Raw genomic sequence first — 203,451 nt, 5'->3', positions numbered from 1 at the left:
AGGTTCGTGCGGTAGTACACCGCCACCAGCAGAACCCGGTCCGCCAACGGCAGGCACCACGGCCGGCCACCACCGGGCCCGTTCCCGCCCCGCTCCCGCACCACCTTCACCAGCCTCGCGAACCGGTCCATACGCAAGCCCGTGAACGTCTCCACCCACACCGGATCAGCCCGCAACACCCCACCCATACAGGCAAAATGCCCGCCATCAAGCCTTATGCAACACCCTTTAGGGGGTGTCCGCAAAGTCCCGCCTGCCCCCCCTCCGGGCGAACGACGCGACTTTGCGGACACCCCCTAGCGGCGCCCCAGGGCCTTCGCGCGCGAGTGGGCCCAGCCTGCCAGGCAGGCGCCGACCGCGGTGAGGACCGCGTAAGTCAGCAGCAGCGGGACGAACCCGCCCGGAAGCCCTCCGAGCAGGCCCCGCTCGTCGTCGATGACGAGCCGGGCGAGCCCCTGAATGCATACCGCCAGCAGCAGCATGCCGAGAACCTGCAGGACGTCGTGTTTCACGGCCTTCCTTTCCGCGAGGAGTGACGTTACGAACGTATCAACCGGAGGGTGCATATGGGCTTTTCATCAAGCACAATCCCCTTCTTACGTCACACTTTCTCCGCGCGTTAAAGTGAGACAGTGCGTGACGAAAAGATGCGGACGTGCCCGGTGTGCGGCACGGCCCTGGCCCGTCCGAACCGCGGCCGTCCGCCCGTCTACTGTTCGCGGAGCTGCCAGGCCCGGGCCTACCGCCGACGCAGGCAACCGCTGCCCGAACCGGGCACGCCGCCCGCGTCCCGGCCGACGGACGTCCGGGCGCGGCAGCGGCGACGGATCGCCGAGGCGGTGTGGCGGATCGCGGCCGGGCAGGGCCTGGACGCGGCGAGCATGCGCAGGATCGCGCTGGAGGCGGGGGTGTCGCTGCGGGTCGTGCAGTACCACTTCGACTCCAAGCACGCCCTCCTGGTCGACGCGCTGCGCCTGCTGCACGAGGAGAACGAGCGGCTGGCCCGGGGGCGCATCCGGTACGGGATGACAGACCCGTGCCGGCTGCTGCGGGCGGTGCTGGACGAGTTCCTGCCGCTGGACGAGCAACGCACCTTCGCGCTGCGCGTGTTCACGGCGTACTACGCGCGCAGCCTGACCGATCCCGCGCTCGCGGCGGTCTTCCTGGCGGCCGAGCAGCCGCTCGAAGGGCTCGTCGCGGACATCATCGGGGCAGGCGAGGCGGCGGGGAGCACAGCCCCGGGCATCGACCGGGCGCACGAGGCCGACCTCCTGGTGTCGGGAGCCGTCGGGCTGGGCCTGGACGTCGTGCACGAACGCCGGTCCCTCGCGGGAGTACGGACCGTGCTGGACTACCACCTGGCCAGGATCTTCCCCGCTGCGGCCACCGAGACCGCCAGGGCCGCCGGGACCACGGCGCCCGGACCTCGACCGTTGCCGTCCGAACACCCGCCGGACGCCGGCTGAGCAGGCCCACCGCCTGCGTCCCCGCCTCAGCCGCTCCCCGCCCGGACACCGGTCCGGGCACGAGCTGAGCCGCCCTCACAACCCCGCATCCCCGTCTCACCCACCCCCACGCCCGAACACCGGCCCCAGCACCAGTTGGGCCGCACCTGCTGCCACCACCCGGCCGCCCCCCGGCGCGACGCGTACCGGCACCGTGTCCTGGCCCGTCCGCCGGGCCCGGGCCTCCAGGACCGTGCCGACCCCGTTCGCGAAAGCATCCGGCGCCGCCGTCACCGTCCGGCCGCCCAGCAGGACGACGTCGATGTCGAGCAGCCCCACCAGGTTCGCCGCCCCGGCCCCCAGGACCCGCGCCGCCTGCTCCAGATCACCGCGCGCCACCGCACCGAGGCACAGGGCCTCGACACAGCCCCGGTTCCCGCAGGTGCACTGCGGCCCGTCAAGCTGGATCACCTGGTGGCCGAACTCCCCGGCCCCGGTCCTGGCACCCCGGTGCACACTGCCGCCGATCACCAGCCCGGCTCCCAGCCCCGTGCCCAGGTGCAGATAGGCGAAGGAGCCGCCCTCACCCCCGGCGGCCAGGCCGAGCGCCGCCGCGTTGGTGTCCTTGTCGACCACGACCGGCACCCCGAGCCGTTGCGCCAGCGCCTCCCGCAGCGGGAAGCCGTCCCACTCGGGGAACCCGGTCACCCGGTGCAGCACACCCCGGGCATGGTCGAGCGGCCCGGGCAGCGCGACGCCCGCCCCCAGCAGGGCGCTGCCGAGCCCGGCCACCGACTCCCGCACCGCTCCCGTCACCGCCGCCAGCACCGCCTCCGCCCCCGCCCCCAGATCCAGCGCGGCCCGCCGCTCCCCCACCACGGTCCCCCGCAGGTCCACGAGCACGGCCCGCACCTCGTCCCGGTCCAGATGGACCCCGACCGCGTGCCCGGCCTCCGGCACCAGCCGCAGCACCGTGCGCGGCTTGCCGCCGGTCGAGGCGCGGCGTCCCGCCTCCGCCGCCAGGCCCTCCTCCCGCAGCCGTGCCGTGATCTTGCTGACCGCCTGCGGGGTGAGCCCGGTCCGCTCGGCGAGTTCGAGACGGCTGATGCCCTCGTCCCCGGCCGTCCGCAGCAGGTCGAGCACCAGCGCGGTGTTGTGGCTGCGCAGGGCGAGCAGGTTCACCCCGCCTCCGGTGCCGTGCATGCCGCCCACTCCGCCCGTACGGTCGTCCGCCCTGTTCACGCCCCCATTGTCCCCGGCGCTTGCACTTTGGCAACAGCGTTGCGAAAGTGGGTGGCATGACTGGCACATCCCTCGGCACAGCCCCCGGCTCACCCCTCCGCGTCGGCCTCGTCGGCTACGGCCTCGCCGGCTCCGTCTTCCACGCCCCGCTGATCGCCGCCACCGACGGCCTCGCCCTCGACACGGTGGTCACCTCGAACCCGGAACGGCAGCAGCAGGCCCGTGCCGAGTTCCCGGACGTGCGCCTCGCCGCCACGCCGGACGAGCTGTTCGACCGGGCCGCCGAGCTGGACCTGATCGTCGTGGCATCCCCGAACAAGACGCACGTCCCGCTCGCGACGACCGCGCTGGAGGCCGGTCTGCCGGTCGTGGTCGACAAGCCCGTCGCGGGCACCGCGGCCGAGGCCCGCGCGCTGGCCGCCCTGGCCGAGGAGCGCGGACTGCTGCTCTCCGTCTTCCAGAACCGCCGCTGGGACAACGACTTCCGCACCCTGCGCAAGCTGCTGGACGAGGGCGAGTTGGGTGACGTCTGGCGGTTCGAGTCCCGCTTCGAGCGCTGGCGTCCGAAGCCGAAGGGCGGCTGGCGGGAGTCCGGCGACCCCGCAGAGATCGGAGGTCTGCTCTACGACCTCGGCAGCCATGTCGTCGACCAGGCCCTGGTCCTCTTCGGCCCGGCGGCCGCCGTCTACGCGGAGTCGGACATCCGCCGCCCGGGCGCCGAGACGGACGACGACACGTTCATCGCGATCACGCACGCCGGCGGCGTCCGCTCCCACCTCCACGTCTCCGCGACGACCGCCCAACTCGGCCCCCGCTTCCGGGTCCTGGGATCCACCGCGGGCTACGTCAAGTACGGCCTCGACCCCCAGGAGGCGGCGCTCCGGGACGGACTGCGGCCCGGCCCGGACTGGGGGGTGGAGCCCGAGTCGCTGTGGGGCCGCGTCGGCTCCGGCCAGTCCCCGGTCACCGGCGGCGGCCGCCCCGAACCGACCCTCCCGGGCGACTACCCCGCTTACTATGCGGCCGTGGCGAAGGCCCTGCTGGAGGGCGCCCCGAACCCGGTGACCGCGCGGGAGGCGGCCGCCGCCCTGGACGTACTGGAGGCCGCCCGTCGTTCGGCCCGCGAGAAGGTGACGGTGACGCTGTGACCCACAAGAGCACCCCCTCCCACAGCCAGGGGCTCACCCCGAAGTTCCACCCGGAGCTCACCCCGAGCCTGGAGGAGCTGGAGAAGCAGGAACGCCATCTGGTGTTCCGCCAGTTCACCTACGACGACGCCTGGGCGCTCGGCTCGCTCCTCGTCGAGCTGGCCCGGGAGCGGCAGGCCCCGGTCGCCATCGACATCCACCGCGCCGGCCAGCAGCTCTTCCACGCGGCGCTGCCCGGCTCCACCCCGGACAACGACGCCTGGATCGCCCGCAAGCGCCGGGTGGTCGAGCGCTACGGCTCCGCCTCGTACCTGGTCGGCGCCCGCTTCCGGGCCAAGGGCAGCACGTTCGAGGAGTCCTCGCGCCTCGACCCCGACACCTACGCGGCCCACGGCGGATCCTTCCCGATCACCGTCGAGGGCGTGGGTGTGATCGGTGCGGTGACGGTCTCCGGACTGCCGCAACTCCAGGACCACCGGCTCGTGGTGGAGGCGCTGGAGCGGTTCCTGAACCGGTAGGCCACGCCGGAATCATCACCGGCTCCCTCCGGTTGGCACCTGCGTACGCATGATCGAGCACGGCGCCCCAACCGGAGGGATCCCCACTGATGACCACCCCCTTGAAGGAGACCGTCGGCCGGTACGGCATCTGGAGCGTAGGACTGCGCTCGGAGGACCCGGACCGGCGCGGCGAACTCGCCGAGGCCGCCGCCGAACTGGAGGAACTCGGCTACGGCGCCGTCTGGCTGGGCGGCAACAGCTCCGCCGCCAACGCCGCCCCGCTGATCGAGGCGACCTCGAAGCTCACGGTCGGCACCAGCATCCAGAGCATCTGGCAGCACGAACCGGACGCCGCCGCCACGGCCTTCGCGGACCTGGAGTCGGCCCACCCCGGACGCTTCCTGCTGGGCCTCGGGGTGAGCCACGCCAAGCGGGTGGAGCAGTACGCCCGTCCGTACTCGGCCCTGGTCGGCCACCTCGACGGCCTGGACGCCGCCGGAGTGCCGGCGGACCGCCGTCTCCTGGCCGCCCTGGGCCCGAAGTCGCTCCGGCTGGCCCGCGACCGGGCGGCGGGCTCGATCCCGTACCTGGTCACCCCGGAGCACACGGCGCACGCCCGCGAGATCCTGGGCGAGGCCCCGCTGCTGGCCCCGGAGCTGGGCGTCATCCCGGAGACGGACCCCGCCCGCGCCCGCGCGCTGGCCCGTGAGTTCCTGGAGATCTACCTCCCCCTGCCGAACTACACCAACAACTTCCTCCGGCACGGCTTCACCGAGGACGACCTCCAGGACGGCGGCAGCGACCGCCTGGTCGACGCCCTGTTCGCCTGGGGCGACGACACGGCGATCCGCACCAAGATCGACGCCTTCTTCGAGGCGGGCGCGGACCACGTGGCGCTCCAGGTCCTGACCGGCGAGCCGCGCGACGCCCTCCCGAGGAAGGCGTGGCGCGACGTGGCGGCTCTGCTGGCCTGACGTTCCTTTCAGGGGCGCGGGGAACTGTGCGACCGGCCACGGACGGTCCGCAGCCCGACCGACGACCGCGGTTCCTCGGCCCCCAGCGGAGCGCCTACGCCTCCTTGAACTCCTGCCGTTGCCGCCCTAGCCCCTCGATCTCCAGCTCCACCACATCCCCGGCCCGCAGGAACGGCTTCGGCTCGGGCGCCCCCAGCGCCACCCCCGCCGGCGTCCCGGTGTTGATGACGTCGCCCGGGTACAGCGTCATGAACTGACTGAGATACCGCACGACCTCCCCCACCGGGAAGATCTGCTCGGCCGTCGTCCCGTCCTGCTTCAACTCCCCGTTGACCCACAGCTTCAGCGACAGGTCCTGCGGATCGCGCACCTCGTCGGCCGTCACCAGCCACGGCCCCAGCGGATTGAACGTCTCGCAGTTCTTCCCCTTGTCCCAGGTGCCGCCCCGTTCGATCTGGAACTCCCGCTCGGACACGTCATGCGCCACGGCGTATCCGGCGACGTGCGCGAGCCCTTCCGCCGGGGACCCGAGATACCTGGCCGTACGCCCGATGACGACGGCCAGCTCGACCTCCCAGTCGGTCTTGAGGGACCGCCGCGGCACGAGGACCGTGTCGTTCGGCCCGACCACCGTGTCCGGCGCCTTCATGAAGACGACCGGTTCGGCGGGCGGCTCGGCGCCGGTCTCACGCGCATGGTCGTGGTAGTTCAGCCCGATGCAGACGATCTTGCCGATCCGCCCGAGGGGCGGCCCGACGCGCAGGCCGGTGGCGTCCAGTACGGGCAGCTCACCGGCGTCGGCGGCGGCCCGGACCCGGCCGAGCGCCTCCGCGTCGGCGAGCAGCGCGCCGTCGATGTCCGGGACGATGCCCGACAGGTCCCGCAGGGTCCCCTCGGCGTCGAGCAGCGCGGGCCGCTCCGCCCCCGCCGTACCGACTCGCAGCAGCTTCATGATCAATCTCCCTCGATCGCGGGCGCCCGCCCGATGCGCGCGACCCGGATGCGGCGGGGCAGCCATCGGAGGACTGGTCGATCCTCCAAGCTGGGAGTGCACTCCGCAATACCCCGTTCACGTACTGGACCCCGGCCGCCTGGTCACCGGTACAGCACGGCCCGCTCGACGGCACTCCACGTCGTACTGGTCACCACGTACAGCGCGGCGGCCAGCGGCACGACGGCCACGGTGACGAGCGTGAAGAACGACATGAACGGCATCACCTTCGTCACCGCCCCCAGCCCGGGCATCTGCTCCCCGCCACCGGCCTGGGCGGCCGGATTCGCGGCCATCATGCGCTTGCTGAGCCGGTAGCTGAACGCGGCGACGCACCCGACGACCAGGAACAGCCCGGCGTACACGAGCCCCGCTCCACTGAGAACACCGCCTTGGAGCGCGTCCGCCCACCGCTCCCCCAGCGGCGCCGCGAACAACTGGTGGCCGAGCAGCCCGTTGGCCTCGCCGCCGATCGTGTCGCTGGAGAACAGGTGGTAGAGCAGGAAGAACGCGGGAACCTGGAGCATCCCGGGCAGGCATCCGGCCAGCGGCGACACCTTCTCCTCGGCGTGCAGCTCCAGCACGGCCTTCTGGAGCTTCTCGGGGTTCTTCCCGTGCTTCTTGCGCAGCTCGGCGATCTTCGGCTGGAGCGCGGTCCGGGCCTTCTGGCCACGCGCGGCGGCCCGGGACAGGGGGTGGACGAGGAGTCGTACGAGCGCGGTGAACATGACGATCGCCGCAGCCGTGGCGCCGAACAACGGCTGGAGCAGGTCGGCAAGGTGCTCGACCAAGTGGGCGAAGACGGACATGGGTGAGCCCTCCGGGGGTCTCGTCGTGCCGGAAGTGGGTCATGGCGGCATGACGACCCGCGCGGGGTCAGCTCAGGTCTGGAGATGCCCCTACGCGACGGTCGCCCGGAGGGCGTGACCGGGTGCCCGGGGCCGGGTCCGCCCCCGGGCGTCGGGATCGCGCTGGGGCAGGAAGGCCGTTCGCCGGTCCCGGTCACGGATGGCCGTACGCACCCGCGTACGCGGCACGGCGGGCGCGCAGCGCGAGGCGACGACGGCGCAGAGCGCGAGGGCGGCCGAGGCGGCGGCGGTCGCGGCGAGCGCGACGGTGGCGGAGAGGCTGCCGGTGTCGAGCAGCGCCACCTCGACGAGCAGGAAGAGCAGCGCGAGGGCGGGGCGCAGAGCGGCCCAGCTCCGGTTCATCGACTGCCCCTCCTCTCGTACGTGTGCATGCCCTGTTGTTCGTTATACAGGATCACCCTCCCGCCCCGGCCCACGACTTCGTACACGGGTTTGAGAAAGGTTCGTCAGAACTCTCGACAACCCACCCGCCACACCCGATGCTTCTCGTCACCAACCACGGGGGCACCCCTGTGACGCCGGGCCGGGGACCGGCGTCTGCCCCCATCTCCCTTACGGAGGAGCCGTGATCCGACGCAGAAGTCTGCTGGCAGCAGCAGGCGGTACGTTCCTCGGCAGCGCCCTGGCGACGGGCACCGCGCACGCGGACGCCACGATCGCCGTCAATCCGTCGACGACGTACGGCACCTGGGAGGGCTGGGGCACCTCCCTCGCCTGGTGGGCCAATGTCTTCGGCGCCCGGGACGACTTCGCCGACCTGTTCTTCACCACCAAGTCCGTGACGTACAACGGCCGCTCCCTGCCCGGCCTGGGCCTCAACATCGCCCGCTACAACCTCGGCGCGTGCAGCTGGAACAGCGTGGGCGGCGAGACGATGGTGAAGTCGCCCAACATCCCCGCCTTCAAGCAGATCGAGGGCTTCTGGCAGGACTGGAACAACGAGGACCCCACCTCCTCGGCGTGGAAGTGGACGGCGGACGCCAACCAGCGCGCGATGCTGGTGAAGGCGACGCAGCGGGGCGCGATCACCGAGCTGTTCGCCAACTCCCCGATGTGGTGGATGTGCAGCAACCACAACCCCTCGGGCGCCTCCGGCGGCGGCAACAACCTCCAGACCTGGAACTACCGCCAGCACGCCTCCCACCTGGCGGCGACGGCCCTGTACGCGAAGAACAACTGGGGCGTGAACTTCGCGACGGTCGACCCCTTCAACGAGCCGGCCTCCACCTGGTGGACCGCGACCGGCACCCAGGAGGGCTGCCACATGGACCCGGCGGTCCAGGCGGCCGTCCTGCCGTACATGCGCAGCGAGCTGGACAAGCGGGGCCTGTCCGGTCTGCGCATCGCGGCCTCGGACGAGACCAACTACGACACGGCCCGCTCCACGTGGTCGTCCTTCAACTCGACGACCAAGGGCCTGGTCTCCCAGGTCAACGTGCACGGCTACCAGGGCTCGGGCGGCCGCCGCGACCTCCTCTACACGGACGTGGTGACCACCTCCCGCAAGAAGCTGTGGAACTCCGAGACGGGCGACAGCGACGGCACCGGCCTGACCATGGCCTCGAACCTCTGCCTGGACTTCCGCTGGCTGCACCCCACCGCCTGGTGCTACTGGCAGGTCATGGACCCGTCGACGGGCTGGGCGATGATCGCCTACGACGCGAACACCCTCCAGCCGACCACCGTCCAGACCAAGCACTACGTGATGGCCCAGTTCAGCCGCCACATCCGCCCCGGCATGACGATCCTGGACACGGGCGTGGGCTACGCGGTGGCGGCGTACGACGCGACGGCCCGCCGCCTGGTGATCGTCGCGGTGAACACCTCCACCTCCGCCCAGACCCTCACCTTCGACCTCTCCCGCTTCTCGACGGTAACGGGCGGCTCCGGGGGCCTGGTCCCGCGCTGGAACACGGTGACGACGGGCGGCAGCGACCTCTACACGGCCCGCTCGGACATCCGCCTCTCCGGCAAATCCGTAAGCGTCCCATTCGCGGCAAAGGCGGTACAGACCCTGCAGATCGACGGCGTGACGCTGTAAGTCTGCGGCGGTCGGCGGTTCGGGGCGAACCGTGAAACCTGGGTGGCGAGCGTGGGAAGTCGGGAGGCCGGGTGGTCTGGCCTGCGCATCTCTCACGCTCGTCACCTCCCGGCAGTACGGTGTCCCCCATGCGCCCCGACACGCCTGCCGAAAACGTCGACCACACCGCCGAGGCGGCACGCCTGGAGCGGACCGCCGGCCTGTATCCCGAGGACGCCGAGGCCCTGCTGCTGCGGGCGGCGGCCCACCTGGAGCTCTCCGGCGACCGCCCCACCGCGACCACGCTCTACGACCGCCTGCTCTCCAGCCCCGACGGCCTGGAGAACCCCCACCTGGTACGGGCGCTCAAGGCCTCCAACCTCTGGGAGTACGGCCACGAGGCCGAGGCCCGCGCGATCATCGAGGGCGTCCGGATGGCGTCCCCCAAGGACCCGGCACCCTGGGTGATCGTGGCGGAGTCCCTCGAATCCCACGACGAACTGGAAGCAGCCCACGACACCTTCACCGAGGCCGTACTCCGCCTCCTGACGGACGTCGCGGAGCCGCCCTACGCCACCCACCCCCTCCTCTTCGGCCGCCACCGCGTACGGCGCATGCTGGGCAGGTCCCACGACGAATGGGACGCCCTGGCGGACACAGTCCACTCCCTCCCGATCACCCTGGACGAACTCCACGACCCCAAGCGGGTCTGGTCCCTGGGCTCGGAGAACCCCGCGGAACTGGAGGCGGAGATCCTCCGCCTCCGAGCAGAACTGGGCGCGTACCGGGAGGCCCTCTCCCGCCCCTTCCCGGTGGCGATCCTGCACTGGCCGGCCCCGGAACTGACGGAACTCCTGGAGGCGTACCCGACCCTCACGTCGGAGTACCCCTCCCACACCGACCACCTCTCCTCGATAGAGCAGTCCCTCCGAGAACTCGCCACGTCCGGCACCCCGAACCTGGGCATCGTCACGGGCACGGTCCCGTCCTACGAGGCCTTCGCAGCCTCGGAGGGCTCGTCCCCCGGCGACGCGACACTCCTCCCCCAGTACGCGACGACACTGGCGGCGCGGGGGCGGGCGGTGGCTTGGCCGCCGCAGCGGGGGGCGGCTTGCTGGTGCGGGTCGGGCACGGCGTACGGCGAGTGCCACGGCAGCACTGCTTGAGGTCCGGCTGACGCGCCCGCCCCCTCCGAGGGTGGCCCGAGGGCCATCGGCGCAGCCGACGCCGAACCCAGCGCGGCCAGGTGAAGCGCCCTCGATGCGGGGCGCAAAGGCGCGACAATGGCCAGGAAGCGGGCGGCCCGGCAGTCCGAGAACCATCAGGCGGCGGCAAAAACCCCTTGTATGTCGGTGGCTACTGCTAGAACTGAGCACATCGCCATGAGTGATCGAGTGCGGATCAGCTCAAGCCCGGAAGCAGCGATCATCGACCGTGACGACATGCATGCGTGAGGCTCGACAGTGAACAGCATGACGCCTTCGTCTCCGGGCGTCTCGGCCCGAATGAGCAGGCAGGCGAGCAAGGACACGGCCGTCGAGCTGGCCGTGCGGCGACTGCTGCACGCGGCCGGGCTGCGCTACCGCGTGGAGTTTCCCGTGCCGGGCCTGCCCAGACGGCGTATCGACGTGGCGTTCCCCAGGGCCAAGGTCGCGGTCCTCATCGACGGGTGCTTCTGGCACGGCTGCCCCCAGCACGCCACACACCCAAAGGCCAACGCCGACTGGTGGCGCACCAAGTTGGACCGGAACATGGCCCGTGACCGGGAAACGACGGAGCATCTGCTCGCAGCGGGGTGGACCGTGCTGCGGTTCTGGGAGCACGAAGCTCCCGAAGAAGTAGCCGTACGGGTGGCGGCAGCCGTGCAGCGATGTCGGTCGGAACGAACAAGGGGGAAAGAAGAGTGAGCGGACTCACCTTTGTGGATGTGTGCTCCGGGGCGGGTGGACTTGCTCTCGGTCTGGAGCGGGCGGGGTTCATGCCGCGCCTGCTACTGGACGACGACGCTCCCGCCGTGACGACCCTGCGGAGCAATCGGCCGCGCTGGAACGTGTTGCACACCGACCTGCTGGACTTCGACCCGGCCGAGCACCCGGTGAGCTACGACGTGGATCTCCTCGCGGCGGGCCTGCCGCGGGTGAAGTCGAGTGCGACCGTCGGACGGGCGGATTCAGGTGTGGAAGAGCGGCTGTTGGAGGCCGCTGTGTACCTCGTACATGCGATCAGGCCTCGGGCTGTGCTCATAGAGAACGTTCCCGGGCTCGCTGACGCGGATGAGTATCAGCCGTTCCGTGACTTCGCCCGGGCCGAACTGGCCCACTTGGGGTACGAATTCAGCTGGTTCGTCTTGAACGCCGTCGATTTCGGCGTTCCGCAGAGCCGCAAACAGGGCGTCCTCGTGGCCGTCGAACGGAATCGGGCCCAAGCGTTCCGACCGCCCTCGCCGACCGTGCTGGAGCCGACGACGGTCGGCGCCGCTCTGGGGCCGTCCATGGCCTCGCGCGGTTGGCGGGATGCCGCCCGCTGGGCCGCCCAAGCCGATCAACCGGCTCCCACACTGGTCGGAGGGTCGAAGAACCGGGGCGGCGCCGACCTGGGACCGACCGGAGCCAAGCGCAAGTGGGCGACGATGGGCGTCAATGCTCACACGCTCGGCGACACGGTTCCCGGCCCTGAGTTCGCATGGGATCCCGAACTCGGCAGGGAAAACATGGTGAAAATCACGGTTGAACAGGCAGCGCTGCTGCAGGGGTTTCCCGACTCCTGGGAGATCGCCGGGCTCAAGACCGCCCGCTACCGCCAGATCGGCCATGCGACGCCGCCACCCGTCGCAGAGGCGCTGGGACGGGCCTTCGCCGAAGCTCTGGACGGCGAGCCGGCAGTGTCCGCGGCCGGCTAGACTTCCGCCACATGACCAGCGCGGCGCCACACCAGTCCATCCTCGACAAGCCCTTTGTCCTGGATCTCTTCGCGGGGCCCGGAGGGCTGGACGTCGCCGGGCACGCACTCGACATCCCCAGTCTCGGTATCGAGTGGGACAGAAGCGCGTGCCTGACGCGGTACGCGGCCGGACTGGACACCCTCCACGCCGATGTGAGCGCGGTACGCCGGGAAGCGTTCGAATCGTTGCCGCCGGAGATCAACGTGCTCGCCGGTGGCCCCCCGTGTCAGACGTACTCGGTGGCCGGGAGCGGCGCCGGCCGCAAGGCCCTGGAGGAAGTCAAGGGATACATCGAGCGACTCATGGCGGGCGACTCCGACGAGGAGATCGACAAGGAGCTGAAGAACCTCAGCGACCCGCGCACCGCGTTGGTCCTCGAACCCCTCCGGTACGCGATCCAGGCGACCAGGAGCCCGAACCGCGGCAACCGACCGTACGACGTCATCGTTCTGGAGCAGGTCCCCGCGGTCGAGGCGCTCTGGCATCACTACGCCCTGGTGCTGGAGAACACCGGCCTCCCCGACGGCACCAAGTACAAGGTCGTCGTCGACGTCCTCGACACCGAGACCTACGGAGTGCCGCAGACGCGGTCCCGAGCCGTACTGATCGCTCGTCGTGACGGGCTCGGTGAGCCTTCGCTGCCCGCGCCGACCCACCGCGCCTACGAGGCGAAGGAGTGGAATCGCAGGAACGAGGGGATCTCGGCTCAGATCCATCAGCCGACCCTTGACGAGGAGAGCGCCCCGGAACCTCGGGTACGCCGGGAGGAGGACGACGAGCTGGAGCAGTGGACGTCGATGGGCAAGGCATTGGCCGACCCGGTGGGCACGCACCTGGGGCGCAGAACCCCCTTCCTCGTGCGCTCGAACTACGGCAGCTCCGGAAATCCGGGGCGCCGTGGCGTACGGACCGACCGGCAGCCCGCCGCCACCGTCACCGGCCGCATCTCCCGCTTCGTGGTCTTCGAACACCTCGACGACGACATCGTCTACGAGGGCCCCCGCTTCAGCATGAACGAGGCGGGAATACTGCAGAGTTTCCCGCCCGACTACCCCTGGTCCGGTACGGCACAGGCCCAGCAAGTGGGTAATGCCGTACCGCCCCTGTTCGGTGCGCACCTGCTGAGCGCCGCGCTCGGTCTTCCCGCGCCGACCCCTGACGCACTGAGGACACCGTGGCAGCCGGCTACGGAGGAACAGCGCGCCAAGCTACGGAGCCAGGGGTGCGGGGCAGCGGACGACTGCACCGCCCGCTGCCCGCACCCTGAGGACCAGGCGCCGCCCAGCTCGGCCTCGCGCCCGCGCAAGAAGAAGGCGTCCCCGCGATAGCTCAAGGACGCCGTTCAGTCCTCGCTCTTCCTGCCCCTGACCGGTGCTGACTCGAACAACTCTGTGAAGTAGTCGGTGAGCGCAGCAACGGACCCCGCCGGGGCCGGGTCCTCGTCGGGCCCTTCCGGGAGTACGTGTCGTGCCACCGGCGGCGCCGTGTCCGCCTCTGCGATCCACTCTCGCAAACGGCTGGGGTCCCTGGGCTCGTCCGGCGCGAGGGCGTCGTAGGTCAGGGTCGCTCCCGCCGTATTGATCGCCACGCTGAGACCGTTGACCTCTCGACCGGTGGTGACCTGCCCGCTTTTCAGGAGACGGACGAGCGCCTGAGCAGTGGGACGGTGATCGATCAGCTCCATCCGGAGAACAGTGTGGATGAGGTCCTGATTTCCGCAAGCGACCTCGACGGGCTCGTAGTCCGGACCGTTCCGGAAGAGTTCAGCCGCCCACCACAGGCGCGAGAAACACTGACGGTCCGCGGGACCCCGAAAGCGATCCGCTGCGACGCGCCTCACCGGCCTGCTCGCGGTCGCCTCCGACAGATGACGCCAAACGACGTAGTCGGGGGCCACCGCCAGGGCGATGTGATTCCACAGTCGCTTGTCCGCCGCCTCCCGCCGCGTCAGGCGCAGCGTGGCATGCAGTCGCGGCGCCAGCCACGCGTCGGCGCGGGTACGGTCCTCCTGGAACTCGTACATGGCGTCGTCCAACAGGCTTCGGATCGGCTCGGTCGACCATCTGGCGTCGTCCTCAGGAAGCGGCTCGACGACCTTGGCGAGATCGATGCCACCATGCACCTGCTCCGCTTTGAGCAGCTCCTCGGTGAGAAACGGATCGACGGCCGAGCCGGTGAGCAGCGCCAAACGCTCCGGTACGTGGTTCGGTGGGGTGATCACGTCTCACTTCTCTCGGTTCATCTGTTCCAGACCGCGGATGGCGTAGGCAAGCGCCTTGTTGGCGTCGGCACGTCGTGCCGCCGCGTAGTGGATGCGGGTCTGCAGCTCCACCCAGCCCGAGTCGCCTGTGCGCCGGCGATGGACCTGCCTGAGAGCCTCCTCGACATGCACGCCTGGAACCACGTCGGGGAGCATCTCCCGCAGCACCTCGCCCTGCCAGTCGGTCGGGAAGACCGGGCCGCCGCCGGGTTCCACCTCCAGGTCGCCGATGGCGCCGTGGAAGACCGCGGTCCAGACGTCAGTGGCCATCTGAGCGACCAAGAGGTCACGCACCTTGCTGTCCAGACCGGTGCCGCTGCTGTCCAGCAACCCGAGGATCCCCTCCACGTCGGTGTTCACGAACACGGTGGGGACGCGGGCCGAAGTGTCCACGATCCAGGGCACGTCGGCGTAGGCGCGCAGCCACTGTCTGGAGCTCTTGCTGAACGATGCTTTCTGGACGTCCAGTTGGAGCCCACGAACCGGCTCCTCGGAAACGGTGTCGATGATCCAACTTCGGTCCGTCTCCGCGATGGAGCGTCCTCGCACGCCGTCCACCGTCCCGACCGCATGCACGGCGAGGGAGGCCCGACTCAAATGGTTGTCGCGGAGTACCTCGATCGAGCCCGCCCAGTCTCGGCCGTCCTCCGCTTCACGTGTGAGGTCCGCGGAGGTGCGGACGTTGGTCTCGCCGTCCGTCAGTACGGCGAGGACGCGAAGCTCGGACCAAGCCGCGTCCGGCGCGTTGGCCCCGGGCGGCAGCGTCGCCGAAAGGCCGATCGTGGCGCTCACCCAGTCGGTGTGACCTGCGATGCCGAGCGCCACGGCTTGCTGTTGGGTCGAGTAGGCGGTGGTCTCCAGTTGATCCCTGGTCCCGTCGGGAAGCTTGAGGGAGACCGAGGTCACCCTGAGGGCAACCGGCCGGCTGAGCCGCTTGTACGGGTAGAACTTCACCGTCACTCTCCCTTGCCGGCACGCAGTTCGACCACGAGACGGGTGAGCGTGGTCCTCACCGGGTGGCTGGTGACGTCGGTCGAACCTCGGAACTTCGCGCGACGCACGCCCGGCGCGAAGCGCAGGGTCCCGTTCTCCACCTCACAGCCCTCTACGGCCTCGAGTTCCGCCCAGTCCAACTTCGGGCGGCCTCCGGAACGCACGTCCATCTGGGCGACCGGCACCATCGGGACGACCTCGTCGCCGCGCGGGATGCTCACCTCCGCGGTGATCTGCCACTCCCCACGGTCGCCGATCGACGCGTCGAGTCCGTCCAGGACCGGAACCACCGGCCCGGAGGGCACCTTGGCCTTGGGCCTCGTCTTCACGGTCAATGCCTTGCGCAGGGCCTCACCGCCCTCACGGTTCCCGCGCTTGGGCCGTGCGACGAGTTCCCTCACCGCAGTGTTGACCTCGGTGGTCAACGTGTTGATCCGCCGGTACGCGGAAGGCGACCAGCGCAGGGTCAGCTCCTCCGTCTGTCCCCAGCGGTCGTGCTCAGGCGGTTCTGCCGCACGCAGGAACTCCTCTGCCTCCTTCGCGAAGGGGGCCGATTCCCCGGCAGCCTCCCCCACCAACAGCACGGCCTGGAAAGGATTGGTCCCGAGCGGCAGGTTCGGAACCCCGACCCTCTTCACGGTCATGCGGTTGCCACGCAGCGAGTGCACCTGGTTCTTCGGTGTGTCCTTGTCATTGTCGGCTTCGGTGACCAGCAGGACCGCTTGGTGCGTACCGAGTGTCCCTCGGGCGCCCCCGGACAGTGGCAGCTTCAGCGGAACGCTCCTCGCCGCCACCTGCCCGGCTTCGGTGAGCCGATCCACGGTGGTGCCCTCATAGTGCGCCCGCAGCGCACGGGTCCGGGAGGGTTGCTCGGCAGACGGGTCCACCTGCTCCTCCGCCACGACCACGTCGCCGTTGCGCATGGAACGGACCGAGACCTCCAACAGGGGAAGCCTGTTGCCCCCGCCGGTCATCGCCGCCCAGAAGTCACGCCCCAGCGCCTCGACCAGGCGGCGGTGCATTCTCCGGATGTCGCGCGTGTCGTCGACGCCCTCCTCGTCCAAGGTCTCGTCGTCGGCGTCGGAGGAGTTGTCCTCGAGGCTGGCCACGTCGTGCGCGCCGACGATGAGGAAGGAAGTACCGGGTTCGTCGTTCTCCCGGGTCAGGTGCAGGCGAGCCACTGTCTCCTCATCCGCCCACCAGGACCGGGCAACCATGGCGCCGGGTGAATCAGGATCGGGGCGTCCGAACCAGGCGGGACCCGCGTACGGCTCGCCGCCGACTTCACGCCACGGCAGTTCGAGACGGCCGATGACACGTCGCTCGGTACGCCCCTCGTGGGGCTCGGACAGAGTGGAGTTGATGAGCACGAGACCAAGAGCACTGGTGGCCCACAACGTGGCCTTGCCCAGGCCGTACGAACCACCCGCGCCGTGACCGGACTTGAGGCTCTCCAGTTGGCGCCTGACGACCGCGGCGAACTTGCCGTCCGCGTAGTCGTCGCCGATGAGGCCGGAGGCGTTGTAGTCGTCAATCCGCAACAGGACCAGGCGGCCCTTCTCGTACATGTCACGAACTCCGGCGTCCACGACCCGGCCGACCTTCTGGTTACCGGCGATCTCCGAGACGGCGGCGTAGTGCGGGAAGAGATCGTTCCAGAGAATCGCCTCACGGAAGGCATCCAGGGCCTCGCCGGTCAGCTCGTGCAGCGTGTAACGCACACGGACCGGGCGGCCGTTCTCCGTCAGGCGCTCGTCGAGGCTGTTCTGACAGGTCTCGCGCGCGAGCACCTGAACGTCGGCGTCGAACGCGAAGGCTGCGGCATTGCCCAGGTCCCGGCCACCGTCGGGGTAGCCGGGGCGGTGATACCAGGTGACCGGCAGGCCGGCCTGGGTGTCGGTGGTACGAGTGTGCACCGTACCCAGGTCCGTGCCGAGCGCCTTGGCGATGTCCTGCATGACGGTCGGCCGGGGAGTCGACCTCCCGGTGATCCACGCGGAGACGGCTGCTCGCGTCAGCCCGAGCTCCTCGGCCAGTTCAGCCTGCGTCCTCCCCGCAAGCTTGAGCTGACGGGCCAGCCAGGGCCCGAACTCTTCACCTGTCTCCACGCGCCACCTGCTCTTCCCTCGGAGTCGTGCGAGCAGGCTAATTTGACAACAGCGACAACGTCAACTGGCAGTTGACCAGCCTCGATGGGTCCCAACTCTTCAAGCAAGCGTCCACCTTGCCCCGATTGTCCAAATTGCGTCCACTCCGCGCCTGTAGGCGAGCGGGAAGCAACTCCCCACAGCGCAACGGAAGTTCAGGGTTGCACGATCGAGTGACTGCCGATAGCTTCAGTGACGATGGCAAAAGTCATCTCGCTCAGGAACCCAAATCCGGGGGAAACGGGCGACCGGGGGAGAAGTGTGCCCGAATTCAAATCCGGGCGAGGCGGTCCAGAGTTTCACGCGCAGTCGGCTGCCTGAGAGGCAAAAACACTTCGCCGAAAGCGCTGGCGGCGCGAGACACCCACCCGCTAGCGTGATCAGCGGTAAGGAATCTCATCCGACAACTCCCGACCGTTTCACGGGGGACGTGTATCCGAATACACCCCTGTGCGACCACAGGACACGACGCAACAGGGGCGGAGCACTCGATGGATGAACACGACTGTGGTGACTTTCTGGACTCACTCCGGGAATTAGGCGCCTTTGAACTGCGGATTCAGACAGCACAGAGCAAGGTCGAGGTAGCGGAGATCCTTCACCGACACGACCTGTCCGAAGACACTTTCATCCACAGGTTCCCCGACCTGGCCAAGACGGTTCGAGAACTGCCGGACGAGACCTCCCCTACGGTCTGACCCACAGCACGGGGCGGGCCCCTGAGTCTCCCCAAGATTGCCGCGCCTTCATACGGGCCGGCCGGCCGTCGCCTGCGGCCGGCCCGTCATCAACGCCTTCGCCCGGACCTTGACACCCCAGGAGTGCAGAGCAGTGCCGTCTTCATACTCTCCGGTAATTCAAACCGTTCTCGAGCAGTCCTCCCGTGTTCTGCAGACCTACGCCGTGGACCCCGGTCTCGTAGCCGAGCACGCCAATGGTGAACGCCGCATCACTCAGGGTGGTTATGGTGATCGCCAGCTGTTCGAACTCGTCCAGAACGCGGCCGACGAAATCGCCGACGAGCCGGGAGGGCGAGTTCAGGTGGTTCTCACGGAAAACCATCTGTACTGCGCGAACGAGGGAAACCCGGTAACCCCGGAAGGTGCGGAGACAATTCTTCGAATGAGTATGTCGAGGAAGCGCGGAGGGCAGATCGGGCGATTCGGGGTCGGCGTGAAATCAGTCCTGGTGGTGACCGACACGCCAGAATTCTTCAGTCGCGACGGAAGTTTCGGATTCGACCGCGCCTGGTCCTACGAGCAGATCAAGGCAGTGCCGGGTGTGACGGCACGCTACGGACCGGAGTTCGATGCGCCGGTCCTGCGCATGGCCCGCCCGCTCGACATGCAGGCTGAGCGCACTTCCGACGGCGTCCTGCACGAGTTGCTGACCTGGGCGACCACGGTCGTTCGTCTACCTCTGCTCGAGAACGCCGACGACCGGCTGGGCCGGGACATGCACGGAGGTCGCGCCAAGGACCACGGCGAGCCCCGCGAGGAGTTCCCGGTCGGCTTCCAGCTCTTCTCTCCGCACGTGGCGAAGGTCGTGCTGGAGGACCGCCGGCCCCGGCCTGTGGCCCGCCGCGTCCTGACGACCCAGCAGGCCGGGAACCTGCACACCGTGGCCGAGGAGCGGACCGGAAAGGCCGTTGCCACCGAGCGGTGGAGGGTGTTCACCACCACCCACGAGCCCGGACCGGCGGCCCGTGACGACGCCGGAGAACTGCACGACCGGCTCTCGCTCGAACTCGCCTGGGCTGTCCCCGCCTTGGAGAAGGATCCGGACAGTGGCCTGCACATCAGCCCGCGGTCTCGTGGCCGTGGCACGTTCTGGTCCTTCTTCCCGACCAAGTACGAGACGTCGCTGAGCGGCATCCTCAACGGGGCGTGGAAGACCAACGAGGACCGGCAGAACCTGCTCGACTCCTCTCCCTTCAACCAGGAGATGATCAGAGTGTCGGCGCAGCTGGTCGTCGGCTCTCTCCCCGCCCTGGCTCCCGCCGAGGACCCGGCCGCGTACCTCCCGCTGCTGCCCGGCCGTGTCAAGGAGGCGATCAGCTGGGCCGACGAGTTTCTGACAAGGGAGATCTGGGACCGCGCTGCGGACAGTCCGTCGCTCCCCGACCAGGACGGCGTTCTGCGCGTCCCGACCGAGCTGCGGGTCCACCCTCGGCTCGACAGGGACCTGAAGAAGCTGTCCAGCTGGCTCCGGATGTGGCACGAGTGCCCCGGTCGTCCGTCGAACTGGCTGCATCCGAGCGTCGAGGCGGACTCCCTGCGCTCCGGAAAGGTCGAGCACATTCTCGCCGCGGCCGGGCACGGGCGGACGGATGTCCGCGAATGGCTGGAGGCCCTGGTCGAGAGCGGCACCGCCGAGGCGTCGGCCGTAGCCATCCGCATTCTCGCGGACATGATCGAAGTCCGCTCTCCCTACGCCGATGAAGCTCGCAGGGCCCGCATCGTGTTGACCGAGGAGCACGGTCTCGTCGCGCCCGTACACGGCAAAGTGTTCCGCCGAGCGGATCAAGGTGGACTGCGCGAGTCCTTGGTGTACGTGGTCGACCAACTCGCGCAGGACCTGTCGTTGATGCACGCCCTCAACGTGCTGGGCATCCGGGAGGCCGATGTCGAGGGTCGGTTCTTCAGTGTTCTCGACCAGGGTTTCGACCACTACAGCGAGTCGGACTGGGAGCGGTTCTGGGAGCTGTTCCGCCAGGCCGGGGCCCGTCGAGTGGCTCACAAGGTTCTGGAGCGGGTGCCCGCACCACGCTCGACACTCCGTGTGCGGACGGCCGACGGGCGGTTCCGGCCGGTCGAGAACTGCATGCTGCCGGGTGTGGTGATCGACGCGAAGCGTGACCCGAGCGTCGCCGTCGACATGGGATTCCACTCCGACGACACTCCCTTCTTCTCTCAGGTCGGCCTGCAGGAACGACCGGCCGGTGGGGTGCAACCCAAGGCGGACGAGGCCTGGTTCGAGGAGTACCGCGCGGCCGTCCACGCCGCCTATCTGCGCGGCCTCGACAGCCGCGCCCCCCGTCCGGCGCTGAACCGGATGAAGGTCGAGGGCGCCGCGATCGGTGGCCCACTGCACCTCTTCCGTGCCCTTTCCGAGGAGTCCCGCGCGGCATTCCTGAAGGTGCTGCCCGATGACGCAGTGGTGGACAACTGGACGCGCCAGATCGGCGCACAGACCAGTACCCGGCAGGCGGTGATCTCGCCGATCCGGTGGATGCTGAGGAAGTACGGCACGGTCGCCACCTCGCAGGGGATCAAGCCGCTGCGGGAGGCCGTCGGCCCCCAACTCGCCGCCTACCGCGACGTGCTGCCGGTCGCCGACATCTCACCCGAGAAGGCCCGCAAGCTGCGGCTCCCGATCACCGTCGACGAGGTTCCCGCCGACCGCTGGGACGCCCTCCTCGACGAGGTGTCCCGTAGCGAGGACGACTCCTTCGTCGGCACCACCTATGTGATGCTCACCCGCTTCGGTGCCGATTTCCCCGAGGACTCCCTGACCCGTTGCCGGGTCGGTGACTCGTGGGACACCCGCCCCGACGAGGAGATCACCCTCGCCGTCACCGCCGCCGAGTACAGGGCGCTCCGTGCCGAGCAGCTGCCCGCACTCCTCGTGCCGACCGCCGAGGACGCCGAGCTGATGATCGAGAAATGGGGCATGCTCCGCTACGCCGACGTGATCAGCAGGGAGACCCGCGAGGTGGTCGAGGGTGACCCGGTGCCGCTCGTGGAGCTGTACCCGGCCCTGCGTCAGCGTCTGAACAGCGGGAACCGCAACAGCCTGGTGCAGCGCTGCGCCGAGTTGGAGGAGATCACGCGTACGCCCAACGGCACACACGCCGCTCCGCTCAAGGCGGTCAGTCAGAACGGCATCGTCAAGGTCCGCGTCCCGCTGGATCCCGAGCCGATGTTGATCCTGATCGACCGCGAACTCGGGCTCGGGCTCGGAGCGGCCGGGTGCCGGGCTGTCCTGGAGCACCAGGAACGCATGGCTCGGGACAGCGCCGCACAGGCCGCGCGGAAGGCCGTACGCGAGGCCGAGGACGTGGTCGCCAAGATCGAACTTCTGGTCGGGGCGGAGGCACTGCGCGCCGGTCTCCCTGAAGGGTTGATGGATGCCGAGCTGCAGGCGACCGACGGCGTGGAGCCGTCCGGGCGGCGGATCGCGCAGATGGCGTTCAACGCGCACGGTGACGGGGTGCTTCAACAGCATGCCCGGGACATCCAAGCGCGTTTCCCCGACGCGCCGGTCGGCTACACGGGCTCGTCGGCCGCCGTCGCCTTCGTATCGGAGTTGAAGCTGCCCGTCGCGTTCGCCGGTTCGAGGACCCCGTCCCCGCCCGCGTTCGAGACGGTCGAGGGCCCTCGGGACTTCCCCAGCCTCCACCGCTATCAGGAGGACCTGGTCCGGAACATCTCCACCATGCTCGACCGCCTGGCTCCGCAGCGCGGCATGCTGTCCCTGCCCACCGGCGCCGGCAAGACCCGGGTGACCGCCGAGGCCGTGATTCGCTGGGTCAAGCGATTCGGCGACCTGAAGGGGCCGCTGCTGTGGATCGCGCAGACCGAGGAATTGTGCGAACAGGCAGTTCAGAGCTGGAAGTTCGTCTGGAGCAAGGTCGGCGCGGAGCGTCCGCTCACCATCAGCCGATTGTGGAGCAGCCACGAGGTCGGAAATGTCGTCGACCACCCCCACCTGGTGGTCGCCACCGACGCCAAGCTGGAGCGGTGCCTGGGCACCGACCAGTACGCCTGGCTGCGACAGGCCGTACTGGTGATCGTGGACGAGGCCCACACCGCCATCTCCAAGCGATATACCGAGATCCTGGGGCACCTGGGACTCACCCAGTACGAGACCGGGCGCCATCTGCTCGGCCTGACGGCGACCCCGTTCCGCAACACCAACGAGGAGGAGACCCGCCGGCTGGTCAACCGCTTCGGCAACCGTCGCCTCGACGAGGGTGTGTTCCCGTCCGGGGACCCGTACCGGGACCTGCAGGGCTGGGGGATGCTCGCCCAGGTCGAACACCGCACCCTGCGGGGCGGCAGCATCGAGCTGACCCGGGACGAGAAGACTCATGCCGACCGCATGGCGATGCTCTCTCGCTCCGCCGAACAGCGGCTCGCCGACGACCACGAGCGAAGCCGTCGCATCGTGGACGAGGTGGCCGCTCTGCCGGCGGGCTGGCCGACGCTGCTCTTCGCCACCTCCGTGGATCACGCCAAGTACCTGGCGGCCATGCTCAACGACCGGGGCATCCGATCCGCGGCCGTCGACTCGACCACCAGCCCACAGGACCGTCGCACCCGTATCGAGAATTTCCGAAACGGCCGCATTCGTGTGCTCACCAACTACGGTGTTCTCACCCAGGGCTTCGACGCGCCGGCCACCCGCGCCGTCGTCGTGGCCAGGCCGGTCTACAGCACGAACGTCTACCAGCAGATGATCGGTCGCGGCCTTCGCGGACCCGGGAACGGCGGCAAGGACAGCTGCCTGATCCTCAACGTCAGCGACAACATCGAGAACTTCGACACCCAGCTCGCCTTCACCCAGTTCGAGCACCTCTGGAGCCGTTCGTGACCGACGCCTACCTCGACAGTCCTCCGCTCACCGAGGAGCAGCGGGCGGTTGTGGAGCAGCCTTGGGACGCCCGCGTCCTGGTGACCGCCGGCGCGGGGGCCGGCAAGACCCACACGCTGGTGCGCCGGCTCGACGCGCTGTGCGGGCATGAGGACCCCGAGGAGGCGCTGGAAGCCTCCGACGTTCTGGTGCTCACCTTCTCCCGGGCGGCAGCCCGAGAGCTGCGGGAGCGGATCACCCGGCACGGTGAGCGCGCGCGTCGGGTGCGGGCGCAGACCTTCGACGCCTGGGCATACGGCGTGCTGCGGCAGGCGTACCCGGACAACGACTGGGGTGCGACCTCCTTCCTGGAGCGGATCGAGGCCGCTGCCCGTGCAGTGGAGAAGGGAGCGTTGGAGGCCGGCGACGCCAGGCCCCCCGAGCACGTGGTCATCGACGAGGTGCAGGACCTCCTGGGCGCCCGTCGGGACCTCGTGGAAGCGCTGCTCGATCGCTATCAGGAGAGTTGCGGCTTCACCGTGGTCGGTGACGCCGCGCAGTCCGTCTACGGCTTCCAGATCACGGACCTCTCCGAACGTGCCGACGAGACCGGCCGGTTCTTCGACTGGCTGCGCGCCTCCTACCCGGACGACCTGGTCGAACTGCGCCTCACCAAGAACTTTCGAGCGTCCACCCCGGAGGCCCGGATCGCGCTCGCCCACGGACAGCGGCTCCAGAACGTCACGGATGCCGACGAGGCCGCATCCCTCTACGAGGAGATGCGCGAGCTGCTCCTCGACCCGGCGAACGGGACGGGAGCCCTCACTGACCCGTACACCCTGGACGGACTGCGCGATTTCCCCGACACCTGCGCGATTCTCACTCGCGACAATCGGCAAGCCCTCGTCGTCTCGGAACTGCTCCACGAGCATGGCGTGGAACACCGGTTGCGGCGTCCGCTGGAGGATCGCCCGGTCCCCTACTGGGTCGCTGAATTGTTGCGCCGCACCGAGTCCGCGACACTCTCCGAGGATCGGTTCCGGGCACTGCTCACCGAGATATCCCTGCCGTACGAGCCGGACCCGGAAGTGATGTGGGCCGCGCTGCGCCGAGCCGCGCGAGGCCCGGGACGAGGCGTTCTCGACCTGGACCGGCTGCGCCGCCTGGTTGCCGACGGCCGTTTCCCGGACGAGCTGGCCGATCCCGAGAGGGCACGCATCGTGGTGTCCACGGTGCACCGGGCCAAGGGCTTGGAGTTCGACCGAGTGATCGTGCTCGCCCCGCCGACCGTCGCGGAGTTGCAGCAGCAGTTCAAGGAGGGACTGGACCTCCCGGCTGAGGCTCGCGCCCTGTACGTGGCCCTGACGCGAGCCCGTCAGGACCTGTATCACGCGGACCGGCCCGAGCTGCCGATCTTCAAACGGGCCGGCGGCAGGGCCAACGGCCGCAGGTTCCTCGGCGGCTGGAGACCGTACGACCGCTTCGGGATCGTCGGCGAGTCCGGTGACGTGTGCGCGGACAGCCCTCCCGGCCACGAAACCGACGGCGTGGCGACCCAGGCCTACCTTCTGGAACACGTCGCCCCCGGCCACGAGGTCGTGCTGCGCAGGCGCCACGACCTGCCGCTCGGCGAGTGGCAGAGCCCGCCGTACGACCTGTTGCACAACGGGCGGGAGATCGGCGAGGTCTCGGAGCGGTTCCGACAGGAACTGTTCCAGGTGCAGAAGGTGAACCGCACGTGGGACCCCTGGTGGCCGGACGAGATCCACGGGCTTCGGGTCGACACCCTGGAGTCCGTCGCGGGCAGCACTGCCGCCGGTGCCAACGCCGGCCTCGGCGACCGGGGCATCTGGATCGCGCCTCGGATCACCGGCATCGGAAGGTACCGAAGGGCCGACTACGAGGAGCAGCGCGCATGAGCAACACGGAGAACCGGCACGTGGAGCACTACCGGGTCCGTGACGAGGAGCTGCTGGCCGGCCTCCGCCGCGAGCTTCTCGGTCCTGCCCCGGACGCGGCTCCGGAGGACCGCGGGGAAGTCCTTGCCCGGGACGCCCCAGTCGACCGCTACCTGACCGGTGTCCTCTACCCGAGGTCGGCGGACGACGCGGCCGAGCAGAGGATGCGCGAGGACGAGGCGGAGCACGAGGGACTGGACGTGACCCCTGTGCGTACCCGCGACAACATGGAAGAGTCCGGGACGGCGCAGGAGGTCGGCGCCGCCGGTGCCCGCCGGCCCTCCTCCATGGGGCTCACGTTCGCGATCGACCCGGCCATAAGCGACTCCGTCGTTGTCCGTGCGCGGGCCGCCGCTTACCGGCCCACGGATGCGGACGGCAACCCTGTCCCCGCCCGTCGCGCCGAGGCCCGCACCACCTCCGACCAGCAGGAGCACTGGCGGAGGGAGGAACTGGCGCTGCCCGACACCACGGTGGATGTGACCACACCTGCCCCCGACCTGCGGTTCAGGTTGGCCGACGGCGTCGCGCTGCGCGTCAACGTCCGGCGGCCCGACCCTGTGGCACGCACGGTGACCGTCACGGTGACCCTGGTCAACACGCACAGGGTCGGCGAGCGGGAGCTGCAAGACGCCTTCTCCCTGTTCCAGTGCGGGCTCGTAGTCCGCGCGGCCGACGGATCCAGCGCCTTCGTCGAGCGTCCAGCCCCCGACCTTGCACACGATGCCGAAGTCGCCACCAGCCGCCTGCTGCACCGCCATGCCCCGACCTTCGCCGTCGGGCACGGCTGCGCTGCCGAATGGGACTGGACGCCGGCGCCGATCGGCATGACGGACTCGAGGCGAGCCGGTGTGCCCGAGGTGCGGAGCGAGTTCGTCCCGACCGTGGAAGTCCTGCTCACTGACTCGAATCCGGAGATCGACAGCTCCTCCCTGTCCATGCTCGGTCTGGCCGAGCGCCCGGACACGGAGGTTCTCACCGCGCTCGAAGCACTCGCCGTGGGCTACGAGCAGTGGATCGACCGCAAACAGGCCGAGGCCGATGCGCTGATCGGCAGGGCGTACGAGAAAGCCGCCCGTGACCAGGTAGAGGCCTGCCGCGAGGCTCTGGGCCGGATCCGCGAAGGCATCGACCTCCTGCGCGGCAAGCCCGATCTGATGACGGCATTCCGACTGGCCAACCAGGCCATGGCCGACCAGCGTGCGCGCAGCGCCTGGGTGAAGAGGGGCCGCCAGGGCTCTCCCGAGCCCGCGAAGGGCCGCTGGCGGCCGTTCCAGATCGCCTTCGTCCTGCTCTGCTTGGCCGGCATCGACGACCCCGAGCACCGCGACCGCGAAGTCTCCGACCTCCTGTGGTTCCCCACCGGTGGTGGCAAGACCGAGGCGTACCTGGGCCTGATCGCACTCACCTCTTTCCTGCGCCGGATCCGGCTCGGTGCGAACGGCGGTGGCGTGACCGTGCTGATGCGCTACACCCTGCGCCTGCTCACCCTTCAGCAGTTCGAGCGCGCCACGATCCTGCTCTGCGCCATGGAACGGATGCGTCGCGACAAGGGGGCTGAGCTGGGCTCCGAACCGTTCTCGCTCGGCATGTGGGTCGGTGAATCGGCCACTCCCAACAAGCTCAAGGACGCGCACGACCAACTGGCGGTACTGCACAAGGATCTCGACAGGCGCCTGGCGACCAAGAACCCCGTCCAGCTTCACGCCTGCCCCTGGTGCGGCACTCGCCTGGATGCACGCGCCTACGAGGTCGACGAGGACGCCAAGCGCATGCACGTCCGCTGCCCCGGAGCGGACTGCGACTTCGCGGACGGTCTGCCCGTCCACCTGATCGACGAGGCCGTGTACGACGCCCGACCGACACTGGTCATCGCCACAGTCGACAAGTTCGCGTCCATGCCATGGCGTCCGGCCACCGCCGCCCTCTTCAACCGGGACGACCCGAGCGACCGCACCCCACCGCCCGAGCTGATCGTGCAGGACGAACTCCACCTCATCTCCGGCCCGCTGGGCACGCTCACCGGCCTCTACGAGACCGCTGTCGACGAGCTTGCCGGACGGCCCAAGGTGATCGCCTCGACGGCGACCATCCGACGCGCCGCCGACCAGGGCCGCAGTCTCTTCGACCGCGAGGTTCGCCAGTTCCCGCCCGCGGGCCTGGACTCTCGGGATTCCTGGTTCGCCGTGGAGACCCCGCGCGAGGACAAGGCGAGTCGACGTTACGTGGGCCTCCTGGCCCCCGGCACCAGCCAGTCCACCCTGCTCATCCGCACTTACGCGACTCTGTTGCACCGGGCGGAGCAGGCACAGACCTCGAACGAGGTGCGTGACGCCTACTGGAGCCTGGTCGGCTACTTCAACAGCCTCCGACTGCTCTCCGCCGCCGAACTCCAAGTACACGACGACGTGGTGGCGTACCTGGAACTGCTCGCGGCACGCGAGGGGACCAGCGCGCGGTCCCTCGACAATTACTCGGAGCTGACGAGCCGCATCGACGCGAGCGAGATTCCGGCCCGTCTCAAGGGCATCGAGCGGGAGTATCCCGATGGCGACACCGTGGACGTCCTCCTGGCCACCAACATGATCGCGGTCGGCGTCGACGTGGACCGGCTCGGCCTCATGGCCGTCATGGGCCAGCCGCAGACCACCGCCGAGTACATTCAGGCCACCAGCCGCGTCGGCCGCGCCCATCCGGGTCTGGTCGCCGTGATGCTCAACGCGACTCGCTCACGCGACCGCTCCCACTATGAGAACTTCCTCCACTTCCACTCCGCGCTCTACCGCGAGGTCGAATCGACCTCCGTCACTCCCTTCTCCGCCCGCGCCCGCGAACGCGGACTGCACGCGGTGATCGTGGCTCTGACCCGGATCATGATCCCGGAGGCTCGTCCCAACGAGGCCGCAGGCAATGTGGAGTCGTACGAGCACCGCATCCTTGACGAGATCAAGCCTGTTCTCCTCGACCGAGTCCGTGCCGTCACCCCCGAGGAGGCCGACGCCGTCTCCCGTGCCTTCGACGAGTTCCTCGACTGGTGGTGCAAGGAGGCCGACATCCACAACGGTCTGCTCTTCGAACCGAAGAGGGGAAGGCGCACTCATTCGCTTCTGCAGCCGTACGACGACGAGGCCGAGAACGCCGAGGCCTGGCCCACCCTGTGGAGCCTGCGCGACGTCGATGCCGAGTCCGCCCTGTTCATGGAGGCCACCCGATGACTCCGCCCCCTGCCCGCCGGCGCCGCTCCGGCGTGAACGGCTCCGCGCCGGCCCACAACCTGCCGCGTCGCGGCGCGGTCCGTCGCGCCCAGGCGATCACCACGTACGGTGTCGGCTCGTTGATCGCGGTCGATCATGAGTCCTTCGTCGTGTCCGGCCTGGACGGGGCCGATGAGCACTGGAGCACGGACGAGGCACCGCGCATCTACGAACGTCGGCTCGCTCGCATCCTGGCGGTCGAGCACTTCCGGCTGCCACCCGCGTCCGACGAGTACAGCAAGGACGGCATCCGGGTCCGCCGCTTCCCTCTCATGCACTCCTGCCCCGAGTGCAACGAGTTGCGCCGCCATCGCGACTTCAATCCGCCGCCCGGCAAGAGCCTTTGCGGCGCCTGCGAGGCGGATCTGGTTCCCTCCCGCTTCGTGGTCGCCTGCGAGGCCGGCCACCTCGACGAGTTCCCGTACTGGCACTGGGTTCACCGCGCCGCAGGTCGCGGCACGACGACCGCCGGCCAGTGCGGCGGCACGCTCGGGCTGCGCACCTCCGGCCGCAGTTCCTCGCTCCGCTCGATCCTCGTGTCGTGCAGCTGCGGGGTGCCCGAGGTGTCGATGGAGGGCTCCTTCCGCAAGAGCGCGCTCAAGGATCTCGGTCTGCGTTGCCGTGGCACCCGACCGTGGCTCGGCACTTCTGTTCCTGCAGAGAACTGCAGCCGCACCGCCCGCACCCTCCAGCGTGGTTCGTCCGCCGTATGGCAGCCGGTGCTGAAGTCCGCGCTGTCCATCCCGCCGTGGAGTGACGGACGGGCGGATGCGCTTGCCGAGTACTGGGACCGGCTTCGTGAACTGGACAGTCGAGCAGAGGTGGAGGATCGCCTCAAATTCGTCTTCGGAGACGACATCCCGGTGCCCGTCGACGAGGTGATGGCGCTCCTCGCCGCGGAACGGGAGGAAGATCCCGCAGCCGACGAGGTGCGCTCTTTCGACCACCGCTACCGTGCCCTGCGCAACAAGGAGTACGAGCGCCTCCGCAGTGGCAACGACGAGCGTGAGCGCTCCCGCAACGAGCAGTTCATCTGCGAGACTCCGCTCACCTCCCCAGCCGCTCTCGACGGCACAGGCGTCACCGGCCCCATGCTGGTCAAGAAACTGCGCGAGGTCCGCGCACTCAAGGCGTTCACCCGACTCGCCGACCCCAACTCTGCCACCGAGGCCTACGAGGCCGCGCTCTCCGCCACTCGCCTGAACTGGTTGCCCGCCATGGAGGTACGCGGCGAAGGCGTCTTCCTGCGTCTGGCTGAGGATCGGCTCACCGCTTGGGAGAAGCTCACCGCTGTGATCGACCGCGCCGAACGCGTTCGTAGTGCCCACCAGCGCCTTATGGAGCAGTGGGCCTCCGACCGCACCCAGGTTCAGCCCTCCCCCGCTTCTCCCCGCATGGTGCTGCTGCACACCTTGGCCCACGTGCTGATCAACGAGTGGAGCCTGGACGCCGGCTACCCGGCCGCGGCCCTCCGCGAACGCCTCTACGCCGACGAGGAAATGGCGGGCTTGCTCGTCTACACCGCCACGAGCGACTCCGCGGGCAGTCTCGGTGGCCTGGTGGCCCAGGGCGAGCCCGAGAGGCTGGCAGGCGCGATCCGGTCGGCGATCCGTCGAGCGTCCTGGTGCTCCGCCGACCCCTTGTGCATCGAGACCGAGGCCTCGGGCACCGGCGGGACGAACCTCGCCGCCTGCCATGCCTGCGTGATGCTCCCGGAGACGAGCTGCGAGCACAACAACATCCTGCTCGACCGCGCATTGCTGGTCGGAACCCCGGAGGATCCCGAGGTGGGCTATTTCGCGGACATACTGCACCAATGACAACCGGCTGGAGGAAAACTCACTGCCCTTGACGCCGAGCGGCGCACTCGGCCTCGAAGCGCATCTGGGCTCGGTCCAGCATGTCGTCCGCGTCTCGGCCGTGGGCTCGCAGCCAGTGGAGGAAGTCGGTGATCGCCACGATCACCGTCTCCTCCGCCACGGCCGAGGTCAATCTGCTCGCACCCGCGTCACGCGCCGGCTGCGTAGCGGCGGCGTAGTGGCGCAGAAGGACCTCGGCTCGCATCACACTGGACGCTTCCACGTGGCCGTCGGCCGTGGCGAGCTGTGTCGTCAGCTCGCACCACGTGACCTTGCCGTCCGGGCGGAGCAACACGCCCCAGCGGTCAGCGATGGCGTCCACGAGAGCCATGCCTCGCCCCTCCTCGGAATCTGCGCTCGCCTCGCGAAGGGTGGGCAGGGCACGCGTGTCGGGGTCGTGCACCTCGATGCGCAGGTGGGCGCCCTCCATGGAGACAGCCAGTGTTGCGGGAGTGCCGGGTCCCACGTGAGTGATCACGTTGGACACCAGCTCGCTGACGCACAGTTGGGCTTCGTCGACCAGGTGCTGCAATCCCCAGAGGCCCAAGTGCAGCCGCATGATCCGGCGCAGCGCTGCCACCTCCGCGGGTTCGGCCGTGAAGGCGATGTCCCACGGTTTGCGTGGCATGCAGGTTTCCTGACTCACGCGGACCCCTTTCGTCGCGGTTGGCACCGCATCGACAGCGCAACGTCACGGGCGCTCACGGTGAGTTGCGTAGGTGACCAGAGTGCTGGCTGCGCATCCCGTTCTGCAATGTGCAGCAAGGGATTCCCACTTCCGAGTGATTGGCAGGCACACCTCTTGGCGCGAGACTGAACCCTCGCTATCGGGAAGAGGGTTGAGATGGCCGGATCACCCACGGCACGCAGACGGCGCCTCTCGATCGAGCTGAAGAAGCTCCGCGAGAAGAGCGCCCTCACCTGCGCCCAGGTCGGTGAGGCCATGGACTGGAGCGGCTCCAAGGTCAACCGCATGGAGACGGGCAGCGGACGCGTCCAGCCCTCGGACATCGACGCCCTGTGTCGCTTCTACGACACGAGCGACGAACTGCGCGAGTTCCTCAAGGCACTGGCCCGGCAGGCGAAGGTGCGCGGTTGGTGGCAGGTCCACGGCGCAGGCGTTCCCGAGTGGTTCAACATCTACATCGGCCTGGAGCAGGAGGCCTCCACTTTCCGCCAGTACCAGTGCGAGGTCGTACCCGGGCTCATGCAGACCGATGTGTACGCGGCCGAGCTGCACAAGGCCGGGGCACACATGTCCGTGGAGGACATCGCAAAGGCGGTACATGTGCGCATGGAACGCCAAACCATGCTGCGACAGGCTGATGCTCCGGACGCCTGGTTCATCGTGAACGAGGGTGCGCTGCGCCGCGTCATCGGCGATCGGGCCTTGATGCGGGAGCAGTTGGAACGCGTCCTGGAGACGGCCGAGCTGCCGACCGTGACCTTGCAGGTTCTCCCCTTCGACGCAGGGACCTGTCCGACCACCGGCTCATTCACCATGCTGGGTTTTCCGGCCCCGGAGGATCCGGACGTCGTGTATCGGGACGGCATCACGGATGCTGTGTACCTGGAGGGCGAGCATCATGTACGTGAGTACACGAGGGCGTTCGACGACTTGCGAGCGGCAGCCCTGAGTCCTCAACGCTCGACCCTGTTGATCGAGTCGATCTTGAAGGATTACGCGTAGTGATATTGCCCGAGTCCAGCGGAAGCAGCCGTCTGGTGTGGTTCACGTCGTCCTACAGCAACGGCGCCGGAGGCGAGTGCGTCGAGTGTGCGCTCACCGGTGATGGCGCTCTCGTTCGCGACTCGAAGACGAAGGAGACGCAGATGATCGCTGTGGGCGGCGATGCGTGGCGTTCCTTCGTCGAGACCGTGAAGCGCGTCAGCGCGAGGACCTGACCAGGTCGGGCCCTAGCGCAGCCCCTTCTCCACCCGGTACTGCTCCACCAGTTCCTCCCACTCTTCGGCATCGCCCTCGCTCACGGCAACGGGCCGCGTCTCGCCCGCGAGGGTGCGCACTCGGTCTGCCACCTGTGTGGCCTTTCCCTTGGACGTTTGCACGCCCAGGACCAGGACCGTTGAGTCGTCGTCGGCCCCGTCGCCGGCGAGGGTGAAGCTCCAGGGAACGTCACATGGGGGCGCATGGTCGGGGTCCGGGCAGAGGAGGCGTTCGATCGGGTCCTGGAGGGCGAGTGCCTCCTCCGTGTTCGAGCATCCGTGGATCCGAATCTCGTACACCCGTGGCTCGTCTTCCCCTGGTGGCACGCACCCCTCCTGATTCAGCGCAGCGGGTACCGACCGTAAGGGCCGCCGCTTGCTCGCGCATCGGGTTATTGCTTGGGCCGGCTGCAGGGCGCCGGCCCGCTGGTCGGCCAAGGCGTACTCACCGTTGCCCCCGGCGCGTCAAGAGCGCCGGGTGCGTGAGGCCTGTCGTGGACCGTAGAGCGTGCCGGGGTCAGTCTTCCACCCGCTCCAGCTCCCCCCGTTCGACGCAGAACTCGTTGCCCTCCGGGTCCGCCATCACGACCCAGCCTCGGCCGTTCGGGAGGGTGCGGTCCGTCAGGATGCGGGCGCCGAGGGAAACCGCGCGTTCGACCTCCTCGGAGCGGGTGCGGCCGGTCGGGCCCAGGTCGAAGTGAATGCGGTTCTTCGCCGTCTTGGCCTCCTCGACCCTGACGAAGAGGAGGCCGGGCACTCCGTCCGGGAGTTCGACCAGGACCTCGTCGTCGCCGGGCTTGTCCACGTCAGAGATCGGGTGGCCGAGGAAGGCGGACCAGAAGCGAGCCAGTTCGTAGGGCTCGCCCGTGCAGTCGAAGGTGATGTGGCGGATGGTCGGGTTCAACGGCCGTCTCCCTCAGGGATGTTCTCTGCGTCAGGTGCGTTTCGCAGGATGCGTGGGGAGGACGGGGCCTGTCGAACTATTTGGCGTCCTCGGGCAGGTTTCCGTTGCCGCCCAGGTTGGCGACCATGCGGCGCAGGACGTTGATCGTGGTGATGAAGTCGGCCTGGGAGATGCCCTCGTGGGTCTGGTGGTGGACGCCGAGGTTGCGTTCACGGGCTCGGAGGCGGCCGGCCTCGCCCTCCTCCGTGAGGGTCATACCGCCCGTCGCGTCCTCCGTGAGCCAGCCTCGGGCGATCAGGTCGTCGTAGACCGCGTCGAAGTCGGTGTCCTGGTCGTCGTAGGGGGTCAGGCGAGCGGTCAGGGTGGCGCGGGTCCAGTGGCCGGGGGCGCCGGAGGCGTGGTTGAGGGTCCACCAGTGGGGCTGGGTGAGGTTCTCGGCGGCCAGTTGGGCTCGGATGGCTCCTACCACCCTGCGGTAGGCCTCGCCGGTCCAGGCGCCGATGGGCTGGGCGGCCAGTTCCTCCTGGGAGTACTCCTTGAGGTTCTCGATCTGTGCGCTCATGCCGGTCAACGTAGGACCTCAAGCGAACTTGAGGTCAAGGAGGAAGGCGTTGATCTCCGTGTGGAGGCGGGCGGGCTGGTCCAGGTGCACGTCGTGGGACGCGCCGGCGATGCGGACCACCTCGGTGTCCGGACGGCGGGTGAGCATCGCCGCCGGCTCGTCGGGGCGCATCGTGCCGTGTTCGCCCTGGACGAGGAGCGTGGGGCAGGTGATGCGGGACCACTCCGCCCAGTAGGCGGTGGTGGCCAGTTCGGCGATCGTGTCGATGATCGTGGTGCGGTCCCATGTCGGGTACCAGCCGTCGTCCCGCCGGGTCAGGGTCCTCGTCCATGCCTCGTGGCCCAGGAAGGCCTCCGCCTCCTTGAGGGACTTGAAGGGGGTGGGCCAGCTGTCCAGCCAGGTCGCGATCTGTGCGGGGAGATCGGGGGCCGGGCCCGCCGGACCCGCTTCGATCAGGATCAGGGACTTCACCAGGTGGGGGTGGGACGCGGCCAGCAGCATCGCCGTGTGGCCGCCCAAGGACTGGCCGAGCAGGGTCACGGGAGCGAGGTTCAGGTCCTCGATGAGGGTTACGGCGTCCAGGACGTGGGCCGCGCGGGTCGTGGTCGCCGGGGTGCGGGTGCTGGCACCGTGGCCTCGCGCGTCGTACGTCACCACGCGGTGGCCCTCGGCCGACAGCTGCGCGGCGAGGGTGTCCCACTCGCCCTGGTGGCCCGCCAGGCCGTGCAGGAGGAGGAACGGGGTCGTGGTCGTGGGCTTGCCTGGAGGGTGGTGATCCCTGAAGGCGACGTGGGTGCCGTCGGGGGTGGTGAGGGTTCCGGCCGTCGTGCGGGTCAACGAGCCCCCCCCGTTTCGTCGATTTGACCGGTCTGCGCCGACGGCCACCCCATGTGCCACTGAGGGGGCCGTCGTACGCGCTTTCGGAGCCTACGACGCCGGGGTCAAGTCCGCTCGGCCGAACAGGAGGGCGTAGCCCGCGGGGAGTTGGGCCAGGATGCGGGTGACCAGGTCGTCGCCGATCAGGGGCGGCAGCGTGCTGAGGACCGAGCTGACGTCCCAGCGGGCCGTGGCGGACGTCGCTCCGGGGGTGCGTGACGCGACCTCGTCGACGAACCGTGCGGCCGTGAGCCGGTGCGTGGCCGGGATCTGGGCGGCGATCAGCCGGGCTGCCTCGCCGGGCAGGGCGCGGGCGAGGTCGACCCGTTCGTCGCCGGTGACGTGGGTGCCGAGGGCGGCCAGGACGGTTCGGGTGACCTGTTCCGCCTTCGACCAGGTGGGGTACAGGCCCGACTCGCGGACCGATTCGATCAGCTGGGGCCAGCCGTTGTCGTCGTCGGCGTGGGGGGCGCGTCTTGTCGTCACACGGGGCACCGTCGTCGTGCTCATGTGTGGGGTTTTCCTCCGAGTGCGTGCGTGGGTGCGAGGGTGGGTGTCGCGCCGCCGGGGTTCGGGCCGGCGGCGCGACCTGCGTACGGGCGGTTGTCGCGGTGCCGCGAGGGTCAGCCGCTGATCTGCTTGCGCGTGTCGCCGCCCGCGATGTGGATGCGGCGGGGCTTGGCCTGCTCGGCCACCGGGATGCGCAGGGTCAGGACGCCGGCCTCGTAGGAGGCGTCGATGCGCTCCGTGTCGAGCGTGTCTCCGAGGAAGAGCTGGCGGGTGAAGGTGCCAGTGGGACGCTCGGCGACGAGCGGTTCCGCGCCCTCGGGGGCGGGGGACCTGCGCTCGGCTCGCACATTGAGGACGTTGCGCTCGACGTCCAGCTCGATCGTCTCGGGGTCGATGCCGGGGAGGTCGAAGTGGACGAAGAAGTCGTCCCCGGAGCGGTAGGCGTCCATCGCCATCGCGGACGGGCGGGTGGCGGAGCCCAGGACCTGCTGGGTGAGTCGGTCGAGTTCACGGAAGGGGTCCGTGCGCATGAGCATCACTGGTCACTCCTCTCTTCAGGCGCAGTGGGTGCGATGCCCTTACGGTCTGCGTCTTCTTATATAGCTCGGAGGAGGAAAGTTGACAACCCCCGGCTCAGGTTGAGTTGAGTGGCGCCTCTGCTGTGCCCTGGGCCGTGTGCCTCGCGGGGCGGGGGTTAGCCTTCAAGATCCCGAGCAGCGCGCAGAAACGCAGGAGGCAGGTATGGCGAAGGTCCCCAGTGCGGTGGTCGCCGCGAGCGGGCTCGTGGGCGGGTACGGCGTGGCCCGCTGGACCAGGCAGCGGCCGCTCGGCGGGGTCGTACTGGCCGCGGCCGGGGTGGCGGCCGCGCGGCAGTGGCGGCAGCAGGCCGGAGGGGTGGCGGCGGGGGCGTTGTCGGCCGCGTATGTCGCCGCCTTCGCCGGGTCTCATCCGCTGGCCAAGAAGGTGGGCGCCTGGCCTGCCGTGTTCGGTGTGGCGGGGGCCGTGGGGCTGGCGTCGTGGGTGGTCGCTGACCGCCGCGGCTGATCTTGGTGAGCCGGTTCAGCCGACCGGCTCACCTCGGCGGACACAGCAAAGAACCCGGCCCTGAAACCAGGGCCGGGTTCTCGTCGGAGCGCCGGGCAGGCCTTGCACCTGCATTTCCCCACAGGAAGTGGGGCGTCTTTCCTTGGACCACCAACGCATCGTCCGCCTGCCGGAGTTCCGGCGACTGGACGCAGATCAACTATAGCGCAGTTTTTGTTATCGCCTCCGCCGCCCGGCCGTCTCCTCACCGTCCCCCGCAGGTACGCGACTTACGACGCTGAGGTACGACGACGTGACACGACAGATCAGCCGCCGGAGCATGTTGACGGCAGCGGGCATCGGTATCGCTACGGGTACGGGTATCGGTGCGACCGCGCTCGCCACCCCGGCCGGCGCTGCCGACGCCCCTCTCCTTCACCCCGGGCTGCTGCACACCCGTGCCGATCTGGACCGTATGGCGGGCAAGGTGAAGGCGGGTGCCAGACCCTACGCCGCCGGGTTCGCCGAACTCACGGCCAACCGGCATGCGCAGAGCGGCTGGCAGGCGAATCCGCAGGCGGTCGTGTACCGGGGGTCGGGTTCGCCCGAGAACTACCGGATCCTCTACAACGACATCCACGCCGCCTACCAGAACGCCCTGCGCTATCACGTCAGCGGCGAGGAGGCGCACGCCGACACCGCCGTGGCGATCCTCAACGCCTGGTCGGGGAAGCTGACCCGGCTGGAGGGCAGTGCCGACCGGTTCCTCGCGGCGGGGTTGTACGGGTACCAGTTCGCGAACGCCGCCGAACTCGTGCGGGACCACGGCGACTTCGATCTCGGGCGGGCACGGGAGCTGCTGCTGAACGTGTTCCATCCCCTCAGCGACGACTTCTTGACCCGTCACAACAACGCCGTCGTCACCAACTACTGGCCCAACTGGGACCTGACGGCCATCGCCTGTGTCCTCGCGACCGGGATCTTCTGCGATCAACGGGCCGTCGTGGAGCGGGCCGTGGAGTACTTCAAGCACGGGGACGGGATGGGGTCGGTGCGGCACGCCATTCCCGTCGTGCACGAGGACGGGCTCGGGGAGTGGGTCGAGGCCGGGCGGGATCAGGGGCATGCGCTGCTCGGGGTCGGGCTGATGGGCACGGTGTGCGAGATGGCGTGGAACCAGGGGATCGATCTGTACGGCTACGACGACAGCCGGTTCCTCAAGGGGGCGCAGTACGTGGCCAAGTGGAGTCTGGGCGGGGACGTGCCGTACACGGCGAACACGCGGAAGAAGGGGGCGATCGGAGGGTGGTCGGGGAGCGAGACCGCTTCTGATGTCGCGGGCGTCGATCCGGGGATGACCCGGCCCGTGTGGGCGATGATCGCCAATCACTACACCAAGCGGCGGGGGCTGTCGGCGTCGTACGTCACGCGGGCGGCTGCCAAGGCCGCGCCTGAGGGTGGGGGTGGGGATTACGGGCCCAACAGCGGGGGGTTCGACCAGCTGGGGTTCGGGACGCTGGCGTTCACCCGGGACCGGGTGGAGGGGGCGGTCGGTGGCGCCACACCGAATCCGACTCCGAGTTCGGGTCCCGGTCCGTCCGGTGGGTCACGGGGTGCCGGGGGTGTCCGGCCGCAGGCGTCGGCGTCCCCGGTTGCAGGGGACGACCTGGCCGCGACCGGTTCCGGGGATGCGGCGGGCTGGGCCGCCGCGGCTGGTGTGAGCGCTGTCGCGGGCGGATTGCTGTTGTTGCGGCGGCGGGATCGGGTGCGGGGTGGCGGCGCGGCCGAGTAGCACGGGATACGGGGCGGGGGCGCTGCTTTGCGGCGGGGCCGGGGTGAGGCCCCGGCCTCGGGGCGGGGTCCCTTGTGGTGGGGTCGGGGACAGGTCCCGGCCTCACGACAGGACCCCGCCCCACCACGAACCCGGCGACAGGAGACCCCCGCCCCACCAGCATCATCAGGTCCCGGACCAGGATCTGCCCCTTGCCGTCCGGCGCCCGCCCCTTGGGGCGCCTCCGGGCCGCAAGGGGCTGCTCCAGGACCTGCTTGGCCGGGTCGGCCAGCAGGGTGGCCTTGAGCACCTCCTTGTCGCGGAGCCTCCCCCGCGGCCGGCGGCGCTGCCGGTACGCCGTGCTCTACGTCGTCACCGGTCGGGACGCCGTGGAATCGGAGCCTCCTGTGTCGCCCTCACCCGCACCGCTGTCCGCCGCCGTCAGCGGCTTGGCGATGTCCTCCAGGGAGCGGCGTTCCGCCTTGACCGCCAGGAGCGCCGCGACCAGGCCCCCCAGGCACATCAGTGTCGCGCCGATCGAGAACGCGAGGACCGTGTCGCCGACGACACCGGATTCCGTGAGCTTGGCGAAGAGGAGCGGGCCGCTGATGCCGCCCGCTGCCGTGCCGATGGCGTAGAAGAAGGCGATCGACATCGCCCGGGTCTCCATCGGGAAGACCTCGGAGACCGTCAGGTAGGCGCTGGAGGCGCCGGCCGAGGCGAAGAACAGGACCGCGCACCAGCAGGCCGTCATCGTGCCCGCACTCAGGGAGCCCTGGTCGAAGAGCCAGGCCGTGCCGAAGAGGAGCAGACCCGAGAGCAGGTAGGTGCCGGAGATCATGATGCGGCGGCCGACCGTGTCGAAGAGTTTACCGAGGAGCAGCGGGCCGAAGAAGTTGCCGAGTGCGATGACCGCGAAGTAGTAGCCGGTGCTGCCGCTCGGGACGTCGAAGAACGTCGTCAGGATCGCGCCGAAGCCGAAGGTGATGGCGTTGTAGAGGAACGCCTGGCCGATGAAGAGGGAGAAGCCGAGGATGGCGCGCTTGCGGTAGTCGGAGAAGACCGTGCGGCCGATCTCCAGGAAGGAGACGCTGCGGCGCTGGTGGATGGTGATCTCACCCTCGGGACGCGGCAGCGGCTCACCCCTCTCCTCCTCGATCTTGCGTTCGATGGAGGAGACGATGCGTTCCGCCTCGTCGTCGCGGCCGTGGATCAGCAGCCAGCGGGGGCTTTCGGGGACGTGCCGGCGGACGAGGAGGATCACGAGGGCGAGGACCGCGCCGAGCGCGAAGGTCAGGCGCCAGCCGACGTTCGCCGCGAAGATGTCCGTGTCCAGCGCGACGATCGACAGCAGTGAGCCGAAGACCGCGCCCAGCCAGAAACTGCCGTTGATCATCAGGTCGGTGCGGCCGCGGTACTCCTTGGGGATCAGCTCGTCGATCGCGGAGTTGATCGCCGCGTACTCGCCGCCGATGCCGAAGCCGGTGAGGAAGCGGAAGAGGAAGAACCACCAGGTGTCGAAGGCGATCGCGGTGAGGGCTGTGGCCGCCAGGTACACCGCGAGGGTGATCATGAAGAGTTTTTTACGCCCCCACTTGTCGGTCAGGCGGCCCCAGAACAGGGCGCCAAGGCAGGCGCCCGCCACGTACAGGGCGGCCGCCATGCCGGTGACCTCGCCGGAGGTGATGGGCAGGCCGCTGCCGGGTTCCGACAGGCGGCTCGCGATGTTGCCTACGACGGTGACTTCCAGACCGTCGAGAATCCACACGGTGCCGAGACCGATGACGATCGTCCAGTGCCAGCGCGACCACGGGAGGCGGTCGAGGCGGGCGGGGATGTCGGTCGTCAGGGTTCGGCCGGTCTCGGCTTGCGTGGTGCCCATGGGCTCCCTCCTCATCGAGCGAACCCGGTTCTAGTGCCCTGAGCGGTTTCTCTTACGCCCTGAGCGACCTCTCTCACGCCCCGAGCGCGTGCGACACCGTGTAGATGAGCAGGCCGGCCAGCGAGCCGACGACCGTGCCGTTGATGCGGATGAACTGCAGGTCGCGGCCGATGTTGGCCTCGATCTTCTTCGTGGTGTGCTCGGCGTCCCAGCTCGCCACCGTGTCCGTGATCAGGGAGGTGATCTCCTTGCGGTAGGTGGTGACGACGTAGACGGCCGCGTCCTCCACCCACTTGTCGACCTTGTCCTGCACCTTGCGCTCGGCCGCCATCCGCGAGCCCAGCGACAGCAGGGACGCGCGCACCCGCAGCCGCAGCTCGCTGCGTTCGTCCTCCGCCGCCGCGACGATCATGGATCGTACGGCCGTCCAGGCGCTGGCGATGAGGTCCTGGACCTCGCCGCGGCCCAGCACCTCGCCCTTGAGCCGCTCGATGCGGGCGCGGGTGTCGGTGTCGGACTGGAGGTCGCCCGCGAAGTCGGTGAGGAAGCGGTCCATGGCGCCGCGCGCGGGGTGGGCGGGCATGTCGCGCATCTCGGTGGCGAAGCGCAGCAGCTCCCGGTAGACCCGCTCGCCGACCTTCCGGTCGACGAACTTCGGCGTCCAGCCCGGGGCGCCGCCCTCCACGGCGTCCATCACCTCGTCGCGGTGCAGCACCAGCCAGTCGTGGGCGCGGGTGACGACGAGGTCGACGACGCGTTTGTGGCCGCCGTCGGCGACGACCTTCTCCAGCATCTTGCCGATGCCGGGCCCGATCTCCTGGGCGTTGGCGCGGCGCGTGATGGCCTCGCCGACGACGGCCTGGACGTCGGAGTCGCGCAGGACCGTCAGGGCGCCGCGCAGGGCGGTGGACAGCTCGGCGGTGACCCGGTCGGCGTGTTCGGGGACCGCGAGCCAGGCGCCGAGGCGGCTGCCGATGCCGACGGCGCGCAGCCGCTGCCGTACGACGTCCTCGGAGAGGAAGTTCTCGCCGACGAACTCGCCCAGGGAGACGCCGAGCTGGTCCTTCTTGGTGGGGATGATCGCGGTGTGCGGGATGGGGATGCCGAGGGGGTGCCGGAAGAGGGCGGTGACGGCGAACCAGTCGGCGAGCGCGCCGACCATGCCCGCCTCGGCGGCCGCGGCGACATAGCCCGCCCAGGGGCCGGCGCCGGAGTTCTGCGCCCACTTGGCGAGGACGTAGACCACGGCCACGAACAACAGGAGTCCGGTGGCGGTGAGCTTCATCTGCCGTACGCCGCGCTGTTTCTCCTCGTCCGCGGGGCTGAAGGTCGTCATCGCACGGTTCACGGCGGCACCGGGCCGGGCATGCTGCCCTCCGACACCGGCACCCTTTTCTTCCACCTTTGTCCGTTCCATCCGCTCCACCCGCTTGGTGATCCCGCACACATTGTCCCTTCCTGACCGACTCCTGGAACGGAACAGGAGTTCCCGGCGTCTGTCGGGAGGGGGTATTGCCACGGGGTCCTGTGAGCTTCCCCCGGTCCATGACGCATCATGGGCACATCAGATCGGAGCCTTGGGCTCCCATCGCCCGAGGAGAACAACACAGCATGACCCGAGGACGTGGTTACGCCCTCTTGGGCGTGGTCGTCGCAGCGATCATGGCCCTTTCCACCGCCCTATACGTCGGAGTGGCGTCCGACGACGGCACACGCGACCGGAACGCCCTCGGCGACGGCCGCGTCCCGCACAACTCGGCCGCCCCGGCCTCCACCGGCACCTGGGTCGGCACGTGGTCCACGTCCCCGGCCGCCGCCGAGCCCGGCACCGAGACGACGGGCATGGCGAACCGGTCGGTGCGCAACGTCGTCCACACCAGCGTCGGCGGTACGAGTGCCCGCGTGACGCTGTCCAATCTCTACGGCCAGTCGCCGCTGAACATCACCCGGGCGACGATCGCCGTCTCCGCGGGCAGCGGTACGGCGGCGGCACTCACGGACACCATGCGGCAGCTGACCTTCGGCGGCGGGCCCACGGTCGTCATCCCGCCCGGCCGGCAGGTGATGAGCGACGCGGTGCGGGTCGTCATCCCCCACGACTCCGACGTCCTGATCACCACGTACACGCCGACCAGCTCCGGCCCGGTGACGTACCACCCGCACGCCCGGCAGACCTCCTACGTCGCCCAGGGCGACCACGCGCAGGACGCGACGGGCACGCCGTACACCGAGCAGAGCGTCTACTGGCGCTACCTGACCGCGCTGGACGTGCTGAGCAACGAGTCCGACGGCACGATCGTGGCCCTCGGCGACTCGCTGACGGACGGCATCACCTCCACGTCGGGCGCCAACAACCGGTGGACCGACGTGCTCTCCGACCGGCTGCGCGCGGAGATCGCGGCCGGGCGGGACCTGCCCCGCTACAGCGTCGTCAACCAGGGCATCAGCGGCAACCGGGTCCTCACCGACGGACTGGGCCGCCCCGCGGACAACCCCAGCGGGCTCAACCGCTTCCAGCGGGACGTGCTGGAGCGGACGAACGTCAAGGTCGTCGTCATCGACCTCGGCGTCAACGACATCCTGCGCAACCCGCGCCTCGCCGACCCGAACGCGATCCTCGACGGGCTGCGCACGCTGGTGGGGCAGGCGCACGCGCGAGGAGTGAAGGTGGTCGGGGCGACGCTGATGCCGTTCTACGGGCACCGGGGGTACACCGACGCGCGTGAGGCGGTACGCCAGACGATCAACGCGGAGATCCGCGCCGGGCGGGTGTACGACGCCGTGGCCGACTTCGACCAGGCGCTGCGCGACCCGTACGACCCGCGGCGGCTGCGGGCCGACTACGACTCGGGGGACCATCTGCACCCCAGCGACAAGGGGTACGCCCGGATGGCGGAGTCCTTCGACCTGGAGACGCTGAAGGGGTCGGCGCCGGCGGAGCTGTAGTCCCGTCCCGTCCCGTCCCGTCCCGTCCAGTACCTTCCCGTGCCCGTCGCCTGTCCGCAGGCGGCGGGCACACGGCTGCCGGGGCTCAGTGGTCAGTGCTCAGTGGTCAGTGGTCAGTGCTCAGTGCTCAGTGCTCAGTGCTCCCAGTGCGAGTCCCGACGCGGCTCGTCCAGTTCCCTCCGCCCCGCCCTGCGCTCCAGCTTCTCCTGGCGGCGCTCCTCCCGGATCCGCAGCTTCTCCGCCCGGGTCAGCTTCCGCTGGACCCCGACGCCACCCCAGAACGCGAAACCCGTGACGACGACCCGCGGCGCGCCCGGCTCCCCCGGCACGCCCTCCTCGCGGTGGTCGAAGCCGCCCATGATGCCGATGCCGCGGACCACGACCTCGACCCCGGGCGGCACGATCACATCCACCCCGCCCATGATCGCGATCGCGTTGATCTCGACCTCGCGGTCCGCGAAGTTCGCCTCGCGCAGATCGATCTCCCCGCCGCCCCAGAAGGCCAGGCAGGTGAACCGCCGGGGCATCGTCCAGCACCCCTTGCGCTGGAAGCCGGACATCACGGCGACGCCCCACGTGGAGGTCCCCTCGCCGCCGACGATCCGCCCGGACCAGTCCGGGCCGGCGGCGGGACCCTTCGTCAGGGACACCGACGGCGCGGTGACGCCCTCGGCCGGCAGGTCCCGGGTGACGGGCGCCAGTTCCCCGTACGTCCGCGCCCTGTACGTCGCGTCCAGCCGCTCCTCGAACTCCTCCATGTCGAGACGTCCCTCCGCGAGGGCGTCCCGCAGGATGCCGGCGACCCGTTCACGGTCGGCGTCGGAGGCGCGGAGGTCCGGGACTGCGTCGTCGGTCATACACAGCAGATTACGAGTTACCCGTCCCTGGCACTATGCGGTCGCACGCTCCGCGTACATCTTGGCGATCACCGCCTCGATGTCCGGCTCCCGCACCGACAGGTCCACCAGCGGGTATTCGGCCGCGATCCGCGCCACGAGCGGAGCCGCCGACTCCCCCGCCGGGAACGCCAGCCACTGCCGCGGCCCGTCCACACGGACGACCCGCGCGGGCGCCGGCGCCTCGATCGGCGGCAGTTCCCGCTCCAGGTCCACCACCAGGGTCCGCTCGCTCTCCCCCGCCTCGTGCAGCCCGGCGAGCGGACCGTCGTACATCAGACGCCCGTGGTCGATGACCATCACCCGCTTGCACAACTGCTCGATGTCCTGGAGGTCGTGCGTGGTCAGCAGCACCGTGGTGCCACGCTCGGTGTTCAACTCCCGCAGGAACTCCCGCACCTTGGACTTGGACACGACGTCCAGCCCGATGGTCGGCTCGTCGAGGTACAGCACCTCCGGGTCGTGCAGCAGCGCCGCCGCCACGTCGCCGCGCATCCGCTGGCCGAGGGAGAGTTGCCGCACCGGCACGTCCAGCAGGTCGCCGAGGTCGAGGAGTTCGACCAGGCGGTCGAGGTTCTCCCGGTAACGGGCGTCCGGGATCCGGTACATGCGGTGCATCAGCCGGTAGGAGTCGAGCAGCGGCAGGTCCCACCACAGCGTCGTCCGCTGCCCGAAGACCACGCCGATGCGGTGCGCGAGGCGCGTCCGCTCCTCGGAGGGGTTGATCCCGGCCACCCGGAGCCGGCCCGCGCTGGGCGTGAGGATGCCGGTCAGCATCTTGATCGTGGTGGACTTGCCGGCGCCGTTCGGCCCGATGTAGCCGACCATCTCGCCACGCTCCACCCGGAAGGCGATCGAGTCGACGGCCCGCACCTGCCGCCGCTCCCGCTTCAGGAAGCCGGTCTTCTTGCGCACCTCGAAGACCTTCTCCACACCGTCGAGTTCGATGAACCCGCTGTCCGAGAACCCGCGCTCCGAGAACCCGCTTTCCGACCCGGTCAACTCAGCTCCCTGTACTCCGGTACGAACGAAGGCCCGTCCGCCACGCCATCCCCGCCAGCACACAGCAGACCACCGCCACCAGCGGCGAGGCGAACGCCGTCCACCCCGGCAGCCCGATCGGGTACGGCCGCCCCAGCACATGGGCGGCGGGCACCCAGTTGACGAAGGCCAGCGGCACCATGAAGGTCACGCCCCGCACCAGGTCCTTGCCGAACACCGTCGGCGGATACTGCAACAGCGTCGTCCCGCCGTAGGTGAAGGCGTTCTGCACCTCCGCGGCGTCCTGCGCGTAGATCTGGAAGGCCGCGCCCGCCACGAACACCGCCGAGAAGATCGCCGCGCCGCTGATCACCATCACCGGCACCAGCAGCACCTTGGCCGCGCTCCAGTCGACGTCCACCGACACCAGCGCCCAGCCCAGCACCACCGCGCCCTGGGTGATCCGGCCCAGCCGGCGCAACGCGAACCGGTCGGCCCCGACCTGGGCGAGCACCGGCGCCGGACGCACCAGCAGCGTGTCGAACGAGCCGTCGCGCATCCGGGCGCCCAGGACGTCCATCGAGCCGAGCGCCAGATCGGCGATCCCGAACGACGTCACCGACAGCCCGTACAGGAGGGCGACCTCCGGCAGCGACCAGCCGCCCAGCGAGTCGACCTGCGAGAACATCAGCAGGATCCCGACGAAGTCCAGGCCGGTCACCGTCAGGTTCCCCAGCACCGTGACGACGAAGGAGGTGCGGTACGTCATGCTGGACCGCACCCACATCCCGGCGATCAGCCGGTAGGCCCGCAGCCCCTCCGCCAGGGCACCGCGCTCACCCACCCTGCACCACCACCCGCCGCGTCGCGGCCGACTGCACCAGCCTGCCCGCCGCCAGCAGCGCCACCGCCCACGCCGCCTGGAAGGCGAACGCCCTGAGCGGGCTCGTCTCCCCCATCAGCACGTCCGCCGGCATCTGGATCTGCGCCGCCCACGGCAGCACCCGCACGATCTCCCCGAGCGCGCCCGGGAAGGCGTTCAGCGGCAGCACCATGCCCGAGAAGAAGACCCCCGTGACCATCAGGACCTGACTGACACCCATGCCGTCCATCAGCCAGAACACGCTCAGGGCCGCCAGGTAGCGGATCGCGAAGCTCACGACCGTCGCCAGCAGCAGCGTGACCACGAAAGCCGCCCACGGGGTGACCGCCGTCGGCAGCGCCATCGGGAAGAAGACCGCGCCGAACACGAACGGGACCACCCCCCGCCCCAGCATCTGGAACAGCGCCCGCCCCACGTCCCCCGCCAGCCACCACAACTGCAGATCCGCCGGCCGGTACAGGTCGACGGCGATCTCACCGGTGCGGATGCGCTCCATCAGATCCTTCTCGGCGCCCCCGCCCTGGATCGCCAGCGTCGCGTACAGGCACTGCCCCAGCCAGACATAGGTCACGGCCTGCGCCTGGTCGTACCCCCCGAGATGCGGCTTCTCGTCCCACAGGGCCAGATACGTGTAGACGAGGATGACGCCGAAGACCGTGTTGGTGAACACCCCGGCCACCGTGGCCGCCCGATACGTCGCGTACCGCCGGAAACCGCCCGCCGCGACGGCCGCGTACAACCGTCCCGAGCCCACATCCACCGCCCTCCTCGCCGCCCGGCACCGAAGCGCAGGAGCCTAGTGGCCCGGCGAACGGGCATGCCACGCAATTTCGGTGAGCGGCTCAGGTGGCGCGGGGCGAGTGCGCACCGGCCCAGACGGTACGATCCGTTGCGTCCGCGTGGGCCGAGGCGCCCGTGGCCAGGGCGAGCAACGTGGCGGCGGTGCCGGCCGGGCGGAACGTACGAGCTGTCGCGATCCACGGTCGTGTCACCCTCCGGGCGCATGTCGCAAGGCGAGATCGCGATTCGGGCAGGCGTGCGGAAGAGCGCGGTTCACCCTGTGTCCACCCGCGCGCTCACCGTGCGCGGCCCGCCTCACCACACGGCTCACAGCCCGGCCCTCGATCAGGGAACTGATCAACGGATGGGACAGTCTTCATCACCGGGGCGCAAGAGCGAGCAGAGACGTACGGGAACGACGTACGACGCGAAACAGGAGTCCGTGCACGACATGAGTGACGAGCCTCAGCCGCAGCAGCCGAATCCGGGCTGGGCATCGAGTCAGCCGCAGCCGGACGGCGGCCCCGGCACGCCCAAGGCGGCCGGGAAACCGAAGCGGACCGGCTGGCGCCGGATGATCCCGACCTGGCGCATGACGCTCGGCGGCTTCGTCATCGTCGTCCTGCTGCTGGTCGGCGGCTTCTTCCTGGGCTACTCCCTCGTGAAGATCCCCCCGGCCAACGCGCTCGCCACCAAGCAGGCCAACGTCTACCTCTACGCGGACGGCTCCGTGATCGCCCGCGACGGCGAGGTCAACCGGGAGAACGTCACCCTCCCGCAGATCTCCAAGGACGCCCAGCACGCGATCCTGGCCGCAGAGGACCGCGACTTCTACACCGAGTCCGCCGTCGACCCCAAGGCCATGGTCCGCGCCGCCTGGAACACCGCCCTCGGCAAGGGCAAGCAGTCCGGCTCCACGATCACCCAGCAGTACGTGAAGAACTACTACCTGCGCCAGGACCAGACCGTCACGCGCAAGGCCAAGGAGTTCTTCATCGCCATCAAGCTGGACCGCGAGGTCAGCAAGGACCACATCCTCGAGGGCTACCTCAACACCAGCTACTTCGGCCGCAACGCCTACGGCATCCAGGCCGCCGCCCAGGCCTACTACGGCATGGACGCCAAGGACCTCGACCCGGCCCGCGCCGCCTACCTCGCCGCGCTCGTCAACGCCCCCAGCCAGTACGACGTCGTCGCCCACCCCGAGAACCGCAGGGCCGCCGAGTCGCGCTGGAACTACGTCCTGGACGGCATGGTCAAGAAGGGCTGGCTCAACGAGTCGCAGCGCGCCGGCATGAAGTTCCCCATGCCGAAGGAGTCCACCCTCTCCACCGGCATGTCCGGGCAGCGCGGCTACATCGTCCGGATCGTCAAGGACTACCTGGTCCAGAACAAGATCGTCGAAGAGAGCAAGCTCGACGCCGGCGGCTACCGCATCACGACCACCCTGCAGAAGGGCAAGCAGGACGCGTTCGTGAAGGCCGTCAACGACAAGCTGATGTCCAAGCTCGACAAGAAGAACAACAAGGTCGACACCTACGTCCGCGCGGGCGGCGCCTCCGTCGACCCCAAGACCGGCAAGGTCGTGGCCATGTACAACGGCGTCGACTACGTCAAGCAGTACACCCCGAACGCCACCCGCAGGGACTTCCAGGTCGGCTCCACCTTCAAGCCGTTCGTGTTCACCTCGGCCGTCGAGAACCACTCCGAGACCCAGGACGGCCGCGTCATCACCCCGAACACCATCTACGACGGCACCAACAAGCGCCCCGTCCAGGGCTGGACCGGCGACCCCTACGCCCCCGAGAACGAGGACCAGCACTCCTACGGCGACATCACCGTCACCGAGGCCACCGACAGCTCCGTGAACTCGGTGTACGCGCAGATGGCCGCCGACGTCGGACCCGCGAAGGTCAAGCAGACCGCCATCGACCTGGGCATCCCCGAGACCACCCCCGACCTCGCCGACGGCCCCGCCATCGCGCTCGGCACCGCCACCGCCAGCGTCCTCGACATGGCGGAGGCCTACGCCACGCTCGCCAACCACGGCCGGCACGGCACCTACACGATGGTCGAGAAGGTCACCAAGGAGGGCACGCCCATCGAGCTGCCCGAGCGGCGCACCCGGCAGGCCGTGAGCCGCGAGGCCGCCGACACCACCACCTCCATGCTGCAGAGCGTCGTCCAGAACGGCACGGCCTCCGCCGCCCAGGCCGCGGGCCGCCCCGTCGCCGGCAAGACCGGCACCGCCGAGGAGGACACGGCGGCCTGGTTCGCGGGCTACACCCCCGACCTCGCCACCGTCGTCTCCGTCATGGGCCAGGACCCCGTCACCGCCGCCCACAAGTCGCTGTACGGCGCCATGGGCCTGCAGCGCATCAACGGCGGCGGCGCGCCCGCCGAGATCTGGACGCAGTTCACCCAGGACGCCCTCGAGGGCAAGCCCGCCAAGGAGTTCGACCTCAGGCTCCAGCCCGGCGCGAACGTCTCGCAGGCCCCCAGCAGCGACGCCCCGGCCGACCCCACCCCCGGGGCCACCACCGACGGCGGCACGACCACCGGAGGCGAGGACACCGGCACCCAGACGCCCGGCCAGACCCCCAGCGCCCCCGAGGGGCAGACCGAGGGCCAGACCGACGGCGGCACCACCGACGGCGGCACCGGCGGCCAGTCCCCCACCGGCGGCGGCACCGCGGACGGCGGCACGACCGACGGCGGCACCGCCACCGACGGCGGAACGACCGACGGCGGTACGACGACGGGCGGTGGCGGCGACGCGAGCGGCGGCGGCGCGACGGGCGGCCCGACCGGCCCCGGCTGGGGCGTGGTCCCGCAGGGCGCCCGCCGCGAGTAGCACGACGACGGCTCAGTGACCGCTGGTCGCCTTCAGCCCCACCACGGCGACCAGCAGCAGGCACACGAAGAAGATCCGGGCGGCGGTCGCAGGCTCCCCCAGCACCGCCATGCCGAACACCGCCGCCCCGGCCGCACCGATCCCCACCCACACGCCGTAGGCGGTACCGATGGGCAGGGTCTTGGCGGCCTGCGACAGCAGCAGCATGCTCGCGACGATGCCCGCGCCCGTGAGCACACTGGGCAGCGGGCGCGTGAAGCCGTCGGTGTACTTCATGCCGACGGACCACCCCACCTCGAGCAGACCGGCGACGACGAGCAGAACCCAGGCCATGACGGGCACCTCCGGGAAACGGGCTGACGGTGTCGGTGCGTCGTCTTTGCCTTGATCCCGGTACGGCGCGTCTCGTCGGGGGTCTCTCCAACGTAGCAGCGCCGGACGACATGCCGAAGGGGCCGGTGACAGGGGTCACCGGCCCCTTTCCGCTCTGCTGCCGCCGGTCCTACAGGTACAGGCCCGTCGAGTCCTCGGCCCCCTCGAACCGGTCCGCGGCCACGGCGTGCAGATCACGCTCGCGCATCAGCACGTACGCGATCCCCCGCACCTCCACCTCGGCCCGGTCCTCGGGGTCGAACAGAACCCGGTCGCCCGCCTCCACGGTCCGCACGTTCTGCCCCACCGCGACGACCTCGGCCCAGGCCAGCCGCCGGCCGACCGCCGCCGTGGCGGGGATCAGAATGCCGCCGCCGGAACGCCGCTCGCCCTCGCTGGTGTCCTGCCGCACGAGTACGCGGTCGTGCAGCATCCGGATGGGCAGCTTGTCCGGATGGGTACTGTGCTCGTTCCTCTTGGCGCTCACGCCCTGAAACCTACCTGTCTTCCCCGCAAACGTACGCAGTCGGGTCAGCCCTTGCGCCGCCGCGCGCCGACCGCGAGCAGCCCGACCACGCCCACCACGACGAGCGCGACGGGCACGACCCGCTCCAGCCGGGGCGCGCCGTCCTCGTCCACGAACCGGGCCCGCACATCGGTGACGGCCCGGTTGACCCCCACGTAAGCCCGCCCGAGCGTGTGATCGATATTGGACGCGACCTTGGCCTTGGCATCCCCGACGATCGTCTTAGGGTGCACCCGCACCCCGATCTCGTCGAGGGTCTCGGCCAGGGTCGCGCGGCGGCGCCTGATGTCCGCCTCGATCTGCGCCGGGGTCCTGGTGTCCGCCGTGTCCGCCACCGTGTCGCCTCCGAAGTCGGTGTGAAGCCTGTGCCGGACAGTCTGTCAGCTCCACGGCTCATAGCACTGTCCCGACCCCCGGTTAGGCTGGTGCGATGAGCGAGCGACTCCAGCCGGGGGACGTGGCCCCCGCCTTCACCCTGCCCGACGCCGACGGCACCGAGGTGTCCCTGTCGGACCACAAGGGCCGCAAGGTCATCGTGTACTTCTACCCGGCCGCCCTCACCCCCGGCTGCACCAAGCAGGCCTGCGACTTCACGGACAACCTGGAGCTGCTGGCGGGCGCGGGCTACGACGTCATCGGCATCTCCCCCGACAAGCCGGAGAAGCTGGCCAAGTTCCGCGACAAGGAGTCCCTCGAGGTCACCCTGCTGGCCGACCCGGACAAGCAGGTCCTGGAGTCCTACGGCGCCTTCGGCGAGAAGAAGCTCTACGGCAAGACGGTCGTCGGCGTCATCCGCTCCACGATCATCGTGGACGAGGAGGGCAAGGTCGAACGCGCCCTGTACAACGTCAAGGCGACGGGCCATGTCGCCAAGATCATCAAGGACCTGGGGGTCTGAGACCCCGCTGATCGTCTCGAGAGCGGCTCGTACCGGAGAGGTCCGGTACGAGCCGCTCCGCATTTCGCCCGCATTTCGAGCGTGACTGTCCGATAAACGGTTCGTTACTCCGTGCGAGATCACGAACGGGTGGTCGGGGACGGAGGTAACGATGGGGGCCAGGTATACCCGCGAGTTGCTCGAAGAAGCGGCGCGGATGACAACGGACTGGGATGACGCCGTCCGTTGGTGCGGAGGTACACCCACACCCGGCAGCAGACGCTATCTGCGTCAGAAGATGGCCGATGCCGACCTGGATGTCTCACGCTTCCCAGCGCGGTGGGCACGCCACACGGAAGCGGCACTTCGAGAGGTCGTGGCGGTGTCGTCCAGCGTCAAGGAGGTGCTTCGCCGTCTGGGGGTCAATCCGGTGGGCGGCAACCACGCGCATATCAGCCGTCGCATCGGGACGCTGGGCATCGACACATCCCACTTCCTGACAGCACCGCCAAGGTCAAAACGCTCCCGCGGCGATCTACTGAGCCTCGGGACACCGCAGGCCGGCAGGATCCCGGGTAGTCGACTGCTTCCGCATCTGCTCCGCATCGGAGTTCCGGAGAGGTGCGCCATGTGCGGCACCGGACCGAGATGGAACGACAAGCCCCTCCGGCTGGAGGTCGACCACATCAATGGCGACTGGTGGGACAACCGTCCGGCAAACCTCCAGTTGCTCTGCCCCAACTGCCACGCGGTCACGGACACATACCGAGGGCGCAGGCGGAGGACGGCCGCGTGAGCACGCCCAGGTACACACGAGAGCTGCTGACCCGTACTGCAGCAGAAGCCACCAGCTTGGTCGACCTGATGCGCAGACTGCAGGCTCCGATGGGAAGTGGCCCCAGCTGCTATCTCGAGAAGCGGCTGCGGCACTACGGCATCGATGTCTCGCACTTCCGCCAGGAGCCACTGCCCAAGCGCGAACGACGCAGCTATCCGGAGCACCTCCTGCGAGAAGCCGCCGCTCAGTCGAACAGCATCAGAGAGATGGTGCAGTACATGGGGCTTACTCCACGCGACAGCCCGTACGGCTACATCAGAAAGAAGCTGGATGCGTTCGGCATCGACACCTCGCACTTCACCGGAGGGCGCAGCAACCGCTCAGGGGCCCTCTTTCCTCGTGAAGACATCACACGAGCCGTCGCCGCGTCGCACAGCTTGTCCGGCGTGCTGCGCCTGTTAGGTCTCTCCACTCTTGGTGGCTCCGGGCGGGCGAAGGTCAAACGCAGTATCGAGTTCTACGGCCTGTCGACCGGTCACTTCACCGGGCAAGGCCATCTCCGGGGCACGTCCTCACCGCGTCGCAGGTCCGCGGCCCAGATCCTGGTGAGACGCCCTCCTGGTTCTCCACGCGCGCAGACGGCTCTCCTCAGGCGGGCACTCGACGACCTCGGTGTGCCCCGCGTGTGCCGCGAGTGCGGCACCGGGGAGAACTGGCAGGGCAGGAGACTCGTGCTGGAGATCGACCACATCGACGGCGATCGGCTGGACGACCGGATCGAGAACCTGCGGTACCTCTGCCCCTCGTGCCACAGTCAAACGCAGACCCACTCCCGACCTCTCCGCGCCGACACCGCTCCCGGCCCAGTACAGTAACCGCGACGGGTCCGTACCCCAGCTGGCAAGAGGGCGCCGGTTTAGGTCCGGTGTGTCGTGGGTTCGAGTCCCACCGGGCCCATCCTGGAAGGGCGCACCACTTCAGTGGGCGCCCTTCTGCATGTGTCAGCCCAACAGCTCCCGAACCACCGGCACCAATGCCCGGAACGCCTCCCCCCGGTGGCTGATCGCGTTCTTCTCCTGGGGGCTCAGTTCCGCGCAGGTCCGCTTCTCGCCCTCAGGCTGGAGGATCGGGTCGTAGCCGAAGCCGCCCGTGCCGGCGGGCTCGTGGCGCAGCACCCCCCGCAACCGTCCCTCGACCACCCGCTCCGTGCCGTCGGGCAGGGCGAGCGCCGCCGCGCAGGCGAAGTGGGCTCCGCGGTGTTCGGCGGCGATGTCGGAGAGCTGGGCGAGGAGGAGGTCCAGGTTCGCCTTGTCGTCGCCGTGGCGGCCGGACCAGCGGGCGGAGAAGATGCCGGGGGCTCCGTTGAGGACGTCGACGCAGAGGCCGGAGTCGTCGGCGACCGCGGGGAGGCCTGTCGCCCGGGCCAGGGCATGGGCCTTGAGGAGGGCGTTCTCGGCGAAGGTGACGCCCGTTTCCTTGACGTCGGGGATGTCCGGGTAGGCGTCGGCGCCGACGAGTTCGTGGGGCAGCCCGGCTTCGGCGAGGATCGCTCGGAGTTCGGTGATCTTTCCGGCGTTGCGGGTGGCGAGGATCAGGCGGGTCATGGCCACAACAGTATTGCCCCAGCGCCCCGTCAGGGGCGCGGGGAACTGCGCGAGCGACCACGACGCACCCGCGCACGGGCCACCGGCAACGGCGTTACGGCGTACACACCTTCGTCAGTTCGCCCGCCGCGTCCGTGACCGGGCTGATGTCGGGTGTCTCGTCGCCGTTCTTGATCGAGGTACGGACGTTGTCGACGGCCTTGTTGAGGTCGTCGACGGCCTTGCCGACGTCCGCGTTGTCGGTCTTGTCGCCGATGTCGCCGAGGTTCTTGTCGATGGAGTCGAGGGACTCGTCGATTTGCGTCGGGTCGTTCGCCGCGCTGTCGACCGCCTGCTGGAGTTCTGTGACGCTGTCGGCGATGGCGTCGGCGGTCTGGACGCAGTCGAGCGCCTTGTCGACGGCGGCGCAGCCGGTGGTGAGTCCGGCGGTCAGCGCGACGGCCGCCAGGGTGGCGGCGACGGCTGCGGTGCGGCGTCGGCGGCTCGCGGCCATGGAGCGGTCCCTCTCGTTCGGTGGGGCCGGTCGGGCCCGCGTGGCTGGCCGGGCGCACAGGGATGAGCCGTGCGCCCGTACTCCTTCAGACGCGAGTGTGCTCGGCGCGGTTGCCCGCACCGAGCGCCCTTCTTGGTGTGCCCTTTACTTTCCGAGGACCGTATCAAGCGCGGCGCGCTGGTGGGCGGCGAGTTCGTCGCAGCCGGCGACGGCGAGGTCGAGGAGGGCGTTCAGTTCGTCGCGGGCGAAGGGTTCGGCTTCGGCGGTGCCCTGGACCTCGACGAAGCGGCCGTCGCCGGTGCAGACGACGTTCATGTCGGTGTCGGCCTTGACGTCTTCCTCGTAGCAGAGGTCGAGGAGGGGGACGCCTCCGACGATGCCGACGGAGACGGCGGAGACGGTGCCGGTGAGGGGCTTGCGGCCGGCCTTGATGAGCTTCCTGCCCTGGGCCCAGGCGACGGCGTCGGCCAGTGCCACGTAGGCGCCGGTGATGGCGGCGGTGCGGGTGCCGCCGTCGGCCTGGAGGACGTCGCAGTCGAGGACGATGGTGTTCTCGCCGAGGGCCTTGTAGTCGATGACGGCGCGCAGGGAGCGGCCGATGAGGCGGCTGATCTCGTGGGTGCGGCCGCCGATGCGGCCCTTGACGGACTCGCGGTCGCCGCGGGTGTTGGTGGAGCGGGGCAGCATGGAGTATTCGGCGGTGACCCAGCCTTCGCCGCTGCCCTTGCGCCAGCGCGGGACGCCTTCGGTGACGGAGGCGGTGCAGAAGACCTTGGTGTCGCCGAAGGAGACGAGGACGGAGCCTTCGGCGTGCTTGCTCCAGCCGCGCTCGATGGTGATGGGGCGGAGCTGCTGGGGGGTGCGGCCGTCGATTCGAGACATGCGGCTGAGCCTATCCGTACGTGCGGGAGGGGCCCCTCCCGCGGTGGGAGGGGCCCCGGTGGTGAGCTGGGGTGTCAGGGAGTGAAGCCCGGGACGATCCCCGCCCTTCACATCATGTCTTCGATCTCCGCTGCGATGGGGTCGGCGTCGGTGCCGATGACGACCTGGATCGCGGTGCCCATCTTGACGACGCCGTGGGCGCCGGCGGCCTTCAGGGCGGTCTCGTCGACCTTGGCGGGGTCCACGACCTCGGTGCGGAGGCGGGTGATGCAGCCTTCGACCTCTTCGATGTTGTCGATGCCGCCGAGCCCGGCAACGATCTTCTCAGCCTTGGTGGCCATGTTCGTTCTCCCTGATCCGAACCGCTTTGTCGCAGTAACCCACAGTTGGCCCATCTTCGCGAGCGGCCATGTCGGGTGTGCCGAATGATGGCGTCACGTTCGTGCGACCGTCGAACGACTGGTCTACACCACGAGCCCGCTTCTCGACAAAAGTCTCTCGCCGAAAGTGTCTCGACGAAGGGGACCGGGATGAGTGCCGACAGCCCCGCCGGCGCCGCGCCGGCCGTCAGTCCGGCCCGCGCTCGCTGGAACCGGCTGTTCCAGGGATTGCAGAAGATGGGCCGCAGTCTCCAGTTGCCGATCGCGGTGCTGCCGGCGGCGGGGATCCTCAACCGGCTGGGGCAGCCGGATGTGTTCGGGGACGACGGGCTGGGCTGGACGAACGTCTCGAAGGTGATGGTGGGGGCGGGCGGGGCGCTGCTGGACGGTTCGCTGGGGTTGCCGCTGCTGTTCTGCGTTGGCGTTGCGATCGGGATGGCGAAGAAGGCGGACGGTTCGACGGCGCTGGCGGCGGTGGCCGGGTTCCTCGTCTACTTCACGGTGCTGCGGCAGTTTCCGGAGGGGTGCCCGGAGGGGTCGGTGGCGGTGCCGAACGTCGGGTGCCAGGTGACCGACGGGGACCGGACGGTGACGGCGTTCACGTTCCAGAATCCGGGGGTGTTCGGCGGGATCGTGATGGGGTTGCTGACGGCGTTCTTCTGGGCGCGTTTTCATCGCACGCGGCTGGTGGACTGGCTGGGGTTCTTCAACGGACGGCGGCTGGTGCCGATCATCATGGCGTTCGTGGCGATCGTGTTCGCGGCGTTGTGTCTGTGGGTGTGGCCGCCGATCGGTGACGCGCTGGAGAGTTTCAGCGACTGGATGGACGGTCTGGACGCGTGGGGCGCTGGTGTGTTCGGGGTGGCGAACCGGGCGTTGCTGGTGGTGGGGCTGCATCAGTTCCTGAACGTGCCCATCTGGTTCCAGTTCGGTTCGTACACGAAGCCGGACGGGACGGTGGTGCACGGTGACATCAACATGTTCCTGGCGGGGGATCCGGATGCCGGCCAGTTCACCTCGGGGTTCTTCCCGATCATGATGTTCGCGCTGCCGGCGGCGGCCCTGGCGATCACGCATTGCGCGCGGCCGGACCGGCGCAAGGAGGTCGGGGGCCTGATGCTGTCGGTGGCTCTGACGTCGTTCGTCACGGGCATCACCGAGCCGATCGAGTACTCGTTCCTGTTCGTGGCGCCGGCTCTGTACGTGGTGCACGCGCTGCTGACGGGGGTGTCGATGGCGGTGACGTGGGGGCTGGGGGTGCACGACGGGTTCAGCTTCTCGGCGGGGCTGATCGACTACGTCATCAACTGGAATCTGGCGACCAGGCCATGGCTGATCGTTCCGATCGGGCTGGGTTTCGCGCTCGTCTATTACGTGATCTTCCGGTTCGCGATCACGAAGTTCGGGCTGGCGACTCCGGGGCGGGAGCCCGAGGAGGACGTCGAGGACAGTGCCAAGGCGTGATCCCCGCAGCGGGCGGAATTGGCGGGTTCCACTCGTTCGGCCTACCGTGCTACAACTGGTCTACACCACTCACTGGTGGAGGTCGCGCGGCGATGACCGCGTTCCCCTTTCTTTGAGACGCCGCCGTCCCCCTTCGCATGCTTCCTGGGCGGCGCCGTGCCCCCTGGAGGAAGTTCATGTCCACAGACACAGCCGCGCCCGCGAGCCCGAGCAAGGGCTCGGCCGTGATGGCCGTCATGCAGCGCATCGGCCGCAGCCTGATGTTGCCCGTCGCCGTCCTGCCCGCCGCCGCCCTGCTGGTCCGGCTCGGCAACGACGACATGCTGGGCCGCCCGGAGTTCCCCGCCTTCCTGACGAAGATCGCCAGTTTCATGGCCGCGGGCGGCAACGCGATCCTCGACAACATGGCGCTGCTGTTCGCCGTGGGCATCGCGATCGGCTTCGCCAAGAAGTCGGACGGCTCCACGGCGCTCGCCGCCGTCACCGGCTACCTGGTCTTCCAGCGGGTGCTCGCCACCTTCACCGACCCGAACCAGCCGAAGGTGCCGACCGCCGTCGACGGCAAGGTCGTCATGGTGGAGAAGGCGGTCAACGCCGGTGTCCTCGGCGGCGTGGTCATGGGCATCGTCGTCGCCCTGCTCTACCAGCGCTTCTACCGCACCAAGCTGCCGGACTGGGCCGGCTTCTTCGGCGGCCGCCGGCTGGTCCCGATCCTGTCGGCCTTCGCGGGTCTGATCATCGGCATCGTCTTCGGATACATCTGGCCGGTCCTCGGCGCGGGCCTGCACAACCTCGGTGAGTGGCTGGTCGGTTCCGGTGCGGTGGGCGCGGGCATCTTCGGTCTCGCCAACCGCGCGCTGATCCCGGTCGGCATGCACCACCTGCTGAACTCCTTCCCGTGGCTCCAGGCCGGCGAGTACGAGGGCAAGAACGGTGACATCGCCCGCTTCCTCGCCGGCGACCCGACCGCCGGGCAGTTCATGACCGGCTTCTTCCCGATCATGATGTTCGCGCTGCCGGCCGCCTGCCTCGCGATCGTGCACTGCGCCCGGCCCGAGCGCCGCAAGGTCGTCGGCGGCATGATGCTGTCGCTCGCGCTGACCTCGTTCGTCACGGGCGTCACCGAGCCGATCGAGTTCACCTTCATGTTCATCGCGCCGGTCCTGTACGCGATCCACGCCGTGCTCACCGGTGTCTCGATGGCGCTGACCTGGGCTCTGGGGATGAAGGACGGCTTCGGCTTCTCGGCCGGTGCGATCGACTTCGCTCTGAACCTCGGTATCGCGACCAACCCGTGGGGTCTGGCGCTGGTCGGATTGTGCTTCGCGGCGGTCTACTACGTGGTGTTCCGCTTCGCGATCACCAAGTTCAACCTGCCGACGCCGGGCCGGGAGTCCGACGAGGAACTCGCCGAGCTCCAGAAGGCCGAGGCCAAGTAGCCCCGCGCCACGCGGTAGGCCCCGGAACCCGAGCGGGTTCCGGGGCCTACCGTGTGCCGGGCCCTCAGATCTCGTACGTCTGCCGGGGCGCGGCGAGGTCCACCGGACCGTCGTACACCTCGCGGGCGTCGGCGAGGTTGACCTGCGGGTCCGTCCACGGCGGGATGTGGGTGAGGACCAGGCGGCGGGCACCGGCCCGGGCCGCCGTCTCACCCGCCTCGCGGCCGTTGAGGTGCAGGTCGGGGATGTTCTCCTTGCCGTGCGTGAACGCCGCCTCGCACAGGAACAGGTCGGCGTCCCGGGCGAGTTCGTCCAGTGCGGGGCTCACGCCGGTGTCGCCGGAGTACGTCAGCGTCCGGCCGCCGTGCTCGATGCGGATGCCGTACGCCTCCACGGGGTGGGCCACCCGCTCGGTGTGCACCGTGAAGGGGCCGAGCTCGAACGTGGACGGCTTGACCGTGTGGAAGTCGAAGACCTCGCTCATGGAGGAGGCGGAGGGGGTGTCCGCGTAGGCGGTGGTCAGCCGGTGTTCCGTGCCTTCGGGGCCGAAGACGGGGAGTGGATCGCAGCGGCCGCCGTCGTGGCGGTAGTAGCGCGCGACGAAGTACGCGCACATGTCGATGCAGTGGTCGGCGTGCAGATGGCTGAGGAAGATCGCGTCGAGGTCGTAGAGACCGCAGTGGCGCTGCAGCTCGCCCAGGGCACCGTTGCCCAGGTCGAGAAGCAGCCGGAAGCCGTCGGCCTCGACGAGGTAGCTCGAGCAGGCCGATTCCGCGGACGGGAACGACCCCGAGCAGCCGACGACGGTGAGCTTCATGAAGCAGAAACCTCCGCTGGCGGGATAAGTCTGAGAGGGGCGTCGGGGGTCGTGCGGTCCGTCGAGCGTAAGGCGCAAAACCTCCGGTAGCTCCTCCGCCAAGGCCTGTTGTGGGCGAACTCACCTGTGGTGTCACCGGTTCGGCTGGCAGGGCCGGGGGGTGATCCCTGTGAGGGGGGCGCGTGGCAGGGGCGGCGCCGGTAACGTCTCAGTATGGACACGTCCTGGTGGCTGGCGCTCGCCGCGGTGGTGCTGCTCGCGCTCATCGCCACGCTCGTCGACGGCTGGGGCCGGGGGCGGCGGCCGTCGGCCCGGGGCCGGACGGTGGCACCGGTCCTCGCGCCGGAGGGCCGGCCGCAGCCGGCGGAGATCTGGTGGGCGGACGTGCCCTATGAGGAAGAGGCCCGTACGAAGGACCGGCCCTGCCTGGTGCTGGCGGTGCGCGGGGAGCGGGCGATGGTCGCGAAGATCACCACCCGGTTCCGCGACGAACGCGCCGGGGTGATCCCGCTGCCGCCGGGCTCGGTCGGCGACGCCCAGGGCCGCGCGAGCTTCCTGGAGACGGACGAGCTGCGGGAGGTCCCGGTGTGGGGCTTCCGGCAGCGGGTCGGCGTGGTGGATCCGGCGTTGTGGGACCAGGTGCGATACCTGGCGGGCTGAGCAGCGGAAAAGGGCTGGAGTCGTGGACTCCAGCCCCTTGGTGCCTGTGAGTCAGCCGTCGGCTACGCCCAGAGCTGGCCCTGGAGCGTGTCGATGGCCTCCTCCGTCGTGGCCGCCGTGTAGACGCCCGTCGAGAGGTACTTCCAGCCGCCGTCGGCGACGACGAAGACGATGTCGGCCGCCTTTCCGGCCTTGACGGCCTTCCTGCCGACGCCGATCGCGGCGTGCAGCGCGGCGCCCGTGGAGACACCGGCGAAGATGCCCTCCTGCTGGAGCAGCTCACGGGTGCGGGTGACCGCGTCCGCCGAGCCGACCGAGAAGCGCGTGGTCAGGACGGACGCGTCGTACAGCTCGGGGACGAAGCCCTCGTCGAGGTTGCGCAGGCCGTAGACGAGGTCGTCGTAGCGCGGTTCGGCCGCGACGATCTGGACGTCCGGCTTGTGCTCGCGCAGGAAGCGGCCCACGCCCATGAGGGTGCCGGTGGTGCCGAGGCCGGCCACGAAGTGCGTGATCGACGGCAGGTCCGCGAGGATCTCGGGGCCGGTCGTGGCGTAGTGGGCGCCCGCGTTGTCCGGGTTGCCGTACTGGTAGAGCATCACCCAGTCCGGGTGCTCGGCCGAGAGCTCCTTGGCGACGCGCACGGCGGTGTTGGAGCCGCCCGCCGCCGGGGAGGAGATGATCTCCGCGCCCCACATGCCCAGCAGGTCCCGGCGTTCCTGCGAGGTGTTCTCCGGCATCACGCACACGATGCGGTAGCCCTTGAGCTTCGCCGCCATGGCCAGCGAGATGCCGGTGTTGCCCGACGTCGGCTCGAGGATGGTGCAGCCCGGGGTCAGGCGGCCGTCCTTCTCCGCCTGCTCGATCATGTGCAGGGCCGGACGGTCCTTGACCGACCCCGTCGGGTTGCGGTCCTCCAGCTTCGCCCAGATGCGGACGTCGGCGGACGGCGACAGCCGCGGCAGGCGCACCAGGGGGGTGTTGCCGACCGCGGCCAGGGGGGAGTCGTAGCGCATCGGTGATCAGACCATTCCCGCCCGCCGCCCGACCGCCACCCCAGCCGGACGCGGCTTCGCCGCGGCAGAACCTCCTGCCACGGCCGGCAGGATCGTGACGTTGTCGCCGTCCGACAGCTTGGTGTCGATGCCGTCGAGGAAGCGGACGTCCTCGTCGTTCAGGTACACGTTGACGAAGCGTCGCAGCTGGCCGTCGTCCACGATGCGGGCCTGGATGCCGGGGTGCCGGGTCTCGAGGTCGGTGAAGAGTTCGGCGAGGGTGTCTCCCTTGCCCTCCACTGCCTTCTGACCGTCGGTGTAGGTGCGGAGGATGGTCGGGATGCGGACCTCGATGGCCATGGCTTCAGGGCTCCTGTCGGGAGTAGTCAGTCGGGGCGCGCGGCAGCGCAGGAACAGCGGGGTGGTGCGTGTGTGCAGCGCCGCGGCTCACGGCCGTACGGCGGCAGGGACCGGCGTCAACAGATGGCGCTGGCGAGCCTGCACAGGTCGACGTGCAGCCGCGCCACGAGCAGCATGCCCGGCGTCTTGTCGCTCACGTCGTGGAGAACCATGGGTTCATCGTATCGATTCCCGGTCCGGGTTCTGGAATGTGGTCCCACATCGCGGACGTTTTCGGGCCGGGGAGTGAGACCGCGCTGTTCAGGCGTCCTCAGTAGGCCTCGACGACCTGGACCTCCTCCTCCGTGACCTGGCCCTCGACGATGCGGAAGGAGCGGAACTGGAACTCACCGGCCCCGTCGGTGTCGGCGGTGGAGACCAGGACGTAGTGCGCGCCGGGCTCGTTGGCGTAGGAGATGTCGGTGCGCGAGGGGTAGGCCTCGGTGGCGGTGTGGGAGTGGTAGATGACCACCGGCTCCTCGTCGCGGTCGTCCATCTCGCGGTAGAGCTTGAGCAGGTCGCCGGAGTCGAACTCGTAGAACGTGGGCGACATGGCCGCGTTCAGCATGGGGATGAAGCGCTCGGGGCGGTCCGAGCCCGCCGGGCCGGCGACGACGCCGCACGCCTCGTCGGGGTGGTCCTTGCGCGCGTGGGCGACGATCTGGTCGACGAGGGCCTGGGTGATGGTCAGCATGCTCGTCAGGATAAGCAGAAGGGCCGTTCCGTACCGAGGGTTGGTACGGAACGGCCCATATGCCGGACGCCCTGAGCGGCAGCCGCTGGGAGTGCCACGAGTACTCCCTGCGGCTGGGCGTCCCGCGGGGGTGGTCAGCCGACCTTCTCGAACTCCGCGTCGCCGCGGCGCTCGGTGAGCTGCGGGTTGCGGCGCTTGAGCACCGCCCAGCCGACGCCGAGGGCGACGGCCCAGCCCGCCGCGACGTACAGGCAGACCCGCGCGTCCTTGTCGTAGGCGATCATGCAGGTCACGCCGATGAGGAAGATCAGCGCGACCCAGCTGAAGAGCGCACCGCCGGGAGCGGGGAAGGACGAGGCGCGCAGCCGGCCCGCGTCGACCGCGGAGCGGTAGCGGATGTGGCTGACGAGGATCATCATCCAGGTCCAGATGCCGGCCGCGGTGGCGACGGAGGTGACGTAGAGGAACGCCTTCTCCGGGACGACGTAGTTCAGGACGACGCCGATGCCCATGAGGGCGACGGAGACCGTGATGCCGACGGCGGGCGTCTTGCGGGCGTTGAGCTTGCCGAACGCCTGCGGCGCCTCGCTGTTGGAGGCCAGGTCGCGCAGCATCCGGCCGGTGGAGTACATGCCCGAGTTGCAGGAGGACAGGGCCGCGGTGAGCACCACGAAGTTCACGATGCCCGCGGCGAGCGGGATGCCGATCTTGCCGAAGGCGTGGACGAAGGGGCTCTCGCCGGCGGAGAACTCGGTCCACTTGACGACGGAGAGGATCACCAGCAGCGCGCCGACGTAGAAGACGATGATGCGCCAGGGCAGGGTGTTGATGGCCTTGGGCAGGGTCTTCTCGGGGTTCTCGGACTCGCCCGCGGTGACGCCGACGAGCTCGACGGCGAGGTAGGCGAACATGACGCCCTGGAGGGTCATCAGGCTGGAGCCGATGCCGTTCGGGAAGAAGCCGTCGTGCGCCCAGAGGTTGGAGACGGTGGCGGTGTCACCGGCGTCGGAGAAGCCGAGGGTGAGCACGCCGAGGCCGATGACGATCATGCCGATGATGGCCGTGACCTTGATCATCGAGAACCAGAACTCGACCTCGCCGAAGATCTTGACGGAGATCAGGTTGACGCCGAAGAGCACCACCAGGAACACCAGGGCGCTGACCCACTGCGGGATCTCGGGGAACCAGAAGTGGATGTAGATCGCGGCGGCCGTGAGTTCGGCCATGCCGGTGACCACCCACATGAGCCAGTACGTCCAGCCCGTGACGAACCCGAAGAACGGGCCGAGGAATTCGCGGGCGTACTCGGCGAAGGAGCCGGAGACGGGCCGGTAGAGGAGCAGTTCGCCCAGCGCCCGCATGATGAAGAAGATGACGACGCCCGCGAGGGCGTACATGAGGATGATGCTGGGTCCGGCCTTGGCGATGTTCGCTCCGGCACCCATGAACAGGCCGACGCCGATGGCGCCGCCGATCGCGATCATCTGGACCTGACGGCTGCCGAGTCCGCGCTCGTAGCCCTCTTCAGGTGCTTTCTCCGTGTCGACCTGCGCTGAGGTCATGTGTGGTGCGCCTTTCTCCATGCCGACCCGGGCCTCTCGTCGGCCTCGGATCGGGTTTCGATCCCCCCGGAATGATGGAGCTGAGCAGGCCCGCAGCCCGCTCGTGCCTGGCCGGCGGTTGCCGGCTCGGTGGCGCACCCGGCCGAACATTCGGGTGGTGTTCTGCCGGGCGGTCGTGAAGATTTATCACGGCCGCAATACTGATCACAGAGGTTGAATGTGGCACACCGCACAGGGAAAAGCGGACAAAGCGCACCCGAAGAGGCCATAGAAGGCGGGTGCGGTGACGCGATCGTTATCCGGATTTGAGTGTCCTCTGAGCGAACACCGATCGGTCACCCGCCGGCCACAAAACCTGCACTGATCAGGGCATAAGCGTTCCGACCAGCGTCTCCTGGAGTCCACCCAGCCAGAGGTAGGCCATCACCATCGGCTTGCGCGGGTCGTCGTCCGGCAGGCGGTAGAGGAGGTCGGTGTCCTCGTCGTCGGTGATCTCCAGCCGCGAGCCGATCGCGAGCCGAAGGTCGTTCAGGGCGCCCAGCCACTGCTGCGACTCCGCCGGCGACAGCTTCAGCACCGCACTGCCCTCGCCGGCCGAGGCCGAGGCGAGCGCGTCGAGGGAGCGGATGATCGCGAGCGCGTTGTCCCGCTTGCCGGCCCGCAGGTCGTTCTCGGTGTAACGGCGGAACTCCGCGGAGTACGCCCGCTGCTCCTCGGCGTCCCGGGGCGAGGCGGGCTGCTCGGGGTCGCTGTAGGCGTCCGGGAAGAGCCGCCTCAGCACCGGGTCGCTGGGCGGCTCGCTCGGGCCGTCGGCGAACAGCTCGGCGAGCGGGTCGTCGGGGGCGTCCTCGGCGGGGCCGGGCCCGATGAGTTCCAGGAGCTGGACGGCCAGCGACCGGATGATGGAGATCTCGACGTCGTCGAGGGCGACGGCCGCACCGCCGCCGGGAAGCGGTTCGAAGGTTCCGGGCATGAACGCCTTTTCGCTGCTGGGCGGAGAGCTGGCTACTTACGGTCCTGCTGGAGGGTGGCCCACAGGCCGTAGCCGTGCATGGCCTGCACGTCGCGTTCCATCTCCTCGCGGCTGCCGCTGGAGACGACCGCCCGGCCCTTGTGGTGGACGTCGAGCATGAGCTTGGTGGCCTTGTCCTTGGAGTAGCCGAAGTACGACTGGAAGACGTACGTCACATAGCTCATGAGGTTGACCGGGTCGTTGTGGACGATGGTGACCCACGGGACGTCCGGCTCGGGTACGGCGAAGACCTCCTCCGCCGACTCGGTGCGTTCGATCTCCAGGGGCGCGGGTGACGTCACACTGCCCATGCTGCCACCCGAGGGGGGTAGTCGCACAAACGGGCCTGGCCGTAAGGCGATCGCGTGTCCGCAGCCCGCAATCGTCAGATTGACGAAATGGGGGTACGATCCTCGCCATGAACACAGCGGACCTTGGGCTGCCGGTGGACGTGCCGTCCACGGCGCTCTTCACGGACCAGTACGAGCTGACCATGTTGCGGGCCGCCCTCACGTCGGGCACGGCCGAGCGGCGGAGCGTGTTCGAGGTCTTCACCCGGCGGCTGCCGGACGGGCGGCGCTACGGCGTCGTGGGGGGCACCGGGCGGGTTTTGGACGCGGTGGAGAACTTCCGGTTCGACGCGGGTGTCCTCACCTTCCTGCGCGAGCGGGGGATCGTCGACGAGGAGACGCTGGAGTGGCTGTCCGGCTACCGCTTCAGTGGGGACATCTGGGGCTACCCCGAGGGCGAGGTGTACTTCCCGGGCTCCCCGATCATGCGCGTCGAGGGCACCTTCGCGGAGTGCGTGCTGCTGGAGACCGTGATCCTGTCGATCCTCAACCACGACTCGGCGATCGCCGCGGCCGCCTCGCGCATGTCGGCGGCCGCGGGTGACCGGCCGCTGATCGAGATGGGCGCCCGGCGCACGCACGAGCTCGCGGCGGTGGCGGCCTCCCGGGCCGCGTACGTCGGCGGCTTCGCGACCACCTCCGACCTGGCGGCCGGCTTCCGCTACGGCATTCCCACCGTCGGTACCTCCGCGCACGCCTTCACCCTGCTGCACGACAGCGAGCGGGACGCCTTCCAGGCCCAGGTGAACACGCTGGGCCGGGGCACCACGCTGCTCGTGGACACCTACGACGTCGCCGAGGCGGTCCGCACGGCCGTCGAGGTCGCCGGGATCGAGCTGGGCGCGGTGCGGATCGACTCCGGCGACCTGCTGCTGGTCGCGCACCGGGTGCGGCAGCAGCTCGACGAGCTGGGCGCCACCGACACGAAGATCGTGGTGACCTCGGACCTGGACGAGTACGCGATCGCCTCGCTGGCCGCCGCGCCGGTGGACGCCTACGGCGTCGGTACGCAGCTGGTGACCGGCTCGGGCCACCCCACCTCCTCGATGGTCTACAAGCTGGTCGCGCGGGCCGAGTCCACCGACCCGAAGGCACCGCTGGTGCCGGTGGCGAAGAAGTCCAGCGGCGGCAAGACGTCGCTCGGCGGACGCAAGTGGGCCGCGCGGCGGCTGGACGCCTACGGGGTCGCCGAGGCCGAGGTGATCGGCACCGGCCCGGTACCGGGCGAGCTCGCGGACCGGCAACTGCTGGTGGAGCTGGTCAAGGGCGGCCAGGTGGTGGCGCGCGAGCCGCTGGACGCGGCGCGCGAGCGGCACACGAGGGCGCGCGCGGGTCTCCCGATGTCGGCCACGCAGCTCTCGCGCGGGGAGCCCGTCCTGCCCACGGAGTACCTGCACGAGACCCCGGGTAGCTAATTGCGGTGTGCCGTGACGCGCCGACCCGTGCCCCCTCCCGTCCGCTCCCCTCTGTCAATAGGCTCGGTGGTTCACCGGCCGGGCTTGCCGACCTCATAGCCGAAGGACACCGACCATGCGCCGCGCCTTGATCGTCGTCGATGTGCAGAACGACTTCTGCGAGGGGGGCAGCCTCGCGGTGGCCGGCGGTGCCGATGTGGCCGCCGCCGTCACGGAGCTGATCGGGCAGGCGGCCGGGTCCGGCTACCAGCACGTCGTGGCCACCCGCGATCACCACATCGCTCCCGGCGGCCACTTCTCCGCCAACCCGGACTACGCCCGCTCCTGGCCCGCGCACTGCGTCGCCGGCACGGAGGGCGTCGGCTTCCACCCCAACTTCGCCCCGGCCGTCGCCTCCGGCTCGATCGACGCCGTGTTCGACAAAGGGGCGTACTCGGCGGCGTACAGCGGTTTCGAGGGCACCGACGAGAACGGCACGCCGCTGGCCGACTGGCTGCGCTCCCGCGAGGTCACCGAGGTCGACGTGGTCGGCATCGCCACGGACCACTGCGTACGCGCCACGGCCCTGGACGCCGCCCGGGAGGGCTTCCGTACCCAGGTCCTGCTGGATCTGACGGCCGGGGTGGCACCGGAGAGCACCGAGCGGGCCCTGGAGGAGCTGCGCGAGGCGGGCGTGGAGCTGTCGGGCAAGCCGGTCCTGCAGTAGGCCCGCGGCCCGGCGGGCCCCCGCGGGTCAGGTCTGGGCCGCCGGGCGACGCAGGAGGGCTCGGATCGGGCGCCACAGCTCCTGGACCAGGTCCGGGCTGGACGCGACACCGTTGTCGGGGGCCGTGCGCCATATGAGGCCGTCGGGGTGGTGGAGGACCGCGGTGACCTCGTCGGGCGTCGGCGGGGCGGCGTTGCCGCGCAGGTAGACCGACCGCAGACCGAGGTTGCGGAGCCTGGTCAGGGCCCGGGCGCGGTTCACGGAGTGCACGAGGACGCGGACGGCGCCGGGGCCGTCGGCGGCGGGACTGGGCAGGTTCAGTGCCACCACCACCGTGCCGTTCGGCAGCTTGCAGAAGCCTCCTGCGGCCATGCGGTCATCCCCCCGTGTCGGTCGGTGTCAATAAGAGAGCCACAGGACGCACCTAAACACGGATCGGCGGTGACCCGCCAGTGGGTCACCGCCGATCATGTTCTGACCTGCAAGGATGCGGATTACCTACCCGCGGCTCCGACCTCCAGCTCGATCGTCGAGCCGTCCTTGGCCTCCTTGAGGATCTTGATCTTCGTGTTGGTGTCAGTGATCTTGACACCCGCGGTCGGGTTCGACTCGTCGTAGTAGTCGTTCTTCCGGTCGTTGAAGACCGAGACGCCCTTCGAGCCCGGGATGTACTTCGCCACGTCCGCCTTGTGCAGCGTCATGCCGTCGGTGCGGTAGAGGCTGAACGGCGAGTCGTAGGACTGGATGCGGTTGCGCATCAGCGTGCCGTCGGCCCACTTCAGCTGGTCCGGGTGCGAGTCGATCGGCAGGACCAGACCGGTGCCCTGGTGCTGGCTGGTGTTGTTGTCCGCCTGGGAGGTGTCCCACTTCCAGATCAGCAGGCCGTTCTGGTACGCGTAGTGCTCCACCCAGTCCGGGCGCGCCGTGAAGCCGAAGTTGTACGGGCCGGTCTTCAGCGTCTTGTCGTACGACACGTACTGCCGGTTCTCGGCGATGTAGTACTGCGCGTAGTCCTTGGTGAAGGACGCGCCGATGCGGGAGAAGCCGGTGGCCTTCCACGCCTCGTCCGCGGTCTCGGCGTTGTCGGAGAAGACGGGCGCGCCGTCGGCCGTCACCGTGATCACGTCGGCCGCGAAGCCCTTCTGGGCCACGCCGCCGTCGGTCTGGTAGCGGAAGCGCAGGTCGATCTTCTTGCCGGCGTAGGCGTCGAGCGAGTACGCGAGCTTCTTGTAACCGTCGACCGTGCCGGTCAGGACCGGCTTGTCGCTGCCGTCGCGCGGGAGGGGCTGGCCGTCCACCGTGCCGTCGAGAGCGGTCCAGTTGGCGCCGCCGTCGGTCGAGACCTCGGTGTAGAGGAAGTCGTAGTTGGCCTCGATGTCGTACCAGCCGTCGAGGGTCAGCTGCGCCTTCGACTTGCCGGTCAGGTCGACCGAACGCGACAGGGTGTTCTTGAGGTTGTCACCGCTGCCGCTCCACCACTGGGTCTTGCCCTCGGCGGGGGTGACGACCTCGGTGGTGACCGCCTTCTTGGGGAGGTCGACGACCAGGGCCTGCTTGTGCTTGGTGTTGTACTCCGCCACGCCCAGCTTGTGCCAGGAGTTGACGCCCGCCTTGGCCTTGTCGAAGTTCAGCCAGCCCAGCTGCATCTTGTCCCAGGCTGTCATGTCGCCGGGCAGGTCGCCGATCTCGTTCTTGCCGGTGCCCAGCCACGAGCCGGACGACATCAGCGTCCAGAAGCCGGTGGAGTTCTCGCCGCCCGCGGTGTCGTAGTGGTCGGGCAGACCGAGGTCGTGGCCGTACTCGTGCGCGTAGACGCCGAGTCCGCCGTTCTCCGGCTGGACGGTGTAGTCGCCGACCCAGATGCCGGTGTCGCCGATCTTCGCGCCACCGAGCTTGTTGTTCTCGGGGCCGGTTGCACCGGCGTCGGTGCCGAAGGCGTACCAGCGGTGTGCCCAGATGGCGTCGGTGCCCTGGGCGCCGCCGCCCGCGGACTCGTCCTCGCCCGCGTGCACGATCTGGAAGTGGTCGATGTAGCCGTCGGACTCGTTGAAGTCGCCGTCGCCGTCGAAGTCGTAGCGGTCCCACTCGTCGAAGCGCGCGACGTCCGCCTTGATCTGCGCGTCGGTCCTCCCCGCTGCCTTCTGCTGGGAGACCCAGGCGTTCAGACCGTCGCTGACGACGTTCCACACGCTGGAGCAGTTGGTGTCACCGCAGGCGTTGTTGCCGTAACGGGCCTCGTTGTAGGGGACCTTGACCCAGTCGGAGACCTCGCCGTCGACCGAGTAGCGGCCCGAGGACTGCTTCTCGTAATAGGTCTTGACCGAGTCGACGCCCTTGCCGGAACCGAAGTACAGGTCCTGGAAGTAGTCCCGGTCGTAGTCCGCCCGCCAGGCCGTGGAGTTGTCCTTCTTGCGGTCGGGCTTGGGTATCGTGTTGTGCAGCGGGCCCGGGGTGCCGCCGTAGCGGCTGTCGATCTGGTCCCCGAACTCGACCAGGATCGTGAAGATCTTGTCGGTCTTCTCGCGGCCGAGCTCGACGTACTTGCTGTCGCCCTTCTTGCTCTTGAGCTGGACGACCTTCGAGCCGTCGCGGTTCTTGACCTTGCTCTTGCCCGATATGACCTGCTTCAGGGCCTCCTGGCGCTGAGCGTCCTGCGTCTTGCTCAGCGGGCCTTCGAGGTCGTGCTCGTCGTGGTGACGATCCGCCGGGTCATGCCGGTCCACGGTGGTGGACCGGGGAGCCGAGGCGTCGTCGGCCACCGCGTACGTCGAGGCGGTGGCGGTGGCCGCCGCGAGCGCCACGCTGATGGCGGCCGCTCTGAACGTCCAGGGTCTACTGGTCACTTGAGATCCTCCCCCGCGTTCGGGCGCGCGGCAGGCAGGGTCCCGGTCGTGGAAGTCCGCGCGCGCGTGATCAACGCGTGTAGTCAAGTGACGACATTTGACTAGAGGTTTAGAAGAAAAGACAGACCTTGACTTGCACAAGTCAAGTGCACTATGCGGAGGCAACGTTCGTTTTACGGACAACCAAACAGTTGTCCCCCGGCTCTCCCCACCGGCCGTGCGGGCGCGCGCACATGTCCACTACGTGGACGTCATGACTCCGTGCGCCCCCTGTGCACCGCCCTTGTTGATTAGGTCACGCTTACCGCTGGTTCCGGTCGGGCACCCTGCCCGAGAGAATGTCGTTCGGCGGAACGCCCGAAGCCGGCGGAATGCCAGGCCGACACCCCCGTGGACCCCCACTTTCGAGGACATGATGGCCATGCCCCGTCCGACTGCCGCACAGCTCGCCTACGGTTCCTGCACCGTGATCTTCTCGACCCTCGCCATGCTGCTGCTGTCGCAGACGAGTTCGGGTGCGGGGATCGCGATCATCGCCGTCGCGGCGCTCGCCCTCGGGCTGCTGGTCGCCATGACGGTGCCGCTGCCCGGCAAACGCCCAGTCGCGGTGGAACAGCCCGCGCCCCAGGAACCGGTACGGGCCTCCATCCCGGCGCCGGCCCCGCAGCCGGTGCGCGAACGGGCGGCCTCCTGACCGCTCGTTGATCCTTCTGTACCGCCCGCTGTTCCCTGCCTGCCTCAATCGGTGCTGACCACGACCGTTTTCGCTGCCTTGTCGTGCAGGCCCTGCTTGTAGGGCCGGTCGAAGAAGCTCCAGCCGCCCGCGATCGCGGTCCAGACGCAGGCGCAGCAGAAGGCGAACGGGATCCACAGCACCGCGGCCCGCGCCAGTGCGTTCTGCACGGAGGGCGTCGCGCCGTTGTCCAGGTTGGCCACGCGCATGTGCAGCAGCTTCTTGCCGAGGGTCTGGCCGGTCCTGGCGGTCATGACGGTGTCGTAGGCGATGTACAGGACGGCGGCGACCGCCGACTGCCAGAACGACTTGCTCATCTCGATGCGGTCGCTGTCCACGTCGTACTCGTTGACGTTGAAGCCCCAGGTGAGCAGCCAGACGACGACACCCACCAGGATCATGTCGATGATGCGGGCGAGCGTGCGCTTGCCGCTGTCGGCGAGCGGGGGCATGCCGGCGAGGGGGTCGGTCGGGTAGGAGCCGCCGCCGTACGGATCACCGCCGTAGGGGCCACCGCCGGGAGGGCCACCACCGGGCGGGCCGCCTCCGAAGCCGCCGCCCGGGCCGTCGCCGGGACCGCCCGGGCCGCCGCCTCCGTGCGGCGGGGGCTCGCTGCCGTAGGGCGAGCCCGTGCCCTCCCCCGGCGGCTCGTTCGGGGGGCGCTTCCTGAACGGGTCGTCTTCCGGGGGCTGCTGACCGGAGCCGGGGGGCGGTTCACTGCTCATGGCCCGAGTCGACCGCGAACGCACGGCCTCCGCATCCGGCAGACGGCCGTCCGAGGGAGCTCAGCCCGCCACGAACGTGTGTGCGGCCTTGTCGTGCCAGCACTGGCGCCAGGGCCGGTCGAACAGGCACCAGGCGACGCCGACGAGCCCTACGACGAGGAGCCCGGGCACGCTGTAGACCAGCCAGCGGCGCAGGGCCGCGCCGAACTCGGGGGCGTCATGACCCTCGATGTCCCGGACCTCGAGACCCATCAGCTTCTTGCCGAGGGTGCGGCCCCACTTGGCGGTGGGCAGCACCTCGCAGAGGACACCGGCGAGCAGCAGCACGGCCAGGATGATGCCGAGGCAGACCGACGTGGTGCCGTCGAGCAGCCAGACCGTGACGGTCTCACCGGAGAGCTTGGCCGCGTCGATCTTCTCGTTGACGTGGTCGATCGCCTTGGTGCCGAGCGGTACGGCGGCCACGGCGGTGAGGGCGGCGAGGACGACGGTGTCCAGCAGCCGGGCGGCCAGCCGCTTGCCGAGCCCGGCGGGGCGGGCCTCCGCCTGGCGCCGGGCGGCCGCCTGGAACACGTCCTCGACCGGCGGCTTCCAGGGCGCGACGGGCTGCTCGTCACCACCGCTGCCGCCGGCGAGCCGGTGCACCTGCTGCGCCCAGGACGACTGACCGCCGCCGGGGCCCGCGCTGAGGGGCGCGGAGGCGGAAGCGCCGGGCTGGGCGCTGCCGGGCCCGCCGGACTGCGGAGGGACGGTGGGGGCGGCCTGGGGCCCGGACAACGCCGCCGGGGCGGCGGAGGCCGGTGCGCCCGCGCCCCCTCCCTGTGCGGCGGCCCGGGCGGCGGCCGCCTTGCCGGCACCGAAGCCGGGTCCCGCTGAGCCGCTCCCGGAACCGGTCGGCCCGGCCTGCCCGCCGAAGGCGGGCCCGGACGGGCTCCCGCCGGGGCCTGCCGCTCCGGGCTGACCACCGAAGGCGGCCGCCGCCGCACCACCGCCCGAGCCCGCCGGGCCGAAGCCGGAGCCCCCGGAGTTGCCGCCGGGGCCGGCCGCCCCACGGTCCGAACCACCCGGTCGCCCGGCCGGATTCGAGCCGCCGGTGGCCGGGCCCGTGCGCGGGGACACCGCGCGGAACGTCATCGTGCCGTCGTCGGGGGCATCGGCCGAGGCCCCTCCCCCGGCGCTGCCCGTCGGGCGGCGGAACACGAACGTGCCGCCCCCCGCCGCGGCGTTCGCCTCCCGGTCGGCCGGAGGGGGCGTCGCCGTGCCGTCGGTGCGGCCGGACTCCCCGTCCGGCTGCCGGTCGGCGTGCGGGACCCTCGGGTCGGCGCCCTGCCGGGCCGCGCCCTGGGCACCCTGCGGCGCGCCCCATGAGACACGGCGGTCCTGGTCGCCGCCGAAGCCGGACTGTCGGGAGCGGTCGGCGCCCCAGGCGGAGGCGGGTTCGGGACGGCTGCCGTGCTGGGCGTCGGCGGCGGACGGCTCCTCGACCGGGTCCTCGTCGAAGAAGTGCGGGCCGGTCTCCTCGACCGCGGCGGGCTGCGCCGCCCCCGCCCCGGGCGGCGGAGCGAGCGACTCGCCGTTCTCGGGCGCCGGACGGCTGGTGCCGGGCACCCAGGAGGCACCGTTCCAGTACCGGACATATCCAGGAATGGACGGGTCCGGGTAATACCCTTCGCGGGGCCTGTCGTCACCGGGGGCCGGGGTTGGGGCGCTCATGTCCGTCGTCCCGTATCTGCTCGGGGGCCAAATGGGGGCCTCCACATCTATCAGACGGGCGCAAGCCCCACCGCCGCTCCCACGGGACCCACCCCTTTCGAGCACTGATGTGCTACGCGCCGTGCCGCGCGCGGCGGATCCCCCTGCGGAGAACTTCCGGCAAGGCGCGTAATGCCGTGGCCCCTGCCCGCTCTCTTCTCCTGACCGGCCCTCGCGGGCAGCCGTCAGGAGAAGGGAACACCGCCATGCACACCGTGGTGGAGCGGGAACTGGAGCTGAAACTCGTCCTGTCGCCGGAGCGCAGGGTCCCGGTGCCGGCCCGGCTCGGGTATCTGACCGACGACCCCTACGCCGTCCACGTCACCTTCCACATCGACTCCGAGCACCCCGTGTACTGGACGTTCGCCCGGGAGCTGCTGGTGGAGGGCGTGTTCCGGCCGTGCGGGCAGGGGGACGTGCGGGTGTGGCCGACGAAGAGCGAGGGGCGCGGTGTCGTGCTGATGGCGCTGAGTTCACCCGACGGGGACGCCCTGCTGGAGGCCCCGGCGGCGGCGGTGTCGGCCTGGCTGGAGCGGACGCTGCGGGTGGTCCCGCCGGGGACGGAGGGTGAGCAGCTCGGTCTCGACGACCAGCTGGCCCAGCTGTTCGCCCCGTGAAGGCCCGGGCCTCAGAAGAGCTTGCCCGGGTTCAGGATGTTCAGCGGGTCGAAGGCCTGCTTGACGGCCCGCTGCATCTCCATGCCCACGGGGCCGATCTCGCGCGCGAGCCACTCCTTCTTCAGGACGCCGACGCCGTGCTCGCCGGTGATGGTGCCGCCGAGTTCCAGGCCGAGGGCCATGATCTCGTCGAAGGACTCGCGGGCGCGCCGGGACTCGTCGGGGTCCGCCGGGTCGAAGCAGACCGTCGGATGGGTGTTGCCGTCGCCCGCGTGGGCGACGACGCCGATGGTGAGCTGGTACTTCTCGGCGATCCGGTCGACGCCTTCGAGCATCTCGGCCAGCCGGGAGCGCGGCACACACACGTCGTCGATCATCGTCACGCCCTTGACCGCCTCCAGCGCGGTGAGCGACAACCGCCGCGCCTGGAGGAGCAGTTCGGACTCGGTCGCGTCGTCGGCGGGGACGACCTGGGTGGCGCCGGCCGCCTCGCACAGGACGCCGACGGCGGCCAGGTCGGCGGCCGGGGCGGTGGTGTCGAACGCGGCCAGGAGCAGGGCCTCGGTGCTCTCGGGGAGGCCCATCTGCGCCATGGCGTTGACGGCCTTGACCGTCGTACGGTCCATGAGTTCGAGGAGTGACGGGACATGGCCGCCCTCCATGATGCGGCACACGGCGTCGCAGGCGGCGGCCGCGGAGGCGAACTCGGCGGCCAGCACCAGCTGCTCCGGCGGCTTGGGGCGCAGTCCGAGGACGGCCCGTACGACGATGCCGAGGGAGCCCTCGGAGCCGACGAAGAGGCGGGTCAGGTCGTAGCCGGCGACGCCCTTGGCGGTGCGGCGGCCGGTGGACATCAGGCGGCCGTCGGCGAGGACGACGTCGAGGCCGAGGACGTACTCGGCGGTCACCCCGTACTTCACGCAGCACAGGCCGCCGGAGGCCGTGCCGATGTTGCCGCCGATGGTGCACATCTCCCAGCTGGAGGGGTCCGGCGGGTAGTACAGGCCGTGTTCGCCGACGGCCCGGGACAGGGCGGCGTTGACCACGCCCGGTTCGCAGACGGCGATGCGGTCGACCGGGTTGATCTCCAGGATCCGGTCCATCTTCGTCAGGGAGAGCACGATGCAGCCGTCGGAGGCGTTGGCGGCGCCGGACAGTCCGGTGCGGGCGCCCTGCGGAACGACCGGGACGCGCAGGGCGGTGGCGGTGCGCATCACGTGCTGGACCTGCTCGGTCGTGCGCGGCAGCACGACGACGGCCGGGGTGCCGGCCGGGCAGAAGCTCGCCATGTCGTTGGCGTAGGAGGCCGTGACGTCGGGGTCGGTGAGGACCGCTTCGGCGGGGAGGCCGCCGAGCAGCAGGTCCACGAGGTCGCCGGTCGCTGCGGTGTCCTCGGAGCGGGGCGCTTCGGTACGGCTCATGATCACAGGTTCGCACCCGGGGCCATCGGTGTGAACCCCGTCGGCTCCACCCTTCACCTGCCCGGGTGTGGTCGTCGTACTGACGCACAGTGAGCGCCATGGAGAACCAGCGGGAGGGTCCGGTGCGGCAGGAGAGCAGCTCGAAGCGCCGCGCGCGCACCCGGCCGGTGCTGATCGCCTCCGTCGCGGGGTGTGCCGTGCTGGGCGGGGTGCTGGTGCTGCTGCCGCGGGAGCGGCCCGCCGAGCCCGCTGCGCCGTCGCCGGGGGCGCTGGCCATGGCGGCGGTCGGCAACGGGGTGCCGGCCACGCTGCCCGGTCTGGCGGAGCTGATCGACGAGCGGGAGAAGGCCGTGCGGACGCGCCCGCGGGAGGCGACGTCCTGGGCGGTGCTCGGGGCGGCGTATGTGGAGCAGGGGAGGCGCCTCGCGGACCCGGCCTACTACCCGCGCGCGGAGAGGGCGCTCCGGAGGTCGCTGACGGTGCGGCCGCAGCGCAACACGCGCGCCCTGGCGGGGCTGGCCGCGCTGGCGAACGCCCGCCGGGACTTCCCCGCCGCGCGCCGGTGGGGCGAGGCCGCGCTGAAAGTGGAGCCACGGCGGTGGACGACGTATCCGCTGCTCATCGACGCCTACACCGGGCTCGGCGAGCACGAGGCGGCCAAGCGGACGCTGGACCGGCTCACGACGTTGCGCTCCGGCCCCGCCGTGCTCGCGCGGGCGGCGACCGTGTACCGGGACCGGGGATGGCAGGAGGACGCGGCGGCCGCGCTCGCGGACGCGGCGGCGGGCGCACGGGCCCCCGCCGAGCGGGCGGCCTACCGGGAACGGGCCGGGCAACTGGCCTGGGAACGCGGAGACCCCGAGGGCGCCCTGCGGCACTTCCGGGAGGCCGTTCGCCTCGACCCCGACCAGCGGGCCGCGCAGGCCGGGCAGGGCCGGGCGCTGGCGGCCCTGGGCCGGACGACCGAGGCCCTGAACGCCTACCGGGTGGCCCTCGCCGGGCAGCCGCGCCCGCAGTACGCCCTGGAGCTGGGCGAGTTGTACGAGTCGCTGGGCATGCCGGAAGCGGCCCGGGTGCAGTACGACCTGCTGCGGGAGCGGGTGCGGGGCGCTGCCGCGGGCGGGGCCGACGAGGAGCTGGTGCTGGGGCGGTTCGAGGCCGACCACGGCGATCCGGAGGCCGCGGTACGGCGGTTGCGGGCGGAGTGGAGGCGCCAGCCCGCCGCGGAGGTCGCCGACGCCCTGGGGTGGGCGCTGTACCGGGCCGGGGAGCCCGGAAAGGCCCTGCGGTTCGCGCTGTCGGCGACGGCCGCCGAACCCGGGGGCGGGGCGCGCGACGCGGTGTACATGTACCACCGGGGCATGATCGAGCGGAAGCTGGAGCGCTACGGCGCGGCGCGGCGGCATCTCGCGGAGGCGCTGCGGATCAACCCGCACTTCTCTCCGCTGCACGGGCGTGCGGCCCGGGAGGCGTCGGAGGCACTGGGGGAACCGCCGGACGAGGAGGTTCCGCAGATGGCCGGAGACTGAGCTCGTGCGGGTGCCCCGTGACACCCGCACGAGCCCGGCGGGGCGATCGGGTCACAGGTTGCCGCGGCGGGCCTGCTCCCGCTCGATCGCCTCGAACAGGGCCTTGAAGTTGCCCTTGCCGAAGCCCATCGAACCGTGGCGCTCGATGATCTCGAAGAAGACCGTCGGGCGGTCCTGGACCGGCTTGGTGAAGATCTGCAGCAGGTAGCCGTCCTCGTCGCGGTCGGCGAGGATCTTCAGTTCCCGCAGGGTGTCGATCGGGACGCGGGTCTCGCCGACCCACTCCCCCAGGGTGTCGTAGTACGAGTCGGGCGTGTTGAGGAACTCCACGCCGGCCGCCCGCATCGTACGGACCGTCTGCACGATGTCGTTGGTGTTGAGGGCGATGTGCTGCACGCCCGCGCCGCCGTAGAACTCCAGGTACTCGTCGATCTGGGACTTCTTCTTGGCGATGGCCGGCTCGTTGATCGGGAACTTGACCTTGAGCGTGCCGTCGGCGACGACCTTCGACATCAGCGCGCTGTACTCGGTGGCGATGTCGTCGCCCACGAACTCCTTCATGTTCGTGAAGCCCATGACCTTGTTGTAGAAGCCGACCCACTCGTTCATCCGGCCGAGCTCGACGTTGCCGACGCAGTGGTCGATCGCCTGGAAGGTGCGCTGGGCGGGCGGTTCGACCATCGGCTTGGCCGCGACGTAGCCGGGCAGGTACGGGCCGTCGTAGCCGGAGCGCTCGACGAGGGTGTGCCGGGTCTCGCCGTAGGTGGCGATGGCGGCCAGCACGACCGTGCCGTGCTCGTCCTTCACCTCGTACGGCTCGGCGACCGAGCGGGCGCCGTGCTCCAGGGCGTAGGCGTACGCGGCGCGTGCGTCCGGGACCTCGATGGCGAGGTCGACGACGCCGTCGCCGTGCTCGGCCACGTGCCGGGCGAGGAAGTGGCCCCACTCGGTGGAGGGCTTGATGACCGAGGTGAGGACGAAGCGGGCGGAGCCGTTCTCGAGGACGTAGGCAGCGGTCTCGCGGCTGCCGTTCTCCGGTCCGGAGTAGGCGACCAGCTTCATGCCGAAGGCGGTGGAGTAGTAGTGCGCCGCCTGCTTGGCGTTGCCCACGGCGAAGACGACCGCGTCCATTCCCTTGACCGGGAAGGGGTCGGCCTGCCGGGCGGTGTCGGGAGTGTGGTGTGTGGTCTGCGTCATGGTCGCAGGGTCTCCCCGCCCGGCAAGGTGCGCAATAGTTTGCGTTTCGGCTGGGCAATCTGTTCAGCCAGACGGCCGTATCGGCGGCCCTTCTGTACAGGATGACCATGCCGGGAGGCTGCTGTGGCGATCGATCATCTGGACGGCCGGATCATCCTGCTGCTCGCCCGCGAGCCGCGGATCGGGGTGCTGGAGATGTCGCGGCGGCTGGGGGTGGCCCGCGGCACCGCGCAGGCGCGACTGGACCGGCTTCAGTCGAACGGAGTCATCCGGGGATTCGGTCCGCAGGTGGATCCGGCCGCGCTCGGCTACCCGGTCACGGCCTTCGCGACGCTCCAGATCCGGCAGGGGCAAGGAGCCGACGTACGCGCCCACTTGGCGACCGTGCCGGAGGTGCTGGAGCTGCACACCACCACCGGCACCGGGGACATGCTCTGCCGGCTCGTGGCCCGCTCGAACGCCGATCTCCAGCGTGTGATCGACCGGGTCGTCGGTTTTGATGGCATCGTCCGGGCCTCCACGGCGATCGTCATGGAGAACCCCGTTCCGCTGCGGATCATCCCGCTCGTGGAGCAGGCCGCGGAGGAGACCTGACGTCTAGGGGTGAGCGCGTGTGAACTTCTGGGAGTACCTGGTCAACCGGCACGAGCAGCTGCTCACGGACGCCTACCAGCACGCCGGCGCCGTCTTCCAGTGCATGGTCGTGGCGACCGCGCTCGGGGTGCTGATCGGTGTCGCCGCCTACCGCAGCGAATGGGCCGGGACCCTCGCGACCACGACCACCGCCACCATCCTCACCGTGCCGGCGCTCGCCCTGATCGGTCTGCTCATCCCCCTCGTGGGCCTCGGCGTGCCGCCCACGGTCGTCGCACTGACGCTGTACGGACTGCTGCCCGTCGTGCGCAACGCGATCGTCGGGCTGCGGGGGGTCGACCCGACGCTGGTGGACGCGGCCACGGGCATCGGCATGTCCCGGCCGGCCCGGCTGCTGCGGATCGAACTGCCGCTGGCCTGGCCGCCGATCCTGACCGGGATCCGGGTCTCCACCCAGATGCTGATGGGCATCGCGGCCATCGCGGCGTACGCCTCCGGCCCCGGGCTCGGCAACGTCATCTTCCGCGGTCTCGCCTCGCTGGGCAGCGCCAACGCACTCAACCAGGTCCTCGCGGGCACGCTCGGCATCATCGTCCTGGCGTTGCTGTTCGACGCCGCGTACGTCCTGATCGGACGGCTGACCATTCCCAGGGGGATCCGTGCCTGAGACCGGCGACCACGGTGCCTCCATCGAGCTGGAGAGCCTGACCAAGCGTTATCACGGCAGTGCGCAGCCGGCCGTGGACAACGTGAGCATGGAGATCAAGGCGGGCGAGGTCGTCGTCTTCGTCGGCCCCTCGGGCTGCGGGAAGTCGACCACGCTCAAGATGATCAACCGGCTGATCGAGCCGACCGGGGGCCGCATCCGCATGGGCGGCGAGGACGTCACCGACATGGACCCGGTCAGGCTGCGCCGCAAGGTGGGCTACGCCATCCAGTCCGCCGGGCTCTTCCCGCACATGACGGTCGCGCAGAACATCGGGATCGTCCCGAAGATGATCGGCTGGCCGAAGGCGCGGATCCGGGAACGCACCGAGGAGCTCCTCGACCTCGTCGGCCTCGACCCCGCGGAGTTCCACGGCCGCTACCCGCGCCAGCTCTCCGGCGGCCAGCAGCAGCGCGTGGGCGTGGCCCGGGCCCTGGCCGCCGATCCCCCGGTGCTGCTGATGGACGAGCCGTTCGGGGCGGTCGACCCGATCACCCGGGACCACCTCCAGGACGAGCTGATCCGCCTCCAGCACGAGCTGCACAAGACGATCGTCTTCGTCACCCACGACTTCGACGAGGCGATCAAGATCGGCGACCGGATCGCCGTGCTGCGCGAGCGGTCGCACATCGCGCAGTTCGACACCCCCGAGGCGATCCTGACCAACCCGGCGGACGACTTCGTGTCCGGGTTCGTGGGCGCCGGCGCGGCGCTGAAGCGGCTGAACCTGACCCGCGTACGGGACGTCGAGATCACCGACTATCCGACGGTCACGGTCGACGACCCGTTGCAGCAGATCTTCAACCGGCTGCGGGCCGGCGGCACCAACGAGATCCTGCTGCTCGACCGGCGCGGCCGCCCCTACAAGTGGCTGCGGCGCGGCGACCTGATGCGGGCCCGGGGCTCGCTGGCCCGCGCCGGGACCCTGGTGCACGACACGGTCACCCGGGACGCCACCCTGCGGGACGCGCTGGAGGCGGTGCTCACCGACAACGCGGGACGGGTGGCGGTGACCGGGCGGCGCGGCGAGTACACGGGCGTCGTCGACATGGAGACCCTCATGAACTCCGTGCACGAGATGCTGGAGGCCGACCGGCTCGACGCGATGGAGCACCAGCACGAGCTGGAGTCGCTGCGGGCCGCGCAGACCCATGCGGAGCAGGAGGGGGCCAAGGGCCCGGCGGGCGTCGTGAGCGGCCCGGGAGGGGAACGGTGACGGCCACGGAGGTCGAGGAGACCTCCGAGCCTCTGAAGGAGGCTGAGGCGCCCCCGTCCGAGCGCCGGCCGTCCCGCATCACCTGGCAGAAGCTGACGTTCCTGCCGGTCGCCCTGATCGCCGTGCTGCTCGCCACCTGGCTCTGGTTCCAGCAGGCCGACCTGGACGCGCTCACGCGCAACGCCCTGTCGGGCGGCCAGGTCACCAAGGCGCTGTGGCAGCACATCCAACTGACCGTGATCTCCACGTTCTTCGTACTGATCATCGCGATCCCGCTGGGCATCCTGCTGACCCGCGGGGCGGTGAGCAGGGCCACCCCGGTGGCGATGGCGTTCGCCAACATGGGCCAGGCGACCCCGGCGATCGGCCTGCTGGCCCTCCTGGTGATCTGGCTGGGCATCGGCCGCAGGGCCGCCCTGATCGGCATCATCGCCTACGCCATCCTGCCCGTGCTCTCCAACACGATCACCGGCCTGAAGGCGAACGACCCGACCCTGCTGGAGGCGGCCCGCGGCATCGGCATGTCCCCCTCGGGGGTGCTGGCCCGGGTGGAACTGCCCCTGGCCGTCCCGCTGATCCTCGCGGGCGTGCGCACGGCCCTCGTCCTGAACGTGGGTACGGCGACCCTGGCGGTCTTCGGCGGGGGCGGCGGCCTCGGCGTGCTGATCACGACCGGCATCACCAACCAGCGGATGCCGGTGCTGGTGCTGGGGTCGGTCCTCACGGTGGTGCTGGCGCTGCTGGTGGACTGGCTGGCGTCGATCGCCGAACTGCTGCTGCGGCCACGGGGTCTGCAGCCATGAGACGGCGTACGTGCCTGCTCGCGGGGGTCCTGCTGGCGGCGGCCGGCTGCGGCCTGACCAGCGGCTCTCCCCTGACCGACGACGTGGAGCCGGGCTCGATCGGCCGGGGCGAGCCACTGAAGGGCGCCCAACTGACGGTGACGTCGAAGTCGTTCACGGAGCAGCTGATCCTCGGCGCGATCATGGGCATCGCGTTCGAGGCGGCCGGCGCCGATGTCATCGACCGCACCGGCATCCAGGGTTCCATCGGCAGCCGCGAGGCGGTGCGCAAGGGCGACGCGGACGCCGGGTACGAGTACACGGGCACGGCCTGGATCACCTACCTCGGGCACGGCAAGCCCATCACCGATCCGCGCCAGCAGTGGGAGGCGGTGCGCAAGGAGGACGCGGGCAACGGGCTGGTCTGGCTGCCGCCGTCGGCCCTCGACAACACGTATGCCCTGGCGATGAACCAGGGGAACGCGCAGAAGTACGGCACGAAGACCATGTCGGACGTGGCGAAACTGGCGAAGTCCGACCCGGGGGCCGTGAAGCTGTGCGTGGAGGTCGAGTTCGCGAACCGGGCGGACGGGTTGCCGGGCATGCAGAGGACCTACGGCATGAACGTCCCGGCCCGGAACATCACCCAGATGGACACCGGCATCATCTACACCCAGACCGACAAGGGCAGTTGCACGTTCGGCGAGGTGTTCACCACCGACGGGCGCATCAAGTCCATGAACCTCGTGGTCATGGAGGACGACAGGAAGTTCTTCCCCAACTACAACGCCGCGCCCGTGATCAACGCGAAGACGCTGAAGGAGTGGCCGGCGATCGCGGAGGTCCTGAACCCGGTGACGACGAAGCTGAACAACTCCGTGGCGCAGACGCTGAACGCGAAGGTGGATGTGGACGGGGAGGATCCCCATCAGGTGGCGTTGGACTGGATGGTGGAGGAGGGGTTCGTCAAGGAGGGGTGAGTTACAAAGAAGCGGTTGCAAAGAGAGCTTTGCAACGCTACCTTTGCATGCATGTCAGATCCCCAGGACCGACCCGCGCATCAGCTCGACGCCCGATCCCTGCGCGGACTCGCCCATCCCCTGCGCATGCGGTTGCTGACGGCGCTGCGCCGCGGCGGACCTGCCACCGCCTCCCAACTCGCTGAGAAACTGGGCGAGTCGAGCGGCGCGACCAGCTATCACCTGCGGCAGCTCGCCGAGTACGGGTTCGTCGAGGACGCCCCTGGGCACGGCAAGGGACGGGAGCGCTGGTGGCGGTCGGTCCACGGAGGCGTGCAGTTCGACGAGGCCCTGCTCCGAGACGCCGACCCGGCGGTACGCGGTGCTGCCTCGGTGTGGCTTCACGAAGTAGCGACCACGCACGCGCAGGAACTCTCGACGTTCCTGGGGACCGCGCACGAATGGCCCCGGGAGTGGAGCCGTGCCTCAGACGCCAGCGACTTCACCCTGCACCTGCCACCGGCGCTCGCCCTCGAACTCATTGAACGCATGCACGAGCTGGTCAAGAGCTACCGGACCCGGGCTTCCGCCGAAGCGGTCCCGGACGTCGAGCAAGTGCGCGTCCACACGCACGTCTTCCCCGTCCGCACCGACTGAAAGGTCCAGCCCGATGCACCCGGACATCCACCTCGCCCTGCACCACGCCCGCGCCGCGGAACTCCGCGACGAGACCGAACCCCGCTCGACGCCCCGCCCTGACATCCGTAGGCGTCTGGGCTGGACCCTCATAGAAGTCGGGCTGAAGCTCGCCACCCGGCCCGGGCCGATGCCCGCCCACTAACAACTCGGCACGGACCCCTTGCCCGTCTCCAGGGCCACCAGTGAACTCACCGTGCCCTTCAGCGTCGTCACCGGAATCAGCCGCAGACCCTTCGGCAGCTCGGCGCGAGCGTCCCCGCACTCCGCCTTCGGCACCAGGAACACCGTCGCACCGTCCCGCTTCGCGGCCTGGGTCTTGAGGGCGACGCCCCCCACCGCACCGACCCGGCCGGCCGCGTCGATCGTGCCCGTACCGGCGATGACCCGGCCGCCCGTGAGATCCCCACCGGTGCCGTCACCGTCGAGCTTGTCGATGATCCCGAGGGAGAAGAGCAGCCCCGCACTGGGCCCGCCCACATCCGCGAGCTTCAAGCTGACCTCGACGTCCTTGTCGTCGAGGCCGAGGTACCCCAGCGCGGCCTGCGTCGCCGCGTCCTGGGACTCCTTCATCTGCTTCTCGTTGTGCCGCTCGATCTCCTTGACGCTGTCCCCGCTCGGGTAGACGGAGTCGCGCGGCATGACCGCCTGGTCGGTACGGAACCAGCTGTCGATGACGTCGGGGAGCGAGACGCGGGTGTCCGGGGAGGTCGCCTCGATCGTGGTCATCCGCAGCTGGCCCCGGGTGTCCCGGACCGGCGCACCGGAGATGGTGATCACCTGCGCGCCCTTGTTCTCGCCCAGCACGTTCGCCGTCAGTCCCGGCTGCGCCACCGAGAACGGCAACGGCGCGAGCACCGCCGTGGCGAGCAGGGCCACGACGGGCAGGGCGCAGACGGCGATGGCCTGGGGGCGCGTGAGGCGAGAGAACACGGGATCAATCTAACGCGGGGGTGCGGTACGGCCGGGATCAGGGCGTCCGGGGGCCCTCTCCTGCGACTCGGCGGCCGTCAGCGCAGCGCCTCCGCGACCTCCCGGGCCGCGTCGACGACCCGCGGCCCCACTCGTTCCGGCACCGCCTCCGCCAGCATCACCACGCCCACGCTGCCCTCGACGCCGGTCACGCCCAGCAGCGGTGCCGCCGCCCCGCACGCGCCCGCCTCCAGTTCCCCGTGGGTCAGGGTGTAACCGGGGTCGGCCATCGGGTGCTGCCGGGCCGCGAGGATCGCCTTGCCGGCGGCGCCCCGGTCCAGGGAGTGCCGGAATCCGGCCCGGTAGGCGACGTGATAGTCCGTCCAGGTCGGCTCCACGACGGCCACGGCGAGCGCGTCCGCGCCGTCGACCAGGGTCAGATGCGCCGTCGCGCCGATGTCCTCGGCCAGCGACCGCAGCGCCGGCATCGCGGCCTCCCGGACCAGCGGATGGACCTGCCGCCCCAGCCGCAGCACCCCGAGCCCGACCCGGGCACGTCCGCCGAGGTCACGGCGTATGAGGGCGTGCTGTTCCAGCGTGGCGAGCAACCGGTACACGACGGTCCGGTTCACGCCCAGCCGGAGGGAGAGCTCGGTCACGGTCAGCCCGTGGTCCGTGTCGGCGAGCAGTTTGAGGACACGCAGTCCCCGGTCGAGCGTCTGGGAGGTCTCCGCGGTCACGACGCCCACTCCTTAGTGGTGAGGTCGGCGGCCCCCCGGTCGGCGGATGCGTCACCGAGTCCCGTCGGTAACGCGCTTCAGAGGCCGCCGATCGGCCGGCGGCCCGGCCTGTCCGGACCGCGTCGCTTCACGGCTGCGCTCCGCGGCGGCGCTGCCACGGGGCGTGTGCGTAGCCGGACAGTAGCGAAGCAGGTTCGCTGAGCGGAAGGCTCCGTCCAGAATCCGGGCACGGGACGGGGCGTACTGCTTGATTTGCGGCGGTATGCGTGCCCGACAGTGGCGTGGGGCTCTGCCGATGTGCGGCTCCGCCGCGTGGGCGCGATCAACCACCTGCAACCCGCCGACGACACCGCGGGCGTCACTTCATCCGCGTAGCCCACTCCTGCACCTTGGTGATCCGCTGCCGCAACTGCCCCGCAGTCGCCTCCGCCGCCGGAGGCCCCCCGCACACGCGCCGCAGCTCCGTGTGGATCACTCCGTGCGGCTTGCCGCTCTGGTGGACGTACGCACCGACCATCGTGTTGAGCTGCCGCCGCAGCTCCATCATCTCCTTGTGGGAGACCACCGGCCGCCGCTCGGCGGGCACTTCGAGCAGGTCGGCTTCCTCGTCCGGCTTCTTGCGGCTGTGCGCGATCTGCCGGGCCTGCCGCTTCTGCAGCAGCAGCTGCACCTGGTCGGGTTCGAGCAGCCCCGGGATGCCGAGGTAGTCCTGCTCCTCCTCGCTGCCCGGGTGGGCCTGCATGCCGAACTCGGCGCCGTTGTACATGACCCGGTCGAAGACGGCCTCGGACTCCAGCGCCTCGAAGGAGAACTGCTCCTGCTCACCGGTGTCCTCGTCCTGCTCCCGGTTCGCCTCGTCCATCTCCTTCTCGGACTCGGCGTAGGGGTCCTCCTCGCCCTCCTTCTTGGGCTTGTCGAGGGCGTGGTCGCGCTCGCGCTCCATCTCGTTGGCGAAGGAGAGCAGATCGGGCACGGTCGGCAGGAACACCGAGGCGGTCTCCCCGCGACGCCGGGACCGTACGAAACGCCCGACGGCCTGCGCGAAGAAGAGGGGCGTGGAGATGGTGGTGGCGTACACACCCACGGCCAGGCGCGGTACGTCGACGCCCTCGGACACCATCCGCACCGCGACCATCCACCGGTCGTTGTTCGCGCTGAACTCGTCGATCCGCTCGGAGGCGCCGGAGTCGTCGGACAGCACGAGGGTCGCCTTGCTGCCCGTGATGTCCCGGATGAGCTTGGCGTACGCGCGCGCCGAGTCCTGGTCGGACGCGATGACGAGAGCCCCGGCGTCCGGGATGGCCTTCCTGACCTCGGTCAGCCGCTGGTCGGCCGCCCGCAGCACGGAGGGCATCCACTCGCCGCGCGGGTCGAGGGCGGTCCGCCAGGCCTGGCTGATGGCGTCCTTGGTCATGGGCTCGCCGAGCCGGGCCGCGATCTCGTCACCGGCCTTGGTGCGCCAGCGCATGTTGCCGCTGTAGGACAGGAAGATGACGGGCCGGACGACGTTGTCGGCGAGCGCGTTGCCGTAGCCGTAGGTGTAGTCGGCCGCCGAGCGGCGGATGCCGTCGTTCCCCTCCTCGTACGTGACGAAGGGGATGGGGTTGGTGTCGGACCGGAAGGGCGTACCGGTCAGGGCGAGCCGGCGGGTCGCGGGCTCGAACGCCTCCAGACAGGCCTCGCCCCACGACTTGCTGTCACCGGCGTGGTGGATCTCGTCCAGGATGACGAGCGTCTTGCGCTGCTCCACACGGTTGCGGTGCAGCATGGGCCGGACGCCGACACCGGCGTACGTCACGGCGACCCCGTGGTACTCCCGGCCGAGTGGTCCCGCGCTGTACTCCGGGTCGAGCTTGATCCCTATCCGGGCCGCGGCCTCGGCCCACTGCTTCTTCAGGTGCTCGGTCGGGGCCACCACGGTCACCTGCTGCACGACGTGGTGGTGCAGCAGCCAGGAGGCCAGCGTCAGCGCGAAGGTCGTCTTGCCGGCGCCGGGGGTGGCGACCGCCAGGAAGTCCCGCGGCTGCTCCTGGATGTACTTCTCCATCGCGCCCTGCTGCCAGGCGCGCAGCTTGCTTGCGGTACCCCAGGGGGCGCGGCCGGGGAACGCCGGGGACAGGTGGTGCGAGGCAGTGCTGGTGCCGGCGGTGGTAGTCACGGTCTCCGTTGGGGGTCGGGCGGCTCGTTCGAGGGAGCCTGACGGCTCGGCTACGTATGACAACCGGGCCACCCTACCGGCGCCCCGAGCCCGCCCACACGCTGATCGGGCCGGGTCACCTGTGGGTGGGACCGACGTCACAACCTGCGCAACCGCCCCGCGATCCTCCCGACCTCCCCCTCGGCCCCGGAGGCGACGTCGACGACCAGCGCGTAGGCCGCGTCCTGGTCCGTCCCGGCCAGATCGACGCCGTTGAGGGCGAGGAAGGTGGCGGTGGCCAGCCAGGCGGTGCGCTTGTTCCCGTCGACGAGGGGGTGGTTGGCGGCCAAGGCGTGGAGCAGGGCGGCCGCCTGCTCGTACAGGTCGTCGTAGGCGGCCGTGCCGAACATCCGGGCGCGGGGGCGGTGCACGGCGGAGGCGAGCAGCCCGGGAGCGCGCGCCTCGGGCGGCCGCCCGCCGAAGGCGACCTCGGCGATGGCGGTCACCTCGTCGACGGTCAGGTACCGGGTGTCCCCTGTCATTCGCCGAGCCTCCTCAGCAGGTCGGCGTGGTGGCGCGCGAGCCCCTCCGCGACGACGCGCACGCGTGCGCCCTCCTGGCTCAGGTATGCGTGTACGGCGTGCAGCGCCACCTGTTCCGGCGTGCGGCCCTGCGCGTCGGCGAGGTCGTCGAGGGCGGCCCGCAGCGCGGGGTCGAGGGGCAGATCGAGGTGGGACATGCGCAGAGGCTACGGCCGGGTCGTGGAGGAGACGACCGCTTTACGGCCGTCGTTCCCGCAGCCGGGTCGACACCCAGGCCCCGGCCAGCGCCACCACCGCCATCGGCAGGAACACCGCGGTGAAGGCGGCCGGGTGGGAGCCGGAGGTGTGGGTGGCCGTGTGGGTCACCGTGCCGCCGCCCAGCGCGGCGAAGGCGGCGCCGCCGGCGGACAGCAGGACGACGTTGGAGAGGCCGTCGGAGATCTGGAGGGCGGCGGAGTTGGTGCCGGCCTCCTCGGGGGCGGAGAGCTTGAGCAGGAGAACGCTCGTGGAGGAGATCACGAGCCCCATCCCGAAGCAGCCGAAGGCCCAGGCGGCGGCCACGGTCCAGACGGGCACGGAGTCGATCAGCACACTCGGTGCCGTGGCGATGGCCGCGGCCACCAGCAGCATCCCGACCGTGGCCAGCCGCTCCCGGTACGGCTGCACCCGCGACCGCGACTGCACCCACGAGCCCAGCGCCCACGTCCCGCCGCCCGCGGCGAGCGAGAACCCGGCCAGCGTCGGACTGAGCCCGCGCTGCGTGACGAGCATCAGGGGCACGAACGACTCGGCAGCGATGAAGGACCCGGCGGCGACGCCGCGCAGCAGCACGACGGACGGCAGCCCGCGGGCGGCCCGGTACGTGCCGCGCGGGAGCAGCCCGAGCACGGCCGGCACGAGCAGGGCCACTCCCACGGCCCCGGGCAGGAGCGAGAGCGGGCGCAGGTCCTGGGCGGCGTACTGGAGCAGTCCGGCCCCCAGGGAGATGGCCAGGGCGAGCCGGATGCGTCGGCGGTCGAAGGAGGCGGGTGGGTCGTCCGGCGGGGCGGACTGGTCGTCTGCCGGGGCGGGCTGGTCCGTCGTCAGAGCCGCGTCCGCCGTGACAGGCCGGTCGGCGAGGGCGGTCCGTTCCGCGGGAACGGGCAGGCCCGCCGGGGCGGGGTCCGTTTGGGCGGTCGGGTCCGCTTGGGCGGGACTCTGCACCGTGGCGGACTTGGCGGTGGCGGTCCGCCCCGCCGGCCCGGACGCCCGACGCCGTATCTGCGGCAGCGCGAGCGCGAGCGGGAAGACCACGAGCACGGGTATCCCCACGAACACCCACCGCCACCCCAACTGCTCGGTCACCGTGCCGGCGGCGAGAGGGCCGACGATCGACGGCAGCACCCAGCTCGCGGCGAACGCGGCCATGATGGCGGGCCGCAGCCGCTCCGGGTAGGCCCGTCCGACGACGACGTACAACGCGACGATCACCAGCCCGCCGCCGAACCCCTGCACGGCCCGCCCCAGGATGAACACCCACATCGTCCCGGCGGTCCCCGACAGCAGCAGCCCGGCCCCGAAGGAGGCGATGCCCGTCGTCAACGGCCCGAGGGGGCCACGCCGGTCCGACCACTGCCCGGAGAGCACCATCCCGAACAGACTGGTCGTGAAGTACCCGGAGAACGCGAACGCGTACAGGGACACCCCGTCCAGCTCCCGGGCCGCGACAGGCATCGCCGTCCCGACGGCGGTCGCCTCGAAGGCGATGAGCAGCACGACGGAGACGATCCCGACGCTCAACGCCCGGTAGGCCGCTCCCAGCACGCCCTCTTCCCGCTCGGTCACGGAGGGCGGATCGACGGCTTCCTCGACATCGGCATCACGCGGCTTCGGGACGGTCATGCCCGCCAGCGTAAGGTCCACACCTCACGTTGACCCCTGTCCCGAGACGGTCCCGCCCTGAGACCTTGGTCGTAGACCTCTCTTCTCGGCCATCCCTTCCATGAACCGCGTATGGCAGTCACATTGCAGCCCACCCGACACCCTTGAGCCCCACTCCCCCGCCGACCTACGGTCACTACACCGAGTTCACACACGGCCGTGTGCCCGAGCGGTTCAGGGGCTCGCCTGCAAAGCGAGTTACGCGGGTTCGAATCCCGCCACGGCCTCCAGTGTCAGCCCGCCGAGCAGAGGCCGTCGTACGGGCAGAACATGACCCAGGTGTAGTTGTAACCGGTGCGGATGGTCACGGGGTTCGGTGAAAGGCCGTCGTTGACGTAGGACCCTGTGTCGGGTGTGGCGGTGAAGGTGACCGTCGTCCCGACCTCGAAGCTCGCGGTGCACGTCCCGGTCGGGTTCGGCTGCGGGTCATTGGAGGCGTACGGGTCCACGCCTCCTGGTGGCAGTTGATCCCGGCCGGCTGGCTGGTGATGGTGCCGCCGCCCCAGCCGTCGCTGACGTACGCGGACAGTTGAGCGGTGGTCTGGGCCTGGGCCGGGGCTACGGAGGCGATCGCGGCGGCCGTGGCGAGCGCGGTGAGAACTCCTGTCACGCGCCGGACGCCGGTTCTGTTCTTCCTCATGGGAGGCTCCTCGGATCGATCCTCACGTCGGCTGGGCCCTCGCGCGTGTTCGGAAACTCGTGCACAACCCCACGCGCCCCTCAGGTGTCCAGAACATGACCGGTAGCCGATGCTCCGGTCGTCGTGCCTCCGGGCCGACGAGGAATTCCGACGAGGAGAACCACCGTGCACCTCCGCCCCCCGGCAGCCGTCCTGGCTGCTGCCGTGATCGCCGTCGCCGGTCCCGTTGTCGCCGCACCCCTGGCGCACGCGGAGGAGGGTGGGCCCGAGCTGGTCGTGTCGGCCCTGCCGTCCGCGGCTCCCAAGCCGGGTGAGGTGTACGACAAGTCGGTCACCCTCACCAACAAGGGCACGGCCGCCGTGGACGGGATCACCTTCCGGGTCCGTCTGACGCGCGGGCTGGACTTCCCCGAGCAGGTGAAGGGCTGCACCTACTCGACCGTCAGGGACCAGGTCAGGCAGGCGGTTTGTGAACTCGACACGGTCGTCGAGCCCGGTGCCTCCGTCACCACGCCCGTCCGGTTCAAGGCGCTGGGCAAGGCCCTGATGGAGGCCGTCGAGTACGGCACGAGCGCGAGCGGTGACGCTCCGGGCGAGGGTTTCGACGACAGTTACCGTCGGCTCACTCTGACCGCGGACAACACCGCCGATCTCGTCGCCGTCGGTGCGGAGATGGAGGCGCTGGCCGGCGGGGAGCAGTCGGTCACGGCGACCCTGCGCAACGACGGCCCCGGCTGGGTGCAGAACCAGGAGAGCGACGATCTTCCGGGCCTGCTGGTGCAGATCCCGCCGGGCACCGTGGCCGTCGGTGTGCCGAAGGACTGCGCGCCGTTCGGGATCGACGGGCCCAGCGGACCGCAGGGGACCACGGGCAAGCCGAAGTACGTGTGCTGGCCGCAGGACGGGACCCTCGACGTCGGCCAGTCCCTGGCGTACACCTTTACGCTGAAGATCAAGAAGTCCGCGCAGGACACCGAGGGCCAGATCAAGGCGTCGTCCGTCTATGACATCGCCCCGGTGTACGACAAGAACCGCGCCAACAACACCGCCGTGATCAGCATCGACCTGCCGAGCGACTACGAGCCCGGGCCGAGCCCCTCGGACGGTGCCGCCACCGGCGGTTCGGGCAACGGCGGGAAGGGCAACGAGCCGGAGGGCCAGGCGGCCGGCGGTACGGGTGCCTCGGCCTCCCCTTCGGCCACGGCCTCGACCGGCACCACGACCGGTGGCTCCACCGGCACCACGACCGGCAGCACCACCGGCGGCAACCTCGCCACCACCGGCTCCGACGGCACCCCGCTTCTCGCCGGGGCGGCGGCCGCCGCCGCGGTGATCGGTGGCGGGCTGGTGTTCGTCGTACGCCGCCGCAATGCCGCCGAATCCGCTTGACGGCAGAGCCGTCAGAGCACCCCGCCCGCCTCGTCCTGGAAGGCGTCCGTCCAGTAGTGGCGGGCCGATCTGCCCGCGCTCACGCCCGTCGGGTCGACCGTCGACAGGACCTGGAGCATCGTCATGGCCAGTTGGTCGTAGGTGTCGGTCGTCAGCTCGTGGGACGACTGGGCGTCTATCGCGCGCTCGCGGTGCAGGAGCCAGAGGGTGAAGGCGAGGGTCGACACGTCCGTGTTGAGCGGGTACAGCGTCGCCTCGGGTTCGCTCCAGTTGAGGACCGCGCCCGTCGCGCCGTCGATGACCAGGCTGTTGTCCTCGACCAGGTGACCGAGGCGGATCAGGCGGTGGGCCCCGGCGGGAATTTCCGCCGGGGCGTCGCTGTCGGCGTGGTACTCGGCGAGCGTCGCCAGGGGGACGTCCGTGTCCAGGGAGAAGACGTGGGCGTCCTCCGGCAGACCCACCTCGCGCAGGAAGCGGCGGGTCGGCTCGTGCGTGAGGGTCGCGGGGAAGTCGACGTCCTCGAAGCGGGCCACCTTGCCGGGGCCGAACTCCTGGTCCAGGAGGCGGTGCGGGAGGTCCAGGGAGAGGCCGGACGTGCCGCCCCGGCCCGCCACCAGGGACAGGGGGCGGATCAGTGCCGCCATCTTCCAGAACGGGGCCGGTTCGCCGTCCGTGCCGTCGCGGAACACCGCCAGCAGGTGCTGGGACGCCTCCGCCACCGCCTTGGGGCCGTAGCGGCCCGCGTAGGAGGCGAACTGGCCGCGCAGGCCCGCCAGTTCGTCCGTGGCCTCCGCGAAGCGGACCAGTGTCCGCAGGGAGGGGGCCAGGGGGCGGCGGTCCATCAGACCGGGGCGGTCGTGCAGGACGTACGCCGTCGAGATCTCGCCCGTCGCGCCGTCGAGCAGGACCGACTCCGTCTCCAGGCCGCCGGGGCCCAGCAGTCCGCCTATCACCAGCTGCTCGCGCAGCTCCGCCGAGAGGCGGTCGTCCGGGTCGCCCGTCGAGTCGGCGACCGTGCGCAGGCCCTCCCGGCTCAGCTCCGCGAAGCTCAGCACGCCGCTGTCGTTGGGCAGTCCGGGGCCGGTCAGCCAGTGCCGCGTGGACGCGTGCGTCACCCACGGGTCCAGCTCGGACTCGGTCAGGGTGATCACCGCGGAACCGGCGTCGGTCGTACTCATGGGCTCCCCCGCATGTGCTTGCTCACCGTCCCCTGGCGGAGCACGGCAGACCGCCCGGCCCAGCCCGGCAGCCGTTCCCCACTGCTCAGAACAGTACGCCCCACCACTGACAACGCCCCGGAACAGCGACGCGCACCCCGGCCACCACACGCGTCCACCTCACATGACGCTCAGAGCACCCTCGCGCGTTCCCTTTCCGCCAGAATCCCCTCGACCGTCTGCCGCGCCGTCAGTTCCGAGGTGTCGAGCCGGAGTCCGTTGCCAGAGTCCGATGCGTGGGGTCCGGGTGCGCAGGGCACCGTCCAGCGCCTCGACCGTCCAGGCACCGCCGTAACCCCGTCCTCTCGGCCGAGGCCGTGGCCGCCCGGAAGGCTGAGCGGAGGCACCGCGAACTCGGCCGCGGCATACGCGTCCGCCGTGGCCGCGGACGGCCGGTGATTCAGACGCCGTCGGACCCGCACCTCACCGCAGCGCCGGGCACAGACTCGCGTCCGGACACGATCATGCGCCGGAACAGGTCACCCCTGACGTGCGCCGCTTTCGGCGGCGTTCAGCCAGCGCCTGCGCGACCGTCGACCTGCCGGCCGCCATGACACCGGTGACCAGCACGACGCCGTCCATACGAGCGGTCAGGCCCGTTCGGTGACCACCGCGGCCTGTGGACGGATCGGGAGCCGGTTCACCGGGCGGCCCGTCGCGGCGCGGACGGCGGACGCGACGGCCGCCGGGGATGCCACCACCGGCACCGCGCTGACCGCCTTGGCCCCGAAGGGGGCGACCACGTCCCGTTCCTCGACCAGCCGGACGATGCGGATGTCGGGCGCGTCGAGGGCGGTCGGGAGGGCGTAGCCGGTCAGGTCGGGGTGGCGGATCAGGCCGCGTGGCGTGCGGAGGTTCTCCGTGAGCGCGATGCCCACGCCCTGGGTCACACCCGCCTCGATCCGGGCGGTGAGCTGGGCCGGGTTCAGCACCCGCCCCACGTCCTGGGCGACGGCCAGTTCCACGACCCGTACGGAACCGATCTCGATGTCCACGTCCACCACCGCGCGGATCGCGCAGAAGGCCATGCCCACGAACGCGTCACCCTGACCGGTCTCGTCGAGCGGCTCGGTCGGGTGCGGGCGGCACTGGGCGGTGGCCCACAGTTCCTTGCCGTCCAGCGCCTCGGTGACGGTCGTGGAGAGGACCCCGTCGTACGACGTGATCTTGCCGTCGGTGATCTGGAGCAGCTCCGTCGACATGCCGAACTTGTGGGCGAGCGGCTGGAGGAGCTGGGTGCGGACCATCTTGGCCGCGCGCTCCACCGCGCCGCCCGAGACCCAGGTGTGCCGGCCGCGGCAGCCCGCGCCCGCGGGGGGCTGGTCGGTGTCGACCGGTGCCACGTGCACCTCGTCGATGCCGAGCGTCTCCTGGACGATCTGCCGGGCCAGCGTCGTGAAGCCCTGCCCGGTCTCGACGGCCGCGCACAGCACCGTCGCGACACCGTCGTGGACCTTCACGGTCGCCGTGGAGACCTCGTCCGCGCCCTCGGCACCGAGCATGTGCACCATGCCGACGCCGTAGCCCACGCCCCGGCGCACCGCGCCCGGTTCACCCGCGCCCTCGGGTCCGCCGGGCAGCAGCCACTCGTCCTCGGGCGTGTCCTTGGGCAGCGGCGGCAGCGGGAAGTCCTGTACGGCCTGGAGCAGTTCGGCGACGGGGGCCGGGCAGGTCACGGTCTGGCCGGTCGGAAGCACGTCGCCCGTCGCCAGGGCGTTGCGCAGCCGCACCTCGGCCGGGTCGATGCCGAGCTTCTTGGCGATCTTGTCCATCTGCGCCTCGTAGGCGGCGCAGACCTGCATGGCGCCTTCACCGCGTACGTGGCCGGACGGGGGGTTGTTGGTGCGTACGGCCCAGCCCTCGATGAAGGCGTTCGGGACGACGTAGGGGCCGCAGGCGAACGCGACGGCGGCGGCCAGGGCCTCGGAGGAGGTGTCGGCGTAGGCGCCCGCGTCGAGCAGGATCTGCGCCTCGACCTTGACGAGTCTGCCCTCGGCGTCGGCGTGGTGGCGGTAGCGCAGCAGGGTGGGGTGCCGGTGGACGTGGCCGAGGAAGGACTCCTCGCGCGTGGCGGTGAGTTTCACCGGGCAGCCGGTGCGCAGCGCCAGCAGGCCGAGCGGGAGCTGGAAGCTCTGGTCCTCGCGGTCGGCGGTGGCGCCGGGGACGCCGGTGACGACGACCTTGACGCGCTCGGGTTCCAGGCCGAACGCGGCGGCGGCCGCGTCCCGGTCGGCGTGCGGGTCGGTCGAGGCGAGGTACAGCTCCACCCCGCCGTCCGGGCGCGGCACGGCCAGGCCCGCCTCGGCGCCGATGGGCGCGGGGTCCTGGCGGCCGATGCGGTACAGGCCCTCGACGACGATCTCACCGGCCGCCTCCGGGTCGCCGTGGCGCAGCGGGATGTGCCGGATCAGGTTGCCGTCGGGGTGCAGCGGCTCGGCTTCGAAGGCCTGCTCCGGGTCGGTCACCGGGTCGAGCACCTCGTACTCGACGATGACGGCGGCGGCCGCCATGCGCGCGGTGTCCGGGTGGTCGGCGGCGACGGCGGCGATGGGCTCGCCGTGGTGGCGCACGACGTCGGAGGCGAAGACCGGCCGGTCGGCCTTGCCGCGGCCGTGCAACGGGCTGCCGGGGATGTCCTCGTGGGTGACCACGGCGCGGACGCCGGGCATCTCGCGCGCGTGGGTGGTGTCGATGGACAGGATGCGCGCGTGCGGGTGCGGTGAGCGCAGCACGGCCGCCCACAGCAGGCCCTCGGCCCACAGGTCGGCGGCGTACGGGAAGGTGCCCTCCGTCTTGGCGCGGGCGTCGGTGGGCGGGAGCGAGGCACCGATGCCGTGCGGAAGCGGTTCCGGGGCGGGGGCGGCCTCCGCGGCCTGTGCGGCCTGGGCGGTGGCTGCTTCGTTGCTCACGCGGGGCCTCCGTCCTGGCCGTAGGGCTGGTCATGCGGTTCCGGGGGGTGCGGGGTGTGCGGTTCCGGGGGCGCTCCGAAGGCCGACGCGTTCACGCCACCGGCGCCCGGGCCCGCCTGGTGCGGGATGCGGGCCTCGTGGGTGTCGCCGTCGGCGGGCGCGGAGTGGGCCTCGCGTTCGGCGACGACTTCCTTGACGGCGTCCACCACGCCCCGGTAGCCGGAGCAGCGGCACAGGTTGCCGCACAGCGCCTGGCGGGTCTCCAGCTCGGTGGGCGCCGGGTTGCCCTCCAGGAGGTCGTGCACGGTCATCGCCATGCCGGGGACGCAGAAGCCGCACTGCACGGCGCCGCAGCGGGCGAGTGCCCGCTGCACGTCCGACGGCTGCCCGTCCTCGGCGAGACCCTCGACGGTACGGACCTCGCTGCCGGCGGCGGTCACGGCCGGAACCAGGCAGGACGCCACGAGCCGTCCGTCGACCTGGACGTTGCACGCGCCGCACTCGCCCTGCGAGCAGCCGTCCTTGGCGCCCGCGAGTCCGAGCCGCTCACGCAGCACGTACAGCAGGGACTCGCCGATCCACGCGTCGGAGACGGGGCGGTCGGTGCCGTTGACGCGCAGGACGTAGGAGGCGAGGGGGTGTTCCTCCTGGGGGGCGGCACCGGACGGGGCGTCCGGGGTGCCGGCCGGGTCGGTCGCCGGGTCCTCGTCCGGCGCCGGGCCGTCCTGCGCCGCACCGTCGGCGGTCTCCGCGCCGGTGTCTGCGTCCGCCTCAGCCGGGGCCGACGGAGGACCGGCAGCGGGCTCGGAAGGGCCGTCAGCGCCCTCTGGGGCCCCTGGGGCGTCCTCGGCGGGCTCACCGGCTTCGGGAGCCCCCTGTGAGGCTCCCTGGGCGTCCTGCAAGGGCGCGACGGCTTCCGGGTGCGCCTCGGGCGTGGGTTCCCCGGAGAACTCGCCGGGGGCCTCGGCGTACGGCTGCTCGGGCGCGTGAGCGGCGGGCATCGGGTGACCGGCGGGGCCGGACGCCTCCGGCCCGTGCCCGGGGAAGTCGGCGGGCTGCGGCCCGTGGTCGGCGAACTCGGCGACCTCCGGCCCGTGGTCGGCGAACTCGGCGGGCTCCGTCCCGTGCGTGGGGAAGTCAGCCGCCTCCGGCCCGTGGTCGCCGAAACGGGACGGCTCCGCCGTGGGACCGGCCGCCCCGGGCTCCTCCGGCGCGTAGTCCGACGGCTGGGGTGCGTGACCGGCGCCGGGCGTCTCCGGCCCGTGACCGGCGGTCCCGGACGGCTCCGGCGCATGGCCGGACTCCCCGGGCAGGTGGTCAGGGCCGCTGTCCTCGTGAACCCCCGGCGCGTGGGCGTCCTGCGGGTGTGCGGGTCCCGCCTCCTGCGGGAGCGGCCCGGTGGTCTGCTGCTCCGGTGCGTATCCGGAGGCCGGTCCGGCGTCGCCCTGCTGCCCGTGCCCGTGCCCGTGCTCGTGGCCCTGTGCGTGCCCGTGCTCGTGGGGGTAGCCCGGCTGCTCCTGCCCCGCCGTGTCCTGAAGGGCCTGCTGCCCCCACGGCCGGCCCGCGGCCTGCGTCGCCCAGGGCGCGGGCGCGCCGCCCGGCAGGGTGGCCGGCGGGGTGCCGCCCCACTGCTCGACCAGCGAGGACGTGGTGAACTCGCCCGACTCGTCCGGAAGGTCGCCCCCGGCGACGGGGATGGACCATTGCCCGGTCACGTCATGGCCGGGCGCGGCGTCGGCCGCCGCGGCCTCCTCGAAGTTCCACTGCCCGGTCGCTCCCGGGTGGTACGTGAACCGGTCGTCCCCGCTGTGCTGCCCCGCCCCCGCGTCGGAGCCGTAGGGCGTCCCGGGGTCGTACGGGGAGTCCGAGCCGTACGGCTGCTCGGGCACGTCGTGACCGTGCTGCTGGTGCGCGCCGTGCTCGTGACCGTGCTGCTGGTGCCCGGCGTTCGGATCGTGCCACTGCGCCCCGTCGACCGGCGCGCCCGGCACCGGCCACGCGCCCGTGGCCGCCGGGTCGGTGCCGGCCGTCATCGCGGGGCTGACCGTTATCTGCGGCGGCACGTAGCCGTGGCCGGGCGCGGCGAGGGGGCTGTCGGCGGCCAGCAGGGCGTCGACGCCCCCCTCGGGGAGTTCGACGAAGGCCGTGGCGCCGTCGTCGTACTCGCCCTGGGGCAGCGGGTCCCAGCGGCTGCCGCCCCGGGGCGTGCCCTCTCCGTGCTGGTCGTCGGTCACGACAGCGCCCTCCCCAGTGCTCGTCGGGCCAGCGCGGCGACGGTGCGCCGCAGGTGCAGTACGGCGGGCGGAAGCTGCGCGACCGAGCCGTCCTCGGCCGGCGCCGCGTCGGGGATGCAGGCCGCGGCGACGTACTCCCCGAAGGCGCTCAGCGCCTCGGGCACCAGCGCGCGGTTGTTGTCCCAGTCGATGAGGCCGGCGACCCACTGTTCGGCCTCCAGGGGCCGCAGCGGCATCGGCGCAATGGCGCCCACCGCGCAGCGCACGCCCCGGCGCGCGGGGTCCAGGACCAGGGCCACGGACGCCATCGCACGCCCTGGACCGGTCCGGCCGGTCGCCTTCAGGAAGACCTGCGGGGCGTGCAGCAGCGGCACGCGCACGTAGCCGATGAGTTCGCCGGCGCGCAGCATGTCCATCCCGGCCAGCAGGTGCGACACGGGGATCTCCCGGCGGGCTCCGCCCGGGCCCGCGATGATCAGTGTCGCCTCCAGGGCGGCCAGCACCGGCAGCGCGTCCCCGGTGGGGGCGGCCGAGGCGATGTTGCCGCCCAGGGTGCCCGCGTTGCGGATGTGCGGCGGGCCCGCGGCGCGCGCGGCGGCGGCGAGCGCCGGGATCAGGGCCGCGAAGTCGGGGCGGCCCATGCGCGCGTGCGTGAGGCCCGCGCCGAGCAGCGCGTGACCGTCCAGGTACTGCCAGCCGCGGATCTCGCTGATCCGGCCGAGTCCTACCAGTGCGGCGGGCCTGAGCTGCCCGGAGTTGACGGCGGCCATCAGGTCGGTGCCACCCGCGACGGGCACGGCGGCGGGCACGGCGGCGAGTGCCGCCACGGCCTCGTCCAGCGTCGTGGGCAGCGTGACGGCCTGCGCCGCCTGCGGTGCGTGCGTGGTCAAACCGGCTGCCCCTTCCCGCTGCCCCACCTGGTCCCACCTGTGCTGCCGTACGGTACGTGCTGACAGGGCGGACGTGGCAACTCTGGCACATCTTGGCGAGAGCCGAAGACACGGGTCCGCTAGGAGGCATTCGCCCACCTCACCGGCGAGATGGTCCGTTTTCGCACAGCTTCACCGGTGCATACCGATTGGCACTTTCGGTGACCCTTGTGCGCTTTTTCCGTGGCCTGTTCGAGCTGTTCGGTAGCGGCAGGCGGTGCTACCGGCTGGGCGGCGGGCCGTCGATCGGGCGGCCCAGGACCCCGGGGCGCTGCTGCCAGGGCAGCGGGCCCGTGGGGGGCCGGTAGGCGACGCCCAGGGCGTCGAGCCGCCGGTAGTGGGCGGCCATACGGCGCTCGAAGCCGGCGAAGTCCCGTTCCGCCGGGGCCGGCAGCGCGCTCCAGGCGACCTCGGCGAAGGCCGCGAGGCGGGGGAACGCCTGGTAGTCCACGCGCGCCTGGTCCTCCATCACCTCGGTCCACAGGTTGGCCTGAGTGCCCAGTACGTGCCGGGCCTCCTCGGGCGTCAGCTCCGGCGGCACCGGCTCGAACCGGTAGACGTCCTCCAGGGTGCGCACCCACCCGATCGGTACCGGCTCCTCGGGGCCCGGGTCCTGACGGTGGTCCAGGTACACCTGCTGCTCGGGGCACATGACGACGTCGTGGCCGGCCCGGGCGGCGGCGATGCCCCCGGCGTAGCCCCGCCAGGAGGACACGGCGGCGCCCTCCGCCAGGCCGCCCTCCAGGATCTCGTCCCAGCCGATCAGCCGGCGCCCGCGCGCGGAGAGCCACGCGTCGAAGTGCCCGATGAACCAGGACTGGAGCTCGTTCTCGTCCGCGAGCCCGAGTTCCCTGATGCGCGCCTGGGCGGTCGCGGAGCGGCGCCACTGGTCCTTGGGGCATTCGTCGCCGCCGACGTGGACGAACTCCGAGGGGAACAGCTCCAGTACTTCCTCGAAGACGCCCTCGTAGAAGCGCAGGGTGGTGTCAGTGGGGGCGAGTACGTTCGGGTTGATTCCCCAGGTGTCCCAGACGGTGAGGGTGGTCGTGTCGATGACATCGGTGTTGCCGAGTTCCGGGTACGCGGCGATGGCGGCCTGCGAGTGGCCGGGCACGTCGATTTCGGGGACGACGGTGATATGCCGCTCGGCGGCGTAGGCGACGATCTCCCGGATGTCGTCCCGGGTGTAGTAGCCGCCGTGCGGCTTGTCCTCCCACAACGGCGAGGCCCGGTGGCCGGTTTTCGTACGGGCGCGCCAGGAGCCGATCACGGTCAGCCGCGGATGCCGCTCGATCTCGACGCGCCAGCCCTGGTCGTCCGTCAGATGGAAGTGGAAGACGTTGAGTTTGTGCGCCGCCATCAGATCGAGGTAACGCAGCACGCCTTCCTTGGGCATGAAGTGCCGGGCGACGTCGAGCATCATGCCCCGCCAGCGGAATCGGGGGGCGTCCTCGATCGTCAGGTACGGCACGGCCCGGGCGCGGTCGCCGCCGAGCGGGGCTTTGCGGAACGCGTCGGGGCCGAGAAGCTGCCGCAGGGTCTGGGCACCCCAGAAGACACCGGCCGCGCTTCCGCCCTCGATGAGGACGCCGTTACGGTCGCTGACGAGGCGGTACTCCTCGGGGCTGAGTCCGGGGTCGAGTTGGAGCCCGATGCCGTCGCCGCCCGCGTCGTCGAGTTCCCGCCCCTCGCGGAGCGGCAGACCGGTGGCCTGCCGGAGGACGGTGCGCAGCCAGTGGCCGACGCCCTCCGTCCCGGTGTCGGCGTAGAGCCGGGAGTGCGCCGTCAGCCGCACCTCGCCGGTGGCGTCGGCGACGACGCTGCGGGGCTCCGGAACCAGTTCGGTCACGTCAGTCCTTCACCGCTCCGCCCAGTCCGGAGACCAGGCGCCGCTGTACGAGTACGAAGAAGACCAGGACCGGAATGGTCATCACCGTGGAGGCGGCCATGACTCCGCCCCAGTCCGGGTCGTCGGGCTTGTAGAAGACGAGCAGGGCCATCGGCAGCGTCGACTGCGACGTGTCACTGATGATGAACGACTTGGCGAACAGGAAGTCGTTCCAGGCGGAGATGAACGAAAACACGCTGGTGGCCACGAGACCCGGCAGGACGAGCGGGAAAAGAATCTGCCAGAGGAATCGCGCCCGGGTCGCCCCGTCGATGTACGCGGCCTCCTCCAGCGCCTCGGGAACGGCTTTCACGAACCCCCGCAGCATCCAGATCGCGAAGGGCAGCGAGAAGGCGATGTGAGGCAGGATCAGCGAGCCCAGCGTGTTCAGCTGACCGGCGTCCCGCATGAGGAAGAACAGGGGGATCGTGAGGGCTTCCACGGGCACCATCTGGGCCACCAGAAACATGATCAGAAGCGTGGTCCGGAGGCGGAACCGGAATCGGGTCACGGCGGTCGCGGCGAGAAACGCGATGAGCGCGGAGGCGATCACGACAGAGCCCGCGACGACGAGGCTGTTGAGGAAGTACCGGCCGAATTCCTGCTGCCCGAAGACGCGCCGGAAGGAATCCAGGGAAGGCGCGAGCGTCCACGGCCTGGGTTCGGCGGACTCGATCTCCCCGGCCGGTTTGAAGGCGCTGAGCACCATCCAATACAGAGGGAAGGCCACGACGACCGCGATCAGCAGGGCGGAAGCCTCGGCGGCCAGCCGCCCCGGGCGGCGCACACGGACGCGTAGCGGATTCACAGTTCCTCCCCCTGCCGGTGCAGCAGCCGCAGGTACACCAGCGTGACGGCGAGCAGGATCAGCAGCATCACGACGCCGATCGCGGAGCCGAGGCCGTACTGCGACGACGCGAACGCCTGCTGGTAGGCGTAGACGTTCAGGACCAGGTTCTGGCCGGCGATGCCGCCGCCGTTCGTCATGACGTAGATCTGCGTGAAGACCTTGAAGTCCCAGATGACCGACTGGATGGTGACGACGACGAGGATCGGCCGGAGCATCGGGGCGAGCACGGACCGCCAGATCCGCCACTGCGAGGCACCGTCCAGGGAGGCGGCCTCCAGCACTTCGCCGGGTACGGCACGGATCCCCGCGTAGACGGTCACCATCACGAACGGGAAGGAGCACCAGACCACTTCGAGCAGCACCAGGAAGAAGGCGCTGAGCCGGCCATAGGTCCACGAGTGGTCGCCGAGGCCCAGCACCCGGTTCACCGGGCCGAAGTCCGGGTCGAAGAGGAACAGCCACACCGTGGAGCCGGTCACGGCCGGGGTCGCCCACGCGCCCAGGGCGGCCAGCATCAGCGCGAGCCGCGGTACGGCCCGGACGCGGGTGAGGAGTACGGCGAGTGCGCAGCCGACCGCGAGTGTGGAGACGACACAGGCCGCCGCGAACAGCACGGTGGCGAGCAGCACCTGCCAGAACTGCGGGTCCCCGATCAGCTCGGCGTAGTTCCCGAAGCCCTCGAAGGTGGTCGGCTCCCCGCCGCTGACCTGCGCCTGGGTGTACTGGAAGAAGGAGATCAGCCCGAGCTGGTAGATCGGGTAGACGAGCAGCCCCCCGAGCACGACGAGCGCGGGCCCGAGATACAGCCAGGGCGTCCAGCCGCCTACCGCGAGCGGAGACCTGTAGGGCAGGTCTCGACGCGAACCGGACCGACCGCTCCGCTTCCCGCGCACGTCTTCGGTCGAGGGCCGGCTCTCCGCACACCCGCCGTGCCGACTGCGGTCCTCGGCGGAACCGTCCCGGGCCGTCCCAGCCGGGGCCCCCTCGGGCGCGGTGACACTCGCGAACGCGGACGCCGGAGCAGACCCCGGACCGCTGCCGTGCGGCCGGAGTGCGGCCCGTGCTGGGGCCGTCCCCGCGGCGGCGGCTCCCCCTGCACCGGTTTCACTCGCGTCCACCCCGGTGTCGGCCGCGTCGCTCCCGGCCGGTCCGGCCCCTGCCGCAGCGCCTCCGGTCCCCACCGGGTCGGCCCCCGCCGCTCCGGTTCCCACCGGGTCGGCTCCCGCCGCCTCCGTGCGGTCGTTCACCCGGCTCACCCCGCGGAGCCGAACGCCGTGTTCATCTTCTTCGCGGCGTCCTCGGAGGCCTTCGCGACGTCCTTCCTGCCGCTGATGATCTCCTGGAACATCGTCGGCAGGACCAGCGAGGAGTCGATCTGGGCCCAAGCGGGAGACGCGGGGACGAACTTGGTGCCGGCGGAGAGGGTCCGCACGAAGGGCTTCACGAACGGCTCCTGCTGCGCGACCTGCTGCCGGACGTCCCTGAAGGTCGGCAGGAAGCCCATCGCGTCGAAGAGTTCGCTCTGCGTCCTCTTCGAGGCGAGCCGCTCCATCAGCTGGACGGCGAGCGTGCGGTGGGACGTGCTCTTCAGGACACCGATGTTGTTGCCGCCCGCGAAGGCGGGAGCGATCGAGCCGGGCTTCACACCGGGCAGCGGGACGACGGCGTACTTGCCCTTGACCTTTCCGGCCTCGACGGCGGTGTGGCTGAAGTCGCCGCCGATCGCCATGCCCGCCTTCCCTGCGGCGAACGCGGAGATCGTGTCGTTGCCGCCCATGCCCGCGCACTTGGCGGCCGGGCAGTTGTCGTCGCCGAAGAGGGACGTGTAGGCCTTGATGCCCTTGCGGGCCTCCGGGCTGTCGATGCCGGACGCGTACGACCCGCCCTTGCCGCTCGCGAGTTCACCGCCGTTGGCCCACACGAACGGCATCGCGCCGTAGGTGTAGGCGCCGCCGACCACCAGCCCGTACAGCTCGGGCTTCGCGGCGCGTATCGCTCGGGCCGTGGAGGCGAGTTCGCCCATCGTTCTCGGGACGGAGAGGCCGAGTTCCTTGAACACGTCCGTGCGGTAGTACAGGGCGCGGACACCGACGTAGAACGGGGCGCCGTAGAGCTTGCCGTCCACCGTCACCGACTGCTTCGCCGTGGGGTCGGTGTCCTTCGCCTCGCTCCAGTCGCCGAACTCCTTCGTGACGTCGAGGAGTCCGCCGTCCTTCACATAGCCGGCCGTGTCGGTGTTGCCGTACTCCATCACGTCGGGAGCGGAGGCGGGGTCGTTGAAGGCGGCTTTGACGCGCTGGGCGCGGGTGTCGATGGGGATGTACTCGACGCTGACCTCGGTGCCCTGGTGGGCCTTCTCGAAGTCGGCGACGACCGAGTCGACGACCTTCTCCTTGGGGGCGTTGCCGACCTCCTGGAAGAGCCACACGCGCAGCGTGCCGGTCTTCTCGTCCTTGTCGGAGGAGGAGTTCGAGGAGGTCTGGGGCGCGCAGGCGGTGGCCAGGAGGGCGGCGAGCGCGGTGAGCCCTGCGCATCGGACGGACAGCTTCATGGAGTGCTCCTCCGAGGGAGTGTTGCAACATGCGCAATGAAGGTTTCGCTGTGCACAACACCCCGGAGGTTAGGGACTGCATGAACACGCCCACAAGAGGTCTCAACCACTCTGTGACCGGCAGACGCACCCCGTGCAACGCCCGGACAGCACAAAGGCCCCCAGGGCGCGCAAAACGCGCCCTGGGGGCCTTACGCCGAGGAGGCCGGGGCTACTTGTCGCCCTTGCCCTTGTCGTCGCCGCCGCCGGAGCCCATGGACTCGTAGATCTCCTTGCACATGGGACACACCGGGTACTTCTTCGGATCGCGGCCCGGCACCCAGACCTTGCCGCACAGCGCCACGACGGGGGTGCCGTCGAGCGCGCTCGCCATGATCTTGTCCTTCTGGACGTAATGGGCGAAGCGCTCGTGGTCACCGTCACCGGAGGAGGTCTGCGGCGTCGGCTCTACGAGGGTCCCCGTACCAGTCCCGCGCTCGGGCTCGAGAGTGCTCATAGGCCCAAGGGTACTGAAGCTCACCCGCATCAGTTGAGCGAAGGGTCGTCCGGGTACGTCGCCACCATCGCCAGCTCGTTGCGCTGGCGGCGCAGCACCTCGCGCCAGAGCCGCTCGGGAGACGGGGAGGAGACATCGCCGGGCTCCGACTCGACGACGTACCACGCGCCGTCCACCAGCTCGTCCTCCAGCTGGCCCGGGCCCCAGCCGGCGTATCCGGCGAAGATGCGCAGGGAGCCGAGGGCGGAGGCCAGCAGCTCCGGCGGGGCCTCCAGATCGACCAGACCGATCGCGCCGTGCACCCGGCGCCAGCCCAGCGGGGCGGCCTCGCCCGACGCACCGCCGGGGACGACCGCGACTCCGAGAGCGGAGTCCAGGGACACCGGACCGCCCTGGAACACGACACCGGGTTCCACGGCGAGATCCCCCCAGCCCTCCAGGATGTCGCCCACGTCCACCGGGGTCGGGCGGTTGAGGACGACACCGAGGGAGCCCTCCTCGTCGTGGTCGAGGAGCAGCACCACCGCACGGTCGAAGTTCGGGTCCGCCAGGGCGGGGGTGGCCACGAGCAACCGCCCTGTGAGCGAGGACACCTCGGTCATGGCAGACATGATCCCGCATCTTGCCTTCGCGTGGGGAGGCAATGCGGGGACGGGAGTGCGTGCAGCTCAGGGCGCACGGGCGCGTCCCGTGCGCACGAACGTGACGGTGACCCCATGTGCCCGGCACGGAACGGTTCGTGTTGTGACAGAGCTATGACGTGGCTGGGTCCGACTCGGGCTTACAGATGGGGGGTGGTGGGCGATTACCCTTTCCCTCCTGGCCCCTGCCCGACTCCATGGAACGCGAGATTCATGACCGTCAACGACGATGTCCTGCTTGTCCACGGCGGAACCCCGCTGGAGGGCGAGATCCGTGTCCGCGGTGCGAAGAACCTCGTACCGAAGGCCATGGTCGCTGCGCTGCTGGGCAGCGCTCCGAGCCGGCTCCGCAATGTTCCGGACATCCGCGACGTCCGAGTCGTACGGGGTCTGCTGCAGCTGCACGGTGTGACGGTCCGTCCGGGTGACGAGCCCGGCGAACTGGTGATGGATCCGACGCGCGTGGAGAGCGCGAACGTCGCTGACATCGATGCCCACGCGGGTTCGAGCCGTATCCCGATCCTGTTCTGCGGACCGCTGCTGCACCGCCTCGGCCACGCGTTCATCCCCGGCCTCGGCGGCTGCGACATCGGCGGCCGGCCCATCGACTTCCACTTCGAGGTGCTGCGGCAGTTCGGCGCGAAGATCGAGAAGCGGGCGGACGGCCAGTACCTGGAGGCGCCCCGGCGGCTGCGCGGCACGAAGATCCAGCTGCCGTACCCGTCCGTCGGCGCGACCGAGCAGGTGCTGCTGACGGCCGTCCTCGCGGAGGGCGTCACGGAGCTGTCCAACGCGGCCGTCGAGCCGGAGATCGAGGACCTCATCTGCGTGCTGCAGAAGATGGGCGCGATCATCGCGATGGACACCGACCGGACGATCCGCATCACGGGTGTGGACCAGCTCGGCGGCTACAACCACCGCGCCCTCCCGGACCGCCTGGAGGCCGCGTCCTGGGCGTCCGCGGCGCTGGCGACCGAGGGCAACATCTACGTCCGCGGCGCCCAGCAGCGCTCGATGATGACCTTCCTGAACACCTACCGGAAGGTGGGCGGTGCCTTCGAGATCGACGACGAGGGCATCCGCTTCTGGCACCCCGGTGGCCAGCTGAAGTCCATCGCGCTGGAGACGGACGTCCACCCGGGCTTCCAGACCGACTGGCAGCAGCCGCTGGTGGTCGCCCTGACCCAGGCCACGGGCCTGTCCATCATCCACGAGACGGTCTACGAGTCCCGCCTCGGCTTCACGTCCGCGCTGAACCAGATGGGCGCGCACATCCAGCTCTACCGCGAGTGCCTGGGCGGCTCGAACTGCCGCTTCGGCCAGCGCAACTTCCTGCACTCGGCCGTCGTCTCGGGCCCGACCAAGCTCCAGGGCGCGGACCTGGTCATCCCCGACCTCCGCGGCGGCTTCTCGTACCTGATCGCGGCGCTGGCGGCCCAGGGCACGTCCCGCGTCCACGGCATCGGCCTCATCAACCGGGGCTACGAGAACTTCATGGAGAAGCTCATGGAGCTGGGCGCGAAGGTGGAGCTGCCGGGCAAGGCGCTCGGGTAGCGGCGCGTGCAGTGACATCAAAGGGGCGGCCACCCGGTTCGGGTGGCCGCCCCTTTGATGTCACTCACTGTGGTTCGTACACCGTCGGCGTACGAACGGCAGGCTTACTTGCCCTTGGCGGCTTCCTTGAGCTTCGAGCCCGCGGAGACCTTCACGCTGTAGCCGGCCGGGATCTGGATCGGCTCGCCGGTCTGCGGGTTGCGGGCGGTGCGAGCGGCACGGTGGGTGCGCTCGAAGGTCAGGAAGCCGGGGATGGTGACCTTCTCGTCGCCCTTGGAGACGATGTCGCCGACGACGTCGGCGAACGCGGCCAGCACGGCGTCGGCGTCCTTGCGAGTCACCTCGGCGCGGTCGGCCAGCGCGGCCACCAGCTCACTGCGGTTCATGTTGTTACTCCCGTGTTCATCTTGCCGTTGAGGCGTCAGATCGAAGCCGATGCTGCCAGGGTCCTCCGTGAGTCCCCGGACCCGGGTCCGTCGTCAGACCCTCGCGCCCAGGGACGCATCCTGCCTCTACCTGCGGCGGGAAAGCCAATCCGGCACCCGCAGGAGTCGTGAGAACACCCTTGGGGAGTCACACGAAAAGAGGGCCTGAGCCTGGCGCCACGATAGCTGCGCTGCTGACAGGGTTCTTGCGACGCGCCGGGTTCCCAGCGGCCGTGGGGTTACTCACAGTCCGGGGGCGGCGCCCCCGGACCCCCCGCGGCGGCCGGACGGCCACGGCTCTCAGACGCCGGACGCGCTGCCCGCCCCCGCACCGACCGCCTTGGCGGCCTCCCGCACGGCACCGGCGACCGCGCCCGCGACCTTGTCGTTGAAGACGCTCGGGATGATGTAGTTCGGGTTCAGCTCGTCCTCGGTCACCACGTCCGCCAGCGCCTTCGCGGCCGCGAGCATCATCTCGGTGTTGACCGTGCGGGACTGCGCGTCCAGCAGACCGCGGAAGACGCCCGGGAAGACCAGCACGTTGTTGATCTGGTTCGGGAAGTCCGAGCGGCCGGTGGCGACAACGGCCGCGGTCTGGCGGGCGATCGCCGGGTCGACCTCGGGGTCCGGGTTCGCAAGCGCGAACACGATCGCGTCGTCGGCCATGGCGGCCACGTCGTCGCCGTCGAGGACGTTCGGGGCCGAGACGCCGATGAAGACGTCGGCGCCGCGCACGGCCTCCTTGAGGGTGCCCGTGAGGCCCTCGGGGTTGGTGTTGTCGGCGATCCAGCGCAGCGCCGAGTCCGGGGCGGCGTCCACCAGGTCCTCGCGGCCCGCGTGCACGACGCCGTGGATGTCGGCGACGACGGCGTTCTTGACGCCCGCGGCGAGCAGCAGCTTCAGGATGGCCGTACCGGCCGCGCCGGCGCCGGACATGACGACCCGGATGTTCTCCATGGCCTTGCCGGTGACGCGCAGGGCGTTCGTGAGGGCGGCGAGGACGACGATCGCGGTGCCGTGCTGGTCGTCGTGGAAGACGGGGATGTCCAGGGCCTCGCGCAGCCGGGCCTCGATCTCGAAGCAGCGCGGGGCGGAGATGTCCTCGAGGTTGATGCCCGCGAAGCCGGGGGCGATCGCCTTGACGATCTCGACGATCGCGTCGGTGTCCTGGGTGTCCAGGCAGATCGGCCAGGCGTCGATGCCGGCGAACCGCTTGAAGAGGGCGGCCTTGCCCTCCATGACGGGCAGCGCGGCCTTGGGGCCGATGTTGCCCAGGCCCAGCACGGCGGAGCCGTCCGTCACGACCGCAACGGAGTTGCGCTTGATGGTGAGGCGGCGGGCGTCCTCGGGGTTCTCGGCGATCGCCATGCACACACGGGCCACGCCCGGCGTGTAGACCATGGACAGGTCGTCACGGTTGCGGATGGGGTGCTTCGACGCCATCTCGATCTTGCCGCCGAGGTGCATGAGGAAGGTCCGGTCCGAGACCTTGCCCAGCGTGACGCCCTCGATGCCGCGGAGTTCCTCGACGATCTCGTCCGCGTGCGCGGTCGACGTCGCCGCGATGGTGACGTCGATACGGAGCTTCTCATGACCGGACGCGGTGACGTCGAGGCCGGTCACCGAGCCTCCGGAGGACTCCACGGCGGTGGTGAGCTGCGAGACGGCGGTTCCGCTCGCGGGCACCTCCAGCCGGACCGTCATCGAGTAGGAGACGCTGGGCGCCGTTGCCATGGCCGACTTCCTCTGCTTTCACCTGACGCTGAGTTGTGCCGTCCGATCGTCGCACCTACCGCTGAGTAGCAGGTAGCCGCCCTCGATTGCGAACGTTTTGTTCGCGGAATGGGCCAGCAAAAAGAGACCCACGTCACGTGGACGTGGGTCTCTTCGAAGTAAGTGGCACCGACCCGCCATGCTCGCCTCGCGGCAAGTGGTCGCTCGTAGCGACGAAGGTTGGGCCCGGGGGCTTGGATCGAGCCGGTGCCACATCCAGGCTAACAAACAGATCCCGTAAGGCCATTCCCGTACCGCTAGTTCATTTCGCCGACAAGTGGGTATCGGGCCTCAGTCCCTGAGCAGGTCCGCAACTCCCGCCGCGTCGGGCTCGTCCCGGTCGGCCGAGACGACCGTGAGCTGCTGGGTGGCCCGGGTCAGCGCGACGTAGAGGACGCGCAGGCCGGCCGGGGACTCGTCGGCGATCTCCGCCGGGGAGACCACCACCGTCGCGTCGTACTCCAGGCCCTTCGCCTCCAGGCTGCCGAGGGCCACGACCCGGTCGCCGAGACCGGCGAGCCAGCGGCGGGCCTCCTCGCGGCGCTGCATGGCGACGACCACGCCGACCGTGCCGTCGACCCGCTCCAGTAGCCGGGCCGCCTCGTCGCGGACGGTCGCGCCCAGCGTGTCCTCCACGACGGTGAAGCGGGGCTCGACACCGGTGGAGCGGACCGCTTTCGGCGACACCGAGCCGGGCATCGCGAGGGCGAGGACCTTCGAGGCGAGCTCGGCGATCTCGGCCGGGTTGCGGTAGTTCACCGTGAGTTCGAAGCGGCGGCGCGGGCGGGTGCCGAGGGCCTCGTCACGGGCCTGGGCGGCCTCGTCCGGGTCGGACCAGGAGGACTGGGCCGGGTCGCCGACGACCGTCCAGGTGGCGTGCCGGCCACGGCGGCCGACCATGCGCCACTGCATCGGGGTGAGGTCCTGGGCCTCGTCGACGATGACGTGGGCGTACTCGACGCGCTCCTGCGCGAGGCGTTCGGCGCGCTCGCGCTGCGACTCCTCGCGCACCGGCATCAGCTCCTCCAGGCCGGTGAGCTGGTCGAGCGGGTCGAGTTCGCGCTTCCTGCGGGGTCGGGCCGGGGCGCCGAGGACGGCCTGGAGCTCGTCGAGCAGGGCGATGTCGTGCACCGTCCGGCCCTCGCGCCGCAGCGAGCGGGCGACCTTGCGGACCTCGCCGGGGTTGAGGATCCGCCGGGCCCAGCGGCCGAGGCGGCGTTCGTCGGCCATGGCGTCCAGGACCGCCGCCGGGGTCAGCTCCGGCCACCAGGCGTCGAGGAAGGCGATGAAGGTGTCCTCGGAGGTGATGTCCTCGTCGAAGGACGAGCGCAGCTCGGCCGCGAGTTCGGGGTCGGAGTGCCGGCCGGCCGCGCCGGACTGCTCCCACAGGGCGTCCAGGAGGAGCTTGCGGGCGCGGGGGCGCAGCAGGTTCACGGGGGCGGTGCCGCCGAGGGCGGAGCGGCGGATGCCGTCCAGTTCCCGGGCCTCCAGTTCCAGGCGGCGGCCGAAGGCGACCACGCGCAGCCGGGCCGGTTGCTCGTTCATCTCCAGGGCGCCGCGTGCGGCCTTGCGCAGCACCTTGAGCATGCGGGAGGAGCCCTTGGCGCGGGCCACGGCCGGGGAGTCGTAGAGCGTGGCGTCGGCCCCCTCGACCAGGGAGCCGATGGCGCGGATGGCGACCTGGCCCTCCTCGCCGAGGGAGGGCAGCACGCCCTCGGTGTAGGCGACGAGCAGCGGGGTCGGCGAGACGATCAGGATGCCGCCGGCGTAGCGGCGCCGGTCCTGGTAGAGGAGGTAGGCGGCGCGGTGCAGGGCCACGGCGGTCTTGCCGGTGCCCGGGCCGCCCTCGACGTACGTCACGGAGGCGGCGGGGGCGCGGATGACCAGGTCCTGCTCGGCCTGGATGGAGGCGACGATGTCGCGCATGGTGTGGCTGCGGGCCTGGCCGAGCGCGGCCATCAGGGCGCCGTCGCCGATGACGGGCAGCTCGTCGCCGTCGAGGTACGCCGTCAGCTCGGGGCGCATCAGGTCGTCCTCGACGCCCAGCACCCGGCGGCCCTTGGAGCGGATGACGCGGCGGCGGACGACACGGCCGGGGTCGACCGGGGTGGAGCGGTAGAAGGGTGCGGCGGCCGGGGCCCGCCAGTCGATGACCAGCGGCGCGTAGTCCTGGTCGAGGACGCCGATGCGGCCGATGTGCAGGGTCTCGGCGATCTCGGCGGTGTTGTCGGGACGTACGGCCCCCTCCGCCGGCTCGATCGCCGTGTACGCCCCGTCGGGGCCCTTCTTGCCGTCCTTGCCGGTCAGCAGGTCGATACGGCCGAAGAGGAAGTCCTCGAACTCGTTGTTCAGCCGGCTGAGGTGGATTCCCGCGCGGAACACCTGCGCGTCCCGCTCGGCGAGTGCGCCGGGGGTGCCGACCTGGCCGCGCCGGGCCGCGTCCTGCATCAGGAACTCGGCCTCGTGGATCTTCTCCTCGAGGCGCCGGTACACCCGGTCCAGGTGTTCCTGTTCGACGCGGATCTCCCGTTCACGAACCGAGTCGTGCACCGAACCGACCGCGTCTTGTCTCTGAGCCTGAGCGGCCACCGGGCCCCCTTCTGACGTGCTGGGCAGCCGTCAACCGTACGCGAAGGGGGCCCCTGGAAGCTACGGGCCGGCGGGCAGGCGCGGAAGCTGTTGCCCCAATGGCGCCTGCCGGGCGACCGGACAGGCCTACGCGTCGACCTCGACCAGCCGCTTGCCGTCGAAGGTCACGACCTCGAAGTGGTCGATCTCGTTCGGTTCGAAGGCGGCGCCGCCCTGGACGTACAGGGGCTCCTTGGCCTTGTCGGACTTGGCGTCCGGCAGGCCGTAGCCCCACTCCGGGACGGACCAGGAGGACAGGGTCTCGCGCTCGCCGTTCTTGCCGACCGCGACGAGGGCGCACTTGAGCGGGCCCTTGACGTTCTTCAGCTCCAGGACCATGCCGGTGCCCCAGTCCTTCTTCTGGACGGCGACGGTGGCGGAGACCTTGGTGTTCGGGTCGGTGGCGCTGATCTTGTCGGAGATGCCGTCGAAGGCCGCCTTGGCGGGGCTCGCCGCGAGCGGGCGGTTCTCCGCGCCGCCGCCGCCGTCACCGCCGTTCGTCGCGACCGCGACGAAGGGCCCGCCGATGATCAGCGCACCGGCCGCCGCCACCATGTAGAAGCTGCGGCGGCGCTTCTGCGCGCGGCGGTCGGCGACCTCGTCGACCAGCTTCTCCACCAGGCGCGGGCGGGGCTTCGCGGACAGGGACTCGCCGATCGCGGGTGTGCTGCCGGAGCCGGGCAGATCGGCGAGGGCGGCGAGCATCGGTTCCATGCCGGCCAGCTCGTCGAGCTGCTGGGCGCACCATTCGCAGGTCGCGAGGTGGGCCTCGAAAGCGGTTGCCTCGGCGTCGTCGAGGATGCCGAGGGCGTAGGCGCCGACGGTCTCGTGCTCGTTCGGCACCGGAGATTCCTGCATGGGGCCAGACATACCCATGCCTCCCGTACCGAACCCCTGGTTACCCCCGTAAACACTCACGCCGTCACCCCCCGCTCCTCCAGTGCCAGCTTCATCGAACGCAGGGCGTAGAACACCCTGGAGCGGACGGTGCCGCTGGGTATGCCCAGGGTCTCGGCCGCCTCATTGACGGTACGCCCCTTGAAGTACGTCTCGACGAGCACCTCCCGGTGGGCGGGGGTCAGGTCGTCGAGTGCGTCCGAGAGAGTCATCAGCCACAGCGCCTTGTCGATCTCGTCCTCCGCGGGGATGACCTCCAGCGGCGACGGGTCGACCTCCTGCGGCCGGGCCTGCCGGCTGCGGTGGCCGTCGATGACGATGCGCCGGGCGACCGTCACCAGCCAGGGGCGTACCGATCCGGTCGCCCGATTGAGCTGACCGGCGTTCTTCCAGGCACGGATGAGCGTCTCCTGGACGACGTCCTCGGCGCGCTGCCGGTCTCCGGCGACCAGGCGCAGGACATATGCCAGAAGCGGTCCGGCGTGTTCGCGATAGAGCGCACGCATCAGCTCCTCGTCGGGTTCCGAGGGCTGGGACATGCGATGTCGGGCCCTCGGTGCACGTTCATTGGCCACGACGGAATCCTTGCGCACGCCCACCTCCGGTGTCCGGGGGTTCCCCCAGTCGGTCGCTCCACAAGCCGTACGGACGCGAGCGGTTGGGCGTTCAAAGAGACCCGACAGATTTCTTCGAGATGACGTGACGAGCGGGACATGGGGTCACATTCCCACCCCGCGTTCTTTACATTTCCGCCACATCGGCAAGATCAAGCCAGGCCTTCCCTACGGTGGCGTAGGTAAACGGCATGTAATCGAAATCACTTCGACAGTGCGGTCGCAGAAGTCGCATTTAGGACAGGGAAATTGAGTGCACGGACCACTCAATTCCGTTTTACGCGCGGGCGAGTGCCGCGCGGCGACGATGCCGGGCGACGCGTTCGCGGTTCCCGCAGACCTCACTGGAGCACCAGCGCCTCCTGCGTCCCCGGGAGGTGTCGAGGTACACGATGGGGCAGTTGTCGCCCTCGCACTGGCGCAGGGCCGCGCGGGCGACGGGGTCGGTCAGCAGGTCCACGGCGTCCCGGGCGACGGCCGCGAGCAGGGCGGCGCAGCCGGGCGGGCCGTCCAACCGCCGCAGCAGCTGACCGTCTTCGCCGCGGACCGCGCGCGGGGCCGGGGGCGCGGTGCGGGCCAGGTCGTTGACGCGGGCGAGGGCGAGGTCGTACGCCGCGACTCCGGGTCTCGGCCGGCAGCGCACCAACCGGTCGATCTGGGCCCGCAGTTCGCGGAAGGCGAGGAGCCAGCCGGTGTCGGCGTGGGCCAGGGCGGTGTCCGCCGGGACGAGTCCGGAGCCGGTGATCCAGGCGCGCAGCACGTCCACGGTGTCGAGCCGCTCCCCCGGGTGCGTGGTGGAGAGCAGATCCAGGCAGATCCGCCCGGCGTCGAAGCGCAGCTCGTAGGGGGCCGTGGCCGTACCCAGTGCCATGTGCCTGTCACCGCCTAGGGGTTGACCCCGTCGCGAGGGCTTCGGTGAGACGCCAGTGAGAGGGCCGGGAAACCGTTCCCTCTTACAGTGCCTGCCCACGACGACGCCGGAAACCCCTCCCACACACCTCACCACGACGACCGCCGCTGCGCGCCGCGCGTTCAAGCCACGACCGGGCCGGGCGTCACACCCCGGCGGGCTGCCGCAGGGCGCGTTCCGCCGGGGGCGCCCCGAACACCACACGCCGGCCGGACTCCCCCGAGCTGCCCCGTACGCACCACCGGCGTCCCGCCCGCGCCGCGAGCATCACGCTCCGGCGGGCCGAACCACGCCGGGCACCACCTCCACCGAGCACCACCCCCAGCCGCCGGACTCCCCCAGGTCGACCCGCCCGCGGGCATCACCTGGAGACCGGATTCCCGCCGGGCGTTCCGCCCACCCGGCAGAACCGGATCTGACGTGTTCCAGCTCAACCCCCGGGCGGGCTCACGCGTCTGCGTACTTCGTCTCCGCGCTCGGGTCCAGGGCCAGGCGGTAGCCCCGCTTGACCACCGTCTGGATCAGCTTCGGGGTGCCGAGGGCCGTGCGGAGGCGGGCCATGGCCGTTTCCACCGCGTGTTCGTCGCGGCCGGAGCCGGGGAGGGCGCGCAGCAGGTCGGCGCGGGCTACGACCCAGCCGGGGCGGCGGGAGAGGGCGCGCAGGAGGGACATGCCGGCGGGCGGGACCGGTTTGAGGTCGCCGTCGACCAGGACGGCGTGCCCGCGGATCTCCATGCGGTGCCCGGCGACGGGCAGGGAGCGGGCCCTCGCCGGGAGCTCCTGGCACAGCAGCTGCACCAGCGGGCCGAGCCGGAAGCGTTCGGGCTGGATCGTGTCGATGCCTTGGGACTGCAGGGGCAGAGCGGTGACCGGGCCGACGCAGGCCGGCAGGACGTCGTGGCTCAGCGCCGCCAGGACCTCGTCGAGCAGTCCGCGGTCCTTCGCCCGGGAGAGGAGGGAGGCCGCCGCCGGGGCACTGGTGAAGGTCACCGCGTCCAGGGCCCGGGCGACCGTCGCGTCCAGCAGGCGGTCGACCGGGGTGATGTCCTCCGGCGGCATCCAGCGGTAGACGGGTACCCCGACCACCTCGGCCCCGCCTTCCCGCAGCGCCTCCACGAAACCGGGCAGCGGCTCACCGTGCAGCTGGATCGCGATCCGCCGGCCGTCGACGCCCTCCTCCAGCAGCCGGTCCAGCACCTCCGCCATGGACTCCGACGACGGCGACCACTCCTCCGTCAGCCCGGCGGCCCGGACCGCGCCCTTGACCTTCGGCCCGCGCGCCATGATCCGCACGCCGCCCAGCCGTGACAGCAGCTGCTCCCCCAGCCCCCAGCCGTCGGCCGCCTCGACCCAGCCCCGGAAGCCGATCGCGGTCGTGGCCACGACGATGTCCGGCACCTGCTCGATGATCTCTTTCGTCGCGGCCAGCAGTTCGCTGTCGTCGGCGAGCGGCACGATGCGCAGGGCGGGGGCGTGCAGGACGGCGGCACCGCGTCGCTGCAGCAGCACGCCGAGCTCATCGGCCCGGCGCGCGGCCGTCACCCCCACGGTGAAACCCGCCAGGGGTCCGTGGTCCGGTCGCTGTTCTTCCTCGTACATGGCTCTCGTCCCGCACTCGAGTCGTCGTACTTCGTCGGTACGGCGTACCTACATGCCGATCGAGCCTGTCAACGGCTCGTGACAGGCCCGGATCGGCTTGATGTCGCTGGTGTTACGTCACACCTCGGCGTAGCTGAGCTGCGGCTTCGCCTCCGAGGACGCCGTGGTGACGGGTACCCGGGGAGCCGTACGGCGAAGGTATACGGCCCATGTGACCACGAAGCAGACCGCGTAGAAGGCGAGGAAGGCCACGAACGCCCCGGTGCCGGAGCCGTAGGAGAGGAAGGACTGGCGGAAGGCGAGGTTGATGCCGACGCCGCCGAGCGCGCCCACCGCGCCGATCAGGCCCATGGAGGCCCCGGAGAGCCGCCGCCCGTACGCCGCCGCCTCCTCGCCCTCCAGCCCCTTGGCCAGGGCCTTGTTCTGGAAGATGCCCGGGATCATCTTGAACGTCGAGCCGTTGCCGAGCCCGCTGAGCACGAACAGCACCACGAACGCCCCGGTGAACAGTGCCAGCGACTTCTCCATGGAGGCGCCGATCAGGACCGCCGTCGCCGCTGCCATGGCGACGTAGTTCCACAGACTGATCCGCGCGCCGCCGTACCGGTCGGCGAGCCGGCCGCCGACGGGCCGGATCAGGGAGCCGAGCAGCGGACCGAGGAAGGTGACGTACGCGGCCTGCAGCGGCGTACGGCCGAACTGGTTCGTCAGCACCTGGCCGAAGGCGAAGCTGTAGCCGATGAAGGAGCCGAAGGTGCCGATGTAGAGGAGGGCCATGATCCAGGTGTGGCCGTCCCGCGCGGCGTCCTTGGCGGCACCGGTGTCGTTCTTCACGTTCTCCAGGTTGTCCATGAACAGCGCGGCCATCACCGCGGCCACGACGATCAGCGGGATGTAGATCCCGAGCAGCACGCGCGGTCCGCCACCCGCCCCGATGATCGCCAGCGCGGCGAGCTGCGCCACCGGCACGCCGATGTTGCCGCCGCCCGCGTTCAGGCCGAGGGCCCAGCCCTTCTTCCGCAGCGGGAAGAAGGCGTTGATGTTGGTCATGGAGGAGGCGAAGTTGCCGCCGCCGACACCGGCGAGCAGGCCGACGAGCAGGAACGTGGAGAAGGAGGTCCCCGGCTCCATCACGGCGAACGCTGCGCAGGTCGGGATCAGCAGGAGGGCCGCGGAGATGATCGTCCAGTTCCGTCCGCCGAAGATCGCCACGGCGAAGGTGTAGGGGACGCGGACGACGGCGCCGACCAGCGTGACCATCGAGGTCAGCATGAACTTGTCGGCGGGGGTCAGCCCGTACTCCGGGCCCATGAACAGCACCAGCACGGACCACAGGGTCCAGATCGAGAAGCCGATGTGCTCGGACAGCACGGAGAAGAAGAGGTTCCGGCGGGCGACCTTCTCCCCGGTCTCCTTCCAGAACGTCTCGTTCTCGGGATCCCAGTGCCGGATCCAGCGTCCGCCCTTGCTCGGGGGTGCGGGTGCCGTGCCAGGGCCTGTCATGACGCCTCCACTGTGCTCCGGGGCTCGGTCGTACTTCGAGTGACTGATCCGAAGGTAGGGAGGGCGCGTTTCCTGCCTGTGGCACCGAGTGACCGCGAGGGAACTTTGCTCTCACCCCGGGCTCGGGCGGGATGAGAGGTTCCGGGCGGTTTCCGCGTCAGTGCTGCGGTGGCTGCCAGTGGGGGTTCTGCTGGGGGTGGGGCTGGTGGTACGGCCGGCTGTACGGGCCGGGGGGCTGCGCGCCATAGGGGCCAGGCGCGGGCTGACCTTGGTACGGGGCCTGCACGGGCGGCGGGCCACCATAGGGCCCGGGCGCGGGCTGACCTTGGTACGGGCCAGGCGCGGGCTGCCCCGGGTACATACCGGGCTGGGAGGCATACGGCCCAGGCGCCTGCTGCGCATACGCCCCACCCGCGAACGGATTGCCCTGCCCGGGCGGCTGCGCCCCCGGCGGCAGATACCGCAGCCGCCCGTGCTCGTCGTTCACCGGCATGAAGCCCGCCGCCTGCAACCGGGCCGCGAACTTTGCGTTGCGCTTGCGCGTCACCACGAGGCCGGTGCCGAAGACCGCCATGAACAGCAGCCACACCACACCGGCCACGACGAAGTCGACGGACTCGCCCCCGAAACGGAAACCGAGGATCACACAGCCGACGGAGACGCCCAGGGCCCCGTACCCCATGCGCTTCTCGGCGTGCTTGCCGGTGAGGTCGAAGTTGATACGGGCCTTGAGGAGTTCGAAGGCGTCCGGCACCAGGGGCGGCAGGGAGACCCCGTCGGCCGCGTTGGGGTACTGCGCCCAGTTCTGCCCGGCCCGGGCCCTGGCCTGCGGGCTGGGGTCGGGCAGGAGCAGCATGGTGAGCGAGCCGTTGTTGCGGCCACCGCTGTGCCGGACGTCCGCGTACTCGTAACCGAACTGCTGGGCGACGAAGGCCAGTCGGGCGAGCTTCTTCACGGACGCCATCGGGCTGGTGAGCTCCACGGGTTCCCCGCTCGCCATCAGCCGCAGCATCTTCCGTGTCTGCCGCTTACTCATCCCCACCGCTCCCGCCGCCCACTTCGTTCACAAGCGCAACCCGGGCAGTTTTCCACACCGGGAAAGGCCGGGGCGCGGGACCCCGTTATCCTCTAGCGGACCCCACATGGGAAGGGGAGAGTCCATGACCGCTGAGCCGGGAGCCGGGCAGCCCGGGGCGCGGCGCTCCGCCGCCGGAAACGTCGCCTTCGGAGCGGGCGTGCTCCTCGTCCTGGCGACGGCGGTACTCGGCGCGTTCGCGGCCGTGGCCCTGCTCGGCAGGGCCGTGGACCCTGGCCCCCTGTCGAGCGTGGTGCCCGACGACGGGATCAACGCCCTGGTGGTGGGAGGGATCGCGGTCGGCGGGCTGACCGGACTGATGCTGCCGGTGATCCTCTTCGGCATGGTGCGCGGGAACGAGAACACGCCTCGGGTCGGTCCCGCGGCCGCCGCCCGCAAGGTACTGGCGGTGCTGGTCTTCGACGTCTGGCTGCTGGTCGTGGCACTGCTCGTGGCCCAGCTGGGGTGGTTCCTCTCGGCTCAGCTCACCACCGTCGTGGCCGTCTTCGCCGTCGGATTCAGCTGGATGCCGCTGGCGATGGTGCCCTGGGAGCGGCTCGGGCTGGGCGAGGGGTTCGGGAAGCTCCGCGGGCCGTCCGCGTCACGCCAGGCGCAGTGAGCCCGCCAGCTCGTCGGCGACCTCGACGAGCTCCGCGCCGAGCCCGAGGGACGTCCACAGCAGCCTGCACTCCAGTGCCGTGGGATGCCTGCGCGGCAGGACGTAGTGGGCGACGCCCTCCACGACCGTGCCGCTGTCCGCCGCCGGGTCCGTCGGCTCCTGGCGGTGCACCCGCAGGGCCGGCCCCAAGGGCAGCTCGACCTCGGTGAGGAGGGGGCCGTCCCCGAAGTACGGGCCTTCAGCGCGCGCCAGTTCGGCCCGGAAGGCCGCCACCGTGCGGCTCTGCGGCGGGATGCTGAGCTCCCGGACCGTGCAACTCGCCACGACGGGTCCGTCCCGGGGTGCCAGGACCGCCGCGCACAGGGCGGCCTGCCGCGCCGCCGCGCCCCAGTACCAGAGCAGGTCTGTCGCGAACGCCTCGCGCCACGGCTCGGGCACGTCATCGCCGAGGTGCTGCCCCGCGAGGGTGCGCGCCCACGCCTCGGGGTCCTCACTCCGCAGATCCAGCACCAGCCAGTTGTGGTGGGCGGGCAGCTCCACCCGGCACTCCCTCCACTCCCCCGGGTTCGTCATGGCCGCTCTCACACTCCGGCCAGCGACGCGTCGGGCCCGGTGACGTCGACCTCCGGGTCGCCGCCGAACAGGCCGACGAAGCTCTTGGTGTCAGAGGCCGCCCCCGTCCCGGTGCCGCCGAGGCCGACCGCGTTGTACGCCATGGCCTGCTTGAACGCGTCCGGTGTGCCGATGAAGCTCAGGTCCGCCGGGTCGATGTTCTTGATGCGGGCGAGTTCGTCGACCATGCCCGGCCCGGCATACATGCTGGCCAGGCCGCGCGGGCCGGCGGCGGTGTAGGCGTCGCGGGCCGCCGAGAGGTTGTCACCGACCTTGAACAGGTCCCGCCAGTTGCCGCGGATCGTGGCCAGGTCGTCCGCGAAGGAGCTCGGAAGGCCCCGGAAGGCCGCCCTCAGACCCACGTCGGGCAGGGCCGCCCCGGGGCGTGCTCCGGCCCGTGCCCCGACCATGGACTCGACGAGTGCGCGGCGCGCGGCCGAGTTCATGCCCGGGTTCCAGCCGCGCACGTACTGCGTGGCCGCCGTCCAGACGCGGCTGCGGCCGACGGTGGCGGCGGCCTTGGCGCCCGCGGAGAAGACGCGTCCGATGCCGAACGTGGCGAGACCGAGCACGTCGATCGCCACGTCGCCCCAGGAGCCGTCGCCGTTGATGGCGAGCAGCACATGGCAGACCAGTGAGATCGCGGTCATGACCAGGGCGATGGTGCCGAGCACACCGGCCAGGGCCTGTCCGATGACGGGGATCCAGCCGACGAGCAGGGACAGCACCCCGCAGACGGCGGCGATGGCTCCCGTGATGTCGCTGACGAGCTTCAAGGTGTCGCGCAGGTCGTCCAGCCAGCCGTCGTTGAGACCGTCGCCCTCGGTGGTGTCGTGGATGCGCTTGGCGGCCTTGTCGCCGGCCTCCTTGTGACGGTTCTTCAGCTTGTCGAGCTGGCCGCGCAGCCCGTCGAGCCCCTCCTGGAGGTCGGTGACGGCCTTGTCGAGCTTGTCCTGCCCGGCGTCGTCGGTGCCCTTGGGAGGGTTGTCGGCCTTGGACCTTGCCGTGGACAGGGTGGAGTGCTTCGTCTCGGCCTGGGTGAGAAGTTTGTCCGCCTCGCCCTGGATGGTCTCCAGGTCGGTGGAGTAGTCCTTGAGGGCGACTCCGGCATCGGCGTAGCGGTCGTGGGCCTTGCTGACGGTCTTGGCCGTCTCGGTCGCCTTCTCGGCGAAGGCGCGTCCGGCCTCGGAGTCCCAGCTCTCCAGATTGCCGATCCGGCGCAGCGCGTCGGCGGTCTTGGTGATGGTGTCGGCGGTGGCCGTGAAGCGGCGGGCCAGGGCCTTCATGTCGGTGACGTCGCCGGGCACGGGGTCACCGCTCTCGCCCAGCACCTCCCACCGGTGGTCGGCGGGGCGGGTCACTTCTTCCTCCCCTTCTTGCCCACGAGCGCGTCGTACAGCGCTGTGTCGAGCTCGGTGTAGGCCTTCCCCGCCTCCTTGGCGACCGTGCCGAGCCCTTTGATCTCCTCGATCATCTTCTTGCGGTTGTCGTCCCAGCCGTCGGAGAACTCCTGGAGCCGGTCGTGCAGCGTCTGGTGGCCAACGGTGCGGCGGTCGTAGGCGTCCATGAGCTTGTCGAGCCCTTCCAGCTCGGTCGCCACCGTCCGCAGGCCGGTTCCTGCCGTGTCGAGATCCTGCGTCGAGACCCTGAGCCTCTTGCTCACGCGTCTTCCTCCCCCGTCGGCTCCTCATCGCGGTGCTGCCAACGCAAGGTCCCGGCCACCGCGTCGAACAACTCCACCATGGCGTCCGCGATGGGCTCCAGCGGTGTGCTGAACGTCAGCATCAGCACCTCGTCCCGCTCCGGGACCGGCACGAAGTACTCGACGACGGTGTCCTCGAACTCGGAGCCCAGCTTCCGTGACTGCTTCGTACGTTCCTGCCGCCGCAGCCGGGCCACGCGACCCACGGCGGGCAACGACTCAAGGGTGACCTCGCCGGTGCCGGCCAAGGCGGCCACGGCGTCGAGGCCGTCGAACCTTTCGTAGAGGCGGGAGATCAGCAGCGAGGCCGACAGCGGGATGCCGCCGGCCTCGAGGAACGACAGGTACAGCACCACGCCGCCCTGCCCGACCGCGGCGTCGGCCGTGCCGAGCAGCTGCTCCTCAGCCTTGCGGCGCAGCACGGGCTGGTGGTCGACGCCCGCGAACTGTCGCCTGATCAGGGCGTTCACGGACGCCTCGCGGCGGTCGGCGGGCAGCAGCGGGATGCGGTACCAGTCCTCGGGCGTGATCAGCCCGAAGACCGGCGCGCGCGGCCCGGCCGGCTCTGTCGTCGGAGCTTGTGTCACCGTCGTTCTCTCACGTGCAACCGAAAAGGGACCTCGCCGGGGGCCACTCATCGTCCGCCCCCGCCGATGCCGGGCCAGCTTAGCCGCCGGTTGCCGCGCGCCTCCGGCTCGCGTGAATCCTCACCCTGCGCTCGCTTTTCGGCCACAACCGTGGCCTCTGCTTCGCCGCCAGGTCCTCCACCCAGCCGAACGCCAGCACGCAGCAGCCGATCAGCAGCCAGACCAGGGCCAGCACCGGCCAGACGCTCTCCAGCAGCCCGGGCACGTTCTCTTCAAGCACGGGGAAGCCCCACAGCTGGTCCCACAGGGTCGCGGCGATCAGGATGCAGGTGTTGTGCCACAGGTAGATCGTCACGGCCCGGGAGTTGAGCAGCGTGACGGTGCCCGCGAAGGGGCGCAGCCGGCGCGGCCACTCCGACCAGGAGGGGCTGAGGTGCAGCAGCAGGCACACCGTGCCGAAGGACCACAGGGCCTGGGCCGGCGGCATGCTGTCCAGGTCGTTGCCGGTGCCGAAGTCGTGGTGCAGGGCGTACCAGAGACCGGCCAGGGCGATGACGGGTGCGACGGACGGCACGATGTAGCGCGGCAGCCGACGCAGGATCCCCTCCTGGTGGGCCATGCCGAGGATCCAGCAGGCGCCGAAGGTGGAGAAGTCCGTGAGCGCCGAGGGGATCCGCTCGCCGGGCAGGGTGATCCAGCCCTGCTCGAAGGTGACGGCCAGGGCGATCGGCGCGAGGATCGTGAGGACCGGCAGGGCACGCAGCGCCTTCAGGAGCACCGGTGACAGCAGGACGAACCAGAGGTAGGCGCGGATGTACCACAGCGGGCCCGCGAGGTCCGCGGCCCAGTTCTCGCCGATGAAGCCGTGGATGCCGGGCAGCCCCTCCGCGTACGGCGGGTCGCTGAGCGGGACGATCCAGAAGGTGAGGTGGAGCAGCCACCATCCGGGGTGCCCGTCCGCGTCCGGGCCCCAGCCCTGGAGGACCATGCCGGTGACGCCGACGACGCCGAGCAGCCACAGCGGGGGCAGCAGCCGGCGCATCCGGCCGCGGATCACCCCGACGGCCGGGCGCTTCAGCGAGCGGGCCATCAGGTTGCCGGCGAGCGCGAACATCACGCCCATGGACGGGAACACCAGCGGCAGCCAGGCCCAGCCCGTCAGGTGGTACAGCACGACACGGAACAGGGCGAGGGCCCGCAGCAGGTCGAAGTACCGGTCGCGGCCGGGCTGTTTGACAGGGGCCGGCTCCTTGGGCGCGGTCTCGGCGAGGGGAGTCGCGTGCGTGGTCATCCGACCGGCCTCCCGTCCATCTGCGGCTGCGCGGCCGAACCGGCCCCGGGCAGGCCCACCGCGCCCGTGCGCCGCAGCTTCTGCCAGCGCAGCCGGCCGCCGGTGAGGGCGGTGATCCAGGACTGGAGCAGGACGACGTACATGAGCTGGCGGTAGAGGAGTTGCTGGAGCGGGAGTGAGATCAGGTGGGTCATGCGTTCCTTGTCCAAGTGGAACGCGTAGGCCGCGCACACCCCTTGCACCGCGAGGACGCCCAGCCAGGCGCCGATGGTCTTCTCCGTGGGGCCGAACACCAGCCCGTACAGAAGGAACACGTCGATCAGCGGGGCCAGCAGCGGCGCCACGACCATGAACATCGACACCAGCGGCATGCCCACCCGGCCGAAGCGGCCCGAGGGCCCTCGCTCGACGAGGGAGCGGCGGTGCTTCCAGATGGCCTGCATGGTGCCGTACGACCAGCGGTAGCGCTGGGACCACAGCTGCTGGACGGACTCCGGAGCCTCGGTCCAGGCGACGGCCTTCTCGGCGTACACCACGTGCCAGCCGTCGCGGTGCATGGCCATGGTGATGTCGGTGTCCTCGGCGAGCGTGTCGTCGCTCATACCGCCGACGCGTTCCAGTGCGCTGCGCCGGAACGCACCGACCGCGCCGGGGATGGTCGGCATGCAGCGCAGCACGTCGTACATGCGGCGGTCGAGGTTGAAGCCCATCACGTACTCGATGTGCTGCCAGGCGCCGATGAGCGAGTCGCGGTTGCCGACCTTGGCGTTGCCCGCGACGGCACCCACCCGCGGGTCGCCGAAGGGCTGGACGAGTTCGCGGACGGTGGTCGGTTCGAAGACGGTGTCGCCGTCCATCATCACGATCAGGTCGTACTTGGCGTTGGCGATGCCCCGGTTGAGGGCGGCGGGCTTGCCGGCGTTGAGCTGGCGGACGACGCGTACGCCGGGCAGGCCCAGGTTCTCGACGATGCGGGCGGTGCCGTCGCTGGAGCCGTCGTCGATGACCAGCACCTCGATGGGGTGGTCGCTGGCGACCAGGGAACGGACCGTCTGCTCGATGCACTTGGCCTCGTTGTAGGCGGGCACGAGGACGGAGACCGGTTCCGTGATGGGGTCGCCCCAGCGGAAGCCGCGGCGCCGGACCCGGCGGGCGTGCGCCACGGAGAGGATCAGCATCAGCCCTAGACGCCCGAAGACCAGCACGCCGACGACGGCGAGGCCGGCGACCAGGACACCGGTCACGTTCTCGGCGGCCTGCACCAGGAAGACCCAGGCCTTGCCCTTCAGCGACTCCAGCCCGGCGACGCGGGTGTGCGCGCTGGGCGCGTCCAGGGCGCCGGTGAGGGTGTGGAAGCGGTAGCCCTTGTCCTGCAGCCCCGAGATGTAATCGTCGAGCGCGGCCACGGTCTGGGAGCGGTCACCGCCGGAGTCGTGCATCAGCACGATGGCGCCCTTGCCGGCCTTCGGCGTGGCGTTGCTGATGATCTTCTTGACCCCGGGCCGGCGCCAGTCCTCACTGTCGGTGTTGTTGACGATGGTGATGTAGCCCTTGCTGCCGATGTACTCGGTGACCGGCCAGGTGTTGTTGTCCATGTTGTGGGCGAACGACGAGTAGGGCGGGCGGAACAGCGAGGTGCGGATACCGGCCGCCCCGGCCAGCGCGAGCTGGTTCTGGGACAGCTCCCAGTCGACGCGGCTCTTGGTCTGCAGCGACAGGTCCGGGTGGTTGAAGGTGTGCAGGCCGATCTCGTGGCCCTCGTCGACCATGCGCTGGACGAGGTCCGGGTGGCGGGAGGCCATGGTGCCGGTGATGAAGAAGACGGCCCGGGCGTCGTGCTTCTTCAGGACGTCGAGGACCTTGGGCGTCCACATCGGGTCCGGGCCGTCGTCGAAGGTCAGGACCAGTTCGCCGTCCGGGAGTTCCAGGGCGGTGGGCTTCCCGTTGCGGGTGTCGATGACGGGCCCGCCCTTCAGGATGTCCTTCGGGACGCGGTCGTTCGCCGCGGGCGGGCCGACGCGGTGGTCGGCGAGGATCTCGCTGTGCACGTAGCCGCGCAGCATGAGCATCGCCCCCAGCGCGACGAGGAGGAGCAGGGGCAGCAACAGGCGCATGGGCAGGCGACGGCGCCTGGAGCCGCCACGGGCTCGGGACGCGTGCCCGGTACGGCGAGTACGGGATGCCATGGGTGGTGGTACTCCGGGTGGTGCGGGATGGGGTGCTACGGGGACGGGACGGGGCGGGCGGACGGTGTGGTGGGGAGGGCCCGGCCGGCCGGGGGCGTCGGCGCTGTTCGCGGTGGGGCGGACGCCGTGACGCCCTGAGGGTCCCGCCGCTCGGCGGGACGGGGCGGTTGGAGCGGTGATCGCGAGGTGGCCCCGGCGGGAGAGCTCGGGTTCCTCCGAGCCGGCCGGGCTTGATGCGCCGGCCCGGCTTGATGCGCCGGCCCGGCTTGATGCGCGGGGCGGCACCCGGCCGGAAGGGCGGTGGCGCGGCGCCCGGGGTGACGGGCGCCGCTGTCGCGACGCGGTCTAGGCGGCGGCAGGTGCCTCCGCGACGGGCTGCGGCTCGGCCGGGCCCTCCGCGACGGGCTGCGGCTCGGCCGGGCCCTCCGCGACGGTGCCGCCGTCACCGCCGGTGCCGGTCGTCTCGGTCGGCTGGGCCGTGGGCTCGCCGGTCGGCGTCGGGTCGGTGACCGGCGTGCTCGGCGGGTCCGCCGGTTTGCTCGGGGCCGGGTCGGTGGCTTCGGTGCCCGGGGCCGGTGTCGTCCGGGACGCGCTCGGGGAGGGCTTTGCGGACGAGCCGGGACGGCCGGCGCCGACGCCGGCGGTGGCGTCGGGTGCGACGGCGCTGGGGCCGGGCGCGGGTGCCGTGGCCTCGCCGGTCGCCGGCGCACTGCCCGGCGCGGTGGCGCCGGTGTCCGCGGCCGGTGCCGACTCCTCGGGCAGCGGCGGGGTGTCCACCTGCCCGGCCGGCGGGTTGTCCTCCTTGGTCGGCACGGGCAGCCAGGGGGCGTTGGAATTGCCCGACATCAGCGTGGCGACGATGACGACGGCGTAGACCCCGCAGGACAGGGCGACGGCCATGCCGATCCGGCGGAAGCGGCGGCTGCGGCGGCCGGACTCGTCGACGAAGACGGGCCGGTCGGCCACGGCCTCGGCGCCCGGGCCCTCCTTGACCTGACGCAGGAATCCGTCCCCGAGCTGCACGGCGTCCAACTGGACGGTGACCTCGTGCGGATCGTGGGTCTGCCCGTCCGGATCGGGGCCGTGCCCGGACGGTTCGGGTTCCTCCTGCTCCTGCCAGGGGTCACGGACCGGGGCCCGGTTCCCTGGTTCCGGAGCGAGCGAGTCGGCCTCGCCCTCGCTCTGCCGCGGAATACCGCGCAGTATCTCCGTCGCGCCGGGCAGCCGGTGGCCGGTCGCCTGGACATCACGGCCGGGGAAGACCTGCGTGGCTCTCCTGTCCGAGACTCTGCCGTCCGACGGGACTTCCCCGGTAGCCGTAGCGGCCTCGGGCCACTCGGGCTGGGCGTCTTCTCGCCACTGTTTCACGCGCACGCACTTCCCCCCACGGGATGGTTCAGGTGCGCTGACGACCTGAGCACCCGCCGTCGGACCAGGCCCCCACCCGTCCGAGCGCCCCCTCTTACCACACCGTGCTCAGGCGTCGAATGTAGCGCACGGGCAGGTCTTGTGTGGGCGCCGTGTCGAATCGTGTCAACCGTGAGACGCCATGAGGACATCGTCGACGGCCGGAACCCAGGCCCCCGCGGGCTTGCGCAGCCACCCCTCCGTCGCGGCCAGCAGGGCCGCCGCCCGGCGCAGCTCGTCGAACGCGGGGTGGGTCAGGCCCTTGCGCCACACCAGGGAGACGGGGGACAGCGGAACCGGGTCGACCAGGGGCCGCACCACCATCGACGGCAACGCCGGGAACTCCACGACGGCCAGGATCGGGTTGCGCGTTCTGGCCATGATGCGCTGGAACTCCTCGTCTCCGACGGCCAGCGGGGCGGGCGGCGCGATCTCGATGCCCCGTCCCTCGAACAGCAGCCGCGCCAGGCCGGTCCACTCCGGGGTGCGCGGATTGCCGGCGCCCGCGTAGACGCTCTCGCCGGCCAGCTCGGCGAGCGGCACGCAGTCCCACGCGGCCAACCGGTGGTCCTCGGGCAGTACGACCGCCATCGGCTCGAACCGCACGGGCTGGTGGTCGAGCCCGGCCCGCAGCGCCGGGTCCAGACCGGCGAACCGTCCGAACGACACGTCCAGCCTTCCGGCGAGCAGCTCACCGGCGGCTCCGGTCAGGCCGCTCTCGTAGCGGGCCATCAGCTCGTGCCGAGGGGCCAGTTCACGCGCCTCGTGCAGCACACGGCGCGGTGTCACCAGGCCCGGGGAGTTGAGGTCGACCAGCAGGGGCCGGGCCTGGTCGAAGGCGGCGAGCAGCTCGTCCTGCGCCCGGAGCACCCGCCGGGCGTACGGCAGCAGCCGGTCCCCGTCGGGGGTCAGCGTCACCTGCCGGGTGGTCCGCACGAACAGCTCCGCACCCAACTCCCGCTCCAGCCGCCGCACATCCCGGCTCAGCGCCTGCTGAGCCACATGCAATCGCACCGCGGCCCGCGTGAAGTGCAACTCCTCGGCAACGGTGACGAACGCACGCAACAGACGGGGGTCGAGGTGAGCGGGCATGCGGTGAACTTACAGCGGGCCGGGCGACGGGGCGGGGGCCGGGCGCGGGCGGGGGTGCCCGCGCCCAGGGCACCGGTCGTCGAGGCGGGGGCGGGCGTCGGGGCAGGAGTTCCCGCACCCAGGTGCAGCCCTCCTGGGCGCGGACCGGACGTCGATGCGGAGGTGCCCGCGCCCAGGGACCGGTGCGCCCACGCGGCCCGGCCGACCCTCGGCCCGATAAGGCCCGTGGCCCGGGGCTCCAAGGCCGGCGGCCCCGGGTTCAGAAACCGGCGGCCCCGGGCTCAGGGACCGGCGTCCGGGCAGAGACCGGCGGCCCCGGCCTCAAGTGCCGGTGCCGCCGGGGCCTCTCGGATCGACGCGACCGCGTCTCAGTGGCCGATGTTCTTCCGGCACGTCTCGGTCTCGCCCGGCCGGACGTCCCCGCCCTTCAGGCCTTCCGTGCCCTGCTTGCCCTCCGCACCGGCCGGCGGCGGAGCCTGTCCCACCCGGTGACGTGGCGCCGAGCGCATCGGCGGACGGGTCAGGGTGATCTGGCGGACGACCTGCTGGAAGCACGCGAGGGCCGCCAGCCCGGGCAGGGCGGCCGCCGCGGTGCCGAGGATCGTCCGGGGTGCCTGGACGACGCACAACAGCACGGCGATGCACGAGAAGGCCAGGACCACACACCAGGAGTGCACGGCACGGCGCTGGTGCAGCGCGGCTCGCAGAACGGACAGGGAGCCCACCAGCCAAGGCCCGTACACCAGCAGGGGCCACCAGGTGCGCAGGCCCCTCGCCTCGGGGGACACGGCGACCAGGCGCAGGGGATCGTAGGCGACGATGCCGCTCAGGAGGCTCACCGCCGACGCGATGGCGGCCGCCAGGGCGGCGACGAGGAAGCTGGTGGTGCGGAGCAGGCCCGGGGCCTTGCTGGTCCGGACCTTGCGGTGACGCCGGGGGACGTCCCGCACGGGCTGGAGTTCCTCGGTGATGTCCTGGAGCCGCCGCATGTGGGGGCTCGAGGGGGAGGCCGGTGCCGGGTCCGCGACCCCGGCCGGGTCCACGTCACGGGGGGCGGGGATCCTCGCCGCCTGCTCCCCGAGCGCCTCCTCGAGGATGAACGCCAGTTCCTCGGCGGGGTCCCAGGTCGGATCCGGTGGCGTCAGGGGAGTGATGAAGTCCCGGGCCGGAGCCCGATGCCGGCCGGTGCCTTCGACTTTGTCGTACATGGCGTGACCCGACTATTCCGCAAGCGCGAAAGCGGGCCAATCCGTCGTACTGATCCACCGTCGGGCGAGATCCTTTTCCAGCGCGCTCATGGCGTCGATGAAATCGCGCAGCACCGGCTCGGTCACCTGCAGCGTGACCGGGCAACCGCCCTTGGTGAGCGTGCCGTTGACTGTCGCCGACGAGTGCGCGGGAGCTGGAATGTAGGTGTACGGGCCGAGCGTTACCGCCCAGCCGTCTTTCCTGGTCGCCTCGGTCATGTACCGACTAACCGTCGGCCCACTTCAGCGGATGCGCGGCAAACGAGTGAAGGATTTTCCCGAATGAGCATCTTTTACATGCGCCATGAGGAGCATTAGGAATCTCCATATCTCTGTATGAAGAACAAGGAGCGAACGTTTCCGGCCAGGGCATGCCGGCCTTCTCGCCACGGATTCACAACCCAGGTGCGTGACTGGGCACGGAACAGGTGTTGGACCGCTTGATCGTCCCCGGGCGACGGTGGAGGCATGCCGCAACTCTCCCCGTACCGCAGCCTGTTCCGCCTTCCGGGCGCCCGCGCGTTCACCGCCGGGAACCTGATCGCCCGGCTGCCGATGGGCATGTTCAGTGTCAGCGCGGTCGTGATGATCGCCGGGACCCGGGGTTCGTACGCCCTCGCCGGTGCCGTCACGGCGACGGGACTCGCGGCGACCGCCCTGGTCGCGCCATGGACCGCCCGGCTCGTCGACCGGCACGGCCAGGCCCGGGTGGCCCTGCCCGCCACGGTGATCGCCGTCCTCGGCTCCCTCTCCCTGCTGCTGTGCGTGCGCCACGGCGCCCCGGACTGGACCCTGTTCGCCTCCTACGCCGCCACCGCCACGACCCCCAACACCGGCGGCATGTCCCGGGCCCGCTGGGCGTACCTGTTGGACGGAGACGCCAAGGCCCTGCACACCGCCAACTCCTTCGAGCAGGCGGCGGACGAGCTGTGCTTCATGCTGGGCCCGGTGCTCGCGGCCTTCCTGTGCGGGACGTTCTTCCCCGAGGCGGGCACCCTCGTGGGCGCGGTGCTGCTGCTGACCGGCATGGCCGTGTTCACGACCCGGCGCGCGACGGAGCCCCCGGTCCGCGCGCACATACCCGGCAAGGCACCCCTGCGCGCCCCCGGCATCCCTCCGCTGCTCGCGGTCTGCCTGGCGATGGGCGCCGTCTTCGGCGCGACGGAGGTCGTGACGCTGGCGTTCGCCGACGCGCAGGGGCGGCAGTCGGCGGCCGGTGTCGTGCTCGCGCTCCAGGCCGCAGGCTCCTGTGCGGCGGGCCTGATGTACGGCGCGGTGAAGCCCACCGGGCCGGCCACGGCCCGGCTGCCCTGGTGCGTGGCGGCGATGGCCGCGCTGCTGACCCTGCCGCTGCTGGCCGCGGCCCTCACCGGTTCGCTCCTCCTCCTGGCGGCCGCGCTGCTGGTCGCCGGAATGGCGACGGCCCCGACGATGGTCACCACCATGACGCTGGTCCAGCAGCGCACCCCGGACGGCCGGCTGAACGAGGGCATGACCCTCGCGGTGACCGGCCTGCTCGGCGGCATCGCCTGCGGCAGCGCGCTCGGCGGCTGGACGGTGGAGCACCTCTCGCCGACGGCGGGTTACGCGGTCCCGGTGACAGCGGCGGCACTGGCCCTGGCCCTGTCCCTGGGGAGTGCTTCGAATCGCTTCACCGAAGGTCTCCTGCCCCATTGACGCCCTGACGCGCCCCGCATACGTTCGATCGTCGAAGCGCTTCGACGTCATGCGCCGGAGAGTAGGGACCCCCACATGAAGTTCACCGACGGCTACTGGCTCCTGCGCGAGGGCGTCACCGCCGCCCACCCGGCCCAGGTCCTCGATGTCACCGAGTCGGACGGCGCACTGGAGATCCTCGCGCCGACCCGGCCCGTCCGCTCCCGCGGCGACCTGATGACCGGCCCGGTCCTCACCGTCAGGGCGCACACCCCCATGCCCGGCGTCATCGGCCTGACCCTGACGCACTTCACCGGCGGCGAGCCCCGCGGCCCCGAGTTCGAGCTCACCACGTCGGACACCACGGCGGAGATCTCGTACGACGACGAGCACGCGACCCTGACCTCGGGCGACCTGTCGGTGCGGCTGGCCCGCGGCGGCCCCTGGCACGTCGAGTTCCTCGCCCACGGCCGCACGCTCACCGGCAGCGGCCACAAGAACACGGGCATCATGCGGGACTCCTCGGGCGCGCACCACCTGCGCGAACAACTGGTCCTGACGGTCGGCACGTCCGTCTACGGCCTCGGTGAGCGCTTCGGCCCGCTGGTGAAGAACGGGCAGACCGTCGACATCTGGCAGGCCGACGGCGGCACGTGCAGCGAGCAGGCCTACAAGAACGTGCCCTTCTTCCTCACGGACGCGGGTTACGGCGTCTTCGTCGACCACCCGGGCAAGGTGTCCTTCGAGGTCGCCTCGGAGGTGGTCTCCAGGGTGCAGTTCAGTGCGGAGACGCAGGAGCTGACGTACTACGTCATCCACGGCCCCACCCCGAAGGAGATCCTCCGCAGGTACACGGCCCTGACCGGCCGCCCGGCCCTGCCGCCCGCCTGGTCGTTCGGCCTGTGGCTGTCGACGTCCTTCACCACCTCGTACGACGAGGAGACGGTGACGTCCTTCATCGAGGGCATGAAGGAGCGGGAACTGCCGCTGTCCGTCTTCCACTTCGACTGCTTCTGGATGCGGGAGTTCAACTGGTGCGATTTCCGGTGGGATCCACGGGTGTTTCCCGACCCGGAGGGCATGCTGGCCCGGCTGAGCGCCCGTGGCCTGCGCGTCTCCGTCTGGATCAATCCGTACATCGCCCAGCGCTCCCCGCTGTTCGCCGAGGGCAAGGCGCTCGGGCATCTGCTGAGGCGCCCTGACGGGAGTGTCTGGCAGTGGGACATGTGGCAGCCCGGCATGGCCCTGGTCGACTTCACCTCCCCGGCCGCCCGCGACTGGTACGCCGCCAAGCTGGAGGCGCTGCTCGCGCAGGGCGTCGACTGCTTCAAGACCGACTTCGGCGAGCGGGTGCCCCTCGACGTGGTCTGGTCCGACGGCTCGGACCCGGAGCGGATGCACAACTACTACACGTACCTGTACAACCGCACGGTCTTCGAGGTGCTGCGCAAGCACCGCGGCGAGCAGGAGGCCGTCCTGTTCGCCCGCTCGGCGACGACGGGGAGCCAGCAGTTTCCCGTGCACTGGGGCGGCGACTGCGAGGCGACGTACGAGTCGATGGCGGAGTCGCTGCGCGGCGGTCTGTCCCTCGGCCTGTCGGGCTTCGGCTTCTGGAGCCATGACATCGGCGGTTTCGAGGGCACCCCCACCCCGGCCCTGTTCAAGCGCTGGCTGGCCTTCGGACTGCTCTCCTCGCACAGCCGCCTGCACGGCAGCAGCTCCTACCGGGTCCCCTGGCACGTCGACGAGGAGTCGGTCGAGGTGGCACGCCACTTCACCCGGCTGAAGCTCCGCCTCATGCCCTACCTGTACGAGACGGCCCGCACGGCCCACACCGAGGGCCTGCCCATGATGCGGGCCATGGTGCTGGAGTTCCCGGACGACCCGGGGTGCGCGCACCTGGAGCGGCAGTACATGCTCGGCCCGGATCTGCTGGTCGCCCCGGTGTTCAGCGACGCGGGCGACGTCACGTACTACGTCCCCGACGGCACCTGGACCCACTTCCTCACCGGCGAGACGGTGACCGGCCCGCGGTGGGTGCGCGAGCGGCACGGCTTCCTGAGCGTGCCGCTGCTGGTCCGGCCCGGCGCGGTGATCCCCGTCGGCGCGCGGGAGGACCGCCCGGACTACGACCACGCCGACGGGGTGACGCTGCGCGCGTACGGCCTGCGGTCCGGCGACGAGGTGACGGTGCCGGTCGGGGACGTGACCTTCACGGTCGTCCGCGAGGGGAACGTCCTGCGGGCGACGTGCGGCACCCCGGCAGCCGTCTGGGGCCTGGCCGTGGGCGAACGCGAGGTCCAGGCCCCGCCCGGCACCGGCCTCCTCACGCTGGAGCTGGAGTGATGGTCAAGATCACGGACGTGGCACGGCGGGCCGGTGTCTCCCCCAGCACCGTCTCCTACGCGCTGAGCGGCAAGCGCCCGATCTCCGACGAGACACGGCGGCGCGTCGAGGCGGCCGTCCGCGACCTGGGCTACCGGCCCCACACGGGCACCCGCTCCGTGGCCGCCGGCATGCCGAACGTCCTGGCCCTGGCCGCGCCGCTCCGCGCCGGTGTGCACGTCCCGGTGGTGATGCGGCTGGCCGCGTCGGTGGTGACGACGGCCCGCGCGCACGACCACGACGTCCTGCTGCTCACCCAGGAGGAGGCCGAGGAGGGCCTCAGCCGCGCGATGGACGCGGCCTCGGCGGACGCGCTGCTGCTGACGGACGTCGAGATCGACGACCCCCGCCTCCCCCGGCTCCGCGCCACGGACCGCCCCTCGGTTTTGATCGGCCTCCCTGCGGACCCACACGGCCTGACCTGCGTGGACCTGGACTTCAGGGCGGCGGGTGAGGCATGTGTCGACCATCTGGCGGGCCTGGGCCACCGCACGGCCGCCCTGGTCGGCTCGCCCCCGGAGGTCTACCTCCGGAGAACGGCCTACGCCCACCACCTCATGCAGGGCTTCACCGGCGCCGCCACCCGCCACGGCCTGACCACGTCCGTCCACCCGGGCGACCCCGACCCCTCCACGGCCGCCCGGTTCGCGGAGCGGCTGCTGCGCGAGCACCCGGCCCTCACCGCCGTGGTGATTCACAACGAACCTCTCCTGGAACCACTGGTCCACGCTTTCCAGCGGCTCGGTCTACGGATCCCAGACGACCTGTCGGTCATCGCCCTCTGCCCGGACGACCTCGCGACGACGCCCCGCGTCCCGGTCACGTCCGTGTCCCTGCCGGCCGGCGAGCTGGGCACCCGCGCTGTGGAACTCGCGTTGGAGAAGCTGCACGGCACCCCCGTACCGCAGACGACACTTCTCCCCCCGCGCCTGACGGAACGGGCCAGTACGTCACGCCGGGTGCCGCCCTAGCAGCGCTCGGAAGGAAGGCGACCGCTCCCACATCTTGACGTCCCATGACAAAGGCCCCGCCGCTGGGAAGCGACGGGGCCTTCGCCCACATGGGATGAGTGGAGATGGCGGGAATCGAACCCGCGTCCAACGGTGCAGAATCAGGGCTTCTCCGTGTGCAGTTCGCTGTGATTTTCTCGGCCCCGGCGATCACGCGAACAAGTCGCCGACGGGCCCAGTCACTGTTTGATTTCCCATCGAACCCCGTGACCGGGCTCGATGGTTTAGTTCCCTAGCTTATGCCAGGATCCGGGTCGGGAACACTCCCGGGCTGACACCCATTTAGGGTCCTTCAGTCACTGCTTATCAGGCAGCGAGGGCGAAGGACTGGGAATCGCGCTTGGTGTTGGCGATTATTTTTTGCGACATATGGTTTACGAGATCATTGCCGCTTCCTCGACACGCTTCCCCTGCTTCGACAGCCGCTGTCGAAACCGATCATCCCCATGTTGTGTTGACAATCCCCTCCGGAGAGGGGCGCGCACCCGCTGTGGGGTGCAGGCACCATCGTACGTGACCGACGCAGGTCGGTGCCAGCGTATTCCCTACGCCCCGCGCTGCCTCCGCTTCACCGCCGCGATCGCGCGGTCGGTCTCCCGGCGGTCCTGCTTCTCCCGCAGCGCCTGACGCTTGTCGTACTCCTTCTTGCCCTTCGCCAGCGCGATCTCGACCTTGGCCCGGCCGTCCTTGAAGTACAGCGCGAGGGGCACGATGGTGTGGCCCGTCTCCCCCGACTTCGACTCCAGCTTGTCGATCTCGGCGCGGTGCAGCAGCAGCTTCCGCTTGCGCCGGGCGCTGTGGTTGGTCCACGTGCCCTGGCTGTACTCCGGCACGTGCACGTTGTGCAGCCACGCCTCGTTCCCGTCGAGCTGCACGAAGCCGTCGACCAGCGACGCCCGTCCCTGGCGCAGGGACTTCACCTCGGTCCCGGTGAGGACCAGGCCGGCCTCGTAGGTGTCGACGATGAGGTAGTCGTGCCGCGCCTTCTTGTTCTGCGCGATCAGCTTGCGCCCTTTTTCCTTAGCCATAGTGCCGACCATTTTCGCACTACGGAGGGGGCCTGCGGGAAGTCGATTACGAGGGGCTCGCGAGGCCGCGCAGCACGGCCTGGGCCCGCTGGAGGGCGTCCTCGTCGGTCTCCAGGTCGGGCGTGATGCCCCGGCCGTCGACTCCGCGGCCGGAAGGGGTGCGGTAGTGGCCGACGGTCAGCTCCGCCACGGAGCCGTCGGGCAGCCGGCTCGGCATCTGGACCGAACCCTTGCCGAAGGTGCGGGAGCCCACGACGAGCGCCCGTCCCCGGTCCTGTACGGCGCCGGTGAGGAGCTCGGCCGCGCTCATCGTCCCGCCGTCGACGAGTGCGACCAGGGGTCTGGTGGTGTCGCCGCCGGGCTCGGCGTGCAGGGCGCGCTGCTCGCCGTCGACGTCGTAGGTGGCGACCAGGCCGCCGTCGAGGAAGGCGGAGGCGGCGGTCACGGCCTCGGTGACCAGGCCACCGGAGTTGCCGCGCAGATCGAGGACGATCCCGGCGCCGGGCGGGGCCTGGCGGACGGCGTCGCGGACCTGGTGGCCTGAGCCCCTGGTGAAGGTGGAGACCTTGATGACGGTGATCCGGCCGGCGAGTTCCCGGACGGTGACCGAGTCCGTGGACAGCTGGGCCCGGCGCAGTGTCTGGGTCCACGCGCGCGTGCCGCGCTCCAGGCCGAGGCGGACGGTGGTGCCGGCGGGGGCGTCGGTGGCGTCCCCGCGCAGTAAGGAGACGACCTCGGTGACGGGCCGGCCGTCGGTCCGCTCGCCGTCGACACTGCGCAGCAGGTCCCCGGGGCGGATCCCGGCGGTGGCCGCGGGCGAGCCGGCGCGCACCTTCGTCACCTCGATACGGCCGTCCCGTTCGCTACGGGCCCACAGGCCGACGCCGGTGTACTGGCCGTCGAGGGCCTCCTCGAACTCCTCGTACTCGCCCTGGGAGTAGACGGCGCTCCAGCGGTCCCCGCTGCGGCTGACGGCGCGCTTCGCGGCTTCCATCGGGGACTTGCCGTCGGCCATGGCCTCCTCGGCCGCCCGGGCGACGTCCGCCTGGCGCCCCACGGGGCCGGCCGAACGGACCTCGTCCGGCGCGGACTTGCGGTGGTCCTGCGGCAACGCCCCCGTGGCCGCACCGGCGACGAGCACGCTCGCGAACACCAACGTCAGGGCGGCCCCGCGGCGGATGCGACGGGGCTGACAGAACGGGTCACGACCTGACATGCCGGTGAGTCTAGGACAAGGGGAAGGGCCGTACGGCCGGTTGACCGTACGGCCCCTCTTGGCATGCGTCACACCTTCAAGTACTTGCGCAGCGCGAAGAACGCAGCCAACGCGGGCATCAGAAGGCTCGTTGCGAGGATGAGCGGCAGATACTTCAGCACCGCGCCCCATCCGATGAAGTTGATCAGTGTCAGCTGGTCGGCCAGGGCCAGTCCGTGGTCGATGAGGAAGTACCGGGCGATCAGCAGGAAGCCGCACGCGAGGGTGCCGCCGATGAGTCCGGCGACCGCGGCCTCCATGATGAACGGCGCCTGGATGTAGAAGCCGGAGGCGCCGACCAGCCGCATGATGCCGGTCTCACGCCGACGGCTGAACGCCGAGACGCGCACGGTGTTGACGATCAGCATCAGCGCGACGACCAGCATCAGCGCCATCACCGCGCGGGCGGCCCAGTTCATGCCGTTCAGCAGCTTGAAGAGGTTGTCCAGGATGCCCTTCTGGTCCTGCACGGACTGCACGCCGTCCCGGCCGTTGAAAGCGGTGGCGATGACCTGGTACTTCTCCGGGTCCTTCAGCTTGATGCGGTACGACTCCTGCATCTGGTCCGGCGTGAGGGAACTGGCCAGCGGGGAGTCGCCGAACTGCTCCTTGTAGTGCTTGTACGCCTGGTCCTGCGACTCGTACGTGACGGTCTGGACGACGTCCATCTTGTCGAGGTCGGCCTTGATCTGCTTCTTCTGGTCGTCGGTCACCGCGCCCTTGGCGCAGTTGGGGTCGGACTCGGCGTCGCTCTTGTTGCAGAGGAAGATCGAGACGTTGACCTTGTCGTACCAGTAGCCCTTCATGGTGTTGACCTGGTCGCTCATCAGGAGCGACCCGCCGAACAGGGCGAGCGACAGGGCGACGGAGACGACGACGGCGAACGTCATCGTCAGGTTGCGGCGGAGACCGACACCGATCTCCGACAGGACGAACTGGGCGCGCATGGCGACTGGTTATGCCTTTCCGTGGATCTCGGGTGCGGTATCAGTGCTGGTAGCCGTAGACACCGCGGGCCTGGTCGCGGACGAGGCGGCCCTTCTCCAGTTCGATGACGCGCTTGCGCATCTGGTCCACGATGTTCTGGTCGTGCGTGGCCATCACCACGGTCGTGCCCGTCCGGTTGATGCGGTCGAGCAGCTTCATGATGCCGACGGAGGTCTGCGGGTCGAGGTTGCCGGTGGGCTCGTCGGCGATGAGCAGCTTGGGCCGGTTGACGAAGGCCCGTGCGATGGCGACGCGCTGCTGCTCACCACCGGACAGCTCGCCGGGCATCCGGTCCTCCTTGCCGCCGAGCCCGACGAGGTCGAGCACCTGGGGCACGGACTTGCGGATCTCGCCGCGCGACTTGCCGATGACCTCCTGCGCGAAGGCGACGTTCTCGCCGACCGTCTTGTTCGGCAGCAGGCGGAAGTCCTGGAACACCGTCCCCAGCTGGCGCCGCATCTGCGGGACCTTCCAGTTGGAGAGGCGGGCGAGGTCCTTGCCCAGAACGTGCACCTGCCCGTGACTGCACCGCTCCTCGCGGAGGATCAGCCGCAGGAAGGTGGACTTTCCGGAGCCGGAGGACCCCACGAGGAACACGAACTCGCCCTTCTCGACCTCCAGGGAGACATCCCTGAGGGCGGGGCGGGTCTGCTTGGGGTAGACCTTGGAGACATTGTCGAATCGGATCACGGATGCACCACGGGTCGCCGGGGGTAGATGAGCGTGACCATACGCGAACCGGGTAGGGCACCGCAGTCACCGACTGTGGTTGCGCCATGGATGTGCCATTTTGTGCCGAGTCCCGCGGGGCGCGGGGGGACTGTGCGTACAACCACAGAAAACGCGCAGCCGCGCGACGTCCGACGGAACCTGGCAAAGTGGAGGGGGAACATTCCCACCGCCACGGACGTTGGACACGTGGAACCGGCGCAAGGAGGGCAAGCGCATGACGTACGACCGGCTGGTGTGCGCGAACTGCGCGTCCCCCGTGAACGAGGGCCGCTGCCCCGTGTGCCGCGCGAACCGCGAGCGGCTGCAGCAGGAGAACTTTTTCTCGGGCCTGAACCCGATGACCCTGATCGCACTGCTGACGGTGTTGATCGCGGCGGTGGCCCTGCTGGCGCACCAGACCGCGTAAGGGCGCAGACACCCCCAGACATGGCCGAGGGCCCGGAGCGTTTCGCTCCGGGCCCTCGGTGTCGCGCTGTGCGCACGGTCCGTGCGGACGCGGCTACCGTCAGGCGGCAGCCCCGCCGCGGCCGCCCACGAGGCGCGGCAGCAGACGGAAGCCGACACCGCCGGCGATCATCGTGGCGGCGCCGATCACCAGGAAGGTGGTCTGCGCGGCACCCGTCTCGGCGAGCTCCTCGCCATTGCCCTGGGCCTGCGCCTGCGGGGCCGGGGTGGAACCCGAGCCGATTTCGGTGAGGGCGGAGGAGCCCTCCTCCTGCGGCGAGGTTCCGCCGTCGGGGTCGGCGTTGTTGCCGCCGCCGTTGTTGCCACCGTTGCCGTTACCGCCACCGTTGCCGCCACCGGTGCCGTTCCCGTTGCCCGGGTCGGTCGGAGCGACGGTCGGGTCCTCGGTCGGCTCGGTGGGCTCGCCGGTGGGCTCGGGGGGCTCGTCGGTGGGCTCCTCGGTCGACGGCGGCGGGTCCGTCGGGAGGCCCGTGGGCGGGTCGGTCGGGAGCTCGGTCGGGATGTCCGTCGGCGTCGGCGTCGGGGCCGGCGACTCGTCGGCGCACAGGATGCCGAGCAGGCAGTCCTCGGCCTCCGCGGCGGATGCGGCACCGGCGGCGGTCAGTGAGGCACCGGCGGCGATCACGGCACCGGCCGCTATCCGCGCGACACGGATCCGCGTCTTCTTCGTCATGTGGTTGCTACCCCCAGTAGCTCATCGTCATTAGGCAGCGCTCGGGGCTGTGCTCGACAGGGAAAGCCGCGGTGAAAAAAGACCCCCCGGTTCACATGCGCCCCAGAGACACGCATGCCGCGCTTTACCCTTCCCATTTTTCAAGAACACGTCAAGGCCGTTTGCAGCCGCCATGTCCAACTACGGGGGCTATGCCGGGAGTCTGAGCCTGTGAGTGTGATGTAAAACCCAGACATGCGGGCACAGAAAAGGCAACTGCCGCCCCGGAGGCGGCAGTTGCCTTGTCGATAAACCTACTTCTCCTGCTGCTTGCGCCAGCGAATTCCGGCCTCGAGGAACCCGTCGATCTCGCCGTTGAACACGGCCTCGGGGTTGCCGACCTCGAACTCGGTGCGCAGGTCCTTCACCATCTGATACGGGTGCAGCACGTACGAACGCATCTGGTTGCCCCAGGAACTGCCGCCGTCCTTGAGGGCGTCCATCTTGGCCCGCTCTTCCTGGCGCTGCCGCTCCAGCAGCTTCGCCTGGAGCACGTTCATGGCCGTCGCCTTGTTCTGGATCTGCGAGCGCTCGTTCTGGCAGGAGACGACGATGCCGGTGGGGAGGTGGGTCAGGCGCACCGCGGAGTCGGTGGTGTTGACGCCCTGGCCGCCGGGGCCGGACGAGCGGTAGACGTCCACGCGCAGTTCGGACTCGTCGATCTCGATGTGGTCGGTCTGCTCGACCACGGGAAGGATCTCGACGCCCGCGAAGGAGGTCTGGCGCCGGCCCTGGTTGTCGAAGGGCGAGATGCGCACGAGCCGGTGCGTGCCCTGCTCGACGGAGAGCGTGCCGTACGCGTAGGGCACCTGGACGGCGAAGGTGGTCGACTTGATGCCGGCCTCTTCCGCGTACGAGGTCTCGTAGATCTCGGTCTTGTAGCCGCGCTGCTCGGCCCACCGCAGGTACATGCGCTGGAGCTTCTCGGCGAAGTCGGCGGCGTCGACGCCGCCGGCCTCGGCGCGGATGTTCACCAGCGCCTCCCGGGAGTCGTACTCACCGGAGAGGAGGGTGCGGACCTCCATCTCGTCCAGCGCCTTCTTCACGGCCGTGAGCTCGGTCTCGGCCTCGGCGCGGGTGTCCGGGTCGTCCTCCTCCTCGGCCATCTCGAAGAGGACACCCAGGTCGTCGATGCGACCGCGCAGGGCCTCGGCCTTGCGCACCTCGGCCTGGAGGTGGGACAGCTTGCTGGTGATCTTCTGCGCCTCATCGGGGTTGTCCCAGAGGGACGGCGCGGCCGCCTGCTCCTCGAGCACGGCGATGTCTGCCCTCATCTTCTCGAGGTCCAGAACGGCCTCGATCGACTCCATGGTCGAGGAGAGGGACTTGAGCTCTTCGGATACGTCGACGACTGCCACGCCCTCCAGCGTAACGGCTCCGCCCGGCGGCCATCGCCGGGCGGCCGGAGACGGCGGCTCAGGGGGACTGGGGCGCCGAGTTCCTCGTGTCCTGGGGAGGGGTGCTCTCGTCGTCGCCCGAGGTGGAGAGCCATGCGCCGACGCCGATCGCCGCAGCCAGGGCGACCGCGCCCGCTCCCAGGGCCAGCCGGCGGCGCCGGGCCGCGGCGCGGTTGCGGGCCGAACCGGGGCGGGGGGCGCCCGGGGCGCGGGGGGCCCGGGCCGTGCCGTGGGCGCCGCCGGCCAGCTCGTCGGGGGCGGGGACACGCATCGAGGTGTGGGTGTCCCGGTTGGAGTCGGCCGGCTTCGCGCCCGGCACCAGGGGGACCGCGCCCCGCCGCCGGACCCGCTCCCGGGCCGGTGCCTGCCCTGCGGGCTGCTCCTCGCGGTCGGCCTCCTCCGCGGACTCGGTGTCCGGCTCGTCCACCTCCAGCGGGGGCATGCCCGCCAGCATCGGCAGCAGCTCCCGCAGCCGGGCCCCGAGCTCCGAGGCCCGCAGCCGCGAGGCCGGAGCCTTGGCCAGGCACTGCACCAGCAGCTGCCACAGCTCGTCCGGGATGCCGGGCAGCGGGACGACCGTCTCCGTGACGTGCCGGCGCAGGACCGCGCCCGGGTGGCCGCCGCCGAACGGCGTGAAGCCCGCCAGCAGCTCGTAGAGGACCGTGGCGAGCGCGTAGATGTCGACGGACGCGCGCGGGGGCAGTCCCTCGACTATCTCCGGGGCGAGGTAGTCCGGAGTGCCGATGATCTTCGTGGCCTTGGTCCGGCGGGGGGTGTCGATGAGTTTGGCGACACCGAAGTCGGTCAGCAGTGCGCGGTGCGAGCCGCCGGGGCCGAGCGGGCCCTGCATGTCCAGGAGGACGTTCTCCGGCTTGACGTCCCGGTGCACGACGCCCGCGGCGTGCGCGGCCGCCAGTCCGTCGGCGACGTCGGCCGCGATGGCGACGGCCGCCTCGGGGGCCAGGCGCCGGTCCCGCTCCAGCCGGGTGCGCAGATCCGTGCCGCGGACGAGGTCCATGACCAGGGCCAGGTCGTTGCCGTCGACGACCAGGTCGCGCACCGACACCACGTGCGGGTGCTCCAGGCCGAGCAGGGCCGTGCGCTCCTGCACGAAGCGCCCGACGAGTTCCTGGTCGGACGCGAGGTCCTCGCGCAGCAGCTTGATGGCGACGGGGCCTTCGGGACCCTCACCCAGCCACACCGTGCCGGCGCTGCCCCGCCCCAGGATCTGGTGGGCGGTGTACCGGCTGCCGATCTTCCGTGCCAAGGCTGCTCCTACCGACGCGTGTTGTCGCTAAAACTACGCGTCCGGAGAGCCAACCTTCACCGGGGAGGCGGAAATCACCCGCCAGGTGTCGACAAATCTCCAACCCCACAGGGCGGTTCCGGTCAGTTCGTGCCGGAACCGCTCCCGCCGAGCTTCTCGAACCAGCCGGTCACGGTGCTGAACCAGTCGGTGAGCTGCTCCCAGTAGCCCTTGCCGGTGCCGATCCACTCCTGCAGCGGACTCAGTTCCCAGACCAGCCAGCCGGCGACGAACAGGATGACGATCGTGAAGAGACAGCCCTTCAGGCAGCCGAGCCCGGGGATCCGCATCCGGTTGGCGCTGCGCTGCCGCGGCTGCCGGGGCTCGCGCTGCGGCCGCTGGGGCTGCTGGGGCTGGGCCGGCGGCGCGGGCGGGGCGTAGCGCTGCGGCGGCTGGGGCCGCTGCGGCTGGGGGGCGTACTGCTGGGGCTGGGGCTGCGGATGGCCGTAGCCGGGTCCGGGCGGGGGCGCCTGGCGGCGCGGGGGCTGCTGCTGCGGCCGGGCCACCTGGCGCTGGGGGCGGCGGCGCAGCGGGTCCTGGCCGGGGTCGAGGTACTGGACCTGCGTCTGCTCGTTGCGGTCGCGGGCCGCGCGCAGCTGGTTCTGCCAGGGGTGCGGGTCCTCGGGGCCGCCCTGCTGCCCCTGCTGTCCGGGGTGGCCGGGCGAGCCCGGCGGGACCGGCGGCATGACGGCGGTCGGGTCGGCCGCCCCCCGGCTGGGCAGGACGGCGGTGGGGTCGGGGGCGCCGGCCGGGCCGCCGGTGTGCGGCATGACGCTGGTCGCGGCGTTCGGGTCGTAGGCGCCCGCGCCCTGCGGGAGGACCTGGGTCGGGTCGGCCGCGCCGGGCGTGTCCGGCACGGGTGCCGGGGCCGGGTCGGGCACGAGGAGCATGCCGACGCCCTCGGCTGCGGCGATCTGCGCGGAGTTCGCGTGCACCCCGATGCCCTCGGCGACGACGCGCAGGCCGCGGGCGAGGTTCACGGCGCTGGGCCGCTCGTCCGGGTTCTTGCGCAGGCAGCGCTCGATGACCGTCCACAGCGGGTCGGGAACGGTGGAGGGGCGGCGCGGCTCGGCGCTCAGGTGCTGGTGCAGCACCTCCAGGGCGGAGCCGCCGGAGAACGGCGGGCGGCCGGTGACCAGCTCGTACAGCAGGATTCCGGCGCCGTAGATGTCGACGGCGGAGGTCTGCGGGCGGCCCTCGGCGGACTCGGGCGCGACGTACGCGGGTGTGCCGACGAACTCCTGGGTGCGGGTCAGGCCCGGGGAGTCGGCCAGGCGGGCGATGCCGAAGTCGGTCAGCAGCGGGTGCATCCGCCCGTCGTACTGCTGGAGCAGGACGTTCGCCGGCTTGAGGTCGCGGTGGACGACGCCGTCGGCGTGACTGGCGGCGAGCGCGTCGGCGATCTGGGCGGTGAGCAGGGCGGCGGCGACCGGGGTGAACGGCCCGTTCTCGCGCAGGTAGCGGTGCAGGTCGGGGCCCTCGACGAGGTCCATGACCAGCGCCAGCAGCTCGCCCTCGACCACCAGGTCGCGGACCCGGACGATGTTCGGGTGGGTCAGCCGGAGCAGGACGGAGCGCTCCCGGAGGAACCGCATGACGATGTCCGCGTCGCTGGCCAGCTCCTCCTTGAGGACCTTGATCGCGACGGTCTCGCCGGGCTGCCCCGGCACGGCCGCCTCGGCGCCCGCGGTCTCGCGCTGGCGGGCTCGCCAGACGGTGCCCGTGGCGCCGCGTCCGAGCGGCTCCTCGAGCAAGTACTTGCTGCCTACCGGCCGCACGTCATGCGCTCCCTGGTGCTTTGCCTCGCCTGCTGGCCTGTCTGTCCGACCCACTGTAGTGCCGGGCAGCCGAGGACCGGAGTGTCGTCTTTCTGTGGGTCTTACGTATCCGCTCTCACACGCGTTCGAAGGAAAGACGCTGACCTCGGTCTTGTGGTTGCCGGGAACGAACGTGACCGATCTCAAGCGGTCGCCCGTGGGTCTTCTCTCAGGCACTTTTGCGGGCAGAGCCGACCAATCAAGATCACCTTTTCCTGAGAGAGGGGCGCGGTGTCAGTGGCAGGTGCGAGGATGCCTGCAGTACTGGCCGACGTGCTGGGGCGGGGTGGGGGACTCCGCGCCCGGGCAGAAGGGACCGCTGACGGCGATGCAGATCCGGCTGACCGTCGTAGATCCGCTGGGCCCGTCGGCGCCGGCGCGGGACCGCGCCCCGCGCAGCGACGTGCTGGTCACGGCGCCCGCCGGTACGGCGCTCGCGGCGGTGGCGTCGGCGCTCGCCCAGGTGGTCCTCGGCGGTGACGGCTCGGGCACGCCGGTGCTGTACGCCGGGGAGCAGCGGCTGGACGCCCAGCGCTGCACGCTCGGCGAGCCCCCGCTGACCGACGGTGCCGTGCTGTCCGTGGGCGCGCCCGGGGAGCCCGAGCCGCACCCCGAGCTGGACGACGCCCCGGCCCAGCTCCAGGTCGTCGCCGGCCCCGACGCCGGTGGCGTCCATCTGCTGCACGGCGGCGAGATCCGCATCGGCCGCTCCGCCGACGCCGACGTGCCCCTCGACGACCCGGACGTCTCCCGGCTGCACTGCGCCGTGACGGTGACCGCGGACGGCCGGGTCGCGGTCGCCGACCTGGACTCCACGAACGGCACGACGGTGAACGGCGCGCGGGTGGACGGCCGGGCGGTCCCCTTCGCGCCGGGTGCGCTGCTGCGGATCGGCGAGTCGGCCCTGCGGCTGGCTCCCGCCGGGGGGCCGGGTGGCCGGGTGGAGACGACTCCGGACGGGGAGGGGCACGTGCGCGTGCCCGGGCCCGCCGGTGGCGGTCCCGAATCGCCCGCGCCCGTGGCGGATCCGGGACCTTCCGGGCCTTCGGGCCCCACGCACCACGCCCAGGGCTCGCCGGCCTGGGGCGCGCCGGGTGCGCACGGCTCCGCCGATCCGGCTGTCGTGCCGGGGCAGGGAGGGGCACCGCGGATCGAGAGCGGGGGTGCCGGCGCGGGGTCCGAAGCGCCGCGGGGTCGGGACCACGGCATCCGGGACGGCCTTGCGAGCACCGGCGGCGAGGCGCACCCGGGGGGCAGCCGGGTTGAGGCCCGACCCGGGGGCAGCCGAGGCGAGACCCGCCCCGGGGACAGCTGGGACCAGGCCCAATCCGGGCGCAGCCGAGGCGAAGCCCAACCTGAGGGCCGGGGCGAGCCCCACTCCGGGGGCAGTCGGGGTGAGGCCCGACCCGGGGGCAGCCGAGGCGAGACCCATTCCGGTGACAGCCGGGGCCAGGCCCACTCCGAACGCAGTCGAGGCGAAGCCCAACCCGAGGGCAACCGGGGCCAGGCCCGACCTGAGGACAACCGAGGCGAAGCCCACTCCCGGGGCAGTCGCGGCGAGGCCCGGCCCGGGGGCAGCCGGGGTGAGGCTCCGCTTCCGGGTGCCGGGGGTGCGGCCCACGCCGGGGACGGTTGGAGCGAGGTGCCACCGTGGGGTACCGGAGGTGAGACGCGTCCGCAGGCGACCGGCGGTGGATCGCGGCCGGGGCCCACCGGGGCCACGCGGAGTGCCTCCGGGACGCACGGAGCGCGCACGCGGCAGCACAGTGCCGCCGAGGGTCCGTCGCCCATGGCTTCTCCTCAGGCCCCGGCCGACGCTGCCCGGCAGGGTGAGACGGCCCAGCCGGTGAGCGGCGCAGGGGACACGCATGCGGGTCGTTCCGGGTTCGGGGCGTTCGGCGACACGGCCCCGGACCGCGCCGGAACGGCGTACGACACCGGCACCGCCACCGACGCCGCGGACGAGCAGACCGGCCGGGGGCGCAAAGGCACCCCCCTGCGCGGCACCGACGTGCCCCCGGGGGCCCGCAGGCGCGGCGGGCTCGGGGCGTGGGCCCGGCGGCTGGCCGGAGGGCGTGGCGAGCAGGCGGCGGAACCACGCGGGACGTACGAGGCCGAGCCGGCCGCAGTGGCGGCGGAGCACCACCCGGTGGTCGTGCCGGCCGCGCCGGAGACCTGGCCGGACCCGGCCACCCTGCTGCTGACGGCGCTGGGGCCTGGGCCCCGGCTGTGGGAGCGCGGCCCCGGCCACCCGGAGGCGCTCGCCGTGCGCCTCGGTACGGCCGACCGGGCGGCGCCGGACGGCTCGGGCCTGTTGCCCGCCGTCCCGGTGACCGCCGGGCTGCGTGAGGTCGGCGCGCTCGGGCTGGCCGGGCCGCGGGAGCGGCTGTCCGGGCTGGCCCGTGCCGTGCTGGCCCAGCTCACCGCGCTGCACTCCCCCGACACGCTGGAGATCGTCCTGATCGCCGCGGACCGTTCCCGTTCCCTCGAGGAGCGCACCGCCGAGTGGTCCTGGCTGGGCTGGCTGCCGCACGTGCGGCCGGGGCACGGACAGGACTGCCGGCTGCTCCTGGCCCATGACCGCGAACAGGCCGCGGCCCGCACCGACGAACTCACCCGCCGCCTGGAGGACCAGCTCGCGGAGACCGGGCCGGGCGGCAGCGCCGCGGGAACCGACGGTGCGCAGGCGAGCGGTGGCTCACAGCCCACCGGCAGCGACCCGTCCCTGAGCCACTCCGTTCCGGCTCCCCGCCGCCCCTCCTGGGCCCGCGACGACGCTTCCGCCGCCGACGCGACCAGCGGCTTCCCCGGCCCGTACACGGTGCTCGTCGTGGACGGCGACCCCGGCGGAGCCGATCTGCGCAAGGCCGTCGCGCGGCTGGCGCTGGAGGGCCCCCGGGCCGGGATACACGTCGTCTGCCTGGCCGAGACGGCCGCCGCCTCCCCGGCCTCGCCGGTGACGGAGACGTACGAGGCGGCCTGCTCGGTGGCACCGACCTTCCGGCAGTGCGGTGCGGTCGCGCTGCTCAGCGGGGACGTGGCGACGGCCCTGCGGCTGATGCGCGTGGCCCGGGCCGGTGGCGACGGCGCACCGGCCGCCCCCGTCGGGCACGGCACCGTCGCCACCGTCGACGCCGTCTCCGCGGCCTGGGCCGAACGGTTCGCGCGGGCGCTGGCGCCGCTGCGGACGGACGGCCCGACGAGTGACCGCCAGCCGCGCGTCTCCGCACCGCTGCCGCAGGCGGCCCGGCTGCTGGACGAGCTGGGCCTGGCCCGGGCCACCCCGGCGTCGCTGATGGCGCGCTGGGCGGACGCGGCCGACGACGCCGACGCGCTGGGCGGACGCGTGCGCGCGGTGCTGGGCGCCGGGCCGCGCGGCCCGGTCTGCGCGGACCTCGCGGCCCAGGGGCCGCACCTGCTGATCGAGGGCCCGCCGGGCAGCGGCCGTACGGAGCTGCTGCGGGCGATCGTCGCGTCGCTGGCCGCCGCCGAGCGGCCCGACCGCCTCGGCATCGTGCTGGTCGACGGCCGGGGCGGCCCGGGTGCGGGCGGCGGGCACGGCGAGGGACTGCGGGTGTGTACGGACGTACCGCATGTCACCACGCTGCTCATGGCGCACGACCCGGTCCGGATGCGGGAGTTCGCGCAGTCCCTGAGCGCCGAGCTGAAGCGGCGTGCCGAGCTGCTCGGGCGGTCGGACTTCGCCGAGTGGCACACCGGGCGCGAGCTGTCGGGCCGTATGGTCGCCCAGCGGACGGCGACGGCACGGGGCGGCGCCCAGGGTGAGGCGGGAGGCTCCGGCGACCTCGACTCCCCGTCCAGTTCCACGATTCGGCTGCGGCCCAAAGCGGCCCGGCGGCAGACGGAGGCGGCCGCGCCCCCGCTCCCCCGGCTCGTCGTGGTCGTCGACGACCTGGACGCGCTGGTCTCCCCGGCGCTCGGCTCGACCGGGCGGCCCGCGGCCGGATCGGTGATGCGCGCCTTGGAGGCCGTCGCCCGGGAGGGCGAGCGGCTGGGCGTGCACCTGGTGGCGGCCACCGGCCCGTGCCCCCGTACGGCGGAGACGGAGCCGGCGCGCCGGGCCACCCTGCGCGTCACGCTCGACGCGCCGGCCCCGGGCCCGGAGGAGCCCGCGCCCGGCCGGGGCAGGCTGACCGGCGCGGACGGGCGGGTCACGCCGTTCCAGGGCGGGCGGGTCACCGGCCGGATCCCCCGGACGGCGACGCTGCGCCCCACGGTCGTGCCGCTGGAATGGCACCGCATGGGTGACCCTCCGGCCCGGCGTCCGGTGCGGGAGCTCGGAAACGGTCCCACCGACCTGGCACTGTTGGCCAGCGCGCTGGAAAGGGCGGCACGGGAGGTCGCGGCGGCGAAGGTGCCGTCGCTCCTGTAACCGGGGGCGCCCGCCGGCCCCACCCGGCGTCATGGGGCCGCGTCCCTGGTCACGAGGGAGTCACGATCCCCCGCTTGACAGCCGACGCCATCTTGCCGCCCCCGCACACCCGGGCGTAGACCAGATCGCACGGGAGCGCGCTCGACGTTCGACGAGGAACGAAGAACGGGGCAGTCATGCGCATGACGAGCAGCACCATCCGGACACGCTGGTCGCCCGAGCGGGACAAGGCGACCCCCCAGCACCGCAGAGCCGCCAAGGCCGCGGCCGCCCTCGCCGCGGGAGCGCTCGCGCTCTCGCTCACCGCCTGCGGTGGCAGCGACACCGACAGCGGTGGAGGCACGGGCGACACCGAGCAAACCGCCGACAACGTCACTCTTCCCAAGCTGGACGGGACGAGTCTGGAGATCGCCGCCGTGTGGAGCGGCACAGAACAGGCCAACTTCAAGAAGGTCCTGGCGGAGTTCGAGAAGCGCACGGGCGCCAAGGTCACGTTCGTGCCCGCCCAGGACCCGATCATCAACTTCATCGGCTCGAAAGTGGCCGGCGGGCAGCCGCCGGACATCGTGATGCTGCCGCAGCCGGGCGCCATCAAGCAGGCCGTCGACCGCGGCTGGGCCAAGCCCCTCGGCGCCGACGCCCTCAAGGAACTCGGCGAGAACTACTCGCAGGGGTGGCAGGACATCGGCAAGGTCAGCGGCAAGCAGTACGGCGTCTACTACAAGGCCGCCAACAAGTCCCTGATCTGGTACAACAACCAGGTCTTCGAGAACGCCGGGGCGAGTGAGCCCGAGACCTGGCCGGATCTGCTCAAAACCGCGCAGACGGTCTACGACTCCGGCGTCACCCCGTTCTCCGCCGGCGGCGCCGAGGGCTGGACGCTGACCGACTGGTTCGAGAACGTGTACCTCTCCCAGGCCGGGCCGGAGAAGTACGACCAGCTGGCCAAGCACGAGATCAAGTGGACGGACCCGTCCGTGAAGGACGCGCTGACCACGCTCGCGCAGGTCTGGGGCAAGCCGGACTACATCGCGGGCGGGGCCAACGGGGCGTTGCAGACCGACTTCCCGGCGTCCGTCACGCAGGTCTTCACCGGCGGGGACCAGCCCAAGGCCGCCATGGTGGCCGCGGGTGACTTCGCCCAGGTCAACATCCCCAACAGTATGAAGATCGGCACGGACGCGAAGGTGTTCCCGTTCCCGGCGGTCGGTGACAACGGACCGGTGGTCTCGGGCGGCGACGCTGCCGTGATCCTGGAGGACTCGAAGGGGTCGCAGGCCCTGGCCACCTGGCTCGCCTCGCCCGACGCGGCGCAGATCCAGGCCGGGCTGGGCGGCTACCTCTCGCCGAACAAGAACGTGCCGAACTCCGCGTACCCGAACGCGGTGCAGCAGAGGATCGCCAAGGCGCTCATCGACGCCGGTGACGACTTCCGCTTCGACATGTCCGACCAGGCCCCGCAGGCCTTCGGCGGTACGCCCGGCAAGGGCGAGTGGAAGATCCTCCAGGACTTCCTGAAGAACCCGAAGGACATCGCGGGCACGCAAGCGAAGCTGGAGGCCGAAGCGGCCGCGGCGTACGGGAACTGACGTCATGACGTCGGTGACGGCGGCAGGGGGCGCCAAGCCCCCTGCCGCTCCCAAGTCGCGCAAGAGTGTGACCGGCACCCGCAGGACCGTCGCGGCGCTGTTCCTGCTGCCCGCGCTCGTCCTGCTCGGCGCGCTCGTGGTGTACCCGATCGGGTACTCGGTCGTGCGCAGTTTCTACGACCAGTCCGGTGACGGCTTCGCCGGAATAGACAACTACAAGGCCCTCTTCACGGACGAGGGCATCCGCACCGCGCTGAAGAACAACATCATCTGGGTGGTGTTCGCGCCGACGGTCGCGACGGCGCTCGGCCTGATCTTCGCGGTGCTGACCGAACGGGTGCGCTGGGGCACGGCGTTCAAGCTGGTCGTCTTCATGCCGATGGCGATCTCGATGCTGGCGGCGGGCATCATCTTCCGCCTGGTGTACGACCAGGACCCGGACAAGGGCGTGGCGAACGCCGTGTGGGTGGGCGTGCACGACACCTTCTCCCAGGCGTCGGCCTTCCCGAAGGCCCACCCGGGCCGGGACTCGCCGCTGGAGCCGGCCGGCGGCGGCGCGTTCATCACCACCTCGCCCGTGCGCACCGGTGAGACGGTCTCGCTGCCCCTGGTGGGGGTGGCGCCCGACGTGATGCCGGACGGCGCGAAGGAGGCCGCGGCGCCGAAGCCGGAGCCGGACAAGATCACCGGCACGACCTGGCAGGACTTCACGCGCGGCGAGGGCGTCGGCAGGCTCAACAGCGTCGACCCGTCCGAACTGGGCTACGCCGGCATGAGGATCGAGGCCGTGAAGGACGGCAGGGTCGTGGCGTCGGCGACGGCCGCCGACGACGGCACCTTCAGCCTGCCCGCCTCGGCCGACGGGGCGCAACTCCGGCTCCCGGCGAGCAACTTCAAGGAGCCGTACAACGGCCTGGACTGGCTGGGGCCGTCCCTGGTCACCCCGGCCATCATCGGCTCGTACATCTGGATGTGGGCGGGCTTCGCGATGGTGCTGATCGCGGCGGGGCTCGCGAGCGTGCCCCGGGAGCTGCTGGAGGCCGCCCGGGTGGACGGGGCGACCGAGTGGCAGGTGTTCAGACGGGTCACGGTGCCGCTGCTGGCGCCGGTCCTGGCGGTCGTCGCCGTCACCCTGATGATCAACGTGCTGAAGATCTTCGACCTGGTCTTCATCATCGCCCCCGGCTCCTCCCAGGACGACGCGAACGTTCTCGCGCTGGAGCTGTACCGCAAGGGCTTCTCCGAGGACCAGCCGGGCATCGCCAGCGCCATCTCGGTCTTCCTGCTGCTGCTCGTGATCCCGGTGATGTGGTTCAACGTACGCAGGCTGCGGCGGGAGGTGCGGCGATGAAGGCCAAGCAGTCGCTGGGATCGCGGCTCGTCGAGGCGGTCGGCGGCGGGGTGCTGCGGGTGTTCCTCATCGTCGTCGGACTGTTCTGGCTGGTGCCGACGATCGGACTGCTGCTGTCCAGTCTCCGTTCGCCGGAGGACATCTCTGCGAGCGGCTGGTGGAAGGTGTTCACCGAGCCGTCGCAGATCACCTTCGACAGCTACTCGAAGCTGCTGGAGAACGACGACATCACCAGCTCCCTGCTGAACACGGTGTGGATCACCGTCCCGGCGACCCTGCTGGTCGTGATCATCGGCTCGCTGGCGGGCTACGCCTTCGCCTGGATGGAGTTTCCGGGCCGGGACTGGTGGTTCCTGGGCGTGGTCGGCCTGTTGGTCGTGCCCGTGCAGGTGGCGCTGATCCCGATCGCCGAACTCTTCGGCAACATCGGCATCTTCGGCTCGGTGCTCGGCGTGGTGCTCTTCCACGTCGGATTCGGTCTGCCGTTCGCGGTGTTCCTGCTGCGGAACTTCTTCGCGGAGATCCCGAGAGAGCTGCTGGAGGCGGCACGGCTGGACGGGGCGGGTGAACTGCGCCTGTTCTTCCGTGTCGTGATGCCCCTGGGCGGTCCGGCGATCGCGGCGCTCGGCATCTTCCAGTTCCTGTGGGTGTGGAACGACATGCTGGTCGCGCTGATCTTCTCGGACTCCGGGAGCCAGCCGATCACGGTCGCGCTCCAGACGCAGGTACGGCAGTTCGGCAACAACATCGACGTCCTGGCACCGGGCGCGTTCATCTCGATGGTGGTCCCGCTGGCCGTCTTCTTCGCGTTCCAGCGGCAGTTCGTGTCCGGCGTGATGGCGGGCGCGGTCAAGTAGGCGTCATGGCAAGGCACTTGGAGGGGCGGGCCGGGGCGGCCCGCCCCTTGCGCGTTCCCCCGGATGCCGTAGCCGCCGTAACCAAGTCGCCCCACCGGCCGTTCCCGGGCCGAACGCCCGCGCCGACCGATGGATGGCCTCTTGCCCAGGTTCAGTGTCATTGTCCCCGCGTACCAGGTTCAGGCGTACCTGCACGAGTGTCTGGAGTCGGTGCTCTCCCAGTCCTCTCCCGATCTGGAACTGATCGTCGTCGACGACTGCTCGCCGGACGCGTGCGGCGCGATCATCGACGAGTTCGCCGCCCGCGACGCGCGTGTATGCCCCGTCCATCTGCCGGAGAACGTCGGGCTGGGCCGCGCGAGAAACGCCGGCGTGGCGCACGCGAGCGGCGACTACCTGCTGTTCCTCGACGGCGACGACACCCTCACGCCCGATGCGCTGCGGTCGATCGCCGACCGGCTGAAGGAGACCGGCGAGCCGGACGTGCTGGTCTTCGACTACGCGCGCACCTACTGGACCGGTGAGGCGGTCCGCAACCAGGCGGCCGTGCAGCTGACCGAGCAGGGCCCGGCCCCGTTCCGCCTGGAGGACCGGCCGGGGCTGCTGCGGCTGCTGATGGTCGCCTGGAACAAGGCCTACCGGCGGGACTTCGTGGAGCGGGAGGGGTTCGTCTTCCCGCCCGGCGTCTACGAGGACACGCCGTGGACGTACCCGGTACTGATGACCGCCGAGTCGATCGCGACCCTCGACCGGGTCTGCGTGCACTACCGGCAGCGGCGGCAGGGCAGCATCCTGCGCACCACCAGCGAGCGGCACTTCGACGTCTTCGAGCAGTACGACCGGGTCTTCGCGTATCTCGACGAGCGCCCCGGACTGGCCCGGTGGCGGCCGGTGTTGTTCCGCCGCATGGTGCACCATCTGGCGATCGTGTACTCCCGGCGGGACCGGCTGCCCCGGGGCTCGCGCGCCGACTTCCTGCGCCGGGCCCGCGCCCACTACCGCCGCTACCGCGCCCCCGGCGTCCCCGCCCCCCTGCGCTGCCGGATCCACCACGTGCTGATCCGCTTCGGCCTGCACCGCACCTACCGCACCCTCCAGCTGGCGTCGGCCCTGCACCGCGCCTGCGCCCGGACCGCCGGGAAGCTGCTGCGGGGCCTGCGGTCGGCCGCCCTCAGGACCCACTACCGCGTCCAGCGCTGCCTGCCGCTGCGCGCCGACCGCGCCGTCTTCGCCGCCTACGACGGGCGTGGCCACGGCTGCAACCCGGGCGCGCTGGAGAGCGCGTTCCGCGACCTCGTGCCGCACATCCGCACGGCGTGGATCGCCCGCCGCGAGCACCACCACACGATCCCGCCCGGCCCGCGCCGCCTCGTCCCCGGGACGGCCGCCTACTGGACGGCGCTCGCCCGCTCCCGGTACCTGGTCAGCAACACCGGCTTCGACGACCACCTGGCCAAGCGGCGGGGCCAAATCTTGATCCAGACCGGGCACGGCACCCCGCTGGGCCACATCGGCCTCGACCTCCAGGAGCGCCCGGCGGCGGCCCGCGGCCGGGACTTCGCACGGCTGCTGAAGGACGTCGACCGGTGGGACTACGTGCTGTCCGCCAACCGCCACACCACACTGACCCACGAGCGCGTTTACCCCGGCCGCTACACCACGCTGGAGTACGGCTATCCCCGCAACGACGTGTTCCGGACGGCGACCCCGGCGGACGTGGCCCGGCTGCGCGCCTCGCTCGGCATCCCCCGGGGCGCGGTGGCGGTTCTGTACGCGCCGACCCACCGCGACTACCGCCGCTCCCAGCGCCACCCCCTCGACCTCCAGCGGATCGTGCGGCGCCTCGGCCCGCGCTTCGTCGTGCTGGCCCGCGCCCACCACGCCTACGACACCCCGCTGACCACCACCTGCGGCCGGGTCGTCGACGTCTCCGGCCACCCGAGCGTGGAGTCGCTCTGCCTGGCGTCGGACGCCCTGGTCACGGACTACTCGTCGCTGATGTTCGACTACGCCAACCTGGACCGGCCGATCGTGATCCACGCCGACGACTGGGAGGCGTACGACGCCTCCCGGGGCACCTACTTCGACCTGCGCGACGTCCCGCCGGGCGCGGTCGCACGCGGCGAGGACGAGCTGATCGACATCTTCGCCACCGGCCACTGGCGCGGCTCCCGCTCGGCCCAGCTGCGGGCGGCGTTCCGCGAGCGGTTCTGCACCTACGACGACGGCCGGGCCGCCGAGCGTGTCGTACGCCGGGTCGTCCTCGGGGAGTCGGAGCTGCCGCCGGTCGTGCCGCTCGGCGAGCGCCGTCCGGTGCCCTCGGCGGCGGCGTCGCTGGTCCGTGAGCCGCTCACCACGGTGCCGCTGCCGGCCGGTCCGCACGCCGTCCCCGACAGCCTCTGAGCACGGTTCGCACTCCGGGAAGTCCGCATGCCCTCCAGCCCGTCGCGGCCGACACCCAGCCGGCCGCCCTCCTGTCGTCCGTCCGGGCGGCCGGGACGCCCGCGCACCGCGTGAGACGGCCCGGCTCCAGCAGACCCGCCTCCAGCAGACCCGCCTCCTGACAGAAAGAGCAGAATGCCCCGCTTCAGCATCGTCGTCCCGTCCCATGGGGTCGCGGGCCGGCTGTCCCAGGCGCTGGACTCCGTCCTCGCCCAGTCGTTCGGCGACTTCGAGCTGATCCCGGTGTGCGACGCACCCGACGCGCCGGCGGCGGACGTCGTCGCCGGGTACGCCGAGCGGGACTCCCGGGTGACGCCGGTGCACTCGCCGCCGTCGGCCGGTCTGGCCGGGGCCCGCAACACCGGGCTGCGGGCGGCGGTCGGCGGCCATGTGCTGTTTCTCGACGGTGACGACGTCCTGGTCCCCGGGGCGCTGGCGGCGCTGGACGCGAGGCTCAGCGCGGTGGGCGACGTCGACGTCCTGTACTTCGAGCACGAGCGCACCCCCTGGTGGGAGGGCGAGCCGACCAACCCGGCCGCGCCCCTGCTGGCCGGGACGCCGGGTGAGGCCTTCTCCCCCGGCCGGGTCCCGCGGCTGACGGGCGTGGCGCTCCCGGCGTGGAGCGCGGTCTACCGCCGGGCCTTCCTCGCCGGGCAGGGCATCGTCTTCCCCGGGAACCACTTCACCGATGTCGGGTTCGGCGGACTGGTCACCCTGCGGGCGGAGCGGGTGGCGGCCCTGCGCGCGGTCGTCGTCCGGCATCTGCTGCGCCGGCAGGGCAACCGGCTGGGCCTCCCCGGCGAGCACCACACCGAGCTGCTCGACCAGACCGAGCTGGTGCTGGCGCGGGCCGTGGAGCAGGGGCTGGCGGCGGACCGGCTGACGCCGCTGTTCGAGCAGCTCTTCGCCGCCGTGCTGAAGACGGCCGCCCACCCCCGGCGGCTGACGTCCGGTCGCCGGGCCTTCTTCCGGCGGGCGAGCGCGCTCTACCGGCGGCACCGCCCGGCCGGCCACCGGGCGCCCGGCGGGAGCCTCGGCGTCCAGCACCGGCTGCTCGCCTCCGGGTCGTACCCGGCGTTCCGCGCCCTGCGCGCCGCCAACCGCGGTGCGCAGCGGGCCGCCGCGCTGCTCCCCCGCCCCCGGGGGCTGCGCACCCGCCTGTGGTACGCGGCGGGCCTGCGCCTGCCGCTCGACAAGAACCTCGTCGTGTACTGCGCGTACTGGGGCCGCGGCTACGCCTGCAACCCGGCCGCGATCCACGCCAAGGCCCGCGAGCTCGCGCCGCACCTGCGCGCGGTGTTCCTGGTGGAGCCGGACGCGGTGGGCAGCGTGCCGCCGGACGTGGAGTACGCGGTGATCGGCAGCCGGAAGTACTGGAAGGTGCTGGCCCACGCCACGTACCTGGTCAACAACGCCAACTTCGCGGACGCCGTGGTCAAGCGCCCCGGCAGCGTGCACCTCCAGACCCAGCACGGCACGCCGCTGAAGACGATGGGCGCCGACCAGGCGACGTACCCCGTGGTGGCCGCGGCGACCGGCAGCTTCGCCAAGCTGCTGGCCCGGGTGGACCGCTGGGACTACAACCTCACCTCCAACCGGCACTCCACCGAGATGTGGGAGCGGGCGTTCCCGGGCGCCCACGAGACCCTCGAGTACGGCTATCCGCGCAACGACGTCTACTGCACGGCGTCCGCCGAGGACGTCGCCCGCGTCCGCAAGGAGCTGGGCGTCCCCGACGGCAAGAAGGCCCTGCTCTACGCCCCCACGCACCGCGACTACGCCACCGGCTTCGAGACAGGCCTGGACCTGGCGGAGTTCTGCGAGGCGATCGGCGACGACCACGTGGTGCTGCTGCGCGCCCACTACTTCTACGACCAGGGGTCGAGCAGGGGCGGCGGCCGGATCATCGACGTCACCGGGCACCGCTCCTCGGAGGACGTGTGCCTGGCCGCGGACGCGCTGATCACGGACTACTCGTCGATCATGTTCGACTACGCCAACCTGGACCGGCCGATCGTCGTGTACGCCGACGACTGGGACGTCTACCGGGAGACCCGGGGCGTCTACTTCGACCTGATGGAGCTCCCGCCCGGCCGGGTCGCCCGTACGCCCGGGGAACTGGCGGACGTCTTCCGCGACGGTTCCTACGCGGACGAGTCCGCCGCGGCCCTGCGCGCCGCGTTCCGGGAGCGCTTCTGCCAGTTCGACGACGGGCGCGCCGCCGAGCGCGTCGTACGCCGGGTGCTGCTGGGGGAGCCGCCCGAGTCGATCCCGCCCGTGATCCCGCTCGCGGAGCGCGTCCCGGCCCCCGCCGCCACCCTCGTGAGGAGCTGACCGAAGAAGTGCCCCGCTTCAGCATCATCGTCCCCGTCTACAAGGTGCAGGGCTTCCTGCGCGAGTGTCTCGACTCGGTGCTCGGGCAGTCCTACGGCGACTTCGAGGTGATCGCCGTGGACGACCGCTCGCCCGACGGCAGCGGCGCGATCCTCGACGAGTACGCCGCCCGCGACGCCCGGGTGCGGGTGCTGCACCTGCCCGAGAACGTCGGCCTGGGCCGGGCCCGCAACGCCGGCCTGGCGCAGGCGGCCGGTGACTACGTCCTGTTCCTGGACAGCGACGACCACTACACGCCGGGCCTGCTGGCCGCCGTCGCCGCCCGCCTGGCCGCGACCGACGACCCGGACATCCTGGTCTTCGACCATGTGCGCACCCACTGGTGGGGCCGGGGCGGGCGCAGCGAGGCGGCGGACCTGCTGGCCGCGGCGGGTTCGGAGACGTTCACCGTCCGGGAGAGCCCGCAGTACCTCAACCTGTTCCTGGTCGCCTGGAACAAGGCCTACCGGCGGTCGTTCTTCCAGGAGCACGAGCTGGAGTTCGCGCCGGGGCTGTACGAGGACGCGCCGGTCACCTACCGGTCGATGGTGCTGGCGGGCCGGATCGCCTGCCTGGACCGGATCGGCGTGGAGTACCGGCAGCGCCGGCAGGGCGCGATCACCAAGACCCCGGGGCGCCGGCACTTCGACATCTTCGCGCAGTACGAGGGGCTGTTCTCCTTCCTGGAGCAGCGCCCCGACCTCGACTGGGCGCGGCCGCCGCTGCTGGAGCGGGCCCTGGACCACATGCTGTTCGTGCTGGCCCGTGAGGACCGGGTGCGGCCCGCGGACCGGGGCGACTTCTACCGCGAGATCCGCTCCTTCCACCGCCGTCACCTCCCGGAGGGCGGCTTCCCACGGCCGGACGGCTGGCGCGGGATCGAGATGCGGCTGCTGGCCTCGGCGCCCTACGCGTCGTACGCGGCGGCGCGCGGGCTGCGGGATCTGCGCGCGGCCGCCCTGGGCGGGCAGCGGCGGGTGGCGAAGAGGGCGTCGGAGACCGCCCTGCGCGGCTGGTACGCGGCCCAGTCGAAGCGCCCCCTGGATCCGCACCTCGCCGTCTACTCGGCGACCCACCACCGGGGCGTGTCCGGCGACCCTGCCGCGATCTACGAGAAGGCGCGCGAGATCGCCCCGCACATCCGGGGCGTGTGGGTGGTCCGGGAGGACGCGGTGGACGCGCTGCCGCCCGGCATCGACCATGTGACGCCGGGCTCGCGGCGCTACCACGAGGTCATGGCACGGGCCACGTACTGGGTGAACAACGTCAACTGGCCCGGCACCCTGGCCAAGCGGCCCGGCAGCGTCCACATCCACACCCACCAGGGCACCCCGCTGAAGTACATGGGAGCCGACCTGCTGACCAAGCCGGGCGCACGGCACGGCTTCGACGTGCCGCAGATGCTGCGCCGGGCCGACCGCTGGGACTACAGCCTGGTCGCGGGGCGGCACGCGGAACATGCCTGGGAGCGGGCCTACCCGTGCCACTTCACCTCGCTGCGGATCGGCAGCCCGCGCAACGACGTGCTGGTCGGCGCCGGTCCGGAGCGGGGCCGGGCGGTGCGCGAGCGGCTCGGCATCCCGGCCGGTGACACGGTCGTGCTGTACGCGCCGACCCGTCGCGACTACCGGCGGGGCGGCCATGTCGACCGGTTCGACCCGGCCCGGTTCGCCGAGGACCTGGGCCCCGGGCACACGCTGGTCGTCCGCCTGCACCCGTCGCTGGCGGTGGGCGTCGCGCGGGGCCTCGGCCTGGCCGACCTGCACCGGCGCGGGGTCCTGGTGGACGCGACCGACGAGCCGCACGTCGAGGACGTGATGCTCGCCTCCGACGCGCTGGTCACCGACTACTCCGCCCTGATGTTCGACTACGCCCTCCTGGACCGGCCGATCGTCGTCCACGCCGACGACTGGGGCGCGTTCAGGGCCAGCCGGGGCGCCTACTTCGACATCACGGCCGACGCACCGGGCCATGTGTCGCGCTCGTACCGGGAGCTGGCCTGGCTGTTCGCGTCCGGCACCTGGCAGGACGCGGAGGCGGCACGGCTGCGCTCCGGCTTCCGGGAACGGTACTGCGAGTTCGAGGACGGGCGGGCCGCCGAGCGGGTCGTCCGGCTGCTGATGCTGGGCGAGGGGGGCGGCGCGCTGCTGCCCGCGGCCCGCCGGACCGAGGGGTCCCGGACACGACCCGAGGCGCTGATCGAGGGATGAGAACTCCCGCGACCCCCGAGGCCGTCCCCTCCCTGCCGGGCCAGCGGGCCTCCACGGCCCGGCCGCCCGCCGCCGAGCGGCCGAGGTGGGTGCGGGGCTGGCACGCGGCCCTGGTCGCCGTGCCCACCGCGGCCCTGTTCGTGCTGGGGTACCGGCGCCGCTGGATCTGCGACGACGGGCTCATCTATCTGCGGCCGGTCCGGCAGATCCTGGCGGGCAACGGGCCCGTGTTCAACGTCGGGGAGCGGGCGGAGAGTTCCACCGGCACCCTGTGGCAGTGGCTGCTCGCGCTCGTGACGTGGGTCACCGGCGAGGACCCGGCGTTCCTCGCGGTCGGACTCGGCCTGATGCTGAGCACCGCCGGCTTCGCGTTCGCCCTGCTCGCCACCTGCCGGCTGCACCGGGGCGCGGGGCTGCTGCTCCCCGCCGGTGTGCTGGTGCTGTTGGCCGTGCCGCCGTTCTGGTCGTACATGACCTCGGGTCTGGAGAGCGGCCTCGGCGCCTTCTGGACCGGCCTGTCGTGGTGGCTGCTGACGCGGACCCGGCGCGGCCAGGAGGCCCGGCAGACGTACCCGGCCGCCTTCGTGTTCGGGCTGGGTCCGCTGGTCCGGCCCGATCTCGCGGTGGTCACGGCGTGCTTCCTGGCGGCGCAGTGGTGGGTGCTGCGCCCCTCCCGGCGTCGTACGGCGGCGATGCTGGCCTCGGCGGGAGCGGTGCCACTGGCCTACGAGGTCTTCCGGGCGGGGTACTACGGGATCCTGGTGCCGCTGCCCGCCATCGCCAAGGAGGCGAGCGCCAGCGACTGGAGCCGGGGCGCCGGGTATGTGCAGGAGACGCTCGGGCCCTACTGGCTCTGGCCCGTCGTCCCCGTGCTCGGGGCGCTGGCCGTCCTGCTGGTGCGCCGCGTCCGCAGGGAGCGGCGGGAGCGCGCCCCGCGCCGGGCCTCGCTCGCGGTGCTGCTGGCGCCGCTCGCGGCGGGCCTGCTGCTGACCGGGTACGTCGTCCGCGTCGGCGGCGACTACATGCACGCCCGCATGGTCCTGCCCGCTCTTCTCCTGCTGCTCCTGCCGGTGCTGGTGGTGCCCGCGACCAGGTTCACCGGCGTCGCGAGCGCGCTGCTGGTGGTCTGGCTGTGCGCGGCGGTCAGTCCGCTGCGGACGCCGTTCGACGTGCGCAGCACGCCCGGCTCGTTCAACGTGCGCAGCTCCGACGTGGAGGGCCTCGGCGACCACAACCCGGTGCGCACCGCCACCTGGGTGGCCAACTGGCCCGCCCTGCCGGAGGGGCGCGCCATGCTGGCACGGGCCGAGCGCGCGCCCGGGCCGACGCTGCTCTACTTCGACGCCGAGCGGCGGCTGCACGCCACGCCGATGCGCGCGGACTCGCCGTACCAGGTGGTGATCGTGGGCCGTCATCTCGGAGTGACGGGGGCGGCGGCGCCGCTGGACGCCTACGTCAACGACGCCTGGGGACTGGCCAGCCCCGTCGGCGCGCATCTGGCGCTGGAGCGGTGGAGCTGGCCCGGGCACGAGAAGTTCCTGCGCAACTACTGGGTCTTCGCCGAGTGGGCGGCCGAGCACCCGCCGCAGCGCGACCTGGTGCGGGCCGGGGCCCCGCGGGAGGCGGTGGAGGCGGCCCGGGCCGCGCTGGGCTGCGGCCAACTCGCCGAGCTGAGGGAGTCGGTGCGCGCGCCCCTCACCGCCGAGCGGTTCTGGCGGAACCTCACCGGGGCGGTGGAGCGGACCCGATTCCGCTTCGCGCGCTGGCCTGCGGCGGCGCAGCAGGCGCTGTGCGACCGACCGGCAGGTGGGCGTAGCGGCCTCACCCGATGAAGTGACCCGGGGTCAGGGCGTGTGGAGGGGCGGGAACATTCGGCGCATGCCCCAGACCCCTTCCACCCTCCTGTGAGCGCCCCGGTCCTGGTCCGGCGGGCGGTGCGCGGCGCGACGGCGCTGCGCGGCGGCCGTCCCGTGCGGCTCACGCCGTACCGGTTCTTCGGCGCCCTGTTCTGGCTGGTGATGACGCTGGCGTTCTGGCGCGTCCCGCTGTGCTGCGACGCCGGACAGCACGCGGCGGTCGTCGAGCGCCTGAAGGCCGACCTGCTCCACCCGGCCCACACCATGGCCGATCTGCCGGGCGAGGGCAGCCCGTACTACGGCCCGTACGCCGTCGCCCAGGGCGTCCTGGCGCGGCTGACGGGGTTGTCGGGCTGGGAGGTCGTGAAGCTCGCCGGGCCGGTGCATCTGCTGGTGCTGCTGACGGGGCTCGGCCGTTTCGTCAGGACCTTCACCTCGCGCCCCTGGGCGCCGGTGTGGGCCCTGCTGTTCATGACGCTGCTGTGGGGCACCGCGCGGATCCGCTGGAGCGGCTACCTCGGGCTGATGTCGATGACGACGAACCTGGGCTATCCGTCCGCGCTCGCGATCGGCCTGACGTTCTGGGCGTGGGCCCGGACGGGCACCCTCGCGCGGGACGACGCCCCGGCCGTGCGGTTCGTCGGCCCGAGCGGGCTCGGCGGCTGGTGGGGATATGCCGGGATCGGCGTCCTGTACGGGCTGATCCTGCTCACCCACCCCGTGACGGCGGCTTCCGGTCTCACCGGGGCGGTGGCGATCGTGGCGTCCCGGCAGCGCGGCTGGCGCCGGACGGTCGTGGCGCGCTGGGCGCTCACCACGGCGGCCTGCGCGACGGTCGCCCTGACCTGGCCGTACTACGACGTCCTGACGCTGGTGGGCGACACCGGCATGGACCCGATGCACCGGCAGCTGTACGAACGGATGCTCGCCAACTCGTGGCTGGCGCTGCTCGGGCTGCCCGCGCTGTGGGTGCGGGCCCGCAGGTCGGCGCGTGATCCGCTGGTGCTGATGTTCCTGCTGGGGTGCCTGCTGCCGGCCTACGGCTGGGTGAGCGGGCACTACACGTACGCCCGGGCCCTGTGGGCCGTGCTGGTGCCGCTTCAGTTCGCCCTGGCGGTGGAGCTGGCGGCGCCCCGGCCCTGGCAGCGGGCCAGACGGGTGCTGGGCGGGGCGGCGGCGGTCGGGGCGTGCGTCGGGTTCGTCACCGTGCACGCCGGGGCGGTCGTGCCGCGCTCGGTCGATCCGGTGGGGTTCGCGCAGCCGACGCGCTGGCCGTCGTACGACTGGGCGGCGCGGCACATCGGGCCGGGCGAGGTGGTGATCACCGACGGGTACTTCGCCAGTCACGCCATCGCCGGGTACGGGCCGAACCTCGCCGCGCCCATCTGGCCCGACCCCGCCCTGGACGAGCAGCGGCGCAAGCGCCGGGCGGCCGACGTGCGCGCCTATCTCGCCCCCGGCTCGACCCGCGCCGAGCGGTCCGCCGTCGTCCGCCGCTATCACGTGCGCTGGCTGCTGCTGACGCGCTGGCACCCGGTGCCCGAGGAGGCCGTGGTGGTGGCGTGGAGCAGACGGACGGGGGAGGTGCTGGCGCGGGTCGGGGGGTGACCTTCATCGGCCTCCGGGGCTACTCGATGACGAGGTCGACCTCGATGTTGCCGCGGGTGGCGTTGGAGTACGGGCAGACCTGGTGGGCCTGCTCGACCAGCTTGCGGCCGGTCGCCTCGTCCACGCTGTCGGGAAGCTCCACGCGGAGGGTGACGGCGAGGCCGAAGCCCTCGCCCTGCTTGCCTATGGAGACCTCGGCCGTCACGGCGGCGTCGCTGACGTCGACCTTGGCCTGGCGGCCGACGAGGCCGAGGGCGCTGCCGAAGCAGGCGGCGTAACCGGCGGCGAAGAGCTGCTCGGGGTTGGTGCCCTGGCCGTTGCCGCCCAGTGCCTCGGGCATGCCCAGGGCGAGGTCCAGCACGCCGTCGGAGCTGACGGCCCGGCCCTCGCGGCCGTGGGTGGCGGTGGCGACAGCGGTGTAGAGCGCGTCCATGGAAAACCTTCCCTCTCACGTCAACGTTCGGCGGCCCGCTTCCGGGCCGCCTGACACCCAGAATTAGAGCACACAATTCAGTTGTGCGCAATTGAATGGCAGGGCACGAGCTACCCTGGAAGCATGAACACGCCCGACGACGACTGGCTCCGCCTGGACCAGCAGATCTGTTTCTCCCTGCACGCGGCCTCCCGCGCCTTCAACGGCGTCTACCGCGGGATCCTCAAGGACCTCGGGCTCACCTACCCGCAGTACCTGGTGATGCTGGTGCTCTGGGAGCACGACGAGCTGCCCGTCAAAAAGCTCGGGGAGCATCTGCGGCTCGACTCCGGCACGCTGTCGCCGCTGCTCAAGCGGCTGGAGGCGGCCGGCCTGGTGCGCCGGGAGCGCAGCGCGCGCGACGAGCGCTCGGTGGAGGTGCGGCTGACCGGGGAGGGCGTCGCGCTGCGCGGGCGGGCGCTTCAGGTGCCGCGCCGGATCGCCGCCTCGACCGGCTTCGGCCCCGAGGAGATCCGCGCCCTGCGCGCCCGCCTCGACGAGCTCACCACCGCGCTGGACGTGGCAGCGCTCGCGGAGCCGCAGGACGGCTCGCCGGCAGACGGGCCGTCGTAGCGGCACCGGGCGGTACGCCGGCGGGTACACCGGCCGGCTCGTCCGCGGGCTGCCGCCGGACGTGGAGGCGGAGGACCACTCCGCCCCGGGCGTGTTCCTCCCGGACCGTGAACTCCTCCTTCAGCACGGCGCGTTTGGTGCGCTCGACCGGATCGGCCGGGGACCAGCGCGGGTCCACCGCGTACGCCTCGGAGACGACCCAGACGCGGTCCACCGTGGCGAGCCGCCGGCGCAGCTCCCCGGGGGTCGCCTCCCGGCCCCACAGCGTCCCGGAGCGGGGCGCGGACTCACGCAGCGCGATGTCCCGCGCCCGCTGGAACCCCTTCGGGTAGGCCAGCGCGGCGAGCCTGCCGACCGACGGCAGGAACAGCACCGGGTCGCCGGGCCGCATCTGCCGGACGGCGAGTGCGGAGACCACGGCGAGGTTGTCCGGGCGATGGGCGGCGGCACGGTCCTGGCGATGCACGGGGACCTGGCTCAGGAAGGTGGCGACGAGGGTGAGGACACCGGCGACCCCCAGCAGGGCGTGCACCCGCCGGCCGCCGACCCGCATCCGCCGCCCGTCGAACCGCACCCGCCCCAGAGCCCGGGCCACCCGCCCGGCCCCGGCCGCGACCAGCAGGGACGCGCCCGCCAGCGCGTAGAGCACGTACCGGTCGTGGTAGAGCGGGCGGACCTGCGACACGGCCATCAGGATCCCCGGCGGCACCAGCAGCAGCGGGAGCGCGACCGCCGCCGTCCGCCGCTCCCGGAGTCCCACGGCCATCAGCAGCAGCGCCCCCCAGAACACCGGCCCCGCCGGGCCGGGCGAGAAGTTCCGGGCCAGCCTCTCGACCCGGTCCCACCCCGGCGGCACCAGCCACGCCACCTGCCCGGACTGCCCCTGCGACACCCACACCAGCGGCAGCAGGAGCAGCGCCACCGCTCCCGCCGCCCGCCCCCAGCCGGACCAGACCCTCCTCGGCGCCCGCAGCAGGGCCAGCGTCACCGCGTGGGCGCCCAGCACCGGCACCGCCAGCTCGTGCAGCGCACAGGTCAGGACGACGACCGTCCCGTACGGCCACCAGACCCGGGCCCCCGGCCCGTCCACGGCCCTCAGGAGCAGCAGCGTCGAGCCCGCCACGCCCGCCGCGACGAGCGCGTAGGACCGTCCCTCCTGGGCGTAGTGGCCGGTCATCGGCGTGATCGCGTAGAGGGCACCGGCCCACAGGCCGACCCGGGGCCCGGCCAGCCGGACGCCCAGGGCCGCGACCAGACCGGCGGTCGCCGTCGCCGCGCACACCGACGGCAGGCGCAGCACGACCTCGCTCGGGTGGACGGTGAGGACGGCGTGCATGAACAGGTAGTAGAGGCCGTGCACGGCGTCCACGTCGTGCAGCAGCCGCCAGATCTGCGGGACCGTGCGCTGCGCGACCTGGAAGGTGACGCTCTCGTCGCCCCACATGCCGCCGCGGTCCAGGCCCCACAGGCCGATCGTGAGCATCACCGCCATGGGCACCGCCACGGGCACCACTCCCGCGCCGAACCGGCCGCTCCCCCTCGACTGTCCGCTTCTCACGGCCCGATTCTGTGCTGCTCACTCCTCTTCGGGCGGATTTGATGGTGTGTTACCACTTTCATGTCATTCGCCCGGCTTACGATCGGTCGTGATGAATGCCGTGATGCCTGCCGGGACGGACACCGAGAGGCCGCTTGCCGAGGTCGCCGTCGTGGTGATCGGTTACGACGACGCCGCCCATGTGACGGACGCCGTGCGCTCGGCGCTCGCCCAGGGGCCGGCCGTGCGCGAGGTGGTGGCCGTCGACGACTGCTCGACGGACGGCAGCGCGGGCCTGCTCGACCGGCTCGCCACCATGGAGCCACGGCTGAGGGTGATCCGCCGCCGGGTCAACAGCGGCGGCTGCGGCACTCCGCGCAACACCGGGCTCGACGCGGTGGCCTCGCCGTACGTGATGTTCCTGGACAGCGACGACGTCCTGCCGCCCGGCGCGGTCGACGCGCTGCTCGAAGCGGCCGCGGGTGCGCACGCGGAGGTCGCGAGCGGCCTGTGCGTACGCCGGGAAGTGCCGTCGGGGCGCGAAGTCCCCTGGCAGGCGCGCCTCTACGCGCTGCACGCCGTGGTGCCGCACCCCGCGCAGCGGCCGCGCCTGGTCCACGACACCATCTGCGTCAACAAGCTCTACCGCACCGGCTTCCTGCGCGCGCACGGCATCCGCTTCCCCGAGGGCCGCTTCCCGTACGAGGACGTCGTCTTCACCGCGCGTGTGCTGGCCGCGGCCCCGCGCGTCGCCCTGGTCCCGGACCGGGTGTACGTCTGGCACGTGCGCCGGTCCGCCGAGCGGCTGTCGATCTCCCTGGACCGGACCGGCGTCGAGAACTGGCGGGCCCGTACGGAGGCCTGCCGGCAGGCGTACGAGGTGCTCCTGGGCGCCGGGCAGAAGGAACTCGCGCGGGCCGTGCGCGCCAAGTTCCTCGACCACGACCTGCGCATGTACGTGCGCGAGCTGGGGTTGCGCGACGCCGCCTACCGGCGTGCGTGGTGGGAGCTCACGCGGGCGCACCTCGCGGAGTACGACGCCGACGACTGGGCGCGCAACCCGGCCGCTCCCGGCCGGCTGGTCGGGCGGGTCGTGCTGGCCTCCCCGGAGCCGTGCGACCTGCCCCGGCTGCGGGAGCTCGCGGCCCGCCCGGCCCGCCTCTGCCCGCCGTACGCCCGCGCCGCGGACGGCACGCCCGTTTGGTCGGAGGGCCTCCCGCAGGTCTCCCTGGAGCCCCTGCGAGCCCGGCCGGTCCGTGCGCTGCCCCTCGCCGTCGACGCGGAGCTGCGGCCGCGCGCGCGTGGCACCCGGCTGCGGCTGCGTCTGCACGAGCTGTACGGCCGGGTGGCGCAGGCGGGGCCGGAGACGGTGGAGGCGCAGTGGCGCCGCCGGGACGACGGGGACGTGGTGGTCCGGGGTGCGGCCGTGGCGCTCGTGCCGTGCGCGAGGGGTTCCGAGGCCGCCGGGACCGCCGGCGCCTGGTGGGCGGAGACGGCCGTCGACCTCGCCGCGCTGTCGGCGCTCGGCGCGGGCACCTGGGACCTGCGCCTTCGCATCCGCTTCCGCGACGGCGCGAGCCGCGACGCCACGGCGCACGCGCTCACGGGCGCCGGTCTGCTGCGTCGCAGCGCCGTCCCGAGCGCCCGGCACGGCGTGGTACTCGTACAGCCGTACTCCACCCACTCCGGCGCGCTGGCGCTGCGGGTGGCCCCCGGCGTACGCGGTGTGCTGTCGGTCGCACGCGCACGACTGCGCCGCCTGCTTCACTGAGACCACGAGACCACGACGGATCAGCGCGCAGCACCACCACCACGGGTCAACTGACGAGGGGACGGCCGCACATGACCTGGTTGATCACCGGCGGCGCCGGCTACATCGGCGCGCACGTCGTACGGGCGATGACCGCGGCGGGGGAACAGGCGGTGGTGTACGACGACCTGTCCACCGGTATCGCCGAGCGCGTGCCGGACGGGGTGCCGCTGGTGACGGGATCGACCCTGGACGCCGAGCGGCTCGCCCGCACCCTCGCGGACCACGCGGTCACCGGCGTCGTCCACCTCGCGGCGAAGAAGCAGGTGGGCGAGTCGGTCGAACTGCCGCTGCACTACTACCGCGAGAACGTCGAGGGCCTGCGGACCCTGCTGAGCGCCGTGACGTCGGCGAAGGTGCCGTCCTTCGTCTTCTCCTCCTCGGCGGCGGTCTACGGCATGCCGGACGTGGACCTGGTCACGGAGGAGACGCCGTGCGTGCCCATGTCGCCGTACGGCGAGACCAAGCTGGCCGGTGAGTGGCTGGTCCGCGCGACGGGCCGGGCGACCGGGCTGTCGACCGCGTGCCTGCGCTACTTCAACGTGGCGGGCGCGGCGGTCCCGGAACTCGCGGACGTCGGGGTGTTCAACCTCGTGCCCATGGTCTTCGAGAAGCTCACTCAGGGCGCGCCGCCGCGCGTCTTCGGCGACGACTACCCGACTCCGGACGGCACCTGTGTGCGCGACTACATCCACGTCGTCGACCTGGCCGAGGCCCATGTCGCGGCGGCCCGGGTCCTGCGCTCCTCCCCCGGGCGCGGCCTCACGCTGAACATCGGCCGGGGAGAGGGCGTCTCCGTCCGCGAGATGATCGACCGCATCAACGCGGTCACCGGCTACGACCGGCCGCCCGCGGTCTCCCCCCGCCGCCCGGGCGATCCGGCCCGCGTCGTCGCCTCCGCCGACCGCGTGGCCGCGGAACTGGGCTGGAAGGCGCGGCTCGACGTGCAGGACATGATCACGTCGGCGTGGGAGGGGTGGCTGCGGCTGCGTCCGCAGGCGGGGCGGGGCTGATCCGCCCGAGCCCCGGACGAGCCCCGGACGAGCCCCGGTGCGTGCCGGGGCCGGCTCCCTGACGGTGCCGCGAGGCCCCGTCCTACAGCGCCTTCAACCCCTCCGACGTGGCCCGGGCCAGCGCGCCCAGGTACCCCTTGGGCAGCTTCGGGGTGCGGATCACCACCGAGCGCCAGTACAGCGGGCCGGAGATGAGGTCGAGGGCCAGGTCGTGGTCGATGCCCTCGCGGAGCTCGCCGCGGCGTTCCGCCGCCGTCACGATGCCGGTGGCGACGCCGTCCTGGCCCTCGCGCAGGGCCTTCTGCAGGGCTTCGGCGATGTCGGGGTTGCGGGCCGCCTCGGCCTGGAGGTCGGGGATGATCTGCGAGGCGACGGGGTGGCGCAGGGCGCGGGACGTCACCTCGTAGAGCAGCCGCAGATCGCCTTCCAGGGAGCCGGTGTCCGGCGCGGGCAGGCCCTGCACGGCGAGTGCCGAGACGATGTCCAGCACCAGGTGCAGCTTGGAGCGCCAGCGGCGGTAGACCGCCGTCTTCCCGACGCCCGCCCGGCGTGCGATCCCCTCGATGGACATCCGCGCGTAGCCGACGGCCGCGAGTTCCTCGAAGACGGCCGCCCGGATCGCTTCCGTCACGTCCTCCCGCAGTACGGCGGCCCCCGCGGGGGCCCGGCGGCGCGGCGGCTGCTGGGGCTCGTCGGGCTTCGTCGTCATGCCGACAGCATAGGGCGTCACGACGAAACGGTTGCGTTCCGACGCTCGCCCGTCGTACGCTCCCGTTACGACGATACGGTCCCGTCCCGACGTAAGAATGCGTGAAGAGTCCGGTAAAAGCCACCCCCCGCCCCTAGCTCTTCGCGGCCCCATAGGTCCCACACCCCCCGAGCGAAAGCAGCGGATGTGAGTACGGTCCTCCACACACCGCCCCAGACCCCGGCTCCGGCCGGCGACGACCTCGCGGCCCTCGCCGCCCGCCACGGCCTCTCGGTCAGCGGCGCCCGGCCCTCCCTGCCCGAGTACGTCCGCCAGCTGTGGGCCCGCCGCCACTTCATCACCGCGTTCGCCACCGCCAAACTCACCGCCCAGTACAGCCAGGCGAAGCTCGGCCAGGTCTGGCAGGTGATGACCCCCCTGCTGAACGCGGCGGTCTACTACTTCATCTTCGGCGTGCTGCTCGGCACCAAGCACGGCGTGCCGGACTACATCCCGTTCCTGGTCACGGGCGTGTTCATCTGGACGTTCACGCAGAGCTCGATCATGGCGGGCACCCGCGCCATTTCCGGCAACCTCGGCCTGGTCCGCGCCCTGCACTTCCCGCGGGCCGCGCTGCCGCTGTCGTTCTGCCTCCAGCAGCTCCAGCAGCTGCTGTTCTCGATGGGCGCCCTGGTCGTCATCCTGCTCTGCTTCGGTGTGCCCGTCGGTGTGTCCTGGCTGCTGGCGCTGCCCGCCCTGTTCCTGCAGTTCACGTTCAACGCGGGCGTCTCCATGGTCATGGCCCGGATGGGTGCCAAGACCCCCGACATCGCCCAGCTGATGCCGTTCGTGCTGCGCACCTGGATGTATGTGTCGGGTGTCATGTGGAGCATCGACAAGCTGGCGCAGAAGGACAGCCTGCCCCACGTGGTGACCCTCGCCCTGGCGGCCAACCCGGCCGCCGTCTACATCGACCTGATGCGCTTCGCCCTGATCGACAGCTTCCACGCGAGCCAGCTCCCCGCCCACGTGTGGGCGCTCGCCGTCGGCTGGGCGCTGGTCGCCGGGGTCGGCGGCTTCATCTACTTCTGGAAGGCTGAGGAGACGTACGGCCGTGGCTGAGCACCCGAGCGAGAAGATCCCCACCGTCGTCGCCGATAGCGTCGACATCGTCTACCGCGTCAACGGCACCGGCGCCGGACGCGGCTCCGCGACCGCCGCCCTCAACCGCATCGTGCGCCGCAAGCAGACCGAGAAGGCCTCGGGCGTGCGCCGGGTGCACGCCGTGAAGAACGTGTCCTTCGTCGCCTACCGGGGCGAGGCGATCGGCCTGATCGGCACCAACGGCTCCGGCAAGTCCACCCTGCTGAAGGCCGTAGCCGGGCTCCTGCCCGTCGAGAACGGCCGCATCTACACCGACGGCCAGCCCTCCCTGCTCGGCGTCAACGCGGCCCTGATGAACGACCTGACCGGCGAGCGCAACGTGCACCTCGGCGGCCTGGCCATGGGCATGTCCCGCGAGCAGATCAAGGACCGCTACCAGGAGATCGTCGACTTCTCCGGCATCAACGAGAAGGGCGACTTCATCACGCTGCCGATGCGGACGTACTCCTCCGGGATGGCCGCCCGGCTGCGGTTCTCCATCGCCGCCGCCAAGGACCACGACGTCCTGCTCATCGACGAGGCGCTGGCCACCGGCGACCGCTCCTTCCAGAAGCGCTCCGAGGACCGCATCCGCGAGCTGCGCAAGCACGCGGGCACGGTGTTCCTGGTCAGCCACAACAACAAGTCGATCCGCGACACCTGCGACCGGGTGCTGTGGCTGGAGCGCGGGGAGCTGCGCATGGACGGGCCGACGGAGGACGTCCTCAAGGAGTACGAGGCGTTCACCGGGGACAAGGCGCCCAAGCCCAAGGCCGCCGTTCCCTCGTGAGGCGCACCCGGTCGGCCCTTTTGCGCCATTGATGGCAGCATGACCGCATAAGGTGCAGCTGCGAGAGGGGGTCCCCGGGATGGCCGAACTCAGCATCATCGTCCACGGGCCGAACGTGCAGGACCATCTGACGGAACTCCTCGCCGCCCACACCCTCCCGGACGCCGAGGTGATCGTGGCCGCGGTCGGCGACTGGGCCCGGGAGACCGCCGAGCGGCACACCCCGGACGTCCAGGTCGTGCCGCTGCCTGAGGGCACCGGTGACGCGGCGGCCCGGGCGGCGGGCGCGTCCCGGGCGTCCGGCCGCTGGCTGCACTTCGTCCATGCCAAGGACGGCCTGCCCGCCGGCACCCCGCGCACGGTCGCCGAGCGGGTGGCCGAGCTCCCCGGCGAGGTCGACGTCCTCCTGCTCGACCACGTCCGCAGCACCTGGCACACCTCCGGCATGCCCTCCCCGGACGGCCCGCTCCTCGCCCGGGCGGGCCGCGCGGATGTCGCCCTCGACGACTGCGCGCCTCTGCTGCGGCTGACCCCACTGCTCGGCACCCGCGTCCTGCGCGCGGACTTCTGGCGGGCGCACGAGTCGCGGCTCAGCACCGACGACGAGCCGTACGCCGCCCTGGCCGCCCTGCTGCTCGCCGACCGCGTCGCCTGCCTGCCGCACGTCGCCTACGAGGACCGCCGGCTGCGCCCCGCGAGCCTGCCCCCGGTCACCCCCGAGCAGCGCTACGGCCTCGTCGAGCGCTACGAGTCCCTCCTCGACCTCACCCGCGACCGGCGCGCCGCGCACACCGTGCTCTACGACGTCATGGTCCGCGACTGCCTGCGCACCTTCGCACGCGGCGGCATGCCGGAGGAGGTCGCACGGGAGTTCTTCCGCCGGGCGTCCCTGGCCGCCCTGCGCCGCCGCCCCGAGGGCCACCGCCGCCCGGCCGGGCTGGAAGGCATCCGCCGCTCCCTGCTCGAGGAGGGCGCGTACACGAAGTACCGGGCCTTCCAGGCCGTCAACCGCACCCGCCGCACCGCCAGGTCGGTCGTAAGGGCGCGTAAGCACCAGGCCGGCGCCACACTGCGCGACCACCAGTACCGCAGGGCGCTCGGCCGCCCCGTCAACCCGCATCTCGCGGTGTTCTCCGCGTACTGGAACCGCGGCGTCGCCTGCAACCCGGCCGCGATCGCCGCCAAGCTCGCCGAACTCGCCCCGCAGATCCACCCGGTGTGGGTGGTCACCGAGGAGAACGCTGCCCTCCTGCCGCCCGGCACCGATCACGTCGTGCCCGGCAGCCGCCGCTACTGGGAGGTGCTGGCGACCGCCAAGTACCTCGTCAACAACGTCAACTTCCCGAACGCGGTCGTCAAACGCCCCGACGCGATCCACGTCCAGACCCACCACGGCACGCCCCTGAAGCGCATGGGCATCGACCAGATGGCGTTCCCGGCCGCCGCGCAGGGCCTGGACTTCCGGGCGCTGCTGGAGCGCATCGACAAGTGGGACTTCAGCGTCTCGGCCAACAGCCACACCACCCGCATGTGGGAGCGCGCGTACCCGTCGCGCTACGTCTCCCTGGACCACGGCTATCCGCGCAACGACGTCTACTACACGGCCGGCGCCGAGGACATCCGCGCGGTCCGCGACCGCCTCGGCATCGCCCGGGACCGCCGGGCCGTCCTCTACGCGCCCACCCACCGCGACTACGAGGCCGGCTGGACCCCGCGCCTGGACCTCGCCGCCCTCGCCGACCGCCTGGGCGAGGACACGGTCCTGCTCGTCCGCGGCCACTACTTCTACGGCGGCGCCGCCTCCCCGCTCACCAACCTCCGCCGCACGGGCCGGATCATCGACGTCTCCTCCTACGACCCGGTCGAGGAGCTGTGCCTGGCGGCGGACGCCCTGGTCACGGACTACTCCTCGATCATGTTCGACTACGCCAATCTCGACCGGCCGATCGTGATCTACGCCGACGACTGGGAGACGTACCGCACCACGCGTGGCGTCTACTTCGACCTGATGGCGGAGGCCCCGGGCCCGGTGGCCCGCACCCAGCAGGAACTCACGGACATCCTCACCACCGAGGCCTGGCGCGACGAGAACGCGGCGAAGACCCGGGCCGTCTTCCGGCGCCGGTTCTGCGAGTACGACGACGGACGCGCCGCCGAACGCGTCGTCCGCAGGGTCTTCCTCGGCCAGGACGGACGGGACCTGCCGCCCGTGCTGCCGGTCGAGGAACGCACCCCGGCCCCGACCCCGCAGGAGGCGACCGTATGAGGACCCCCGACGTCACCGTGACGGTCATCGTCTACAACGACGCCGAACGGCTCACCCGCGCGGTCGACTCGGTCCGCCGCCAGACCCACACGAACATCGAGATCATCATCAGCGACGACCACTCCACGGACGAGACCCCGGCGGTGGCACAGCGGCTGGCGGCCCAGGACCCACGCGTCCGCCACCTCCGCCTGGAGCGGAACAGCGGCGGGTGCAGCGCCCCCCGCAACCGCGCCCTGCGGATCGCACGCGCGCCGTTGCTGATGTTCCTCGACAGCGACGACGAACTCCCCGACAACGCCGTCGAACTGCTGCTCGCCGCGCACCGCGAACGCGAGATCGACTTCGCGATGGGCGCGGTGCAGCGGGTCCGGGTGGACAACGGCCGCCGCTCGACGTGGATGCCGCACCTGGTCGCCGAGCGTCGCACCCTCGACGGCATCGAGGCGGACCCGCGTCTGCTCTTCGAGCACCTGTCGACGAGCAAGATGTACGCCCGCGCCTTCCTCGACCGGCACGGCCTGCGCTTCCCCGAGGGCGTCCACTACGAGGACCAGCTGTTCTCGGCGCAGGCGTACTGCCTGGCCAAGAGCTTCACGATCGTCCCGGAGCCGGTCTACCGGTGGTACGTGGCGCCCTTCGCGGCCTCCGAGGCGGCCTCGATATCCAACCAGCGGCACAAGCTCGCCAACGTCCGGGACCGGATCCACGTCCAGCACCTCATCGACACGTTCCTGGCCGAGAGCGGACACGAGTCGCTGCGCGAGGACAAGGACCACAAGTTCCTCAAACACGACTTCCGGATGTACGCCGGTGACCTGCCCTACCGGGACGACGCCTGGCTGACGTCCTTCGCGGACATCGTCACCCCCTACCTCGACACGCTCACGCCGGGCGCGTTCGCCCGCCTCCCGCGCGCCGAACGCGTCGTCATCCAGCTGATCCGCGACGGCCGCCTGCCCGAGGCCCGCCTGGCGGCCCGGGGCCTGGGGCACGGAGTGGCACCGAGGCGAGTGGCCACCGACGCGGACGGCCGCACCTACTGGGGGGACAAGGTCCCCAACTCGGAGTGGTCCCGTCGCGAACTGGACATCTCCGACCTGGAGTTGGAGACCCGTCCCTTCCCGAGCGCCCAGTTCCGCCACGAGATCAAGGAGATCACCCGCGGCCCGGGCGCTTCGATCGACCTCACGATCCGCACCTACGACCCGGCGCTGCGCCTCCCCGTCGGCCCCCAGCGCGCGACGCTCCTCATCGCCCCGGGCGGCCGCCGCCTCCGCGTCCACTTCCGCCTCTCCCCCGTCCGCCCCGGCCTCTTCGAGGGCCACGCCCACCTCGACCTCGGGGCGGCCCCGCTCCCCCTCCAGGGCTTCGCGGGGATCCGCCACCCGTTGCTCCGCCTCCAGCACCAGGGCCTGTCCCACACGGGCCTCCTGCTGGCGCCGCTGACCTTCCCGCGGCTGACCACACGCGTCCCGTCCCACCACCTGACGGTGGAACCGGAGGGCCACGGCCCGGGCCGCCTCCAGGTCCGCTGGGAGCCGGTGGGAGTGACGGCGAAGCTGATCCGCCCGACGGTCCGCAGGATGGCCCGGCCGAGGGTGAAGAGGGCGGTGCGCTTGGTGGCGAGCGCACTGAAGTAACCGCCCGGCTCCGGGGCATGCCTTGGCTGTGGACATGCGTGCCGGAAGGGGCGATCGGGAGGGCGGGCGCAGCGGCACCCCGCCTCCGCCGGGTCGCGGCCCCACCCGGCCTCGGCAACCACCCCGCAGCACCCACTAACGCACCACCGCGTACAGCACCTGCCCCTCCGGCCCCCGAGCCACCTCCCGCAGCCCCACTCCCTCACCCCTTGTGTCCACGACCCACCGCACCCCGTACTCCCGCAGAATCTCCCCCCGCTCCTCCCCCGACGTCCCGGCCGCGAAGTACTTCCGCACAGCCCCCTCCCGCCGCCCCTCGTCCGGCAGGAAGAAGTCGGGATACCCCGGCGCCACCGTGTACGCCCCGTACGCCGGGATCTGCCGGGCCGGCCGCCCCTCCCGCGCCATCACCACATCCCCGTACTTCACCCAGCGCGTCATCCAGTGGTACCCGGCCCACGGCCGCCGGTACTTCTCCGCGACGGCCTCCGGAAGATCCCCTGGTTCCACCACGTACCCGACCGTCCCCACCTGCGTCCACGCCCCCAGCGCCAGCGCCGCGCCCAGCACGCACGCCCACCCCATCCGCATCCCGCGCCGCCCGGCCTCGCACACCTCCAGGGCCGCCGCGATCTGCGCCGGGATCAGCGCCGCCGGCAACGCCCGCCCCCAGGAGTAGTGCCCGCTGACCCCGCCCGCCGTCACCACCACGACACCCAGCACGAAGAACAGCCACAGCGGATCCCGCCGGTCCCGCCACCCCCGCAGCCCGAGGGCCACCACCCCGAGCAGCACCAGCCAGTACCGCCCGAGCAGGTCCTCGTACAGCGGCCGGTGCACCGCCTCCAGCCCGTCACCCGCCCCGAACAGCGCGAAGAAGTCGTAGTACGGCCACAGCGCCGGTACCGCGAGCCCCACCACCAGCCCGCCGCCGAGCCGGAGCCACACCCCCCGGCCCGGGCGCGCGGCCACCACCGTCGCGACCGCCCCCAGGGTCGCCACCACGCCCGAGAACTGATGGCACAGCAGAATCACCGCCCACAGCGCTCCGAGCCCGATCCACACCCCCCACCCGGCACCGCTGCGCACCGCCCGCCCCAGCCACGCCCAGAGGTGGAACGCCAGTCCCAGCGCGAACAGGCTCGGATACGACACCGTCAGGGCCAGCGAGTCGAGCCCGTAGAAGCCGCTCCACTTGAACGGGGCCGTTCCCCACAGGAACAGCAGGCTCAGCAGGGCCGTCGCGGGCGCGGCACGATGGCCGGTCAGGGTGCGTACGTATCGCCACACCCCCGTCACCAGCAGGCCGAGCCCGGCCAGTGCCCCGAGCCGCAGCACCACGAAGACCGACAGGCCGCTCACCCGCGCGACACAGCCGAGCACCAGCATCCAGGGAGAGTAGTACGGGCTCGGCGTGTCCGCGTCGACGAGCGGATTGCCCGGGTCGAGGAGATCCTGCCGCAGACGCTGGATGGTCGCCGCGTGCATCCCGAGGTCACCGGCCCACGGGAGCCGGACGATGACCAGGAGCAGCAGCAGGACGACCACCGCGGCGGCGGCCTGCGGGGCGACGAGGGCCGGTCTAGGCGCGGCGCGCATCGTGCTGGAACACCCAGGTCCGGTAGACGAGGAAGCGGAAGGCGGAGGCCAGGACGATGGACACCGCCTTGACCGCATTGGATTCGAGGGGCCCGGCCAGGCCTAGGCCGTGGTATCCGACGTAGAACAACCCGCTCTCCATGGCTACGCCGAGCGCGCTGAAGACGAAGAACAGCCCGATCTGGCGCCGGGTACGGGACGCCCGGTCGCGGTAGGTGAAGTACCGGAAACCGAGGTAGTTGCTGCCCATGGCGACCAGGCTGGCCAGTACGGTCGCCACCATGGCGGCCCGGTGCAGCCCGTGCAGGAGCACGTTGAACACCAGCAGGTTGACGGCGACGCCGCTGCCGCCGACCAGCGCGAAGTTCACCACTTCGAGGATGACGCGCTTGGCCGGGAGGGCGGGGGCGGCCGCTCGCTCCTCGGAGAGGTTCACAGTCACGCCCCAAGCCTTAGCCGGATTCGGTAAGTCCTCCAGTCGAATCGCCCTAACGCACTTCAAGAAGAAGCGCCCCGGGCCGGAACCGGCCCGGGGCGCCTGGCACGCCGTACGCGCTACGAGTGCGTGCGCAGCAGCGTCCTCATCGTGCGCATGGCCACCGACAGGTTGGCCAGGTCGAACGCGTCGGAGCTCTGGATGTCCTCCAGCGTGGTGCGGGCCCGGCCGAGGATCGCCGCGTTCTTCTGCTCCCACGCCTTGAAGCGCTGCTCGGGCGTCGAGGTGCCGTCGCCGACCGCCAGGACGTCGGCGGTCAGCGCCGCGTGCGCCGCGTACAGGTCCTCGCGGATCGCCGCACGGGCCATGGACTGCCAGCGGTCGGCGCGGGGGAGCTCGATGATGCGGTCCATGAGCTGGGTGATGCGCAGCCGGTCGGCGAGGTCGTAGTAGACCTCGGCGACGTCCATCGGCTCCCGGCCCATACGGTCGGCGATCGAGACGATGTCGAGCGTCGGGAAGGCCGAGGAGAAGCCCGCCACCCGGGTGGCGAGTTCGTCCGGGACGCCGGCGCCCGTCAGCTCGTCGTAAATCTTCTGGTACCACTCCAGGTCGGCGCCGCGCAGCAGCTTTGGCAGCTGCCCCCAGACCTGCTCGACCCGTTCGGCGAAGAAGTCGACGGTCCCGGCGAGCTCCAGCGGCTGCGGCCGGTTGTTGAGCAGCCAGCGCGTGCCGCGCTCCACGAGGCGGCGGGCGTGCAGCCGGATGCGGGTCTGGACCTCGGCCTCGACCTTGTTGTCGAGCGCCTCGACCCCGTCCCACACCGGGGACTGGCGGAAGATCGCCCGGGCCGCGGTCTGCGCCCGCACGATCTCCTCCAGCGACGCGCCGGTCTCCTCGCGCAGTCGGTGCAGATACGTCGTACCGCCCGTGTTGACCGTGTCGTTGACCAGGACGGTCGTGGTGATCTCGCGGCGCAGCGGGTGGCCGTCGAGCCGGTCTGAGAACTGCTCGCGCAGCTCGGTCGGGAAGTACGCGTGCAGCAGACCCGTCAGGTACGGGTCGTCCGGCAGCGAGGTGTGGAGCAGCTCCTCGGCGACCGTGATCTTCGTGTACGCCAGCAGTACGGCCGTCTCCGGACCCGTCAGGCCTTGCCCCTGGGCGAGCCGCTCGCGGATCTGCCGGTCGGTGGGCAGGAACTCCAGCGCCCGGTCGAGGTGCCCCTCCCTGACCAGGTGCTTCATGAAGCGCTGCTGGGCGTGGAGCATGGCGCCGGACTGGGCGAGGGCGTTGCCGATCGCCGTGTTCTGCGCGTAGTTGTTGCGCAGCACCAGACGGCCGACCTCGTCGGTCATCTCCGCGAGCAGCTTGTTGCGCTGCTTGACGGTCATGTCGCCGTCCGTGACCAGGCCGTTGAGCAGGATCTTGATGTTCACCTCGTGGTCGGAGGTGTCCACGCCCGCGCTGTTGTCGATGGCGTCGGTGTTGATCCGGCCGCCGTGCAGCGCGAACTCGATCCGGCCGAGCTGGGTCAGACCGAGGTTGCCGCCCTCGCCGACGACCTTGACGCGCAGGTCCTTGCCGTCGACCCGGATGGCGTCGTTGGCCTTGTCGCCGACGTCCGCGTTCGACTCGGCCGAGGACTTGACGTACGTGCCGATGCCGCCGTTCCACAGCAGGTCCACCGGCGCGTGGAGGATCGCCTTCATCAGGTCGGCCGGGGTCAGCTTGGTGACCTTGGCCTCGATGCCGAGGGCCTCGCGGATGTGCGCGTTGACCGGGATCGCCTTGGCCGTGCGCGGGAAGATGCCACCGCCGGCCGACAGCAGCTCCTTGTCGTAGTCCTCCCAGCTGGAGCGGGGCAGCTCGAACAGGCGGCGGCGCTCGGCGTAGGAGGTGGCGGCGTCCGGGTTCGGGTCGATGAAGATGTGCCGGTGGTCGAAGGCGGCGACCAGGCGGATGTGCTCGGAGAGCAGCATGCCGTTGCCGAACACGTCACCCGACATGTCGCCGATGCCGACGACCGTGAAGTCCTCGGTCTGGGTGTCCACGCCCATGTCGCGGAAGTGTCGCTTGACGGACTCCCAGGCGCCGCGGGCGGTGATGCCCATGCCCTTGTGGTCGTAGCCGGCGGAGCCACCCGAGGCGAAGGCGTCGCCGAGCCAGAAGTTGTACTGCTCGGCGACCCCGTTGGCGATGTCGGAGAAGGTCGCGGTGCCCTTGTCGGCGGCGACGACGAGGTAGGTGTCGTCCTCGTCGTGCCGGACGACGTCGGCGGGCGGGACGACCTCGCCCGCGACCATGTTGTCGGTGATGTCGAGCAGCGCCGAGATGAACGTCTTGTAGCTGGCGACACCCTCGGCGAGCCACGCGTCCCGGTCCACGGACGGGTCGGGCAGCTGCTTGGCGACGAAGCCGCCCTTGGCGCCGACCGGCACGATGACGGTGTTCTTCACCATCTGCGCCTTGACCAGGCCGAGGATCTCGGTGCGGAAGTCCTCACGCCGGTCGGACCAGCGCAGGCCACCGCGCGCGACCTTGCCGAAGCGCAGGTGCACGCCCTCGACGCGCGGCGAGTACACCCAGATCTCGAACGCGGGGCGCGGCGCCGGCAGGTCGGGGATGGCCTGCGGGTCGAACTTCATGGAGACGTAGTCGTGCGGCTTGCCGCCGGCGGCCTCCTGGAAGAAGTTCGTCCGCAGGGTCGCCTTGATGACGGTGAGGAAGGACCGCAGGATCCGGTCCTCGTCGAGCGAGGCCACCTGGTCGAGGGCCGCGTCGACCTCCTCCAGCAGCGCGTCCACGATCTCGTGCCCGGCGCGCTGCCGGTCCGGCGACATCCGCGCCTCGAACAGGGAGACGAGCAGCCGGGTGGTGTGGACGTTGTTGCGGAGGGTGTCCTCCATGTAGTCCTGGCTGAACGTCGACGCCGCCTGGCGCAGGTACTTGGCGTACGCCCGCAGCACCGTCGCCTGCCGCCAGGTCAGCCCGGCGCTCAGGACGAGGGCGTTGAAGCCGTCGTTCTCCGCCTTGCCGGTCCAGGTGGCGGCGAAGGCGTCCTGGAAGCGCTCGCGGGCGTCGTCGCCGAAGTGGTCCCCGCCGCCGTTCGCGCGGGGCATGCGCAGACCGAAGTCGTAGATCCAGGCCACGCTGCGGTCCGAGCAGCGCAGCTCGTACGGCCGCTCGTCGACGACCTCGACACCGAGCCGGTTGAGGACCGGCAGCACGGCCGACAGGGAGATCGCGTCGCCCGTGCGGTAGATCTTGAAGCGGCGCTCCTCGGGGGCGGCGCCCACCGGCTCGTACAGGCTGAGCGCGAAGTCCTTGCCCTCCTCGGCGTTCAGCTGCTCGAGGTGGACGAGGTCGGCGACCGCGGCGCGCGGGTTGTGGTCGGCCTTGTAGCCCTCGGGGAAGGCGTGCGCGTACCGGCGCATCGCCTCGGCCGCGTGCTCCTCGCCGAGCTCGGCGGTGAGCGCCTCGGCGAAGGCGTCCTCCCAGGAGCGGGCGGCCTCCACCAGCCGGGCCTCGATGCGCTCCTTGTCGGAGTCGGACAGCTCCGGCAGCTCGGTGCCCTGCGGGACCCGGACCACGAAGTGCAGCCGGGACAGGATCGACTCGGTGTTCCAGGCCGTGAAGTCGACGCTGATGCCGCCGAGCTCCTCCTTGAGGATCTCGATGATCCTGAGGCGCACGGCCGTGGTGTAGCGGTCGCGCGGGAGGTAGACGAGGGCGGAGTAGTAGCGCCCGTACTCGTCCTGGCGCAGGTAGAGCCGCAGGCGCCTGCGCTCCTGGAGGTACAGGACGGAGGTGACGATGGCCCGCAGCTCGTCGACCGGGGTCTGGAACAGCTCGTCGCGCGGGTACGTCTCCAGGATCTGCGTCAGGTCACGGCCGTCGTGGCTGTTGGGCGAGAACCCGGCGCGCTCCAGGACCTCCTCGACCTTGCGCCGGATGACCGGGACGCGGCGCACGGACTCGGTGTAGGCGGCGGAGGAGAACAGCCCGAGGAACCGCCGCTCGCCGATGACGTTGCCCTCGGCGTCGAACTTCTTGACGCCGATGTAGTCCAGGTACGACGGACGGTGCACGGTCGCCCGGCTGTTCGCCTTGGTCAGCACGAGCAGCTTGTGCTCGCGCGCCTTCGCCCGGGCGTCGGCGGGCAGCCGCTCGAACGACGGGCTGACCGGGTGGCTCTCCTGACCGGCGTGCTGCGGGTCCGCGCGCAGTATGCCGAGCCCGGTGCCGGGCACGGCGGCCAGCGAGTCGTCGTCGCGCAGCTGGTACTCGCGGTAGCCGAGGAACGTGAAGTGGTCGTCGGCGAGCCAGCGCAGCAGCTCGCGGGCCTCCTCGACCTGGGGTCCGGGCAGGTCCTGGGGGATGGGCTCGTCCGGCAGCCCCTCCGCCAGCCGGATCGCCGCCTCCCGCATCTTGCCCCAGTCCTCGACGGCCTCACGGGCGTCGGACAGCACGCGCAGCAGGTCGGCGGTGATCTGCTTCAGATCGGCCCGGTCGGTCTCGCGGTCGATCTCGACGTGGATCCAGGACTCGACGTGCGCGTCGTGCGGAAGGTCGCCGGTCGCCGGGGTCGACAGGACCTCGATGAGCTTGCCGGTGACATCGCGCCGCACGACGAACTGCGGGTGGATGACGACGTGGATCCCACGCCCCTGTCGCGTCAGCTCATTGGTGACGGAGTCGACGAGGAAGGGCATGTCGTCGGTGACGACCTCGACCACGGAGTGGCTGCAGGTCCACCCGTTCTCCTCCACCGTGGGGGTGTGCACCCGCACGTTGGCGGTGCCCTGGGGGCGGTTCTCGGCCAGCCGGTAGTGCGATACGGCGGCTCCGAAGACATCGACCGGGTCACGGTCGCTGAGGTCCTCCGGGGCCGTGTGCAGGTAGTAACGCTGGAGGAACGTGAGGAGGGTCTCGCGGTCCGGGGCCTCCTGGGCGTCTGGGGTCTCCTCGCCCGTCGACCCGGTCGGTAGGTGCCCCCCGACCGGGCTGTTCTCAGCTACCCGGGCGGCCCTCTCGAGCAACTCGGCCTTGGCTTCGTCCAGCTTGGTCTGCATTGTCCTCTGGCTCCTGTCGCGCGCCGTTGCGTGACGTAGAAGGAAGTACGGCCTCTGCGCTTACGACCTCACGTCGTGACACGGGGTATCCGGTCTGTTCCGACGCTATGCCGCAAGGTGAGATGAGCGGGGGTGTCTGAGCCATTCTTGAGCTGCGCCACCGGTGTGACGCTGCTCTCTGCGACGCCCGGGTCCGGGTGATGCTCGGCGTCCCGGGAGTCCTCGAAGCCACGTCCCGCCCGCGAAGACCAGCGACCGCCGCCCGGTCACGGATGTCGTCCGTGCTCTCCGGGCGCAGGGCAGGGACGACGACGTCCCCGCGAACTATCGCGCTGATCACGCCACCAAGGCTATCGCTCCTTACAGGGGCTCCGTCATGAGCCGTATGTGTACAAAACCAGCCCTGGAAGTTTGACGTTCTGCACAGTGCCGCTACGGGTTTCGGTCAGGGGGCCGGTCAGGCCGCGAGTCGCGCCGCCTCCGCGACGGCCTCTTCCAGCGTGTCCACGACAGGGACGCCGACCGCTTCCAGGCTCACCCGACTGTGCGACCCGCCGGTGTACAGCACCGCCCGAGCCCCCACGTGCAGCGCGGCCACCGCGTCGTCCGCCGCATCCCCGATCACCACGGTCCGCTCCGGCGCCACCCCGCTCAGTGACGCCAGGTGCCGCACCATGTGCTCGGCCTTGCTGCCCCCCGACGGCCCGGTCCGCCCGTCCACCCGTATGAAGTGCGGCTCGATCCCGAAGCCCCGCACCAGCGGAACGAGCTCCTCGTGCACGTACATGCTCAGGATCGACTGGCTGCGCCCCGCCGACCGCCACCCGGTCAGCAGCTCCACGGCCCCCACCGTCAACTCGCACGCCGTCCGGTGCTCGGCGTAGTACCGGTGGAAGATGTCGTCCATGACCTGCCACTCGGCCTCGGTGGGCAGCCGCCCCATCAGCCGCTCATAGAACTTCGGCACCGGTACGCAGTACAGCTCCCGGTACTTCTCCAGCGTCAGCGGCTCCAGGCCCAGCTCGGCGAAGGCCGCGTTCGTCGCCCCGATGATCGCGTCGATGTCGTGGAACAGCGTCCCGTTCCAGTCCCAGACAATGTGCGCGCCCGTCTTCATCCCCATGCCCGAAAACGTACCCGGCCCCACTGACAATCAAGAGAACGGCGCCTCAACGCGCCCCCTGCGGCCCGTTCAGGCCCCGTGCCCCACGAGATTCGGGATCTCCTGCGTCGCGAACCACAGGAGTTCGTGGCCCTCCGCCCCGTCCACGACGAACTGCGCGTCGTCGTCCCCGCCGTCCGCCGCCGGCAGCGCCTCGGCGGCCGCCGTCACGTCGGCCTCCGCGTCCGCCGCGTCGACATGCACCGACGCCGCCTTGCCCAGCGGCACCGCACCCGCGACCCGCACCTCACCGAGCGCCGCCGGATCGAGCCCCCGGCCGGGATCCGCGCTCGCGGCCCGGTCGGCCACGTCGACGGCGACCACGACCCGGCGCCGCGGCGCCTCGGGCTCGGCCGCCAGCAGCCGCAGCGAGGCCAGCGCGGCCCGGCTGAGCGCCGCGTACTCCAGTTCCTCGATGTCGTCGGAGAGGTACCACTCGCGCAGCCCGGGCGTCACGGCGTACGCGACGAACGGCCCGGCTCCCAGCTCACCCGTCTTGTACGCCTCGGCGAGACCGGGGAGGGTCAGGGGCACGTAGACACGCATGGCTGGCCGCTTTCGTGGTCGTGGTCGGAAGGGCTCCGGAGGGCTCCGGAGGGCTCCGGAGGGCCTTCAGGATACGTGCGGGGCGTCCCCTTTCGAGTCCCGCCCCGTGACGCCGGACGCGTCCACCTCGGGCCAGGAATTCACCCGGCACGCCCCCGTACCCACGGGCTCCACACCCCCGACATCACCCGGATAGGTGAACATTCCGGCGCCCTCGACCCGAATCGCGCTTCCTTGCCGCCGCCCCCGTCGGCCCCGTACAAGATCAGCGACCCGAAGTTACTCCTCGGTATCCACCGGCCCACGAAACGGGGACCCCCATGCACAAGGTCATGACCAGGACCCAGCACCGCCCCACCACCCACCCACCGACCCGTCACGACACCCGCCGCCCCACCGCCACCACGCCCCACAGCACCGCATCCGACACCTCCGACCATGCGGCATCCCGCCCTCCCGCCGGCACCGCACCCGGCGGCTCAGTCGGCACCGCACCCCGGACCGCCGCCCGCGCCGGAGTGACACCCCCCACCTCCGCCGGCGCCGCGCCCCCGCGTTCGCCCGGCAGCGGCCGGGCCCGCCCTCCGGCAGCGGGGGGCCGCCCGCCGGCCTCCGGCCGTGCCAGGACCTCCCGCACCCGACCGGCGGACACTCGCCCACCGGCCCCCTCCACGGCCCGCACGGCACCCCGCACAGCACCCCGCGGGACCGCCGATGCCACCACCCGGGCGCGTACGGGCGCCACTCCCCCGGCCCCCGCTGGATCCGCCCCACGCGTCCCAGCCCAGGGTTCCCGCCAGGCAGCGGTCCCCCAGCTCCTCCCCACCGACGTGTTCGCCGACCTCCTCGTCGCCGTCCTGAGCGGGCACCGCCCCGTCCACTCGATGCTCCGTCACACCCGCGGCCGTGCCTACGACGAACTGGCCTGGCTGGCCGAACGCGGCCCCCTGCGCACCCGCGGCGCCCGCCCGGTCGTCCGCGACATCGGCTACTTCGAGCCCCGCCCCGGTGCCATCGAGGCCTTTGCCCGCATCGGCGCCGGCGACCGGCTGCGCGCCATGGCCTTCCGCCTGGAACTCGGCCAGGACCTCCGCTGGCGCTGCACAGCTGTGGAACTCGGCCCCCGTCCGCCCCGCCCGGAGTCCGACTGAGGGGCGTCACAGCGAAGGGCCGGACACCCTCGGGTGTCCGGCCCCTCAAGCCGCTACGCGGCAATCGTCACTTCTTACGGCGTCCCCGGCTCCGCGCCTGCTTGCGCCGCTCCGCGCGGGTCAGGCCGTCGGCCTCGGAACGCACCGGCTCACCGTCCTCGGTGAAGTCACCCTCGATGGTGCCGCCCTCGCCGTCGACCGTCGGCGCGGAGAAGTGGAGGTTGCGCCGCTGCGGGACGTCGAGCCCCTTGGCACGGATCTCCGGCCGGGAGCCCGCCTGCGCGGGCACCGCGTCGTGCTTCTCGAGGTCGGCCACCGGCTTGGTGTCCTCGACCGGCACCTCCTCGACCTGCTGCTCGACCTGGACCTCCAGGTTGAACAGGTAGCCGACGGACTCCTCCTTGATGCCCTCCATCATCGCGGTGAACATGTCGAAGCCCTCGCGCTGGTACTCGACCAGCGGGTCCTTCTGCGCCATGGCGCGCAGGCCGATGCCCTCCTGGAGGTAGTCCATCTCGTAGAGGTGCTCGCGCCACTTGCGGTCGAGGACCGACAGCACGACCCGGCGCTCCAGCTCACGCATGATCTCGGAGCCGAGCTGCGCCTCACGCGCCTCGTACTGCTCGTGGATGTCGTCCTTGATGGAGTCGCCGATGAACTCGGCGGTCAGCCCGGCGCGGTCGCCGGCCGCCTCCTCCAGCTCCTCGACCGTGATGTTGCACGGGTAGAGCTGCTTGAAGGCGCCCCACAGCCGGTCGAGGTCCCAGTCCTCCGGGAAGCCCTCGGCGGTCTCGGCCTGGACGTAGGCGTCGATGGTGTCGTCCATGAAGTGCCGCACCTGCTCGTGCAGGTCCTCACCCTTCAGGACGCGGCGCCGCTCGCCGTAGATGACCTCACGCTGGCGGTTGAGGACCTCGTCGTACTTCAGGACGTTCTTACGGGTTTCGAAGTTCTGCTGCTCGACCTGCGACTGGGCGGAGGCGATGGCGCGCGTGACCATCTTGTTCTCGATCGGCACGTCGTCCGGGACGTTCGCCATCGACATCACGCGCTCGACCATCTGGGCCTTGAACAGGCGCATCAGGTCATCGCCGAGGGAGAGGTAGAAGCGGGACTCGCCCGGGTCGCCCTGACGGCCGGAACGACCGCGCAGCTGGTTGTCGATACGCCGCGACTCGTGCCGCTCGGTGCCCAGCACGTAGAGCCCGCCGAGCTTCTCGACCTCGTCCTTCTCGTTCTGGACGGCCTTTTCCGCCCGCTCAAGCGCCTCGGGCAGGGCGTGCGCCCACTCCTCGATGTGCTCCTCGGGGTCGAGGCCGCGCTGGCGCAGCTCCGCCTCGGCGAGGTCCTCCGGGCTGCCGCCGAGCTTGATGTCCGTACCACGGCCGGCCATGTTGGTGGCCACCGTGACGGCTCCCTTGCGGCCGGCCTGGGCGACGATCGTCGCCTCCCGGTCGTGCTGCTTGGCGTTCAGCACCTCGTGCTGGATGCCGCGCTTGCTGAGCTGCTGCGAGAGGTACTCGGACTTCTCGACCGAGGTGGTGCCGACGAGGATCGGCTGGCCCTTGCGGTGCTTCTCCTCGATGTCGTCGACGACCGCCTCGAACTTGGCGACCTCGGTCCGGTAGATCAGGTCCGACTGGTCCTTGCGGACCATCGGCCGGTTGGTCGGGATCGGCACCACACCGAGCTTGTAGATCTGGTGGAACTCGGCGGCCTCGGTCATGGCCGTACCGGTCATGCCACACAGACCCGGCTGCTCCTTGCCGTTGTGGTCGTGGCGCTTGTAGAGGCGGAAGAAGTTCTGCAGGGTGATCGTGGCGAGCGTCTGGTTCTCGTCCTTGATCGGCACCGCTTCCTTGGCCTCGATCGCCTGGTGCATGCCCTCGTTGTAGCGGCGGCCCGCGAGGATACGTCCGGTGTGCTCGTCGACGATCATGACCTCGTCGTCGATGATGACGTAGTCCTTGTCCTTCTTGAAGAGCTCCTTGGCCTTGATGGCGTTGTTCAGGTAGCCCACCAGCGGGGTGTTCACCGACTCGTAGAGGTTGTCGATGCCCAGCCAGTCCTCGACCTTGGCGACACCGGACTCGTGGATGGCGACCGTGCGCTTCTTCTCGTCGACGTCGTAGTCGCCGGTCTCCTCGATGCCCTTGAGGGGCTGGCCGGCCTCGCCGCGCTTGAGGCGCTTCACCAGCTTGGCGAAGTCCCCGTACCACTTGGTGGCCTGGTCGGCCGGGCCGGAGATGATCAGCGGCGTACGGGCCTCGTCGATGAGGATGGAGTCGACCTCGTCGACGATGGCGAAGTTGTGGCCGCGCTGGACGAGCTCGTCCTGGGACCACGCCATGTTGTCGCGCAGGTAGTCGAAGCCGAACTCGTTGTTCGTGCCGTACGTGATGTCGCAGGCGTACTGCTCGCGGCGCTGAGCCGGCGTCATGTTGGCGAGGATGCAACCGACCTCCAGCCCCAGGAACCGGTGGACGCGGCCCATCATCTCGGAGTCGCGCTCGGCCAGGTAGTCGTTGACCGTGATGATGTGGACGCCCTTGCCGGACAGCGCGTTCAGATACGCCGGCAGCGTGCCGACGAGGGTCTTGCCCTCACCGGTCTTCATCTCGGCCACGTAGCCCATGTGCAGGGCCGCGCCACCCATCATCTGCACGTCGTAGTGACGCTGGCCGAGGACACGCTTGGCGGCCTCGCGGACGGTGGCGAACGCCTCAGGCAGCAGGTCGTCCAGGGTCTCGCCGTCGGCGTAGCGCTGCTTGTACTCATCGGTGAGGGCGCGCAGCTCGGCGTCGGAGAGGTCGACGAAGTCCTCTTCGATGGAGTTGACCTGGTCCGCGATGCGGTGCAGCTTGCGCAGGATCTTGCCTTCGCCTGCACGCATGATCTTCGAGAGGACGGACACGGGGGTTGGTCTCCTTGCCGGTCGGGCCTGGGACGGTCGGTTACCACTTGACTTACTGAGCAACGGCCATCGTATGCGAGGACCCCACCACGCCGGGAGGGCCTGCCGTGACAGCGACCGTCCGCTGCTTCCATTCTGATTCACGTCTGCTTCAAAGGGGACAACGTCCGGCCCCCTCGGATGGTGCCGCACCCCTCCACCGAATTGCACAACGCGTGACCACTCCCTCACTCACGGCAAACCGATGGCACGGCGCCCGGCCTGCGAGCAGAATCGGCCGATGGACCCCGTCACCCTCACCACGGACCGCCTCCTGCTGCGCACGGTGGGCCCCCCGGACACCGACGCGGTGTACGACGCCTGCCAGGACCCCGACATCCAGCGCTGGACCACGATCCCCTCGCCCTACCTCCGCGAGCACGCCCTGAACTTCACGGAGCAACTGGTCCCGGACGGCTGGGCGGACGGCTCCATGTTCACCTTCGGCGTCTTCCTGCGCTCCGGAGAACTGGCGGGGATGCTCGGCATCACGATGCGCGCCCTGGGCATGGGCGAGATCGGCTTCTGGGCCGCGAAACAGCACCGCGCCAACGGCTACGTCACCGAGGCCGCCCTGGCCGCCTGCCGCTGGTCCTTCACCCACGCCGCACTCGACCGCGTCGAATGGCGCGCGGAGGTGGGCAACCGGGCTTCCCGCGCGGTGGCGGAACGAGCGGGCTTCACGATCGAGGGCACACTGCGCTCCGCGACGAACAACAAGGGAGTACGCCGGGACACCTGGGTTGGCTCGCTGCTCCCCTCCGACCTGGGCCTCCCGTCGACGGCCCCGTACCTGCCGGCGCGCTGACCGGGCCCGGCCTCCCTGGTAAGTCCGCAGGTCACACCTCACTGTCAGTCCCACGCCATACTCTGCGACCATGACCACCCCGCGCCCCACCGCAGACCTCTCCGCAGACGAGGCCCGCAGAATCGCGCTCCGCGCCCAAGGCTTCCTCGGCGCCCCCGACCGCCGCTCCGGCGTCCGCGGCGTCCTCCGCCACCTGGGCGCGATACAGCTCGACACCATCTCGGTCCTGGCCCGCTCCCATGAACTCGTCCCGTACGCCCGCCTGGGCGCGGTGGGCCGGAAGACGGTCGAGGACGCCTACTGGAAGGACACGCACTCCTTCGAGTACTGGTCCCACGCCGCGTGCATCCTCCCCATCGAGGAGTGGCCCCACTTCGCCTTCCGCCGCCGCGCCTACCGCAACCGACCGCACTGGAACCACGAGCTCCCGGACGGCGCCTACGACCGGGTCATCAAGCAGCTCCGCTCCGAAGGCCCCCTCACCGCCACGGAGTTGGGCGGCGCGAAGAAGACGAACGACTGGTGGGACTGGTCCGGCTCCAAGGTCGCCGTCGAACGCGCCCTGATGTACGGCGAGGTGGTCTGCGTGGAGCGCCGCGGCTGGAAGCGCCTCTACGACCTGGCCGAGCGCGCCGTCCCGGACGACCTGCTGCACGACGAGCTGGACGACACCGAGTGCCTGCGCCGCCTGGTCCGCCTGGCGGGCCAGGCGCTCGGGGTCGGCACCCGCGCGGACATCGCCGACTACCACCGCCTCAAGGGTGAGCAGGTCGACGCGGTGATCGCCGAATCTGGCCTGGTCCCGGTCTCGGTCGAGGGCTGGGGCAAGCCGGCCTGGGCCGACCCCGCGGCCCTGGAGACGTCCCCGCGCGGCCGCCACCGCACGACCCTGCTGTCCCCCTTCGACTCCCTGATCTGGGAGCGTGCGCGCACGGAGCGGATCTTCGGCTTCACGCACCGACTGGAGGCCTACGTCCCCAAACAGAAGCGGGTGTACGGCTACTTCGCGATGCCGGTGCTGGCCGGTGGCCGTCTCGTCGGCCGCGTCGACCCGGCCCGCGAGGGCCGCACGCTGGTGGCCAGGCAGGTGACGCTCGACGGCCCGAAGGCGGTCCCGGCCGTCGCCCAGGCCCTGGCCGAGGCGGCGACCTGGGTGGACTGCACGGACGTCCGCGTGGAACAGGTCGACGTGCCGGACCTGCGCGAGCCCCTGGCCATGGAACTCGCCCGCCTGCTCGGCTAGAGACCGGCCCTAGGGGGTGTCCGCAAAGTCCCGCCTGCCCCGCGACGCCCGGCACGCACTCTCGCCGCACCGGGCGAACACCCAAGTACAACCAGTACGCGGGTGCCCGCCCGGCACGCCGAGAGCACGCACCGAACGCCGCGGGGCCCGCCCTCCGGGCGAACGACGCGACTTTGCGGACACCCCCTAGCGGATCTCGAGGATCTTCTCCCGCATCGCGTACACCACCGCTTCCATCCTGGAGTGCAGCTGAAGTTTCTCCAGGATGTTGCGGACGTGGTTCTTCACGGTGTTCTCGGAGATGAACAACTCCTTGGCGATGTCGCGGTTGTTCATTCCCGTGGCGACGAGCTTGAGGACTTCCAGTTCGCGGTCGGTCAGACGCGGCGCGGGCACCAGCCGGCGTTCGTCCGTGCGCTGGATCATCGACTTGAACTCGGTGAGGAGTTTCGACGCCATGGACGGGCTGATCTGCGACTGTCCGTCGGCCACCGCGCGAATGGCGGTGGCCACCTCGTCCGTGGAGATCTCCTTGAGGAGATAGCCGGTCGCACCCGCCTTGATGGCGTCGTAGAGATCGGCTTCCTCGTCGCTGATCGTCAGCATGATGATCTTGGCGCTGGGTGCCACCTCCTTGATGGAGGTGCACGCCTCGATCCCGCCCCGCTTGGGCATCCGCACATCCATCAGGACGATGTCGGGCAGCAGGTCGGCGGCCTTCTCGACGGCCTCGGCGCCGTCGCCCGCCTCTCCGACGACCTGGATGTCCTCCTCGGCCGCGAGCACGATCTCCAGGCCCCGGCGGAACAAGGCGTGGTCGTCCACCACGAGGACTCTGATCGGTTCCTTGCGTGGAGTCCCCGAGTCCGGGCCCATGGCGACGACGCCGTCGTCGGCATCCTTGTCACGCATCGGTCCGAAGCTGTCCGCCATCGTTCCTCCCCCTGAAGGCTGTGGCCTGAGGTCCTGAGCCATCGCCAACCCAGAGCAACGACCCACCGGTTGGGCCGTGGCCACCATGATTTCATGCCCGGACGGCACCGGGGCGCCGGAGCGGGGCGCGAAGTGGTCGCACGGGGGTGCCCCTGGGGGCGCACACGCGCTCCAGGGGCACCTGTTCCGCTGTCACCCGGCACGGTCAGCCGCCGAGCGCACCGCCCGCGTCAGAGGAGTGCGCCTGCGTGACCATCGTGTCCGTGCTGAGGTGGATCACGCCGTAGTCGTAGGCGTGCCGCCGGTAGACGACACTCGGTTCCTTGGTCTCGGAGTCGACGAACAGGTAGAAGTCGTGCCCGACCAGCTCCATCTCGTAGAGAGCCTGGTCGAGGGTCATGGGGGCTGCGACGTGGGTCTTCTCGCGGACGACGATGGGGCCGTCACCCTGAACTTCCAGCGAGCCGATCTTCTTCGTGGGTACGGCCTCGGGCTCCTCTTCGGGAGCCGGCACCAGACCGTTTCCGTTGAGCGTCGCCACGCCCGGGACGTGGTCGGCGACCTCGGCGGCCGGGATCCGGCGCGCACCACGGCGTGAATACCGCTTGTCGTGCTGCCTGCGCAGCCGGGCTTCCAGCTTTTCCGCCGCCAGGTCGAGCGCCGCGTACGGATCGCTCGCCGCTGCCTCCGCCCGGATCACCGGACCGCGGGAGCGGAGCGTGATCTCCACTCGGTCACAGCGGTCGGCCTGCCGGGGGTTGGGCTCCTTGGACACCTCGACGTCGAGGCTGATCACCTTGCCATCGAGCTTCTGGATCTTCTCCAGCTTCAGCTTCTCGGCCACGTGCTTCCGGAACCGCTCGGGCACCTCGGTCTTGCGGCCCTTGACGACGATGTCCACGCAGAACTCCGTTCCCGGATCGCTCCGCTTCGGTGCGGAGCGTCTCCCTTTTGCACCAGGTTCCGGTGTGCCCCGGAACCTCGGACTCTCGGTGACTTCCACCTCCTCCCCCGTGGACGAGATCTCCACTCCACCGTCGCGAGTGATGAAGAAAAACCCGCAGCACGGCATTCGGATTCGAGAGGTGTGGCCTGCGGCTTTCCCTCACAACCGAACATATCTCGCCCGGACGGATGTCGTCACCCTCTACTGCGGCGTACCTCCGTTCAGGTGAATAGGCCCTCTCGTTACCTGCAACGACACAAGATCTCAGTCAGTTCCGGTTTATTTCGAATGAGTCCGGTGATGCCGCGACCACTGCCGCGCACACCACGTCAACGGCTCCGCCGGCGTCACCCGCGCCCGCGTTTCCCTGCCGGGCGGGCCGCCGGCCCGTCCTCTCTCGCCTTGATCCGACGTTCTGTTCCTCTCTGCTTTCCCACGTCTCTCTCCCGTACACGGCCGAAGTCCGGGCAGCGTTCGGAATCGGCCCCGTCGCCCCGTACGGGATCTCCGGCCCGTGCCGGACCGCCCGCACGGCTCGCGCGGCCTCCGCCAGGGAGGCCCCCGTGGTCATCACGTCGTCGACGAGGACGACCGGCCCCCCGAAGAGCAGCCGGGCGCCTCCGGGAGCCACCGCCAGCGCGCCCGCGAGATTGTCCAGTCGCTGCCGGGAGTTGAGCCCCGACTGGTCGGCCACGGCCCGCCGCTGCCGCAGCACGCCGAGCACCCGGGCCGGCCTCCCCCGCCGCCGCAACTCCACCGCCGCCGCGAGCGCGATCCGCCGCGCCGGGTCATGTCCCCGGGCCCGCACGGCCCGCCGCCCGGACGGCACGGGCACGAGCAGCACAGGAGCGCCGCCGCCCCGGAACCGCGCCACCCCGGACCCCGCCGAAGCCGAGGCGCCCTGGAGCCCCGCCCGGACGGCACCCGCCAGCGCCACCCCGAGCGGTCCGGCCAACGCCAGGGCACCGCGCTCCTTGTGGGCCAGCAGCGTCGCCCGTACCTCGTCCGCGTACCGGGCCGCCGCGTGCACCACGGGCAGCCCTGGCGGCTCCGGCACCGGCCGCACCCGACGCACCGCTGCTCCGCTCAGCACCGCACGGCACCGCGCGCACAGCACCGTACGAGGCGCCCCGCAGCCCCCGCACTCGCCCGGCAGCACCAGATCGGTGAAGTCCTGCCACCAGCCCCGCATGGCCCCCACTGTGCCGACCCGGGCCCGCCCCGGCCACCCCTGTGGACAACCACCTGTGGACAACCAGCCGCCCCGCCACCTCCTCGTCCCCCACACGAGCGACGCCGACAGAAGCCACAAGCAGCAGCCCCGTACCCGCCCCGGGAACGCCGACGGCCGCCCCTCCCGAGTCCAGCCTCGGCAGAAGCGGCCGCCACGCCCAGCACACCCCGGCCACACCTGCCACCGGAGCGCTCACACCTCACCCCGGATAGACCGGCGCCGTCCCCTCCGTCACCTTCTGCCACTGCGCGCCCGACGGCAGCCGGACGATGCCGTCGACCGAGTACGCCACCAGCGGCAGCTGGTCGTCCTCGGCGGCCGTCACGTCCTTGACGCCGGTCAGGGCCGCGGGCGCCGGCACGTCCGGCGTGGAGCCGTCGACCTGGACGTACCGCATCTGCTCGACACCCCCGTGCTCGCGCCCGACCACCACGAGCCGGCTGTCCCCGGCCCACGACATGGCGGTGACCTCCTCCAACTCCGGTGTCGCGGAGCGCAGTTCGACCACCCTGACGGCTTGCTTCCCGCCCTGCTTCCCGTCCCGCTCGATCAGCCCGATGAGCAGGGTCTTCTTGCCGCCCTTCTCCACGACGAGCGCGATCCGCACCCCGTCGGCGGCCACCCGCACGGACTGGACACGTCCGTCCAGGTGCGGCATGCGCACCTCCACCGGGTCGCCCTTGCCCTCCTCGAAGAGGAGCAGCCGGGGACGCTCGGGGTCGCGGTCGGCCACCCACAGGCCGTCGTCCGCGTCCCAGCTGGGAGTCGTCAGCCGGTCCTTCTCGGCCTTGCCCCGGCTGCGCAGCACCGGCTCGCCCAGCGAACCGCCCGAGACCAGCGACCCCACGTACAGCGACCGGCCGTCGAGGCTGACACCGGCCGCGGTGTGCTCGTCACGCGACACCGCCACCGACCGCAGCGCCGTGTCGCCCTCACCGAGGGCCCCCGGCGCCGGGTCCGGCTCATTGCCGCTGTTGCCCGCGGCGATCCGTACGAGCCGGTGCTTGCCGTCGACGAAGTACAGGTAGTCGGGGTGCCGCGCCGAGCTCCGGGAGGCCGCCGAGTCGGCCGCCCCCTGCGTGAGCGAGCACAGCTCCGCCCCTCCGGCCCGCAGCTCGACCTCGTCCACCGCGGGGCTGAGGTTGCGCAGCGTGAAGAGCATCTGGGCGGCCATCTCCTCGCACCGGTTGGTGCCGATGCCCGCGGCCTTGTCGTTGAGCGGGACCGTCAGCTTGTTCCGGTCGTCGGGCGCCAGCGCGCCCGCGTCCTTCGCCAACGCCGTACCGGTGGGGAAGCTCGATCTGACCACGGGCCCGAGCCACCGCGTGGGCCCGTCGAGCAGGGAGTTCACCATCTGCGTCATGGGTTCCACGCGCCGGCGCACGTAGACGGGGTCGGCGACCGCCGTGGGCTGTGACTTCGATCCGGCCGCGTCGGTGTTCGAGGCGAAGTAGTACTTGCTGACGGACATGTAGTTGCGCTGGAAGTCCGACTCACCGATGACGACGCCCTGCGGCAGCGCGTCGATCCGCCACTGCCGCTTGTCGTCCTGCGTCAGGTGCACACTCCTGCCGTACACCCCGGTCGCCGGCGCGTACGCCTGCTGGGCGTCGACGGTGGCGACCTTGGTGCCGGTCAGCATGTACGAGATCTCGCCGGTGTCCTCCCCGCCCGCGCCGGGCTCGGGCTTGGCGCCCGGCCCGTCCGTCAGCACCGTGGCGGACGCCTCGGGCCGCCATGTCTTCGCGGCTTCGCCGGTCAGGTACTGGCGCGCGGTCTTGTAGTGCGGATCGTCGCTGGTGAGCGCCTCCAGGAAGCCCTGCACGATCTCCGAGGGCGACGCGTCCTCCCCCGGCGGCACGGCGAACACCTGCACCTGGGTCTCCTGGCGCGGCGTGGACTCCACGCCCCGCAGATCCCCGCTGTCCGGCATCGAGGCACACCCCGCCAGCACCAGGACGCCACCGCCGGCGTACGCCATCACGCGCGCGTGCCTGCGCCGGCCGCGCCCTTCGCGGTCAGCGCCCACCAGATGCCTCCCCTTGCCTGTCCACGCCCCCGGGGCCGGTTCCCCGGCTGCACGTTCCCGCGGAGTGGTCGTCCTCGTCCTGCGGCTTGTTCACGACCGGATCCCGTCCGGCCCGGCTGTCCGCACCCTCGTCGCGCCCTTTCCCCTCCGGGCCACTCACGCCACCGCCGGGAGCCGGCTGTTCCGCCCCCGCCGGTTCGTCCTGCCGCCGGGTGCCCGAGGCAGGCCTGGGCACCACGCGCGAACCATTGCCGGGCAGCGCCGTCGGGTCCGCCGTGGGGGCGCTACGCGGCGGTATCGGGTCCCGCTTCGCTCCCTGCGGCACCGGCCCGCTCACCGGCTGCGCCGGCACGGTCGCCCGTTTCTCGCCGTCCCCGCCACCACACGGCAGGCCGGCGTCGTCGAGTCCGCGGTTGCGCCGTGAGTCCTTGGGCTCCAGCGGTATCGGGGAGCCCCGTAGCGGCTCGTCGGCGGTCCTGGGCAGGGTCAGCCGGAACTGCGAACCGCCGCCCGGCTCGCCCCACGCCTGCAGCCAGCCGCCGTGCAGCCGCGCGTCCTCCAGGGCGATGGACAGCCCCAGACCCGTACCACCCGTGGTACGCGCGCGTGCCGGGTCGGCCCGCCAGAAGCGGCTGAACACACGGGTCGCCTCGCCCGGCTTGAGCCCGACCCCGTAGTCCCGCACCGCCACGGCGACGGCACCACCGGCCGCGGCGAGCTTGACGACGACGTCCCTGCCCTCGCCGTGCTCGACGGCGTTGACGACGAGGTTGCGCAGCACCCGCTCCACCCGCCGGGCGTCGGCCTCGGCGACCACGGGCTGCTGGTCGCCGAGGACCCGGATCCGCGTGCCCTTGCGCTCCGCGAGCGGCTCGGCCCCGCTGACCACCCGTCGTACGACGGTCCTGAGGTCTATCGGCTCGGCCTCCAGCGCCGCGGCGCCCGCGTCGAAGCGGCTGATCTCCAGCAGGTCCGCGAGCAGCGATTCGAACCGGTCCAGCTGGTCGGCGAGCAGCTCCGCCGACCGCGCGGTCACCGGGTCGAAGTCCTCACGCGCCTCGTGGATGACGTCCGCGGCCATCCGTACGGTCGTCAGCGGCGTACGCAGCTCGTGCGACACGTCCGACACGAACCGGCGCTGCATCCGCGACAGGTCCTCCAGCTGGCTGATCTTCAGCTGGAGGTTCTGCGCCATCTTGTTGAAGGCCTCGCCGAGCCGCGCGATGTCGTCCTCGCCGGTGACCTTCATACGTTCCTGGAGCCGCCCGGCCGACAGCCGCTCGGCGATGCCCGCGGCCATCCTCACCGGCGTGACAACCTGCCGCACGACGAGCCAGGCGATGGCCCCGAGCAGGACGACGACGAACAGCCCGGCGGTGGCCAGCGTGCCCTTGACCAGGCTCAGCGACTTCTCCTCCTGGGTGAGCGGGAAGAGGTAGTAGAGCTGGTACGGGTCGCCGTTGGGGTCGTCGACCTGCTTGCCGATGACCAGGCCCGGCTGGGAGTCCTTGGTCGCGTTGGTGTAGGTGATGCGGGTGTAGCTCTGCGCGGCCGTAGTGCTGCTGCCGATCCGCTCGCGCAGGTCAGGGGGCACGCTCCTGTTCCAGTCCACCTCACCGGAGGCGCGCTGCCCGCGGCCGCCCACGCCGTCCGCGCCGGTGGCCGGGAGCGTCACGACGTCGAAGGCGCCCTGGCCGCCGCTGGACAGCGAGGAGACGAGGTCGCTCATCCACGGGCTGACATTCTGCGCGGGACGCCCGTCCGATGTGGCGACATCGTCGCCGGTGCCACTCGCCGCTTCATCGGCCCGCTGCTTGGCCACCGCGAACCCGCCCGTGGCCTGGCTCTGGGACGCCTTCACCTTGGCGTCCAGCAGGCCGTTGCGCACCTGCCCGATGACGACGAAGCCCAGCAGCAGCACCACGCCCAGCGACATCAGCAGCGTCGTGACGACGACCTTGAGCTGGATGTTGCGCCGCCACAGCCGCATGACGGGCAGCAACGGCCGGCGCACCCACCGCATGAACAGACGGATGACCGGGCTGCCCTGGACACCGCCCTGGAGCAGCAGCCCGCTCTCCAGGAACCGTCCCCAGCGGGAGCCGGACTTCTTCCGCCCGACAGGCCGCCCCGGGCGGGCCCCGGACCGGCCGGGCGCCGAAGCGGCACTGTCGCCGGACATGTCAGCTCGGCCCTGCCTTGTACCCGACACCACGGACGGTCACCACGATCTCCGGCTTCTCCGGGTCCTTCTCGACCTTGGAGCGCAGCCGCTGCACATGCACATTGACCAGCCGCGTGTCCGCCGCGTGCCGGTAGCCCCACACCTGCTCGAGCAGCACCTCGCGCGTGAACACCTGCCACGGCTTGCGCGCGAGCGCGACCAGCAGGTCGAACTCCAGCGGCGTCAGCGCGATCGACTGCCCGTCCCGCTTCACGGAGTGCCCGGCCACGTCGATGACCAGGTCACCGATGGCCAGCTGCTCCGGAGCGGGCTCCTCCGACCTCCTGAGCCGCGCCCGGATCCGGGCCACCAGCTCCTTCGGCTTGAACGGCTTCACGATGTAGTCGTCCGCACCCGACTCCAGGCCCACGACGACATCGACGGTGTCGCTCTTCGCGGTCAGCATCACGATCGGCACGCCCGACTCCGCCCTGATCAGGCGGCACACCTCGATGCCGTCCCGGCCGGGCAGCATCAGGTCGAGCAGAACCAGATCGGGCTTGGCCTCGCGGAAAGCGGCCAGCGCCTTGTCTCCGTCGGCCACGAACGACGGCTCGAAACCCTCACCACGCAGCACGATGCCGAGCATCTCGGCCAGTGCGGTGTCGTCGTCGACGACAAGGACTCGTCCCTTCATAAACGACATCATCCCATTCTCATAACAGTGGCGAAGGCAGTGGTGAGGTAGGTCACCGGCCAGTGACCATAGTCGCAGCAAGCGCCACTGTCTGCCCTCGCCAGCCCGCCGATGATCTCGAGCAGGGCCGAGAGGCAAGGGCGCCGGAGCCCGCCCCTCGCCCCGCGCACCCCTCCGCAGCGCCCGACTCAGCCCGCCGCCACCCGGCGGGACCGCGCACACACCCCGGCGAGTGCCTCGGCCGTCACAGGCGAAACGACACCCTCCTCCGTGACGATCGCCGTCACCAGCTCGGGCGGCGTCACGTCGAACGCCGGGTTGTACGCCTGCGTTCCCAGCGGCGCCACGGGAATCCCACCACCGGCCTCCGCACCGACCACCGGCACCTGCGGCGCCGTCACCTCGGTCACCTCGTGCCCGGGCCGCTGCTCCACCTCGATGGACGCACCGTCCGCCGTGTCCAGATCCACCGTCGTCACCGGCGCCACCACGATGAACGGCACATGGTGGTAGCTCGCCAGCACCGCCAGCGGATAGCTCCCGACCTTGTTCGCCACCGAACCGTCCGCCGTGATGCGGTCCGCCCCGATCAGCACCGCGTCCACCTCCCCGGCGGCGAACAGCGACCCCGCCGCGTTGTCGGTGAGCAGCGTGTACGCCATCCCACTGCGGGCCGCCTCGTACGCCGTCAGGCGAGCGCCCTGCAGCAACGGCCGCGTCTCGTCCACCCACAGCCGCCGCAGCCGCCCCGTCCGGTGCGCCGCGAGGGCCACCGCGAACGCCGTCCCCTCCCCGCCCGACACCAGCGAACCGGTGTTGCAGTGGGTCAGGATCCGGTGCCCTCCACCGGGCAGCAGCTCGTCCAGCAGTGCCAGCCCGTGCTCGGCCATCCGCCCACTGGCCTCGGCGTCCTCCCGGTGCAGCTGCCGCGCCGCGGCCAGCGCCGCCGCGGCCGCCTGCCGGACGTCACCACCTTTGGCCAACGCCGCCTCGTGAGCCGCCTGCGCCCGCCGCACCCCGACGGCCAGGTTCACCGCGGTCGGCCGGGCGCTCGACAGGGCGGACGCGGCCTCGTCCACGTCGAAGCCCCGCACGGCGGCGAGCGCGACCCCGTACGCCCCCGCGATGCCCAGCAGGGGCGCGCCACGCACGGCGAGCGAACGAATCGCCTCCACGAGCGCGGACGCGTCCGTACAGACCAGTTCGACCTCCTCGGCCGGCAGCCTCGTCTGGTCCAGCAGGACCAGAACGGGGCCTTCCGGTGGCTCTTCCCAGCGGATCGCCGGGATCTCGGTCGGCCGTTTGTCATCGCCGCTGTGCGCGTACTGATCAGCCATGCCGTCAGTCTGCCCCCTTTCGAGCGGACAATTGAAGGTACGCAGCCCATACCGCGGCCGGTCACTCCAAGACCACCCCATGGCACGATGGCTGCCAACCTGCCGCCGCGACCGCGGACGGGCACCGTGAAGGAGCGACGATGAACGACACTCCGGGCTGGGCCTCGCCCGGATCCGCCCCGTCCGACGGGCAGAAGCCGGACCAGTCCGGCCCTGCCGAGCCCACCGACCGCCCCGGCCCCGCACAGCCCGCGGACCAGCCGGCACAGCCCGGCCAGACCCCGCAGGGCCCCGGCCCGCAGTGGTCCAAGGAACAGCCGCCACCGGCCCAGTGGTCCGCCCCCAGCGGCCCGGCCGTCCCCGGCCAGGCTCCACCGCCCCCGCCGCCCGGCCCGGGTTGGGGCACCCAGCCCCCCGGCGGACACGGCCCCGGAGGCCGGCCCGGATACGGCACTCCCGGCGGCCACGGCGGCTGGGGCAACGGCTGGGGCGGCCCCCCGCCCGCCGCCAAGCCCGGCGTGATCCCGCTCCGCCCCCTCGGCGTGGGCGAGATCCTCGACGGCGCGGTCTCCACCATGCGCACCTACTGGCGCACGGTCCTGGGCATCTCGCTGACCGTCGCCGTCCTCACCGAGGTCATCGTCGTCCTGTTCCAGGGTCTCGTCTTGGACGACTCCACCACCGACGCCCTCAACGACCCCAGCGCGTCCCTCAGCGAGCTGACCCGCGCCATGGGCGACGCCATGCTCAACTCCACCGTCGTCTTCGTGATCTCCCTGGTCGGCACCGTCATCGCGACCGCGCTGCTCACCACCGTCACCAGCCGCGCCGTACTCGGCAAGTCGGTGACCATCGGCGAGGCCTGGCGGGACGCCCGCCCTCAGGTCCTCAGGCTGTTCGGCCTGATCTGCCTGTTGCTGCTCATCACCGCCGGCATCGTCACCGTGGGCACCCTGCCCGGCATCCTCGTCGGCGTCGCCGTGAACGGCGGAGCAGGCGTCGCCCTCACCGTCCTGGGCGTCATCGGCGCCGGCATCGTCGCCCTGTGGCTGATGATCCGCTTCTCCCTCGCCTCGCCCGCCCTCATGCTGGAGAAGCAGGGCATCAAGAAGGCACTGAGCCGCTCCGCGAAGCTGGTCCAGGGCACCTGGTGGCGGATCTTCGGCATCCAGCTGCTCGCCACGCTCATCGCGAACGTCGTCGCCTCGATCATCGTCATCCCCTTCACCCTCCTGGCCGCGGCCCTCAGCGGCGACGGCCTCACCGGCTGGCTCAACACCGGTGTCGGCAGCCTCGGCTGGACGTTCCTCATCATCAGCGGCATCGGCTCCGTGATCGGCTCCATGATCACGTTCCCGATCACCGCGGGCGTCACCGTGCTCCTCTACATCGACCAGCGCATCCGCCGCGAGGCCCTCGACCTCGAACTGGCCCGGGCCGCCGGCGTCCAGGGCTACGGATCCACCGCCCCCGGCGCCACCCCGGGGAGCTGATGCGGTGAGCCGGGCGGGGGAACTTCTCACCACGGCGCTGCCACGCGCCGGCATACGGACGCTGCTGAGCTCCGGCGACATCTCCCTGCTGTCGCCGGCCCGCTCCGCCGACGATCCGCCCCTCACCATCCCGCGCGACCCCGCCCGCGAGGCGGCCCGCCGCGAGCTGTCCAAGCGGATGTACCACGAGGACGACCCCAGCCTGTTCCAGCGCGCCCTCGACGCCTTCTGGGACTGGCTCGGCAAACTCTTCAACGCCGCCTCGACCGCCACCCCCGGCGGCACACTCGGCCTGGTCGTCATCATCCTGGCCGTCATCGCGATCCTGGCCGCCCTGTGGTGGCGCCTGGGCACCCCGCGCCGCCAACCCACCTCGTCCGCAACCCTGTTCGACGACCGCCCGCGCAGCGCCGCCGACCACCGCGCCACCGCCGAGGCACACGCCGCCCAGGGCCACTGGAACCAGGCCGTCCAGGAGCGCATGCGGGCCCTCGTCCGCGCCCTCGAGGAACGCGCCCTCCTCGACATCCGCCCCGGCCGCACCGCCGACGAGGCCGCAGCCGAAGCCGGCCGCGCCCTGCCCGCCCACACCGACCGGCTGCGCACCGCCGCCCACGACTTCGACGACGTCACATACGGCGGCCGCTCGGCGACCGAACAGTCGTACCACCGCATCGCCGAACTCGACCGCGACCTCGAACGCACCAAGCCCCGGCTCGCCACGACCAGCAGCGCCGACACGGCCCCCAACAGCAGCCAGGGAGCCGCCGAATGACCACCGAGGCCACCCTCCCGTCCATCTCGGCCTCGCCCACCGCACGCCAGGTGTGGACCCGCGCCCGCGGCATCGCGCTCGCCCTCGTGGTACTCCTCGCGGGAGCCGTCGCCATCGCCGTCATCCGCTCCGACGCCCGCCACGGTGAACTCGACCCGCGCTCCGCCGACCCCAACGGCAGCCACGCCGTCGCCGAACTCCTCGCCGACCGGGGCGTGGACACCCGCGTCGTCACCACCCTGGACGAAGCGGCCGCCGCACCCGGACCGGACACCACCCTCCTGGTGGCCACCCCCGACCTGCTGACCCGCAGTCAGCAGATTCGGCTGCACCGCGCGTTCGCCGACTCCCACGGACGCACCGTCCTGGTCGCCTCCGGCAGCGCCTCCATCGAACGGCTCGCCCCCGGCGTCACCGCCGACCCCGCCACCAGCGTCGACTCGACGCTCTCCCCCGACTGCACCCTGCCCGCCGCCCGGCGCGCCGGCACCGCCGACACGGGCGGCATCCGCTACACCACCACCCACCTCGGCGCCGACGCGTGCTACCCCAGCGCGCGTCTGGCCACCCTGCTGCGCATCCCGGACGCGCGCGGGAACGGCGACACCGTCGCCCTCGGCGCGCCCGACATCCTCCTCAACGACCGACTCGACGAGCAGGGCAACGCCTCGCTCGCCCTGCAACTCCTCGGCTCCCGCCCCCATCTGGTCTGGTACCTCCCCTCGCTCTCCGACACGTCGGCCACCGACGCCGACGACGAACGCAGCTTCTTCGACCTGCTCCCCGCGGGCTGGCTCTGGGGCACCCTGCAACTCTTCATCGCCGCAGCCCTGGCCGCCCTCTGGCGGGCACGCCGGCTCGGCCCCCTCGTGCCCGAAAAACTCCCCGTCGCGATCCGCGCCTCGGAAACCGCCGAAGGCCGCGCCCGCCTCTACCGCAAGACCGACGCCCGCGACCGCGCGGCCGACGCTCTTCGCTCCACCACCCGCACCCGCCTCGCCCCCCTCGTAGGCGTCCCCGTCACCCAGGCGCACACGCCCGAGGCCCTGCTCCCCGCCCTGTCCGCCCACCTCCACGGCGACGGCCAGGACCAGCACGCTCTCCTCTTCGGACCACCGCCCAGCGACGACGCAGCACTCATCGCACTCGCCGACCGACTCGACGCCCTCGAAAGAGAGGTACGCCGTCCATGATGGACCCGACCACTGACAACGCCGGGCCGACCGGGGACCCGGGCACCGCCCGAGACGCCCTGGAGGCCCTGCGCGCCGAGATCGCCAAGGCCGTGGTCGGCCAGGACCCCGCCGTCACCGGCCTCGTCGTCGCCCTGCTCTGCCGCGGCCACGTCCTCCTCGAAGGCGTCCCCGGCGTCGCCAAGACCCTCCTGGTCCGCGCCCTCGCCTCCGCCCTCGAACTCGACACCAAGCGCGTCCAGTTCACCCCCGACCTCATGCCGAGCGACGTGACCGGTTCCCTGGTCTACGACACCCGCAGCGCCGAGTTCTCCTTCCAGCCCGGCCCGGTCTTCACCAACCTCCTCCTCGCCGACGAGATCAACCGCACGCCCCCCAAGACCCAGTCGTCCCTCCTGGAAGCCATGGAGGAACGCCAGGTCACCGTCGACGGCACCCCCCGCCCCCTCCCCGACCCGTTCCTGGTCGCCGCGACCCAGAACCCGGTCGAGTACGAGGGCACCTACCCCCTCCCTGAAGCACAGCTGGACCGCTTCCTCCTCAAACTGACCATCCCCCTCCCCTCCCGCCAGGACGAGATCGACGTCCTCACCCGGCACGCCGAGGGCTTCAACCCACGCGACCTCAAGGCTGCCGGCGTACGCCCGGTAGCGGGCCGGGCCGACCTGGAAGCCGCCCGCGTCGCCGTCGCCAAGACGACCATCTCCCCGGAGATCACCGCCTACGTCGTCGACATCTGCCGCGCCACCCGCGAGTCGCCCTCCCTCACCCTCGGCGTCTCCCCCCGAGGCGCCACGGCCCTCCTGGCCACCGCCCGCGCCTGGGCCTGGCTGACCGGCCGCGACTACGTCATCCCCGACGACGTGAAGGCACTCGCCCTCCCCACTCTCCGCCACCGCGTACAACTCCGCCCGGAGGCCGAAATGGAAGGCGTGACGGCCGACTCCGTCATCAACGCGATCCTCGCCCACGTCCCCGTCCCCCGCTGATGGCGCTCACCGGACGCGCCGCCCTCCTCGCGGCCCTGGGCTCCCTCCCCGTCGGCATCTGGGAGCCCAGCTGGACGGGCCTCCTGGCGGTCAACGCTCCGCTTGCCGCGGCCTGCGCCTGCGACTTCGCCCTGGCCGCCCCCGTACGACGTCTGGGCCTGACCCGCTCCGGCGACACCTCCGTACGGCTCGGCGACACGGCGGACGTGACCCTGACCCTCACCAACCCGTCCCGCCGCCCCCTCCGCGCCCGACTCCGCGACGCCTGGCCGCCGAGCAGTTGGCAGCCAGGCACGGATGCGACGGCCTCCCGCCACCACATCACGGTCCCCGCGGGCGAACGCCGCCGCATGACGACCCGCCTACGCCCCACCCGCCGAGGCGACCGCCAAGCCGACCGTGTCACCATCCGCTCCTACGGCCCCCTCGGCCTCTTCGCCCGCCAGGGCACCCACACGGCCCCCTGGACGGTTCGGGTCCTGCCCCCGTTCACCAGCCGCAAGCACCTGCCCTCGAAACTGGCCCGCCTGCGCGAACTGGACGGCCGCACCAGCGTCCTCACCCGCGGCGAAGGCACCGAGTTCGACAGCCTGCGCGAATACGTCCCTGGCGACGACACTCGCTCCATCGACTGGCGCGCCACAGCCCGCCAGACCACGGTCGCCGTACGCACCTGGCGCCCCGAGCGCGACCGCCACATCCTTCTGGTCCTCGACACCGGCCGCACCTCGGCCGGCCGCGTGGGCGACGCACCCCGCCTCGACGCCTCCATGGACGCGGCTCTCCTCCTCGCGGCACTCGCCTCCCGCGCCGGCGACCGCGTGGACCTCCTCGCCTACGACCGGAAAGTCCGCGCGCTCGTCCAGGGCCGCACCGCAGGCGATCTCCTTCCCGCCCTGGTCAACGCGATGGCCACGCTCGAGCCGGAACTCGTCGAAACGAATGCCCGCGGCCTCACGGCCACCGCCCTGCGCACGTCCCCCCGCCGTTCTCTGATCGTCCTGCTCACGACCCTGGACGCGGCACCCGTCGAAGAGGGCCTGCTTCCGGTCCTCCCACAGCTCACCCAACGTCACACGGTCCTGCTGGCATCGGTAGCGGACCCGCACATCACCGAAATGGCCAAAGCCCGCGGGAATGTCGACGCCGTCTATGAGGCCGCCGCAGCCGCCCAGGCCCAGTCAGAACGACACCGCACCGCAGAACAACTCCGTCGCCACGGCGTCACGGTCGTCGACGCCACACCGGACGACCTGGCGCCGGCACTGGCGGACGCGTACCTGGCATTGAAGGCGGCCGGACGCCTGTAACGAAAGCAGGCCCCGAAAGGGGCCTTGAACGCAGAAAACCCCCGCATCCGAAGATGCGGGGGTTTTCCCAAAAATTGTTCGGCGGCGTCCTACTCTCCCACAGGGTCCCCCCTGCAGTACCA

Annotated in this window: 171 protein-coding genes, 2 tRNA genes, 1 other RNA gene, 2 pseudogenes and 1 riboswitch; of the genes and pseudogenes, 71 read left to right on the top strand and 105 right to left on the bottom strand. The window is 71.1% G+C overall.

Going from position 1 to position 203,451, the window contains the following annotated elements:
- A pseudogene (locus tag ACIRDU_RS31010) lies at nt 1–188 on the bottom strand (IS5/IS1182 family transposase); the annotation flags it as partial.
- Between the two features lie 108 nt (nt 189–296).
- Nucleotides 297–512 carry a hypothetical protein gene (locus ACIRDU_RS31005; protein WP_403585557.1) on the bottom strand — a complete coding sequence of 72 codons (216 nt, stop codon included), beginning with the start codon at nt 510–512 and terminating at the stop codon, nt 297–299.
- Between the two features lie 120 nt (nt 513–632).
- Between ACIRDU_RS31005 and ACIRDU_RS31000 the strand changes: the two genes are divergently transcribed.
- Nucleotides 633–1,466: a TetR/AcrR family transcriptional regulator gene (locus ACIRDU_RS31000; RefSeq protein WP_403585555.1), complete on the top strand. Its 834-nt coding sequence runs from the start codon at nt 633–635 to the stop codon at nt 1,464–1,466.
- A gap of 96 nt (nt 1,467–1,562) precedes the next feature.
- Here ACIRDU_RS31000 and ACIRDU_RS30995 read toward each other — a convergent pair whose 3' ends face one another.
- On the bottom strand, nt 1,563–2,648 hold the full coding sequence (locus ACIRDU_RS30995; protein ID WP_403585573.1) for an ROK family transcriptional regulator: 1,086 nt from the start codon (nt 2,646–2,648) through the stop codon (nt 1,563–1,565).
- Nucleotides 2,649–2,743: 95 nt separating this feature from the next.
- Here ACIRDU_RS30995 and ACIRDU_RS30990 point away from each other — a divergent pair, with 95 nt between their 5' ends.
- The 3 genes from ACIRDU_RS30990 (at nt 2,744) to ACIRDU_RS30980 (ending at nt 5,309) form a co-directional block, all read left to right on the top strand.
- Nucleotides 2,744–3,835 carry a Gfo/Idh/MocA family oxidoreductase gene (locus ACIRDU_RS30990; RefSeq protein WP_403585552.1) on the top strand — a complete coding sequence of 364 codons (1,092 nt, stop codon included), beginning with the start codon at nt 2,744–2,746 and terminating at the stop codon, nt 3,833–3,835.
- Nucleotides 3,832–4,353, top strand: coding sequence for a heme-degrading domain-containing protein (locus ACIRDU_RS30985; RefSeq protein WP_403585550.1), 522 nt, complete (start codon nt 3,832–3,834; stop codon nt 4,351–4,353). The genes ACIRDU_RS30990 and ACIRDU_RS30985 overlap by 4 nt, the downstream gene beginning before the upstream one ends.
- Nucleotides 4,354–4,442: 89 nt before the next feature.
- Complete coding sequence (locus ACIRDU_RS30980) at nt 4,443–5,309, top strand: LLM class F420-dependent oxidoreductase (RefSeq protein ID WP_403585547.1); 867 nt, start codon at nt 4,443–4,445, stop codon at nt 5,307–5,309.
- Nucleotides 5,310–5,403: 94 nt separating this feature from the next.
- Here the strand turns inward: ACIRDU_RS30980 and ACIRDU_RS30975 are convergent, their stop codons facing one another.
- From ACIRDU_RS30975 to ACIRDU_RS30965, 3 genes are all read right to left on the bottom strand, one after another.
- Nucleotides 5,404–6,261, bottom strand: a complete 858-nt coding sequence (locus ACIRDU_RS30975; RefSeq protein ID WP_403585545.1) for a fumarylacetoacetate hydrolase family protein — start codon at nt 6,259–6,261, stop codon at nt 5,404–5,406.
- Nucleotides 6,262–6,404: 143 nt separating this feature from the next.
- Complete coding sequence (locus tag ACIRDU_RS30970) at nt 6,405–7,109, bottom strand: YidC/Oxa1 family membrane protein insertase (RefSeq protein WP_403585542.1); 705 nt, start codon at nt 7,107–7,109, stop codon at nt 6,405–6,407.
- A 90-nt stretch (nt 7,110–7,199) separates the two neighbouring features.
- Nucleotides 7,200–7,511 carry a DUF6412 domain-containing protein gene (locus ACIRDU_RS30965; RefSeq protein WP_403585540.1) on the bottom strand — a complete coding sequence of 104 codons (312 nt, stop codon included), beginning with the start codon at nt 7,509–7,511 and terminating at the stop codon, nt 7,200–7,202.
- Nucleotides 7,512–7,734: 223 nt separating this feature from the next.
- Between ACIRDU_RS30965 and ACIRDU_RS30960 the strand changes: the two genes are divergently transcribed.
- The 5 genes from ACIRDU_RS30960 (at nt 7,735) to ACIRDU_RS30940 (ending at nt 13,458) form a co-directional block, all read left to right on the top strand.
- The gene (locus tag ACIRDU_RS30960; protein ID WP_403585537.1) at nt 7,735–9,210 is read left to right on the top strand and encodes a beta-1,6-galactanase; all 1,476 of its coding nucleotides are present in this window, start codon (nt 7,735–7,737) and stop codon (nt 9,208–9,210) included.
- A 128-nt stretch (nt 9,211–9,338) separates the two neighbouring features.
- Nucleotides 9,339–10,355, top strand: a complete 1,017-nt coding sequence (locus ACIRDU_RS30955) for an SEC-C domain-containing protein (RefSeq protein ID WP_403585535.1) — start codon at nt 9,339–9,341, stop codon at nt 10,353–10,355.
- Nucleotides 10,356–10,694: 339 nt separating this feature from the next.
- On the top strand, nt 10,695–11,096 hold the full coding sequence (locus tag ACIRDU_RS30950; RefSeq protein ID WP_403585571.1) for a very short patch repair endonuclease: 402 nt from the start codon (nt 10,695–10,697) through the stop codon (nt 11,094–11,096).
- Complete coding sequence (locus ACIRDU_RS30945; protein WP_403585532.1) at nt 11,093–12,088, top strand: DNA cytosine methyltransferase; 996 nt, start codon at nt 11,093–11,095, stop codon at nt 12,086–12,088. The genes ACIRDU_RS30950 and ACIRDU_RS30945 overlap by 4 nt, the downstream gene beginning before the upstream one ends.
- A gap of 11 nt (nt 12,089–12,099) precedes the next feature.
- Nucleotides 12,100–13,458 carry a DNA cytosine methyltransferase gene (locus ACIRDU_RS30940; protein WP_403585529.1) on the top strand — a complete coding sequence of 453 codons (1,359 nt, stop codon included), beginning with the start codon at nt 12,100–12,102 and terminating at the stop codon, nt 13,456–13,458.
- 14 nt (nt 13,459–13,472) lie between these two features.
- Here the strand turns inward: ACIRDU_RS30940 and ACIRDU_RS30935 are convergent, their stop codons facing one another.
- Genes ACIRDU_RS30935 through ACIRDU_RS30925 form a run of 3 tightly spaced genes read right to left on the bottom strand, consistent with a single transcriptional unit; the run spans nt 13,473 to nt 17,491 of the window.
- Complete coding sequence (locus ACIRDU_RS30935) at nt 13,473–14,351, bottom strand: DUF6339 family protein (RefSeq protein WP_403585525.1); 879 nt, start codon at nt 14,349–14,351, stop codon at nt 13,473–13,475.
- Between the two features lie 3 nt (nt 14,352–14,354).
- A complete protein-coding gene (locus tag ACIRDU_RS30930; protein ID WP_403585522.1) occupies nt 14,355–15,344 on the bottom strand; it encodes a hypothetical protein in 990 nt (329 codons plus the stop codon).
- A 2-nt stretch (nt 15,345–15,346) separates the two neighbouring features.
- A complete protein-coding gene (locus ACIRDU_RS30925) occupies nt 15,347–17,491 on the bottom strand; it encodes a helix-turn-helix domain-containing protein (protein ID WP_403585519.1) in 2,145 nt (714 codons plus the stop codon).
- Nucleotides 17,492–18,021: 530 nt separating this feature from the next.
- On the opposite strand from ACIRDU_RS30925, the gene ACIRDU_RS30920 reads away from it, so the two are divergent.
- The 5 genes from ACIRDU_RS30920 to drmB all read left to right on the top strand — a co-directional run bounded on the left by ACIRDU_RS30920 (nt 18,022) and on the right by drmB (nt 30,136).
- Nucleotides 18,022–18,228 (top strand): hypothetical protein, encoded by a 207-nt coding sequence (locus ACIRDU_RS30920; RefSeq protein WP_403585517.1) that lies wholly within the window; start codon nt 18,022–18,024, stop codon nt 18,226–18,228.
- Between the two features lie 133 nt (nt 18,229–18,361).
- Nucleotides 18,362–23,125 (top strand): DEAD/DEAH box helicase, encoded by a 4,764-nt coding sequence (locus ACIRDU_RS30915; protein ID WP_403585514.1) that lies wholly within the window; start codon nt 18,362–18,364, stop codon nt 23,123–23,125.
- Nucleotides 23,122–25,023, top strand: a complete 1,902-nt coding sequence (locus ACIRDU_RS30910; protein ID WP_403585511.1) for a UvrD-helicase domain-containing protein — start codon at nt 23,122–23,124, stop codon at nt 25,021–25,023. Before ACIRDU_RS30915 ends, ACIRDU_RS30910 begins: the two co-directional genes overlap by 4 nt.
- A complete protein-coding gene (locus tag ACIRDU_RS30905) occupies nt 25,020–28,277 on the top strand; it encodes a helicase-related protein (protein ID WP_403585510.1) in 3,258 nt (1,085 codons plus the stop codon). The genes ACIRDU_RS30910 and ACIRDU_RS30905 overlap by 4 nt, the downstream gene beginning before the upstream one ends.
- Nucleotides 28,274–30,136 (top strand): DrmB family protein, encoded by a 1,863-nt coding sequence (gene drmB, locus ACIRDU_RS30900; RefSeq protein ID WP_403585568.1) that lies wholly within the window; start codon nt 28,274–28,276, stop codon nt 30,134–30,136. The genes ACIRDU_RS30905 and drmB overlap by 4 nt, the downstream gene beginning before the upstream one ends.
- Before the next feature lie 19 nt (nt 30,137–30,155).
- On the opposite strand, the gene ACIRDU_RS30895 is transcribed toward drmB, so the two are convergent.
- Nucleotides 30,156–30,803 carry an ATP-binding protein gene (locus tag ACIRDU_RS30895; protein ID WP_403585507.1) on the bottom strand — a complete coding sequence of 216 codons (648 nt, stop codon included), beginning with the start codon at nt 30,801–30,803 and terminating at the stop codon, nt 30,156–30,158.
- A 216-nt stretch (nt 30,804–31,019) separates the two neighbouring features.
- Here ACIRDU_RS30895 and ACIRDU_RS30890 point away from each other — a divergent pair, with 216 nt between their 5' ends.
- Complete coding sequence (locus tag ACIRDU_RS30890) at nt 31,020–31,865, top strand: helix-turn-helix domain-containing protein (protein WP_403585505.1); 846 nt, start codon at nt 31,020–31,022, stop codon at nt 31,863–31,865.
- Complete coding sequence (locus ACIRDU_RS30885) at nt 31,865–32,080, top strand: DUF397 domain-containing protein (protein ID WP_403585502.1); 216 nt, start codon at nt 31,865–31,867, stop codon at nt 32,078–32,080. The genes ACIRDU_RS30890 and ACIRDU_RS30885 overlap by 1 nt, the downstream gene beginning before the upstream one ends.
- A gap of 12 nt (nt 32,081–32,092) precedes the next feature.
- Here the strand turns inward: ACIRDU_RS30885 and ACIRDU_RS30880 are convergent, their stop codons facing one another.
- From ACIRDU_RS30880 to ACIRDU_RS30855, 6 genes are all read right to left on the bottom strand, one after another.
- Nucleotides 32,093–32,446 carry a hypothetical protein gene (locus ACIRDU_RS30880; protein WP_403585500.1) on the bottom strand — a complete coding sequence of 118 codons (354 nt, stop codon included), beginning with the start codon at nt 32,444–32,446 and terminating at the stop codon, nt 32,093–32,095.
- A 190-nt stretch (nt 32,447–32,636) separates the two neighbouring features.
- A complete protein-coding gene (locus ACIRDU_RS30875; RefSeq protein ID WP_403585497.1) occupies nt 32,637–33,023 on the bottom strand; it encodes a VOC family protein in 387 nt (128 codons plus the stop codon).
- A gap of 76 nt (nt 33,024–33,099) precedes the next feature.
- Nucleotides 33,100–33,585: a MarR family transcriptional regulator gene (locus ACIRDU_RS30870; protein WP_403585494.1), complete on the bottom strand. Its 486-nt coding sequence runs from the start codon at nt 33,583–33,585 to the stop codon at nt 33,100–33,102.
- A gap of 18 nt (nt 33,586–33,603) precedes the next feature.
- The gene (locus ACIRDU_RS30865; protein WP_403585492.1) at nt 33,604–34,422 is read right to left on the bottom strand and encodes an alpha/beta fold hydrolase; all 819 of its coding nucleotides are present in this window, start codon (nt 34,420–34,422) and stop codon (nt 33,604–33,606) included.
- 90 nt (nt 34,423–34,512) lie between these two features.
- On the bottom strand, nt 34,513–34,971 hold the full coding sequence (locus ACIRDU_RS30860) for a DUF2267 domain-containing protein (RefSeq protein ID WP_403585489.1): 459 nt from the start codon (nt 34,969–34,971) through the stop codon (nt 34,513–34,515).
- Nucleotides 34,972–35,084: 113 nt separating this feature from the next.
- Nucleotides 35,085–35,507 carry an Hsp20/alpha crystallin family protein gene (locus tag ACIRDU_RS30855; RefSeq protein ID WP_403585486.1) on the bottom strand — a complete coding sequence of 141 codons (423 nt, stop codon included), beginning with the start codon at nt 35,505–35,507 and terminating at the stop codon, nt 35,085–35,087.
- 205 nt (nt 35,508–35,712) lie between these two features.
- Here ACIRDU_RS30855 and ACIRDU_RS30850 point away from each other — a divergent pair, with 205 nt between their 5' ends.
- Nucleotides 35,713–36,015, top strand: a complete 303-nt coding sequence (locus ACIRDU_RS30850; protein WP_402709948.1) for a hypothetical protein — start codon at nt 35,713–35,715, stop codon at nt 36,013–36,015.
- A 319-nt stretch (nt 36,016–36,334) separates the two neighbouring features.
- Complete coding sequence (locus ACIRDU_RS30845) at nt 36,335–37,786, top strand: alginate lyase family protein (protein ID WP_403585483.1); 1,452 nt, start codon at nt 36,335–36,337, stop codon at nt 37,784–37,786.
- A 343-nt stretch (nt 37,787–38,129) separates the two neighbouring features.
- Here the strand turns inward: ACIRDU_RS30845 and ACIRDU_RS30840 are convergent, their stop codons facing one another.
- Nucleotides 38,130–39,647, bottom strand: coding sequence for an MFS transporter (locus tag ACIRDU_RS30840; RefSeq protein WP_403585480.1), 1,518 nt, complete (start codon nt 39,645–39,647; stop codon nt 38,130–38,132).
- A gap of 73 nt (nt 39,648–39,720) precedes the next feature.
- Complete coding sequence (locus ACIRDU_RS30835) at nt 39,721–41,064, bottom strand: DUF445 domain-containing protein (RefSeq protein ID WP_403585477.1); 1,344 nt, start codon at nt 41,062–41,064, stop codon at nt 39,721–39,723.
- Between the two features lie 194 nt (nt 41,065–41,258).
- Here ACIRDU_RS30835 and ACIRDU_RS30830 point away from each other — a divergent pair, with 194 nt between their 5' ends.
- On the top strand, nt 41,259–42,593 hold the full coding sequence (locus tag ACIRDU_RS30830; RefSeq protein ID WP_403585474.1) for an SGNH/GDSL hydrolase family protein: 1,335 nt from the start codon (nt 41,259–41,261) through the stop codon (nt 42,591–42,593).
- A gap of 134 nt (nt 42,594–42,727) precedes the next feature.
- Here the strand turns inward: ACIRDU_RS30830 and ACIRDU_RS30825 are convergent, their stop codons facing one another.
- From ACIRDU_RS30825 to ACIRDU_RS30810, 4 genes are read right to left on the bottom strand one after another with little or no spacing between them, the layout of a single operon-like run.
- Nucleotides 42,728–43,450 carry a DUF1707 domain-containing protein gene (locus ACIRDU_RS30825; protein WP_403585472.1) on the bottom strand — a complete coding sequence of 241 codons (723 nt, stop codon included), beginning with the start codon at nt 43,448–43,450 and terminating at the stop codon, nt 42,728–42,730.
- 33 nt (nt 43,451–43,483) lie between these two features.
- Nucleotides 43,484–44,491, bottom strand: coding sequence for an ATP-binding cassette domain-containing protein (locus ACIRDU_RS30820; RefSeq protein ID WP_403585469.1), 1,008 nt, complete (start codon nt 44,489–44,491; stop codon nt 43,484–43,486).
- A gap of 1 nt (nt 44,492) precedes the next feature.
- Nucleotides 44,493–45,314, bottom strand: a complete 822-nt coding sequence (locus tag ACIRDU_RS30815; RefSeq protein ID WP_403585467.1) for an ABC transporter permease — start codon at nt 45,312–45,314, stop codon at nt 44,493–44,495.
- Entirely contained in the window at nt 45,307–46,107 is an 801-nt protein-coding gene (locus ACIRDU_RS30810; protein WP_403585565.1) for an ABC transporter permease, read from the bottom strand. The genes ACIRDU_RS30815 and ACIRDU_RS30810 overlap by 8 nt, the downstream gene beginning before the upstream one ends.
- Before the next feature lie 477 nt (nt 46,108–46,584).
- On the opposite strand from ACIRDU_RS30810, the gene ACIRDU_RS30805 reads away from it, so the two are divergent.
- Entirely contained in the window at nt 46,585–48,987 is a 2,403-nt protein-coding gene (locus ACIRDU_RS30805; RefSeq protein ID WP_403585465.1) for a transglycosylase domain-containing protein, read from the top strand.
- A gap of 12 nt (nt 48,988–48,999) precedes the next feature.
- Here the strand turns inward: ACIRDU_RS30805 and ACIRDU_RS30800 are convergent, their stop codons facing one another.
- The 3 genes from ACIRDU_RS30800 to ACIRDU_RS30790 all read right to left on the bottom strand — a co-directional run bounded on the left by ACIRDU_RS30800 (nt 49,000) and on the right by ACIRDU_RS30790 (nt 50,220).
- Nucleotides 49,000–49,320: a multidrug efflux SMR transporter gene (locus tag ACIRDU_RS30800; RefSeq protein ID WP_031140108.1), complete on the bottom strand. Its 321-nt coding sequence runs from the start codon at nt 49,318–49,320 to the stop codon at nt 49,000–49,002.
- Nucleotides 49,321–49,354: 34 nt separating this feature from the next.
- A riboswitch (guanidine-III (ykkC-III) riboswitch) is annotated at nt 49,355–49,422 on the bottom strand.
- A 67-nt stretch (nt 49,423–49,489) separates the two neighbouring features.
- The gene (locus ACIRDU_RS30795) at nt 49,490–49,846 is read right to left on the bottom strand and encodes a co-chaperone GroES (protein WP_031140106.1); all 357 of its coding nucleotides are present in this window, start codon (nt 49,844–49,846) and stop codon (nt 49,490–49,492) included.
- A gap of 44 nt (nt 49,847–49,890) precedes the next feature.
- The gene (locus ACIRDU_RS30790) at nt 49,891–50,220 is read right to left on the bottom strand and encodes a DUF3618 domain-containing protein (RefSeq protein ID WP_403585461.1); all 330 of its coding nucleotides are present in this window, start codon (nt 50,218–50,220) and stop codon (nt 49,891–49,893) included.
- A gap of 95 nt (nt 50,221–50,315) precedes the next feature.
- Between ACIRDU_RS30790 and bcp the strand changes: the two genes are divergently transcribed.
- The 4 genes from bcp (at nt 50,316) to ACIRDU_RS30770 (ending at nt 52,497) form a co-directional block, all read left to right on the top strand.
- Nucleotides 50,316–50,783, top strand: coding sequence for a thioredoxin-dependent thiol peroxidase (gene bcp / locus ACIRDU_RS30785; RefSeq protein ID WP_403585459.1), 468 nt, complete (start codon nt 50,316–50,318; stop codon nt 50,781–50,783).
- A gap of 151 nt (nt 50,784–50,934) precedes the next feature.
- Nucleotides 50,935–51,558, top strand: a complete 624-nt coding sequence (locus ACIRDU_RS30780; protein WP_403585457.1) for an HNH endonuclease — start codon at nt 50,935–50,937, stop codon at nt 51,556–51,558.
- Nucleotides 51,555–52,415 (top strand): HNH endonuclease signature motif containing protein, encoded by an 861-nt coding sequence (locus ACIRDU_RS30775; RefSeq protein WP_403585455.1) that lies wholly within the window; start codon nt 51,555–51,557, stop codon nt 52,413–52,415. The genes ACIRDU_RS30780 and ACIRDU_RS30775 overlap by 4 nt, the downstream gene beginning before the upstream one ends.
- Nucleotides 52,416–52,422: 7 nt before the next feature.
- Nucleotides 52,423–52,497, top strand: a tRNA-Leu gene (locus ACIRDU_RS30770).
- Nucleotides 52,498–52,541: 44 nt separating this feature from the next.
- Here the strand turns inward: ACIRDU_RS30770 and rdgB are convergent.
- From rdgB to ACIRDU_RS30750, 4 genes are all read right to left on the bottom strand, one after another.
- Nucleotides 52,542–53,144: an RdgB/HAM1 family non-canonical purine NTP pyrophosphatase gene (gene rdgB, locus ACIRDU_RS30765; protein ID WP_403585452.1), complete on the bottom strand. Its 603-nt coding sequence runs from the start codon at nt 53,142–53,144 to the stop codon at nt 52,542–52,544.
- Between the two features lie 94 nt (nt 53,145–53,238).
- On the bottom strand, nt 53,239–53,637 hold the full coding sequence (locus tag ACIRDU_RS30760; RefSeq protein ID WP_403585450.1) for a hypothetical protein: 399 nt from the start codon (nt 53,635–53,637) through the stop codon (nt 53,239–53,241).
- A 144-nt stretch (nt 53,638–53,781) separates the two neighbouring features.
- Entirely contained in the window at nt 53,782–54,519 is a 738-nt protein-coding gene (rph, locus tag ACIRDU_RS30755; RefSeq protein WP_403585447.1) for a ribonuclease PH, read from the bottom strand.
- 107 nt (nt 54,520–54,626) lie between these two features.
- Nucleotides 54,627–54,860: a glucose PTS transporter subunit EIIB gene (locus ACIRDU_RS30750; protein WP_086602225.1), complete on the bottom strand. Its 234-nt coding sequence runs from the start codon at nt 54,858–54,860 to the stop codon at nt 54,627–54,629.
- A 189-nt stretch (nt 54,861–55,049) separates the two neighbouring features.
- Here ACIRDU_RS30750 and ACIRDU_RS30745 point away from each other — a divergent pair, with 189 nt between their 5' ends.
- Nucleotides 55,050–56,363 carry a PTS transporter subunit EIIC gene (locus tag ACIRDU_RS30745; protein ID WP_403585445.1) on the top strand — a complete coding sequence of 438 codons (1,314 nt, stop codon included), beginning with the start codon at nt 55,050–55,052 and terminating at the stop codon, nt 56,361–56,363.
- Between the two features lie 176 nt (nt 56,364–56,539).
- Nucleotides 56,540–57,802, top strand: a complete 1,263-nt coding sequence (locus ACIRDU_RS30740; RefSeq protein WP_403585442.1) for a PTS transporter subunit EIIC — start codon at nt 56,540–56,542, stop codon at nt 57,800–57,802.
- Nucleotides 57,803–57,866: 64 nt separating this feature from the next.
- On the opposite strand, the gene ACIRDU_RS30735 is transcribed toward ACIRDU_RS30740, so the two are convergent.
- Nucleotides 57,867–58,619 carry an MBL fold metallo-hydrolase gene (locus ACIRDU_RS30735; RefSeq protein WP_403585440.1) on the bottom strand — a complete coding sequence of 251 codons (753 nt, stop codon included), beginning with the start codon at nt 58,617–58,619 and terminating at the stop codon, nt 57,867–57,869.
- Between the two features lie 213 nt (nt 58,620–58,832).
- On the opposite strand from ACIRDU_RS30735, the gene ACIRDU_RS30730 reads away from it, so the two are divergent.
- The gene (locus ACIRDU_RS30730; RefSeq protein WP_403585438.1) at nt 58,833–59,279 is read left to right on the top strand and encodes a type II toxin-antitoxin system PemK/MazF family toxin; all 447 of its coding nucleotides are present in this window, start codon (nt 58,833–58,835) and stop codon (nt 59,277–59,279) included.
- Between the two features lie 62 nt (nt 59,280–59,341).
- On the opposite strand, the gene ACIRDU_RS30725 is transcribed toward ACIRDU_RS30730, so the two are convergent.
- The 7 genes from ACIRDU_RS30725 to clpS all read right to left on the bottom strand — a co-directional run bounded on the left by ACIRDU_RS30725 (nt 59,342) and on the right by clpS (nt 64,249).
- Entirely contained in the window at nt 59,342–60,292 is a 951-nt protein-coding gene (locus ACIRDU_RS30725) for a PLP-dependent cysteine synthase family protein (protein WP_403585436.1), read from the bottom strand.
- 6 nt (nt 60,293–60,298) lie between these two features.
- On the bottom strand, nt 60,299–60,631 hold the full coding sequence (locus ACIRDU_RS30720; RefSeq protein ID WP_403585433.1) for a MoaD/ThiS family protein: 333 nt from the start codon (nt 60,629–60,631) through the stop codon (nt 60,299–60,301).
- A gap of 116 nt (nt 60,632–60,747) precedes the next feature.
- Nucleotides 60,748–60,843 carry a putative leader peptide gene (locus tag ACIRDU_RS30715; protein WP_316754057.1) on the bottom strand — a complete coding sequence of 32 codons (96 nt, stop codon included), beginning with the start codon at nt 60,841–60,843 and terminating at the stop codon, nt 60,748–60,750.
- Nucleotides 60,844–60,941: 98 nt separating this feature from the next.
- Complete coding sequence (locus ACIRDU_RS30710; protein WP_403585431.1) at nt 60,942–61,364, bottom strand: Mov34/MPN/PAD-1 family protein; 423 nt, start codon at nt 61,362–61,364, stop codon at nt 60,942–60,944.
- A gap of 134 nt (nt 61,365–61,498) precedes the next feature.
- Complete coding sequence (locus ACIRDU_RS30705; RefSeq protein ID WP_403585428.1) at nt 61,499–62,926, bottom strand: amino acid permease; 1,428 nt, start codon at nt 62,924–62,926, stop codon at nt 61,499–61,501.
- Nucleotides 62,927–63,290: 364 nt separating this feature from the next.
- Complete coding sequence (locus ACIRDU_RS30700; protein ID WP_403585426.1) at nt 63,291–63,899, bottom strand: DUF2017 domain-containing protein; 609 nt, start codon at nt 63,897–63,899, stop codon at nt 63,291–63,293.
- A 32-nt stretch (nt 63,900–63,931) separates the two neighbouring features.
- Entirely contained in the window at nt 63,932–64,249 is a 318-nt protein-coding gene (gene clpS, locus ACIRDU_RS30695) for an ATP-dependent Clp protease adapter ClpS (RefSeq protein WP_031102986.1), read from the bottom strand.
- 107 nt (nt 64,250–64,356) lie between these two features.
- On the opposite strand from clpS, the gene ACIRDU_RS30690 reads away from it, so the two are divergent.
- Nucleotides 64,357–65,703, top strand: coding sequence for a nicotinate phosphoribosyltransferase (locus ACIRDU_RS30690; protein ID WP_403585423.1), 1,347 nt, complete (start codon nt 64,357–64,359; stop codon nt 65,701–65,703).
- A 115-nt stretch (nt 65,704–65,818) separates the two neighbouring features.
- Entirely contained in the window at nt 65,819–66,409 is a 591-nt protein-coding gene (locus ACIRDU_RS30685) for an isochorismatase family protein (protein WP_403585420.1), read from the top strand.
- A gap of 27 nt (nt 66,410–66,436) precedes the next feature.
- Here ACIRDU_RS30685 and ACIRDU_RS30680 read toward each other — a convergent pair whose 3' ends face one another.
- Nucleotides 66,437–66,781 (bottom strand): hypothetical protein, encoded by a 345-nt coding sequence (locus ACIRDU_RS30680; protein ID WP_403585418.1) that lies wholly within the window; start codon nt 66,779–66,781, stop codon nt 66,437–66,439.
- A gap of 122 nt (nt 66,782–66,903) precedes the next feature.
- On the bottom strand, nt 66,904–69,252 hold the full coding sequence (locus ACIRDU_RS30675) for an immune inhibitor A domain-containing protein (RefSeq protein ID WP_403585415.1): 2,349 nt from the start codon (nt 69,250–69,252) through the stop codon (nt 66,904–66,906).
- A gap of 421 nt (nt 69,253–69,673) precedes the next feature.
- Between ACIRDU_RS30675 and ACIRDU_RS30670 the strand changes: the two genes are divergently transcribed.
- Complete coding sequence (locus ACIRDU_RS30670) at nt 69,674–69,946, top strand: hypothetical protein (protein ID WP_403585413.1); 273 nt, start codon at nt 69,674–69,676, stop codon at nt 69,944–69,946.
- Nucleotides 69,947–69,990: 44 nt separating this feature from the next.
- Here ACIRDU_RS30670 and ACIRDU_RS30665 read toward each other — a convergent pair whose 3' ends face one another.
- Nucleotides 69,991–70,710, bottom strand: coding sequence for an RDD family protein (locus ACIRDU_RS30665; protein ID WP_403585411.1), 720 nt, complete (start codon nt 70,708–70,710; stop codon nt 69,991–69,993).
- A gap of 60 nt (nt 70,711–70,770) precedes the next feature.
- Nucleotides 70,771–72,423, bottom strand: coding sequence for an RDD family protein (locus ACIRDU_RS30660; RefSeq protein WP_403585408.1), 1,653 nt, complete (start codon nt 72,421–72,423; stop codon nt 70,771–70,773).
- A 245-nt stretch (nt 72,424–72,668) separates the two neighbouring features.
- Between ACIRDU_RS30660 and ACIRDU_RS30655 the strand changes: the two genes are divergently transcribed.
- On the top strand, nt 72,669–73,079 hold the full coding sequence (locus ACIRDU_RS30655; RefSeq protein ID WP_403585406.1) for an SsgA family sporulation/cell division regulator: 411 nt from the start codon (nt 72,669–72,671) through the stop codon (nt 73,077–73,079).
- Nucleotides 73,080–73,090: 11 nt separating this feature from the next.
- Here the strand turns inward: ACIRDU_RS30655 and ACIRDU_RS30650 are convergent, their stop codons facing one another.
- Complete coding sequence (locus tag ACIRDU_RS30650) at nt 73,091–74,506, bottom strand: FAD-binding oxidoreductase (protein WP_403585403.1); 1,416 nt, start codon at nt 74,504–74,506, stop codon at nt 73,091–73,093.
- 92 nt (nt 74,507–74,598) lie between these two features.
- Between ACIRDU_RS30650 and ACIRDU_RS30645 the strand changes: the two genes are divergently transcribed.
- Nucleotides 74,599–76,029 (top strand): tetratricopeptide repeat protein, encoded by a 1,431-nt coding sequence (locus ACIRDU_RS30645; protein ID WP_403585401.1) that lies wholly within the window; start codon nt 74,599–74,601, stop codon nt 76,027–76,029.
- Nucleotides 76,030–76,080: 51 nt separating this feature from the next.
- Here the strand turns inward: ACIRDU_RS30645 and hppD are convergent, their stop codons facing one another.
- Nucleotides 76,081–77,226: a 4-hydroxyphenylpyruvate dioxygenase gene (gene hppD / locus ACIRDU_RS30640; protein WP_403585399.1), complete on the bottom strand. Its 1,146-nt coding sequence runs from the start codon at nt 77,224–77,226 to the stop codon at nt 76,081–76,083.
- A gap of 123 nt (nt 77,227–77,349) precedes the next feature.
- On the opposite strand from hppD, the gene ACIRDU_RS30635 reads away from it, so the two are divergent.
- From ACIRDU_RS30635 to ACIRDU_RS30605, 7 genes are read left to right on the top strand one after another with little or no spacing between them, the layout of a single operon-like run.
- A complete protein-coding gene (locus tag ACIRDU_RS30635; RefSeq protein WP_031140050.1) occupies nt 77,350–77,820 on the top strand; it encodes an Lrp/AsnC family transcriptional regulator in 471 nt (156 codons plus the stop codon).
- A 19-nt stretch (nt 77,821–77,839) separates the two neighbouring features.
- A complete protein-coding gene (locus ACIRDU_RS30630; protein ID WP_403585396.1) occupies nt 77,840–78,487 on the top strand; it encodes an ABC transporter permease in 648 nt (215 codons plus the stop codon).
- Nucleotides 78,480–79,742 (top strand): betaine/proline/choline family ABC transporter ATP-binding protein, encoded by a 1,263-nt coding sequence (locus ACIRDU_RS30625; protein WP_403585393.1) that lies wholly within the window; start codon nt 78,480–78,482, stop codon nt 79,740–79,742. The genes ACIRDU_RS30630 and ACIRDU_RS30625 overlap by 8 nt, the downstream gene beginning before the upstream one ends.
- Nucleotides 79,739–80,545, top strand: a complete 807-nt coding sequence (locus ACIRDU_RS30620) for an ABC transporter permease (protein WP_403585390.1) — start codon at nt 79,739–79,741, stop codon at nt 80,543–80,545. The genes ACIRDU_RS30625 and ACIRDU_RS30620 overlap by 4 nt, the downstream gene beginning before the upstream one ends.
- Nucleotides 80,542–81,504, top strand: coding sequence for a glycine betaine ABC transporter substrate-binding protein (locus ACIRDU_RS30615; RefSeq protein ID WP_403585388.1), 963 nt, complete (start codon nt 80,542–80,544; stop codon nt 81,502–81,504). The genes ACIRDU_RS30620 and ACIRDU_RS30615 overlap by 4 nt, the downstream gene beginning before the upstream one ends.
- A 51-nt stretch (nt 81,505–81,555) precedes the next feature.
- Nucleotides 81,556–82,140, top strand: a complete 585-nt coding sequence (locus tag ACIRDU_RS30610; RefSeq protein ID WP_403585386.1) for an ArsR/SmtB family transcription factor — start codon at nt 81,556–81,558, stop codon at nt 82,138–82,140.
- A gap of 13 nt (nt 82,141–82,153) precedes the next feature.
- Complete coding sequence (locus ACIRDU_RS30605) at nt 82,154–82,324, top strand: hypothetical protein (RefSeq protein WP_403585384.1); 171 nt, start codon at nt 82,154–82,156, stop codon at nt 82,322–82,324.
- Here the strand turns inward: ACIRDU_RS30605 and ACIRDU_RS30600 are convergent.
- The 6 genes from ACIRDU_RS30600 to ACIRDU_RS30575 all read right to left on the bottom strand — a co-directional run bounded on the left by ACIRDU_RS30600 (nt 82,321) and on the right by ACIRDU_RS30575 (nt 88,391).
- A complete protein-coding gene (locus ACIRDU_RS30600) occupies nt 82,321–83,112 on the bottom strand; it encodes a S16 family serine protease (protein WP_403585382.1) in 792 nt (263 codons plus the stop codon). The two genes, ACIRDU_RS30605 and ACIRDU_RS30600, sit on opposite strands and share 4 nt — an antisense overlap.
- A 77-nt stretch (nt 83,113–83,189) precedes the next feature.
- Nucleotides 83,190–83,831: an IclR family transcriptional regulator gene (locus ACIRDU_RS30595; protein ID WP_403585380.1), complete on the bottom strand. Its 642-nt coding sequence runs from the start codon at nt 83,829–83,831 to the stop codon at nt 83,190–83,192.
- A 358-nt stretch (nt 83,832–84,189) separates the two neighbouring features.
- Nucleotides 84,190–85,989, bottom strand: a complete 1,800-nt coding sequence (locus tag ACIRDU_RS30590) for a DEAD/DEAH box helicase (protein ID WP_403585377.1) — start codon at nt 85,987–85,989, stop codon at nt 84,190–84,192.
- A 137-nt stretch (nt 85,990–86,126) separates the two neighbouring features.
- A complete protein-coding gene (locus ACIRDU_RS30585; protein WP_403585375.1) occupies nt 86,127–86,510 on the bottom strand; it encodes a type II toxin-antitoxin system death-on-curing family toxin in 384 nt (127 codons plus the stop codon).
- The gene (locus ACIRDU_RS30580; protein ID WP_403585372.1) at nt 86,507–86,707 is read right to left on the bottom strand and encodes a CopG family ribbon-helix-helix protein; all 201 of its coding nucleotides are present in this window, start codon (nt 86,705–86,707) and stop codon (nt 86,507–86,509) included. The genes ACIRDU_RS30585 and ACIRDU_RS30580 overlap by 4 nt, the downstream gene beginning before the upstream one ends.
- A gap of 40 nt (nt 86,708–86,747) precedes the next feature.
- Complete coding sequence (locus ACIRDU_RS30575) at nt 86,748–88,391, bottom strand: MFS transporter (protein ID WP_403585370.1); 1,644 nt, start codon at nt 88,389–88,391, stop codon at nt 86,748–86,750.
- Nucleotides 88,392–88,585: 194 nt separating this feature from the next.
- Between ACIRDU_RS30575 and ACIRDU_RS30570 the strand changes: the two genes are divergently transcribed.
- Nucleotides 88,586–88,660: transfer RNA gene (locus ACIRDU_RS30570), tRNA-Cys, on the top strand.
- Between the two features lie 3 nt (nt 88,661–88,663).
- Here ACIRDU_RS30570 and ACIRDU_RS30565 read toward each other — a convergent pair.
- Nucleotides 88,664–88,879, bottom strand: coding sequence for a hypothetical protein (locus ACIRDU_RS30565; RefSeq protein ID WP_403585368.1), 216 nt, complete (start codon nt 88,877–88,879; stop codon nt 88,664–88,666).
- Between the two features lie 356 nt (nt 88,880–89,235).
- On the opposite strand from ACIRDU_RS30565, the gene ACIRDU_RS30560 reads away from it, so the two are divergent.
- Complete coding sequence (locus ACIRDU_RS30560; protein WP_403585366.1) at nt 89,236–90,459, top strand: LAETG motif-containing sortase-dependent surface protein; 1,224 nt, start codon at nt 89,236–89,238, stop codon at nt 90,457–90,459.
- Nucleotides 90,460–90,470: 11 nt separating this feature from the next.
- Here ACIRDU_RS30560 and ACIRDU_RS30555 read toward each other — a convergent pair whose 3' ends face one another.
- From ACIRDU_RS30555 to ACIRDU_RS30505, 11 genes and pseudogenes are all read right to left on the bottom strand, one after another.
- Nucleotides 90,471–91,637: an SUKH-4 family immunity protein gene (locus ACIRDU_RS30555; RefSeq protein WP_403585363.1), complete on the bottom strand. Its 1,167-nt coding sequence runs from the start codon at nt 91,635–91,637 to the stop codon at nt 90,471–90,473.
- A gap of 170 nt (nt 91,638–91,807) precedes the next feature.
- Nucleotides 91,808–92,258, bottom strand: a pseudogene (locus ACIRDU_RS30550) (phosphotransferase).
- Between the two features lie 8 nt (nt 92,259–92,266).
- A complete protein-coding gene (locus ACIRDU_RS30545; RefSeq protein WP_403585361.1) occupies nt 92,267–94,585 on the bottom strand; it encodes a xanthine dehydrogenase family protein molybdopterin-binding subunit in 2,319 nt (772 codons plus the stop codon).
- The gene (locus ACIRDU_RS30540; protein WP_403585359.1) at nt 94,582–96,819 is read right to left on the bottom strand and encodes a 2Fe-2S iron-sulfur cluster-binding protein; all 2,238 of its coding nucleotides are present in this window, start codon (nt 96,817–96,819) and stop codon (nt 94,582–94,584) included. The genes ACIRDU_RS30545 and ACIRDU_RS30540 overlap by 4 nt, the downstream gene beginning before the upstream one ends.
- Nucleotides 96,816–97,709: an FAD binding domain-containing protein gene (locus ACIRDU_RS30535; RefSeq protein ID WP_403585356.1), complete on the bottom strand. Its 894-nt coding sequence runs from the start codon at nt 97,707–97,709 to the stop codon at nt 96,816–96,818. Before ACIRDU_RS30535 ends, ACIRDU_RS30540 begins: the two co-directional genes overlap by 4 nt.
- Before the next feature lie 259 nt (nt 97,710–97,968).
- Entirely contained in the window at nt 97,969–99,597 is a 1,629-nt protein-coding gene (locus ACIRDU_RS30530; protein WP_403585353.1) for a beta-N-acetylhexosaminidase, read from the bottom strand.
- A 1-nt stretch (nt 99,598) separates the two neighbouring features.
- Nucleotides 99,599–100,444, bottom strand: coding sequence for a carbohydrate ABC transporter permease (locus ACIRDU_RS30525; RefSeq protein ID WP_403585350.1), 846 nt, complete (start codon nt 100,442–100,444; stop codon nt 99,599–99,601).
- Nucleotides 100,441–101,337 (bottom strand): carbohydrate ABC transporter permease, encoded by an 897-nt coding sequence (locus ACIRDU_RS30520; protein WP_403585562.1) that lies wholly within the window; start codon nt 101,335–101,337, stop codon nt 100,441–100,443. Before ACIRDU_RS30520 ends, ACIRDU_RS30525 begins: the two co-directional genes overlap by 4 nt.
- 401 nt (nt 101,338–101,738) lie before the next feature.
- Nucleotides 101,739–103,037 (bottom strand): extracellular solute-binding protein, encoded by a 1,299-nt coding sequence (locus ACIRDU_RS30515; RefSeq protein ID WP_403585348.1) that lies wholly within the window; start codon nt 103,035–103,037, stop codon nt 101,739–101,741.
- A 211-nt stretch (nt 103,038–103,248) separates the two neighbouring features.
- On the bottom strand, nt 103,249–103,533 hold the full coding sequence (locus ACIRDU_RS30510) for a DUF3039 domain-containing protein (RefSeq protein WP_369196426.1): 285 nt from the start codon (nt 103,531–103,533) through the stop codon (nt 103,249–103,251).
- 29 nt (nt 103,534–103,562) lie between these two features.
- Nucleotides 103,563–104,135 (bottom strand): YqgE/AlgH family protein, encoded by a 573-nt coding sequence (locus ACIRDU_RS30505; protein WP_031113139.1) that lies wholly within the window; start codon nt 104,133–104,135, stop codon nt 103,563–103,565.
- A gap of 252 nt (nt 104,136–104,387) precedes the next feature.
- Here ACIRDU_RS30505 and murA point away from each other — a divergent pair, with 252 nt between their 5' ends.
- On the top strand, nt 104,388–105,728 hold the full coding sequence (gene murA, locus ACIRDU_RS30500) for a UDP-N-acetylglucosamine 1-carboxyvinyltransferase (protein WP_403585346.1): 1,341 nt from the start codon (nt 104,388–104,390) through the stop codon (nt 105,726–105,728).
- 104 nt (nt 105,729–105,832) lie between these two features.
- Here the strand turns inward: murA and ACIRDU_RS30495 are convergent, their stop codons facing one another.
- The 9 genes from ACIRDU_RS30495 to ACIRDU_RS30455 all read right to left on the bottom strand — a co-directional run bounded on the left by ACIRDU_RS30495 (nt 105,833) and on the right by ACIRDU_RS30455 (nt 117,113).
- Entirely contained in the window at nt 105,833–106,114 is a 282-nt protein-coding gene (locus ACIRDU_RS30495) for an HU family DNA-binding protein (RefSeq protein ID WP_003990598.1), read from the bottom strand.
- Between the two features lie 339 nt (nt 106,115–106,453).
- Complete coding sequence (locus ACIRDU_RS30490) at nt 106,454–107,887, bottom strand: NAD-dependent malic enzyme (protein WP_403585343.1); 1,434 nt, start codon at nt 107,885–107,887, stop codon at nt 106,454–106,456.
- A 330-nt stretch (nt 107,888–108,217) separates the two neighbouring features.
- Entirely contained in the window at nt 108,218–110,515 is a 2,298-nt protein-coding gene (locus ACIRDU_RS30485; protein WP_403585341.1) for a HelD family protein, read from the bottom strand.
- 126 nt (nt 110,516–110,641) lie between these two features.
- A complete protein-coding gene (locus ACIRDU_RS30480) occupies nt 110,642–111,424 on the bottom strand; it encodes an anti-sigma factor family protein (protein WP_403585338.1) in 783 nt (260 codons plus the stop codon).
- Nucleotides 111,425–111,468: 44 nt separating this feature from the next.
- A complete protein-coding gene (locus ACIRDU_RS30475; protein ID WP_010039908.1) occupies nt 111,469–111,990 on the bottom strand; it encodes a sigma-70 family RNA polymerase sigma factor in 522 nt (173 codons plus the stop codon).
- 352 nt (nt 111,991–112,342) lie between these two features.
- On the bottom strand, nt 112,343–112,936 hold the full coding sequence (locus tag ACIRDU_RS30470) for a CGNR zinc finger domain-containing protein (protein ID WP_403585336.1): 594 nt from the start codon (nt 112,934–112,936) through the stop codon (nt 112,343–112,345).
- A 486-nt stretch (nt 112,937–113,422) separates the two neighbouring features.
- Entirely contained in the window at nt 113,423–114,574 is a 1,152-nt protein-coding gene (locus ACIRDU_RS30465) for a uroporphyrinogen-III synthase (protein ID WP_403585333.1), read from the bottom strand.
- Nucleotides 114,575–114,691: 117 nt separating this feature from the next.
- Nucleotides 114,692–116,077: a nitrate/nitrite transporter gene (locus tag ACIRDU_RS30460; RefSeq protein ID WP_403585331.1), complete on the bottom strand. Its 1,386-nt coding sequence runs from the start codon at nt 116,075–116,077 to the stop codon at nt 114,692–114,694.
- Nucleotides 116,078–116,234: 157 nt separating this feature from the next.
- Nucleotides 116,235–117,113, bottom strand: a complete 879-nt coding sequence (locus ACIRDU_RS30455) for a hypothetical protein (protein WP_403585329.1) — start codon at nt 117,111–117,113, stop codon at nt 116,235–116,237.
- Nucleotides 117,114–117,237: 124 nt separating this feature from the next.
- Between ACIRDU_RS30455 and ACIRDU_RS30450 the strand changes: the two genes are divergently transcribed.
- Nucleotides 117,238–117,771: a hypothetical protein gene (locus ACIRDU_RS30450; RefSeq protein ID WP_403585327.1), complete on the top strand. Its 534-nt coding sequence runs from the start codon at nt 117,238–117,240 to the stop codon at nt 117,769–117,771.
- Here the strand turns inward: ACIRDU_RS30450 and ACIRDU_RS30445 are convergent.
- The 10 genes from ACIRDU_RS30445 to ACIRDU_RS30400 all read right to left on the bottom strand — a co-directional run bounded on the left by ACIRDU_RS30445 (nt 117,754) and on the right by ACIRDU_RS30400 (nt 128,114).
- Nucleotides 117,754–118,344, bottom strand: a complete 591-nt coding sequence (locus ACIRDU_RS30445; RefSeq protein WP_403585324.1) for a hypothetical protein — start codon at nt 118,342–118,344, stop codon at nt 117,754–117,756. The two genes, ACIRDU_RS30450 and ACIRDU_RS30445, sit on opposite strands and share 18 nt — an antisense overlap.
- Before the next feature lie 8 nt (nt 118,345–118,352).
- Nucleotides 118,353–119,744, bottom strand: coding sequence for a WXG100 family type VII secretion target (locus ACIRDU_RS30440; RefSeq protein ID WP_403585322.1), 1,392 nt, complete (start codon nt 119,742–119,744; stop codon nt 118,353–118,355).
- Entirely contained in the window at nt 119,741–120,046 is a 306-nt protein-coding gene (locus ACIRDU_RS30435) for a hypothetical protein (RefSeq protein ID WP_403585320.1), read from the bottom strand. Before ACIRDU_RS30435 ends, ACIRDU_RS30440 begins: the two co-directional genes overlap by 4 nt.
- Nucleotides 120,043–120,672: a hypothetical protein gene (locus ACIRDU_RS30430; RefSeq protein ID WP_403585318.1), complete on the bottom strand. Its 630-nt coding sequence runs from the start codon at nt 120,670–120,672 to the stop codon at nt 120,043–120,045. The genes ACIRDU_RS30435 and ACIRDU_RS30430 overlap by 4 nt, the downstream gene beginning before the upstream one ends.
- Before the next feature lie 79 nt (nt 120,673–120,751).
- Nucleotides 120,752–121,963, bottom strand: a complete 1,212-nt coding sequence (locus ACIRDU_RS30425; protein WP_403585316.1) for an acyltransferase — start codon at nt 121,961–121,963, stop codon at nt 120,752–120,754.
- Nucleotides 121,960–124,149, bottom strand: a complete 2,190-nt coding sequence (locus tag ACIRDU_RS30420; protein ID WP_403585313.1) for a bifunctional polysaccharide deacetylase/glycosyltransferase family 2 protein — start codon at nt 124,147–124,149, stop codon at nt 121,960–121,962. The genes ACIRDU_RS30425 and ACIRDU_RS30420 overlap by 4 nt, the downstream gene beginning before the upstream one ends.
- 345 nt (nt 124,150–124,494) lie before the next feature.
- Entirely contained in the window at nt 124,495–125,517 is a 1,023-nt protein-coding gene (locus tag ACIRDU_RS30415; protein WP_403585311.1) for a hypothetical protein, read from the bottom strand.
- 165 nt (nt 125,518–125,682) lie between these two features.
- Nucleotides 125,683–126,648 (bottom strand): LysR family transcriptional regulator, encoded by a 966-nt coding sequence (locus ACIRDU_RS30410; RefSeq protein WP_403585308.1) that lies wholly within the window; start codon nt 126,646–126,648, stop codon nt 125,683–125,685.
- A gap of 368 nt (nt 126,649–127,016) precedes the next feature.
- Complete coding sequence (locus ACIRDU_RS30405) at nt 127,017–127,856, bottom strand: hypothetical protein (protein ID WP_403585305.1); 840 nt, start codon at nt 127,854–127,856, stop codon at nt 127,017–127,019.
- Nucleotides 127,857–127,868: 12 nt separating this feature from the next.
- The gene (locus tag ACIRDU_RS30400) at nt 127,869–128,114 is read right to left on the bottom strand and encodes a hypothetical protein (protein ID WP_403585302.1); all 246 of its coding nucleotides are present in this window, start codon (nt 128,112–128,114) and stop codon (nt 127,869–127,871) included.
- A 249-nt stretch (nt 128,115–128,363) separates the two neighbouring features.
- Here ACIRDU_RS30400 and ACIRDU_RS30395 point away from each other — a divergent pair, with 249 nt between their 5' ends.
- The 3 genes from ACIRDU_RS30395 (at nt 128,364) to ACIRDU_RS30385 (ending at nt 132,907) form a co-directional block, all read left to right on the top strand.
- Nucleotides 128,364–129,572, top strand: coding sequence for an MFS transporter (locus tag ACIRDU_RS30395; RefSeq protein WP_403585300.1), 1,209 nt, complete (start codon nt 128,364–128,366; stop codon nt 129,570–129,572).
- A gap of 75 nt (nt 129,573–129,647) precedes the next feature.
- Nucleotides 129,648–131,897 carry an alpha-xylosidase gene (gene yicI, locus ACIRDU_RS30390; RefSeq protein WP_403585297.1) on the top strand — a complete coding sequence of 750 codons (2,250 nt, stop codon included), beginning with the start codon at nt 129,648–129,650 and terminating at the stop codon, nt 131,895–131,897.
- The gene (locus ACIRDU_RS30385) at nt 131,897–132,907 is read left to right on the top strand and encodes a LacI family DNA-binding transcriptional regulator (protein ID WP_403585296.1); all 1,011 of its coding nucleotides are present in this window, start codon (nt 131,897–131,899) and stop codon (nt 132,905–132,907) included. Before yicI ends, ACIRDU_RS30385 begins: the two co-directional genes overlap by 1 nt.
- A gap of 96 nt (nt 132,908–133,003) precedes the next feature.
- On the opposite strand, the gene ssrA is transcribed toward ACIRDU_RS30385, so the two are convergent.
- The 5 genes from ssrA to ftsE form a co-directional block, all read right to left on the bottom strand.
- Nucleotides 133,004–133,392, bottom strand: a transfer-messenger RNA (tmRNA) gene (ssrA, locus tag ACIRDU_RS30380).
- 99 nt (nt 133,393–133,491) lie between these two features.
- On the bottom strand, nt 133,492–133,974 hold the full coding sequence (gene smpB, locus ACIRDU_RS30375) for an SsrA-binding protein SmpB (RefSeq protein WP_403585295.1): 483 nt from the start codon (nt 133,972–133,974) through the stop codon (nt 133,492–133,494).
- A gap of 46 nt (nt 133,975–134,020) precedes the next feature.
- On the bottom strand, nt 134,021–135,190 hold the full coding sequence (locus tag ACIRDU_RS30370) for a S41 family peptidase (protein ID WP_403585293.1): 1,170 nt from the start codon (nt 135,188–135,190) through the stop codon (nt 134,021–134,023).
- A 68-nt stretch (nt 135,191–135,258) separates the two neighbouring features.
- Nucleotides 135,259–136,176, bottom strand: a complete 918-nt coding sequence (gene ftsX, locus ACIRDU_RS30365; protein ID WP_403585291.1) for a permease-like cell division protein FtsX — start codon at nt 136,174–136,176, stop codon at nt 135,259–135,261.
- Between the two features lie 40 nt (nt 136,177–136,216).
- Nucleotides 136,217–136,906, bottom strand: a complete 690-nt coding sequence (ftsE, locus tag ACIRDU_RS30360; RefSeq protein WP_003990615.1) for a cell division ATP-binding protein FtsE — start codon at nt 136,904–136,906, stop codon at nt 136,217–136,219.
- Between the two features lie 256 nt (nt 136,907–137,162).
- On the opposite strand from ftsE, the gene ACIRDU_RS30355 reads away from it, so the two are divergent.
- Entirely contained in the window at nt 137,163–137,354 is a 192-nt protein-coding gene (locus ACIRDU_RS30355; protein WP_403585288.1) for a hypothetical protein, read from the top strand.
- A 99-nt stretch (nt 137,355–137,453) separates the two neighbouring features.
- Here the strand turns inward: ACIRDU_RS30355 and ACIRDU_RS30350 are convergent, their stop codons facing one another.
- The 4 genes from ACIRDU_RS30350 to ACIRDU_RS30335 all read right to left on the bottom strand — a co-directional run bounded on the left by ACIRDU_RS30350 (nt 137,454) and on the right by ACIRDU_RS30335 (nt 142,606).
- Nucleotides 137,454–138,086, bottom strand: a complete 633-nt coding sequence (locus ACIRDU_RS30350; protein WP_403585286.1) for a hypothetical protein — start codon at nt 138,084–138,086, stop codon at nt 137,454–137,456.
- A gap of 293 nt (nt 138,087–138,379) precedes the next feature.
- Entirely contained in the window at nt 138,380–139,483 is a 1,104-nt protein-coding gene (gene prfB / locus ACIRDU_RS30345) for a peptide chain release factor 2 (RefSeq protein WP_189588598.1), read from the bottom strand.
- A 58-nt stretch (nt 139,484–139,541) separates the two neighbouring features.
- Nucleotides 139,542–140,789 (bottom strand): serine/threonine-protein kinase, encoded by a 1,248-nt coding sequence (locus ACIRDU_RS30340; protein ID WP_403585284.1) that lies wholly within the window; start codon nt 140,787–140,789, stop codon nt 139,542–139,544.
- 122 nt (nt 140,790–140,911) lie between these two features.
- Nucleotides 140,912–142,606: a serine/threonine-protein kinase gene (locus tag ACIRDU_RS30335; RefSeq protein ID WP_403585282.1), complete on the bottom strand. Its 1,695-nt coding sequence runs from the start codon at nt 142,604–142,606 to the stop codon at nt 140,912–140,914.
- A gap of 367 nt (nt 142,607–142,973) precedes the next feature.
- Between ACIRDU_RS30335 and ACIRDU_RS30330 the strand changes: the two genes are divergently transcribed.
- From ACIRDU_RS30330 to ACIRDU_RS30290, 9 genes are all read left to right on the top strand, one after another.
- On the top strand, nt 142,974–147,038 hold the full coding sequence (locus ACIRDU_RS30330; protein ID WP_403585280.1) for an FHA domain-containing protein: 4,065 nt from the start codon (nt 142,974–142,976) through the stop codon (nt 147,036–147,038).
- A gap of 176 nt (nt 147,039–147,214) precedes the next feature.
- The gene (locus ACIRDU_RS30325; protein WP_403585279.1) at nt 147,215–148,627 is read left to right on the top strand and encodes an ABC transporter substrate-binding protein; all 1,413 of its coding nucleotides are present in this window, start codon (nt 147,215–147,217) and stop codon (nt 148,625–148,627) included.
- A 4-nt stretch (nt 148,628–148,631) separates the two neighbouring features.
- Nucleotides 148,632–149,978 carry a carbohydrate ABC transporter permease gene (locus ACIRDU_RS30320; RefSeq protein ID WP_403585276.1) on the top strand — a complete coding sequence of 449 codons (1,347 nt, stop codon included), beginning with the start codon at nt 148,632–148,634 and terminating at the stop codon, nt 149,976–149,978.
- Nucleotides 149,975–150,835 (top strand): carbohydrate ABC transporter permease, encoded by an 861-nt coding sequence (locus ACIRDU_RS30315; RefSeq protein WP_403585273.1) that lies wholly within the window; start codon nt 149,975–149,977, stop codon nt 150,833–150,835. Before ACIRDU_RS30320 ends, ACIRDU_RS30315 begins: the two co-directional genes overlap by 4 nt.
- A gap of 141 nt (nt 150,836–150,976) precedes the next feature.
- Nucleotides 150,977–153,238 (top strand): CDP-glycerol glycerophosphotransferase family protein, encoded by a 2,262-nt coding sequence (locus tag ACIRDU_RS30310; RefSeq protein WP_403585272.1) that lies wholly within the window; start codon nt 150,977–150,979, stop codon nt 153,236–153,238.
- Nucleotides 153,239–153,412: 174 nt separating this feature from the next.
- On the top strand, nt 153,413–155,611 hold the full coding sequence (locus tag ACIRDU_RS30305; protein ID WP_403585269.1) for a CDP-glycerol glycerophosphotransferase family protein: 2,199 nt from the start codon (nt 153,413–153,415) through the stop codon (nt 155,609–155,611).
- An 8-nt stretch (nt 155,612–155,619) separates the two neighbouring features.
- Nucleotides 155,620–157,860 carry a CDP-glycerol glycerophosphotransferase family protein gene (locus tag ACIRDU_RS30300; RefSeq protein WP_403585267.1) on the top strand — a complete coding sequence of 747 codons (2,241 nt, stop codon included), beginning with the start codon at nt 155,620–155,622 and terminating at the stop codon, nt 157,858–157,860.
- Complete coding sequence (locus tag ACIRDU_RS30295; protein WP_403585265.1) at nt 157,857–159,692, top strand: hypothetical protein; 1,836 nt, start codon at nt 157,857–157,859, stop codon at nt 159,690–159,692. The genes ACIRDU_RS30300 and ACIRDU_RS30295 overlap by 4 nt, the downstream gene beginning before the upstream one ends.
- A gap of 72 nt (nt 159,693–159,764) precedes the next feature.
- The gene (locus ACIRDU_RS30290) at nt 159,765–161,324 is read left to right on the top strand and encodes a hypothetical protein (RefSeq protein WP_403585263.1); all 1,560 of its coding nucleotides are present in this window, start codon (nt 159,765–159,767) and stop codon (nt 161,322–161,324) included.
- 19 nt (nt 161,325–161,343) lie between these two features.
- Here ACIRDU_RS30290 and ACIRDU_RS30285 read toward each other — a convergent pair whose 3' ends face one another.
- Nucleotides 161,344–161,757, bottom strand: coding sequence for an organic hydroperoxide resistance protein (locus tag ACIRDU_RS30285; RefSeq protein WP_059421475.1), 414 nt, complete (start codon nt 161,755–161,757; stop codon nt 161,344–161,346).
- A 123-nt stretch (nt 161,758–161,880) separates the two neighbouring features.
- Between ACIRDU_RS30285 and ACIRDU_RS30280 the strand changes: the two genes are divergently transcribed.
- Nucleotides 161,881–162,369 carry a MarR family winged helix-turn-helix transcriptional regulator gene (locus ACIRDU_RS30280; protein WP_403585260.1) on the top strand — a complete coding sequence of 163 codons (489 nt, stop codon included), beginning with the start codon at nt 161,881–161,883 and terminating at the stop codon, nt 162,367–162,369.
- Here ACIRDU_RS30280 and ACIRDU_RS30275 read toward each other — a convergent pair.
- Nucleotides 162,299–163,927 carry a hypothetical protein gene (locus tag ACIRDU_RS30275; RefSeq protein WP_403585259.1) on the bottom strand — a complete coding sequence of 543 codons (1,629 nt, stop codon included), beginning with the start codon at nt 163,925–163,927 and terminating at the stop codon, nt 162,299–162,301. The two genes, ACIRDU_RS30280 and ACIRDU_RS30275, sit on opposite strands and share 71 nt — an antisense overlap.
- A gap of 91 nt (nt 163,928–164,018) precedes the next feature.
- Between ACIRDU_RS30275 and ACIRDU_RS30270 the strand changes: the two genes are divergently transcribed.
- Together ACIRDU_RS30270 and galE are read left to right on the top strand one after the other, a co-directional pair.
- Nucleotides 164,019–165,677 carry a glycosyltransferase family 2 protein gene (locus tag ACIRDU_RS30270; RefSeq protein ID WP_403585256.1) on the top strand — a complete coding sequence of 553 codons (1,659 nt, stop codon included), beginning with the start codon at nt 164,019–164,021 and terminating at the stop codon, nt 165,675–165,677.
- 71 nt (nt 165,678–165,748) lie between these two features.
- Nucleotides 165,749–166,729: a UDP-glucose 4-epimerase GalE gene (galE, locus tag ACIRDU_RS30265; protein WP_403585254.1), complete on the top strand. Its 981-nt coding sequence runs from the start codon at nt 165,749–165,751 to the stop codon at nt 166,727–166,729.
- An 82-nt stretch (nt 166,730–166,811) separates the two neighbouring features.
- Here the strand turns inward: galE and ACIRDU_RS30260 are convergent, their stop codons facing one another.
- Nucleotides 166,812–167,438: a TetR/AcrR family transcriptional regulator gene (locus ACIRDU_RS30260; protein ID WP_403585251.1), complete on the bottom strand. Its 627-nt coding sequence runs from the start codon at nt 167,436–167,438 to the stop codon at nt 166,812–166,814.
- Nucleotides 167,439–167,624: 186 nt separating this feature from the next.
- Here ACIRDU_RS30260 and ACIRDU_RS30255 point away from each other — a divergent pair, with 186 nt between their 5' ends.
- From ACIRDU_RS30255 to ACIRDU_RS30240, 4 genes are all read left to right on the top strand, one after another.
- A complete protein-coding gene (locus ACIRDU_RS30255) occupies nt 167,625–168,539 on the top strand; it encodes an ABC transporter permease (protein WP_403585248.1) in 915 nt (304 codons plus the stop codon).
- The gene (locus tag ACIRDU_RS30250; RefSeq protein WP_403585246.1) at nt 168,532–169,350 is read left to right on the top strand and encodes an ABC transporter ATP-binding protein; all 819 of its coding nucleotides are present in this window, start codon (nt 168,532–168,534) and stop codon (nt 169,348–169,350) included. Before ACIRDU_RS30255 ends, ACIRDU_RS30250 begins: the two co-directional genes overlap by 8 nt.
- Before the next feature lie 79 nt (nt 169,351–169,429).
- Nucleotides 169,430–171,616 (top strand): CDP-glycerol glycerophosphotransferase family protein, encoded by a 2,187-nt coding sequence (locus ACIRDU_RS30245; RefSeq protein ID WP_403585243.1) that lies wholly within the window; start codon nt 169,430–169,432, stop codon nt 171,614–171,616.
- Nucleotides 171,613–173,259 (top strand): glycosyltransferase family 2 protein, encoded by a 1,647-nt coding sequence (locus ACIRDU_RS30240; RefSeq protein ID WP_403585241.1) that lies wholly within the window; start codon nt 171,613–171,615, stop codon nt 173,257–173,259. Before ACIRDU_RS30245 ends, ACIRDU_RS30240 begins: the two co-directional genes overlap by 4 nt.
- A 135-nt stretch (nt 173,260–173,394) precedes the next feature.
- Here ACIRDU_RS30240 and ACIRDU_RS30235 read toward each other — a convergent pair whose 3' ends face one another.
- The 5 genes from ACIRDU_RS30235 to ACIRDU_RS30215 all read right to left on the bottom strand — a co-directional run bounded on the left by ACIRDU_RS30235 (nt 173,395) and on the right by ACIRDU_RS30215 (nt 182,074).
- Nucleotides 173,395–174,858, bottom strand: a complete 1,464-nt coding sequence (locus ACIRDU_RS30235) for a hypothetical protein (RefSeq protein ID WP_403585238.1) — start codon at nt 174,856–174,858, stop codon at nt 173,395–173,397.
- The gene (locus ACIRDU_RS30230) at nt 174,842–175,300 is read right to left on the bottom strand and encodes a GtrA family protein (RefSeq protein ID WP_403585235.1); all 459 of its coding nucleotides are present in this window, start codon (nt 175,298–175,300) and stop codon (nt 174,842–174,844) included. The genes ACIRDU_RS30235 and ACIRDU_RS30230 overlap by 17 nt, the downstream gene beginning before the upstream one ends.
- A 113-nt stretch (nt 175,301–175,413) precedes the next feature.
- The gene (locus ACIRDU_RS30225) at nt 175,414–180,366 is read right to left on the bottom strand and encodes an NAD-glutamate dehydrogenase (RefSeq protein ID WP_403585232.1); all 4,953 of its coding nucleotides are present in this window, start codon (nt 180,364–180,366) and stop codon (nt 175,414–175,416) included.
- Nucleotides 180,367–180,823: 457 nt separating this feature from the next.
- Nucleotides 180,824–181,489, bottom strand: coding sequence for an HAD family hydrolase (locus ACIRDU_RS30220; protein ID WP_403585230.1), 666 nt, complete (start codon nt 181,487–181,489; stop codon nt 180,824–180,826).
- 69 nt (nt 181,490–181,558) lie between these two features.
- Nucleotides 181,559–182,074, bottom strand: a complete 516-nt coding sequence (locus ACIRDU_RS30215; protein ID WP_403585228.1) for a DUF6912 family protein — start codon at nt 182,072–182,074, stop codon at nt 181,559–181,561.
- An 830-nt stretch (nt 182,075–182,904) separates the two neighbouring features.
- On the opposite strand from ACIRDU_RS30215, the gene ACIRDU_RS30210 reads away from it, so the two are divergent.
- Nucleotides 182,905–183,225 carry an Rv3235 family protein gene (locus ACIRDU_RS30210; protein ID WP_403585226.1) on the top strand — a complete coding sequence of 107 codons (321 nt, stop codon included), beginning with the start codon at nt 182,905–182,907 and terminating at the stop codon, nt 183,223–183,225.
- Nucleotides 183,226–183,292: 67 nt separating this feature from the next.
- On the opposite strand, the gene secA is transcribed toward ACIRDU_RS30210, so the two are convergent.
- Complete coding sequence (secA, locus tag ACIRDU_RS30205; protein WP_403585225.1) at nt 183,293–186,139, bottom strand: preprotein translocase subunit SecA; 2,847 nt, start codon at nt 186,137–186,139, stop codon at nt 183,293–183,295.
- A gap of 280 nt (nt 186,140–186,419) precedes the next feature.
- On the opposite strand from secA, the gene ACIRDU_RS30200 reads away from it, so the two are divergent.
- Nucleotides 186,420–186,986: a GNAT family N-acetyltransferase gene (locus tag ACIRDU_RS30200; RefSeq protein ID WP_403585223.1), complete on the top strand. Its 567-nt coding sequence runs from the start codon at nt 186,420–186,422 to the stop codon at nt 186,984–186,986.
- Nucleotides 186,987–187,056: 70 nt separating this feature from the next.
- The gene (locus ACIRDU_RS30195; RefSeq protein ID WP_403585221.1) at nt 187,057–188,229 is read left to right on the top strand and encodes a winged helix-turn-helix domain-containing protein; all 1,173 of its coding nucleotides are present in this window, start codon (nt 187,057–187,059) and stop codon (nt 188,227–188,229) included.
- Between the two features lie 186 nt (nt 188,230–188,415).
- Here ACIRDU_RS30195 and ACIRDU_RS30190 read toward each other — a convergent pair whose 3' ends face one another.
- The 7 genes from ACIRDU_RS30190 to mtnA form a co-directional block, all read right to left on the bottom strand.
- Entirely contained in the window at nt 188,416–189,162 is a 747-nt protein-coding gene (locus ACIRDU_RS30190) for a response regulator (protein ID WP_390981972.1), read from the bottom strand.
- A gap of 205 nt (nt 189,163–189,367) precedes the next feature.
- On the bottom strand, nt 189,368–190,063 hold the full coding sequence (hpf, locus tag ACIRDU_RS30185; protein ID WP_403585218.1) for a ribosome hibernation-promoting factor, HPF/YfiA family: 696 nt from the start codon (nt 190,061–190,063) through the stop codon (nt 189,368–189,370).
- A 313-nt stretch (nt 190,064–190,376) separates the two neighbouring features.
- Complete coding sequence (locus ACIRDU_RS30180) at nt 190,377–191,300, bottom strand: ComF family protein (protein WP_403585216.1); 924 nt, start codon at nt 191,298–191,300, stop codon at nt 190,377–190,379.
- 241 nt (nt 191,301–191,541) lie between these two features.
- The gene (locus ACIRDU_RS30175; RefSeq protein WP_403585214.1) at nt 191,542–193,371 is read right to left on the bottom strand and encodes an LpqB family beta-propeller domain-containing protein; all 1,830 of its coding nucleotides are present in this window, start codon (nt 193,369–193,371) and stop codon (nt 191,542–191,544) included.
- A complete protein-coding gene (mtrB, locus tag ACIRDU_RS30170) occupies nt 193,361–195,553 on the bottom strand; it encodes an MtrAB system histidine kinase MtrB (RefSeq protein ID WP_403585212.1) in 2,193 nt (730 codons plus the stop codon). The genes ACIRDU_RS30175 and mtrB overlap by 11 nt, the downstream gene beginning before the upstream one ends.
- A gap of 1 nt (nt 195,554) precedes the next feature.
- On the bottom strand, nt 195,555–196,244 hold the full coding sequence (gene mtrA, locus ACIRDU_RS30165) for a two-component system response regulator MtrA (RefSeq protein ID WP_009188938.1): 690 nt from the start codon (nt 196,242–196,244) through the stop codon (nt 195,555–195,557).
- A gap of 176 nt (nt 196,245–196,420) precedes the next feature.
- A complete protein-coding gene (mtnA, locus tag ACIRDU_RS30160) occupies nt 196,421–197,569 on the bottom strand; it encodes an S-methyl-5-thioribose-1-phosphate isomerase (RefSeq protein ID WP_403585210.1) in 1,149 nt (382 codons plus the stop codon).
- 140 nt (nt 197,570–197,709) lie between these two features.
- Between mtnA and ACIRDU_RS30155 the strand changes: the two genes are divergently transcribed.
- The 5 genes from ACIRDU_RS30155 to ACIRDU_RS30135 are packed head-to-tail and all read left to right on the top strand — an operon-like array spanning nt 197,710 to nt 203,329.
- Entirely contained in the window at nt 197,710–199,062 is a 1,353-nt protein-coding gene (locus ACIRDU_RS30155) for a hypothetical protein (RefSeq protein ID WP_403585207.1), read from the top strand.
- A gap of 4 nt (nt 199,063–199,066) precedes the next feature.
- The gene (locus ACIRDU_RS30150) at nt 199,067–199,837 is read left to right on the top strand and encodes a DUF4129 domain-containing protein (protein WP_403585205.1); all 771 of its coding nucleotides are present in this window, start codon (nt 199,067–199,069) and stop codon (nt 199,835–199,837) included.
- The gene (locus ACIRDU_RS30145; protein WP_403585203.1) at nt 199,834–201,030 is read left to right on the top strand and encodes a DUF4350 domain-containing protein; all 1,197 of its coding nucleotides are present in this window, start codon (nt 199,834–199,836) and stop codon (nt 201,028–201,030) included. The genes ACIRDU_RS30150 and ACIRDU_RS30145 overlap by 4 nt, the downstream gene beginning before the upstream one ends.
- Nucleotides 201,030–202,019, top strand: a complete 990-nt coding sequence (locus ACIRDU_RS30140) for an AAA family ATPase (protein WP_403585559.1) — start codon at nt 201,030–201,032, stop codon at nt 202,017–202,019. Before ACIRDU_RS30145 ends, ACIRDU_RS30140 begins: the two co-directional genes overlap by 1 nt.
- On the top strand, nt 202,019–203,329 hold the full coding sequence (locus ACIRDU_RS30135) for a DUF58 domain-containing protein (RefSeq protein WP_403585200.1): 1,311 nt from the start codon (nt 202,019–202,021) through the stop codon (nt 203,327–203,329). Before ACIRDU_RS30140 ends, ACIRDU_RS30135 begins: the two co-directional genes overlap by 1 nt.
- The last annotated feature ends 122 nt before the right edge of the window (nt 203,330–203,451 follow it).

Origin of the sequence: Streptomyces sp. NPDC093598, from assembly GCF_044764825.1 — a bacterium.
In the GTDB taxonomy this organism is placed as follows: domain Bacteria; phylum Actinomycetota; class Actinomycetes; order Streptomycetales; family Streptomycetaceae; genus Streptomyces.
Note: the sequence above shows the minus strand (reverse complement) of the source record. Positions and strands in the feature narration are given on the sequence as shown.

Bases quoted from the DNA above. Each gene is read 5' to 3' on its own strand.
- ACIRDU_RS30995 (WP_403585573.1), bottom strand. From the start codon at position 2,648: ATGCACGGCACCGGAGGCGGGGTGAACCTGCTCGCCCTGCGCAGCCAC.
- ACIRDU_RS30990 (WP_403585552.1), top strand. From the start codon at position 2,744: ATGACTGGCACATCCCTCGGCACAGCCCCCGGCTCACCCCTCCGCGTC.
- ACIRDU_RS30980 (WP_403585547.1), top strand. From the start codon at position 4,443: ATGACCACCCCCTTGAAGGAGACCGTCGGCCGGTACGGCATCTGGAGC.
- ACIRDU_RS30975 (WP_403585545.1), bottom strand. From the start codon at position 6,261: ATGAAGCTGCTGCGAGTCGGTACGGCGGGGGCGGAGCGGCCCGCGCTG.
- ACIRDU_RS30970 (WP_403585542.1), bottom strand. From the start codon at position 7,109: ATGTCCGTCTTCGCCCACTTGGTCGAGCACCTTGCCGACCTGCTCCAG.
- ACIRDU_RS30965 (WP_403585540.1), bottom strand. From the start codon at position 7,511: ATGAACCGGAGCTGGGCCGCTCTGCGCCCCGCCCTCGCGCTGCTCTTC.
- ACIRDU_RS30955 (WP_403585535.1), top strand. From the start codon at position 9,339: ATGCGCCCCGACACGCCTGCCGAAAACGTCGACCACACCGCCGAGGCG.
- ACIRDU_RS30950 (WP_403585571.1), top strand. From the start codon at position 10,695: ATGAGCAGGCAGGCGAGCAAGGACACGGCCGTCGAGCTGGCCGTGCGG.
- ACIRDU_RS30940 (WP_403585529.1), top strand. From the start codon at position 12,100: ATGACCAGCGCGGCGCCACACCAGTCCATCCTCGACAAGCCCTTTGTC.
- ACIRDU_RS30920 (WP_403585517.1), top strand. From the start codon at position 18,022: ATGGATGAACACGACTGTGGTGACTTTCTGGACTCACTCCGGGAATTA.
- ACIRDU_RS30905 (WP_403585510.1), top strand. From the start codon at position 25,020: ATGAGCAACACGGAGAACCGGCACGTGGAGCACTACCGGGTCCGTGAC.
- drmB (WP_403585568.1), top strand. From the start codon at position 28,274: ATGACTCCGCCCCCTGCCCGCCGGCGCCGCTCCGGCGTGAACGGCTCC.
- ACIRDU_RS30895 (WP_403585507.1), bottom strand. From the start codon at position 30,803: ATGCCACGCAAACCGTGGGACATCGCCTTCACGGCCGAACCCGCGGAG.
- ACIRDU_RS30890 (WP_403585505.1), top strand. From the start codon at position 31,020: ATGGCCGGATCACCCACGGCACGCAGACGGCGCCTCTCGATCGAGCTG.
- ACIRDU_RS30870 (WP_403585494.1), bottom strand. From the start codon at position 33,585: ATGAGCGCACAGATCGAGAACCTCAAGGAGTACTCCCAGGAGGAACTG.
- ACIRDU_RS30860 (WP_403585489.1), bottom strand. From the start codon at position 34,971: ATGAGCACGACGACGGTGCCCCGTGTGACGACAAGACGCGCCCCCCAC.
- ACIRDU_RS30855 (WP_403585486.1), bottom strand. From the start codon at position 35,507: ATGCTCATGCGCACGGACCCCTTCCGTGAACTCGACCGACTCACCCAG.
- ACIRDU_RS30850 (WP_402709948.1), top strand. From the start codon at position 35,713: ATGGCGAAGGTCCCCAGTGCGGTGGTCGCCGCGAGCGGGCTCGTGGGC.
- ACIRDU_RS30845 (WP_403585483.1), top strand. From the start codon at position 36,335: ATGTTGACGGCAGCGGGCATCGGTATCGCTACGGGTACGGGTATCGGT.
- ACIRDU_RS30840 (WP_403585480.1), bottom strand. From the start codon at position 39,647: ATGGGCACCACGCAAGCCGAGACCGGCCGAACCCTGACGACCGACATC.
- ACIRDU_RS30835 (WP_403585477.1), bottom strand. From the start codon at position 41,064: ATGGAACGGACAAAGGTGGAAGAAAAGGGTGCCGGTGTCGGAGGGCAG.
- ACIRDU_RS30830 (WP_403585474.1), top strand. From the start codon at position 41,259: ATGACCCGAGGACGTGGTTACGCCCTCTTGGGCGTGGTCGTCGCAGCG.
- ACIRDU_RS30825 (WP_403585472.1), bottom strand. From the start codon at position 43,450: ATGACCGACGACGCAGTCCCGGACCTCCGCGCCTCCGACGCCGACCGT.
- ACIRDU_RS30805 (WP_403585465.1), top strand. From the start codon at position 46,585: ATGAGTGACGAGCCTCAGCCGCAGCAGCCGAATCCGGGCTGGGCATCG.
- ACIRDU_RS30800 (WP_031140108.1), bottom strand. From the start codon at position 49,320: ATGGCCTGGGTTCTGCTCGTCGTCGCCGGTCTGCTCGAGGTGGGGTGG.
- bcp (WP_403585459.1), top strand. From the start codon at position 50,316: ATGAGCGAGCGACTCCAGCCGGGGGACGTGGCCCCCGCCTTCACCCTG.
- ACIRDU_RS30780 (WP_403585457.1), top strand. From the start codon at position 50,935: ATGGGGGCCAGGTATACCCGCGAGTTGCTCGAAGAAGCGGCGCGGATG.
- rdgB (WP_403585452.1), bottom strand. From the start codon at position 53,144: ATGACCCGCCTGATCCTCGCCACCCGCAACGCCGGAAAGATCACCGAA.
- ACIRDU_RS30760 (WP_403585450.1), bottom strand. From the start codon at position 53,637: ATGGCCGCGAGCCGCCGACGCCGCACCGCAGCCGTCGCCGCCACCCTG.
- rph (WP_403585447.1), bottom strand. From the start codon at position 54,519: ATGTCTCGAATCGACGGCCGCACCCCCCAGCAGCTCCGCCCCATCACC.
- ACIRDU_RS30750 (WP_086602225.1), bottom strand. From the start codon at position 54,860: ATGGCCACCAAGGCTGAGAAGATCGTTGCCGGGCTCGGCGGCATCGAC.
- ACIRDU_RS30745 (WP_403585445.1), top strand. From the start codon at position 55,050: ATGAGTGCCGACAGCCCCGCCGGCGCCGCGCCGGCCGTCAGTCCGGCC.
- ACIRDU_RS30740 (WP_403585442.1), top strand. From the start codon at position 56,540: ATGTCCACAGACACAGCCGCGCCCGCGAGCCCGAGCAAGGGCTCGGCC.
- ACIRDU_RS30735 (WP_403585440.1), bottom strand. From the start codon at position 58,619: ATGAAGCTCACCGTCGTCGGCTGCTCGGGGTCGTTCCCGTCCGCGGAA.
- ACIRDU_RS30730 (WP_403585438.1), top strand. From the start codon at position 58,833: ATGGACACGTCCTGGTGGCTGGCGCTCGCCGCGGTGGTGCTGCTCGCG.
- ACIRDU_RS30725 (WP_403585436.1), bottom strand. From the start codon at position 60,292: ATGCGCTACGACTCCCCCCTGGCCGCGGTCGGCAACACCCCCCTGGTG.
- ACIRDU_RS30720 (WP_403585433.1), bottom strand. From the start codon at position 60,631: ATGGCCATCGAGGTCCGCATCCCGACCATCCTCCGCACCTACACCGAC.
- ACIRDU_RS30715 (WP_316754057.1), bottom strand. From the start codon at position 60,843: ATGGTTCTCCACGACGTGAGCGACAAGACGCCGGGCATGCTGCTCGTG.
- ACIRDU_RS30710 (WP_403585431.1), bottom strand. From the start codon at position 61,364: ATGCTGACCATCACCCAGGCCCTCGTCGACCAGATCGTCGCCCACGCG.
- ACIRDU_RS30705 (WP_403585428.1), bottom strand. From the start codon at position 62,926: ATGACCTCAGCGCAGGTCGACACGGAGAAAGCACCTGAAGAGGGCTAC.
- ACIRDU_RS30700 (WP_403585426.1), bottom strand. From the start codon at position 63,899: ATGCCCGGAACCTTCGAACCGCTTCCCGGCGGCGGTGCGGCCGTCGCC.
- clpS (WP_031102986.1), bottom strand. From the start codon at position 64,249: ATGGGCAGTGTGACGTCACCCGCGCCCCTGGAGATCGAACGCACCGAG.
- ACIRDU_RS30690 (WP_403585423.1), top strand. From the start codon at position 64,357: ATGAACACAGCGGACCTTGGGCTGCCGGTGGACGTGCCGTCCACGGCG.
- ACIRDU_RS30685 (WP_403585420.1), top strand. From the start codon at position 65,819: ATGCGCCGCGCCTTGATCGTCGTCGATGTGCAGAACGACTTCTGCGAG.
- ACIRDU_RS30680 (WP_403585418.1), bottom strand. From the start codon at position 66,781: ATGGCCGCAGGAGGCTTCTGCAAGCTGCCGAACGGCACGGTGGTGGTG.
- ACIRDU_RS30670 (WP_403585413.1), top strand. From the start codon at position 69,674: ATGCCCCGTCCGACTGCCGCACAGCTCGCCTACGGTTCCTGCACCGTG.
- ACIRDU_RS30665 (WP_403585411.1), bottom strand. From the start codon at position 70,710: ATGAGCAGTGAACCGCCCCCCGGCTCCGGTCAGCAGCCCCCGGAAGAC.
- ACIRDU_RS30660 (WP_403585408.1), bottom strand. From the start codon at position 72,423: ATGAGCGCCCCAACCCCGGCCCCCGGTGACGACAGGCCCCGCGAAGGG.
- ACIRDU_RS30655 (WP_403585406.1), top strand. From the start codon at position 72,669: ATGCACACCGTGGTGGAGCGGGAACTGGAGCTGAAACTCGTCCTGTCG.
- ACIRDU_RS30645 (WP_403585401.1), top strand. From the start codon at position 74,599: ATGGAGAACCAGCGGGAGGGTCCGGTGCGGCAGGAGAGCAGCTCGAAG.
- hppD (WP_403585399.1), bottom strand. From the start codon at position 77,226: ATGACGCAGACCACACACCACACTCCCGACACCGCCCGGCAGGCCGAC.
- ACIRDU_RS30615 (WP_403585388.1), top strand. From the start codon at position 80,542: ATGAGACGGCGTACGTGCCTGCTCGCGGGGGTCCTGCTGGCGGCGGCC.
- ACIRDU_RS30610 (WP_403585386.1), top strand. From the start codon at position 81,556: ATGTCAGATCCCCAGGACCGACCCGCGCATCAGCTCGACGCCCGATCC.
- ACIRDU_RS30605 (WP_403585384.1), top strand. From the start codon at position 82,154: ATGCACCCGGACATCCACCTCGCCCTGCACCACGCCCGCGCCGCGGAA.
- ACIRDU_RS30585 (WP_403585375.1), bottom strand. From the start codon at position 86,510: ATGACAGGGGACACCCGGTACCTGACCGTCGACGAGGTGACCGCCATC.
- ACIRDU_RS30580 (WP_403585372.1), bottom strand. From the start codon at position 86,707: ATGTCCCACCTCGATCTGCCCCTCGACCCCGCGCTGCGGGCCGCCCTC.
- ACIRDU_RS30575 (WP_403585370.1), bottom strand. From the start codon at position 88,391: ATGACCGTCCCGAAGCCGCGTGATGCCGATGTCGAGGAAGCCGTCGAT.
- ACIRDU_RS30555 (WP_403585363.1), bottom strand. From the start codon at position 91,637: ATGAGTACGACCGACGCCGGTTCCGCGGTGATCACCCTGACCGAGTCC.
- ACIRDU_RS30515 (WP_403585348.1), bottom strand. From the start codon at position 103,037: ATGAAGCTGTCCGTCCGATGCGCAGGGCTCACCGCGCTCGCCGCCCTC.
- ACIRDU_RS30510 (WP_369196426.1), bottom strand. From the start codon at position 103,533: ATGAGCACTCTCGAGCCCGAGCGCGGGACTGGTACGGGGACCCTCGTA.
- ACIRDU_RS30505 (WP_031113139.1), bottom strand. From the start codon at position 104,135: ATGACCGAGGTGTCCTCGCTCACAGGGCGGTTGCTCGTGGCCACCCCC.
- murA (WP_403585346.1), top strand. From the start codon at position 104,388: ATGACCGTCAACGACGATGTCCTGCTTGTCCACGGCGGAACCCCGCTG.
- ACIRDU_RS30495 (WP_003990598.1), bottom strand. From the start codon at position 106,114: ATGAACCGCAGTGAGCTGGTGGCCGCGCTGGCCGACCGCGCCGAGGTG.
- ACIRDU_RS30490 (WP_403585343.1), bottom strand. From the start codon at position 107,887: ATGGCAACGGCGCCCAGCGTCTCCTACTCGATGACGGTCCGGCTGGAG.
- ACIRDU_RS30480 (WP_403585338.1), bottom strand. From the start codon at position 111,424: ATGTCTGGCCCCATGCAGGAATCTCCGGTGCCGAACGAGCACGAGACC.
- ACIRDU_RS30475 (WP_010039908.1), bottom strand. From the start codon at position 111,990: ATGTCCCAGCCCTCGGAACCCGACGAGGAGCTGATGCGTGCGCTCTAT.
- ACIRDU_RS30470 (WP_403585336.1), bottom strand. From the start codon at position 112,936: ATGGCACTGGGTACGGCCACGGCCCCCTACGAGCTGCGCTTCGACGCC.
- ACIRDU_RS30465 (WP_403585333.1), bottom strand. From the start codon at position 114,574: ATGTACGAGGAAGAACAGCGACCGGACCACGGACCCCTGGCGGGTTTC.
- ACIRDU_RS30460 (WP_403585331.1), bottom strand. From the start codon at position 116,077: ATGACAGGCCCTGGCACGGCACCCGCACCCCCGAGCAAGGGCGGACGC.
- ACIRDU_RS30455 (WP_403585329.1), bottom strand. From the start codon at position 117,113: ATGAGTAAGCGGCAGACACGGAAGATGCTGCGGCTGATGGCGAGCGGG.
- ACIRDU_RS30450 (WP_403585327.1), top strand. From the start codon at position 117,238: ATGACCGCTGAGCCGGGAGCCGGGCAGCCCGGGGCGCGGCGCTCCGCC.
- ACIRDU_RS30445 (WP_403585324.1), bottom strand. From the start codon at position 118,344: ATGACGAACCCGGGGGAGTGGAGGGAGTGCCGGGTGGAGCTGCCCGCC.
- ACIRDU_RS30425 (WP_403585316.1), bottom strand. From the start codon at position 121,963: ATGACCACGCACGCGACTCCCCTCGCCGAGACCGCGCCCAAGGAGCCG.
- ACIRDU_RS30420 (WP_403585313.1), bottom strand. From the start codon at position 124,149: ATGGCATCCCGTACTCGCCGTACCGGGCACGCGTCCCGAGCCCGTGGC.
- ACIRDU_RS30410 (WP_403585308.1), bottom strand. From the start codon at position 126,648: ATGCCCGCTCACCTCGACCCCCGTCTGTTGCGTGCGTTCGTCACCGTT.
- ACIRDU_RS30405 (WP_403585305.1), bottom strand. From the start codon at position 127,856: ATGTACGACAAAGTCGAAGGCACCGGCCGGCATCGGGCTCCGGCCCGG.
- ACIRDU_RS30400 (WP_403585302.1), bottom strand. From the start codon at position 128,114: ATGACCGAGGCGACCAGGAAAGACGGCTGGGCGGTAACGCTCGGCCCG.
- ACIRDU_RS30395 (WP_403585300.1), top strand. From the start codon at position 128,364: ATGCCGCAACTCTCCCCGTACCGCAGCCTGTTCCGCCTTCCGGGCGCC.
- yicI (WP_403585297.1), top strand. From the start codon at position 129,648: ATGAAGTTCACCGACGGCTACTGGCTCCTGCGCGAGGGCGTCACCGCC.
- ACIRDU_RS30385 (WP_403585296.1), top strand. From the start codon at position 131,897: ATGGTCAAGATCACGGACGTGGCACGGCGGGCCGGTGTCTCCCCCAGC.
- smpB (WP_403585295.1), bottom strand. From the start codon at position 133,974: ATGGCTAAGGAAAAAGGGCGCAAGCTGATCGCGCAGAACAAGAAGGCG.
- ACIRDU_RS30370 (WP_403585293.1), bottom strand. From the start codon at position 135,190: ATGTCAGGTCGTGACCCGTTCTGTCAGCCCCGTCGCATCCGCCGCGGG.
- ftsX (WP_403585291.1), bottom strand. From the start codon at position 136,176: ATGCGCGCCCAGTTCGTCCTGTCGGAGATCGGTGTCGGTCTCCGCCGC.
- ACIRDU_RS30355 (WP_403585288.1), top strand. From the start codon at position 137,163: ATGACGTACGACCGGCTGGTGTGCGCGAACTGCGCGTCCCCCGTGAAC.
- ACIRDU_RS30350 (WP_403585286.1), bottom strand. From the start codon at position 138,086: ATGACGAAGAAGACGCGGATCCGTGTCGCGCGGATAGCGGCCGGTGCC.
- ACIRDU_RS30330 (WP_403585280.1), top strand. From the start codon at position 142,974: ATGCAGATCCGGCTGACCGTCGTAGATCCGCTGGGCCCGTCGGCGCCG.
- ACIRDU_RS30325 (WP_403585279.1), top strand. From the start codon at position 147,215: ATGCGCATGACGAGCAGCACCATCCGGACACGCTGGTCGCCCGAGCGG.
- ACIRDU_RS30320 (WP_403585276.1), top strand. From the start codon at position 148,632: ATGACGTCGGTGACGGCGGCAGGGGGCGCCAAGCCCCCTGCCGCTCCC.
- ACIRDU_RS30315 (WP_403585273.1), top strand. From the start codon at position 149,975: ATGAAGGCCAAGCAGTCGCTGGGATCGCGGCTCGTCGAGGCGGTCGGC.
- ACIRDU_RS30305 (WP_403585269.1), top strand. From the start codon at position 153,413: ATGCCCCGCTTCAGCATCGTCGTCCCGTCCCATGGGGTCGCGGGCCGG.
- ACIRDU_RS30295 (WP_403585265.1), top strand. From the start codon at position 157,857: ATGAGAACTCCCGCGACCCCCGAGGCCGTCCCCTCCCTGCCGGGCCAG.
- ACIRDU_RS30285 (WP_059421475.1), bottom strand. From the start codon at position 161,757: ATGGACGCGCTCTACACCGCTGTCGCCACCGCCACCCACGGCCGCGAG.
- ACIRDU_RS30280 (WP_403585260.1), top strand. From the start codon at position 161,881: ATGAACACGCCCGACGACGACTGGCTCCGCCTGGACCAGCAGATCTGT.
- ACIRDU_RS30270 (WP_403585256.1), top strand. From the start codon at position 164,019: ATGAATGCCGTGATGCCTGCCGGGACGGACACCGAGAGGCCGCTTGCC.
- galE (WP_403585254.1), top strand. From the start codon at position 165,749: ATGACCTGGTTGATCACCGGCGGCGCCGGCTACATCGGCGCGCACGTC.
- ACIRDU_RS30260 (WP_403585251.1), bottom strand. From the start codon at position 167,438: ATGACGACGAAGCCCGACGAGCCCCAGCAGCCGCCGCGCCGCCGGGCC.
- ACIRDU_RS30245 (WP_403585243.1), top strand. From the start codon at position 169,430: ATGGCCGAACTCAGCATCATCGTCCACGGGCCGAACGTGCAGGACCAT.
- ACIRDU_RS30240 (WP_403585241.1), top strand. From the start codon at position 171,613: ATGAGGACCCCCGACGTCACCGTGACGGTCATCGTCTACAACGACGCC.
- ACIRDU_RS30235 (WP_403585238.1), bottom strand. From the start codon at position 174,858: ATGCGCGCCGCGCCTAGACCGGCCCTCGTCGCCCCGCAGGCCGCCGCC.
- ACIRDU_RS30225 (WP_403585232.1), bottom strand. From the start codon at position 180,366: ATGCAGACCAAGCTGGACGAAGCCAAGGCCGAGTTGCTCGAGAGGGCC.
- ACIRDU_RS30220 (WP_403585230.1), bottom strand. From the start codon at position 181,489: ATGGGGATGAAGACGGGCGCGCACATTGTCTGGGACTGGAACGGGACG.
- ACIRDU_RS30215 (WP_403585228.1), bottom strand. From the start codon at position 182,074: ATGCGTGTCTACGTGCCCCTGACCCTCCCCGGTCTCGCCGAGGCGTAC.
- ACIRDU_RS30200 (WP_403585223.1), top strand. From the start codon at position 186,420: ATGGACCCCGTCACCCTCACCACGGACCGCCTCCTGCTGCGCACGGTG.
- ACIRDU_RS30195 (WP_403585221.1), top strand. From the start codon at position 187,057: ATGACCACCCCGCGCCCCACCGCAGACCTCTCCGCAGACGAGGCCCGC.
- ACIRDU_RS30190 (WP_390981972.1), bottom strand. From the start codon at position 189,162: ATGGCGGACAGCTTCGGACCGATGCGTGACAAGGATGCCGACGACGGC.
- ACIRDU_RS30180 (WP_403585216.1), bottom strand. From the start codon at position 191,300: ATGCGGGGCTGGTGGCAGGACTTCACCGATCTGGTGCTGCCGGGCGAG.
- mtrB (WP_403585212.1), bottom strand. From the start codon at position 195,553: ATGTCCGGCGACAGTGCCGCTTCGGCGCCCGGCCGGTCCGGGGCCCGC.
- mtrA (WP_009188938.1), bottom strand. From the start codon at position 196,244: ATGATGTCGTTTATGAAGGGACGAGTCCTTGTCGTCGACGACGACACC.
- mtnA (WP_403585210.1), bottom strand. From the start codon at position 197,569: ATGGCTGATCAGTACGCGCACAGCGGCGATGACAAACGGCCGACCGAG.
- ACIRDU_RS30155 (WP_403585207.1), top strand. From the start codon at position 197,710: ATGAACGACACTCCGGGCTGGGCCTCGCCCGGATCCGCCCCGTCCGAC.
- ACIRDU_RS30145 (WP_403585203.1), top strand. From the start codon at position 199,834: ATGACCACCGAGGCCACCCTCCCGTCCATCTCGGCCTCGCCCACCGCA.
- ACIRDU_RS30140 (WP_403585559.1), top strand. From the start codon at position 201,030: ATGGACCCGACCACTGACAACGCCGGGCCGACCGGGGACCCGGGCACC.
- ACIRDU_RS30135 (WP_403585200.1), top strand. From the start codon at position 202,019: ATGGCGCTCACCGGACGCGCCGCCCTCCTCGCGGCCCTGGGCTCCCTC.